Source organism: Agrobacterium sp. CNPSo 2736, assembly GCF_004005385.1.
GTDB lineage: Bacteria > Pseudomonadota > Alphaproteobacteria > Rhizobiales > Rhizobiaceae > Agrobacterium > Agrobacterium leguminum.
This window is the reverse complement of sequence record NZ_RZTX01000003.1, coordinates 54,567-282,860: the sequence shown is the minus strand read 5'-3', so window position 1 is coordinate 282,860 and position 228,294 is coordinate 54,567. Positions and strand designations below refer to the sequence as shown.

The following is a 228,294-nucleotide window of genomic DNA, read 5'->3' as shown; positions in this document are numbered from 1 at the left end:
TTTGGCGGCCTCTGTCCGCGTCTCAACATCCATGCCGCTTTCGCCCAGCCGGGACAGGTGCTGGTCGAAGCGGTGGAGATGCCGGATGGCGACGCTTTCCTCACAGTGTCGCGCACGCTGGAAGGTCCGCAGGCGGGTTTCGGGGAAAGAGTGAGGCGCACGGCGGTGCTTCTCGGCTGCGATTTCGCCCAGGCCGGAGAGACCGTCTATGGCCCCGCCGCTTCGGGTGCTGCGCCCGTCGCCGTCGGCCCTTCGTGCCGGCTGTGCGAAAGGCAGGGCTGTCTGTCGCGGGCGGAAGCGCCGCTGACGCGGCCGCTCGGGCTCGATGAAATGGTCACCGGCCTCAGTGTTTTCGACTTCCAGTAGGTGTTTCCATTCGCTTTTTCCCGGCCGGAACACATTTGGTTGAAAATGCTGTGCTGCACATTTCCCGCTTGCTCCCTTCTGTTTTCCTTTCTAGTCTCTCCCAAAAAAGGGGATCACGCTCCCACCGTGAGGATGCGTTAACAGGAGACATCATGAAAAACCGTTCTCTCCGCCTGACCTTGGCTCTCACCACCGCGCTCGTTGCAGCAGGCTCGGCAATGGCCCAGGAGAAGGTCGTCCACGTCTATAACTGGTCGGATTATATCGACGAATCGATCCTTGCCGATTTCACCAAGGAAACCGGCATCAAGGTCGTCTATGACGTTTTCGACAGCAACGAGCTTGTGGAAACCAAGCTTCTGGCCGGCAGCTCCGGTTATGATGTCGTGGTGCCGACGGGCCCCTTCCTCGCCCGCCAGATCAATGCCGGCGTGTTCCAGAAACTCGACAAGTCCAAGTTGCCGAATCTGAAGAACATGTGGCCCGAGGTTTCCGAGCGTCTGGCGAAATACGATCCCGGCAACGAATATGCCGTGAACTACATGTGGGGCACCACCGGCATCGGTTACAACGTCGCCAAGGTGAAGGCTGCTCTCGGCGATGTGCCGGTCGATAGCTGGGATATTCTCTTCAAGCCGGAAAATGCCGAAAAGCTGAAATCCTGCGGCATCAATATTCTCGATGCGTCGGACGAGACCTTCGCCATCGCCATGAACTATCTCGGCAAGAATCCGGATAGCAAGGAAACCGCCGATCTCGAGGCGGGCGGCGACGTCTACATGAAGATCCGCCCCTATGTGAAGACCTTCAATTCCTCCGCCTATATCGATGAACTGGCGAATGGCGACAGCTGCATCACCATCGGCTGGTCGGGCGATATCCTGCAGGCGAAGAGCCGCGCCGAGGAAGCCAAGAACGGCGTCGAGGTGAACTACGTCATCCCGAAGGAAGGCACCTATATGTGGTTCGACAACCTTGCCATCCCGGCGGATGCCAAGAATGTCGAGGAAGCCCACGCCTTCATCAACTATCTGATGCGGCCGGAAGTCATCGCCAAGGCCTCCAACTATGTTCAGTATGCGAATGGCAACCTCGCTTCGCAGGCGCTGATGGATGAGGCCGTCGCCAAGAACCCGGCGGTCTATCCCGATGCAGAGACACTGAAGAAGCTCTTCACCATCTCGCCCTACGGACCGAAGGAACAGCGCGTCCTGAACCGCGTCTGGACGCAGATAAAGACCGGCAGCTGACACTTCCGCCCGCTGGTTGAGGAACGGCCGGCGGGCCTGTTCCTCTGATCCTTTGCCGGCAGGTCCCGTTACCTGCCGGTGTCGCCCGCCCCGAAGCATCGATCGAAAGACCAACGGGATTTGAGGGTAGGGTGAATGGCGAAAACTCTGGGGCCGGTCAAACGCAAATTCAGCCCGTGGGACAACCCCGATGCGGTTCCCTTCATCCGCTTTGAAAACGTCACCAAACGTTTTGGCGATTTCGTCGCCGTCAACAATCTGACGCTCGATATCTATGAACGCGAATTCTTCTCGCTGCTCGGTCCCTCCGGCTGCGGCAAGACCACGCTGATGCGCATGCTGGCCGGTTTCGAGGAACCGACCGAGGGCCGCATCCTGCTGCAGGGCAAGGATATTTCCGGCGTGCCGCCCTATAAGCGCCCCACCAACATGATGTTCCAGTCCTATGCGCTTTTCCCGCATATGTCGGTGGAAAAGAACGTCGCTTTCGGTCTGGAGCAGGACGGTCTGCCCAAGGCGGATATCGCCGCCCGCGTCGGGGAAATGCTGCGGCTCGTCAAGCTCAGTGAATTCGCCAAACGCAAGCCCAGCCAGCTTTCCGGCGGCCAGCGGCAGCGCGTGGCGCTCGCCCGCTCGCTTGCCAAGCGACCCAAGGTGCTTCTGCTGGATGAACCGCTCGGCGCGCTCGACAAGAAGCTGCGTGAGGAAACGCAATTCGAACTGATGGACATCCAGACCAATCTCGGTCTCACCTTCCTCATCGTCACCCACGATCAGGAAGAAGCGATGACGGTCTCGGACCGCATCGCTGTCATGGACAAGGGCAATGTCGTGCAGGTGGCGACGCCGGCCGAGATCTATGAAGCGCCGAATAGCCGCTACGTGGCGGACTTCATCGGCGATATCAATATTTTCGACGCCAACGTCGTCGCGAATGCCTCCGATATCGGCAAGCCCGGTCTGGTGACGCTGGATTGCGAAGGGCTGAAGGTGGCGGTGGAGCAGGAATGCGCCGCTGCGACCGGCAGCCAGGTGGCTTTCGCCATCCGCCCGGAAAAGGTCCGCATCTCGCTCGACCAGCCCGCCGACAGCAGCGTCAATTCCGCCTATGGCGAAGTCTGGGATATAGGTTATCTCGGCGACTTCTCGGTCTTCATCGTCAAGCTTGCCGACGGCCGCGTCATTCGCGCCGCGCAGGCGAATGTTTCGCGTCTCGTCGATCGCCCGATCACCTTCGGCGATATGGTGTGGCTGAACTGGAAGCCGGATTCCGGCCTCGTCCTGACGCGCTGAGGGAGGCTTCGATGGCGATCACCACTCCCGAAAACCGGCAAAGCCCCTGGCGCTGGCTGGTCGTCGCGGTTCCCTATTTCTGGCTGCTGTTATTCTTCGCAGCACCGTTTTTCATCATCTTCAAAATCTCGCTGTCGGATACGGCGATCTCCATGCCGCCCTATACGCCGGTCTTCGAGGGGTTTTCGAAGCTCGGCGCGTTCTTCTCCGAACTGGATTTCGAAAATTACCTCTTCCTGACGGAAGACCCGCTCTACATCGATGCCTATCTGTCATCGCTGCGCATCGCCTTCATCTCCACCTTCCTGCTGCTCCTGATCGGCTATCCCATGGCGCTGGCCATGGCGCGCGCGCCGTCTTCCATTCGCCCGACGCTGGTGATGCTGGTGATCCTGCCGTTCTGGACCTCGTTTCTGATCCGCGTTTATGCCTGGATCGGTATTCTGAAGCCGGAAGGCCTGCTGACGGTGCTGTTCCAATGGCTCGGACTTCTCGGGCCGGACCAGCAGGTCAATATCTTCCGCACCGAGACGGCGATCTTCATCGGCATTGTTTATTCCTATCTGCCCTTCATGGTGCTGCCGCTCTATTCGGCGCTGGAAAAGCTCGACAATACGCTGCTGGAAGCGGCGGCCGATCTCGGCTGCCCGCCATGGAAGGCCTTCTGGAAGATTACTTTCCCGCTGTCGCTGCCGGGCGTCGTGGCCGGCTCGATGATCTGCTTCATTCCGATAACAGGGGAATTCGTCATCCCCGATCTCTTGGGCGGCGCCCAGACGCTGATGATCGGCAAAACGCTGTGGACGGAATTCTTCGGCAACCGCGACTGGCCCCTGGCATCCGCCGTGGCGGTACTGCTTCTGCTGTTGCTGGTGGTGCCCATCGCCATCTTCCAGAACCAGCAGAAGAAGGTGGGGTGAGGCCATGAAGCGCGGAAAATTCGACATCACCGTCCTAACCCTCGGTTTTGCCTTTCTTTATATCCCGATCATCATCCTGATCGTTTATTCCTTCAACGCCTCGAAGCTCGTCACTGTCTGGGGCGGCTTTTCGCTGCAATGGTACCGCTCCATGTGGTCGAATGAGGGGCTGATGGATGCAGCCTGGGTGACGCTGCGTGTCGGCATCCTCAGCGCCACCATCGGCACCATCCTCGGAACGCTGGCGGCGCTGTCGCTGACGCGATTTGCCCGCTTCCCGGGCCGGGTGCTGTTTTCCGGCATGATCTATGCGCCGCTCGTCATGCCGGAGGTCATCACCGGCCTGTCGCTGCTGCTGCTCTTCGTGGCCGTCGGCGTGGATCGCGGTTTCTGGACAGTGGTTATCGCCCATACGACTTTCACCATGTGTTACGTGGCGATCGTCGTGCAGTCGCGGCTCCTGACCTTCGATCGCAGTCTCGAGGAAGCCGCGCTCGATCTCGGCTGCCCGCCGGTCAAGACCTTCTTCCGCATTACCCTGCCGCTCATCTTCCCCGCCGTCATTGCCGGCTGGATGCTGGCCTTCACCCTGTCGCTGGACGATCTGGTGATCGCCAGCTTCGCCACCGGCCCCGGCGCAACCACGCTGCCGATCAAGATTTATTCGCAGGTTCGCCTCGGTGTGACGCCGGAAATCAACGCCATCTGCACGATCCTCATCGGGCTTGTCACCATCGGCGTGATTGTCGCCTCCATCGCTTCCAAACGCACCGAATTGCAGCGCATGCGGGACGAACATGCGGCGGCGCGGAACTGATCGAATATCCTGCGTCGATTTTTACGCGTTACTGTTGAAATCGCGAGAAAAGTAGAAACTGTTAATTTAGTTTCGGCGCTTTACGGTCTCAGAATAGGAATTTTCGTCGGTAATTGATCGATTTTGGTTTTAACCGCTTGTTAATAGGAGTTGGCGGAAAGTAAACCCAACGCAGGGCCGTCAAATTTTTGATAGCCGGGACTGATAATTTCCATCTGGCGAGATTGTCCCCCTTTCTCTCGTTGAAAAGCACAACTCATCCAGGCGGCCGCAAGGCCGCCTTTCTTTTTGCCGCAAAGGCCCTTGCCATTCAGCGGTTTTCCGGATGATCCATCGATTTCGAGACGATAAGCACGGGAATAAGCCCGGCAATGATGATGATGATCGCTGGCACGGCCGCATCCTGCACCCTTGAGCGGGACGCATCCTCATAAACCAGCGTGGCCAGCGTGTTGAAACCGAAAGGCCGGAGCAGGATGGTGGCCGGCAGTTCCTTCATGGATTCGATCAGGACGAGCAGAAAAGCCGTCAGCGCCGCGGGCCGCATGTTCGGCAACAGCACCTTGAAAAGCGTCTGCGCCCGGTTGCGCCCAAGCGTTCGCGAGGCCATGTCGATATGTGGAGAAAGCTTCTGAAAACCGGCATCGAGCGTGCCTTCCGCCATGGTCATGAAGCGCACGGCATGGGCGTAAATGATGGCGAAGGCGGTGCCGGAGAGCAGCAGCCCGGTGGAAAAGCCGAAATGTGCGCGGATGAAGCCATCGACGCCATTGTCGAGACTGGCCAGCGGAATTAGCACCCCGATGGCGAGCACGGTTCCCGGCACGCCATAACCCATGGAACCGAAGCGGGCGGCCACCTTCGAGCTGCGCGAGCGCTCGGTGCGGATGGCATAGGAAAACACGAAAGCGGCTATCAGCGTCACGAAGGCGGCGGAAAGCGAGACTTCGAGACTGTGCCCGAGTGCTTTGAGAAGCTTCGGCGCAAACAGCGCATCGAGCCTCCTGGCGGCGTAACCGCCAAGCACGATGACGGGAATGAAAAAGCCGCTCGCCACGGGAACGAAGCAGAAAAGGCTCGCGCCCCAGCGCCGCCAGCCGTTGAGCGCCTTCAGCCGGTGACGCTGCGCCATGCTTGTCGCCTTCGGCGCGCCGAAGCGCTGTTTTTCCCGCGCATTGCGTTCGATGACGATCAGCGCACCGACGATGACGAGGATGACGGCGGCGATCTGCGTCGCATTGGCGAGATTGCCGCGATTGAGCCAGGTTTCGTAAATGGTGAAGGTCAGCGTCTGGACGCCGAGATATTCAACCGCGCCGATATCGTTCAGCGTTTCCATCAGGACCAGAGAAAGCCCGATGGCGATGGCAGGCCGGGCCATCGGCAATTGCACGGAGAAGAACACATTCAGCGGTTTTGCGCCAAGCGTGCGGGCCGCTTCGGCCGCAAACCGCCCCTGCATGGAAAAGGCGGCGCGGGCCGAGAGATAAACGTAAGGATAGAGGACCGAACTCAGAACGATCACCGCACCGCCGAGCGAGCGTATGTCCGGAAACCAGTAATCGCGGATGCTGTGATAACCGAAAGCGGCGCGCAACGCGCTCTGCACCGGGCCGGTGAAATCGAGGAACTCACCGAAGGCATAGGCGGCGAGATAGGAGGGGATGGCGAGCGGCAGGACGAGTGCCGCGGACAATAACCGCCGCAGCGGAAATTCGAATGTGGTGACAAGCCAGGCGCAGACGATGCCGAAGAAAGCCGTCGTCGCGGCCGTCATCCCCAAGAGCAGGAAGGTGCGGAACCCGGCGCGCGGCAGGACATTGGCGAGAAGATGCTGCCATCCCTCCGTGCTGCCCGTCAGCGCCAGCCAGAAAATTGCCAGAATGGGCATGGCGGCAATGGCCGCGACGATGACCGCCGTGATGGGCAACACCGAGAAGCGTCTTGTTGCCGGAAGGGAAACCGTCATGGACATGCCAGTCTACTGTCGTGCAAAGGCCTCAACCGGCGACCATTGTGCCGGCGGCTTCCGCATTGCTACGCCCGCATGGCCTCAGTTGGCAAGAACCCGCTGCGACGGAAAGGTGATTTCCACCAGGGTGCCTTCATTCGGCGTGGAGGTGATGGAGAAATTCGCCCGGTTGGCGTCCACCATCGCCTTGGTCAGCGGCAGGCCGAGCCCGGTGCCGTCGCCGCGCACACGCTTGCCGGAGGAGGCCACCTGCCGGAACGGCTTCATGGCCTGTTCCAGTTCCGCCCGGGTCATGCCGATGCCGGTGTCGCGAATGCGCAGCGACACGCTGCCATTGGCCTCATAGGCGGTGGACACCACGATCTGGCCGCCCGAGGGGGTGAAGCGGATGGCGTTCGACAGGATGTTCAGCACGATCTGCTTGATCGAGCGCAGGTCGGCGACGATCTGCGGCACGGATTGGGCAAGAGCGGTGCGGATGATGACGCGCTGGTTGTTGGCCTGCGGCTGCACCAACGAGACCGCCTCGGCCACCGTTTCGTTGAGCGGCACGGCGACGAAATCCACATCCATCTGCCCGGCCTCGATCTTGGAAATATCGAGCAGATCATTGACGATGTCGAGCACATGCCGGCCGGAGCGGCCGATATCATTGGCATATTCCACATAACGCGGATGGCCGATCGGTCCGAAACGTTCGGTCGCCATCATGTCGGCAAAGCCGATGATGGCATTGAGCGGCGTGCGGATTTCATGGCTGACGCGCGCCAGGAAGTCGGTCTTGTGGGCATTGGCGGTTTCCGCCGCACGCTTGGCGTTGCGCAGTTCTTCTTCCGTGCGCTTCCACTGGGTGATGTCGCGGATCACCGCACAATAGCCATGCGAGGATTTCAGCCGGCCGATGGTCATGAACAGCGGCAGGAAGCCGCCGGACGCTTCTCGGCCGATCACTTCGCGGCCGTCGTTCAGCACGCTGGCGACACCGTTATTGGCAAGGCCGGAAAGATAATCCAGCACGGCGCGCTGGCTCTCATGGGCAAAGAGGGTGACGAAAGGCTTGCCGGCGATTTCACCATTGTCATAGTTGAACAGCGCGCTGGCGGAACGGTTGAGCGAGCGGATTTCACCTTCGTCTCCCAGAAGCACCACGCCGTCGGTGGCCGTTTCCAGAATGGAATGCAGCTCCTCCACTTCGCCCTGCAGCAGGGAGAGGCTGCCTGCTTCCGCATTTTCGGCATCGCCGGCAGCAATATTTTCGTTGGCGGCCGCAACAGGCGTCTGCTTTTCCTCAAGCGGCACCAGCGACAGCATCAGCGCCTTGGTTTCTTCCCAGCGAATGGACTGCAACCGCGCCTTGACGGGAATGATGTCGTTGTCAGAGCTGACGACCACCATGCCGCCTTCGTTGTCCGGCATGTCCTCCAGCTCCTGCCGCTGCAGCAGCGCTTCCAGACCGCCCACCTCTTCGAGTTCGGCGAGAGAGCCATAGCCCGTCAATCGCAGGAAATCCGGATTGGCGTGGATCAGCCTGTCGCCGGCATGCACCAGAAGCGCCACGGGCATCTGGTCCAGCGTCTCGGCCGTCAAGGCATTTGCGGGACGAACGGCCGGGCTGACCATGGCGGCGGCAATATCGGCAGCCGGCCGCTCGTCAGCCGCAGGCTCCTGCTTTTCCTCGGAACCGCTTTCATCCGCCGGTGCGCGAATGGCCACAGGCTGTTCGCCACGAACATAATCGGCGAAAAGATCGTCTTCCTCCGCCGGTTCGGTTTTCTTGTCGTCATTTTCCGTTTCGGAGGGCGCGCTTTCCGAAACATCCGCATCGATATCCTGCTGGATATCCTGCATCATCGGATCAGCGGAAATGGCCTCCGCATCCGTTTCCCGGTCTTCTTCGGAAGCAGCATCCGCCGGCGCAAGGGCCCGGCCGATTTCGCGGAAGGCAGCCTGCTCGCCTGCGGTCAGCCCCTCGCGGGAGCGCGAGCGGCGCTCCTCCAGATGGACGACCTTGTCGGAATAGGCCGGCTCCAGCGTGGGCGTTGCAACCGGCGCTTCGAATTCCGGCGGAGTATAATCATGGTGTTGCTCTTCAGCCGAAACCACGTCCGATGCATCATCCGCCGCATCGGCCTCCGTTGCCGGGACCGCATCCTCAGCGATGGAATCGGGATCTTCGCCTGCCTCGTGATCTTCATCGATAAAGGCCAGCAATTCGTGGCTTTCATCCTCAATGACGGGCTGCGGCAGGGCTTCCGCCGGATCGGCCTCTTCGCCGTTGAGGAAGGTCAGGCCGGTGGCATGCGGGTCTTCGGCGGCATCGGCAAGCCGCACGATGCCGAAACCGCGGAAGCCGTCGAATTCGCGTGAGCGCGTATAGGTGGGCAGGGCGGCGAGATCGATCGGCACCATCAGCGATGTGCCTTCCACCGGCCAGTAGATCGTCTTGCCGGACCATGTGTCGCGACGGCCGAGAAGCTCGCGGATCTTGCCGTCGGGATCGAGATTGAACAGGGCCGCGACATCGGCAAAGCCCATGCCTTCCACCGCAGCCGCCTTGGCGCCCACAGCCTCTGCAAATTCATGCGAGATCGAACTGAAGCGCCCTTCCGCATCGATTTTCCAGACGAAACGGGAAGCGCGCGCACCGGCATTGAAAACAAAAGGCTGCGCTTCTGCGCCAGCGCCGATGTCCGTTTCCTCGGTCTCCGTCTCCGCCGTTATCTCCTCATCCGCCGCAGGAGCAGCTTCTGACGGCGCGGTTTCGACGATTTCATCGTCCGCGACTGCGTTTTCTTCGGCCCGGGTCTCTTCGGGGGGGGCATCGGCGACTGCGCGCTCGGTTAGGGGAGCCTCCGCTTCATCCTCATCGAGTTCGAAAAGATCGGCGATGTCGTCGGTCATCGCCACATGTGCCGCGGCGTCGGCGTCCTGCACGGAAAGCACCGCCGGGGTCTCCGCTGCGTTTTCCGGCAATGACAGAGGGCTGTTCTCATCCTGCTGCGCTGCCACTTCCTCTTCGGGATCGACCGGCAGTTCCTGCACCTCTTCCATATCCTCGATGCCAGCGACGGCATCGAGCACGGAATCGAAAGAGGAGGTTGCAGCGGCAACAGGCGCGACCTCCGCAACCGGCAGGGCGGGCTCGGCGGCGGCTGGCGTTTCCTGCGGCCTGTCTTCTGCGAAACCGTTGACGGGATCGAGTGTGCCCAGCGCGGTTTCGACCACGAACATCAGGTTCAGTTCGGGCGATGCCGCAATCTGGCCGGTGGCGGCGGGCAGATAGCCCTTGCCGGTCGGCACCGGCCGCTTGACGAGATGGCCGGACTGCCCGGCTGCCATTTTCACCAGTGTCCGTGCGGTATGCGGCGTGATGCCGAGCGACGAAAAGCCGGGCGAGGCGGCGACAATCTCGTTCTCGCCGTTCAGGACCGCCATATGGATATCGGGGTCATCGAAACCTTCGATCATGCGCCGGGCGCATTCCGCCGTGTCGGGTGCGGCCTGATCGGTAAGGGCGGAAAACAGGATGGCGGGCTGGCCGGGTTCGGCCTCGATGATTTCCGCGCGCGCCGTAACGGCAAGGCTGCGGAAGCCGGACGTGATGCGAATGGTAAACGGCAGGCTGTCGCCCGCTTTGGAAAGCCGCGCCGCCGTGGCCGCCAGTTGCCGGAAGGTCACGTCCTGCGGTTTCGGGCCCTGTTCCAGAAAATCGTAGACCATCGGCGTGCCGAACAGCGCCGCACCCCGGCCATTGGCCCAAAGGGCGTTTTTAAGGTCGAGCGAGAACAACGCCATGGCCGCGCCGCGCCCGAAACCTTCACGCACCCGTTCATGCACTGCGATATCGATAAAGGGATACTGGACGGCGGGCATGTCGAAACCTATTCTGGCACTACCGGACCTTGCGGGCTTTTCGGCTTCCTCATGAAGCTCTAAACGTAAACCCGCCAAGGCATCACGTTAACAGAATTTTAAATAACTTCACAGCGCGGTCCGGTCCACCATCCGCCGGATGAATCGCCAAATAGAGTTAACATCAACAGGCCGCTGCGGCCTCTTTATGTCAGCCCGACCCATTGAAAAGCACTTGCCTTTCTCAGCCTTTTTTCGCAAAATTCGAACAGGCACTTGCAAATGGGGAAAACACCTTTTATGTCACCCCCCGTGACGCCGCTTCGGCGTTTCATGTGCGGTTGTAGCTCAGTTGGTTAGAGCGCAGGTTTGTGGCACCTGAGGTCGGTGGTTCGACCCCACTCAACCGTACCATTCCCCTCTCCCGGTAAGTTATGCGTCACAAGGACTTTCCGGGAGAGGGGAATATTTTATCCAGCCCGATCCGCGCAGGCCGCTGCCGATTTCCGAAAATCCTCAAAATTATTGCCATGTCCATGGTGGTCCCCACGCAACCTTGGTGACGTGTGGGCCTTTGCCACACGCCGTCCGGCAAAAACCATTTGGCTAAAATCGCTTGCGCTGGTATTGTCCGCCCAACGAAACCTTATGAAAGCCAGCAGCATAGCGTCTACGCTTGTGCGCGGCGAAATGGACAAGACAGTGATCGACCCCGGAAACGGCCCAAAGCCGTCGGAACAAGGGGCGTCGGTGGCGAACAAAGGGAAAGCGAAGCGATCCCGTCGTGGCAAGAAACACAAGCGTGACGGTCAGCCCCGTGACGCTGCTGTGCTGTCGCATGATGTTGCCGCGGATGTTCCGGCCGGTTCCTCCTATGTATCGGCCCTCGAGCCGGATGCCGAGCCGCGCAAGAGAAAGCGCCGCAGGCGCTCTCGTGGCAAAGGCGCGTCTCAGCAGGTTGCAGCAGCTTCAGGCGCGCAGGCGCAGGCTCCAGCCGCAACAGATGTTGCCAATCCATCCTCCGTGCCACCGGGCGCAGGGCGAAAGTCGCGCCACCGCAAGCGTGGTCACCGCGATCCGCGCGGCCGCGATCCACAGGGCCGTCCGCTGGTTCCCACCCATGCGCCGAAACATGTCGGCAAGCAGAATGGCCGCGCCAATGGGGCCGGGCAGGACCCGCACCGGCAATCCGAACTATCCGCCCGCCATGCCGGCCGCCAGCATGAGCATGGCCAGGAGCCGCCGGCGGATATGTATGCCGCGCTCGATCTCGGCACCAATAATTGCCGGCTTCTGATCGCGCAGCCGACGCGGCCCGGCCAGTTCCGGGTCGTCGATGCCTTTTCGCGCATCGTTCGGCTGGGCGAGGGGCTGGTGTCGAGCGGTCGGCTCTCCGACGACGCCATGGATAGAGCTGTCGAGGCGCTGAAAGTCTGCTCCGCGAAACTCTCCGGTCGCCCGATCAGGCGCATGCGGCTCATCGCCACCGAGGCCTGCCGCGCTGCGTCGAATGGCGAGGAATTTCTGGCGCGTGTGACGCGGGAAACGGGCTTGAAGCTCGAAATCATCAGCCGCGAGACGGAAGCCCGCCTTGCGGTGTCCGGCTGCGCCTCGCTCGTCGGGCGCGAGGCGCGTTCGGTCGTGCTGTTCGATATCGGCGGCGGATCGTCGGAAATCGCCGTCATCAAGGTCGGGGAAAGCCGCTCGAACCGGCTCGCCAACCACATCACCCACTGGACCTCGTTGCCGGTTGGTGTCGTCACGCTTTCGGAACGTCATGGCGGGCGCGATGTGACGCCGGATGTGTTTGCCGCCATGGTGCGGGAAGTCGAAGGGCTGCTCGATGCCTTCCATTGCCCGCCTCTCGCGCCGCAAACCCATCACGAGGATTTTCATCTGATCGGAACCTCGGGCACGGTGACGACGCTTGCCGGCGTCCATCTCGACCTGCCACGATACGATCGCCGCAAGGTGGATGGGCTCTGGCTTTCCGATGCCGAGGTGACGGCGATGCAGGACAAGCTTCTGGCCTGGGATTTCGCGGGCCGCGCCGCCAATGCCTGCATCGGGCCTGACAGGGCCGATCTGGTTCTGGCCGGCTGCGCCATCCTCGAGGCCATTCGCCGCCGCTGGCCGGCACGCCGCATGCGCGTGGCGGATCGCGGCCTGCGCGAAGGCCTTTTGACGGATATGATGGCGGATGACGGCGCATGGCGGCGCAACCGCATCAGGCGCATGCAGATGACACGGCAGGACAGGACGGAAGGTTTGACATGAGCAAGGCGCCGACAAGCAATAACCGCACCGGCCGCAAGATCGGCCAGAAGGTCAAGAAGACCAAGCTCAAGGCCTCGTCGCGCCGCTGGCTGGAACGTCATATCAACGACCCCTATGTGCAGCGCGCCAGACTTGAGGGCTATCGCGCCCGCGCCGCCTTCAAGCTCCTGGAAATAAACGACAAGCACCAGATTCTGAAGGGCGCGCGCCGCATCATCGACCTTGGCGCCGCACCCGGCAGCTGGTCGCAGATCGCCTCCAAGGTGACGGATTCGACCGAGGACGATATCCGCGTCGCGGCCATCGATTTCCTTGAGATCGATCCCATTCCCGGTGTGAAAATCCTGCAGCTCGACTTCCTCGACCCGAGCGCGCCGGAAAAGCTCATGGAAGCCGTTGGCGGCACGCCCGATCTGGTGCTGTCGGACATGGCCGCACCGACCACCGGCCACCAGAAGACCGACCACATCCGCACCATGCATCTGTGCGAAGTCGCGGCCGATTTTGCCGTTCAGGTGCTGGCGGAAGGCGGCCATTTCCTTGCCAAGACCTTCCAGGGCGGCACGGAAAAGGCATTGCTGGATATGCTGAAGAAGAACTTCAAGCAGGTTCTGCACATCAAGCCGGCGTCGTCCCGCTCGGAATCGGTGGAAATGTTCCTGCTTGCCAAGCACTTCAAGGGCCGCAAGAACGAGCCGGCCGACGCGTCCGAAGCCGAAGAGGCTTCCGAAGACTGATCACTCCGCCGGTTGCGAGACCTTGCCGCGGTGGCCGGAGACGGCCGCCCCCGCATTGCCGTCCATGCGGATGATCGGCACGATGGCGAACAGCGATACCAGCGCTACGATGGTGAAGGCGATGTGGAAATCGGCGAGCTGCAGATGCGTACCCGACATCATGCTGCTGACTTCCAGAATGGAAGCGGCGAAAGCCACGCCCAGCGCCAGGCTGATCTGCTGCAGCACCGACGCCATCGAGGTCGCCTGGCTGGCCTGACTGTCCTCGATATCGGAATAGCTGAGCGCGTTCGATCCGGTGAAGAAGAAGGACCGGGCAAATCCCGCTGTCACAAGGAAGATCATGATCAGCGGATAGGGCGTTTCCGGGGTGAAGAAGCTGTTGGCGAGCGTCGTGAAGGCGCCGACGATGCCGGCTCCGATCAGCGTTGAGCGGAATCCCGTTGCCGCAAACACCCGCTTGGCCATGAATTTCGTGGTGATCGCACCGATTGCGCCGGCAAAGGTGATCATGCCCGACTGGAACGGGTTAAGCCCGAAACCGATCTGCAGCATCAGCGGCATCAGGAAGGGTATGGCGCCCGTGGAAATGCGGAAAACGGTGCCGCCGACGGAAGCCGCCCGGAAGGTCGCGTTCTGGAATATGCGAAAATCGAGAATGGGGGCAGGGTGGCGCGCGGCGTGGCGCAGATAAAGAAAACCGCAGATGAAACCGATGATCGTCGAGGCAATGCCGATGGCCGGCGGCAGGGCCGGCAGGCTGACGACGGAGAGGCCGAACACCACGCCGGAGGCGGCGATGCCTGAAAGCACGAAGCCTTTGCCGTCCATGGGCGGCGGGTTGGTGGTTTCGATTTCCGGCAGGAAGATCGTCGAGAGCCAGATGCCGATGACGCCGATGGGCACATTGATCAGGAAAATCCAGTGCCATGAAAAATAGGTGGTGATGAAGCCGCCGATGGGCGGGCCGGTCAGCGGTCCCACCAGCCCCGGAATTGTCAGCAGCGCCATGGCGGAGACGAGTTCGCTGCGCTTGGTCGTGCGCAAAAGCACGAGGCGGCCGACGGGCGTCATCATCGCCCCGCCCATGCCCTGCAGGAAACGCGAAAGCACGAATTCGAACACCGAGGACGACACCGCGCAGCAGATCGACCCCACCACGAAGACGCCGATGGCGAACCGGAAGATTTTCTTCGCGCCATATTTGTCGGCCATCCAGCCGCTGATGGGAATGAAGATCGCCAGCGCCACCATATAGGCCGTCAATGCGAGCTTGAGCGTGATCGGCCCGACATGAAGGTCGGCGGCAATTGCCGGAAGCGAGGTGGCGATGACGGTGGAGTCCATCTGCTCCATGAAGAGAGCGACTGCCAGAATGAGGGGAATGATGCGGTTCATGAGGCTGCCTGCGGCTTTCCGCTGCGACAAAGGATATCGCCGTTCCTCCTACGCCTGATAAGCGGGCTTGCCAACACGTTAATTATCAATTTCTCAAGTTCCGATCAAACCTGCGTGAGGCCGGTTTTCTTGCAACTTTCTCGCTCTATTGTCCGTTGGCACGGTTCAGTTGGCGATCATGGCCAGTTGGCGATATCGGAGACAAGACAATGACCCAATCCTTGAGCATGAGCAGACGCGGCCTCATCGGTGCAGCGGGCGCAAGCGTTCTCGGTGCGCCGCTGTTGATGGCGCGCACGGCAACGGCCCAGACCAGCCAGCCGCAAACCTCCATGGAGATAGAACACGCGATGCCGCCTGAAACCAATCGCTTCAAGCTCGGCAATTTCGAAGTGCTGGTGGTGAAGGATGGCGCACGCGCGGCCCCCAATCCCGGCGAGACCTTCGGCACCGACCAGTCGGCCGAGACGGTCGGAAAATTGCTGGAAGACAATTTTCTGCCGAAGGAGCAATTCGTCAATTCCTTCTCGCCGGTCCTCGTCAATACCGGCACCGATCTCGTGCTGTTCGATACCGGTTTCGGTGAGGCCGGGCGCGGTGCGGGCAATGGCCGGTTGATCGAGGGCATGGCGGCCGCCGGTTATACGCCGGAAGATGTGACCGTGGTGGTGCTGACCCATATGCATGGCGACCACATTGGCGGCCTGATGGAAAAGGGCGCTCCGGCTTTTTCCAAGGCGCGCTACGTGTTCGGCCAGGCGGAATATGATTTCTGGACGGATGAGAAACGCGTCGGCACGCCTGCCGAAGGCGGCCACAAGGGCGTTCTCACAAACGTCAAGCCGCTGGCGGAAAAGGCGACCTTCATTGGCGACGGCGCCAGTGTCGTATCCGGGATTACCGGCGTGGCGGCCTTCGGTCATTCACCGGGGCACATGATCTTCCGTGTCGAATCGGAAGGCAAACAACTCATCCTGACGGCGGATACGGCCAACCATTTCGTCCTTTCCCTGCAGAAACCAGACTGGGAGGTGAAATTCGACATGGACAAGGCGGCAGCCGCTGCGACCCGCAAGAAGGTCTATGACATGATCGCCACCGACCGTTTGCCTTTCCTCGGGTATCACATGCCGTTCCCGGCTGTCGGTTACGCGGAAAAGCTGGATACCGGCTATCGTTTCGTGCCGAAATCCTATCAGTTCGACATCTGATGCATGTCGCGCAAAAGTGTTAAGCGGTTTTGCGATAACGACATGCATAAAAACAAGCAGTTAGAGCGCGTCGTGTGGAACAGGAATCCACACGATGCGCTCTAGCGTCTGCTGCAACGCAGCAACAGAAAAAGCCCGGAAGCCGATTCCGGGTTTTTTCTATTCCCTTCCTGTCATGAACGTGTTACCAGCCCTCGCCAACTTCCAAGCAATCCTTGCAGGGCGCCGGGGTGAACTTTTCGTTCCGGAACGGCCACGCATTTTCAGTATGAAGGAATTTGGTCATGGCACGCATCATTCAAACACCCACTGGTTTGGACGCTCTCACATTTGACGATGTGTTGCTGCAACCCGGACATTCCGAAGTCATGCCGGGACAGACGAATATCGCCACCCGCATCGCCCGCGATATCGATCTGAACCTGCCGATTCTGTCTTCCGCCATGGATACGGTTACCGAAGGCCGCCTCGCCATTGCCATGGCCCAGGCCGGCGGCATCGGTGTCATCCACCGCAACCTGACCCCCATCGAACAGGCCGAAGAAGTGCGGCAGGTGAAGAAGTTCGAAAGCGGCATGGTCGTCAACCCGGTCACCATCGGCCCGGACGCGACGCTCGCTGAAGCACAGGCGCTGATGAAGGCGCATGGCATTTCCGGCATTCCGGTCGTTGAAAACGGCGGTTCCGGCGGCCACAAGAACGGCCGTCTCGTTGGTATTCTGACCAACCGCGATGTGCGCTTTGCCTCCGATCCGCAGCAGAAAATCTACGAACTGATGACCCGCGAAAATCTGGTCACGGTCAAGGAAAGCAGCGTCGATCAGCAGGAAGCGCGCCGCCTGCTGCACAAGCACCGCATCGAAAAGCTGCTGGTTGTGGATGCCAAGGGCAATTGCGTCGGCCTCATCACCGTCAAGGACATCGAGAAGTCGCAGCTGAATCCCAACGCCACCAAGGACGCACAGGGCCGTCTTCGCGCCGCTGCCGCCATCAGCGTCGGCGCTGACGCCATCGAGCGCGCCGAGCGCCTCATCGATGCCGGCGTCGACCTTCTGGTTGTTGATACCGCGCACGGCCATTCGCAGCGCGTGCTGGATGCCGTCTCGCAGGTCAAGAAGATGTCGAACTCGGTTCGCATCATCGCCGGCAATGTCGCCACCGCCGACGGCACCAAGGCGTTGATCGATGCCGGCGCCGATGGCGTCAAGGTCGGTATCGGCCCCGGCTCCATCTGCACCACCCGCATCGTCGCCGGCGTCGGCGTTCCGCAGCTCGCGGCCATCATGTCGTCGGTTGAAGTCGCCAATGCGGCTGACATCCCCGTTATCGCCGATGGCGGCATCAAGTTCTCGGGCGATCTGGCCAAGGCGATCGCCGCCGGCGCTTCCGCCGTCATGATCGGCTCGCTGCTTGCCGGTACGGATGAAAGCCCGGGCGAAGTGTTCCTTTATCAGGGCCGTTCCTTCAAGGCCTATCGCGGCATGGGCTCCGTTGGCGCCATGGCGCGCGGTTCCGCCGACCGTTATTTCCAGGCCGAAGTGCGCGACACGCTGAAGCTCGTTCCGGAAGGCATCGAAGGTCAGGTTCCCTACAAGGGCCCGGTTTCCGGCGTCCTGCACCAGCTGGCCGGCGGCCTGAAAGCCGCCATGGGTTATGTCGGCGGCAGCAACATCAAGGAATTCCAGGAACGCGCCACCTTCGTTCGCATCTCCAGCGCGGGCCTGCGCGAAAGCCATGCCCATGATGTGACGATCACCCGCGAAAGTCCGAACTACCCCGGCGCGGTTTGATCTTTCGAGGCGAATCCGTAAAAGGATACTGAGTATTTGGCGCTCCCCGATTCATGCCGGATCGGGGAGCGTTTTCATGATTGGAGAAGAAAGCATGTCACCCACGACCGCAATGTTCTGGCCGATGATCACCCATGTCTTTCTGGTCTTCTGGCTTTACGGGCTTCTGATCGTCCGGCGCAACAAATACACCTTCAAGGATCGCGAATCGGCGATCAAGCTGCGCGACCGGGGCGAGGAGGCGCGCGAAAGCCATCTGGTGAACCGCAACATCGCCAATCAGTTCGAACTGCCGGTGCTGTTCCACATCGCCTGCCTGCTGCTCTACATCACGGATGCGGACAATATCGTCACCGTCGTTCTGGCATGGCTGTTCGTGCTCTCGCGTTATGCCCATTCCTATGTCCACGTCACCAGCAACCGCCTGCGTCAGCGTGGCGCATTGTTCGGCATCGGCTTTGCGCTGGTCGTCTGCCTGTGGGCATGGCTCGCCATATGGTTGGCGCTGGAGTAAATCGGCACCGTGAGGTTGCCTCATAAGTGAGACAATCCCGCCTTGCAAAATGCTCCGATTTGCGATGGGTCAATTCCATGACGCCCCATCCCCGCTAATCTCTGCCTCGCCGTCAAGGATTTCAGGCGAGCAGAGATTAGGGAGTATGTCATGGCTAAGACAATGAAGGCAGCCGTCGTCTGCGCGTTTGGAAAACCGCTGACCATCGAGGAAGTGGCGATACCGGATCCCGGCCCCGGTGAAATTCTCATCAACTACAAGGCGACGGGCATTTGCCACACCGACCTGCACGCCGCAACCGGCGACTGGCCGGTCAAACCCAATCCGCCCTTCATCCCCGGCCACGAAGGCGTCGGTTACGTTGCCAAGATCGGCGCTGGCGTCACCGGCATCAAGGAAGGCGACCGCGCCGGCACGCCCTGGCTCTACACCGCCTGCGGATGCTGCATTCCCTGCCGCACGGGCTGGGAGACGCTGTGCCCGAGCCAGAAGAATTCCGGCTATTCCGTCAATGGCAGCTTTGCCGAATACGGCCTCGCCGACCCGAAATTCGTCGGCCGCCTGCCGGATAATCTCGATTTCGGTCCGGCCGCACCGGTGCTCTGCGCCGGCGTCACCGTCTATAAGGGCCTCAAGGAAACCGAAGTCAGGCCCGGTGAGTGGGTGGTCATTTCAGGCATTGGCGGGCTTGGCCACATGGCCGTGCAATATGCCAAGGCCATGGGCATGCATGTCGTTGCAGCCGATATTTTCGACGACAAGCTGGCGCTTGCGAAAAAACTCGGAGCCGATGTCGTCGTTAATGGTCGCGCGCCTGACGCGGTGGAGCAGGTGCAGAAAGCGACCGGCGGTGTCCATGGCGCGCTGGTGACGGCGGTGTCGCCCAAGGCCATGGAGCAGGCTTACGGCTTCCTGCGCTCCAAGGGCACCATGGCGCTTGTCGGCCTGCCGCCGGGCTTCATCTCCATTCCGGTGTTCGACACGGTGCTGAAGCGCATCACGGTACGCGGCTCCATCGTCGGCACGCGGCAGGATCTGGAGGAAGCGCTGACCTTCGCCGGCGAAGGCAAGGTGGCGGCCCATTTCTCCTGGGACAAGCTCGAAAACATCAACGATATCTTCCACCGCATGGAAGAGGGCAAGATCGACGGCCGTATCGTCGTGGACCTGGCCGCCTGATGTGAAGAACCGGTGGCGGCGCTCACGCAAATGTGTGACGCCGCTTGCCCCCGCCTCGTTCCCCGCGGGGCGATCTGCGCTATCCTTCCGCATCCGTGCGTTCAAGGAGGATAGAGCGATGGACGAGCCCAGGATCACGCAGGCCATGATCGACGCTTACGATGAATATACCCATCTCAGCCTCGATCGCCGCAAATTCATGGAAAAGCTCACCGTACTGGCCGGGTCTGGTGCAGCGGCGGCGGCCATCGCCCCGCTTCTTTCGGCCAACAGCGCCCGTGCGGCTGTCATCGCGGCCGATGACGACAGGATCGTCGCCGAGGAGGTTACCTATCCCGCCCCCGGTGGCGAGATGAAGGGTTACCTCGTTACACCGAAATCCGCTTCCGGCCCCATCGGCTCGGTCATCGTCATCCACGAGAACCGTGGTCTGAACGACCATATCCGCGATGTGGCAAGGCGTGTGGCGCTCGCCGGTTTCAGGGCGCTTGCGGTCGATTTCCTATCACCGCAGGGTGGCACGCCCGCCGATGAGGAGAAGGCGCGGCAGATGTTCAGCGGTCTCGACATGGACGCGACCGTCGCCAATGCCGAAGCGGGCCGGGTATGGCTTGCGGCAAGGCAGGGGGCGAATGGCAAGGTCGGTGCTGTCGGTTTCTGCTGGGGCGGCGGGCTGGTCAACCGTTTCGCCACCAAGTCAGAAGGTTTGAATGCCGGCGTCGCCTATTACGGCCAGCAGGCCCCTGCGACCGATGTGCCGGCCATCAAGGCGCCGCTGCTTTTGCACTATGCGGGTCTCGACGAGCGCATCAATGCCGGCATCGACGCCTATAAGAAGGCACTGGAGGAAAACGGCAAGACCTTTGAAATCTTCGTCTATGACGGCGTCAACCACGCCTTCAACAATGACACGTCCTCGGCGCGCTACGACAAGGCGGCCGCCGATCTCGCCTGGGGCCGGACGACGGAGTTCTTCAAGAAATATCTGGCGTGATGGGGTTTTTTGGGCGTGCATTGTCTATGAACCGGAGGTGCGTGAGGCTTCACCCCCCCTCTGCCCTGCCGGGCATCTCCCCCTCAAGGGGGGAGATCGGCAAGAGGCCCGCTTGTCGCTTCACTCTCAAGCTTCAAGATGGACGAGACATCGCCGCAGATCGATCTCCCCCCTTGAGGGGGAGATGCCCGGCAGGGCAGAGGGGGGTAAAGCCCCACGCACCTCAATCCGCTGATCTACACGCCCCCAGCCCCACGCTTCAAATGCTCGTCGAGCCTCGGCATGATCTCCACGAAATTACAGGGCAGGTGGCGATAATCGAGCTGGGCCTTGAGAATCCCGTCCCACGCATCCTTGCACGCACCCGGCGAGCCCGGCAGCACGAAAATGAAGGTCGCGTTCGCCACGCCGCCGGTCGCGCGTGACTGGATGGTGGCGGTGCCGATCTTGTCATAGGAGATGCGATGGAAGAGGGCGGAAAATCCATCCATGCGCTTTTCGAACAGCGGCTCCAGCGCTTCGGGCGTCACATCGCGGCCGGTAAAGCCGGTGCCGCCGGTGGTGATCACCACATCCACGCCTTCAGTGAGCGTCCAGTCGCGCACGGTGCCGGCAATCGCTGCCTTGTCATCAGGCACGATGGCGCGAGCCGCGAGCCTGTGGCCCGCTTCCTCCAGCCTTGCGACGAGCGTATCGCCGGATTTGTCGTTCTCCAGCGTGCGGCTGTCCGAAACGGTCAAAACCGCAATGCCAAGGGGAATGAAGGGTCTTTCGCCTGCCATGGCCTTATCCTCGAAGTATCTGTCTTCAAATGGTCCGCGTCGCCTGAAAATACCAGCCGGGGCGTTTCTTCAGAAGCGATGTTTCCGCTTTCCTGGCCGCTTCAAGGGAATGAAAAATCCCGAAACAGGTTGCTCCCGAACCGGACATGCGCACGAGCGCAGCACCTTCCTGCGACAGCAACCCAATGATTTCCCCGATTTCCGGCAGAAGCGCCTGGGCCGGCGGTTGCAGATCGTTACGGCTTTGGGCGAGAAAATCCATCCAGCCGATTGTCGCAGAGGCGGGCAGGGGCGGATTGGTCTTGTTCTGCAATCGCCGGAAAATCTCCGGCGTCGAGACCGCCTTTAGCGGATTGGCCAGAACCATCGACAGCTCCGGCAGATCGGTCACCGGTTCGATGTCCTCGCCGATGCCGCGCGCGATCAGGGATCGGCTCTCAAGGCACATCGGCACATCCGCCCCGAGCGTCAACGCCATGGATGCAAGCGTATCCGGTGCGATCCCGGCACGCCAGTGCCGCAAAAGCCCACGCAGTGTCGCTGCCGCATCCGCCGAGCCGCCGCCGATACCGGAAGCCACCGGCAGGTTCTTTTCAAGATGAATGGCGACCGGGGGTGCCGGTTGACCTGTCGATGCCAGCGCATCGCGCAACAGGTCCCTAGCGCGGGTGACGAGGTTATCGCCGCCATCGCCCGCGCGCAAAAGATCGCCGAAAGGGCCTGAGATGGAGAAACTGTCGGCATCGGCGTCGCGAATACGGATCGTGTCGCCGGCTTCGGTAAAGGTCACCAGCGTTTCGAGCAGATGATACCCATCCGCTCGCTGGCCGGTCACATGCAGCGCCAGATTGATCTTGGCCGGGGCCGCCTCGATGGTCTCGGTGGCCCCGGAAACCTCATGTCCGCGCATGCGGCGTCAGGATTTCTTGTCCGGAGTGGCAGCGGGTGCCGGTGCCGGAGGAGCCGGCGGCACCGGCGCGACGTCCTTCTTGGCGGTATTTTCGGCATCTTTTTCCACCGGCGGCAGGCCGTTGGCGATCTTTTCCTTCACCTTGGCCTTGTCCACGTCGTCGCTGTCGCCGATCAATGCGCGGTTCCACTGATAGACCGCCTCGATCTTGCGGCCGACCCGCCAGTAGGCGTCGCCCAGATGATCGTTGATGGTCGGATCGCCGGCTTTCAGTTCGATCGCCCGTTCCAGCTCGGTCACGGCTTCGTCGAAAGCGCCGAGGCGATAATGCGCCCAGCCGAGCGAATCGACGATATAGCCGTCATTCGGCCGAAGCTCGACCGCGCGGCTGATCATCTTCATGCCTTCATCGAGATTGATGCCCTTGTCCACCCAGGAGTAACCCAGATAGTTCAGAACCTGCGGCTGTTCCGGGTTCAGCTCCAGCGCCCGCTTGAAATTCGGTTCGGCCTTGTCCCATTCCTTCAGCCGCTCATAGGCGATGCCGCGCTGGAAGAAGACCGACCAGTCGGATTTCTGCGGCACGGAGCCGATGACCTCGATGGCCTTGTCGTAGTTCTCGGCCATCGCCTTGTAGTCCTTGGCGTCCGAAAGCACGCTTCCATAGGCGAGATAGGAACGGATATCCTTCGGATCGGATTCGAGCAGGGATTTGAGATGCTTGCGCGCTTCCTCCACCTTGCCGGTCTGTGCGAGCGTCAGTCCGAGCTGCAGCTCGGAGATGCGATACATCGGCGAATCCTTCGGCACCTCGCGGTAGAAAGCAATGGCGCGGTCAGGCTGTTTCAGCGCTTCGGAAAGGCCGCCGAGAAGGATGAGCGTATCCGGGCTCTTCGGATCGAGCGCGCGCGACGTCTGCAGATAAAGCGTCACGATTTCTTCGGCGCCTTCGCGGTTCAGCGCGCCGGCGATGGAGAACATCACGCTGGCGGCGCCCTCCACCGCATTGGTGATCTGCTGTTCCGGCTTTTCACCGTTTTCGATGGACTGGCGAAGTGCCTTTAGCGGCGCGTAATTCGGCGCGAAAGTATCTCCGACCGCAATCGCATCCAGCGCCTTCTGCTTGTTGCCGGCGGAAGCCTCCAGCCGGGCAAGCGCCATCACCGCGCGCATATAGGTATCGGAGGCGGTTGCCCCGCCTTCGCGGTCCGTCACCGCTTCGTTCAGGCTCTTGCGGGCGGCTTCATTGTTGCCGGAAACAAGGGCGATGGCCGCCGCATTGTATTTCTGGAAGATCGAAATCCAGCCCGGGCCCTTCATGTTGTTGACCAGCGCCAGCGCTTCCTTCGGCTTGCCGGAACCGGCGCGCGCCCAGGCGGTCAAAAGCGTGTTGACCATGCGGTCGAGATCGTTCGGGCCGGTATATTTCAGGATCTTCTCGGCCTTGGCGAATTCCTTGTCCTTGATGGCGTCGAGGCCGCGTACGATGGTCGTCACGCGCTCCACCGAGGTATCGTCCTTCATCGAATCGGCGATCTTGGCGCCGGCCTCGAAATTGCCGCTCAGAAGTTCGGCGATCATCAGCCGCTGGCGGATTTCCGTATTGGCCGGATCGAATTCCAGCGCCTTCTTGTAAAGCGAAATCGCGGTGGGATAATCCTGATCGACATCGGCATTGCGCCCGGCGAGGAAGGCGCCGGAGAAGGTGTTCACCTTGCCGGGATCGAACGTAACGGCCTTGTCTTCCGGTGTCGCCTTCGTCTCCGCAAAGCCGGGGCTCGCACCCGCGCCGATTGCGAGAGCAGCGGCAAGAGCCGCGCTGCAGAGAAGACGGAGTGCTGGTTTACGCCGCATGAGGGAACCTTTGCCTTTGTGCAGAAGCACGGAAAAATCAGTTTCCATTGTTGGTCACGATAGAATGGCTTTTTTGAAGCAGCCCCGCAAGAAATTATGGCCCCGGCCACAATCACGCCTTGCGGAGAAGCTGGCCCGGAACATTGGGCGGATGGTCTTTTCCATCCGCCTTTCGCCCGGCCTCTAGCGTCAGTTCAGACGCTCGATGCAGAAGTCGATCACTTCCAGAAGCGCATCTTTCCAGGGGCTCTGCGGCAGCGGTGCGAGCGCATCGCGGGCGATGGTGCCGTAGTGCGTGGCGCGGCCGATCGTATCGCCAAGACCGTTGTATTTGGTGATCAGGCCCAGCGCCTTTTCGAGGTTCTCATCGCTGCTTTCACCCTTTTCGATGGCGTTGCGCCAGAAGGCGCGCTCATCCTGCGTGCCGCGACGATAGGAGAGGATGACCGGCAGGGTGATCTTGCCTTCGCGGAAATCGTCGCCGGTATTCTTGCCGAGATCGGCGGATTTTCCACCGTAGTCCAGCACGTCGTCAACGAGCTGGAAGGCGAGGCCGAGATTCATGCCGTAGGATTTCAGCGCGCTGCGGGTGGCCTTGTCCGTCTTGGCGACGATGGGGCCGACTTCCGCCGCCGCCGCGAAAAGGGCGGCCGTCTTGGCGCGAATCACCTGCAGATAATCGTCTTCCGTCGTTTCCATGTTCTTGGCGACCGAAAGCTGCAACACCTCGCCCTCGGCGATTACCGAGGCGGCGGTGGACAGCACGTCGAGCGCATCGAGCGAGCCCACATCCACCATCATGCGGAAGGCCTGGCCGAGCAGGAAGTCGCCGACGAGAACGCTCGCCTGGTTGCCCCAGATGGTGCGGGCGGTGGATTTGCCGCGGCGCAGATCGCTTTCATCCACCACATCGTCATGCAGAAGCGTCGCCGTGTGCATGAATTCCACGCTGGTGGCGAGCTTGATGTGATTATCGCCCTCGTAACCGAACATCGAGGCCGAGGCGAGCGTCAGCATCGGCCGCAGGCGCTTGCCGCCGGAAGAGATGAGGTGGTTGGCCACCTCGGGTATCATCTGGACATCGGAACCGGCCTTGGAAAGGATAAGCTGGTTCACCCGTTCCATATCGGGGCGGGTCAGGTCGACAAGCGGCTTGACGGATGCGAGTTTGTTTTTGCTTTCTTCAAGCGGTATGACGACGCCCAAGGGACAGGACTCCAGTTCGAATTTGAATTCGACAATAAAAACTGACGCCTTGCGCGGCAAGGGGCGAATTGCCGCTAGCCATTCAAAAAGATGGGAATTTAAGGTCTATCCATGCGTGAACTGATCCGTACCAACGATGCCGTGCTGCTCTCCTTCGCCGAAAGCCTGATGAAGGATGCCGGCATCCATTGCCTCATCGCCGACCAGGCGATGAGCATTCTGGAAGGATCGCTCGGTCTTTTGCCGCGAAGGTTTCTGGTGGAGGAAGATCGGGCCGATCAGGCCCGCCGCATTCTCATCGATGCCGGGCTCGGTGACGAGTTGCGCAACGAAGAGGCTTGAGCGGCGGTGGGCGACGGCATTTCCGAAACGATCGACGCCTTTCACCGGGGCCGGTTTCACATCATCCAGCCGAAGGGCAGGGGGCATCGGGCCGGCATGGACGCCATGCTCCTGGCGTCATTGGTGGCAGATGAGCGGGCCTGCCGGATAGCCGATCTCGGCGCCGGCGCGGGAGCTGCGGGCATGGCGGTTGCGGCGCGGCTGGAGAATGCCGAGGTAACGCTGTACGAACGCTCGCCGGAAATGGCGAAATTTGCCCGCCGCAGCCTAGAACTGCCTGATAATGCTGCTTTTTCTGCCCGCGTCAGCGTGCGCGAAGCCGATGTGACCCTGCGGGCGAAAGCACGCGCCGAAGCGGGCTTGCCCGACGAGCATTTCCATCACGTCATCATGAACCCGCCCTACAACGATGCGAGCGACCGCCGCACGCCGGACGCCCTGAAGGCCGAAGCGCATGCCATGACCGATGGCCTGTTCGAAGACTGGATCAGGACCGCAGGCGCGATCATGGTGCCGGGCGGTCAGCTTTCCCTGATTTCAAGGCCGCAATCGGTGGCGAAAATCATCGCCGCCTGCGGCAGTCGTTTCGGCGGCATCGAGATCACCCTCATCCATCCGCGCCCTGGCGAGGACGCGGTGCGCATGCTCGTCACCGCCATCAAGGGTTCGCGGGCGCGGCTGTCGTTCCGCGCGCCGCTCATCATGCATGAGACCGGCAGCCATGCCTTCACCCCCTTCGTCGATGACCTGAACAATGGCCGCGCCCCCTATTCGCGTAATGTAAGGGCAATCCGGACCGCGTCATAAATATCGCCGTTCCGCCGGCCGCAAACCATTGTGTTTTCCGGGGCGATACATACATCCCTGACGAACGGATAAATGCTGCGAGGATTGAGTAGTGGTTTTTTTGAAGTATCTGGTGCCGAAACGCTTTCGTAAAAAAGAGCTCGTCATCCCGGTGGTGCGCATGCATGGCGCGATCATGGCCGGCGGCAACCAGTTCCGCCCCGCCCTCAATCTCGCTTCTTATGCGCCGCTTCTGGAAAAGGCCTTCGCCGTCAAGGATGCCCCGGCTGTCGCCATTTCGCTCAACTCGCCCGGCGGTTCGCCGGTGCAGGCGCGGATGATCTATAATCGCATCCGCCAGCTCGCCGAGGAAAAGGAAAAGAAAGTCTTGATCTTCGTGGAGGACGTTGCGGCCTCCGGCGGCTACATGATCGCGCTTGCTGGCGACGAGATCATCGCCGATCCTACCTCCATCGTCGGTTCCATCGGCGTCGTTTCCGGCGGTTTCGGTTTTCCGGAAATGCTGAAGAAGATCGGCGTGGAGCGCCGTGTCTATACGGCCGGCGAGAACAAGGTCATCCTCGATCCCTTTCAGCCGGAAAAGGAAGGCGACATCGATTACCTGAAGTCGCTTCAGGTCGAAATCCACAATGTTTTCATTGATATGGTCAAGATGCGCCGCGGCTCGAAACTGAAGGGCGACGAGGCGATCTTCTCCGGCCTGTTCTGGACCGGCATGCGCGGCCTCGACCTCGGCCTGATCGACGGGCTGGGCGACATGCGCGAGGTTCTGCGCCGCCGTTACGGTGAGAAGGTCAAGCTCCAGCTCGTCAGCGGCGGGCGCACTTTGTTCGGCAAAAAGGTGCCGGGCGTCAATGCTGCTCTGGACGTGAATGCCGAAAGGTTGGCTGCCGGCGCCGTCTCGGGGCTTGCGGAGGTCGCCGAAGAAAAGGCATTGTGGTCGCGTTTCGGTCTATGATGTCTCGGGAATAAAGCCTTATGGCGCAGCTCATTACAATTCTTCTTCTGGTGGTGGGATCCGTCATCCTATACCGCCGCTTTGTCCGCGATGCGGAAAAGCTCTCGGCGAAATCGAAACAGCGCGAGAAGGAACGCGAGACCGGCGCCATCGGCACGCTGATCAAGGACCCGGAAACGGGCGAATACCGCGTGAAGCGCGAGGATGAGACGTAATTTTCCTGTAACGCAGAATTTGCTATAGTCGCTTTCGAGTAAGGAGACCGTCATGCGTGTCACGAAATGGGGCGATAGTCTTGCGGTCCGCATTCCGGCGGATGTCGCGGAAGCCTTGCACATCAAGGAGGGCGACGAGGTGGATGTTTCTGTGCCGACACAGGAACCGTCTGCTTCTATTTCGCAGGAAGAGCGCGAAAAGATACTGTCTTATATTCGCGCTCAGCGTTGGCAGCTACCGCCCGGGTGGAAATTCGACCGCGAAGAGGCAAATGAGCGTTGAGCCATTTGCCCTTTCTCGACACGAATATCTTCATTTACGCCTTTCTGGATGACGAACGTTCATCCAAGGCCCAAGAGATCGTTTCGAAACCTTATGTGACGAGCGTTCAGGCATTCAATGAATTTGCCAGTGTAGTCCGGCGGAAGTGGCCTCAAAAATGGGGCGAAATCCGCAGATCGCTGGATGGTCTCCGTCGAATGGCTGTGACAGTCGTTGAACTCGATGTGCAGTTAAATGCGAGCGCCGTGGATCTTGTCGATAAATATAACTTCGCCTTCTATGATGCATTGATGGTAGCAGCAGCCCTGGAGGCTGAAAGCACCGTATTCCTCTCGGAAGACATGCATGACGGTCTTACCGTTGAAGGGCGGATGAATATCGTCAACCCCTTCGCCGCCCGTCTCCACGCATAAAACCTTGACCCTCAGGCCATGCCGTGGCACGTGTCCGCATCCGAAGTAAGTCAATGCTTACTTATCCTCCTAACGCCGCGATGACTGCAATGACCGATGTTCCCGACCATATGAACCCGAAGCGTTCCTTTCAGGCGCTTATCCTGACGCTGCACAATTACTGGGCCGACAAGGGCTGCGCGGTGCTGCAGCCCTACGATATGGAAGTGGGCGCGGGCACGTTTCATCCGGCGACGACGCTGCGCGCGCTTGGGCCCAAGCCTTGGAAGGCCGCTTACGTGCAGCCCTCGCGCCGCCCGTCCGACGGCCGTTACGGCGAAAACCCCAACCGCCTGCAGCATTATTACCAGTATCAGGTCATCTTGAAGCCCAACCCGTCTAACCTGCAGGAACTCTATCTCGGTTCGCTGAAGGCGATCGGCCTCGATCCGCTGCTGCACGATGTGCGTTTCGTCGAAGACGACTGGGAAAGCCCGACGCTCGGCGCCTGGGGTCTTGGCTGGGAATGCTGGTGCGACGGCATGGAAGTCTCGCAGTTCACCTATTTCCAGCAGGTCTGCGGCATCGAGTGCTCGCCGGTCGCGGGCGAGCTGACCTATGGTCTGGAGCGTCTCGCCATGTATGTTCAGGGCGTCGACAATGTCTATGACCTGAACTTCAACGGCCGCGAAGGCGAAGAGAAGATTTCCTATGGCGACGTTTTCCTGCAGGCCGAGCAGGAATATTCCCGCCATAATTTCGAATTTGCCGACACCGCCATGCTGCATCGCCATTTCATCGACGCCGAAAAGGAATGCCAAGCGCTTCTCGCCGCCGGTGCGCCCGGTGATAACGACAATCAGCGCCTGCACAAATGCGTGTTTCCGGCCTATGACCAGTGCATCAAGGCCAGCCACGTCTTCAACCTTCTGGATGCACGCGGCGTAATTTCGGTCACGGAACGCCAGAGCTATATCCTGCGCGTGCGCACGCTGGCGAAAGCCTGCGGCGAAGCCTTCCTGCTGACGGATGCGGGCGGGCTGAACTGGAACAGGGCCGCCTGATTTTTGAAGGCAGATTCAAGCCGAAGCTTCTAATGAATTTGAAAGGCCGTTCTTGACGGCCTTTTATTTTGTGTTGATTGGTTATGTGAAACATCGTGATGGATTTGATTATGAATATTAGAAGCTTAGTTTTTTTGCCTGTATTGATGCTTGCATGTTTCCTCGGCAACGCTGCGGCTGCCGAAACGACTGAATGGATGAGCGGCAATGATGCCTTTCGCCGAGCAGACAAGCTGCGTAGTTTCGGAATGATCGTCACCCGCATGGATTGCAAGGACAGCGGCCAACGGACGCTCGATGTCGGTAGCGCGCTTGTCCGCATGCACTACACGCAAAACTCGAAAATGCTCGACTGGAGAATAGACGGCTGGAATCATCTGGGTGAGAACAAGGACTATTGGGCCGAACGCGGCTACAGGCTTGCCTCACACAACGTTTTTGTAAGGAAAACATCCGGTCTGCGATTATACTGCACCGTCTACAATAAATGACGCGCAGCACTGGTCGCGGTTTTATCCTCCCGGCAAAAACCGACAGAATGAGCGAAGCCCCATGACTTTGCGGCGATGAGCGGCTATCGTGCGCGCATCGAAGCTGGGAATCGCAATTCATGTTCATCACGCTGGCAATCATCGCGGCAATCGCGCTTTATGTCGTCTTCATCTATAACGGGCTGGTCAAGGCGCGGCAGATGAAGGAAGAGGCGTGGTCGGGCATCGACGTGCAGCTGAAACGCCGCGCCGATCTCATTCCCAACCTCATCGAGACCGTGAAGGGTTACGCGGCGCATGAAAAGAGCACCTTCGAGGAGGTGATTGCCATGCGCAACCGGGCGCAGGCCGTGCCGGCGGGCGATGTTGAGGGTCGCGCCCAGGCGGAAGGGCTGCTGTCGCAGGCGCTAGGTAAACTCTTTGCGCTTGCCGAAGCCTATCCCGATCTCAAGGCCAATACGAATTTTCTGGAATTGCAGCGCTCGCTGGAAACCATCGAAAGCGAAATCCAGATGTCGCGCCGTTATTACAATGGCGCTGCCCGCGATCTCAATGTCAAGGTGGAAAGCTTCCCCTCCAATCTGGTTGCAGGCCAGTTCGGCTTTGCCAAGGCGCCCTATTTCGAGATCGAGAACCCGGCCGACCGCGCCGTGCCGACAGTGAAATTCTAAGCGCACTGTTCCCCCGGCGGCTTAAGACCTCCCGTTCAAATTCCGATAATCCGGCCCCGCGCCGCATTCTTTGACAAGACGACAATCATGATCGAACTGACCATCACCCCGCCCGACCACCCGCTTTCCGGCAAGGTCGAGCCGCCCGGCTCCAAGTCCATCACCAACCGTGCGCTTCTGCTGGCTGGTCTTGCCAGGGGCAAAAGCCGGTTGACCGGCGCACTGAAAAGCGACGACACGCTTTATATGGCCGAAGCCCTGCGCGAGATGGGCGTCAAGGTAACCGAGCCTGATGCCACCACATTCGTGGTGGAAGGCACGGGTGTATTGCAGCAGCCGGAAAAGCCGCTTTTCCTCGGCAATGCCGGCACCGCCACGCGCTTCCTCACTGCAGCTGCAGCACTTGTGGATGGCGCCGTCATCATCGATGGCGACGAGCATATGCGCAAACGCCCGATCATGCCGCTGGTGGAAGCCCTGCGCTCCCTCGGCGTCGAGGCGGAAGCGCCGACCGGCTGCCCGCCCGTCACCGTCTGCGGCAAGGGCACAGGGTTCCCGAAGGGCAGCGTCACCATCGACGCTAACCTCTCCAGCCAATATGTGTCGGCACTTCTGATGGCGGCTGCCTGCGGCGACAAGCCTGTCGATATCATCCTCAAGGGCGAGGAGATCGGCGCCAAGGGCTATATCGATCTCACCACCTCGGCCATGGAAGCCTTCGGTGCGAAGATTGAGCGGGTGAGCAACGCCATCTGGCGCGTGCATCCGACCGGCTATACGGCGACCGATTTCCACATCGAGCCGGATGCCTCCGCCGCCACCTATCTCTGGGGTGCCGAGCTTCTGACCGGCGGCGCAATCGATATCGGCACGCCGGCCGATAAATTCACCCAGCCGGATGCCAAGGCCTATGAGGTCATGGCGAAGTTTCCGCACCTGCCCGCCGAAATCGACGGTTCGCAGATGCAGGACGCCATTCCGACCATTGCGGTTCTGGCCGCCTTCAACGAGACACCGGTGCGTTTCGTCGGCATCGCCAATCTGCGCGTGAAGGAATGCGACCGTATCCGCGCCGTCTCGCTCGGCCTCAACGAAATCCGCAATGGTCTGGCGCATGAGGAGGGCGACGACCTGATCGTGCATTCCGATCCGGCTCTTGCGGGCCAGACGGTCAAGGCCTCCATCGATACTTTTGCCGACCACCGCATCGCCATGAGCTTTGCGCTGGCGGCGCTGAAGATCGGCGGCATCGCCATCCAGAATCCGGCCTGCGTCGGCAAGACCTATCCCGGTTACTGGAAGGCGCTCGCCTCGCTGGGTGTTGACTATACCGAAAAGGAAAGCGCTGCCGAGCCGCAGCACTGAGCCATTGAGGAGGGACCGCCCGTGAAGACCATCGCCGCAAGACTTCTCGCGCTGTTCGTCTTCCTGGGCGCGGCCTTCCCGGCCTTCGCGGAGGAATTCATCCGCTCCTACCATTCCGTCGTCGAGGTGGCGGCGGATGGCAAGCTGACGGTGACCGAAACCATCACCGCCCGCGCCGAAGGACAGAACATCAAACGCGGCATCTTCCGCGATTTCCCGCTTTATGCGCTGGATGCGAATAACCGCCGTACCAAGGTGGATTTCAACGTCGTTTCGGTGGAGCGCGATGGCGCGCCGGAAAACTGGCGCACCGAGAATATCGATGGCGGCATCCGCATCTATACCGGCAGCGCCGAGCGTTTTCTGCCGACCGGCGAGCATATCTTCCAGATAACCTACACCACCGCCCGGCAAATCCGCTATTTCAGCGATTACGACGAGCTGACCTGGAATGTCACCGGCAATGGCTGGCAATTCCCCATGGGTGAGATTTCCGCCACCATCAGCCTGCCGCAGGGTGTCAGGGCCACCGACACCGCCGTCTTCACCGGTCCTCTGGGTGCGAAGGGCAAGGATGCGCGCATTCTGAACGAAGGCAACGAGGTGTTCTTCGCCTCCACCCGCCCGTTTACGGTTGGCGAGGGCATGACGGTCGCCGTCAAGCTGCCCAAGGGCGCGATTGCCGCGCCTGACACCTCGCAGGAGGCGGGCTGGTGGCTGCGGGATAATCTCGCCATCCTGCTTTCGGGCGGCGGGCTTTTCGCCGTGCTGCTTTATTACCTGCGGGCCTGGTTCGCCGTGGGCCGCGATCCGGCGAAGGGCGTGGTCGTGCCGCGCTGGGATGCGCCGGAGGGGCTTTCGCCGGCTCTGGTCAATTACGTCGATAATCGCGGTTTTTCGGGCGCCGGCTGGACGGCGCTTTCTGCCTCGGCCCTTGATCTTGCGGTGAAGGGTTATGTCGTTCTGGAAGATTTGAAGAACGCCATCGTCATCCGCCGTACCGAAAAGGCAACTACCACCGATCTGCCGACCGGCCAGAAAACGCTGCTTGCCTCCATAGGCAGTCCGGGCGAGACTTTGACCATCGACAAGGCCCATGGGGCGGAGGTGGAAAAGGTCGGAAAACAGTTCCGCGCGGCGATAGAGAAAGAACATCGCGGCAAATATTACCACAGCAATGCCGGTTACACCGTCTTCGGCATCTTCCTCAGCATCGCCATCATCGTTGCGACGCTGGTGTTTGGCGATCTGGATGAAAGCGCCATTGCCGCCGTGCTGGTTTTCGGCTTTTTCGCCTTCTTCTTCAGCATCCTGTCGATCGGCATCGGCCGCCAGTTTTCGCGCGGCGCACCGCTGCGCAAGCGGATCGGCGGCATCGTCATGCTGGCCTTTGCCGGTTTCGTGGCCTTTTCCGCCATCGGCGGCATCGCCACGCAAATCCTGCTGGATGTGACGCATGACACCAAGTCGCTGGCGCTGGCGGCGATTGGCGGCATCGTGCTCACCAATGCGCTTTTCCTGTTCCTGATGGGCGCGCCCACACCGCTCGGCCGCAAGCTGATGGATGGCATTGAAGGCCTCCGAACCTATCTGACGCTGGCGGAAAAAGACCGGATGAACATGGCTGGTGCGCCCGCCATGTCGCCGCAGCATTTCGAGACATTGCTGCCCTATGCCGTGGCGCTCGGCGTCGAAAAACCGTGGAGCCGCACGTTCGAGGCCTGGCTTGCAGCAGCCGCTGCCGGTGCCGCTGCTGCAAGTTATGCGCCCGGCTGGTATGCGGGCAGCAATTACGGAACCTTTGGCGACAGGATCGGCGGCTTTTCCACCTCCATGGCCAATACCATTGCCTCCGCCATTCCCCAGCCCGTCAGTTCTTCCGGCTCCAGCTTTTCGGGCGGTGGCGGCGGCGGTTTTTCCGGCTCCGGCGGCGGCGGCGGTGGCGGCGGCGGCTGGTAACGCCTGCCGGCGGTAATTTAACCGATAGCTGGTGACTTTTGCCGCTGGTCTTGCTAAGTCCGCGACACTCTTTTGCAACAGATTAAAGTCCTGATCCCATGCCCGATCTTCTGCTTGAACTTCGCTCCGAGGAAATCCCCGCCCGCATGCAGCGCAAGGCGGCGGGCGATCTGAAGAAACTCGTCACCGATGCCTTGGTGGAGAGAGGGCTGACCTATGAGGGCGCGCGCGAATATTGGACGCCGCGCCGCCTGACGCTGGATATTCGCGGCCTCAACGCCCGCTCCGCCGATGTGCGCGAGGAAAAGAAGGGCCCGCGCACCGACGCCAATGAAAAGGCCATCGAAGGCTTTCTGCGCGGCGCCGGCCTCAACGACATTTCGGAAGCGCAGGTCGTTTCCGACCCGAAGAAGGGCGATTTCTACGTCGCCATCATCAACAAGCCCGGCCGCCCGGCGGAAGAGATCATCGCCGAAGTGATGCCCGGCATCATCCGCTCCTTCCCCTGGCCGAAATCCATGCGCTCCGGCCCGGCCTCCATGCCGAAGGGTTCCAGCTATGCCGGTATCGAAGGCAAGGGCTCGGAAAGCCTGCGCTGGGTGCGGCCGCTGCAATCCATCGTCTGCCTGTTCGGCCCCGAACATGACGAAACCCAGGTCATTCCTTTCGTGATTGACGGCATCGTCGCCGGCAACGTCACCTATGGCCATCGTTTCCATGCACCCGGCCCGATTACCGTGCGCCGTTTCGAGGACTATGTCTCGAGCCTCGAAAAGGCGAAGGTCATTCTCGATGCCGAGCGCCGCAAGGATATCATCCTGCACGACGCCAAGGACCTGGCCTTCGCCAATGGTCTCGATCTGGTCGAAGACGAAGGCCTGCTGGAAGAAGTCTCCGGCCTCGTCGAATGGCCGCAGGTGCTGATGGGCACCTTCGAGGAAGATTACCTGCAAATCCCGGCGGAAATCATTCGCCTCACCATCAAGACCAACCAGAAATGTTTCGTCACCCGCAATCAGGGTGCGGAAGAGGGCCTTTCCAACCGCTTCATCCTGATCTCGAACATCGAGGCAAGCGATGGCGGCAAGGAAATCATCCATGGCAATGGCAAGGTCGTGCGCGCCCGCCTGTCGGATGCCCGCCATTTCTGGAACCGCGACCAGGGTGATCTGCCCGATCTGGAAACGCTGAAAGATTCGGCTGCGAAATTCGACCTCGATCTCAAGAAGCCGCTCGACCAGCGCATGGCCAAGCTCGATGCGCTGAACGTGACGTTCCATGCCAAGCTCGGGACGCAGGGTGAGCGCGTGGCCCGTATTCGCGAACTGGCGAAGGCGCTGGCCCCGGTTGTCGGTGCCGATGCCGATCTGGTGGACCGTGCCGTGGTGCTGGCCAAGGCCGACCTGCGCACCGAAGCCGTCGGTGAATTCCCAGAGCTTCAGGGCCTGATGGGCCGTAAATATGCGACGCTGCAGGGCGAAAACGAAAGTGTGGCCGCCGCCATCGAAGATCATTACAAGCCGCAGGGCCCCTCTGATCGTCTGCCGGCCGACAAGGTGGCGATCACGGTCGCTCTGGCCGACAAGCTCGATACACTCGTCGGTTTCTGGGCCATCGATGAGAAGCCGACCGGTTCGAAGGATCCCTTCGCGCTGCGCCGTGCGGCGCTGGGTGTGGTGCGCATTCTGCTTGAGAAGAACGTGCGGCTTCCGTTGCTGAGCGTTGCGAAGGACCCGGACCTTCTCTCCTTCTTCCATGATCGCCTGAAGGTCTATCTGCGCGATCTCGGCGCGCGTTACGATCTGATCGACGCCGTTTTGACGCCGGAATCCGACGATCTCCTGATGATCGCCCGCCGTGTCGAGGCGCTCACCGCCTTCATCACCGGCGAGGATGGCCGTAACCTTCTGGCAGGCGCCAAGCGCGCCACCCAGCTTCTGGCTGCCGAGGAAAAGAAGGGTACCGTGGTCGCCGATGGCGTTTCGGAAGAGTTGCTGAAGCTCGATGCCGAAAAGGCGCTTTACGCGGCGATCAAGACCGCCTCCGCCGACGCTGCGAAGGCCGTTGCGGGCGAGGATTTCCGCTCCGCCATGCAGGCGCTGTCGACGCTGCGCGCGCCTGTCGACAAGTTTTTCGAGGATGTGCTCGTTAATGACGAGGATGCGGCCATCCGTGCAAACCGTCTGGCGCTGCTGAAGGCTATTCGCGAAGCGACCGGAACGGTTGCGGATTTCTCGAAGATCACGGGGTGAGGGGGTTTTGGGGTAGCCACATCTGTCAGCGTGCTTGGTTCACCCCCTCTGCCCTGCCGGGCATCTCCCCCTCAAGGGGAGAGATCGACCCGTGGCAACCTCTCGGCTACATTGAACGTTTTGGGAAGAGCGAGGAGCATGCCTCTCGCCGATCTCCCCCCTTGAGGGGGAGATGCCCGGCAGGGCAGAGGGGGGTAAGCAGCGACCGCGACCTTGCAGGATGACCCCATTGACCCACACCACCCCCAAAATCCTCATCAGCGCCTGCCTCCTCGGCCAGCCGGTCCGTTACGACGGCAGAGGCAAGCCCTTTTTCCATCCGGCAATCGAGCGCTGGCGGCAGGAGGGCAGGCTGGTGACGATCTGTCCGGAGATGGCGGGCGGCATGCCCGTGCCGCGCCCGCCGGCGGAAATCGAAAATGGCGCCTCCGGTCTCGATGTGCTGGAGGGCCGCGCCCGCGTGCTGGAAGTGACCGGCGGCGATGTCACGGCGCAATTTATCGCCGGCGCGGAAAAGGCGCTGGCCTTCGCCAGGGCCAATGGCTGCACATACGCGCTTCTGATCGACGGTAGCCCGTCCTGTGGGTCGGTTGCGATCTATGACGGTTCGTTTTCTGGCGTCAAACACGCGGGCAATGGGGTTACGGCGGCGCTGCTCGAAAAAGCCGGTATCGCCGTATTTTCACCTGCCGATATCGACCGGCTGGATGCGCTGACCCGTTAGAGTTTTTTCGCTTTTCTTCGAATCGCGAAAACACTCTAACTCTTTGTTTTGGCGCATTTCCGGACGGAAAACCGGGGTCCACTTTTCCTGGAAATGCTCTAAAAGAAAAGCGCCGGAGTTCCCCCCGGCGCCGTTGTTCATCGATAGCCTCGGAGCGCATCACCCCGCCATGCGCATCTCATGCGCCATCGCATGCAGCTGGTGGCCGGAAGAGACACGGAAACCGCGGATGAGGTTCAGCAGTTCCTCGGTGTCCACGGCCAGCGCTTCCGCCGAAGCTGTGGTTTCTTCCGCCATCGCCGCATTGTGCTGGGTGGCGACATCGAGTTGGTTGAGCGACGAGGAGATCGAGCGCAGCGTCGTATCCTGTTCGGCGGCCGAATGGGCGATCTTGCTGACGATTTCGTTTGCGGATTTGATCTGATCCGAGATGCGTTTCAGCGCATCGCCGGCCTCGCCGACAAGGCGCACGCCGTTTTCCACCTGGGCGGAAGAGCGGGCGATCTGGTCCTTGATCTCCTTGGCGGCGGCGGCGGATTTCTGCGCCAGTTCGCGCACTTCCTGCGCCACCACGGCAAAGCCCTTGCCGGCCTCGCCCGCCCGCGCCGCTTCCACACCGGCATTCAGCGCCAGAAGGTTGGTCTGGAAGGCGATGTCGTCGATCACGCCGATGATGTTGGAAATCTGGTCCGATGACTGTTCGATACCGCTCATCGCGGTGATCGCCTCTTCCACCACCCGGTCGCTGCGCATGGCTTCGGAGCTGACGGTGGTGACGCGCTTGGCGGCGTCGGCCGCCCCTTCTGCCGTCTGGCGCACCGCAACCGTCAATTCATCGAGAGCGGCCGAGGTTTCTTCCAGATTGGCAGCCTGCCGTTCGGTGCGCTGCGAAAGCTCGTTGGAAGCCTTTCGGATTTCCTCCTTGGAGCCGCCGATGTCGATGCTCTTGGAATTCACCTTGGCCATGGCGGCGTCGAGATGGATCAGGGCCTCGTTGAAATTGTCGCGCAGCGCCGCGTAGCGATTGCCGAGATCGCCGCAACGCACGGTCAGATCGCCGCCCGCCAGCTTCTCCAGCGCCTCGCCGATGGTGGTGACGACGCGCGCCTGCAATTCTGCCTCGTCGCGCTGCATGTCGAGATTACTCTGGCGCTCCGCATTGAGCTGCCGCTGCTGTTCTTCCTCACGGCGCTGCATGGCATGGCGCTCGCGCACCTTGTCCTGAAGCGAGGCGGTGGCCTTCGCCATCATGCCCACCTCGTTGGTCAGGCCGGTATGGGGAATGGCGAGCGAGACGTTTTCATTGGCCACTTCACCAAGTGCGCGGTGGATGTCGCCGAGCGGCTTCGAAATGCCACGGATGACGTAGAAGGCTGCGGCAAGCGCCAGCACGAAGATCAGCGCGCCGATCGACAGCGCCTTCATCACATCGCCGCGCACCTGCGCGTTCAGATCATCGATGTAAACGCCGGTCACGACCACCACCTGCCAGGGCTCAAAGGCAAGTGCATAGGAGCTCTTGGCGTAGTCATTGCCTTCCATGCCGGGCTTCGGACCGTAAAAATCCGTCTGGCCGCCGCCATTGCGGCCAAGCCGCACCAGCTCGTCACGATAGGCGAAACCCTTGCTGTCCGGCTTGCCCTTGAAGCTTTCGCCGACGCGCTTGGCATCGGGGTGGAACTTCATCGTCACGTCGTAGTCGTAACCGAACAGATAGCCGTCGGGCGTGAAGCGCATGGCGCTGACGGTGGCGTAAGCCTGTTTCATGGCCTCGTCGCGCGAAAGCGTTCCGGCCTTTTCCTTTTCGTGGAAGGATTGCAGGATGGAGATTGCCGATTGCACCTGCGTCCGCAGCATGCCGTAGCGTTCCTCATAGATCGCATCGGTGGCGGATTTCAGCTGGTAAAACGTCGCCACGGCGAAGGCGGCCATCAGGGCCACCACGAGAACGATCAACTGACGGGAAATGGAAAGGTTCTTCATGGGCGCTCACAAGCGTTTGGGATCGCGCGCCCGAAAACGCCGCGCGGTACCGATGTTTCGGAGAAGGGAGAGGCGCATGATGCGCGATAAAAGGGCCCAAAAGCGCGTGTCCGCGCCGCGGCCTCATTCTGTGCTGCATCGCACTATAGACGCACTTAGCGGCTAAAAATTTGAATAAATATTTAATTAGCGAAAGCTTTATCAGGCCCGACAGGCAGAATAAGCGGGAGAAAAAGCAACATTCCCCGCATGGTTGCGGCGCCATTTCCGGAATGCAGCGATGACGCGATTATTTGACCTTCGTCATGAAATGCGTCATCGGCCGGTCAATTGCCGCGCAATTGGAAATCCGGGAACTGGGTGGCGCCGATCACCGAGGCGCTGGCCGGTTCGGCTGCGTTTTCGGTGGAAATTTCCTTGACGGCTGCCGTGGTGGTCGTCACGTCGATGCCGGCCGATGTCGAAACCGTCTCAGCGGGATGTGCCACGGGTTCTGCGTCGTCATAGGTCGCGATGGCCGTGCTGGGGGTTTCCGCCATCCATGCAGGATTGGTGCTGACGAAGGTGACGGGCGCGCCGCCAAGCCAGGCTTCGGTGCGCAGCAGGGTGCGCTTGCCGTCGACTTCGCGCATTTCCGTGTGCTGCGTGCCCGGCTCAATGGAGGGAACGGCATAACCCTGCGCCACGGCTTTTCCCTTCATGGGCTTGCAGCCCGCGCAGTCGCGACGAATGAAGCTACCATTGGCCACATGCACGCCGTGTATATATTCGATGGAAGACGCCATCGCCGACCCGCCGGTCAGCGCGACAATCGCTGTCAGAAAAAGACGACGCATCGAAAAACCCCCGAAACGACGGCGCGGCCTCGTGTTCGAGACACAATGCGCCATTCAATGTTCCGGCAAGTATTACCGATGTTTCGTTTCCATCGGGTCAGCAAACTTGGTAAAAATTGAACGAAATATTCGCGTCCAATCCCGTTTGCTTTAAGGATCAGGCCTTCTCGCGCGCGACGGCCTGCCAGCCGATGTCGCGGCGGCAGAAACCGTTTTCCCACTCCACCTTGTCGGCCAGCGCATAGGCGCGGGCCTGCGCTTCCGTCACGGTCTTTCCAAGGGCGGTGACGTTCAGCACGCGTCCACCCGTGGCAACCAGCCCGCCGTCCTTCAGCGCGGTTCCGGCATGGAACACCTTCGCCTCGGCGCTCGCCTCGGGAATATGGGCGATCGGCGTATTCTTGTCGTAAGTGCCGGGATAACCCTTCGAGGCGAGAACGACGGTCAGCGCCGCATCGTCGCGCCATTCCGCCTCAACCTTGTCCAGCGTGCCGGTGGCGGTGGCATAGAGGATCGGCAGCAGATCGCTTTTCAGGCGCATCATCAGCACCTGGCATTCGGGGTCGCCGAAACGGACGTTGTATTCGATGAGTTCAGGGCCTTTGGCGGTAATCATCAGCCCGGCGAAAAACACGCCGGAGAAGGGATTACCGTCCTTGGCCATGCCCGAAATCGTCGGCTCGATGATCTCCTTCATGGTGCGCTCCACCATGGCCGGTGTCATGACGGGGGCAGGGGAATAGGCACCCATGCCGCCCGTATTCGGACCGGTATCGCCATCGCCGACGCGCTTGTGATCCTGCGCGGTGGCGAGCGCCAGCGCGGTCTTGCCATCGGAAAGGCAGAAGAAGCTCGCTTCCTCGCCGTCGAGAAAGGCCTCCACCACCACTTCGGCGCCGGCCGCGCCGAAAGCGCCGTCGAAGCAGTCGTCAATCGCGGCAAGCGCTTCCGCTTCCGTCATGGCCACGGTCACGCCCTTGCCGGCGGCAAGACCGTCCGCCTTGATGACAATCGGCGCGCCCTGCGCACGAACATAGTCCTTGGCCGGCTCTGCGGACTTGAAACGCTGGTAAGCGCCGGTCGGAATATCGTAGCGCGCGCAGAGATCCTTGGTGAAGCCCTTGGAGCCCTCAAGCTGGGCGGCGGCTTTCGAGGGGCCGAAAGTGGCGATGCCGGCGGCACGCAGGTCATCCGCAAGACCGGCAACCAGCGGCGCTTCCGGGCCGACCACGACGAAGTCGATTGCTTTTTCTTTCGCAAAGGCGATGACGGCCGCATGGTCTTCCACCTTCAGCGCCACCAGCGTCGCATGGTCGGCAATGCCAGGATTGCCGGGGGCGGCATAAAGCTCATCGAGCAGGGGAGACTGGGCAATTTTCCACGCCAGCGCATGTTCGCGTCCGCCGGAACCGATCAACAGAACTTTCATGGTCAATACCCCTGCAAATTCGCCAGTAACCTTGTGTCAGGGGCGTTAAGGGCAGGGGGGCGAAAGGTCAAGGAGAAAGCGCCGCAAATGCCCGTCTTTCCCTTGAACGCCGCCTTTCCTGTGGAATCGTTGCCGCCTCTTGTTGTCACGCCACAATCAGACATTATGTTCGCCGCTCCAGATCTGACAGCAGAGAATCCCATGACCGCAGACAATGCCCGCCTCGCCTCGCTCATCGCTTCCGAAATCAACGCCCGCGCCGATCAGGTAAAGGCGGCGGTGGCCCTGCTGGACGAGGGTGCGACCGTTCCCTTCATCGCCCGTTACCGCAAGGAAGTGACGGGAGGGCTGGACGACACCCAGCTTCGCACGCTTTCGGAACGTCTCGTCTATCTGCGCGAACTCAATGCGCGGCGCGCCTCCATTGTCGATTCCATCACCGGTCAGGGCAAGATGACCGATGAACTGATGGTCAAGATCATGCAGGCAGGCACCAAGGCGGAGCTGGAAGACCTCTACCTGCCCTATAAGCCGAAACGCCGCACCCGCGCGGAAATCGCCCGCGAACGCGGTCTCGGCCCGCTCGCAGAAGCCATCTGGGATAACCGCGCCGCCGATCCGGCGAAGCTGGCGGAGGCTTATGTTCAGGGCGAGGTGGCCGATGTGAAGGCGGCACTCGAGGGCGCGCGCGACATCGTGGCGGAAACCATGACGGAAAATGCCGATCTTCTCGGCCGCCTGCGCGATTACATGCGCCAGAACGCCACCTTCCGCGCCAAGGTCGTGGATGGCAAGCAGGCATCGGGTGAGAAATTCTCCGACTATTTCGATCATTTCGAGCGCTGGGCGACGGTGCCGGGCCACCGGGCGCTGGCCATGCTGCGCGGCTGGAACGAGGAAGTGCTGACGCTGACAATCGATGTCGATGCGGACGATCCTTCGCCGGTCAAGCCCGCGCAGCGCACCATCGCCGCCGCCTTCGATATCCGCAATGCCGGCCCCGCCGATCAATGGCTGATGGAAGTGGCTGGCTGGACGTGGCGGGTGAAGCTTTCCATGTCGCTCTCGCTCGATCTGATGCGCGAATTGCGTGAGCGCGCCGAAGAAGAGGCGATCCATGTTTTCGCCCGCAATCTCAAGGATCTGCTGCTGGCAGCCCCTGCCGGCTCCCGCGCCACCATGGGGCTCGATCCGGGCATCCGCACCGGCGTCAAGGTGGCGGTGGTGGATGGCACCGGCAAATTGCTTGATACCACGACGGTCTACCCCTTCCCGCCTAAGAACGACGTGCGCGGCACGCAGGCGGAACTTGCTGTCCTCATCCGCAAGCACAATGTTGAGCTGATCGCTATCGGCAATGGCACCGGCAGCCGCGAGACGGAAAAGCTGGTCGCCGATCTTCTGGCGCAGATGCCGGCTTCGGGGGCAAAGCCCACCAAGGTCATCGTCTCGGAGGCGGGCGCTTCGGTCTATTCCGCTTCGGAACGGGCAGCCGCCGAATTCCCCAATCTCGATGTCTCGCTGCGCGGCGCCGTCTCCATCGCCCGCCGCCTTCAGGATCCGCTAGCGGAACTGGTGAAGATCGAGCCGAAATCCATCGGCGTCGGTCAGTACCAGCATGACGTCGATCAGGGCCGTCTCAGCCGTTCGCTCGATGCTGTGGTGGAAGATGCGGTGAACGCCGTCGGCGTCGATCTCAATACGGCCTCTTCGCCGCTTCTGGCGCGGGTGTCCGGCCTTGGCAGCTCGATTGCCGATGCCATCGTCGCCCATCGCGACCAGACCGGCCCCTTCGCCAGCCGCAAGGAATTGCTGAAGGTGCCGCGCCTCGGCCAGCGCACCTTCGAACAATGCGCCGGCTTCCTGCGCATCCCGAACGGCAAGGAGCCGCTGGATGCTTCCTCGGTTCACCCGGAAGCCTATGGCGTGGCGAAAAAGATCGTCGCCGCCTGCGGCCGCGATCTGCGCTCGCTGATGGGCGACAGCGCCGCGTTGAAGGCGCTCGATCCGAAGAAGTTCATCGACGAGCAATTCGGCCTGCCGACCGTAAAAGACATCATCGCCGAACTGGAAAAGCCCGGCCGCGACCCGCGCCCGAGCTTCAAGACCGCGACCTTCGCCGAGGGTGTGGACGAGATCACCGATCTGAAACCGGGCATGTTGCTGGAAGGCACCGTCACCAATGTCGCCGCCTTCGGCGCTTTCGTGGATATCGGCGTGCATCAGGACGGGCTGGTGCATGTCTCGCAGCTCGCCGACCGTTTCGTGAAAGACCCGCATGAGGTCGTCAAGGCGGGCGATGTGGTCAAGGTGCGGGTCGTGGAAGTGGATGTGAAGCGCAAGCGCATCGGTCTCACCATGCGCAAGGATGGCGGCGAGGCAGCGCAGCAGCCGATGCGCGAGAAGGGCAATGCCAGCGCCATGCGGCACGCGACAGCCAAGCCGAAAGAGCGCAACGAGGGGTCGCAAACCGGTGGTGCGCTGGCCGCCGCTCTGGCTGAAGCCATGAAGCGACGCTGACCTGCGGTTGAAATGATTTTTTACCAAAAAGCCCCGCCAAATACCCCGGCGGGGCTTTTTGCTTGATGAAATCGTTCAATTTTTTTGAAATAAGACTATCTTGAAACTTGTGCCGAAAGGAATACGGTCAGGAAAATTGATAAGTGAGACTTAGCAATTGGGGGTGCCATGGCGTCGTCTCTGCATGTTCTTCTCGAAAAGATAATCAAGACCGGTGATCTCACCGTGAACAGCCCGGGCGGCAGCCGCACATTCGGCAACGGCGCGGGAAAAAAGGTGGTTCTGAACTTCACCGACGAAGCCGCCATGCAGGAGATCGCCGCCGATCCGGCGCTGAAGCTGGCTGAAATGTATATGGAAGGCCGGGCGAAGGTCGCGGAAGGCGACATTTACGATTTTCTGGCGCTGGTCAAAGGCAATACGCTGAGCGAGGCCCTGTCCTTCGGCATGATCTGGCGCGGCATGGCGCGCATCATCGCCGCCCGCATCAAGATGCATCTGCCGGTCAACCACAACAAGAGCAACGTCGCCCATCATTACGATCTGAGCGCCAAGCTGTTCGATCTCTTCCTCGATGAGGACTGGCAATATTCCTGCGCCTATTTCAATCCGCCCGGCATCAGCCTCTATGAGGCGCAGGTTGCCAAGAAACGGCACATAGCCGCCAAGCTGATGACCGAGCCGGGCCAGAGCGTGCTGGAAATCGGCTCCGGCTGGGGCGGCATGGCGATGTATATTGCCGAAAGCGCCGATGCGGATGTGACCGGCATCACGCTCAGCGAAGAACAGCTGCGCGTTTCCCGCGACCGCGCCGCTAAACGGGGCCTTGCGGCAAATGTCCGTTTCGAATTGCAGGACTATCGCTACCTGCCGGCTTCGAAAAAATACGATCGCATCGTCTCCGTCGGCATGTTCGAACATGTCGGGCCGACCCACTATCGCGATTATTTCGACAAGGTGGCGGAGGTGCTGGACGATAAGGGCGTGATGGTGCTGCATTCCATCGGCCAGCCCTATCCGGCGCTGGCGACCAATCCCTTCATCGAAAAATATATTTTCCCCGGCGGTTATATTCCCTCGCTCGCCGAGGTGCTGCCGGCTATCGAAAAATCGCGGCTGCTGGTGAAGGATATCGAAATCCTGCCCATGCATTACGCCCACACGCTTCGCCACTGGCGCGAGCGTTTCGTGGCGCGCAGGGCCGAAGCGATAGCGCTTTATGACGAACGCTTCTTCCGCATGTGGGAGTTTTATCTGGCGGGTTCGGAAATGGCCTTTACCCACGAAAACTTCCACATTTTCCAGATTCAGATCGCCAAGGATCGCGATGCCGTGCCGCATAGTCGCGACTACATTGCGCGGAACGAGGCGAAGCTGCTGGAATTCGAAAAGACGCGTGCGCCGCTGGAGAAGGTGACGTTCTGACCACGGCCGAATGACGAACGTTTCCGCACACGCGGCGTCATCCTCGGGCTTGTCCCGAGGATCTATCCACGTTGCGTAAAGTCCTTCGGTCGCAGATGCTCGGGACAGGCCCGAGCATGACGGAGGTGAGGTTTTGAGGCCTTATCGCCACCCTCCGCAGGAGGCGAATTTCAACCCGCGCTGGTTAATGAAATGGAAAGACAATCCCTCTAATTCTACGGACACCTGTCTGTATTGCGTTTCTGGGGTTCTTTCATGTTCAAGCCATCAGCGGCAGCCGCCGCCTGTGTCCTGTCGCTTTTTGCCGTGGGTAATGCCCATGCGGAAGGCTGGTTTTCCGGCGACTGGTATCTGAAGCTCGGCGGCGCGGGTTTCACCGCACCGAAATATCAGGGCGACAACAAGAATGAATTCGGCTTCTCGCCCATCATTTCGCTCGGCCGCCAGGGCCAGGGCGCGCGTTTCACCTCGCGCAATGACAGCGCCTCTATCTCGCTTCTGGATAACGGTCCGATCAGCATGGGTCTTGCCGGAAAGCTGGTATCCCCGCGCGACGAGGGCGACTCGTCCGATCTGAAGGGCATGACCCGCATCAAGCGCGGCGGCGAGCTCGGCGGTTTCGCCGAGGCCTATCCGACCGACTGGCTGCGCGTTCGTGGTGAAGTCCGCCAGGGCATTCGCAGCCATAGCGGCGTGGTCGGCGATGTTGCCGTCGATGCCTTCACCGATATCGCCCCCGGCATCCAGATTTCCGCCGGCCCGCGCGCGACATGGGTGAGCAGCAAATACAATGAGCGTTATTACGGTGTAAGTGCCGCACAGACGGCCGCCGGCGCACCATCGCCCTATAGCCCCGGCGGCGGCCTGCATTCCGCCGGCATCGGCGCCGCCATCACCTGGAAAGTCACCGAAAACGCCGAAGTCGGCTCGTTTGCGGAATATCGCCGCCTGACCGGTGACGCCGCCGACAGTTCGCTGGTGCGCGAGCGCGGTTCGAAGAACCAGTTCATCATCGGCGTTCAGGCAAGCTACAAGTTCAACTTCTCGCTGCCCTGATAAATAGCGCAATACGGTCCTGAAAAGCCCCTTGGCGAAACCGCTGCGGGGCTTTTCCGCGTGTGCGGCCGGGTGCTGAAATCCATTCCGATTTTTCCGCCGATGCTGTAGAACCATCCCATGGTTAACCACAGCGATTTGTCAGATCGCGTCTCCGACGCGCCATCCAATAACTGGGTCTATCGGATTTTGCCGAGGCCCCTCTGGCCCTATGCGCAGCTGGCGCGGTGGGATCGCCCCATCGGCTGGCAATTGCTGATGTGGCCATGTTTCTGGTCCGCAGCCCTTGCGGCAAATGTCGCGATGGCGAGCGGCGGCTTTTCCTGGGCGACGCTGATCTGGCATCTGGTGCTGTTCTTCGTCGGATCGGTGGCGATGCGCGGCGCGGGTTGCACCTATAATGATCTGGCCGACCACAAGATCGACATGGCCGTGGCGCGCACCCGTTCGCGGCCGCTGCCTTCCGGCCGCGTGAGCCGGTCGCAGGCCAAGTTCTTCATCGTCCTGCAGGCGCTAGCGGGGCTTGTCGTGCTCCTGCAGTTCAACAGTTTCGCAATCGCCACCGGCATATTCTCGCTGATCTTCGTGGCGATCTATCCCTTCGCCAAGCGCTTCACCAACTGGCCGCAATTTTTCCTCGGCCTTGCCTTTTCCTGGGGTGCGCCGATGGGCTGGGCGGGACAGTTCGGATCGATCGCCTGGCCGGCTGTCCTGCTTTATGTCGGCTCCATCGCCTGGACGATCGGTTATGATACAATCTACGCCCATCAGGACAAGGAAGACGACACCGCCGTGGGCATCGGTTCAACCGCCCTGCTGTTTGGCGAGAACACACATCGTTGGCTGGTTTTCCTTTATGGCACAGCCCTTGTCATGATGTTCCTGTCGTTCTGGGTCGCGGGTGTTAACGTCATTGCCTATAGCGGCCTTGCCGCTGCGGCCATCATGCTGTTCCGGCAGGTCTGGGTGCTTAATATCGACGATGTCGATCAGTGCCTCGTGCTGTTCAAATCCAACAACCGCGTCGGCGTGCTGATTTTCGCGGGCCTCATCCTGCCGCTCCTGCTGGCGTAAGCCTGTGAAAACACGGAATGAAAAAGCCCGGCCGCGTCATCCGCGCCGGGCTTTTTGATTTGTCTGGCTGAAGATTATCAGCTGCGGGCGATGATTTCCTTGCCCTCGATCTTCATGCTCATGCCCAGCGAACCGGTGGAGCGGCGAACGAGGAAGCGCGGGCGACGCTCCGCGAAATAGGAATGGCGGCGGCGCGGGCGGGTATTCTGGGTGCGCACCTTGCCGAGATGTTCTTCCAGCGGACGGGCGACGCCATCGGCTTCCACCATCAGCATGGGAATACGGTAGGCCTCGGACCAGCTGCGCCAGTCGGCGGCGATGTCGCAGAGATCGTGGGCAACGAGAAGCGGAACGCAGAGGTCCGGATCGTCGTGGTGCAGCTCCAGCGTCACCGTTACCTGTCCATCGCCATGGTCGATGGCGCGGGCGGCAACGCCCTTGAAGGCGCGGGCTGGCAAAGCGAAGGACAAAGGCAGGCCGGAAGAGGACAGAACCTTTCTCAGAACGGCGCCCCGTTCATCGAGAGTGACGGCGACATCGGTTGCGCCATTGCCTTTTCCATAAGTGACCTGTTGCGGAAAACGTGCCGGGTCGAGTCTGAGAGTGGCGACGGCCCAGTCGGGCTTCAGAACGGTCTTGGTCATGTTTATTCTACCCTTGTTTTACCTGAGAGCCGGTTTCCGGTCTTCTCATCGGGACTTTTCGTCCTCTGATGTCGGGAGAATATCCGCCGCATGTTCGAGACTGCTTAAAAATCGCGGTTAAGAAAACTTTGCATTCCCAAATGGTTAGCAAAACACACTGTGGCATGGTTTCGCTTAGGTAAAAGAGATCTGGACAATGCGGTTTTTATCCCGGCCGAAATTGTGCTCTTTCAAGCTCCGGGCAAGGCGTCTCCAGCATAGTCAGGCAAAGGCTTGCCGTGCGTCCCGATGGAGGCGCGATGGGTGGATTGAAAACCGGAGCATTCGGCGTCTGAAGCGACGCGCGGGTCTCCAGGGGGCATTCGGATGGTATCGACTTATCTCAGCTACGACCTCATCAACCGCGATATGAAGGCAAGCCTGTCGCGTGTGTCGCAGCAGGGGCTCATCGAGCGGCAGACGACATATTACAAGGAAAACATCGGCAATGTGAAAAGCGTCGATGAGTTCCTCGACGATTACCAGCTCTATTCCTATGCCATGGATGCCTTCGGTCTCGGCGAGATGACCTATGCCAAGGCCTTCATGAAAAAGGTGCTGGAAAGCGATCTGAACGACCAGAACAGCTTCGCCAACAAGCTCACCGATGAGCGGTATAGGGAATTCGCGGCAGCCTTCAACTTCACCACATCGACGAAGACCGTTCAGACGGAAGCGCAGCTCGACAAGATGATCGGGCTTTACGATACGTCGATAACCGATCTCGATGACAGCCTCGCGGAAGAGACCCGTTATTACAAGGCGATTGTCGGCACGGTGACCAATGTCGACCAGCTGCTGCGTAACGACCGCACCCGCGCCTATATCTTTCAGGTCTTCGGCATCGATGAGAAGACCTATTCCTATGCCCATATCAAGGGATTGATGACGAGCGACATCAACGATCCCGACAGCTACATCAACCAGAAATACGGCACGGCCTATAATGACGCGGTCGAAAAACTGACGATGAAGGGCAATATCGAACTGCACGCGCAGGTCACCGCCCGGATTACCGCAATCGACACCGAACTCGCCGGCACCGGTTTGACGGCGGAGGAGCGCACGCAACTGGAGGCGGAAAAAGTGACGCGCCAGGACCAGCTGACGCAGCTTGAGGCGGTGTTGCCGCCACAGGATGAGTGGGAAGCGAAGCTCGCCGCCATCAAGGCCGAGCAGACGACGCTCACCAGCACCGTCACGCAATATAACAAGATGGCGCAGCTCGCCACCGCCTTCGAGTTCAAGAACGACGGCACGGTGACCGCCGGTCAGGCGCAGACGGCGGATAATCTAAAGGCCCTGACGGATGCCTATATCGGCAGCGCCCCGCGCGTGACGCCAACCGTCGCCACACTGAACCGGGATTATTTCGAATCGAAGATCGGTTCGATCAAGACCGTAACGGAACTGACCTCGGATACCCGGCTTCTCAACTATATCAGGACCGCATTCGACCTTAACGACCTCACAGTCGTCACGGCAACGATCCAGAATATCCTGACCAGCGATCTGAGCGATCCGAACAACTACATCGCGACCGTCGGCAAGAACGACAAGCGTTATATCGCCTTGAGAAATGCCTTCAATTTCCAGACCGACGGAACGCTGGCAGACAGCACGACACCCCAGACGACGGCACAGACCGCGACCACCACCAGCGGTTATATGACCTATTATAACGACAAGGATGACGCCGCCGACGAGAAGGCGCTGAAGCTGTTCAAGAGCGATATAGCCAGCGTCACATCCGTCAAGGATTTCATCGACAGCAGCGCGGTCTATACCTATGCGCTGAAAGCCGTCGGCCTCGATCCGACCAAGGTGAATTCCGCCGATATTCGCAAGGTCCTCACCAGCGATCTGCAGGATAAAAAGAGCTTCGTCTACACGCTGAAAGACGAGCGTTATGTCAAGCTGGCGGAGCTGTTCAACTTCGCCTCCGATGGTAGCGTCGGTACACCGGTTCTGGCGCAGTCGGAAATCGAGATGCAGACCATGTCGGCCGACTACATCAAGAAAAAATCGGCGTTCGGCACGGAAAAGGACAAGGAAACGGCGACGAAGGAATCGGAATATTTCACGGCCGAGATGCAGAAGATCAAGACGCTCAAGGAATTCCTGAGCAATGATCGCCTGACGAAGTTCGCGATGGAGTCGCTCGGCATCGATCCCGAAAGCGTGACCAAGGAACAGCTCGAAAAGGCCTTCACCTCGAAGCTCGATGACAAGGACAGTTACGTCAACAAGGAGATGGACCCGGTCTTCCGCCGCCTCGTCACCGCCTTCAATTTCAATACCGACGGCACGCTTCTTCACGAGGACCGCAGCCTGATCCAGACGCGGCGCGGCCTTTACGAGACGCTGGACAATTATCTCACCCAGACGCTGGAAACGCAGGCGGGCGAAGAAAATGCCGGTGTGCGCCTGGCGCTCTATTTCCAGCGCATGGCGGCCGGAACGACGTCCTATTACTCGATCCTCGCCGACACGGCGCTCCAGAGCTTCATCAACACCACTTTCGGCATTCCGGATGAACTCGCCAATGCCGAGGTCGATACGCAGGTGACGATGATGAGGAAATATTTCGACATCGAGGACTTTCAGGATCCGGAAAAGGTCAAGAAGCTGGTCGCCCGTTTCACCATCATGTACGACAATCAGCAGAACACCACCGATCCGATCATGACGCTCTTCAACGGCAGCGGTTCGGTGGGCATAAGCGCCGATACGCTGCTGGCGGTTGCCACGCTGCGGGCGCGGTAGCACAGAAAGCGCCGACGAGCGACGGGAGGATCTGGGTTAGCCGGCTTGAGGCCGATGACAAAGCCTCCCGCATAGGCGACGCCATCCCTGGGACTTTATCCTCTTACCACCCCGGCAGCATGTGCCCGGCGCGCAGGCGCGGCATCTTGGGGTAGGTCTTCACATCGCTGTCCATTTCGTCGGCAACGCTCATCGGCGAGATATTGTCGAGGCAGGCGGTGATGTGGTCGGTGATGGCGTTCACCAGCGAGGGGGAGAGGCCCGGCCGTTTCATCAGGCCGATCTGCACCGGCGGCAGGGGCGGGAAGCCGTCCGCGGCGGTCAGCACCTTCATGCCGGTGCGCAGCGCCGATTCCGGCAGCACCGAGACGGCCATGCCCGCCAGCACGGCAGCGGCGACGACGGTGGAAGACCAGCTCGTGAACAGAACCTGATAGTCCCGCCCATCGGCATCGAGCGCCGAACAGGCAAGCTGGCGCCAGTGGCAATCGCGCCGCCCGACGGCGAGCGGCACGGGTGCATCGTCCTTCAGCGGATGGTTGGCGGAAGCGACCCAGCAGAGCGGTTCGGTGCGCACCACATCCGAGGAGCGCGCGCGCGGATTATGGGTGACGAGCGCGATATCCAGCTCGCCGCGCGCCATTTTTTCGGCAAGGCTGACCGAAGGTTCGCAGACGATATAAAGCTCGACATTGGGATGGGTCTTGGCGAAGCGCCCGATGATCTCCGGCATGTAGCGGTCGGCATAGTCATCGGGCGTGCCGATGCGCAGCGTGCCTTCCAGCCGGTTGTCGTCGAAGGCGGCGATCGCCTCGTTATTGAGGCGGATAATGCGGCGGGCGTAATTCATCAGTTTTTCGCCCTCCGCCGTCAGGCGGTTGCCGCGCCCGTCCTTGGCGAAAAGCTGCTTGCCGATCCGTTCTTCCAGCCGTCGCATCTGCATGGAAACGGCGGATTGCGTCTTGAAAACGCGGTCTGCGGCCTTGGTGAAGCTGCCCGTATCGACGATGGCGATGAAGGTATGCAGCTGGTCTATGTCGAGAGGTGCGGACATGGATGGCCATCCATCAGAATGATTGATGCCTCACATTAGAAACATTCGTTGGACTGATCAATAGTCTTGCGACATTTTGACACCCAGCAAATCAATATCAACCCCGGGCCGGCGAAACGTCAGGCCCCCAACCCGAGGCAGCTTCTCGCGCGTGGTGCGCCGGGGGCGGTGCCGCATCGTGCCGTTACGAAAGGATAAGTGTCATGCGCACGGCAGAACGGAGAATGGAACTGGAACTCGCAACCTCGCGGCAGAACGATACGCTTCGTCGTGTCGCTGTCCTCTTTGCTTTCCGAGTCAAAACGTTCTTGCAGCGCATCTACAATCGTATCGTGGCCAATGGCCTCACGGAACTCGATGACCGCCTTCTGGCCGATATCGGTCTGGCGCGCTCGGATGTGAGGGACGCGCTCAATACCGGCCTGCTCGAGGATCCGACCGCTCATCTGACCCGGGCCGCACGCAACCGCGCGGTGACCCGGTTCAAGACCGTTTAAAGCATTTTCAGGAAAAGTGGACCCCGGTTTTCCGTCCGGAAATGCACCAAAACGTTCCAGAATGTTCGGGCAATTCCGGCAGACCTCCAGCCGCCGGAATTGCTTTCGAACGGAAAAGTTTTCCCCGCAGGGTGATTTGCCAATAGCCCTGCCTTTGCCCGGTGTCAGGCCCCTCGGCCGCGCCGGGCTTTTTTAATGGCGGCGCAATTTTCTCAATACTGATATTCTTCGAATACCGGCAGCACGGAGCCGCCCCAGCGACCGTTGTAAAGCGCAAGCAGGTCTTCGGCGAGCGTGGTCTTCTTGGCCAGAACCTCGTCCAGCGACGACAGGAACACGGTTTCGTCCTGCCCTTCGCCGTTCAGGCGCTTGCGGTTTTTGAGGCCGGTGCGGGAAATGTCGAGCACCTCGCGGGCGAGACCGAGAAGCGGCTTGCCGGCGATCTCGGCGGAAAGACCCCTGGCCGGAACGGCATCGCGAAGGGCGATGACCTCATCGAAGCTCCAGCCGGCGGTCAGCGCATCGGCAGCGGTCAACGCCTCGTCATCGTAGAGAAGGCCGACCCAGAAAGCGGGAAGGGCGCAGATGCGTCTCCACGGGCCGCCATCCGCACCGCGCATTTCCAGAAAGCGCTTCAGGCGCACGTCGGGGAACAGGGTGGAAAGATGGTTCGTCCAGTCGCCCATGGTCGGCTGCCAGTCGGCGATTTCGCCCTTCAGCGCACCGTTCATGAACTGCCGGAAGGTGACATGGGTGCAATCATGATATTTGCCGTCGCGCACGATGAAATACATCGGCACGTCGAGCGCCCATTCCACATAGTCCTTGAAGCCGAAATCATCGCTGAAGGTGAAAGGCAGCACGCCCGAGCGGCGGTTGTCGGTGTCGCGCCAGATATCGCCGCGCCAGGAAAGAAGACCGTTCGGCTTGCCTTCGGTGAAGGGCGAGGAGGCGAAGAGCGCTGTCGCCAGCGATTGCAGCTTCATGGAAACGCGCATCTTCCGGCGCATGTCCGCTTCGGAGGAAAAATCGAGATTAACCTGAATGGTGCAGGTGCGGTACATCATGTCGAGACCCTTGGTCCCGACCTTCGGCATATAGCGCGTCATGATCGCGTAACGCGATTTCGGCATGCGCGGCGTTTCGTCGTAGCTCCACAGCGGGCTGCCGCCGATGCCGAGGAAACGGATGCCCATCGGCTCAGCCACTTCGCGCAGCGTCGCCAGATGCTGGTTGGATTCCTTGCAGGTCTGGTGCAGGTTTTCGAGCGGCGCGCCCGACAGCTCGAACTGGCCGCCCGGCTCGATGGAGATGGCGCCCATGCCGTGCTGCTCGCCAAGGCCGATGATGTTTCCACCGTCCATGATCGGCTCCCAGCCGAGCTTTTCCTGCATGCCCTTCAAAAGCGCTGAAATGCTGGCTTCGCCGAAATAGGGAACGGGACTGTTATCCTCGCGGAAAAACGCGAATTTTTCGTGTTCGGTGCCGATGCGGAAGTCGGCTTCAGCTTTGCAACCGCCCGCCAGATAATCTGTAAGCTCCGTAACGGAGGAGAGGGGGGTCTGGTCGGTCGTGTCGCGTGCCATGGCTTACCTTGTTATGACGTCTCTGTTGCGGCGAGGCATATGATTGGCAGATAGGGCCGGATCGTATCCGGAGGCAAATGAATTTCTTTTAAAGATGCATGAAGCGCAATGGGGCCATTCAATTCCAGTCGCCGATCGCCGCCTGAATGACCGCGAGCGCGGCGACGGCGGCCGTATCGGCCCTCAGGATACGCGGCCCGAGCGGAATGGGGGTAACGAAGGCAAGGCCGCGCAGAAGCTCCCTTTCTTCCTCGGAAAACCCGCCTTCCGGGCCGACCAGCAGGGCAAGTTTGCGCTCCGTGACGGCTTGCAGGATCGGCAGCGGATTTTGCCCCGCATCGCCTTCGTCGCAATAGATGATGCGCCGGTCGTGGGGCCAGCTCTCGAGCATGTCCTTCAGCTTCACCGGCTCGGCCACCTCGGGCAGGGACAGTATGCCGCACTGCTCGGCGGCTTCGATGGCGTTGGCGCGCAGTTTTTCGGTATTGTGGATCTTGCCCTGAACATGCTGCGTCATCACCGGCTGCAACAGGCCGGCGCCCATCTCCACCGCCTTCTGCACCAGATAATCCATGCGCCCGACTTTCAGCGGCGCGAAAAGATAATGCAGGTCCGGGGCGTTTGGCTGGGGCCGTGTCTGCTCGAGGGGGACGAGCACGATCTTCTTGCGGCTCGGAAAGGCAAGTTTCGCTTTCCATTCGCCGTCGCGACCATTGAACAGCAGGATTTCCGCACCGTCGGTCATGCGCAGCACATTGGCGAGATAGTTGAACTGTTCGGCTGTTGCCTCCTGCGCGACGCCTTCGGCAAGGCTGGCTTCGATATACAGGCGTTGCATCCGGAAATTGGCGCGCATGGGATTCTGTTTCAGGTTCAGAGAAAGAGGGAGGACATGAGCCAGTAGAGCAGCGCCGCAAGCGTTGCGCTGGAAGGAACGGTGACCAGCCAGGCGGCGATGATCGTCATGAAGTGCGAGCGGCGGACGAGATAACGGCGGCGTATCTCGGAAGGATTGTCGGCATATCTTTCGGACCGGCGGGGCCTGCCGTCACCAGCCTGAACGAGCTCCTGCCGCCGCCGCGACGATTGGGTGTACCATTCGCGGAAGAAACCGACGCCGAACACCGCACCGATTGCCGTGTGGGTGGTGCTGACCGGCAGGCCGAAGCGTGAGGCAACGAGCACGGTGAGCGCCGTGGCCACGGAAACGCAGAAGGCGCGCATCGGATTGAGTTTGGTGATCTGCTCACCGACGAGGCGGATGAGGCGCGGGCCATAAAGAAGAATACCGCAGGAAAGCCCGAAGGCACCGACCAGCATTACCCACATCGGCGCACGGGCGGACGTGCTCACCGCCTCGTCATGCAGGGCCCGCACGATGGCCACGACGGGCCCGATGGCGTTCGAAACGTCATTCGCCCCATGAGCGAAGGACATCAGGCCGGCGGCGAGAACCAGCGGCCACTGGAAGAGGATTCGAAGCGACTGGTTGCGGTTTTCCAATCCTTCCGATTGTTTGCGGATGATCGGCACGCAGAGCCGCCAGACCACGAGCCCGGTCACCAGCCCTGTGAGGCTGGCATGGCCAAGCGACACATGCATCAGCTGCCGCAATCCGACCCAGATGAGATAGGCCACGAAGACGCCCGCCATCAAACCGATGAGAACCGGAACCCACAGCCGGGCGGAGGTGAGCTTGTCCTCGCGGTAAATGATGAATTCCTTGATGAAAGCAAGGATGGCGACGGCGATGATGGCGCTGATGAAGGGCGCCAGTACCCATGCGAAGGCAATGCTGCCGAGCGAAAACCAGTCGACCGCCTTCGCCCCATAGGCGGCCATTCCCGCGCCCGCAACTCCGCCCACCACCGTATGGGTGGTGGAAATCGGCGCTCTCGTCCAGGTCGAGATATTGACGAGAAGGCCGGCGGCGAGAAGCGCCGAGAGCATCGCCCATGAAAAGGCGGTCCTGTCGGGAATGGTCTCGATGTTGATGATGCCGCTGGAAATGGTCTCGACGACGTTGCCGCCGGTGATCAGCGCGCCGGCAATCTCGCAGATGGCGGCGATGATGAGGGCGGCGGCAAGCGGCATGGCCTTGGCCCCAACCGCCGGGCCGACATTGTTCGTGACGTCGTTCGCGCCGATATTGATCGCCATATAGGCGCCGATGGCGACGGCGGCGATGATGATGACCGAGCCCGCGGTGCCGGTGACGAAGACGCCGGCGAAGATGGCCGCCAGGACAACGAACATGAACCCCGCGCCAAGGCCGGCAAGCTGCTGCGTGACATGCAGCGTCGCCTCTTCGACACGGGTAATCTTGTCGAGATCCTTGTCGAGCGTCGGTTTCATATTCGATGGCGGCTTGATTGCCATTCAGACCTCGTTTGCCAGCATTCCCTTTCGTCCGGCAGTGTCGCAGGTTGAAGGCAATTTTACAGAAAGACTGTTACATCTCGCACATCTTTCCAAAAGGAAAGACGATAAAAGCCATGTTGGAAAAACAAACTGCACATTGTCACGTTCGGGGCGGGCGCGCTATTTCGAATGCGTCATCCGCTTGTCGAAAGCGAGCATCAGCGCTTTCAGTTCCGGCTCGTTGACCCGCGTGGTCGCCTCCTGGGGGCTGACCCATTCCAGCCGTCTCGAGTCCCTTTCGGGAAAGCTTTCCTGCATTTCGGAAACTTCGAGCAGATGCACCTGAACCCGGCACGGCACATTGACGCCGCTGTTCAGTTTTTTTTCATATTCATAATAACCGAAGGGAGCCTTCTCCACCGTGCCTTTGACGCCGGCTTCCTCATAAGCTTCCTGTTCGGCCACCGCATGGGCCTTCTTGTTGGCCATCGGCCAGCCCTTGGGAATGACCCACCGTCCCGTATCCCTGCTGGTCAGCAGCAGGACTTCCGGCTCCGGATGCTTTTTGGACAATCGATAGCACAGCGCCGCATATTGCTGTCGCGGTGGTCTGCGCAACATCAAGCCAACGTCTGTCGCCAATCGATTCAAAATCTTCAATCCGGATTGATCCTTCTTTGCCGGGTAGTGATAATTGCTAATATAGAGATGCCGTAAGTTCCGCCAATCCCCCTTCACCCATAACCCACTACTGTCTTCACGCTGATGAAGCCTGCGGGCAAAGATGGACATGGTGGATATGCGAACAAAGCTTCGACCGGGTGGTTCCCCGGCCGGACAGCCGATGCGGTAATACTCTCTCCGCCCGCCTTCAAGCATACTGAATGCAAAGCCGCTATGAATTGTAGCCGGGGCTGTTTTAGTCCGGGGTTAATCCCCAGTGCCGGAGACCTTCGACCACACCGTCCGCTTCCTTCGCAGCCGAGTGAAAGAAGCGCATATCATGATATGCCAGCGAGACGAGCTCCGGCAGGGCATTGCCCACGATCACGCCGCGAATATTCTTTAGCTCAAACATCGCCCGATCGTTGCCAGTATCGCCCGCAACCACTGATTCGTCGAGGCCGATGCGTAGTTGTCCACATAGCCATGTCAGCGCTGCGCCCTTGTCGGCGGCTTTCGGCAAGATATCGAGGTCGCGGTCGCTGGAATAGACGATACGGGCATCGATATCCGCAGCCACAAGCGCGGCCTCAATCTCTTCGAGCGCGGCGTCATCGGCGTCATGCAGGAACCAGCTCGATTTCAAGCCGTGCTGGTAACGCTCTTCCTGCATCGTCACACCGGGAACTCCGGCCATGACCTCGGCAATCTTCTGGGGGTCGAAACCGGTGCCGAGGGACTGTGTATAGGCGCTTGCCAGCTCGCTTCGCTTTTTGGCATGCAGCATGGTGCCGACTCCGCCGATGATGTAGTCGGGCTGCGGCAGCGGCACCTCTTCGAGAAGTGCAAGCTGGTCGTCGATCAGCCGGCCGCTGTTGAAAACGAGAAGAGGACGTTGACCCTCCGGCAACGAATGCCAGAAATCGCGGAACCGGCGTGTGGCGTCGTTATCGCCGACGACGGTTCCGTCGAGATCGGTGGAAAAAAGGCGAAGCGGTCTCAATCGCCGTCGTTCCATGGTTCGGCCCAATCGGCTTCTTCCAGAACCGGCATCATGGTCCTGCCCTCCACAAGGGCGAGAAGCTGCTGGGCAATGCCGGTCCATGTGAACAGGCTGCGCGCCTTGTGCGCCCCCATGCGGGAAAGCCGCCCGTAAAGCCGCTCATGCTTGAACGGCTTCATCATGGTGATGCCGAGGTCTTCCTTGTCGAAAGGATCGGCAAACAGCGCATGGCGGCCATAGCTGACGGCCCGGAACAACCCGCCATGGATGGTGACGACGGTGGGCGTGCCGCTCGCCATCGCCTCGATTGCGGTCATGCCGAAGGGCTCGTAACGGCTGGAAAGCACGAAAAGATCGGCGGCGCGATAGATGTCCGGCAGGTCTTCATCCGCGACATAACCGGAAAACGCCACCCTGTCTTCGAGACCGAGCGCTTTCACCCGCTCCTTCAACTGGTTGAGGATCGTGGTTTCCTGCTCGTCCATATTCTCGCCGCCGACGGCCAGATGCAGCCGGGCTTCCGGTTCGCGCTCGGCAAGCACGGAGAAACCGTCGATCAGCAGGTCGTAACCCTTGTTGGTCGCAAGCCGTCCAAGCGCCAGCACCGTCTTGCCCTCGAAACCGAAACGCTGCCGGATCATCTGCCGCGTCGCATCGGAAACCGGGAAGAAACGGTTGTCGTCATAACCCGGCGGGATCATGTGGATGTGCTTGCGCTTCAGACCGTAATCCTCGATCAAGACGTCGAGCTGCACCGGCGTCGTGGCGATCACCATGTCGCAGCTGCGATAGATGATCAGCTCATGCTGGATACGTTCCCGGAAGTTGAATTCCAGTTCGAACGTATCGGCCTTTTCCGGATAGTCGGTTTCCATCTGGCGCTTTTTCCAGATGCCGAGCGAATGCGGCGTGTGCAGATGCGGGATTTTCAGCGCTTCGGACAGCCGCTGCCCGGCGACGCCGGCATCCCAGTAATGGCTGTTGATGAAAGAATAGTTCAGGTCGTTTTTCTTGATGAAACGCAGCGCATTTTCGCACCATTCCATCAGGTGCCGGTGCAGATATTCCTTGGGAATGAAATCCCGTCCGCCGCAGGGAATGCGCACCACGCGGACGCGCTCATCGACCTCATCGAATTCCGGCTGGTCTTCGAAGCGGCGGGTATAAAGATCGACGGTATAACCGAGTTGGCCGAGTTTGCGTGCAAGCTCAAGCACATAAACCACCTGTCCCCCGGTATCGGCCGCGCCCAGTGGCGGGTGCGCGGCGACATAGCCATGCGTCGATATGAGAGCTATCCGCGGATAGCGTTCAGTTTCGCTCGTGGTCGTCATGGGTCCCATCTTGGTAAATTTTTCCAATTAACCCGATAAAAAGACCAAAGAGCACAAAAGGTTCCATCAAAACCTGAATAAAAGAGATGCCGTATTGCGCCGGGTGCCGTTTTCAGGTGCTGCGCTGCTGCTGCCTCAGGCGCGAAATCCGGTCCCATTCCCGCGCCTGATGCGCCTTGGATGTCGTCTCCACGATGAAGTCGATATGGGCCTCCGCCGCCGCCCTTGCCGCGGCCGGATCGCCGGCGATAATCGCATCGTGGATGGCGATATGTTGCCTCAGCACCTCGTCATGGGCGCCCGCGACAGTGAAGATGAGATGGCGATTGTAAAAGATGTCGTCGCTCAGAAGCCGGTAGCAGGACCGCAACGTGTGCATCAGCACGATATTATGCGCCGCCTCGCCAATGGCGTTGTGAAATTCCACATCGCCCGCAAGCTCTTCTTCGAAACGGCCCGCCTCATGCGCTTCCCGCATCCTGTCCACGATGGCGGCGAGGTTGCGCCTGTCCGGCTCCGTTGCCCGCTGCGCGGCAAGTTCGGCGGTCATGCCTTCGATATAGCGGCGATATTCGAGGAAATCCTGCGTCGCCCGGCTGTGGCGGGTAATCAGCGCGCTCAAGGGATCGGAAAAGACCGGGCCGACAATATCGGCGACATAGGTGCCGCCGCCATGCCGGCTGGTAAGGAGGCCACGGGTCTCAAGCTCCTTCAGCGCTTCCCGCAGGATCGGCCGCGAGACATCGAGGCGTTGCGCCAGTTCGCGCTCGCCGGGCAGCCTGTCGCCATCGCGCAATATGCCGTCGAGGATCAGTTCCTCGAAACGTAAGATCACCTCCTGCGATGTGCGGCTGTGCTCGATGCGCGCAAAAAGCGTTTCGTCCATCGCAGAAGTCTCCGGCGAAATCCGCCCCGTATTTCGATCGGGGGCAAATTATCAGCGAAGCATCGCACTGGTCAAATATTCTATCCAGTTCCGCGCGAGTGGCGTCTTGTGTAGCTGCGGCAACTCGGCATCTGCCTTTCCAAACTGGCTTTTGTTAAAGCAGGCTTGGGACAGGGTGACGATGGCGGATTTTTGTCGTCAGATGGATCAAAACAATTACATCGGCTTCGATTGCGATGTTTTCATTGTGATCGATGTTTTAGAAATCCGGGATAGGAAGCGGGGACGAAATCGCAATGGCCAAGGGTAGATTTGCTTTCGCAAGCGCGCCGGAAAGATCGCTGGCGCTCGGGGAGGTTCATGCGCGGCCGACGGTGCTTCTCGCACCCTCGCGCATCATCGTCCAGCTCGCCTTCATGATGGATGGCGGTTCCGCCGTGCATCACTCGGTCATCGCGGAAATGTCGCGCAGCCGGGGTGTTGCGCCGCCGGAGCGGGATGCCCGCCACCACGCCATGCCCTGGGGGCAGGGGACCTTGCGCTGGGAGCGGCATACCGAATTTTCGACCTGGTTCTGGGATGGCCCCGCGCCGGAAAAATTCGGCGGCGAGATTGCCGGCGATCCCTTCGGCGACGGCTTTTCGCCGCCCGGCTCGCTGATCTCGGGCGTGCGGCTTGAAATCCGTCCGGAAAACGGCGTAGCGTCTCAGGCAGAGACGATCTTCGAGCCGACCAGCCTCTGTCACAGCGACGTGCGCGACGGTCAGGCGGCGATCCTCACCGATTTCCGGCAGGATCGCGACGGGCTGACGCAGATATTGGTGATCGACCGGGGCCTCACCGATTACAGCCGTGGCGCGCTGGTGCAGCGGCTTCTCGATATCGAGACCTATCGCACCCTTGCCATGCTCGGCCTGCCGATGGCGCAGACGCTTTCGCCGGAAATCCGCCGCATCGAGGATGGCCTGACGGGTATCACCCAGCGCATGAAAAACGGTGCGCGCGACGAGGCCGATGCGCTGCTGGCGGAAATGACCCGGCTTGCGGCCGAACTGGAGGCCAATGCCGCGCTCAGCCTCTATCGTTTCGGCGCCAGCCGCGCCTATGACGGCATCGTGCGCGAACGCATCCGGGCGCTTGCGGAAACCCCGGTGCAGGGCCACGAGACCATGGGCAGCTTTCTGGAACGGCGCATGGCGCCGGCCATGCGCACCTGTCAGTCGGTGGAGGAGCGGCAGGCCAACCTGTCGCGCAAGCTCTATCGCGCTACGGCGCTCGTCCGAAGCTGGATCGATGTGGAACTGGAGCGGCAGAATACGGTGTTGCTGAACACCATGAACAAGCGCGCCGCCATGCAGCTTCGCCTGCAGCAGACGGTCGAAGGCCTCTCGGTCGCCGCCATTTCCTATTATGTCGTCGGCCTCATCGGTTATCTAACCAAGGCGATCAGCCATGATGTGCTGCCGGTCGATCCTGCCGTGGTCACCGGCATCTCCGTTCCCTTCGCGGTCCTCGGCGTCTGGTGGGTGGTGCGCCGCATCCGCCGCTCCCATGCCGAGGGCGGGCATTAAGGGGTAACCCCATTTCCCTCAGCCCTGCTCCCAATAGGGTGAAGGCCCATAGAGCCCGGCCAGATAATCGATGAACAGTCGAACCTTCGCAGGCAGGAACTGCCGGCTCGGATAAACCGCCGAGAGCGTGACGTTTCGCGACCCCTCATAACCCGGCAGAACCTGCACCAGCTTGCCGCTGCGCAATTCATGGCCGATATCCCAGGTGGAGCGCAGCGCAATGCCGAGCCCCGATATCACCGCCTCGCGGATCACCTCGCTGGAATTGGTGATAAGCATCCCTTCCGGGCGAATGCTCATCGCGCCGCCCGGTCCTTCCAGCCGCCAGACATCGTTATTATGGGCCGGCAGGCAGCGGTGCTTTTTCAAATCCTCGATTGTCGCGGGCATACCATGGGCCGCAACATATTCCGCCGAAGCGCAGAGCACGCGGCGCACTGGCGCCAGCCTGCGGGCCACGAGGCTGGAGGAATTCAGATCGGCGATACGGATGGCCAGATCGTAACCACCCTCGATGATGTCGATGAATTCGTCGCTCAGCACCAGATTGACCGAAAGATCAGGATGCCGCTCCATGAAACCCTTCAGATGCGGCGCGATATGCATGCGCCCGAAGGAGGTCGGGGCGGAAACCTTCAGCGTGCCGTTGACCGTATTGGCGCGGCCGGACACGAAATCCTCGGCCTCTTCCAGCCCTTCCAGCACGGCAAGCACCCGCTCGTAAAAGCCCTGTCCCGCTTCGGTCAGCGAGATTTGCCGTGTGGTGCGCTGGAAAAGCCGCGCCCCGAGCTTTTCTTCCAGCCGCTTGATGCGCTTGGAGATGACGGCGGGCGAATAACCAAGCTCCCTTGCGGCCAGCGACATGCTGCCGGAAGCGGCAACGCTTGCGAAGACTTCCAGATCGCCGAGATTCGTCATAGTTGCCCTCGATTGTTTCCAGAATGGAAAAAATCCATAACATTTGATTGCACCGTTTCAAAGTGGTAAAGAAAGAATACCAGTTGATGAAATGGCAGGGAGGAGGCGCGGTGACGCAGCCGATCAAGTTTCTGGAGCCGCGCGCGAAAGTCGTCGCCGGCCGCGACCGCATCATAGCGGACCTCAAGGATATTCTGCCGGCGGACTGTCTTGTGCACGAGCCGCGAGAACTCGTGCCTTTCGAAACCGACGCCTTCGTCTCCTATCGCCGCCTGCCGCTGGCCGTGGCGTTGCCGAAAACGACGGAAGAGGTGGCGGCGGTGATGAAGTATTGTCACCGCTACGGCATTCCGGTCGTGCCGCGTGGGGCCGGCACCTCGCTCTCCGGCGGCGCGATCCCGCAGGAGGATGCGGTGGTGATCGGCCTTTCGAAAATGGCCTCGATACTCGAACTGGATTTTTATAACCGTACGGCGCGGGTGCAGGCGGGCGTCACCAATCTTTCCATTTCCGATGCGGCCGGCGCGGAAGGTTTCTTTTATGCGCCGGACCCCAGCTCGCAGCTTGCCTGCACCATCGGCGGCAATATCGGCATGAATTCCGGCGGCGCGCATTGCCTGAAATACGGCGTCACCACCAATAATCTGCTCGGCGTGAAAATGGTGCTGGTGGATGGCACGGTGCTGGAACTGGGAAGCAAGCACCTCGATGCTGCCGGCTACGATCTGCTCGCCCTCGTCTGCGGCTCGGAAGGCCAGCTCGGTATCGTGACGGAAGCGACAGTGCGGCTGATCGCCAGGCCGGAAGGTGCGCGACCGGTACTGTTCGGCTTCGAGACGTCGGAGGAGGCTGGCTCCTGCGTGGCCGATATCATCGGTGCGGGCATCATCCCGGTCGCCATCGAATTCATGGACAAGCCGGCCATCGAAATTTGCGAGGCCTTCGCCAAGGCGGGTTATCCGCTGGATGTCGGCGCGCTGCTGATCGTCGAGGTCGAAGGCTCCGAGGCGGAAATGGACGCCATGCTGGCCGACATCGTGGCGATTGCCCGAAAACATGGCGTGAAGACGGTGAAGGAATGCCAGTCGGCCATGGAAGCGGCGGCGATCTGGAAAGGCCGCAAATCCGCCTTCGGCGCAACCGGCCGCATCGCGGATTATATCTGCATGGATGGCACCGTGCCGCTCTCCCAGCTTTCCTACGTGTTGAAAAAGACGAGCGAAATCACCGACCGCCTTGGCCTTCGCGTCGCCAATGTCTTCCATGCCGGCGATGGCAACATGCATCCGCTCATCCTGTTCAACGCCAACGATCCGGAGGATGCGGCCCGCGCGGAAGAGGCAGGCAATGAAATATTGAAGCTCTGCGTCGATGCCGGCGGCTGTTTGACTGGCGAACATGGTGTGGGCATCGAAAAGCGCGACCTGATGCGCCACCAGTATGGTGAGGCCGATCTTGCCCAGCAGATGGCGGTGCGGGGGGCTTTCGATGAGGGCTGGCTGATGAACCCTTCCAAGGTGTTTCCGCTGGAGGGGAGGGGATGATGGGTGTGAATTTTGTGACGATGGTGGGTGTGGCTTACCCCCCTCTGCCCTGCCGGGCATCTCCCCCTCAAGGGGGGAGATCGACTCGCGGCGACCTCCCGCTCAATTCTCGAACGGTGCAATTGAAACGATGTGCCAGCCTCTTGCCGATCTCCCCCCTTGAGGGGGAGATGCCCGGCAGGGCAGAGGGGGGTATCCCTCGCGCAAACGTTGCTATCCCATGCCCGGAGCCCGCCACCCCATGCTGACCCCCTACGCAGAAACCCAGGTCGCCGACATCATCCGCGACCACGCCGTGCGTAAAAGTCCACTGAAAATCATCGGCGGCAACACCCGCTCCGGTTTCGGCAATGCTGTCGCAGCAGATGAAGCACTCTCTTCCCGCGCGATGAACGGCATTGTCTCCTACCTGCCCGCCGAAATGGTCATGACCGTCAAGGCCGGAACCCCGCTCGCCACCGTCGAAGCAGCTCTCGCGGAAAACCGCCAGATGATGGCCTTCGAGCCGATGGATCACCGCCCGATCATGGGCACCGAAGGTGAACCGACCATCGGCGGCGTCTTCGCCGCCAATGTTTCCGGCCCCCGCCGTTATGTGGCCGGTGCGGCCCGCGACAGCCTGCTCGGCATCCGTTTCGTCAACGGCAGCGGTGAGGTCATCAAGGCCGGCGGCCGGGTGATGAAGAATGTCACCGGGCTCGATCTGTCGAAGTTCCTCGCCGGATCGTTCGGTACACTCGGTTTCCTCACCGAAGTCACCTTCCGCGTGCTGCCGAAACCGCCTGCGGGAAAAACCGTGGTCGTTTCCGGTCTCGACGATGAGGCGGCGACGCGCATCATGGCGGCGGCAATGGCGATGAGCGTGGAGGTTTCCGGCGCGGCGCATCTGCCGGAAAGCGTTCGTTCCCGTTTCATCGATGGCGGATTGCCGGATGGCCCGGCGACCATCCTGCGGCTGGAAGGGCTTTCCGCCTCGGTGGAGGCGCGCACGGCCAAACTCCTCTCCGTCATGGACCGGGTCGGGCCGTGGGCGCTGCTGGAGGGTGAGGAGAGCAGGCTTTTGTGGCGTCAGGTGCGCGATGTCGCGCCCTATGCGGGACAGGCGGCGAAGCCCTTGTGGAAAGTATCGGTCGCGCCTTCGGTGGGTCATCAGCTTGTCGCGGCGCTGCGCATGGAAGCGGGCATAGACGCCTTTTACGACTGGCAGGGCGGCCTCGTCTGGATGCAGATGGAGGCGGACCCCGAGGCGAATTTGCTGCGCGGCGCGATCCGGGCGCTCGGCGGCGGCCACGCAACTTTAGTGAGGGCGAGCAATGCGGTGCGCGCCACGGTCGCTGCCTTCGAACCGCGTCCGGCGGCGGAAGCCATCCTGTCGTCGCGCATCAGGGAAAAGCTCGATCCGGCGGGCATCTTCAATCCCGGCAAGATGGCCGTGACGATGGAAAGGGCGGTCTGAACCATGCAAACATCCTTCACGCCCGAACAGCTGGCCGATCCGCATGTGGCGGAATCCGAAAAAATCCTGCGCAAATGTGTGCATTGCGGCTTCTGCACGGCCACCTGTCCCACCTATGTCACGCTCGGCAACGAGCTGGACAGCCCGCGCGGCCGCATCTACCTCATCAAGGACATGCTGGAAAACAGCCGCCCGGCCGACCGCGAGGTCGTCACCCATATCGACCGCTGTCTTTCCTGCCTTGCCTGCACCACCACCTGTCCCTCCGGCGTGGATTACATGCATCTGGTCGATCATGCCCGCGCCCATATCGAACAGACATACAAGCGCCCCTTCATGGATAGGCTGATCCGCAATCTTCTGGTTGCCGTCCTGCCGCATCCCGCCCGTTTCCGGCTGGCCCTGCATCTGGCCCGGCTGGCGCGGCCTTTCTCCGGCCTGCTTGCCAAAGTTCCGGCGCTGAAGCCGCTGCAATCCATGCTTGCTCTCGCTCCCGCCGCGGTGCCTGCGGCTTCCGCATCAGCCCGTTCGGGAGAGCGGCCGGCCGAAGGCGAGAAGCGTGGGCGCGTTGCGATCCTCACCGGCTGCGCCCAGCCGGTGCTCGATCCCGGTATCAACGAGGCGACGCTGCGCCTGCTGGCACGGCTCGGCATCGAGGTCGTGGTGCCGAAGGGGGAGGGCTGCTGCGGTTCGCTGGTGCATCATATGGGCCGGGAGGAAGAGGCGCTCGCCTCGGCAAGGCGCAATGTCGATGTCTGGACGCGTGAGATGGAGAGCGGCGGTCTCGACGCCATCATCATCACCGCCTCCGGCTGCGGCACCACCATCAAGGATTACGGCCATATGCTGCGGCTCGATCCGACCTATGCCGAAAAAGCCGCGCGGGTCTCGGCTTTGGCGAAGGACATCACCGAATATCTCGCCACCCTCGATCTGCCGCAAGGGCAAAGCCAGGGTCTGACGGTCGCCTATCATTCGGCCTGCTCCATGCAGCATGGCCAGAAGATCACGCTTGCGCCGAAACAACTCCTGAAGGCGGCGGGTTTTACCGTTCGCGATCCGGCGGAAGGGCATCTCTGCTGCGGCTCGGCCGGAACCTACAACATCCTGCAGCCGGAGATTTCCGCCATGCTCAAGGCGCGCAAGGTGAAGAATATCGAGGCCACCCGGGCGGATGTCATCGCCACCGGCAATATCGGCTGCATCACGCAGATTGGAACCGGCACGGATATGCCGATCCTGCACACGGTGGAGCTGCTGGACTGGGCCTATGGCGGGCCGAAACCGGCGAGGCTTTCGGTTTAAATTTCGCACGACACGGGACAGCTCTCCCGCTCGCGTCTCTCCGTCAAGGCGGCCATGATCACTATCGTCCGGCTCAGATTTTCATGCACGCGTCCGCCGTCGGAAAGTCGGTGGTGACGGGCATAAGACCTCTCTGCGTCATCCTCGGGCTTGTCCCGAGGATCTAATCACGTCGAATAAAATCAAGACGTTGGCAGATCCTCGGGACAAGCCCGAGGATGACGTCAGTGCGATTGGCTCGGTTAGCGTTCCTATTTAACGTTACGGCCGGAATGACGGAAAAAGAGAGCGTCGTCCACGCGGCACGCTCTGGGCCATATCTTCTAGAACTTATACGCCACGCCGAAATTCACCGCATTGGTGATGATATCGGTCTTCAACGAGCCGCCATTGTCGATATCGACGTCGACGAAGGAATAGGTGCCCTTATATTCCACGAAGGTCGACCAGTTGTCGGTGATGCGGTAGCTGAGGCCGGCCTGCGCCTGCAGGGTTGCGCCGCCGAACTGGTATTCAAAGGTCTTGCCTGACGGGCGATATACTTCCACATGCGGCACGTTGATGCCGACGCCGGCGCCCACGTAAGGGGTGATCGGCAGCGATTCCAGCGGAAAACGGTAGAGCGCGTTGAGCGTCAGCAGGTTCAGGCCGTCGGTGAATTCGAAATGCGACCAGCCGGAACGGGCAAGCGTCTGATCGTCGGCATAGACCTTGTCATGGGTGAAATCGAGTGAGATGCCGAAATTCCGCAACTGACCCTCATCGAACCAGTAGGTGCCGCGCACGCCCCAGTAAGGCGGGTTGGAAAACGACTTGCCTTCCCATCCGGCCCGGAAATCCGGACCGTCGGAAACCTTCACATCGCTGTGCGGCGCGCTTTGCCAGCCGCCATAACCGGAAATTTCAAATTCGCCCGCGATTGCGGCAGAGAAGGAAACGCCGCTGAACAGCAGGGCGCAAACAAATAAAGTATGGCGCGGCATGAAGTGAATCCAGATTGATATCAGTAATTCACCAAAGCGTTTTTTGATAACATTTGAATGACAGAAACGAAAAACGGGCGGCCGATTGACCACCCGTTTTAAGGCCGTTCCATCATCCCCCTGAGAGAGGTTCGGCTCCTGGCGTCCCCCGCCAAGTTTCATTCCATTGAATTGAGCCGGATTGTACCGCCGCAAGGCGGCAATTCAAGCGGATACGCCGCCACACCGGCCCTGAAGCGGCCGGAAAGGCTGAACCGTTGCTGTCATATCACAATGACCTTGGTTCCGACGTTGACGCGCTCGTAAAGATCGGTGACATCCTCGTTGCGCATGCGGATGCAGCCGGAGGAATTGTTGCTGCCGATCGTCCACGGCTGGTTGGTGCCGTGGATGCGATAAAGCGTGGAGCCGAGATACATGGCGCGCGCGCCCATCGGGTTCGCCGGGCCGCCTTCCATGAAGGCCGGCAGGTAGTGTCCCTTCCTCGCCTCGCGGCTGATCATTTCCTTCGGCGGGGTCCAGCTCGGCCATTCCGCCTTGCGGGTTACCTTGTGGGTGCCGGCCCATTCGAAACCGGGCTTGCCGACGCCGACGCCGTACCGCCGGGCCTTGCCATCCGCGAGAACGAGATAAAGGAAACGGTTCGGCGTATCGATGACGATGGTGCCGGGCTTTTCATTGGTCGGGTAGGTGACGATCTGCGGCAGGAATTGCGGCGCGATCTGGGTGCGCACCGGCGCATTGGGGCGGACGGCGGCGTTCTGCACCCGCGCCGGGCGCTGCGATGTGACGCCGGAGCTGGGGCGCTGCGGCATGGCGGCCTGGCGCTGCTGGAAGAACGGCTGGCGTGCGGCAGGCGCACGCGGATAAACCACGGGCCGCACATTGCCGCGGCCGCCGAGCTGGGTAACCCAGGGGGCCGAAAGATCCGGGCTGACGACGACGGGCGGGCGCTCGCGATAACGCTCATTAGCCATGGCTGCCGGGGCAGCAAAGGTGGAAACGAGGCTCAACGCCAGAAAAACGGACTTCATCGTCATCGGGTGGACTCTCTCTGCGGGATGTCGCAACTATGGATTTGCGGGACTGTTCGCCCGCTTTGCCGGACACGTTCGCACCTCGACGCCAGCGAATCGTAAATGGCTGTTCATTAAAAAGCGCTTGATTAGGAAAAGCTGGATTTAAGGTTAGCACCGGGTTTTGAAACGTGGTGAATGAGTGGTAAGTGCGCGGTCTGAACCGGTCACGGGCGGGAGCGGAGAAGGGTGGTTGCGGAATGAGTGAAGCGGGACTTGAAACGGGCGCGGATGGCCTTGTGCGGTGTTTCTGGCAGCAGGGGCTTGCGGATTACAGCCGATATCACGACGAGGAATGGGGTTATCCCGTCACCGATGATCGCCGCCTTTTCGAGAAGATCTGTCTGGAAGGTTTCCAGTCCGGCCTTTCCTGGCTGACGGTTCTGCGCAAGCGCGAGGCGTTCCGTCTTGCCTTCGCCAATTTCGAATTCGAAAAAGTGGCGGAATTCGGTGAGGCCGATATTGAGCGTTGCCTTGCCGACAAGGGCATCATCCGCCATCGCGGCAAAATCGTCTCGACCATCAACAATGCCCGCCGCGCCATGGAGCTGCGCGATGAATTCGGTTCGCTCGCCCGTTATTTCTGGGGTTTCGAACCGGCCGCCGCAGAAAGGCCGCAAAGGCTGGACTATGCGACGTTAAGGGCCAACCCCACCAGCGCCGCCTCCATCCGTCTTTCCAAGGACCTGAAGAAGCGGGACTGGAGTTTCGTCGGCCCGACGACCGTCTATGCATTCATGCAGGCCATGGGTATGGTCAACGACCATATCGAAGGCTGTCATTGCCGCCAGCCGATAGAGGCCATGCGGCGGGAGTTTGTACGTCCATGAAGGTAACCTCCCTTCTTCTGGCTCTCACCATGACTGTCACCGCCGTGCCGCATCCCTCCTTCGCGGAAGGCCGCAATGTCGACGGTATCTGGCTCGATGACGGCGAAAGGCTGAAGGAAGTGGCGCTGCCGCCGGCCGGGCCGCTGAAGCTTGACGGCTGGACGCGGCGCGGGCGCGGCGATGTCTATCGCCTGAAGGTGAAGGCCGGGCAGACGGTGAAGATCGAGCTTGCCGCCTCCAGCGAATTCGTGCTGATGGCGGTCTTCGATTTTTCAACGCCGGATGAGGACGCGATCTTCTTCAGCGATTCCGAAGGCAAGGTCGCAACCCTGACGCCGAAGGCGGATACGGAATGGCTGATCCGCCCGACGCTTATCCTGGGATCGCCGCGCCGCGGTCTCGGCGCGCATTACACGCTGACGGTCAGCACCGGGACGTAACAGCCCGCCCTTTGCTTAGGCCGCCTGGGTCAGCACAATCAGGCCGAAACTCAAGACACCAAGCAGCACGAGCGACAGGCTGGCGGCGACGATGACCTTGCCGCCGGCATGACGAAGGCTGCGAATATCGACCGAAAGGCCCAGCGCCGCCATCGACATGATGGTGAGAATGTTGGAGAGCGTCGCGACAGGGCCGATCAGAGCCTCGGGAATGAGGCCGAAGGACCGGGCCATGATCATCAGCACGAAGGCGATGATGAACCACGGAACCATCTGCTGCAATCTCAGGCGTTCCGTGCCGGACTGGCCATGGATGACGGAGAGGGCGGCGATCACAGGTCCCAGCATCAGCACGCGGATAAGCTTGACGATGGTGCCGGTCTGCACGGCGACTGCGCCGAGCGGGGCGGTTGCGGCCAGAACCTGCGGCACGGCATAAACCGTCAGGCCGGCGAAAATACCATATTGGGTGGCGTCGAGACCCAGAAGCTGCGGCAGGAACGGCATCAGCAGGACGGCGGCGACGCCGAGAACGGCTGTGAAGGCAATCGAGGCGGCGACATCTTCCGGCTTGGCGCCGATGGCGGGCGCAGCGGCGGCGATGGCGGAGTTGCCGCAGATGGAATTGCCGCAGGCGATCAGCGTCGCAAGCTTGGGCGGCAGACCGAGCATCCGCCCGGCGGCATAGCTGACGACCAGCGACAGCGCGACGATCAGCGCAATGCCGCCGATCAGCAAACCGCCGGCGCCCTTGAGGATGGAAAGGCTCAGAGATGCACCAAGAAGCGCCACCGCGATTTCGAGCAGCGTCTTGGCGCTGAATTTGATGCCGGCCGAAGCGACGGCGGGCAGCGACACCAGCGAACGCAGCAGCGTACCGATCAGAATGGCGAGCACGAGATCGCCGAGCCATGCGTGGCCTGCAAGCCGCACCTGAAAGCGCTCCGCCAGAATGGCGGCGCAGCTGACGGCCGCGCAGATGAGAATGCCCGGCAGAAGCGGGGTAAGCCAGCGGAGCGAAAACTGAAAGGGATGGGTAAGGGTGCGATGGTGTGCCATGGCCAGACAATGCCGTAGCCGCCTGTTTTATTCTATCAAATAATATGGCATATATTATTCGATAAAATCGAATGAAAAGCCATGACCTTCGAACAGCTTCGCATCTTCATCGCCGTAGCCGAACGCGAGCACCTCACGAGGGCCGCCGAAGCCATCGGCCTGACCGCCTCCGCCGTCAGTTCCGCCATCAAGAATCTCGAGGCCTTTTATAATGTCGAGCTGTTCCATCGCGTCGGCCGCAACATTGAACTTACCGAAAGCGGCCGGGTATTTCTGGGCGAAGCGAAGGCGACGCTGGCGCGTGTGCGTAATGCGGAATTGATTCTCTCCGAAATGGGCGGGCTGACGCGCGGCGAAATCACCGTTTGCGCCAGCCAGACGATTGCAAGCTACTGGCTGCCGCCGATCCTGATGCAGTTCAAAAAACTTTATCCGGGCGTGACCGTGCGGCTCGATATCGGCAATACGAAAACGGTGACCCAGGCCGTGCTCGACGGTCTGGCGGAGGTCGGTTTCATCGAAGGCAGGATCGACGAGCCGGCCTTGATGGTGCAGCCCGTCGTCTCCGACAAGCTGCTGGTCGTCACCGGTTCGGCCCATCCTTTCGCCGATGGCCGTTATCTCACTGCGCTCGATATGCTCTACGGCACTTCATGGGTTCTGCGTGAACAGGGTTCCGGCACCCGCTCCGCCTTCGAGGCGGCGGTGCGGCAGATGGGGGTGGACCCGGGCGAGCTTTCCGTCATGCTCGAACTGCCCTCCAACGAGGCGGTGGTGATGGCGGCGCGCTCCGGCGGCGCGGCCACGGCGGTTTCCGCCTCCGTCGCCTCGCTGTTTCTGCGGCAGGGATTGCTTGTCCGAGCCGGCATCGATCTGCCTGCCCGAAACTTCGCTTTGCTGCGCCACAAGGAACGCCATACCAGCCGGGCGGCCATGGAACTGGAGCGCCTTAGCCGTGCGGCTTCGGAGGACTATAAGGCCGGTCTCGCGGGGTTGTAACCTTGTGGGAGCGCCAGCCGGCGCTCCCCGTTTGACAATTGCATCAATCACTTGCCCTTGGACTTCAGCCAGGCCTTCATCATGGCGATCTCGCCTTCCTGCGCCTTGATGACCTCTTCGGCCAGCTTGCGGATTTCCGGGTCCTTGCCGTATTCGAGCTGGACCCTGGCCATATCGATTGCGCCCTGATGGTGCGGGATCATGCCACGCACGAAATCGACATCGGCATCGCCGCTATAATCGATGGCCATATCGCCATGCATTTTCTTGCTGGCTTCCATGAACGCCTTGGTGGAAGCGCTGTCGCTCATGGTGCCTTTTGACATATCGTGTCCGGCATGGCCGCCCGCTTCCTGTGCGAAAAGCGGCACGGCGAAGACGGTTGCGAAAGCAGCGGCGAGAGTGATGGTCTTGATAGACATGGATTATCCTTCCTGTGTCTGGCGGATTTTTCGAAGATGGGTCTGAAAAAATCTGGGTCAGGCGCGGGGAGGCGGCAGCGGCGGCGCGAAGGCCTTGCCGTCAAAGACGATGCCGCGTTGCGGCTTGGGATAGGCGAATGCCACCCGGCCGCTATCGGCGAAGATCGTTCGGGGAACCACGATCAGGCAGGCAGCGCAGGAGCCGGGATGTGCGGCATCGCCACCATGCGGGCAGCAACCGCCCGTGCCGGCTCCATGAGCCCCATTCTCCGCATGCGCTTTAGACCCGTCATCGCGATCAGCGGCTCTATGCGAATGGGCATCGTCATGTTTCATCGGCGACTGTGAGGAAGCTGCCATGCCCGTAGCCGTCGGCATGCTCATCGCCATCTGCGCCGGCATTGCGCCGTATAACAGGCAGGCAAGGAACATCAATGTGCGGACCACCTGGGACATGGTGTGAATTTACCGCCGCAATTATGGAATAAGCATGACGATCAGGTCAGTTCACGCGCGATGACGTGATGCACGATGCGGTAATCCCTGCTTTCCTCGCCAAACGGGGCAAGCGGCCATTCCCATGCGGCGGCGGGGGCAGGAAGCTCGATGCCATGCAGCAGGTCTTCGTGCTGGTGCAGGTTGCCGTCCTTGCCGATGATGTCGAAGGAGGTGTCCGTTATCAGGCAGGCCTTGCAGGGCAGGCCAGCCAGCGCTTCCAGATGGGTGTGAATGAGCTTCGGCAGAAGGTCGTCCGGGGTATCTGCGATCTTTTCCCGCTCCAGCCGGTAGCGTGCGCCGGTGCCGATCTGTGACAGGAGATTGGCCGATACCACGAGATCGAGATAGGGCACCCGCCGCAGGAAATCGAGCGGTTCCGCCGGCCGGCCGGCGAGAACATCGTCAAAGCCGGAAAGATCGCGGTTGGCGATGCGGACATTCTTTTTGGCATTGAGGCGCAGCTTCACCTGCACGCTGGCAAGATGCACCAGATCGACCAGCACGACGGTATCGAACATCGCCACCAGCGCATCATAGGGCACATCGCGCAACAGGCCAGACCCCAGTACGACGGCCGTTCGCCGCTGCTTCAGCTTTCTCGCCGATTGCAGAACGAATTGCCGGCTGTTGTTTTCATGCTCCGCCCAGGCTTTGGCGCAGCGGTTGGCGCGCGCCCACAGGTTGACGGAATAGCGGATATGCGGCCGGAATTCTTTCGGCGTGACCGCGCGCGTGGCGGCATATTGCAGGGCTTCGAGGATCATGAATGCCTATCGGTAGATTTCACGGCGATGGCCGATTTCGACCACCAGCACGACGAGCTTGTGATCCTGTATATCGCAGATGATGCGGTAATCGCCCACCCGGTAGCGCCAGAAATTTCCGAGCTCGGAGCCTTGCAGGGCGGCGCCGGTCTGCCGTGGATCATCCAGTGCCGCCAGTCGTTCATGGAGAAAACTCCGGATTCGCTGGCGCGTTTCCGGATTTATCTTGCGCATCTCTTTCTGGACAAGCGTGTGATATTCAATTGTCCAGATCACGCCAGAACTCCTCGGCGCTTACAACCTTCGATTCTCCACGCTGAATGTGCCGCGTCGCCTCTTCGGCAAGATAGAGGTCCTCCATATCCTCGATATGTTTCTCGATCGCCTCGCGGATGTAATAGGCGGATGTGCGGCCGGTGCGCTCGGACAGCGCCTTCAGCCGCTCATAGGTCTCGTCCGGCAGGCGTATGGCCGTCTGTTTGCTCATGGGTCGCGTCCTTCCCGATACTAATTGGGATACATGTATCCCATATAGCACCGCTTGCCTGAACAGGCCAGTAGAACCGCAGCCTTTGCGGCTTGCCGCACCGGGCTTCATCCTCTAATACACCGGCTTGATTTCAGGAAAATATCGGATCGGCCCCATGAGCGAAAAAGCAAAAAAGCCTCAGAAACTGAAAGCCCGCCTGCCGCGCGGCTTCGTGGATCGCTCGGTTGCCGATATTCATGCCACCAATGAGATGATCGAGAAGATCCGCAGGGTCTATGAGCTTTACGGCTTCGATCCGGTGGAAACCCCGCTGTTCGAATATACCGATGCGCTCGGCAAATTCCTGCCCGATAGCGACCGGCCGAACGAAGGTGTGTTTTCGCTGCAGGACGATGACGACCAGTGGATGAGCCTGCGCTACGATCTGACCGCGCCGCTTGCCCGTCATGTCGCGGAAAACTTCAACGAAATCCAGCTGCCATACCGCACCTATCGCGCCGGTTATGTCTTCCGCAATGAAAAGCCCGGCCCCGGCCGCTTCCGGCAGTTCATGCAGTTCGATGCCGATACCGTGGGCGCCGCCGGCGTGCAGGCCGATGCCGAAATGTGCATGATGATGGCCGATACGCTGGAAGCGCTCGGAATTCAGCGCGGCGACTATGTCATTCGCGTCAACAACCGCAAGGTGCTCGACGGCGTCATGGAAGCCATCGGTCTCGGCGGCGAGGACAATGCCGGCCGTCGTCTCAACGTGCTGCGTGCCATCGACAAGCTCGACAAGTTCGGTCCTGAAGGCGTGAAGCTGCTGCTCGGCCCCGGCCGCAAGGATGAATCCGGCGATTTCACCAAGGGTGCTGGTCTTGGCGAGGAGCAGATCGAAAAGGTGCTGTTTTTCGTCGGCATCAAGGATTATGCGGCAAGCGCCGACGATCTGGCGAAACTGGTCGCGGGCACCTCGAGAGGCGGGGAAGGCGTTGAGGAGCTGAACATCATCGGCGCTCTGGTCACCAGTGCCGGTTACGATGCGACGCGCATCAAGATTGATCCTTCCGTCGTGCGTGGCCTCGAATATTACACCGGCCCGGTCTATGAGGCCGAGCTGAGCTTCGATGTCACCAACGAAAAGGGCGAAAAGGTCGTGTTCGGCTCCGTCGGCGGCGGCGGGCGTTATGACGGCCTCGTTTCACGCTTCATGGGCCAGCCGGTTCCGGCCACGGGCTTCTCCATCGGCGTTTCGCGCCTGATGACGGCTTTGAAGAACCTCGGCAAGCTCGGTCAGGTCAAGCCGCTTGCACCGGTTCTGATCACTGTCATGGATGGCGATGTGGAGAGCATGGGCCGTTACCAGCGCTTCACGCAGGCGCTGCGCGCCGAGGGCATCCGCGCTGAAATGTACCAGGGCAACTGGAAGAAATTCGGCAACCAGCTGAAATATGCCGACCGTCTCGGCTCCCCCATCGCCATCATCCAGGGCGGTGATGAGCGCGCCGAAGGCGTGGTGCAGATCAAGGATCTGATCGAAGGCAAGCGCCTGTCCGGCGAGATCGAGGACAATGCCAGCTGGCGCGAGGCGCGTGTGGCGCAGGTCAGCGTCCCGGAAGCCGAACTGGTGGCGAAGGTTCGCGAGATTCTGGAGCATCAGGCAGAGGACGTTCGCCGCGCCGCCGAAGGGCGCTGAGGCCATGGCGATCCTTGCGCTCGACCATGTTCAACTGGCGATGCCGGCGGGCCGCGAAGATGAGGCGCGCTCTTTCTATGGCGGCCTGCTCGGCTTTGCGGAGCAGGCAAAACCCGCCAATCTGGCCGCGCGGGGCGGGTGCTGGTTCAGTCGGGGTTCGATAAAACTGCATCTCGGGGTCGAGCAGGATTTCCGCCCGGCGCGCAAAGCCCATCCGGCCTTTCTGGTCGATGATATGGCAACCTTGCGAAAAACACTTGAAACAGCAGGCTGCCATGTGGTTGAGGATGAGCCGCTTGAAGGGTATCACCGGTTTTATGTCCATGATCCCTTCGGAAACCGCATCGAAATGATGCAGCCGCTCGAACCGTGACGAAAAGTACCGTTCCATGCCCCTGATCGACATGCCGGAATTTTCCGGAGAGCTACTGGAAGAATTCGCCGCGCGCCGCACGAGCCGTGTGAACACGCCGGTCATCCAGCCCGCCGAACCGTTTCTGGATATGGCAGGCGAGGATCTGCGCCGCCGTATCTTCATGACGGAGAGCGAAACGGGTGAGAGCCTGTGCCTGCGCCCCGAATTCACCATCCCGGTCTGCCTGCGCCATATCGAAACGGCGACTGGCACGCCGAAGCGTTATTCCTATCTCGGCGAAGTCTTCCGCCAGCGTCGCGAAGGTGCCAACGAGTTTTATCAGGCCGGTATCGAGGATCTCGGCGATACCGATATCGCCGCCGCCGATGCTCGTGCCGTCATTGACGCCACCGGCATTCTGCAGCGCCTGCTGCCGGGCCGGGCGCTTGCCGTCACGCTGGGCGACCAGCAGGTGTTTGAAGCGGTGGTTGCCGCCCTTGGCCTGCCGCTTGGCTGGCAGAAGCGGCTGGTGCAGGCCTTCGGCGATATGGCGCAGCTCGACGCGCTTCTGGAAGGCCTCGTGCATCCCAAGCCGATGACCGGGCTGGATGCAAGGGTCGCCGGCCTTCTGGCGACGGGCGACGAGGCGGTGCTGGTCGATTATCTCGATACGGTGATGCAGGAGACCGGCTATTCCACCAATGCCAGCCGTTCACCGCAGGAAATCGCCCGCCGCCTGCGGGAAAAACTGGCGCTTGCCGCCACGCGCCTGCCGGATGAAAGCTTCGCGCTGCTCAAGCAGTTCCTGGCCCTGAAGGCGCCCCTGCCGCAGGCCTCGCAGGTTCTTGCCGATTTTGCCGCAAAGGCGAAGCTGAAACTGGACGGCGCGCTTTCGTCTTTCGATAAACGCGTCGCAGCGCTTGCCAATGCCGGTGTCGATCTCGAAACCGTCAGCTATGGCGCGGCCTTCGGTCGTCCGCTCGATTATTATACCGGCCTTGTCTTCGAGGTGGTGGAAGCGGGTGGAGACAGCGTTCTGGCCGGCGGCGGCCGTTTCGACCGGCTGCTGACCCTGCTCGGCGCACAGGAAAAAATCCCGGCCGTGGGCTTTTCGCTCTGGCTGGATCGCATCGAAGCGGTGCGTGGGAGCAACAGGCCATGATCACCATCGCATTGCCCTCAAAGGGCCGGATGAAGGAAGATGCCTCCGCCGTTCTGGAACGCGCCGGGCTGAAAGTCGCGGCTGTCGGCAATGACCGCTCCTATCGCGGCCGCATCGAAGGACGCGACGATATCGAAATCGCCTATCTGTCGGCTTCCGAGATCGCCCGCGAGATCGGCGCCGGCACAGTGGATTTCGGCGTGACGGGTGAGGACCTTGTGCGCGAGGGACTGACCAATGCCGATGCGCAGGTTGAATTCTGCGCCCGCCTCGGTTTCGGCCATGCCGACGTCGTGGTCGCGGTGCCGGAAATCTGGCTGGATGTGGACAGCATGGCCGATCTTGGCGATGTGGCGTCTGAGTTCCGCGCCCGTCATGGCCGCAGGCTCGCCATCGCCACCAAATATTGGAGGCTGACGCAGCAGTTCTTTTCGCGCCAGCACGGCATTCAGCTTTATCGCATCGTCGAAAGCCTTGGCGCGACCGAAGGTGCACCGGCTGCGGGGCAGGCGGATATCATCGTCGATATCACCTCGACCGGCTCGACACTCAGGGCCAACCACCTGAAAATCCTCGCGGACGGCATTATTGTTCGCTCGGAAGCCTGCTTCGTGCGCGCCCGCAAGCCGGAACACGAAGGCGATGCGGCGGTTCAGGAGATCGCCTCGCGCATCAGGGCTGCGGTCTGACGACATAAAACAAAAAGCCGCCGGAGCGATCCGGCGGCTTTTTATTGGTCGATCTGTCTGGCTCAGGCGTGGGCCACAGCCGTGCCGCGCTTAGCGTCGACGGAATAGGCGCCGGGGCCGAAGGCGGCAAGCAGGATGTAAGCGCCGGCAAGGGTGATGTTCTTCACCATCATGATGCCGTTCAGCGTGTTGATCCAGCCAAGAGCCGGCTCAGGCCAGCCGGGAACGGCAACGGTGCCGCTGTGGAAAACCAGACCGGTGAAGACGCAGAAGACGGCAAGCGCCCAGGCAGCGATTTTGGTCTGGAAACCAGCGAGAATGGCAAGACCGGCAACGAGTTCGAACAGGCCTGCGATATAGGCAAGCGCGGTTGCGGCGGGCAGGCCGGCGCCCGTGATCATGCCGGCCGTACCGGCCGGATCGACGAGCTTGCTGAAGCCCGACGTGATGAAGATGAAAGAAAGCAGAATACGGGCGATGAGAACGAGAACGTTCTGGCTGCTGGACATGGATATCTCCGGTAAATAATCGGCGTGTCGCCGGTTGAACTGCAATGTCTGAAGATATCAATGACCGAAAATCATTCGCGCCGAAAGATGAACAATAGGAGACGAATTGTCTTCATATAGTGAACGAACATCCTGGGTCCGTTGGCTATGTTCAGGCGGCGAAGCGAATATCCTCAAGGCGCGGAAACAGGAAAAGCCCTGATATGCGCCCTTGCTGCCCGTCTTCGAAGCCGGAAGATTCACCCATGCAGATGACCGGCTGGCGCATCGCCGGCAAGATGGAGAGGCCGGTTGAAAAACAGAAACGTGAGGGTGCAGTGGAGACCTGCTCGAAAAGTTCCAGAACGCGGGCGTGGTCAGCGCGGTCGTAACAGCGGACAAGGCTGAGCAACCCGCACTCGCCCGGCGGCAGGCCATGCATGAACGACGCGTGTTCGCCGAGCCGGATGACGCCACTGGAAAGATCGCTGCTCCACTCCTCCGACATGAAGAAATGCGACAGGGTCCGGGGATCGGGCGTGGTCGTCAGCGCCGCAGGCAGAGCATCGTTGCGTCTTGATATTTCAAACAAATCGCGCCCCCGCATGAACACGTGCCAGCGCCGCCACTTCAAGCGCCACTGCCAGGTTGAACCTTTACCGCCACCCGCAGTCGAACGTGTTTGCCAGGCATCGAAACCCCTTCGATGCTGGCCGCCCCGTCGCGGAACCCTTACGGGGGGTGACTTATAGTTTATTTTCCCCTACCTACAACAACCAGCCAGTGAGAAAATCAAAAATATTATGTATTTCTTCTTCAAAATCGCGAGACTTGCGAAAAAGCACAACTAAATAGCGCACTTATAAGCCGGTCTGAGTGGAAACCGGCCCCGTATTGGGTGGTGATTCGCTCTTGAATGTGCCCCATTATTGCATAGGGCCGCAAAAAATAGCCGGATAAAATCATGCCTGTTCCAAAACGGGACAATACACGAACCGTTCCGCTTTCGGCCTTCAGAATTGTGCAACCTGTTGATTTTCATGAAGCATCCCAAGGATGAGGCCGATAAGGCGCGCCGCCTTCCGTCAATCACGCATGGGCGGCAAAGAAAAAGGGCGGTCCGAAGACCGCCCTTTCCTTATTCCGGTGACAGGACTGATTAGAAGTCCATGCCGCCCATGCCGCCGCCCGGCATTGCCGGCATCGGAGCGTCCTTCTTCGGAAGCTCGGCGATCATGGCTTCGGTGGTGATCAGCAGCGAAGCAACCGAAGCTGCGTTCTGCAGAGCCGTACGAACAACCTTGACCGGGTCGACGATGCCGAGCTGGATCAGGTCGCCATATTCGCCGGTCTGGGCGTTGTAGCCGTAGTTGTCTTCGTTCTTCTCGAGGATCTTGCCGACAACGATGGAAGCTTCGTCACCTGCGTTGTCTGCGATCTGGCGAACCAGAGCCTGCAGGGCGCGGCGGATGATGTTGATACCGGCTTCCTGGTCGTCGTTTTCACCCTTTGCGGTGATCTTCGTGGACGAACGCAGCAGGGCAACGCCGCCGCCCGGTACGATGCCTTCCTGAACGGCAGCGCGCGTCGCGTTGAGAGCGTCGTCGATGCGGTCCTTCTTTTCCTTCACTTCGACTTCCGTCGAACCGCCGACGCGGATAACGGCAACGCCGCCAGCGAGCTTGGCAAGACGTTCCTGCAGCTTTTCGCGATCGTAGTCGGAGGTGGTTTCTTCGATCTGGGCCTTGATCTGGGCAACACGGCCTTCGATGTCGGACTTCTGGCCGGCGCCGTCAACGATCGTGGTGTTTTCCTTGGAGATCGAAACCTTCTTCGACTTGCCGAGCATGTCGAGGGTAACGTTTTCGAGCTTGATGCCGAGGTCTTCGGAAATGACGGTACCACCGGTCAGGATGGCGATGTCTTCCAGCATGGCCTTGCGGCGGTCGCCGAAGCCCGGAGCCTTGACGGCAGCGATCTTGAGGCCGCCACGCAGCTTGTTGACGACGAGCGTTGCAAGAGCTTCGCCTTCGACGTCTTCAGCGATGATGACGAGCGGCTTGCCGGTCTGAACGACAGCTTCGAGAACCGGCAGCATGGCCTGGAGGTTCGAGAGCTTCTTTTCGTGCAGGAGGATGTATGCGTCTTCGAGGTCCGCAACCATCTTTTCCGGGTTGGTCACGAAGTAGGGCGACAGGTAGCCGCGGTCGAACTGCATGCCTTCGACGACTTCGAGTTCGGTTTCAGCGGTCTTGGCTTCTTCAACGGTGATGACGCCTTCGTTGCCGACCTTCTGCATTGCTTCAGCAATGTCGAGACCGATCTGACGCTCGCCGTTTGCAGAGATCGTGCCGACCTGCGCAACTTCTTCAGACGTGTTGATCTTCTTGGCCTTGGCCTGAAGGTCCTTGACGACTTCAGCAACGGCCAGATCGATACCGCGCTTCAGGTCCATCGGGTTCATGCCGGCAGCAACCGCCTTGGAACCTTCGCGAACGATGGCCTGGGCCAGAACGGTCGCGGTGGTGGTGCCGTCACCGGCGATGTCGTTGGTCTTGGAGGCAACTTCGCGAACGAGCTGCGCGCCCATGTTCTCGAACTTGTCTTCCAGTTCGATTTCCTTGGCGACGGAAACGCCGTCCTTGGTGATGCGCGGAGCGCCGAAGGACTTGTCGATAACGACGTTACGACCCTTCGGGCCGAGGGTTACCTTCACTGCATCAGCAAGAACGTCGACGCCCTTGAGCATCTTTTCGCGCGCTGTGCGGCCGAATTTTACTTCTTTGGCTGCCATGTTCAAAACTCCTGGTTTCGAATGGCCGGACCGGGTCCGGCTTGAAATTTAAGGAAGGACGGGTTCGGCCAGATCAGCCGATGATGCCCATGATGTCGGCTTCCTTCATGATCAGAAGGTCTTCGCCGTTGAGCTTGACTTCGGTGCCCGACCACTTGCCGAACAGAACGCGGTCACCAGCCTTGACGTCGAGAGCGACGACCTTGCCGGACTCATCGCGTGCGCCGGAACCGACGGCGACGATTTCGCCTTCCTGCGGCTTTTCCTTGGCGGTATCGGGAATGATGATGCCGCCCTTGGTCTTGGCTTCGGATTCAACGCGACGAACGACGACGCGATCGTGAAGCGGGCGGAAATTGGTGCTTGTCATTGCCTAATCCCTCGATCAAATGACTTCATGAACCTTCGCAGGCTCGCGTGATGGGTGTTAGCACTCTTCTTGTTTGAGTGCCAGCGGAACCGAGATAAGGAGGGCTTCTTCCGGAGTCAAGAACGCCCTGTCTGAAAAATTTCATGGCTTATGGTTATCAGCGTTCCATGACAGAAATTTCCCATGCGCGGACGGGCGCGGCGACGTCGTTCTTTTCGCGCGTTGCGGCCGCATCGCATCTAAGGGGCATTTGTGTTCATGCTGCGTCAGGCGGGCCAAAGACCGGTCTGGCGGCGCTTTTTTCCTTGCCATCGGCGTCCCGCTTTGCGATGTGACGCTCACCCTCTTCTCGCATCCGGAAAGCATCTCATGGCCCATCGCATTCTCACTCTCGGCGAAATTACGGCTGGGTTCGACGTTATTCTTTCGGATGTCTGGGGCGTGCTGCACAATGGCGTCAGCGCCTTTCCGGATGCGGCGGTTGCCCTGCGGGAAGCGCGCAAGGCCGGCAAGACGGTGGTGCTCATCACCAATTCGCCGCGCCCCGCTCCCGGCGTCATCGCCCAGCTTCGCGTTCTCGGCGTGCCGGATGAGGCCTATGACCGTATCATCACGTCCGGCGACGTCACCCGCGGCCTGATCGCGGAAGGCCCAAAAAAGGTCTTCCTGCTCGGCCCGGAACGGGACATGCCGCTGCTGGAAGGTCTCGATGTCGAATGTGTCGGCGAGGCGGAAACGGAATCCGTGGTCTGCACCGGCTTCTTCGACGACGAGACGGAGACGCCCGAAGACTATACCGAAATGCTCAAGGGCTTCATTGCCCGCAACGTGCCGATGATCTGCGCCAATCCCGATCTGGTGGTGGAGCGCGGCGAGCGCATCATTCCCTGCGCCGGCGCCATGGCCGCTTACTACGAACAGCTCGGCGGCGAGGTCCGCATTGCCGGCAAGCCGCATGCGCCGATCTATGAAGCCTGCCTTGCGGCGGCCAAGGAGGTGCGCGGCGCTTTCGCCAAGGATCGCGTGCTCGCCATCGGCGACGGCATGCCGACGGATGTGAAGGGCGCGATTGCGAGCGGCCTCAACCTTCTTTATATCAGCGGCGGCATTCACGCCGCCGAATATACGCTGAACGGCCAGACGGACGAGGCGCTTCTCAACGCCTATCTCAAGGGGCAGGGCGCGGCTCCCGGCTGGTGGATGCCCCGTCTCGCCTGAGGACGTCTTGCCTGAGGAATAGCTGGCGCAGGAATGGATCGATTGCCATGACCGTTTTTCACCGCAATGAAAAAAAGGAGCCGCTGCCGGAAGCTCTTCGCGGCGGCGTCATCGCCATCGGCAATTTCGACGGTGTGCATCGCGGCCACCGGGCCGTGCTGGATCGTGCTCTGGAGCTGGCGGAAGCCCGTGGCGTTCCCGCGCTGGTGCTGACCTTCGAGCCGCATCCCCGTTCCGTCTTCCGTCCCGATACGCCGGTCTTTCGCCTCACGCCCGCGCCGCTGAAGGCGCGCATCCTTGAGGCCATCGGTTTCCGCTCCGTCATCGAATATCCCTTCGACCGGGAATTTTCGCAGCGCTCGGCGGAAGAATTCGTCCAGTCCATTCTGGTCGACTGGCTTCATGCCAGCGCCGTCGTCACCGGCTTCGATTTCCACTTCGGCAAGGGCCGCGAAGGCGGCCCGGCATTTCTGATGGAGGCCGGCAAACGCCATGGCTTCGACGTGACGCTGGTGGATGCCTTCCGCGACGAGGGCGCGGATGTCGTCTCCTCCAGCCGGATCCGCTCGCTTCTGTGCGAAGGCGATGTGGCGGGCGCCGCAGGTCTGCTCGGTTATCGCTTCACGGTGGAAAGCGAAGTCATCGGCGGCCAGAAGCTCGGTCGCACGTTGGGTTATCCCACCGCCAACATGGCGCTGGCGCCGGAAACGGAACTGAAGGCCGGCATCTATGCCGTGCGGTTCCGCCGCCCGGACGGTTCGATCCGCGATGGCGTGGCAAGCTTCGGTTACCGCCCGACCGTCACCGAAAACGGTGCGGCGCTGCTCGAAACATTCGTCTTCGATTTTTCAGGCGATCTTTATGGCGAGGTCTGTTCGGTGTCCTTCTTCGGGCATCTGCGCGACGAGCTGAAATTTGACGGTCTCGAACCGCTGGTGGCGCAAATCAGGCGCGACGAGGAAGAGGCAAGGGCAATGCTGTCAGGCGTGCGGCCGCTGAGCGAACTGGACGCCAAGATCGCCTTTTGAGCTGAAAGGGCCAACAGCCCCTTATTCCGGCCCCGGTTGCTGTCGCTTTTCTCTTCCTTTTTACCGGAAAACCGCATAAACAATCCGCCATGTCCCAATACCGGTTGATGTTTAAAACTCAGATTGGCCGAATTATTGGCCCGGCTTTCCGCCCGCTCTGACGAGCCGGAAGGTCCGGGATTTTGGCGCTTGTCATGACATTTGTCATGGCGCTTTCCGTATTTGCCCTGTTTTGAATTGAGACGGCGCGACCGCCACGGCGCGCAACAACGGTACGATTATGAGCGACACCGCAGAAAAACTCGACTATTCCGCCACCCTGTATCTGCCGCAGACGGATTTTCCGATGCGCGCCGGCCTGCCGCAGAAGGAACCGGAAACGGTGAAGCGCTGGCAGGAAATGGGCCTCTACAAACGCCTGCGCGCCTCCGCCGCCGGCCGCGAAAAATTCGTGCTGCATGACGGCCCGCCCTATGCCAACGGCAACATCCACATCGGCCACGCGCTGAACAAGATCCTGAAAGACGTCATCACCCGCTCGTTCCAGATGCGCGGTTACGACGCCAATTACGTTCCGGGCTGGGATTGCCACGGCCTGCCGATCGAATGGAAGATCGAGGAAGCCTATCGCGCCAGGGGCAAGAACAAGGACGAGGTTCCGGTCAACGAATTCCGCAAGGAATGCCGTGACTTCGCGGCCGGCTGGATCAAGGTTCAGTCGGAAGAGTTCAAGCGCCTCGGCATCGAGGGCGACTTCGAAAACCCCTACACCACGATGAACTTCCACGCAGAAGCCCGCATCGCCGGCGAACTCCTGAAGATCGCCCGCACCGGCCAGCTTTATCGCGGCTCGAAGCCCATCATGTGGTCGGTCGTCGAGCGCACGGCGCTGGCGGAAGCCGAAGTCGAATATGCCGATGTCGAGAGCGACATGATCTGGGTGAAATTCCCGGTCAAGGATGCGGTTCCCGGTCTTTCCGGCGTCTCCGTCGTCATCTGGACAACGACGCCGTGGACCATCCCCGGCAACCGCGCCATCGCGTTTTCTTCGCGGGTCGAATACGGCCTGTTCGAAGTCGAAAGCGCGCAGAACGATTTCGGTCCGCAGCCGGGCGAAAAGCTGATCTTCGCCAAGAAGCTCGCCGATGAGGCCGCAGCCAAGGCGAAGCTGACCTTCAAGCTCGTTCGCGACGTGGAAACGGAAGAACTGGCCGCCATCACCTGCGCCCATCCTTTGGCGTCGCTCGGCTACGATTTCCCGGTTCCGCTTCTCGAAGGCGATCACGTCACCGACGATGCCGGTACGGGTTTCGTGCACACAGCGCCGAGCCACGGCCGTGAGGACTTTGACGTCTGGACCGCGCATCAGCGTGAGCTGGAAGCGCGCGGCGTTTCGTCGGCCATCCCGTTCCCGGTTGGCGATGACGGTTTCTACACCGAAGACGCCCCCGGTTTCGGCCCGTCCGCCGAAGGCGGCGCTGCCCGCGTCATGGACGATAACGGCAAGAAGGGCGATGCCAATGACCGCGTCATCAAGGCGCTGATCGCGGAAAACAACCTGTTTGCCCGCGGCCGTCTGAAGCACAGCTATCCGCATAGCTGGCGTTCCAAGAAGCCGGTCATCTTCCGCAACACGCCGCAATGGTTCGTCTATATGGACAAGGAACTGGGCGACGGCACGACGCTGCGTTCGCGCTCGCTGAGTGCTATCGACGACACCCGCTTCGTTCCGGCCTCCGGCCAGAACCGCCTGCGCGCCATGATCGAAGGCCGGCCCGACTGGGTTCTGTCGCGCCAGCGCAGCTGGGGCGTGCCGATCGCCGTCTTCGCCGATGAGAAGGGCGAAGTCCTGATCGATGAGGCCGTCAACGCCCGCATCCTCGAGGCCTTCGAGGCCGAAGGTGCTGACGCCTGGTTCGCCGAAGGCGCCAAGGAACGTTTCCTCGGCAATGACCACGACCATGCCCGTTGGCAGCAGGTCATGGACATTCTCGACGTCTGGTTCGACAGCGGCTGCACCCATACCTTCACGCTGGAAGACCGCCCGGACATGAAGTGGCCGGCGGATGTCTATCTGGAAGGTTCCGACCAGCATCGCGGCTGGTTCCACTCGTCGCTGCTGGAAAGCTGCGCGACGCGTGGCCGTGCGCCTTACAACGCCGTTGTCACCCATGGTTTCACCATGGATGAGAAGGGCGAGAAGATGTCGAAGTCCAAGGGCAACGTGGTTTCTCCGCAGGAAGTCATGAAGGACGCCGGCGCGGATATCCTGCGCCTGTGGGTCATGACCACGGATTATTGGGATGACCAGCGCCTCGGCAAGGCCATCATCCAGACCAATGTCGATGCCTATCGCAAGCTGCGCAACACCATCCGCTGGATGCTCGGCACGCTCGCCCATTATGAGGGCGAGGAGATCGCCTATGCCGATCTGCCGGAGCTGGAAAAGCTGGTGCTGCACCGCCTGTCCGAACTGGATGGCGTCGTGCGTGAAGGTTATGACGGCTTCGAGTTCAAGAAGATCGCCCGCGCGCTGGTGGATTTCGCCAATGTCGAGCTTTCGGCCTTCTATTTCGATATCCGCAAGGACACACTTTATTGTGACGCGCCATCCTCGCTGAAGCGCCGCGCTGCCCTCTCGGTCATCGCGAAGCTGTTCGATTGCCTCGTCTCGTGGTTGGCACCCATGCTGCCCTTCACGACGGAAGAAGCGTGGCTGTCGCGTTATCCGGATGCGGAATCGGTGCATCTCGTCCAGTTCCCGGAAATCCCGGCGGAATGGAAGAACGATGCGCTGGAAGCGAAGTGGGAAAAAATCCGCAAGGTCCGCACGGTTGTTACCGGCGCGCTGGAAGTGGAACGCCGTGAAAAGCGTATCGGCTCTTCGCTGGAAGCTGCCCCTGTCGTGCACATTACCGACGCCGATCTTCTGGCGGCGCTGAAGGGGCAGGATTTCGCCGAAATCTGCATCACTTCGGCCATCTCGGTGGTGGGCGATGAAGGCCCGGCCGATGGCTTCCGCCTGCCGGAAGTGGCAAAGGTCGTGGTCGAGCAGAAGCTGGCGGAAGGCGTAAAATGCGCCCGTTCCTGGCGCATCACCACCGATGTCGGCTCCGATCCGGCCTATCCGGAGGTTTCCGCCCGCGATGCGGCCGCGCTGCGAGAGCTTGCAGCCCTCGGATGATCCGATGCGCGATGAAAATGACCGGATGAATTGCGCTTTGCCTCTTCATCCGGTACACCTGCCTGAAAATGGCCGGATTTGCACGGCAATGCGGGCTGCCGCCTGCCGAAAGACGATGTCTGGCGAAGTGGGACGGACGGCTGGAAGGGTTTCAATGAAGACGATGCAGGGTAATGCGCAGGGTTTGGGCATGTTTCGCACGGTTGTTGGCGTCACGACGATAGGCGTGTTGCTGGGCGCCTGCACGAGCCCGACCTACGGTACGGGCAAGACGGCGGCGGAACAGCTTGTCGACGATCTCGGCAACGCGACCTCGATCACCGGCAACGATCAGGAAAAGCGCAACCTGAAATACAGCCCGCGCCCCGGCCTCGTCGTTCCCGCCCAGGCCCGTGCCGAACAGCTGGCAGAGCCGCAGCAGAACATGGCAAGCCGCGAAAACAATCCGCAATGGGTCGAATCGCCGGAAGAAACCCGCGAACGCCTGCGCGAAGAGGCGGATGCCAACAAGAACAACCCGCATTATCGTTCGCCGCTGCTCGCCGGCAACGGCACGGCCGGCCAGATGACCGAGACCCAGAAATGGGAAGCCTTCCGCAAGGCCAAGGCCGATGCCCAGGGCGGCTCCGTCGTCAACGCCCAGCGCAAGTTCCTCACCGATCCGCCGGCTGAATATCGTAGCGTCCCGCAGGATCAGCTGACCGATCTCGGCGAACCGGAACAGAAGAAGGAAAAGCGCCGCAAGAAAGAAGCGGCCGTGGCAAACACCGGCAAGAGCTGGTGGAACCCCTTCCAGTAATAATGAATGGCTGACGGCCTGCGGGAAAGCTTGCGTCTCCCGCCGGTCACTCAATCGTCTAGACGTTTCTCGCGGAAAAATTGCCGCAGGATTTCCGCACTTTCGCTTTCCGCCAGTCCCGAATAGACATCCGGCGCATGGTGGCATGTCGGCTGGCTGAAGAAACGCACGCCACTCTCCACTGCGCCGCCCTTCGGGTCTCGCGCGCCGTAATAGAGCCGGCGGATACGGGCGAATGAAATCGCCGCCGCGCACATGGTGCAGGGCTCCAGTGTCACATAGAGATCGGCGCCGGGCAGGCGTTCCTGCTCCAGCGCTTCGCAGGCCATGCGGATCACGGCGATTTCGGCGTGAGCCGTCACATCGTTCAATTCACGGGTGCGGTTGCCGGAACGGGCGATGACGCGGCCGTCCATAACCAGTACAGCGCCGATCGGAACCTCCTGCCGCTCAGCCGCGGCACGGGCTTCCGAAAGCGCCAGCTCCATGAAATGCGTCCTTTCGGCCATTGCGTTTCAATTTCCTCTTAACCCTTGTGCTTGGACCTGATAGGACAGCCCAAACAACAGGCAAACAGCAAATGACTTTTAAAGACAAGCCGAAGCGTGACGGCGGCAAGACATTTAGCCGCGACAGGAAGCCGAAAGGCCCCGGCAAGCCCGCCGCAGAGCGCGAAAAGAAACCGACCGAGGCAAAGGTCGCCCCGGTGCCGGAAACCGTTGGCGCTTCCAAGCCCGAGCGCATTTCCAAGATCATGGCGCGCGCCGGTGTGGCCTCGCGCCGCGATGTCGAGCGCATGATCATGGAAGGCCGCGTGTCGCTGAACGGCGTCAAGCTGGATACGCCGGTGGTCAACGCCACGCTGTCCGACAAGATCGAAGTGGACGGCATGCCGATTCGCGGTGCCGAGCGCACGCGACTGTGGCTCTACCACAAGCCCGCCGGTCTGGTGACGACCAATTCCGACCCGGAAGGCCGTCCGACCGTTTTCGACAATCTGCCGGGTGAACTGCCGCGCGTTCTGTCCATCGGCCGTCTCGATATCAATACCGAAGGCCTGCTGCTGCTCACCAACGATGGCGGTCTTTCCCGCGTGCTGGAACTGCCGACCACCGGCTGGCTGCGCCGTTACCGCGTGCGCGCCCATGGCGAGGTCGATCAGGCCGCGCTCGACAAGCTGAAGGAAGGCATTGCCGTCGACGGCGTGCTCTACGGTGCAATCGATGCCACGCTCGACCGCACCCAGGGCCACAATGTCTGGATCAGCATGGGTCTGCGTGAAGGCAAGAACCGCGAGATCAAGAACGTGCTCGGCGCGCTCGGTCTCGAGGTCAACCGCCTGATCCGCGTTTCCTACGGTCCGTTCCAGCTCGGCGATCTCGCTGAAGGCAAGGTGCTGGAAGTGCGCGGCCGCATGCTGCGCGACCAGCTCGGCCCGCGTCTGATCGAACAGGCCGGCGCCAATTTCGACGCGCCGATCTACAATGCGCCCGTTGAGGATGAAGAAGACGACACGCCGAAGCGGCCCGTAAAATCCGAATGGGCGAAGAGCGATGCGCCGGAAGGCAAGCCGCGCTTCGAAAAGAGCGGCAAGCCGGAAGACCGCCGCGAAAAGGCGCTCGGCCGTCTCGATACCAAGCGCGGCGACAAGCCCGCCGGCAAGTTCGGCTCCAAGCCCGCCGGGAAATTTGGCGCCAAAGGCCGCAGCGAGGATGAAGGCGACGACCGCCGCCCCCGCCAGGCCGCCGGCACCAGCCGCACGGCCAATGTCTGGATGGCGCCCGGTGCAAGGCCCACCCGTGACGGCAAGGAACGTAAGTCTTCCGCCCGCGCGGAAGCTGAAAACCTCTTCAAGAAGCCTTCCGCCCAGGACGAAGCGCGGCGCAACGTCGTGCGGCATGCGGATGCCGAGGGCGAGTGGATCCGCTCAGATTCCCCCCGTGAAGAGGAAGCTGGTCGCGGACGCGGCGACCGTCCGCGTGGCGAAAAGAGCTTTGGTGATCGTGGTGGACGCGGCGGAAAGCCGTTCGGCGACCGGCCATTCCGCGACAAGCCGCGTGAAGAAGGTGATCGCCCGCGTGGCGACCGTCCGCGCGGTGAAAAAAGCTTCGGTGACCGCCCGGCACGCGGCGGCAAACCTTTCGGCGACCGGCCGTTCCGTGACAAGCCGCGCGAAGAGGGTGACCGTCCGTTCCGCGACCGCCCCCGTGGCGAAAAACCTTTCGGTGACCGTCCGTTCCGCGACAGGCCCCGTGAAGACGGTGACCGCCCACGCGGTGAGCGCCCGGCGGGAGACAAGCCCCGTGGCGGCAAGCCGGCCGGTAAATCCGGATTCGGCAAGCCATCTTTCGGAAAGTCGGGCGAGCGTGGCGAACGTTCGGGTTTCTCAGGCAAGAGCAAAGGCCCCGGTGGTCCCGGCGGCGGCAAGCCGGGCGGCAAAGGCCCGGGTGGCAAACCTTCTGGAGGCAGGGGAATGACACGTAATGCGGATCGTAGGCGGTGAGTTCCGCGGCCGGATACTGGCCGCGCCGAAATCGAATTCCATTCGTCCGACCATCGACAGGACGCGGGAAAGCCTCTTCAATATTCTGAGCCATGCCTATCCGGAAAGTCTGGATGGCACGCGCGTTCTGGATGTTTTTGCCGGAACCGGTGCGGTCGGTCTGGAGGCGCTTTCGCGCGGCTGTCGCGTGGCGCTCTTCGTCGAAAACGGCGTGGAGGGCAGGGGGCTGCTCTGGGAAAATATCGATGCGCTGGGTCTGCATGGCCGCGCCCGTATCCTGCGGCGTGACGCCACCAAGCTCGGCGGCGTCAACAATATCGAACCCTTCGATCTTCTCTTCGCCGATCCGCCCTATGGCTATGGCCATGGCGAGAAGGCTTTCGCGGCCGCCCATGGCGGCGGCTGGCTGAACCCCGGCGCGCTCGCCATCCTCGAAGAGCGCGGCGATGTGACGGTCAAGGTCGATCCGGTTTTCAAACCGCTCGAAAGCCGCATCTTCGGCGATACGAAAATGCATTTCTACCGTTACGAGCCTTAAAACATTTCCAGGAAAAGCGGAGCCCGGTTTTCCGTCCGGAAATGCGACATAACAAAGAGTTAGAGTGTTTTCGCGATTCGAAGAAAAGCGAGAACGCTCTAACAGGAACACCTTCCCGTCACGCCACGGTCTTGTCTTGTTTGCGCAATAGGCAGAGTCTTTGCCGTGGAAAGAATTTGGGTATTCGCATGGAGCAGGGTGTAAACGAGAGCATAACGATCGTCCGCGCCGGGGAAGAGGTTCTCCAAGATGACGGTGCGGGCAGCCATGAGCCGACCTTCGGACTGGCGCTCGGCGGCGGCGGCGCCCGCGGCATCTGCCACATCAACGTCATCGAGGCGCTGGACGAACTCGGCATCCGGCCCGTGGCGATTTCCGGTTCGTCCATCGGCTCCATCATAGGCGCGGGCATGGCGGCCGGCATGACCGGCCGGGAAATCCGTGAATACACGCTTGAGCTGATGGGACGAAAAGGCTCGGTTGCCAACCGGCTCTGGAGCCTCGGCCCGGCATCGATGCGCCATGCGGTGGACGGTTTTCGCCTCGGGCAGTTCAACCTCGAACTCATCCTTCACGCCCTGATGCCGCAGGCTCTGCCGAAGGATTTTTCCGAGCTTGCCATTCCGCTCAAAGTGATAACCACGGATTATTACGCCCAGTCCGAAGTGGTGGTGGAACGCGGCGAGATCATCCAGGCGCTGGCCGCATCTGCCGCCATTCCCGCTTTGTTCATGCCCGTGCGTATCGATGGCCGCATCATGATCGACGGCGGCATTTTTAATCCGGTGCCCTATGAGCATCTGCTCGATCACGCCGATATCGTCATCGGCGTTGATGTCGTCGGTGGCCCGGAAGGTGATGGAACCACCATGCCGAACCGGCTGGACAGCCTGTTCGGCGCCAGCCAGCTAATGATGCAGGCAGCGATTGCCCTGAAACTGAGGCTACGCCCGCCGCATATTTTCCTGCGCCCGCCGGTGCACCGTTTCGGTGTGCTGGATTTCCTGAAGTCCGAAGAGGTGCTGAACGCATCGGCCGGCATCAAGGACGATCTGAAACGGCAGATCGACATGCAGGTGGAACTGTTTCATCGCGGGCAGGGCGTGGAGGCGTGACAAGTTAAGTGAGGTTGCCGCCCGCCCCTTTTTTCTCCCCGGCGGGGAGAAGAAACAAGCGCTGCTCTCCCAGTCACTAAGTTGAACTCAATTCAAAGCGAAACTTCCGTCTCGCTGTCCTCCGCATTCTCTTCTTCTTCCCACTTTTCCGCCTTGGTCTTCGGCTTCATCAGCGGTTCGGGCTTCACCTCGCGCACCGGCTTGTTGTGCAGCATCTGCCGGCCGGCGGCGAGGCCTTCCACGGCCTGTAGCTGAAGCCGCTCCTCGTCGCGCTCGCGAATGTCGTCGGCAATCGCCAGCGCCCTTTCGCCATCCAAATCCAGCCCCTCCAGAATGCGCCTGCCGAACAGCAGACCCGATTCCAGCGTTTCGCGGATTTCATATTCCACGCCCTTTTTTCTGAGGTCGAGGGAATGCACGCGGTCATAGGAGCGGGCATAGATGCGCACGCTCGGAAATTCCGACTGGATCATGTCGATGATACGGTCGGTCACCTCCTTCTTGTGGGTGCAGACCGCAACGAGATCGGCCCGCTCGATGCCGGCGGCGATCAGCACGTCCTTGCGGGTGCCATCGCCGAAAAAGATGCGGAAGCCGAAACGGGCGGCCTGCCGCACGCGGTCGGCCGAGCTGTCGATGACAGTCACGTCGCGCCCGCCGGCGAGAAGGATCTGCGAGGCGATCTGGCCGAAGCGGGAAAAGCCGATCATCAGCACATCCGCGCCCGCCCCGTCGAAATCCTCTTCCAGCTTGTCCTCTTCCGCATCCTCCGCCGTCAGCCGGCGTGAAATCACCGCCAGAAGCGGGGTCAGCGCCATGGAAAGCGTGACGACGGCAACGAGGATCGAGGCCGTTGCCTGCGGAAACAGGCCGGAGGCGGCAGCGGTGGTGAAGAGCACGAAGCCGAATTCGCCGCCCTGCGCCAGAAGCAGCGCGATGCGGCTCGATGCATAACGCGACGAGCCGGCGATGCGGCAGAGGCCATAGATCAGCGCCGCCTTCACCGCCATCATCGCCGGCACGGCGATCAGGATGAGCAGAATATGCTCATAGACGATATGAATATGCAGCGACATGCCGACAGCCATGAAGAACAGCGCCAGAAACAGGCCGCGAAACGGCTCGATATCGGCCTCCAGCTCGTGCCGGTAAGAGGATTCAGACAGCATCAGCCCCGCCAGCAGCGCGCCCATGCCCATCGACAAACCCACCGCCTCCATGATGGCGGCGGCGCCGATGACGACGAAGAGGGCGGCGGCGATCATCACCTCCCGCGCGCCGGTGCGGGCGATGATCTGGAACATCGGCGTCAGCAGATACCGCCCGGCCAGCACCATGCCGGCCACCGCGACGACGGAGGCGATGAGATCGGATACCATGGAATCCGTCGGCACATCCGGCCGGTTGGAAAGAATGGTGACGAGGGCAAGAAGCGGCACGATGGCGAGGTCCTGAAACAGCAGGATCGAAAAGGAGCGGTTGCCGTGCCGCGTATTCATGTCGCCGTCATCGGCAAGGATTTGCAGCGCAAAGGCGGTGGAGGAAAGCGCAAGGCCGAAACCTGCGACGAGGCTGCCGCGCCAGTCGATCAGCCCTGCCCACCAGGCAATGGCCGCCAGCACGCTGCCCGTCACCAGCACCTGCGCCATCCCAAGCCCTAAGATATCGCGCCGCATCTGCCAGATGCGCGACGGCTTCAGTTCGAGACCGATGATGAAGAGCAGGAAAACGACGCCAAGTTCCGAGACGTTGAAGATGTCCTTCGCATCCGTGACCAGATGCAGGAACGGCCCGATGATGATGCCCGCCACCAGATAACCGAGCACGGTGCCGAGCCCGAGCTTGCGGAAAACCGAGGCTGCGATGACCGCGCCGGCCAGAAGCAGCAGGGGTTCGGAAAAGAGAGCGTCGTGCTCGGTCATGCGGGCGGACTTTCGAATAGGGTGGCGACAATACCGTCCGAATGGAGAAAGCGGCGTTTCGCCCTTGATGCGGGGTTCCTGGCACAATAAATGGAACAGGAATGAAAGGCCAACTCATGTCCTCAGAAATAGATTCTTCCAAACTTCTCGATCGCGCCAGCCAGCTTGTCGATCTTGCCCGCGCCGCCGGTGCGGATGAGGCGGATGCCGTTGTCGTCCGCTCCCGCTCGCAATCGGTCGGCGTGCGGCTCGGCAAGGTGGAAAGCACCGAATCCTCCGAAAGCGACGATTTTTCCCTGCGCGTCTTCGTTGGCCGCCGGGTGGCAAGCGTTTCGGCCAATCCGGGCTTCGACCTGAAGACCTTGGCGGAGCGGGCCGTGGCGATGGCGAAGGTTTCGCCGGAAGACCCCTTTGCCTGCCTTGCGGACAAGGAACGGCTGGCCACTTCCTATGACGATCTTCAGCTTTTCGATGCGACGGAAGTGTCGGCCGATCAGCTGCGTGAGGCAGCCCTTGCTTCGGAAGAGGCAGCACTTGCGGTCAAGGGTGTCAGCAATTCCTCCGGCGCCGGCGCATCGAGCGGCATGGGCGGCCTCGTGCTTGCCACCTCGCACGGTTTTTCCGGCAGCTATATGGGCAGCCGCTTCAGCCGTTCCGTCAGCGTCATTGCCGGCGAAGGCACGAAGATGGAGCGCGACTACGATTTCGACAGCCGCCTTTATTATGCCGATCTGGATGCCGCCGAAGAAATCGGCCGCCGCGCCGGGGAAAAAGTCGTGCGCCGTGTCGGCCCGCGCCAGGTCGATACCGGCAGCAACATCACCGTGGTTTTCGATCCGCGCATCGCCCGCGGTTTTGTCGGTGCGATTGCTGGCGCCATCAACGGCGCGTCGGTTGCCCGCAAGACCAGCTTCCTGCGCGATAAGATGGGTCAGCAGGTTCTGAAAAAGGGCCTTTATCTCACCGACGATCCGCAGATCGTGCGCGGCCCGTCCTCGCGTCCCTTCGATGGCGAGGGCGTGCGCGGCGAGAAGATGACGATGATTGAGGACGGTGTTCTCAAGCACTGGTTCCTGTCCACCTCGGCGGCGCGGGAACTCGGCCTTGAAACCAACGGTCGCGGCGTGCGCGGCGGCACGGCGGTTTCGCCGGCCTCCACCAATCTGGCGCTGGAGCCGGGCGACCTCTCGCCGGATGACCTGCTGCGACAGGTCGGAACCGGCTTTTACGTCACCGAGCTGATCGGCCACGGCGCCAATATGATCACGGGTGAATATAGCTGCGGGGCGAGCGGTTTCTGGATCGAGAAGGGCGAAAAGACCTTCGCGGTTTCCGAGGTCACCATCGCCTCGAACCTGAAGGACATGTTCATGCGGGTCACGCCGGCTAATGACATCGACCGTAAATACGGCGTCGCTGCCCCGACGCTCGCCATTGAAGGCATGACGATCGCGGGCAAGTGAGACGGCCCGCGGGTTGTTTTCGCCGGCACTTTGTGTGCAAGTGCGAGAAGAAAAACGGGCGCGCCGTGTGAGGCGCGCGGAAAAGACGGCAAAATGAACGATATGGCTGAGGCCCGCTGGGCCTCCGATCTGAGGCTGGTCCTCGAAGCCGCCCGCAAGGCGGGCGAGACGGCCCTCGGTTTCTTCCGCAAGGATCCCGAGGTCTGGTGGAAGAATGGCGGGCTTTCGCCGGTCAGCGCGGCCGACTACGCCGCCAATGAAATTCTCGAAACCATCCTGCGCTCCGCCCGGCCGGAATACGGCTGGCTCTCCGAAGAGACGGATGACGATACGGACAGGCTTTCCCGCTCCACCGTCTTCGTTGTCGACCCCATCGATGGCACCCGCGCCTTCATCGGTGGCCGGGATACCTGGTGCGTCAGCGTCGCGGTGGTGCATGAGGGCCGGCCGGTGGTCGCGGCCCTTGTAGCCCCGGCGCTTGCCGAGGAGTTCACCGCATTGGAAGGCGGCGAAGCGCTGAAAAACGGAGCGCCCGTTTTTGCCGCGCGTGAAAATGCCGGCATCTTCCATCTGGCGGCGCCCGAAGACGTGATCACGCATCTGCCGGAAGAGGTGCGGGGTGGCGTCAAGCGCATTCCGCACGTACCCTCGCTCGCCTACCGGCTGGCCATGGTGGCGGATGGCCGCATCGACGGAACGCTGGTCAAGGCCAACTCGCACGAGTGGGATCTCGCCGCTGCCGACCTCATTCTGGAGAAGGCTGGCGGCCGGCTGGTCGGGCTGGATGGAAAACCTCTGATGTATAATCGCCGGCAGGTGAACCACCCCGCATTGTGCGCTGCAGCAGATTATGCGCTGCCTGCACTTTTGAAAGCGTTTTCACATCTGTCTGACAGTTGACGTTTGCCGGGAAATCCCGCAGATGAAGGCCTCTCTCAGAGTTTAAGAAAGAGACAAAGACATGACGGAATCTGGCAAACAGAAACAGCTGCTGCACCTCGTATTCGGCGGCGAACTGGAAAACCTTCAGGATGTTCAGTTCCGGGATTTGAACGCGCTCGATATCGTCGGTATCTATCCGGACTATGCTTCCGCGCTCACCGCATGGAAGTCCAAGGCGCAGATGACCGTCGATAACGCCCATATGCGTTATTTTATCGTGCATATGCACCGTCTTCTCAATCCGGACGACAAAATTTGAGTCCTTTTGCCCTTGCGTTGTAATACTATTGGGTGAAAGCGAGTTTTTCCGTGATTCCTGCGCGAGCGGCGCAGGCCGGGAATACCGCGGCGAGAAAATGTGATCGCGCTTTCGTTTCCGATGACAAAAAATGACGCAATTTGAGAAGAAGTAGGCGGCGATAACAACCAAAAACAGGGGAAGGGCATTGCGCGGAATGATCAAGGGCAGAATGTCATGAGCAGCCGTATCGCACGTTTCGCTCTTTCCGGTTACCGCATTGCCGGTATCGCCGCTTACCCGTTCGCGAAGCCCTATCTTTCCTATCGGGCGGCAAAGGGCAAGGAAGACAAGCGCCGTCGGCTTGAGCGTTTCGGTTATGCGAGCGCCGAGCGCCCGCGCGGGCCGCTGGTCTGGTTCCATGCCGCAAGCGTGGGTGAAACGCTGGCGCTTATTCCGCTGATCCGCGAAATCCGCAAGCGCGATATCTTCGTGCTTTTGACCACCGGCACCGTCACCTCGGCCGAACTGACCCGCACGCGGCTGGGCGACGATGTGATCCATCAATATGTGCCGCTCGATATTAAGATCGCGGTCAACCGTTTCCTGACCTACTGGGCGCCGGATGCCGCCATCACCGCTGAATCGGAAATCTGGCCGGTGACGATGATGGAGCTGGAACGCCGGCACATTCCGCAGATCCGTGTCAATGCGCGCCTCTCCGACCGTTCCTTCGACCGCTGGAAAGCCCGGCATGACATTGCTGAATCGCTGTTTTCCAAGCTGGCGCTGGTGGTTGCGCAATCCGATGTCGATGCCGAACGCTTCCGCGATCTCGGCTCCTGGCCGGTGGTGATTTCCGGCAACCTCAAGGGCGACACCGACCCACCGCCCTGCGACGAGGCGCTGCTGGAGAGCTACCGCAAGCAGGTCGGCAATCGCAAGACATGGGCCGCCATCTCCACTTTCGACGGCGAGGAGAAGGCTGCCGCCACCGTGCATGCGGCGATCAAGTCGCGCAACGGGCAACTGACCATCATCGTGCCGCGCCATCCCGAGCGCGGCGACGATGTCGAGGCGATGCTGAAGGGCATGAATCTTTCGGTCGCCCGCCGCAGCAGGAATGACGTGATCACCCCGGAAACCGATATTTTCCTCGGCGATTCCATCGGCGAAATGGGGCTTTACCTGCGGCTGACCGAGCTTGCCTTCGTTGGCCGCTCCCTGACTGCCGAAGGTGGGCAGAACCCGCTGGAACCGGCGATGCTCGGCTGCGCCGTCCTGTCTGGCGCGCATGTGCAGAATTTCCGCGAGGCCTATCAGAAGCTGATCCGCGCCGGCGGCGGTCGCATCATCCGCGATGTGGAGATGCTGGCCAAGGCGGTGCATTATCTGCTGGTCAACGACAATGAGCGTTACAAGATGATCGATGCGGGCAACCGGGTCATTCAGGATATGCGCGGTGCGCTGTCCTCCACCGTCAAGGCGCTGGAACCCTATATCAATCCGCTTACCGTTTCCGCCAAGCTGCAACCGCGGAGCGCCATCGGTTCATGGTAGCGGATATCGAACTCAACGCGGCGCAATCGATCGCCGCAGTCCTTTTCGACAAGGACGGCACGCTTCTGGGCTATGACGCCAGCTGGGGTCCGGTGAACCGCGAGCTTGCGGCGATTGCCGCCAAGGGCGATCCCGTTCTTGCCGACCGGCTTCTTTCCGCCTGCGGCATGGACCCCGTTACCGGTCATGTGGTGCCGGACAGCCTTCTGGCCGCCGGCAATACGGCGGAAATCGCCACGGGTCTCGTCGCCGCCGGCTCGCCCTGCGATGTCGGGGAACTGACGGCGCGCCTCGACCGGTTATTCACCGAGGCGGCGGATAAATCCGTACCCGTCACCGATCTCAAGGCGTTTTTCGCAAGGCTGAAGGCGCGCGGCTACAAGCTCGGCATCGCCTCCAGCGACAATGAAAACTCCATCCGCCAGACGGCCATCCGCTTCGGTTTCGAAAAGGACGTCGATTTTGTCGCGGGATATGACAGCGGTTACGGCACCAAGCCGCAGCCCGGCATGGTTCTCGGTTTCTGCGAGGCGATAGGCTTCCCGCCAGAGCGTGTGGCTGTGGTCGGCGACAATAATCACGATCTGCATATGGCGAAGAATGCCGGAGCCGGTCTGCGCATCGCCGTTCTGACGGGAACCGGCTCGCGCGAAAGCCTCGGCGCGGATGCCGATTTTTGTTTCGACGACATTACCGCGCTTGAAGCGCTGCTGCCGGAGCGGGCTCTCTGAACCCGGTGGAATTTCCGCCGGGCCGGGTGCGGCTCCATCAAACCCGTTTATTCCATTTTTGCAATTTACGGTTTTTTCTGGCAAACAACCTCCTGACATGTGACGGGCGAACGGAATGCCGTGGGCGACGCGGCCGGGAGCGGGAATAGATGGTTTCTGAAGCGCCGCCGTTCTGGTGGCAGAAAGCGGGATGGCAGGCGTGGCTCCTGTCTCCTTTCTCGCTTCTTTACGGCAAGATCGCCGGCCGGCGAATGCGAACGGCGAAGAGGGCGAGCGTTGCCGTTCCGGTCATCTGCATCGGCAACTTCACCGTGGGCGGCGCCGGCAAGACACCGACGGCGATGGCAATTGCGAGAGCCGCCGTCGCAAAGGGCCTGAGACCCGGATTTCTCAGCCGCGGTTACGGCGGCACGCTCGACGTCACCACCCTTGTCGATCCCGGACAGCACCGCTCGGCCGATGTCGGCGATGAGCCGTTGCTCCTGGCGCGGGAGGCGGTCACGGTCATTTCCCGCAAGCGCGTGGAAGGCGCACACCGGCTGGTGAAGGAAGGCGTCGATCTCATCATCATGGATGACGGTTTCCAGAGCGCACGCCTGACGCTGGATTATGCGCTTGTCGTCATCGATACGATGCGCGGCATCGGCAATGGCCATCTCGTGCCGGGTGGCCCGGTGAGGGCGCCGCTTGCCGAACAGATGCGGCATATGACCGGGCTCCTGAAGGTCGGCAATGGCCATGCGGCCGATGCCCTGGTCCGGCAGGCGGCAAAGGCTGCCAAACCCGTCTTTGTGGCGGCGATCACGCCGCAGGAGCCACAGGATTTCAGGGGAAGGCGCGTGCTGGCCTATGCGGGCATCGCCGACCCGGCCAAGTTCTATCGAACCGTCGAGGCGCTCGGCGGCGACATCGTGCTGCAGCGCTCTTTCCCGGATCATCACCACTTCAGCGACGACGAGATCGCCGATCTTCTGCAGGACGCCGGCAAGGAGAACCTGCAACTGGTGACGACGGCCAAGGACGCCGTGCGGCTTAACGGGCACCACGGCAGGGCGGAAGAATTGCTGTGGAACAGCTTGGTGATCGAAATCGACATGGTGTTCGACGACCCCAACGCGGCCACGACGATCATCGATACGGCGGTGAGGAACTGCCGCACGCGCCTGCTGCGGGACAATGCGCGGACGTTGCTTTAGAGGTTGTCGGCAAGGTCCGGAAACCTCTCCTCCGTCATGCTCGGGCCTGTCCCGAGCATCTGCAACCTATCGATTTATGAGACATCAGCAGATCCTCGGCACAAGGCCGAGGATGACGTCGAGTGAGGGTGTCAGCCACCTCTGCAACTGCTCCTGAGAAAGCCGCTTAAGATGGAAACGCGTCAACGCGCCGCTTCCCAACTCACGCCGGCAAATTGCCAGCCTTCTTTTCGGCTTCCAGCGAAGCCGCCGCATCCACATAGGCCTCCTGCCGCGCCACGCTCCAGTAGCGCAGTTCATCGAGCGGAATGCTTTTGCCGGTGATGGCGCAGATGACGTGCGAGCCGGTCTGGACGATGCGGAAGTCACCGTCGAGATATTCGATGACGGCGAGGCGGTTGCCGCCTCCTTCAAATCTGTTCATCCGTTTTCGTCTCCTGCTCTGTCCCGTCAGGGCACCCAGTCCGAAACGGCGCAGCGTTTTCCTGAACAATTGGGTGCTCCAGTATCTCAAATTTATATAGCCCGGCGCGGCGCAAGGCCAGCCCCGCCTGCTTGCGGCGTCAGCTACGGCCGAAGAGCCGTTCTATATCGGAAAGTTTCAGTTCGATATAGGTCGGACGGCCGTGATTGCACTGGCCGGAACCCGGTGTGTTTTCCATCTGCCGTAGAAGCGCGTTCATCTCCTCCGGCCGCATGCGCCGGCCGGAACGCACGGAGCCGTGGCAGGCCATGGTGGCCGCGACATATTCCAGCTTGTTGGCAAGCGTGGAGGCCGCGTCCCATTCGGCAATCTCGTCGGCAAGCTGGCGCACCAGCCCCTGCACATTGACCTCGCCCAGCATGGCCGGCGTTTCGCGAACGGCGACCGCGCCCGGCCCGAAACGCTCGATGACGAGCCCCAGCGCATCGAAACCGGCGGCATGATCCATCAGCCGGTCGCAATCCTCTTCCGGCAGATCGATGATTTCGGGGATGAGCAGCACCTGCGAAGGCGGCCGCCTGGAATGCAGCGCATTGCGCATCTGTTCGAACACCAGCCGCTCATGCGCGGCATGCTGGTCGACGATGACGAGGCCGTTTTCCGTCTGCGCGATGATGTAGTTCTCGTGGAGCTGCGCCCGCGCGGCTCCGAGCGGATAAAGCACAGGTTCCGGCGGGGGGCTTGCGGCGGTCTCGTAAGTGTCCCGAGGCTCGGCCCGCGCCGTCGGCATGGTGATGTCGGAAAAGCGTGACTGCACGGCCTCCGCAAATTGCATGTCCCCTGAAACCGCAAGCGGCCGCGAGGGCGAGGTGGCGGCGGACCATGGCGCGGCGGCTGCCATGAAAGTCGAGGGCCGGAGGCCGGACGGGCTGTAGCCGGGGCGAAAGGCGTTCATCATCTGGCTCGCACCCGTCGTTGCGGCCCTGTCGCCGTCACGCGTCAGCGCCTGCCGGATTGCGCCGACGATCAGCCCGCGAATGAGGCCGGGATCGCGGAAACGCACGTCGGATTTTGCCGGGTGCACATTCACGTCCACAAAGGCGGGATCGAGCGTGATGGATAGCACCGCGACCGGATATCGCCCATGCGGCACGGTTTCGGCATAGGCGCCGCGAATGGCGGATAAAAGCAGCTTGTCCTGCACCGGGCGGCCGTTGACGAAAACATATTGATGCGCCGAGTTGCCGCGATTGAAGGTCGGCACACCGGCAAAACCGGTCAGCGTCACATCCTCGCGCCCGGCATCGATCTCTATGGCGTTGTCCTTGAACTCGGCACCGAGGATTTGCGCCATGCGGGCGAGATGATCGTCGCCCGTCGAAGGGATTTCGAGCGTCGAGCGGTCGGTGCCGGAAAGTACGAAACGGATATGCGGAAAGGCGATCGCCATCCGTTTGACCACCTCGGTGATGGCGGCCGCCTCGGCGCGTTCCGTTTTCAGGAATTTCAGCCGCGCCGGCGTGGCGAAGAACAGGTCGCGCACCTCGACGATGGTGCCGGCATTCGAGGCGGCGGGCCGCACATCGGACACCTTGCCGCCGGTAACGGAAATCACCGAGCCCTGTTCCGCACCCTGTTGGCGGCTGGTGATTGTCAGCTTGGCGACGGAGCCGATGGAGGGCAGCGCCTCGCCGCGAAACCCGAGCGTGCGGATATCGTCCAGCGTATCGGAAATTTTCGAGGTGCAGTGACGCCGGACCGCAAGCTCCAGATCGGCAGGCGACATGCCACAGCCGTTGTCGGTGATCCGCACCAGCCCCTTGCCGCCGCCCGCCGTGGCGATCTCGATCCGGGTCGCGCCCGCATCGATGGCGTTTTCCACCAGTTCCTTCGTGGCGCTGGAAGGTCTTTCGATGACCTCGCCGGCGGCGATCTGGTTAATGAGGGTTTCTGAAAGCTGCTTGATGGCCATGATCGTCATTTTCGCGGATTCGCCGTGGCTTCGAAAGCAAAAAACTCGAACTGCGGAAATTTGCACATGTTTTGCGGCCTGTCCGGCATTCGATCATTTCCGTCAACATGGCGTTAAGCGTTAATCCGCCTTTAATCGGCCTTGATTATGGTGAGGCGGCTTGAAATGATCGCAGGAACGGGGCCGCCTTCGCCGGGCGGTGTGTGACGTCGACTATGGGTGAGCGTCATCTTCCCCTCAAGACTGCTTCAAGTTGCAAACCCTGATGTCTCTTTTTCGGAATTTTTCGTTTCATCCCGGCATCTGCCCTGGACGATTCCACTAGAAACATAAGCCTGACCCCTGAAAAACAGGCGGGAGTTTGCAGTTGAGTGATTTGGCGTCCTCTGGCGCGGGCGTTCATACGGTGATGCTTGATGCCCTTTGCGACGCGCTTGGCGCGGCGATCGTCGTTTACGACCGGAACGATCACATTATTTTCGCAAGCCGGAAACTCTTGAGCTTTTTTCCGCTGGAAGAGGCCGTCATCGGCCCGGGTGCGCGGCTGCGCGACTATCTGAGCGCGCTTTACGATTGTTATCTGCTCGAGGCGGAAAGCCTCTCCGCCAATGCCCGCCCGCTCGGCCGGGAGGAATGGATCGGCGAGCGGCTGGCGCTGCACTGGAAGGAAAGATCGGAAAAAACCGAACGGCTGAAGGGAGAACGTTTCCTGCGCTTCGTCATGAACCGCCTGCCGTCCGGCCTCGGCATCAGCGTGGTTGCCGATATTTCCGAACAGAAGAAACGCGAAGAGCAATGGCGCATCGACCTCGAGCGCGTGCAGCTCATCGAGGATATTCTCGACAATCTGCCGTTTCCCGTCTTCGTCAAGGACCGGAACATGGCCTATGCCGCCGTCAACAAATCCGCCTGCGCCTTGGTCGAAACCAGCCCCGAGAGCATTCTCGGCCGCACCGTTTTCGATCTCCACTCGCGCAAGGTCGCCGGACGGATCGATATTGCCGATCGCATGGTGCTGGATAGCGGCACGCCGAGCGTCATCCCCGAAAGGGTGCGGCGGCTGAACGGCGAAGAGGTGCTGACCATCACCCGCAAGCAACGTGTGGGCAGGCCCGGCCGATATTTCCTGGTAACGACGATGGAGGACGTGACCGCTCTCGCGACCCTCGATGCCAACGGCATGCCCGTCATTCCCTCGCTGGAACATGTCCCTTTCGTCGCCTCCACTTACGGCAGGGATGAGGAAACGGAAAAGCGCGGCGGGGTTTTAAAGAGCAAGGCGGTGCTGATCGTCTCTGAAAACGGACGCTTTGCGCAAGCCGCCGGTCGCCGGCTGACGGCGGGCGGCATGGACCATGCCGCGGTGACGAGCGAGGACGAGCAGCGTGCCTTCATCGATGTCGCGACTTCCGCCGGCGTGAGCATCGATGTGGTCGTTGTCGACGCCCAGATGAGCGTCGCCTGCCTCGATATTGCCGCCGCGCATGATCTGCCCGTCGTCACCATCGAGGAAGAGGAGATAGACGCTTCGCTGCTGCATTATCTTGCGGCCGGGCTGCAATCATCCCCGAAGGAGAAAGCCGCCGACGAGGACTGGGAGATCATGACGGAGGACCTGCCTGAAATCCTCAAGACCGGCGGCGTCTGCGATATACTTCTTGTCGAGGATAACAGGGTCAACCAGATCGTCTTTTCGCAGATACTCGAGGGCCTCGGGCTTTCCTGGCGGCTCGCCACCTCGGGCGAGGAAGCCCTGCGTCTCTTTGCCGAACAGCCGCCTTCAGCCGTCCTGCTCGACACGACGCTGGGCGATATCGACGGCTTCGAAGTCGCGCGCCGCATGCGCAGCCTTTGCGGTGACAAGCACATTCCCATCGTCGGCGTCATCACCCACGCTTTCGAGGGCGATCTCGACAAATGCCGGGCGTCGGGCATGGATGACATGCTGCTGAAGCCCGTCAGCCCGGATATGGTCGAGGCGGTTTTCCTGCGGCTTTTCGGCAAGGATGTCCTGCGGCTACAGGCCTGAAATCGCCTTTGTCGGGAGGCTATGGCTTTTTTAATACTTGCCCTGCATTGTGAGCGCGGTCGACACAGGATTCACGAGATGCAGGAATGAAACGGGCAGAGCCGCAAACGTTGCAGGTCAGCAAGAACGAGCTGCAGGCGATGGCCTACAGCGACCCGCTGACGGGGCTCGGCAACCGCTACCGTCTGCGGGACAAGATTCGCATGCTTGCCAGCGAGCGCTCCAGCGATCCGGCGCCTTTCACGGTCGGCATCGCCAATATAGATGGCTTCAAACCCATCAACGATCTGTTCGGTGTGCAGGCGGGCGATGAAATCCTGTGTCAGGTCGCGCACCGGCTGAAGGCCTGCATCCCCGATGGCGCGGTCGTGACGCGCCATGACGGCGACGAATTCGCCTTTGTGCTGCCGCTGGTGTTCGAGCGCACCGGTGCCGAGCGCATCGGCAACATGATCAAGGACGTGCTTTCGGCCCCTTACGATCTCGGCGACCGTAACGTTCGCCTGTCCTCCTCCTTCGGTTTTGCCATCTATCCCTTCGCCGGCGATGAATTCGAGGATTTGCTTAAAAGCGCCGAGACGGCGCTCTATCGCTCCAAGAGACGTGGCCGCGGCCAGATCACGGTCTATTCGCGCGAGATCGCGCAGGAGATGAAGCGCGCCACGCAACTGGAACAGGCGCTCAGAAACGCCATCATCACCGATGCCATCGACGTGCATTTCCAGCCCATCGTCAGGCTGGAAGAGGCGAAAGTCATCGGTTTCGAGGCGCTCGCCCGCTGGAACGATCCGGACCTCGGTTTCGTATCGCCCGCCGTTTTCGTGCCGCTTGCCGAAGAGCGCGGTTTCATCGATGCGCTGTCGGAAGCTTTGCTCCGAAAGGCGGCGGAGGCAGCCCTGTTCTGGCCGCGTGAACTCTTCCTGTCCTTCAACCTCTCTTCCGCACAATTGATGGACCCCAGCACGGCGGACAATATTCTCTCCATCCTCTCGCGTGTCGGCCTCGATCCGCACCGGCTGGAGCTTGAAATCACCGAAACGGCTGTGATGACATCCGCCGATACCGCCCAGCGCATCATCAGCGAGTTGCAGAGCGCCGGCGTTCGCATTTCTCTGGATGATTTCGGCACCGGCCAGTCGAGCCTCGGCCGCCTGCGCGATTTCACCTTCGACAAGGTGAAGATCGACCGCGCCTTCGTCTCGCGCATCAGCAGCGACCGCCCTTCCGAACATATCATCAAGGCCATCGTCGCCATGTGCGAAGGGCTCGATCTCGAAGTCGTGGCCGAAGGGATAGAAGAACGGGCGGAAGAAGAAAAGCTGCGCGCGCTCGGCTGCGCCATGGGGCAGGGCTATTTCTACGGCCGCCCCGCCGATGCCGCCGCGACCCAGCGGTATCTGCACGAGAATTACCGCGAGATATTGTCGGATATTTCGTGAGGCGGTACGGCTTGGTCGTGACGCTTGTTGGAGAAAACACTATCTCAGCCAAGCTTGTGCGCGCCGGCGCATCCCCGCCCCCCTCATTCCTGTGCTTGTCACAGGAATCCAGCCGACGCGCGTCTGCGCGGCGAAACGACTCCTTCCAGCCCAAGGACTTGGGCTGGCTAGATTCCTGTGACAAGCACAGGAATGAGGGAGGTCGTTTCGGGAGCAGCCCTTGCCAGAAGGCGCTCCGCGTTTTGTTGCGGGCGGCCTACGCCGCGCTTCACAACCGATAAAGCGGCTCGAACCGGCCCTTCACCTCGACCCCCAGCTCGAACGTCAACCCATGCTGCGGATTGGCGGCAATGGCGTCATCATCGAGATGTTCGCGCGCCGAGGTGACGAGAAGGCGCGATGCGTCGGGGCCGATGAAGGCGGGGCAGGTCGTCTGTCCGCCGGGCACCTCATATCGGGCGATGTGATTGCCGTCCGTATCGTAACAATCCACAGCGCCTACGCCCCAGCGGGCGTTCCAGATATGCCCTTCGGCATCGCAGACCGACCCGTCGATGCCGCCTTTGATACCGGTGGAATCGATGAAGACTTCAGCCTTGCCTGCGGGAAGGCCGGTGTCGGCATCGAGCGGTACCCGCATCAGCTTGTTCACCTTGGTATCGACGTAATATCCCGTCGCGCCATCGGGCGAGAAGCAGATCGAATTCGGAATGCTGATCTCGGCAAACAGCTTCGTCACGGTGCCCTTCGCGACATGATAGATGCTGCCCGCGCCGGTCTCCGCCTTACGGCCCATGGTGCCGATCCACAACGCGCCGGAGGGGTGCATGCGCCCGTCATTGGAGCGGTTGCCGGGCAAGTCCTTTTCCAGCTCCGCATGCAGCGTCAGCACACCGGTTGCCGTGTCGCGCAGGAAAAGCCCGTCATCGGAGGCGATCAGCTGCTTGCTGTCGCTGACCTTGGCGAGCGCACTACCCATGAAGGGCAAAGCGTGCACGGTCTTGCGGCCGGAGGCGAGATGCAGCTCATGCAGTTCCCGCTCAAGAATATTGAACCACCAGGCGGTGCCGGTCGCAGGGTCGAAGGTCGGGCCTTCGCCGAGCAGCATCGGCGTCTCGTCCAGAACACGTCCGGCAAAGGGAAAAACAGTCGCCAAGCTCTTATCCTCCGATGGCTGCATCATAGGCTGAAAGTGTGACAGTGGCGCGTTCGCGCACCTCCGCCGCCGTCATGCCCGGCTTGTAAAGGCTGGTGCCAAGCCCGAAAGCCACGATACCGGCCGAGGTATATTCAGCGAAATTCTTGTCCGAGACGCCGCCGACGGCGGCGATCACCAGATCCTTCGGCAGGATCGTCCGGATCGCATTGATGCCGGCGGGGCCGATGATGCTGGCGGGGAAGAATTTCAGCCCCGTCGCGCCGGCCTTCGCGGCCACCAGCGCCTCGGTGGGGGTCAGAACACCCGGCATCGTCACCATGCCCTTGACGCGCGCGGCGACGATCACATCGGCATCGGCATTGGGGCTCACCATCAGCTTGCCGCCGGCCGCATCCAGCGAGGCCACGTCTTCCACGCTGAGCACGGTGCCCGCGCCGATCAGGCAATCGGCGGGCGCCATCTTCGCGGCGATCTCGATGGAACGGAACGGATCGGGCGAATTGAGCGGAATTTCAATGGCGCGGAAGCCGGTTTCGATCAGCGCGCCGACGACGCCTTCGGTTTCCTCGGGTTTGAGACCGCGCAGGATGGCGATCAGCGGATATTTGATGGAAGGGAAGGGAATACGCATGGTCGATCTTTCTTCTTATGGCCAGATGGCGTTTGCAGCGGCCAGCAATCCGCGCCGCACGGCCTCGTCTGCATCGATGACCGTATAGTGGATATCAAGGGCGGTGAAGGCGCCTTCGTAAAGCGCGCCGAGCGCACCCGAACCGATCAGCACCACCGGCGTCTCGCGCCGGGCGGTGGAATGCGCACCGGCGATTTCCAGCCCGATCATGATGCCGGAAAGCTTGGCCTTGGCGTCGGTGGCGGTGAGGCCGTGCAGCAATTGGCCGGAGCGAAGGGTGAAAAAGCGATTGGTCGCAAGCTGCGGATTGGCATAGATGTCGCGCACCGCCGCCGTAAAAGCCGCATGTTCGCCGGTAAAGGCTTCGGCCTCGGCCACCGCATGGGAAAGGATCGTCTGTTTCGAGACGACTTCGAAGAGTTCGCCGGTCATGAAAGTGGCAAAGCCGGTCACGCCGCCATCCTTCACGGTCACCCATTTGGAATGGGTGCCGGGCATGCAGACGAGCTTTTCACCGGCGTCCGAGGAGGCGAGAGCGCCGAGCAACTGCGTTTCCTCGCCGCGCATCACGTCGGGCGCGTTTTGATCCCGCTGCGCCAGCCCCGGCAGAATCCGCACATCCCGCACCTGGCCCGGCACGCGAACCGCGCCGTCGAGAACCGCCGAAAGCGATGCCGGCACGTCGATATAACCCGCCTCGACCCAACCCTGCCGCGCGCCTGCCATGCCGCAGACGAGAACCGGCAAACCTTCCGGCGCGCCGATGGCGTCGAGATGCGATTGCAGCACATCGGCGAAACCGGTCCGCATGGCGGTGGTCATGCCTTCCGTGCTTCTGCGTTCCGCCAGCACCGCGCCCGATCGGCTCATGAGCCAGAGCCGGAAACTGGTCGTACCCCAGTCGACGGCGATGAAAGCGGGTTCAGACATTATAGGAGGCCTCCGTCTACGATTATGGATTGCGCCGTAATGGCGCTCGATGCCGATGATGCGAGAAACAGGCACGGCCCCGCCAGATCGGCGGCGACGAGCGTGCGCTTCAGACATTGCCGCGCGGTGGTGGCGGCAATGCCCTCATCCGTCAGCCATAGTTCCTTCTGCCGCTCCGTCACGATCATGCCGGGCAGCAGCGTGTTGACGCGGATATTTTCCGGCCCCAGCCGTCCGGCAAGGCTTTTCGTCAGCCCGATGATGCCGGCCTTGGCCGCCGCATAGGAGGGCAGCTCGCCCATGTTGAGCAGAAACGAGATGGACGAGAAATTGACGATGGACGCATCTTTCGCCTGCCGCAGATAGGGCAGGGATGCCTGAACCGTGAAGAAGATCTGCTTGAGATTGACCGCCTGATTGGCGTCCCAATAGGCTTCCGTCACCGTATCTATGTCGTGGCGGTCGTCCCAGGCGGCGTTGTTGACCAGTACCTTGATGCCGCCGGTGGCGGAGGCCGCAGCCGCCACCGTCTTTCCGATCGCCGCAATATCGCGAAGGTCGGTCTTGAAGAAGTGGACCGGATGCGGCGCCGTCGTTGCAAGCCGCTTGACGAGCGTCACGCTCGGCTCTTCGGCAATGTCGATGAACGAGACCTTCGCGCCCTGCATCGCAAGGGCTTCCACCAGCGATGCCCCGATGCCCGAACCGCCGCCGGTGACGAGCACGCCCGCATCCTTGAGGTCCGGAAATTGGGCTTGCGTCATCGGCGTCATCTCGTCCATGAAAGGCTTGATTGTTCCATTATTTGGAACTAGATTTTACTAAATGGAATTATTCTCTTGGCGTCACGCTTATGTCAAGGCAGATGATGGTGGATGTTGCCATGCCCGATAATAAAAAGCCCAATGGGCAAAAGCCTGATACGGTTCCGGTGACGCAACGGAAAGCCGGAGTTGAGACGGGCACCCTCGGCAAGGCCGTTTCGCTGCTGGAGCTGATCGCCTTTGCTGAAAAACCGATGCGCTTTACCGATGTGGTCGAAGCCTGCGGCCAGCCGCGGGGCACGGTTCACCGCCAGCTCGCCCATCTTGTCGCCGAAGGCCTTGTCGATCACGCTGCCGATCAGACCTATGCCGTGGGACTGAGGTTGCTGCAACTGGCCGCGAAAGCCTGGAGCGGCAACGACCTGCGCAGCGTCGCGGCCCCCCATCTGGCGGCGCTGCAGGAGATGACGCAGGAGTCGGTACATCTCGCCGTGCTGAACGGCAGGCAGGTCACCTATCTCGACAAGATGGAGGGCCGGCATACATTACGCATGCATTCGCAGGTCGGCAAAACCTCGCCAGCCTATTGCACCGGGGTGGGCAAGGCGGCGCTGTCGTTGCTCTCTGCCGACGATCTGGCGCAGCTGGCTGGGGAACTGGATTTTCATCGCTTCACGGAAAGCACCGTCACGACGCCGGAAGCGCTGATGGCGGAGGTGGCGACCATTCGCGACAACGGCTACGGGTTCGACCTTCAGGAGCACGAGATCGGAATTCACTGTGTCGCCGCGCCGGTCCGGGCGCCTGGGCGCAATTTTCGCGCGGCGATTTCCGTCACCGGCCCGGCCTATCGCGTGGATGTGGAACAGCTCCGCAAATGGGCGCCGCTGGTGCGCGAGACCGCCGACAGGATTTCCGACGATCTTGCCTGCAGATTATCCCCGGTTGCGGATGGTTGAAGAAAACAGGGCGCGCAGTCCCTGGATTTTCCCGTGCAGAACGGCCGCCATGCACCCATTCGGATGCGTTCGATATTATTTTCGACTATTCTGAATTAAGTTTTCAACTTTTGTTTGCATGAATCGTTTTGGTGAGTAACATCCGCAACAATTTCCGGGCAAGGGCGGGCCTTTGCGGCGGCATTTTCTCATTCTCGAAGAACAGCTTTGATGCAGAAAACAGAGACGGCCGCCGTTCAGTCGATTGGTGTTGATTGCGTTCGCGAGATCGCCGATCTCAACACGCAATTCGATATATTCCGGTTTCTGAAACGGCTGACGGAGGCCTGGGAATTCAGGGCTTTCATGGTGCTCGACCTGTCTTCGGAAGTGGCGAGCGAACTGTCGCAATATACGATCATCACCAGCTGGCCGGCCGAGCTTCTGCAGCGTTACGATGAAGAGGGCATGCTCCAGACCAGCCGGGTGATGGCGCAGTTGAAAAAATCGACCGTCCCCTTTTCCGTCTCCATGGATTTTCTGGTCAGGGGCGACGGAGAAATCGCCAAAAAAACCGTGATCAACCTTTTCGAACGGTTCGAGATGATCAATTCGGTCTGGTTCCCCGTTCACGACATCACCATGCGGCGCGGCGCGGTATCCTTTTCCGGCAACAAGACCGCTGTGCCCGCCAGCCGGCTTGCCGAGCTTTTTTACATTTCCAGCCATGTCTTTGCCCGGCTATCTGAAATCCGTCGCCTCGATCTCAGGGTTCCCGAAACCCTGAGCGAGCGGGAAATCGACTGCCTGAACTGGACCGCCGCCGGCAAGACCAGCGCCGAAATCGCTGAAATCATGATGCTGTCGGAACATACCATCAATCATTACCTAAACCGCGCGACGAAAAAACTCGACACGGTCAACCGCACCCAGGCCGTCGCAAAAGCGCTGCGGGTCGGCCTGATAAAATAGCGAAATCTTAATTTTATCATTGTGATAAACCGCTTCCTGGGCGATCCTCTTTTCGAATCACCGGAAAGGAGAAATCGTTTGCCGGAACGGCATAAGGTAAAAGCAGGATTTTCTCCGACTATCGATTGCGCCGTGCTGATAGCCGCTGCCGAAAAAGGCTTTGCTGCCGATGAAGGCATAGAACTCGAACTTTTCCGAAAACAGTCCGCCCGCGCCGTGCTTGCGGCGCTCGGCGAGGATGGCGTTCACGTCGCACATCTGCCCGCTCCGGTTCCGGTTGGATCCGCTGTCGGCCTCGACGATCTGCCGGCCGATATTGTCGGCGTTTTCACGCTTTCCCTCGGTGGATCGGCGACGACCGTTTCCCACGGATTTTATGACGAACTCTACCGCGAAGGGCTGAAGCTGCCGGACCCGGCGGCTTTTGGACGCGCCATGGCCCGTGTCTGCGCCGCGCGCCGGGCGGCGGGTGGAAATCCGCCGGTCTTTGCGGTCGAGGATATCGTCTCCACGCCGTTTTATGCGCTGCGTTACCTGCTCGGAAGCTGCGGCGTGCTGCTCGGCCGCGATATGGAAATCGTCGAGGCCCTGCCGAAGGCGATGCCGGCGCTCCTGGAAAGCGGCAAGGTCGATGCGCTCTGTACCGCCGAACCGGCGGGCAGCGCCGTGGTGCTCGGCGGCGCCGGCCGGATCGTCACCACCGGGGCGTTGATCTGGCACAATGCGCCGGAAAAGATACTGGCCGCGAAGAAGCGGTGGACGGAGGACAACCCAGCCCTTCTCGAAGGGCTGCTGCGCGCCCTTTACCGCGCTGGCGAATGGTGCGCCAATGCCGCCAATATCGAGGAACTCGCGGGTATCCTCGCCGCCCCTCAATATATGGATGATAACGGCGAATTCCTGCTGCCGGCGCTGACAGGCTATATTTCCACCTCGCAGCGGGACATGCAGCGTTTTCAGGAGTTTTTCGTGACGAGCGCCAAGGCCGCCAATTTTCCCTGGCAGAGCCAGGCCCTGTGGTTCTTCAGCCAGATGTTGCGCTGGGGCGAGGTTTCCGCCGATTACCGGTTCGATCCCGCCATGGTGGAGGCGGCCCGCAACGCCTACCGGCCGGATATTTTCCGCAAGGCGATGAAGCCGCTTTTCGTGCCGGTGCCGGGTGCCAATCTGAAGCTCGAGGGCACGTTGCGCGAGCCTGTTCACGTCGGCGCATCGCGCACGGGTCTGGTGCTCGGCCCCGACTGTTTTTTCGACGGCCATGTTTTCGATCCGGAAACGCTGGCGATGGACGACGAAATCTGAAACCGCAGCGTTAAATCGTCGCGAATGCCGGACTGTCGCGCTTTGGCATTGGCGAAGCGCTCCGGCTTGTCTATGGATGGCACGCAATACCGGTCGGATGATGAAGCGGAGCAGGAATATGGCAGAGGTCAGCAAGAGCCAGGTGGAAAAGGCGCTGGAAGCGGTAATTTATCCCGGCAGCGGCAAGAGCATCGTCGCACTCGGCATGGTCTCGGAAATCTTCATCGCCGATGCGAAGGCCTATTTCTCGATCACTGTCCCGGCCGACAAGGCTGCGGAGATGGAGCCGTTGCGGCTTGTCGCCGAACAGGCGGCCAAGGGCGTTGAGGGCATCGTCGGCGCGGTCGTGGCGCTGACGGCCGACCGCAAGCCCGGCCAGCAGCAACCCGCACCCGCACGCCCCGCCGCCGCACGCCCCGCCGCCGCAACCGGCCGGCCGGCCCAACAGCCCGGCTCATCGAAGGTGGGCGTACCGGGTGTGCGGGCCATCATCGCCGTCGCCTCGGGCAAGGGCGGGGTGGGCAAGTCGACGACCGCGGTCAATCTGGCGCTCGGTCTTCAGGCGCTCGGCCTCAAGGTCGGCATGCTCGATGCCGATATTTATGGCCCCTCGTTGCCGCGACTGCTGAAAATTTCCGGCCGCCCGCAGCAGCAGGAAGACCGCATCATCCTTCCCATGGAAAATTACGGGCTGAAGGTCATGTCCATGGGCTTTCTGGTGGATGAGGAAGCCGCGATGATCTGGCGCGGGCCGATGGTGCAGTCCGCCCTCATGCAGATGCTGCGCGAAGTGGCCTGGGGCGAACTGGATGTGCTGGTGCTGGACATGCCGCCCGGCACGGGCGATGCGCAGCTTACCATCGCCCAGCAGGTGCCGCTCGCCGGCGCCGTCATCGTTTCCACGCCGCAGGATCTGGCGCTGATCGACGCACGCAAGGGCATCACCATGTTCCGCAAGGTGGAGGTTCCTCTCCTCGGCGTCATCGAGAACATGAGCTATTTCATCGCGCCCGATACCGGCGCGCGCTACGATATTTTCGGCCATGGCGGCGCGAAGGCGGAGGCTGAAAGGATAGGCGTGCCCTTCCTCGGCGAAGTGCCGCTCACCATCTCCATCCGCGAAATGTCGGACGCCGGAACGCCGGTCGTCGCCGCCGAGCCCGATGGCCCGCAGGCCGCGATCTATCGCGATATTGCCGAAAAAGTCTGGGCGCGCATCGGTGCAGGCGAGAGAAAAGCGGCGCCGAAGATCGTTTTCGAATAGCGCGGCAATCATGGACGGAAAATCGGGCAGGTGTCTGCCCGCTTTGAATAATCCTTTGAAAACAGAAGATTAATCGCCAGTATCGGGCAGGCTTTCCGGATTTGAACTGCAGAAATGCTTCGCCTGCAATGCTGTCGAGAAAAAATATTGCTTGATTGCATCTCGCTTTGGGCGCATACGCCTGCGCCGTTTGGCTCTTGGTCCATCGGGCTGGCGAGATTGTGAAAATCCCGCTCGTTCCGGCGTTGCCTGAAGTGTCGTCCAAGGGTTTGCCGAGCGCAAACAGGATATGTTAAGCAGCATTGCGGCTGAAGCCTGCAATGTGGAGCGGAGAAACGGATTGATAAAAGCCTATCGCGCCAATTGCGAGGCGATCAGCCTGTCGTCAGACGACGGCTCCGGACAGATTCCCGACGACATCGTCTGGATCGATCTCGTCAATCCCGACAGGGCGGAAGAGCAGCACGTGGAAAAGCTGCTGGGCGTGGAACTGCCGACGCGCGAAGACCTGAAGGATATCGAGCCTTCCAGTCGTCTCTATATGGAAGACGCCAATGTCTTCATGACCGCCTCTCTGGTGTGGAAGGCGGATTCGGATGATCCGCGCCTCACCGACGTCGCCTTCGTTCTGGTTGGCACGCGTCTGGTGACAATCCGTTATGCCGAGCCGAAATCGTTCCACCTTTTCATTGCCGCCATTACCCGCGCGCCGCACGAAATGCGCAGCGGCACGGCGCTGCTTTTGAAGCTGCTCGAAACCATCGTCGACCGCACGGCGGAAATTCTCGAAAACTCGGTTACGGGGATCGACAATCTCGCCGCCGACATTCTCGGCAGCCAGGCTCGTTCCAAACGCAAGGCGCCGCGCTATCTCGAAGACCGCCTGACCAACATCGCCGCCTATCACCGGCTGATCTCGAAGGTCCGCGTCAGCCTCGCATCGCTGGCGCGGCTCCAGACCTTCCTCTCCACCAGCGATCAGGCTCGCGAGGACAAGGGGGCGAGGGAACAGGGCAAGTCGATCGGGCGCGATATCCAGTCGCTGAACGAACATGCCTCCTTCGTTTCCGGCAATCTGACCTTCCTGCTGGACGCCTCGCTTGGTATCATCAACATCGAGCAGAACAGCATCATCAAGATTTTTTCCATCGCTTCGGTGGTGTTCCTGCCGCCGACGCTGGTGGCCTCTGTTTATGGAATGAACTTTCAGCTCATGCCGGAGTTGAACTGGACATTCGGTTACCCACTCGCGCTCATCGTCATGCTGATGTCCGCCATCATCCCGTTTCTCTTTTTTCGTTGGAAGGGCTGGCTCTGAGGAGCCAGGATCATCATGTCCCAGATCGTTGACAAGGATCTTGCCGAGAAACCGGATGCGGATGACGAGCACAGGAACAAGGGGCTTTATGCCGCGATCCTTGGTTCCATCGGCGTCGTCTATGGCGATATCGGCACCAGCCCGCTCTACGCCTTCCGCGAGGCCCTGCGGCCAATTGCCTATGATGGCGTGACGCAGGAAGAAGTCATCGGCCTCACATCGCTGATGATCTGGTCTTTGACCATCATCGTCACCTTCAAATACATTACCCTGCTGCTGCGCGCCGACAATGACGGCGAAGGCGGCACGCTGTCGCTGCTGGCGCTGCTGATGAAAACGGCGGGCACCCACCGCAGCGTCCTCATCGTGCTCGGCCTCATCGGTGCGGCGCTGTTTCTGGGCGATGCCATGATTACCCCGGCGCTTTCGGTGCTTTCGGCGGTGGAGGGCCTGAAGCTCGTCACGCCGGAAATGGACGCCTTCATCATCCCGATTTCCGTCGGCATTCTCATCGGCCTCTTCGCCATCCAGTCCCACGGCACGGGCACGGTGGCGAAATTCTTCGGGCCCATCACCGCCGTCTGGTTCATCGTCATGGGGCTGGCCGGTCTCCTCCATATCGCCGATGATTTCAGCATCCTCTTTGCCTTCAACCCATGGCATGCGGTGGAGTTTCTGGCCAATGAAGGCTTCTACGGCATCGTTGTGCTTGGCGCGGTCTTCCTGACGATCACCGGGGCGGAAGCGCTTTACGCCGATCTCGGCCATTTCGGCCGCCGTCCCATCCAGTGGGCGTGGTTCTGTCTGGTTTTTCCGGCATTGACGCTGAACTATCTCGGGCAGGGCGCGCTGGTGCTGAAAGACCCGGCGGCGATGTCCAATCCCTTCTATCTGATGTTCCCGCAATGGGCGATCCTGCCGGCCGTCATTCTGGCGACCGCCGCCACCATCATCGCCAGCCAGGCGGTCATAACGGGCGCGTTTTCGCTGGTGCGTCAGGCGATCCATCTCGGTTATCTGCCGCGCATGGAAATTCTCTTCACCTCGGAAACCAATACCGGGCAGATTTACCTGCCGGCCGTCAACACCATCCTGCTGTTCGGCGTCGTCGCTCTCGTGCTCACCTTCAAGAGTTCCGATGCGCTGGCCACCGCTTATGGTATCTCGGTTACCGGCGCGATGGTCGTCACCAGCCTGATGTTCTTCGAATTCGTGCGCAAGCGCTGGCAATGGTCGGTCTGGCTGGCAATTGCCGTGCTGGCCCCGCTTTTGGCGCTGGAGCTGATCTTCCTCGGCGCGAACCTCCTGAAGATTCACGATGGCGGTTATGTGCCGGTGCTGCTGGCAATCGCCTTCACCGTCATCATGACCACCTGGCAGCGCGGCTCGAGAATCCTCTTCGCCAAGACCCGCCGCATCGATGTGCCACTGAAGGCTTTCATCGCCTCGGTGGAAAAGGAAAGCGCCCATGCGCCGGTGCGCGTGCCCGGCACGGCCATCTTCCTCACCGGCGATCCGGAAACGGCGCCGGCGGCCCTGCTGCATAATCTCAAGCACAATCACGTCCTTCACGACAAGAACGTCATCCTGACGATCCGCACCGAAGACCAGCCGCGCGTTCACCCCGAAGATCGTTATACGCTGACGAAGATGAGCGACCGTTTCGCCGTGGTCGAACTGCATTTCGGCTTCATGGAAACCCAGAACGTCACCCAGGCGCTGGGCTATCTCCGGCGCACCGGCTACAAGTTCGACATCATGTCGACCTCGTTTTATCTCGGGCGGCGCAAGCTGGTGCCGGATCCGAAATCGGGCATGCCGGGCTGGCAGAACCGCCTGTTCATCGCGCTGGCCGAAACCGCCGCTGATCCCTCGGATTACTTCCGCTTGCCGGCAAACCGCGTGGTGGAACTGGGCTCGCACGTCGTGGTCTGAGCATTAGAAGATGGTTACACATTAACGTGAAGCCGCGTCCGTGCGCGGCGTTAACCAAGCATCAAGGTTAATAAGAGATTCTCGAACACCTGTAGCAAATATGGTTGTCGGTGTTCGGAGTGCTGGTTTTGCGTTCGAAAAGAGTAATGCGTCGTCGGTCCCCCGTGTCCCTTCAGGGGTGGGCGTCAAAATGGACCTCGCCCGTCGTCTTCGGCCTTGCCGCCTGGCTCGTTTTTCCCTCCCTCGCTGCGCGCGCGGATCTGGCCTCGCTTCTGGCTGGTCTGGACAAGGGCGGCGAGCAATGGCGCATGGTGCTGACGGCCTCTCCGGCGGGCTCGGTGCACAATGCCTCGCTCACCTTTAACGATGCGGCAGGGGAGGCGGCGCTGCAAGGCGGCGGCATGACCCTGCCCAATGGCAGCAAGGTCGCCTTCGTCACCAACAAGAAGGGCGAGGCAACGACGCCCGACAGCGAGCGCGTCAACCGCGCCGCCAAGAAGGGCCGCATCGTCGCCACAGAAATCATGCAGCCGCCCAAGGCCTTCACCGCCGGTTCCGTCCTGCAGCGCACCAGCATGCTGGATATCGAGCCGCTGAAGCGCAAGGACCGCACCGCTTTCGTCAAGCCGAAGCGCGGCAAGGACGTGGAACTCGCCTCCTTCTATTTCCGCCGCGAGGAAAAAAAGGCGGACAGAAGCGTCTCGCCAATGCTGGCGGAGCTCATCACCAATCGCACGCCGGATATTCTCGCCACGGCCTATGCGCCGGCCGAACCGGATTTTGCCCGCGAGTCGCCCTTCGACGCCATTCTCAAAAAGCCCGAGGCTGGCCGTTTCGTGCCGCAGATCGACGAGGATGACCACGCCTGGGCAGCCACCCCGCTGCCCGCCACCGTGTTTTCCGCAGCCGAACAGCAATGCCTTGCCTCCGGCATCTATTTCGAGGCGCGCGGAGAATCGGTGAAGGGACAGGCGGCGGTGGCGCAGGTCATTCTTAACCGCGTGCGCAATCCCGCCTATCCGAAAACCATCTGCGGCGTCGTCTATCAGAACAAGGACTGGCGTAACCGCTGCCAGTTTTCCTTCGCCTGCGACAATATCAAGGACCGCGTGAATTCCGAACGCCACTGGAAAATGGCGCGCGAAGTGGCCATGGCCACCACCGCCGGCAAAATCTGGATGAAGGAAGTGGGTTCGGCAACCCATTATCACGCCGTTTATGTGCGTCCCGCCTGGGGCCGCACGATGAAGAAGGTCGGCAGAATCGGATTGCACGTCTTTTACCGTACCTATGGTGGCGGCTGGAGCTGATACCACCGTCGATTTGTCGCATTTTGCGTGTCAAAAATGCCGATTCCTTTGCGAAACATCGCGGTCAAACGGCGATTTGAGGTCAAGCTGTTGTTTTTTCACGATTAATTTGTGCTGCAACATCCGTCACCAGTGCCTTGACTAGAGAAGCCCCTAAAACTATGTTGCGCGCGACTTCAGAGCGGGCTGGAACAGGCTTAATCCGTCACCGTTTACAACTCCAAAGGGTTCTGGCATGGCTGGAATGGAGAAAATGGGTGGGATTTTAAGATGACTGGCAACCGTGACGATAGTCTGGACGAGCGCCGCAAGCGCCTTGCTGACGAGTTGGCCAAGGTGAAGGCGGAGGATGAGGCGGAAGTGAGGGCGGAGACCAACGCTGCGGAAAGCCGGAAGGGCTTTGCGATGGCGGTTAAGCTCTCATCGGAGTTCATTTCGGCCATCGTGGTCGGCGCTATGCTGGGTTATCTTCTGGACTATTTTGCCGGCACGACGCCGTGGGGGATGATCGTTCTTCTTCTTCTCGGTTTCTGCGCAGGCGTATTGAATGTGTTGCGCTCGACGGGCGCGGTGGCCAAGCCGCCGCTGCTGGAGAAGGCGGACAGGCGAGACGAGGGTGGAAAAGGCGGCGTTTAAGCTGTTTTTTCTTGCAGTTGAGATGCCGCGACAGGCGGCGACAGGTAAAGAGGGCAGCCGGTGGCAAACGATCCGACCCATCAGTTCTTGGTGCAGCCGATCATTCCGATCGAAATTGGCGGCGTCGATTTTTCCTTCACCAATGCGTCGCTCTTCATGGTCGCGACCGTGGCTGCGGCTTCCGGTTTCCTTTATTTCGCAACGTCGAACCGCGGTCTTATCCCGACCCGCATGCAGTCCGTTGCTGAAATGTCCTATGAATTCATCGCCTCCATGCTGCGCGAAGGCGCCGGCAAGAAGGGCATGGTGTTCTTCCCCTTCGTCTTCTCGCTGTTCATGTTCGTGCTGACGGCCAACCTTCTTGGCATGTTCCCGTATTTCTTCACGGTCACCAGCCAGATTATCGTCACCTTCGCGCTTGCCTGCCTCGTCATCGGCACGGTCCTGGTTTACGGTTTCTGGAAGCATGGCCTGCATTTCTTCGGCATCTTCGCCCCGTCGGGCGTGCCCAAGGCGCTTTTGCCGCTTGTGGCGTCGATTGAAATGATCTCGTTCCTGTCGCGCCCCATCAGCCTTTCGGTTCGTCTTTTTGCGAACATGCTGGCCGGCCACATCACGCTCAAGGTTTTCGCAGGCTTCGTCGCCTCCATGAGCGCGCTCGGCGCGCTCGGTGTCGGCGGTGCAGTCCTGCCTCTCATCATGACGGTCGCCATGACCGCTCTCGAATTTCTCGTTGCCTTCCTGCAGGCTTATGTCTTCGCGGTACTGACTTGCATGTACCTGAACGACGCCGTGCATGGTGGTCACTGAGAAGTAAAGTCGCTGGCCCCGGCAACGGGCGTCAAAAACAGCCGCAACAACCAATATCTCAAGGAGTCTCACATGGAAGCGGAAGCAGCAAAGTACATCGGCGCAGGTCTCGCATGCCTCGGCATGGCTGGTACGTCCCTCGCACTCGGCCGTATCTTCGGTGATTACCTGTCCGGCGCACTGCGCAACCCCTCTGCTGCCGACAGCCAGTTCGGCCGTCTGGTATTCGGCTTCGCCGTTACGGAAGCTCTGGGCATCTTCTCGCTGCTCGTTGCTCTCCTTCTCCTGTTCGCTGTCTAATATCGGCATCAGGTCTGGATCACGGCCCGCAAATGGCGTGCCGTGATCCTTCGCATTTGCAGTACCCCTGGAGGTGAGCATGTTCGTGACCGAGGCTTATGCCCAGTCAGCACCGACCGTAGGTGAAACGCATACGGAAACTCCGGCTGTCGGCCAGCCGCAACCGGAAGCCACGCACACGGAAACCGGTGTGGCGCACGGCGCCGAACACGGCGCTTCCGGCGTATTCCCGCCGTTCGATCAGTCTACTTATGCATCGCAGGTTCTCTGGCTGGCGATCACGTTCGGCCTTTTCTACCTGCTCATGCAGAAGGTCATCGTTCCACGCGTCGGCGGCATTCTCGAAAACCGTCACGGACGCATCGCACAGGATCTCGATGAAGCGGCACGGCTGAAAAGCGAAGCCGACGCTGCCGTCGAAACCTATGAAAAAGAACTCGCGGCTGCCCGCGCCAAGGCAGGCTCCATCGGCGCTGCGGCCCGTGACGCCGCAAAGGCGAAGGCCGATGCCGACCGCGCCGCTATCGAAGCCGGTCTTGCCGAAAAGCTTGCCGCCGCCGAAAAGCGCATTGCCGGCATCAAGGAACAGGCATTCGCCGATGTCGGCGCAATCGCCGAAGAAACCGCGACCGCGATTGTCGACCAGCTGGTCGGCGCCAAGGTCAAGGACACGGACGTCAAGGCAGCGATTGCCGCCGCTTCGAACGTGAAGGGAGCCTGATATGGCATTTGATGCATCATTTTTCGCTCTCGTCGGTCTCGTCCTCTTCTTCGTTCTGGTCGCCTATCTCAAGGTTCCCGGCATGCTCGCCAAGTCTCTGGACGAGCGCGCCCAGAACATTCAGGACGAGCTGGCCGAAGCCAAGCGCCTGCGCGAAGAGGCCCAGCACCTGCTGGCCGAATATCAGCGCAAGCGTAAGGAAGCAGAAGCCGAAGCCGCAGGTATCGTTGCCGCCGCCGAGCGCGAGGCCGCAGCCCTGACGGAAGAAGCCAAGCAGAAGACGGAAGAATTCGTCGCCCGCCGCACGGCCCTTTCGGAACAGAAGATCAAGCAGGCCGAAGACGACGCCATCGGCGCCGTCCGCGCCGCCGCCGTGGATATCGCCATTGCCGCTTCCGAGAAGCTCATTGCCGAAAAGACCACCGCCGCCGCAAAGGCCAAGCTTTTCACCGCCACCATCGGCGAAGTGAAGTCGAAGCTGAACTGAGACTTATCTCGGTATTGTTCAAAGCCCCTCCGGCGCAAGCCGTGAGGGGTTTTTTGTTTGAGGTGGTAAGGCTGTGGTTCCGGATGTGGTGAAGCCTGAACTGTGGAAATGCGGCATTCGCTCCAGCAGGCCTCCCTCGGAGGTGGCGGTGATCGGCTTTAGTGTTTTTTGATGCGGAATGTCGGATTGCGCTTCCGCTTTGCGCCAGAAGCGGATGGATGAAGTGTGCGTCGCCTGATTGCCGCGGCGCCGAAAGCGAAAGCGGCCTTTCCATACCTGGCGCAGCATTTTCCGAGGGTCGACCGTCAGCAGTGTGGGCTGAGCCGCCGCTCGTCTAATCGTTCAGACTCTTTAGAACTTGTTGATAGAACGCGCCTTGTGCATTCTCAGCAGTCGACCTTATGACCCCTTCCCAATCCAAATTCAGTTTTCCTGCCGGGACCATTTGCTGCGCGATTTCAGCCGGTGTGGTTTCGTTGCTGGTTCCGTTCTCCCAGTCGTGAAAGGCTGATGAGTATCGAACGACCGCTCCGCTAGTCGGCAAATCGAGCAATCCTCCCTCGGCAAAAAAACTCAACCCGTCGCCCATTTCTTCCCCGATGAGTTTGAGCCTATGTCCCAAACGATGTTTGAGGATGGCCACAAACACTATCGCTGCGGAAAACGTGAATTTGTCGACAAGCACAGCAATCTGCCTGCCTGCGTTTTCAGAGATGGCGTCGATCAAGGGCATCGTTTGAAGGAAGTCGCCACCCGTGTTTCCGCGAACGTCAATCAAGAGTTTTTTGTTCGGGCAGGTGCTTACATGCTCCGCTGCACCGGAGATGGCTTTCGGCAGCGCAGTTTCGGCTGGGTCGAAGAAACTTGGCAATGATATTGAAAACCCAAGCCCCTGCCAGTCCTTAATCTCTACAAATCTCTCGGGTTTCCAGGCCGGATCAGTCTTGCCATGCTCATTTCTCGGGTAGAGCATCGATGCAGGAACCGTATGCCCGTTCTCCACTTTCAAATCGGTTATCCGCCCATTCTCGTCTTTCACGCGATATTCAGTCGTGTTCTCTTTTGAAGAAAAACCGAGGTGAGCCAATGCATACGGCCATGCGAGAAGAATCGGACCGATGACCCGTTTCCTCTGGCGTGTTCCCGCCAGAAATTTCTCTGCGGCGGCTTCAATTTGGCCCAAAGGTGTGCCGTTGACTGCTATCAGCTCTCCTCTTGGCGCAGTTGTTTCCAGTGCCGTGTCAGTTAACTGCACCACCGTCCCGACGCTCACAAACCTCAGCGGGAGCACCGCGATGGAATCGTTCGGGATCAGCCGTGTGTGGCCGTTGTCGGGAAGTGCGAGCAGGCGCATCGCGGAGAACAGAAAGGCCTCTTCGGAGCCCTCCAAAGCGTATCGTCGAGTGTCACAAATGCAGCTGTCTATCGTGGCCTGCTCGATCCGCCTAAAGCTGGGATCGGTTGGCAGGACAATTTCCAGAATTTTCTCGAGGTCTTGCGTCAGGGACATGATCTACGGTGCGCATAGTTGCTCGTCGATGTCCAGATCGGGTCGATAGCGGAGGTTCTGGTTGGAACTCAATTACTTGTCATCACTCCCGCTTCAGTGGCCTGAAACTCATCCGGTGCAGATCGCAAGGCCCGTGGCTTTCGATGGCGCGCAGGTGGGCTGGTGTGCCGTAACCGGCATGGCCTTCAAAGCCGTAGGATGTGTGCACCACACCCGCGCGTTCCATCATCCGGTCGCGTGTCACCTTGGCGATGATAGAGGCTGCGGCGATGGAGAGGGAGCGGGAATCGCCCTTGATGACGGCTTTGGCCTCGCAGGCGATGCCGGGCGGGCGGTCGCGGCCGTCGGCCAGCACGAGGGCAGGGGAGATTTCGAGACCGAGCACGGCGCGGCGCATGGCGTCGAGGCTGGCGCGCAGAATATTCATGCTGTCGATCAGGCCGGGGCCGGAAGAGGCGACGGATACGATCGAGGTTTCCATGATCTGTACGAACAGGCTTTCCCGCTTCTGCTTCGTCAGCTTCTTGGAATCGTCCATCCCCTTGGGAATATTGTCCGGATCGAGAATGACGGCTGCCGCGACCACCGGTCCGGCCAGAGGTCCCCGGCCTGCTTCATCCGTGCCGGCCACGGGCCAGAGGCCCTTCTTTTTCGCTTCCAGTTCGAAGGAAAAATCCGGACCGGTATCGGCAAGATCAAAAAGAGCAGGAGAATCGGGTGTGGCCGTGCGTTTCATGCGGCGAAACTGGCACACACACCCGATCTCCTGCAAGCCCCCGGAAGCGGGCGATGACAGGCGCGGTGAGCCGGGGTCGAGGGGCGTGGCTCACCGTGCCCCGAAGGTCATCATGACCTTTGATCCTCCAACGGGGCGGCGGAGGAAAAACGATCGCACGCGAGGCGGCGGTTCCGGGGGCGATGTCCGGCGGGCCAGGGAAAACCCGCCGGGCATTTCGTGGGAGCGTGGCCGGTCTAAAAAAGAGGCCGCCGCTCCCTGTCATATTCTGCCTGATATCGCCGCACGTTCCGTATGGTGCTTCGATCAGGCGGGATTGTTTTCAGCGTCGGTCTTTCAAAGCAGCGACAATTGCACGCCTGCACCGCCCGGCGGCACGAAGAGATCGTCACGCAGGTGGATGCCGCGGCGGATGAGGCCGAGCCTTTTTGTCGCCATCTCGAAACGCCTGCCGATCTGCCAGGCATAGGGGCCGGCGCCCTTCATGCGTTTTCCGAATTCCGCGTCGTAGTCCTTGCCGTCGCGCATGGAGCGCACCAGCGACATGACATGACGGTAGCGGTCCGGATAGTTGCGCAGCAGCCAGTCGCGGAACAACGGGCTCACCTCCAGCGGCAGACGCAAAAGCACATAAGACGCTTCGGTGGCGCCGGCGGCCTTGCCGGCCTCGAGAATACGCTCGATCTCATGATCGTTGAGCGCCGGGATGACAGGCGCCATCATCACGGCCACGGGAATGCCGGCCTCGGTCAGCGCCTTGACGGCTTCCAGCCGCTTCTCCGGCGTGGCGGCGCGCGGTTCCATGTTGCGCGCGAGCTTCCGGTCCAGCGTGGTGACGGAAATACCGACCTTGGCGAGCCCCTTTTTTGCCATGGGCGCCAGAATGTCCATATCCCGCTTGATCAGCGCCGATTTGGTGACGATGGCGACGGGATGATCGGCCTTGGCCAGCACTTCCAGTATCTGTCGCATGATGCGCCATTCGCGCTCGATCGGCTGATAGGGATCGGTATTGGTGCCGATGGCGATCACCCGCGGCTTGTAGCCCGGCTTAGCCAGTTCCCGTTCCAGCAGCTTTGCCGCATCCGGCTTGGCGAAGAGCTTGGCTTCGAAATCCAGCCCGGCCGAAAGCCCCATATAGCTGTGCGTAGGGCGCGCAAAACAATAGATGCAGCCATGTTCGCAGCCGCGATAGGGATTGATGGAGCGGTCGAAGGGGATATCGGGCGATTCATTGCGGGTGATGATGCTGCGCGGCTTTTCCACCTGCACTTCGGTGCGGAACTCCGGCATGTCCTCGAGAGTCTGCCAGCCATCGTCGAAAACCTCGTGCTGCAGGGTCTCGAAGCGTCCATCCGGGTTCAGCCCGGCACCACGGCCGCGACGGCGGTCGATCTCGATGCGCAGGCCGGATGCATCGGCCAACGCATTGGCAATATCCGGCATATGGCTCGGCTGGAAGGCAGCCTGCCCCGAAAGCGTATGGTTTCTCATCTGGATGCTCCCAGGACGCCGCACGCCTCTCAAGGCAGGCTCAACGCCCTAAACCGTTTCCATCCGGACAGGCTTTCAACCGCCTTCCGAATGATTAAATTCCTACATCAGGAATGAGAACAATACAAGAACAAAATTGCAAATTCGGCTCGTTCTCCAGAGATGGATGTGACCGCGACAGGCGCGGCCACGTCTGGAGACTGCGCGGTCGGTGGGAAGGACAGCCCTGGATTTTACCGCGATGAGCACAGTGGCAATTTATTGTGCGATGCGTTAGAGCTATGCAGATGTTGACAGTCATAATGGAATGCCGGGATCACGAGCCGGAATTGGCGCACACATTGTCTGCGCTTGTAACCGGGGCCGTGGAAGGGCTTGTAAGCGATGTTGTGATTCTCGATCACGGTTCGCGCGATGGATCGTCGCGCGTAGCCGATGCGGCCGGCTGCCGTTTTTATGGGCAGTGGGACATCGAAGACGTGGTGAAGTCCGCACGCGGCGGCTGGCTGCTTCTGATCGAGCCGGGCGCGCGCCCGCAGGCGGGCTGGATCGACGAGATTCTCGAATATGTGGCGATCTGCGCGCAGCCGGCGCGTTTCTCGCCCTCGCGCTATCACCGGCGCAATGTTTTCAGCCGTATGCTGCGGCGTATTCCGCCCTTGGAACACGGGTATCTTCTGCCAAAGAAGCATGCGGTGTCGATTGCGAAATCGGGCATGAGCCTGACGCAATTTGTCGGCGCGCAGAAACCGCGCCGGCTGAATGCGGAAATGGTGCCCGCCTGGGCGCTGCGGGCCTCGGCCTAACCTCGGGGGGCTGCTTTACCCGGCCAGAACCTTGCCGGGGTTCATGATGCCGGCGGGGTCGAAAGCGTGCTTGATGCGCCGCATCAGCTCCATCTCGATGCCGGGGCGGATGGCGGCCAGTTCGTCGCGCTTCAATTGCCCGATGCCGTGTTCGGCCGAAATGGAACCGCCGAGCGACAGCACGATGCCGTGCACGATCTCGTTCATGTCCCGCCAGCGGCCAATGAATTCGGCCTTGTCGGCACCCACCGGCTGGGAAATATTGTAGTGAATATTGCCGTCGCCCAGATGTCCGAAGGCGCAGACGCGGGCGCCGGGTATGGCGGCAAGAACCGCCTTTTCCGCCGTCGCCATGAATTCCGGTATTTTTGAAACCGGAACGGAAACATCGTGCTTGATCGAGCCGCCTTCGGGTTTCTGCGCCTCCGACATGCTTTCGCGCATGTGCCAGAGCGCCTGCCGCTGCGCTTCGGAAGCGGCGATCACCGCATCCTGAACCAGCCCGGCCTCAAAACCGCGCTCCAGCAGCGATTGCATCATGCTATCCGCCGTTTCGGCCGAGTCGGAGGTGGAAATATCGATGAGCGCGTACCAGTCATGCGGCTGTTCCAGGGGATCGCGCACGCCGGGAATATGCCGGGCGGTGAATTCGACGCCGATTCGCGGCATGAGTTCGAAACCGGTCAGCGCCGTGCCGCAGAGATTGGAAGCCATCTCGAACAGCTTCAGCGCGTCTTCGGTGGAGCTGAGACCGGCAAAGGCCACCTGATGGCCGAGCGGTTTCGGAAAGAGCTTCAGCACCGCACCCGTGATGATGCCAAGCGTGCCTTCGGAACCGATGAAGAGATCGCGCAGATCGTAACCCGTATTGTCCTTTTTCAGCCGGCGCAGCCCGTTCCAGATTTCGCCGGTCGGCAGCACCACTTCCAGCCCGAGGCAAAGCTGGCGCATGTTGCCATAGGCGAGCACCGCCGTGCCGCCGGCATTGGTGGCGAGATTGCCGCCGATGCGGCAGGACCCTTGAGAGCCGAGCGACAGCGGGAACATGCGCTCCACGGAATCAGCAGCCTTGTGAATGTCATCGAGAATGCAGCCGGCATCGGCGACGATGATATTGGCGACCGGATCGATATCGCGAACACGGTTCATGCGCTCCAGCGACAGGATGATGTCCGTTCCTTTGGCACGGGGCGTCTGGCCGCCCACGAGGCCGGTATTGCCGGTCTGCGGCACGATGGCGGTGCCGGTCTCGCTGGCGAGCTTCAGGATGGCGGCAACCTCTTCAACCGAACCGGGCTTGATGAGCAGCGGCGAGGCGCCGCGATAAAGCCCGCGATTTTCCACGAGGCGCGGCGCCATTTCCGCCGGGTCGCGGACCGCGTTCTTTTCGCCGACAATGGCGGTAAAGCGGTCGAGGATGTCGGAGGAGGGGATGGCGGTGGTCGTCATGGGCGGCGTCTCGCTGTCTTTTGAAACATGGGCGAAAGGATTGGGTGCCGTCAGCCTCGCGGCGCGGCGGCGCGGGAAAGGCGGTCGTTGATCGCCTCTCCGAGACCATGGGTGGGAATGGCGGTGATGGCGATCATGTCTGCGCCGCTCGCATCGGCGGCTTTCAGATAATCGAAGAGATTGGCGGCGGCCTCGGAAAGATCGCCGGAAGGGCTGAGATCGAGCACGGTGCGCGCCGTCTCTTCGCCGGCAATGGCGATGCCGCCGAAGCGGATCAGCGCTTCGCCCGGCAGAACCGATGTGGCGTGAAGGCGTACGGCAGCACCCGGCGCGTAATGCGAGGCCAGCATTCCCGGCGCTTCAATGGCGGCGGCGGCTTTTTTCGGCCGTTCGAGCCGTTTGCCGGCAATGCGCTCTATGTCCGCGGTAACGATGCCGCCGGGACGAAGCAGCCGCACCCGGCCATCCTCTTCCACCTTGACGATGGTGGATTCCACGCCGACGGCGGCCGCGCCGCCATCGAGAATGAGATTGATCTTCTGGCCGAGATCCGCCTCCACATGGGAGGCACTTGTGGGGCTGATCTTGCCGGAACTATTGGCGCTGGGGGCGGCGAGCGGCCTGTCGAAGCGTCGGATCAGATCGCCGGCAAAACCCTGGGGCACACGAATGCCGACCGTATCGAGACCGGCTGTCGCCAGCGAATGAATGTCGCTTGCCGGTTTCAGCGGCAGCACCAGCGTCAGCGGGCCGGGCCAGAAGGCCTCGGCGAGCTTCAGCGATATGGGATCGAAGACGGCGTAACGTTCAGCCATGGCGATATCGGCCATGTGGCAGATCAGCGGGTTGAACTGCGGCCGGCCTTTCGTCTCGTAAATGCGGGTAATCGCCGCCGGATTGGTGGCGTCGGCGGCAAGGCCGTAGACGGTTTCCGTCGGCAGGGCGATGGGCTGGCCGGCGGCAAGCTCCGCCACGGATGCCTGCAGGGCCGTTTCCCGCTCTTTCTCTATATCGATATGACGCGCCATGATGCTGCCTTTCAGGGCGTCAATAGCGTATTTCAGAGGCCTATGGAAAGTTTTATATCGCCTTGATGATCCTGCGCATCTCCTCGGACCGCGCGCCGAGCATGAGCACGTTTTTCAGCGCCACGCGCGGATCGTGAGTCTGGAACAGCAGGCCGCCGCGATGCACGGAGGTATCGACGGCGATCTCCTGATCGGGAAGCGCATTGATGGCGACGGCGAAATACATCCGCGAATAGCGCGCATCGATATTTTCGAAGAAGTTTTCGGCCCCGCTCAATTCGGCGAAGAAATTCGCGAAATAGAAGGACCAGAGCACATGGCGCTCGGCATCGAAGCTGGTTTTCGCCGCCGTGACGTGACAATAGCCGAGATGCGGCCGGTCATTGAGCAGATGGTGAAAAACCATCTTCGGAAAACGGATGGACTGGTGAAAGCCGTTCAGACGGCTGTGGGTGGCATCGGCGGCAGCTTCCAGCTTTCGCCCGGTCAGCGCAGCCACTTCGTCATGGCTGTAATAGACGCGTTCTTTCGGCAGCCATCGCTCTTCATAACGGCTGATACGCCCTGTCCGCAGGAAATCGGAATGCGCGGTCTTCGAGCGTATCGGTGTGACCGAATGCCTGCTCGCATCGAAATAGCGTATGCGTGTCGCCTTCTCCACCGGGAACACCCTCGTTGCTGTCGATCCGGCAAGATAATTTAGGGCGCGTTAATACTCCGTTGCGCCGCATCCCCCGTTTTTTTATGGGTGGGGAGCAGGACGCGCGCCATCATGCGTCATATTGCGACGTCATTTCCGTCATTGAATAGCCGTCGGATTTCCCAGCGGAATGGGCTGAGAGGGCGAATTGCGCATGTCGCAATTTGTCGCCAATGCGGAAGGTAATGTCGCTGTTTGTGCTGCCGCAAATGAGCGCCGGTGTTTAGATGAGGGCATGCTTCCGCAACCCCGCAAATGGTGTCGGGCAGGGCGGTTTGATCGAGGATTTGGCCATGGAATTGCGTGATACCGTATTGCGCCAGCTGAAAAACCGCCGCGAAGGCTTCAGCCTGGAACAGCCCTTCTACACGGACCCGGATTATTTCAAGCTGGATATGGAAACGATCTGGTATCGCGACTGGCTGTTTGTCGGCCATGATTGCGAAGTGCAGAAGTCCGGCAGCTATTTCACCGTGCAGGTCGGCGCCTATTCCGTGGTCATCGTTCGCGGCCGTGACGGGCAGATCCGCGCCTTCCACAATTCCTGCCGCCATCGCGGCTCGCGCGTCTGCACCACGCAGAAGGGCCAGTCGGCCCGCCTCGTCTGTCCCTATCATCAGTGGACCTACGATCTCGACGGCAAGCTGCTTTTTGCACGTCACATGGGCGAAGAGTTCGACAAGGGCGATTTCGGCCTGAAGCCGGTCGCCTGCGAAACCGTCGCCGGTTACGTCTTCATCTGCCTTGCCGATCAGCCGGCCGATTTCGAGCCCATGCGCAAGGAAGTCGAGAGCTACATGGCGCCGCACCGCATCTGGGAAGCGAAGGTCGCGCATGAGAGCACGATCATCGAAAAGGGCAACTGGAAGCTCGTCTGGGAAAATAACCGCGAGTGCTACCATTGCGCCGCCAACCACCCGGAACTCTGCCGCACCTATCCCGAAAACCCGAGCGTGACGGGAACGGACGGCGGTGCGAGCGATCCCGAGATCGGCGGCCACTGGGCGCGCTGCGAGGCCGCCGGCCTGCCGAGCCGTTTCAAGATCGACCCCAAGGGCCAGTTCCGCGTCGCCCGCATGCCGCTGATCGGCGAGGCGGAAAGCTACACCATGTCCGGCAAGCGCGCCGTGCGCCGGCCGCTGTCTGACGATGTCAGCATCAGCCATATCGGCGCGCTGCTCCTGTTCCATTATCCGACGACCTGGAACCACTTCCTCGGCGACCACACCATTTCCTTCCGGGTGCTGCCGCTCAGCGCCACGGAAACCATGGTCACCACCAAATGGCTGGTGCACAAGGATGCCGTCGAAGGCGTGGACTACGATCTCGAGGATCTCACCCACGTCTGGAACGAGACCAACGACCAGGACCGCCGCATCGTCGAGGAAAATGCCTTCGGCATTCGTTCCCCGGCCTACGAGCCCGGCCCCTATTCCATGGAGGACGAGGGCGGCGTGATGCAGTTCGTCAACTGGTACTCCGATTTCATGGTCGACCGGCTCTCGGGCGATAAGGCCCGGCTTTCGGCTGTAGCGTGATGCGAAGATGAATATGGTTGTGACCTATAAGCATATTGACGAGATGAAGCCATGGAGCGACAAGCTCCAGCTTCTGGAGTGCATCTCGGTGACGCCCGAGACGCCTGATGTGATGACGTTCCTGTTCCGCTCGGAGGATCAGAACTGGTTCCGTTATCTGCCGGGGCAGTTCGTCACCTTGGAATTGCCGGTGGGCAAGGAGCCGCTTTACCGCACCTACACATTGTCCTCCAGCCCGTCACGGCCCTATGCGCTGTCGGTCACGGTCAAGGCGCAGGCCAACAGCATCGGCACGCGCTGGATGTTCGACAACCTGAAGCCCGGCATGAAAATCCGGGCGCTCGGGCCGCTCGGCGACTTTTCCTACGTCAAGCATCCCGGCGACAAATATCTGTTCATCTCGGCAGGATCCGGCGTTACGCCGATGATGTCGATGGTGCGCGACATGAGCGACCGCGCGCCGCAGAGCGATATTGCCTTCATCAATTGTTCGCGCACACCCGGCGATATCGTTTTCCGTCACGAGCTGGAATATCTCGCCCGGTTCATGCCGAACCTGTCTCTCGGCTTCATTGTCGAGAAATGCGGCCGCACCGATCTGTGGTCCGGCCTGAAGGGCATGGTCGACAAGGCCAAGATCGCGCTGCTCGCGCATGACTTCATGGAGCGCACCGTCTTCTGCTGCGGGCCGGAGCCGTTCATGGCCGCCGTCCGCTCGATGCTCGATGCCTCCGGCTTCGACATGAGCCGCTATCATCAGGAAAGTTTCGCGCCGGCTGCGCCGGTCACCGTTGGTGAAACTGTCCTCACCGGGGCGGATGGCGAGGCGCTGTCGATGGTGGGTTTCACCCTTTCCGGCAAAGAAATGCCCTGCCAGCCCGGCCAGACGGTTCTGATGACGGCGCGCGCCGCCGGGGTCCGTATCGGGGCGGCCTGCGAGTCCGGGATTTGCGGCACCTGCCGGGTGCTGAAGCTTTCCGGTGAGGTGGAGATGAACCACAATGGCGGCATTCTCGATGAGGAAATCGAGGAAGGCTATATTCTCGCCTGCTGCTCACGCCCGTTGACCGACGTAAAGGTGGAAGCCTGACACGAGCAGGCGTTTCATCTTCATCCGCCTTTCACCGGATGGTTGTCTTGGAACCAAATTTCTCTAAACTCGTTTGCACGTCATCGAATTCTTTTCGGGCATGAAACGGGGCTGTCCCATATCTCCGACAAGAGCGAGTGGGTGAAAAGGCGCGGGTCCAACGCGCTGAAGCAAACGGAGGAAGATCATGATGAATTTCCGGACAACGAGCGTCGCCACGGCGATGATCGTGTTCCTCACCAGCTTTACGCCGTCGCAGGCGTTCCAGGTCCCTGTTCCGATGCCCAAGCCGGCGGTTTCGACCGACAATGTCGTGCCGGTGCAGTACCGCGAATGGGACCGCCGATACGACCGCAGGCACGGCGACCGCATGTATCGCCCGCGCCCCCCGCGTGACGGCTGGTATAATGGTCACCGTGGTTATCGCGATCGCCGCCCCGGTTACCGTTATCACAATGGTTACTGGTTCCCGCTGGCAGCCTTCGCGGCAGGCGCGATCATTGGCGGCGCCATGCAGCAGCCGCGCCCGGCCTATGGCGGCAGCCATGTTTCCTGGTGCCAGAACCGCTGGCGGTCCTACCGCGCTTACGACAATACCTATCAGCCGAACAGCGGTCCGCGTCGCATATGCGTATCGCCTTACAGCCGCTGACAGGATTTTCGAAAGCCCGGATTTTGATCCGGGCTTTTGTTTTCCGGCTGCCTGATCGGGTAAACGAAGCGTGATGGGATCGTTAATGCTGGGTTCAGGCGAAAACGCCTAGCCTGCAACCTGCAATGTTACAGCCAGACCGAAAAACTGGCCGAATGAGAATAAAAAAGTGTTATTATTCACGGAGAACGGCCTGTTGACCGTCGTGAATGGAGGAAGTCAGATGAGAAGCTATATGAAGAATATCCTGGCTGTCGGTCTTTCTGCGATTGTGGTTGCGGGAGCGATTGTTCCGGCGGAAGCAGCAATGCCTTTGCCGATCGCGCCGAAGAGCGTTGAGACCGCCGGCAATGATGCAAGCCAGAATGTCGTGAATGTCCAATATTGGCGTGATCGCGACGGCTGGGGCGATCGTCGCGGCTGGTATCGCGGCCACCGTGGTTATCGCGATTACCGCCCGGGCTATCGTCACCATGACGGTTACTGGTTCCCGCTCGCAGCCTTTGCGACGGGCGCGATCATCGGCGGCGCACTCTCGCAGCCGCGTGAAGTCTACCGCCCGGTACCGGAATATCGTCCGCGCCCGGTCTATCGCGAATATCGCCCGGTCCGCCGCGGCGGGCTGAGCCAGGCGCATGTGAACTGGTGCTATGGCCGCTATCGTTCCTACGATGCCTATAGCAACACGTTCCAGCCTTACCATGGTCCGCGCCAGCCCTGCTATTCGCCTTACAGCTGATAGAACACAGGCTGAAATTGAAAGAGCCGTCCGGTCATTGCCGGGCGGCTCTTTGCGTTACAGGATTCGCGCGCGCTTCAGCACGAACCAGGCGAGAGCAACCGAAATCGCGATGAAGATGCTGGCCGACAATGTGCCGCCCGTGCCGACGGTAAACGGCAGCTCATCCGTATTCATGCCGAAAAAGCCGGTGACCAGCGAGGGCGGCAGCAGGAATGCGGTCATCAACGAGAGGATATAAAGGTGCCGGTTGGTTTCCGACGAGAGTTTGGAATCGATTTCTTCATGCAGCAGCCTTGCCCGCTCCTGCAGGGCGTAGACGTCGTGGTCGACAGCCTCCAGACGGCCCATCAGGCGTGAGGCGACATCCTCGAAACCATTCGGCATCTCGTCATCATCGGCGGCCGAAGCCCGCCGCATCAGGGTCAGCACGGTGCGCAGATGCCGGTGCAGGCGAACCACCGTGCGGCGCAGCGGGGCAAGACGCCGCCGCTCATCACGGTTCTCGCTGTCATAGACCATATCCTCGATGGCGTTCAGCTCTTCCGTCGTCTCCATCACCAGATTGATGAGCGAGCGCTGGAATTCCGCCACCAGTCCCTCGAAGACATGCGACGGCGTGAGGTAACGGTTGGAGTTCTTGTCCACCGCCGCTTTCAGCCGGTCCACCGAATGCAGCGGCTGCAGGCGGGTGGTGATGATGAAGCGGTCGCTCACCGCAAAATGCAGCCAGCCGAAATCGCGCGTTTCCTTGTCGAATTCCCGCTGGAAATCGACAAGCGTGCCGTAAAGCGATTTTTCATCGACCACGATGGACGGATGTGTCTCATGGGTGGTGAGGCTTGCCCGCGCCGCTGGGTCGAGACCGTCGATGGTCTCGAGAAAACCCGCCACGCGCTGATCGGCGAGGTTGAGGTGCAACCAGAAGAACCCTTCGCACTCCGCCATTTCCTGAAAGCCGGCATCGGGCGCGAGCCGTCGGCAGGGGGCTGTACCGGGATGAAATTGATAGGCCCAGACAAGGCCGGGAATAACGGGCGTTACGAGATCCATCGTGGCAGTCCTGACCGGCTGGATGGGGAGGGGGGAGGCGTTCGTCGTTCCGGTGTGGGAGCGGCGGCGGCGAGGCGCCTTTCAGCGCATGCTGAGCAAATTCATATGACAGTTTTATAACAATCCCGCCGAAATGACGGGAATTTTCAAATTGACGTTTACGTAAAAATCATTTAGCCCGAAGGCAGTAGCAAGATGCCAGAGCTTCGGGAGGAGGCAGCATGTATAGCGCGCCGGTGGACGATATCGCCTTTACACTCAAACATGTAGCGGGTCTTGAAGACGCGCTGTCGACGGGTGCGCTGGGAGAGCTTGGGGAAGATCTGGTCGATGCCATTCTGCACGAAGCCGGCCGTTTCGCCACCGCAGAGGTCGCGCCGCTCGCCGACATTGGCGACCGCCAGGGCGCAAAGCTTGCCGACGGCAAGGTGACGACACCGGATGGCTGGGCCGATCTTTACCGCCGCTGGGCGCAAGCGGGCTGGAACAGCCTGACGGCGCCGGAAGAATTCGGCGGCCAGAACCTGCCGCATATGCTGAATGTCGCCGCACTCGAAATGTGGAATTCCGGCTCCATGGCCTTTGCGCTGGCGCCGACGTTGACGATGGGCGCGGTGGAAGCCCTTGTCGCCCACGGCAGCGATGACCTCAAGCGCACCTATCTGCCGAAACTCGTCTCCGGCGAATGGACAGGCACCATGAACCTCACCGAGCCGCATGCGGGTTCCGATCTTGGTGTCCTGAAGACCCGGGCGGAGCGCAATGGCGACGGCACCTATCGCATCTTCGGCCAGAAGATTTTCATCACCTGGGGCGAACATGACGCGGCGGACAATATCATCCACCTCGTTCTCGCCCGCCTGCCGGATGCGCCGGCCGGCACGCGCGGCATCTCGCTGTTCCTCGTCCCGAAATTCCTGCCCGATGAAAACGGCGCGCCGGGCAGCCGCAACGATCTGTTCTGCCATTCGCTGGAACACAAGCTCGGCATTCACGGCTCGCCCACCTGCACGATGATTTTCGGTGACGGTAAATTCGGGGAAGAGAAGGGCGCGCTCGGCTGGCTGATCGGCGAGGAGAACAAGGGTCTCGCCTGCATGTTCACCATGATGAACAACGCCCGCCTTGCCGTCGGCATGCAGGGTGTGGCGATCTGCGAAGCCGCGACCCAGAAGGCCATCGAATATGCCAGGGAGCGCACGCAGGGCAAGGCGCCCGGCTGGCAGGGCTCCGGCATGAGCCCGATTATCGAACACCCGGATATCGCCAGAACGCTTCTGACGATGAAGGCGCTGACGCAAGGATCGCGGGCGATTTCCTTCAGCTGCGCGCACGCCATCGACATGGCGCATGCGAGCGAAGACGCCCGGCAGCGCGCTCACTGGCAGGAGCGCGCTGCCCTTTTGACACCCATCGCCAAATCCTTCTCCACCGATGCCGGCGTCGATGTCGCCTCCATGGGCATTCAGGTGCATGGCGGTATGGGCTTCATCGAGGAAACCGGCGCGGCGCGTTATCTGCGCGATGCTCGCATCGCGCCGATCTATGAAGGCACCAACGGCATTCAGGCCATCGATCTGGTGCTGCGCAAGCTGCCGCTCTCCGATGGCGCGCAGGTGCGCGGTTTCATCGCCGAACTGCGTGAGATCGCCGCCCGGACAGCCGCGTCGAACCGCGACGATCTCGGCGAGACCGGCCGCTATCTCGAAGCAAGCCTCACCGATCTGGAAACGGCGACCGACTGGCTGCTGGATCGCATCAAGGCAGGCGAAACCGAAACCGCGCTCGCCGGCGCGACGCCCTATCAGCGCCTCTTCGGTCTGGCGCTCACCGGCGCCTATCTCGCCAAGGGCGCATTGGCCACCGCTGATGACGGCAGGGGCGGACATCGCGCAGCCCTTTGCCGTTTCGCAGCGGAAAATCTGCTTGCGGAAACGGCGGCGCTGAAGGATCGCGTTATCGCCGGCGCGGCAAGCCTTGCCGCCGCCCGCACCGTATTGGCTTGAGGAGTTTCAGATGTCGGACGAACACATTCTCGTCGAGCGCGTCGGCCATGCGCCGGAAGTCTTGACCATCCGCTTCAACCGGCCGGACAAGAAAAACGCCATCACCGATGCCATGTATCTGCGCATGGCAGACGCCCTGCATGCCGCCAATGCGGACCCGCAGATTCGCGTCGTCGCCTTTCTCGGCACGGAAGGCTGCTTCTCCGCCGGTAACGACATGGCCGATTTTCTGGCCTTCGCCATGTCGGGCGGCAAGGGCAAGCTTGCCGCGCTTGAGCTTCTGAAAGCGCTCGTCGCCTTCGAAAAGCCGATGGTATCCGGCGTCGACGGGCTCGCCATCGGCATCGGCACGACGCTGAACCTGCATTGCGACCTGACGGTCGCCTCCAGCCGCAGCCTGTTCAAGACCCCATTCGTGGATCTCGCTCTGGTGCCGGAAGCGGCCTCCAGCCTGCTCGTGCCGAAACTCATGGGACACCAGCGCGCCTTTGCGCTGCTTGCCATGGGCGAAGGTTTTACTGCTGAACAGGCGTTACAGGCCGGAATGATCTGGAAAGTCGTCGCCCCTGAACATGTGGAGAGCGAAACGCTGGCGCTCGCCACCCGGCTTGCGGCCAAACCGCAGCAGGCGCTGAAGATCGCCCGCGATCTGGTTCGCGGCAACCCGGACGATCTTCTCGCCCGCATCGAAGAGGAAGGCCGTCATTTCATCGCGCAACTGCAAAGCGCCGAGGCGCGCGCCGCCTTCGAGGCATTCATGCGTCGTTAAGCGTTCCGGCAGGAAGTCCTTGCGGTTAAGCAACCGGGCAATATGGGTTGGGTTAAATAATGCAACGTCATCGCCCGAAGGCTACCCGCATGCGTCACGTCGTTTTCGCCCTGTCCGTCTTCCTCTGCACCGCCACTGTCACCGAAGCGGCGGCGATAACGCGCCCTCCGGCTGCTTCCGCCGGCAATGTCATTCTGGCGCAATCCGTCATTACCGAAGACGATGGCTCGGATTATTATTCCGGCCGCAACCGCGACCGCCAGCGCCGCGCCCGTTTCGTCTGCGTCATCACCCCGCCGGAGAGCGCCAATCGCCGCCGGCCCTATGTCTGCCCCATCGAGCGAGGCCGCGTGGGCGGCGCCTGCCGCTGCTCGGGCGTGGTCGGTAACGGCACGGTCGATACGGCCTGGTGATTATTTCTCCAGCGTCGCCACCGCTTCCACATGCGGCGACCACAGGAACTGGTCGACCGGCGTGACGCGGGTGATGCGATAGCCGCCTTCCGTGAGAATGGTAAGATCGCGCGCGAGCGTCAGCGGATTGCAGCTCACCGCAACGATCTTCTTCACCGTGCTGCGGGCCAGTTCCTTGCACTGGAATTCCGCACCGGCGCGTGGCGGATCGAACACGACAGCATCGTAATTCTTCAGTTCGCTTGTCATCAGCGGCCGGCGGAAGAGGTCGCGTTTCTCGACGCTCACCGGCTTCAGGCCCTGTGTGTTGCGGGCGGCGAAGTCCAGGGCCTTCAGCGGCTTGTCTTCCGCTTCCACCGCATGCACCTTGCCGATGCGTGCGAGCCTCAGCGCGAAAGTGCCGGAACCGCAGAAGAGATCGGCAATACGCTTGGATTTACCGATATGGGCAAGCACCAGCTCGGCCATGGCGTCTTCCGCCTGTTTCGTCGCCTGCGTGAAACTGCCGGCCGGCGGGGAAACCGCAACGCCGCCGAATTCGATGATCGGCTTTTGCGGTTCGATCAGGATTTCCCCCGAGAGCGAGACACGGGCAATGCCGCGCATGGCAAGCACCGTTTCCGTGAGTGTGCGCCGCTGCTTGTCGCTGACCGACTTGATGCCCTCGACCGAAATATCGAGACCCGAGAGCGTTTCGAGAACGGTGATGCGGAACGGTTCGGCATTCGCCACCATGGAAAGCCCGATGGCGCGGATGGCATCCAGCCGCGAGACGATGCCGGGCGAGGTGACGGGACATTCCTCAATGGCGACGATGTGATGGCTGTTCGCCTGGCTGAAACCGAGCAGCAGGCCCTTTTCCGTCCTGCGGGCGGCGAACACCGCGCGGCGGCGCTCGCCGGGGCGACAGATGACGAGATCGTCGACCGGCGGCATCAGGCCTTTCGATTTCAGCGCCGAAACCACCAGCTCCCGCTTGTAGGCATGGTAAGGCTGATCGGAAAGATGTTGCAGCGAACAGCCGCCGCAGGTGCCGTTCTTGCCATCGGGACCGAAATGGCGGCAGGCCGGTTCACGGCGCTCCGGCGAGGCTTCGGCAATGGACATGACCGTGCCGTGATCCTTGACCTTGGCGATGGCGACCGTTTCGCCGGGCAGGGCGAAGGGCACATAGACCGGGCCGTCGGGACAGTGCGCGATGCCGTCGCCCTGCGCGCCGAGGCTCTTGATGGTGACGGTCTGTGTGCTCATGGCTTTTCGCCTCCGAGAAGAAATTCGATATTGCCGTCGCCGCCCGAAATCGGCGAGGGAATGAGGCCGAGGCTTTTCCAGCCCATGTCCTCGGTCAGCCAGCGCTCCAGTTCGGCAGCCACGGCAGGCGCCGTTTCCGGTTCTTTCAACAGCCCGGCCTTGCTGATGGCGTCGCGCCCCGCCTCGAATTGCGGCTTCACCAGCAGAACCCCCAGCGCGCCCGCTTCCGCAAGCTCGAGTGCCGGCGCAAGCGCGAGCTTCAGCGAAATGAAGGACACGTCGGAGACGATGAAGCCGATGGGCCGGTCATCGATATCTTCCGTCGTCAGGAAACGCGCATTCAGCCCTTCCAGATTGGTCACGCGCGGATCGTTCTCGATCCTCGCATGCATCTGCCCGTGGCCGACATCGATGGCGGTGACGTGTTTGGCGCCGCGCTCCAGCAGCACCTCGGTGAAACCGCCGGTCGAAGCGCCGACATCGATACAGTCATGGCCCGATGGGTCGAGCCGGAAATGATCGAGCGCGGCCACGAGCTTCAGCGCTGCGCGCGAAACATAGGCCTGCGCGGGATCGCTGATGGCGATTTCGGCGTCGCCGGCGACGGTCTGGCTCGGTTTAGTGACGATTTTGCCGTTGACGCTCACGGTGCCGCGCGCAACCGCGTCGCGCGCACGCGAGCGGCTGGCGAAGTGGCCGAGCGACACGAGAAGCTGGTCAAGCCGTTCATTTTCAGATGTTTTGGACATGGTCCCGTGTCAATGACCGCCAAACCCCGCCGATGCAAGCGATTTATCGCTGAAACGGGCCGGCGATGCCCGCTGTCGCCCATTGATGTTGCACCGCAAAGTCAGAATGTTCGATTAATCCAATATAAAGGCTTGTATTGCACTTTGTGCACAAGGCCCGTGCGGCCACCGGAACCTGCCATGACGGCATCTCCTCCCATCCACAAAATTGCGGCCGTTGCAGCGCAGACGCTTGCTTCGAGGCATCGGGTCGCCGAGAGAGTTTGCGATGTCGCTTAAAAACCTCCCCATCAATCTGAAGCTCATAGCCACCTTCTGTGCCTTGATGAGCGTGTGCCTGCTCGCTTCTGCGGTCGTATTCTGGCAGACGCTGGGGAGCGAGCGTGTCACGATCGAAAACAACCGCACGAAGGATATCATCCAGGCCGTGGATGGCGCGACGGCCGCCATGCTGGAACAGGCCGTCAACCAGCGCGGCTTCCTGCTGTTTCGCAGCGACAGCACCTATAATGACGTCTTCGCCCAGCGCGACCTGATGCTGAAGAAGCTGGACGAAGCCCGCGCGCTGGCTGTCGGCCGGCCGGACATTCTCACATCCATCGACGACATGCAGAAATCCGCCACCGTATTCTTCAAGGAACTGGCGGAACCGCAGATCGCCGCACGCAAGACGACCGAAGCGCCGATTTCCGAAATCATCGAGATCGGCCGCAATCAGGCCAAGGGCCAGCTCGATGGCTTCCGCGCCTCCGCCGCCAAGATCAAGGAACAGTTGAACGGCCTGTCCGCCGCTTACGCGGCAGAACAGCAGGCAGCCGCACTGAACCTCAAATATGCGCTTCTGGGTGGCGGTGCCGTTGCCGGTCTTCTGGCCGTTGCCCTCATCTGGGCGCTGTCGCGCTCCATCGTCACGCCCATCGTCGGCATGACGGCGGCGATGAGCCGGCTCGCCGATGGCGATCTGACAACGGAAGTTCCAGCCACGGATCGTGGCGACGAAGTCGGCAAGATGGCGAAGGCCGTTCTGGTCTTCAAGGAAGCCGGGCTGGAAAAATCCCGCCTTGCCGGCGAGACCGACCGCATGCGCTCCGCGACGGAGGCTGAACGCCGCCGCAACGAGGAAGAAAAGGCCAAGGATGAAGCCGCCAGCGCTTTTGCCAGCGCCGAGCTTGGCAAGGGCCTTGCCGCTCTTGCGGATGGCGATCTCTCCTATCGCATCGAGACGCCTTTTGCGCCCGCCATCGATCCGGTTCGCGTGAATTTCAACAGCGCCGTCGAAAAACTTCAGCAGGCGCTGCGCACCGTCGGTGAGAACGCCGCCGCGATCAATGCCGGTGCTTCGGAAATGCTCTCCGCCGCAGACGACCTGTCGCGCCGCACCGAGCAGCAGGCTGCCTCAATCGAAGAAACCGCCGCAGCGCTGGAAGAAGTCACCACCACGGTGCGCGATAGCGCCCGCGGCGCGGAAGATGCCGGCAATCTGGTCCAGCGCGCCCGCGCCGGTGCGGAAAAGTCCGGCGTGGTGGTCCGCAAGGCGGTCGCCGCCATGCGCGAAATCGAGAAGTCCTCGGGCGAAATCGGCAACATCATCGGTGTCATCGACGATATCGCCTTCCAGACCAACCTGCTGGCGCTGAACGCCGGCGTTGAAGCCGCCCGCGCCGGTGATGCCGGCAAGGGCTTTGCAGTGGTTGCTCAGGAAGTCCGTGAGCTTGCCCAGCGTTCCGCCAATGCCGCCAAGGAAATCAAGACGCTGATCGGCGCTTCCAGCCAGCAGGTGGAAAACGGCGTCAATCTGGTCGACGAGACGGGTAAGGCTCTGGAACTCATCGTGGCGGAAGTCGAGGAGATCAATGCCCATGTCAGCGCCATCGTCGTCGCTTCCCGCGAACAGGCGACCGGCCTGCAGGAAATCAACACGGCGGTAAACACCATGGATCAGGGCACGCAGCAGAATGCCGCCATGGTGGAACAGCAGACCGCCGCCAGCCATTCGCTGGCCCGCGAAGCGGAAGCGCTGAACAGCCTGCTCGGCCAGTTCAGAATGGATGGCGCACGCGCTGCCGTTGCGAGTGCCGGCGGCTATTCCGCGCCGCGCCAGTCTTCCGCCAGACCCGCCTTCCAGCCCGCGCCGGCCGCACCGGCCCGCAAGGCTCCGGTAAAATCGGCCTCCGCAACCGCAAGGCCTGTCGCCTCGCCGGCCCGTGCGCTTGGCCAGAGCCTCGCCCGCGCCTTCGGTGGTGCTGCGGAAGCACCGGCTGCCAAGGATCAGGACTGGACAGAGTTCTGAGCCGGGCTTTCAGATTTAACCTGTGGATTGGGGGCCGAAAGGCCCCCTTTTTGCATCGGCTTTTCAGATTGGGAACGCCGCTTAGAGTTTTTTCGCTTTTCTTCGAATCGCGAAAACACTCCAACTCTTTGTTTTGGCGCATTTCCTTACGGAAAACCGGGGTCCACTTTTCCTGGAAATGCTCTATGTGCCCTGTAGCCGGAACATCCGCGCAAAGAACAGCTCATCCGACAGACGGTGAAGCAGGGCGGCAATGCCGGCGGTCGCGGCAATGGCGAAAACAAGTCGCCCGGCCAGAACGCCATAGACATCCGCGCCAAGCGACATCACCACGAGCGTGTCTTCGATCACGCTATGGGCAAAACCCATGAACACGCAGGACAGAAACACCTGACGCGGCGAGATCGTCCCCGATTGCGCCTCGCGGATCAGGAAGCCGGCGCCGTAGGAAATGCCGAGAAACAAGCCGATGGTGGTGAGGTGTTCGGCCTCGCCGCGAATGCCCGCAAGACGCAGCAGGGGCGAGAGCGCTTTCATCATCAGCGCCAGAAGGCCGGTCAGCCTGAGGATTTCAAGGCAAAGGGAAAGTGCCAGGAGGATGATGAGCATCCAGACCATGGTTTCCCCGAGGCCGAGGAAATAGGCGGTCCATTCAGGCGTGGAGCCCATCGCAATCCAGGCGGGGTTTACCGGCGCGGACAGCCATCCCATCGCCTCCAGAACTTGATGCAGCATGAAGGCATACAGCAATCCGCCGCCGACGCGCAGCGCCGTGGTGACGATCATGCCCGGTCCCGCTCTTTCAATGATCTTCTGTTCGATGGGCAGGCCATGGGCGAACAGGATGAGTGCCGAAAAAACGGTGATATCCGCAACGGTCAGAGCGGATGAGGGCACAAGCGTGAAGATGAGCGGCACCGCACCCCATATGCCGACCAGCATCGCGGTCAGCCAGGCAAGACCAAGCTCCGGCGGCAGCCCGATGAGGTTCATGACCGGCGCAAAGGCAGGCGCCACCGCCTCGATCGCGCCCATCCTCGACAACAGCTCGGTCAGAATGGCGATGGGAACCGTGATCCGCACAAGCACCCAGTAGATTGCAAACGTTTCCCGCGTTTTTTGCCAGACGGGCAGGAAAAGTGACATGTGAGACTCCCTGAAGGTTGTTCCCATTCACTAATCCCGGCCCCTTCGCATTTGCGGTCAAAAATTGCAATTTCATGCAATTTTATTGCAAATCCAATGGCGGGCGATATGCTGCCGGCATGGATCGGATCGACCGGAAACTTCTGAACCTTTTGCAGAACGATGCGTCGCGCACCAATGTGGATATGGCCGATGAAGTCGGGCTGTCTCCATCCAGTTGCCTGCGCCGTCTGCAGCGGCTGCATAAGTCTGGCGTGATCGACCGCATCGTGGCGATCCTCAACCCCGCGAAGGCGGGGCGCGTGATCAAGGCTCTGGTGACGGTGGAGCTGAAATTGCACGGCGAGCAGCATATGCGCCGCTTTCTGGATATTGCGAGTGCCGAAGAGGCCGTATCGCAGGCCTATGCCGTGACAGGCGCAAGCGATGTCGTGCTGATGTTGCGCCTGCGGGATATGGAAGAATTCGACGCCCTGTGCGACAGGCTCTTCCGGGATCAGCACAATGTGGCGCGCTTTGTCACCATGGTCGTCATCAAGACGGCGAAAGAGGAAACGGCTATCAGGCTTTAACCGGAGCCCTTCAATGCAGGACATTCACTCGTCCAGGAATCCATTTCGCCACGACGTTTTTTTGAAGAGGTGCGTTTTGAATAGTGAAATCGAACTGCCGGTACAAAAGCAGCTTGAGGCCTATAATGCCCGTGACATCGATGCCTTCATGCTCTGGTGGGCGGATGATTGCCAGTATTACGCTTTCCCGGCGACGCTTCTGGCAGGAAGCGCGGCAGAGATTCGGGAGCGTCATATCCAGCGCTTCAAGGAACCGGATCTTTACGGGAAACTGCTGAAGCGCATTGTCGTTGGCAATGTCGTCATCGACCATGAAACGGTCACCCGAAACTTTCCGGAAGGAAAGGGAGAGGTCGACGTTGCCTGCATCTATGAAGTTGAGAACGGCAGGATCGCCAAGGCCTGGTTCAAAATCGGCGAGCCGCGGATATTGTCGCGAAAATCCTAGCGCGCGCAAAGGGTGGGTGCGCGGCTTCCATCGTCCATGTCGCTATGCAGCGTGATCGGCCCGCATGGGATGCCAGACGGAGATATCCCGTGGGGCTTCCAGAAGCTCGGGCAGGGCATCATGCCATGCCTGACGATAGGGGCGATGAATCTGGACATCGAGCACGTCCTGATGGTCGCTCCAGGTCTCATGCAGCAGGAAGCGGTTCTCGTCTTCAACGTCCCGATGCAGGGTGGCATTCACGAAGGTCTTTTCGTGCCGCATGGCGTCGAGAAGCGCATTCAGCAATTCAAGAAAGCGCTCGCGCTGGCCGTCGCGGACCTGGAAGCCGATGAGATAGGTGGTGTGCACGGGTCTTACTCCTTTGTGCCTGGCATCAGGGCGGCACGGGTTGCCGCATCGGCGGGGTAGAAACATTCCAGCACCAGTTCGGACAGCGTGACATCGGTTGCGGTTCCGAAAACCGTGGTGGTGGAGATGAAGCTCAGAACGGCGCCCGAGGCCGGATCGCGCAGTTGCAGCGGTATGGCCAGTGGATCGGCCCCGGCGGCATGGGGCGAGGCCTTCGCCGCAGGGTAGGCCGAAAGCTCCGCATGCAAGTGGCAAAGCACCTCGTCTCCCGTTTCCTCGACCTGACGGCGCAGGCGCTCCAGCAGGTGATGCCGCCATTCGGCAAGATTGACGATGCGCGAACTCAAGCCCTGCGGATGCAGGCTGAGCCTCAGTGCGTTGAGCGGCGGGCGAAGCAACTCTTCGGAAACACCGGCCAGAAGCGGCGTGATCGCCTCATTGGCGAGAACGACGTTCCAGTGCCGGTCGACGGCAAGGGCGGGGAAGGGCATGTGGCCCTGGACCACGGTTTCGACGGCCTGCCGGGCCGCCGCCATGTCGGGCGCATCCAGCGGTCGTTCGGAATGAACAGGCGCATAACCCGCCGCCAGCATCAGCCGGTTGGCGGCGCGGGCGGGCATGGAAAGCTGCTCCGCCAGTTTCGCGAGCATCTCGCGGCTGGGGGATGAACGCCCGCTTTCCACAAAGCTCAGATGCCGCGCCGATATGTCCGCCTCTATCGCCAGATCGAGCTGGCTCAACCTGCGGCGGGCACGCCATTCCTTCAGCACCTGGCCGACATGTTCTCGATGATGTGTCATGCCCGCAGCCTAGCAGAACATATCGGCAATGCGATTACCTCCAAGGTAATTGTTCCGCTTCCCGACCGCCGGCATGTTTGGGCCGTCAACCAGAAGGAGCGCAATCATGACGCAACATCTCACAATCGCCCAGACCTATCTCGCAGCCTGGAACGAAGAGGACAATGAACGCCGCAGGCATCTCGTCGGGCAGGCATGGGCAGAAAATACGCGCTACGTCGATCCGCTGATGCAGGGCGAAGGCCAGCAGGGGATTGCCGCGATGATTGAGGCGGCGCGGCAGAAATTTCCGGGATATCGCTTCGTTCTTGCCGGCACTCCGGATGGTCACGGCAACTTCACCCGTTTCTCATGGCGTCTCATTTCGCCTGATGGGGATGATATTGCGGGTGGTACCGATGTAGTCAGCCTGAATGCCGAGGGGCGGATCGAAAATGTCGTCGGTTTTCTTGATGGCGCGGCATCCTGAGAAAGAGGCGGGATGGTCCCGCCTCCTGTCCCGGCAATCTCGTCAGCCGGCGAAACCGACGCCGGCCTGACGCTGGCCGAGCGCATTAAACACGGTGGAAACGATGCCGGCCCGGTCAAGGCCGGCATTGGCATACATGGTTTCGGGTTTGGCCTGCTCCACCCACTGGTCGGGCAGGGTCAGGGTCCGGACCTTGGGGCCATGGTCGAGCAGGCCGGCGCTGGCCATGAAATGCAGCACATGCGCGCCGAAACCGCCGAGAGAGCCTTCTTCGATGGTCACCAGAACCTCGTGATGGCTGGCCAGCTGGCGGATAAGGTCGAGATCGAGCGGCTTGGCGAAGCGCGCGTCGGCAACCGTGGTGGAAAGGCCGGCCGCTTCAAGGTCTTCGGCCGCCGCCAGGCATTCAGCCAGCCGCGTACCGAAGGAGAGCAGCGCAACCTTGGTGCCTTCCTTGATGATGCGACCCTTGCCGATCTGGAGGATCTCACCACGCGCGGGCATCTCGACGCCCACGCCTTCACCGCGCGGGTAACGGAAGGAAATCGGGCCTTCATCATAGGCCGCTGCCGTGCGGACCATATGTTTCAGCTCCGCCTCGTCGGCCGCCGCCATCACCACCATGCCCGGCAGGGTGGCGAGGAAAGTCGTGTCGAAGGAACCGGCATGGGTCGGCCCGTCAGCACCGACGAAACCGGCGCGGTCGATGGGGAAACGCACGGGCAGGCTCTGGATGGCCACATCATGCACCAGCTGGTCGTAACCGCGTTGCAGGAAGGTGGAATAAAGCGCGCAGAACGGCTTGTAACCGTCAGCCGCAAGCCCCGCCGCAAAGGTGACGGCATGCTGCTCGGCAATGCCGACATCGAAGGTGCGAGACGGGAAAAGCTCGGCCATCTTGTCGAGGCCCGTGCCATTCGGCATGGCGGCCGTCACACCAATGATCTTTTCGTCGAGCGTCGCTTCCTGGATCAGGGCTTCGGCAAAGACGCTGGTATAGCTCGGCGCATTCGGCTTGGCTTTCGCCTGCGCGCCGGTGATGACGTCAAACTTGTTGACGCCATGATATTTGTCGGCTGCGGCTTCCGCCGGCGCATAACCCTTGCCCTTCTGCGTCACCACATGGATGAGGACGGGGCCTTTCTGGTTGTCGCGCACATTGCGCAGCACCGGCAGGAGGTGATCGAAGGAATGACCGTCGATCGGGCCGATATGATAGAAACCTAGCTCCTCGAACAGCGTGCCGCCGGTCACGTAACCGCGCGCATGGGTCACGGCGCGGGTAATGGCGCGGTCGATGGTCTTGCCGAGATAGGCCGTCAGTTTCTTGCCGAAATCGCGGAAGCCCATATAGGTGCGGCCGGAGGCGAGGCGTGCCAGATAGGCGCTCATCGCGCCCGTCGGCGGCGCAATCGACATGTCGTTGTCGTTGAGGATGACGATCAGCCGCGCATCAAGCGCGCCGGCATTGTTCAGTGCCTCAAACGCCATGCCCGCCGACATCGAGCCGTCGCCGATGATGGCTACGACCTTGCGGTCGCTGCCATCAAGACCCGCCGCCACCGCCATGCCGAGACCGGCGGAAATGGAGGTGGAGGAATGGCCGGCGCCGAAATCATCATATTCGCTTTCGGCCCGCCGGGTGAAACCGGAAAGCCCGTCTTCCTGCCGCAGCGTGCGGATGCGATCACGCCGGCCGGTGAGAATCTTGTGCGGATAACATTGATGGCCGACATCGAAGATCAGCCGGTCCTCGGGCGTGTTGAACACCTTGTGGATGGCAATCGTCAGTTCCACCACGCCAAGGCCGGCACCCAGATGGCCACCGGTCTTCGACACGGCGTCAATCATCTCGTCGCGCAGTTCCCTTGCCAGTTCCGGCAGGTCGCGATCGTCGATCTCCTTGAGATCGGAGGGAAAATTCACCCGGTCGAGCAATGGTGTCTGTGGCATTCCGGTCAATCGTTCGGCCTTTTCTTGTCGTCAGCAGGGCGTGCCAGAGCGTCTTTCATGTCGAAAGCCGACGGTGCAGCCCTGCATGTCGTACACTTCTATAGAATTTCAACCTTCCGGCAAAGGGACAAACTCTTCTTCGTCGCCGGGAACGATGTCGAAGCGTCCGGTTCTCCACTCCTGTTTGGCCTGCTCTATGCGTTCTTTTGATGACGAAACAAAGTTCCACCAGATGTAACGGCGCTCATTCAGCGCCGCCCCGCCAAAGATCATGATGTGACAGCCATTGCTGCCGGCCTGCAGCGTGATGTCGTCGCCGGGCCGGAAGACGAGCAGTTGATCGGCGGCGAAGATATCGCCAGCCACATCCAGCGAACCGGACAGAATATAGATCGCCCGCTCCTCATGATCGGCGGAGAAGGGGAATTTTACCCCCGGCTCCAGCGACAGGTCGACATAAAGCGTATCGGTAAAGGACGAAACCGGGGAGGTGAGGCCTTCGAATTCGCCGATTACCACCCGGCCTGTCGCACCCTTGAGGTCGATCAGCGGCATGTCTTCCTTCGCCGTGTGGGCAAAGGCGGGGGCGATTTCTTCCATATGGTCTGGCAGGGCAAGCCAGGTCTGCAGGCCAGACATGGAAAGCGGATGGCCACGCAGGTTTTCCGGCGTGCGTTCCGAATGCACGATGCCACGCCCGGCCGTCATCAGATTGATGTCGCCGGGGCGAATGACGAGTTCGGTGCCGAGACTGTCCCGGTGCTTGATTTCGCCGTCGAACAGATAGGTAACGGTGGAGAGCCCGATATGCGGATGCGGCTTGACATCGAGCGCCTCGCCCGCCTTCAGGATCGCCGGGCCCATGCGATCGAAAAAGATGAACGGCCCCACAAGCCGCCGCTGCCGGGTCGGCAGGGCGCGGCGCACGGCAAAGCCGCCAATATCACTGGTTCGGGGAATGATCAGGTTTTCGATGGCGTCGCAGGCAAAAGCATCACCCGCGACGGGATCGTTGCCGGGAAAGAAGGACATCGCAAGCTCCTCGTATCGTCTGGCGGGAGTTTAGCATAACCGAGCGGGAGGGGAGCATCGCGATATCGAACGCAGCGTCAACGATCCTTGTTAACACGACATTGTGAGAACACCTTACGGCCGGGGAAAGTTTTCAAACCTCTCCTCCGTCATCCTCGGGCTTGTCCCGAGGATCTAAACACGTCAAGAAAATCAATGCATTGTAGATCCTCGGGACAAGCCCGAGGATGACGTCGAGTGTTTGAATCGGGAGGTGGCTACCTTATCGAATCATGGCCAAACGCTCCCGCTAAACGCAGTCATTCCCCGTCGAGCGGCTCCACACCCTGCGGCTTGCCCGCACGATCGAGGCGGATTTTCTCGATTCGCTTTTCGGCAGCGTTCAACAGCGTCTCGCAGTGTTTCTTCAGGGCTTCGCCGCGCTCATAGATGGCGATTGATTCGTCCAGCGCCACGTCTCCGCGTTCCAGGCGTGCGACAATGCTTTCCAGCTCGGCGACGGCCTTTTCGAAGGAATAACCGCTTATATCGGCTGTGTTGGCATTTTCCGTCATGTTCAACCCTTCATCATTCTCAAAATATGCATGGCTGCCGATTCCGCCAGCCCTTCCAGATCATAACCACCTTCAAGCAGGCTGACGACCCGGTTCGATGCGTATTTGTCGGCCATTTCCAGAAGCCGGCCCGTGGCCCAGTCGAAATCCTCTCCCACCAGATTGATCTGCGCCAGCGGATCGCGGTGATGCGCGTCAAAACCGGCGGAGATGAGGATGAGATCAGGCGAAAAATCGGCAATCGCCGGCAGCACGCGGGATTTGAAGGCCTCGCGAAAATGATCGCTGCCAGTGTTGGGCGAAAGCGGGGCGTTGACGATATTGTTCTTCGCGCCGGTTTCGTTTTTATCGCCGCTCCACGGGTAAAGCGGCATCTGGTGGGTGGAACAGAACAGCACTGATGTGTCGTTCCAGAAGATATCCTGCGTGCCGTTGCCGTGATGCACGTCCCAGTCGATGATGGCGATACGTTCTGCGCCATGTTTTTTCTGAGCATGGCGGGCAGCGATGGCCACATTGTTGAAAAGACAGAAACCCATGGCCTTGGCGGTTTCCGCATGGTGGCCGGGCGGGCGGGCGGCGACGAAGACATTGTCGGCAGCGCCGGTAAACACGTCATCCACCGCAGCCATGGCCGCACCGATGCCGGTCAGCGCCGCCTGCAGGCTTTTGGGTGAGGCATAGGTATCCGCCTCGATGCGGTTGATCTCGCCATCCTCTTGCGGGATCTGCCGAATGACGGCAAGCAGATGCTCTTCAGGATGCGCCAGCAGCACTGCATCCTCATTGGCCTGCGGCGCTTCCTTCCGTTCCAGCCGCTCGAAATTCGGATGTTCGAGTGCGATGTTCAGCGACCGCAGGCGGTCCGGCCGCTCGGGGTGGCCGGGAGGCGTGATATGCTCCAGGAAGATCGGGTGTTCGTATAAACGCGTCGCCATGCTTTTCCTCCCGAAGAAAGTCTGTTCAGGCGCGCTGCGGCAGAAGCGGATAACCGGCCATCACGGCACGGCCGGCCAGTGCGGCAAGAACGGCCTTCAGCGCATCGCCGGGAACGAAGGCGAGCGAACCCATGAAGGCCTTTTCGAAACCAAGCCCGACGACCAGCGCCAGATAGGTGATGCCGAAAGCATAAAGCACCACCACGCCGCCGATGAGGCTGGCGACGAAGAAGCCAATACCCTGCGCCAGAGCGGACTGGCTGCGATTGACGAGTTTTTCCGAGAGCGTGCCGGTGACGAAGACAGCTGCGATCCAGCCGATCAGGAAGCCCGTCGTCGGCGTGGTGAAAATCGAAAGACCACCGCGTCCGCCCGACAGGACCGGCAGGCCGATGGCGGCAATCAGGATCGTCAGCAGCACCGCGAGCGTGCCGCGCTTCGCACCCAGCACGACGCCGGCCAGCATGACGCCGAGCGATTGCGCAGTGATCGGCACGGGAACGAAACCGAGCGTGATCGGCGGCAGAAGCCCAAGTGCGATGATGATGGCGGAAAACAGCGAAATCAGCACAAGGTCGCGGGTCGTCATGGCGCTCAAAACTCCGGATGGTTATCTGGCGCCAAGCTTTGGCCTCTGAAACCGCGCGCGTCAATGGCGTCGGCAATGGCATCGGCATCCTTCAACGTCATAATGACGAGTGGCACGATGATGGTCGCCATCCGCACGGGCAGGCCACGCGCCCGGTGGGCATCGCGCACCGCATGATACCGGTTGACGATCTCAGGCACGAACCGCACGACGAGCCCGACCGCAAGCCCGATATCGGCAGCCTTGACCAGCCGGAGCCTTTCGAGAGGGGCGGCGGCAAGCGTGATCTCATCCATGAACTGCGAGATGCTGACGGTGATGGTGACGGCGGTGGCAAGCAGCGCCAGCGCCGTCAGCCGCAAAAGATTGACTGTCGCATCATGGGCCGGGAGCAAAAGATAGCTGAAGGCCGCGACGAGGAAAATGGTCAGCATCACCGGCCGCAGCCGCAGGCCGATCTCCCGCAAGGATAGCCGCGTCTCGCGCAGGATGGCGGCGGCGAGAACCACGGCGCATCCCAGCAACAACAGATCGCGGGTAATGAACAGTGCGATGCTGAAGACCATCAGCGTCAGGAGCTTGAGGCGCGGCGAGACGCGGTAGAGCCAGCCCGTGCCTTCAACGTGCAGCGATTTCATTGCACCACCGCCGCTAGATATTGCGCCACGGCCTCGTCAGGCGCGGCGTCCGCAATCAGCGCGCCGTCGTGGAAAACCAGCACACGGTCGAAGCCTTCAAGCAGCGGCAGATCATGGGTGATGACGATGAGCGACTGCGACAGCGTCGCCATGGTCTTTTCCACGACAGCCCGGTTTTTGAGATCAAGCTGGTTGGTCGGTTCGTCGAGAATAAGGATGTGCGGTGCGGTAACCAGAAGCGCGGCCAGCGCCGCAAGCTGCAGCTCCCCGCCGGAAAGCTCATGCGCGCGCCGTTCTTCAAGATGGGAAATGCCAAGCCGGGCAAGAACGGCTTTCACCCGGGCTTCGGTTTCCGCCTTGCCGAGACCGAGCCGTTTCAGCCCGAAGGCGACATCGTCGCGCACGATCGGCAGGATGATCTGGTTCTGCGGATTCTGGAAGATGAAACCGACCGTCTGCAAGACCGCCTTGGCGTCCCTCACGGTGTCGAGACCGTTCACCGCAACCTTGCCCTCGCTCGGCTTGTTCAACCCGTTGATCAGCCGCGCAAAGGTGGTCTTGCCGGAACCATTAAGGCCGATCACGCCGATACGCCGTTCCGTCAATGTCAGAGACAGCGGCTGCAGGGCCTGCCGGCCCTCGAAAGCGACACCGGCGGCGTCGAAACGGATTTCCAAGCTTACATCCTCGCGCTCGTTTTCCGGTTCTATACCCCGTCATCAACAGAAGTGAAACAAGGAACAAAAAAAGAACATTGCAATCCTGAAAAAGCCGTCATACCTTCTGCTCCATGGTGATCAAGGTTTCAAACGAAGCGGCAAGACGAATTTTTCTGGCGCGGCAGGGGCTCTCCTCGCCGCCCGGCAAGGCGCTTTCCAAGAGCGACCTGCTGCAGCTGATAACCGATATCGGTTTTGTGCAGGTGGACAGCATCGGCACGGTGGAGCGCGCCCACCATCAGATTATTTTCTCCCGCAACCAGACCTACAGGCGGGACCATCTGACCACGCTTTTGGAAAAGGACCGCGCGCTGTTCGAGCACTGGACACATGACGCTTCCATCGTGCCGACGGAATTTTATCCCTATTGGAAGCATCGTTTCCGCCGCCGCGAGCCGATCATTCAGGAGCGCTGGCGCAAATGGCACGGCGAGGGTTTCGACGCCGCTTTCGGTGAAACGCTGGAGCGCATTGCGGCAACCGGCCCGGTTCTTGCGCGGGAGCTGAAGGAAGAGGGGCACCAGTCCGGCGGCTGGTGGAACTGGCATCCTTCCAAGACCGCGCTCGAATATCTCTGGCACACCGGCAAGCTGGCGATTGCCGGCCGGGTGAATTTCCAGAAGGTCTATGACCTCGCCGAACGGGTCATTCCCGGCGAGCATCACGAAACCGAGGTGGAGCATGCGGAATTTGTCGACTGGGCCTGCCGCGAAGCACTGAAGCGGCTGGGTTTCGCCACCCACGGCGAAATCGCCGCCTTTTTCGATCTCGTTACCCCGCAGGAGGCGAGGGACTGGGTCAAAAGCCATCGCGATGAACTCTGTGAGGTTTCGCTTCTTGCAAGTGACGGCGACACTGCCCGCCCGTCCTATGCCTTTGCCGGTTTCACCGCCGACCTGACCGACGTGCCGGAACCCTCATCGCGCGTCCGCGTCCTCAGCCCCTTCGATCCGCTGTTGCGTGACCGCAACCGCACGGAGCGGCTGTTCGGCTTCTATTACCGCATCGAGGTCTTCGTGCCGGAGCCGAAAAGACAATATGGCTATTATGTCTTCCCGCTTCTGGAGGGCGACCGCGTGATCGGTCGTATCGACATGAAGGCGGATCGCAAGCGCAGCACGCTGGATGTTCGGCGCCTGTGGCTGGAACCGGGCGTGCGTGCCTCGGCGGGTAGGCTGGAGAAGCTTGACGCCGAACTGGCGCGGCTCGCGAAATTTACGGGTGTTGAGAGCGTGAATTATCTGGAGGGCTGGCGGGAGGAAAGCTGAGGTCGGTCGCTCAAGGATATTTTTGAGACGGCTTCGCCCCATGCGAATATCGCCCTCAATGAAGCAGGGCGTCGCCACCCATTTCTTCTCCCCGCCGGGGAGAAGGTGGCCCGAAGGGTCGGATGAGGGGCAAGCTCTCCGAAATCCGGCAAGGGCGCCCCCTCATCCCGCTGCCGCGGACTTCTCCCCCTCGGGGAGAAGAAACAAGGGGCACCCACTCGCTTCACGATTGCCCTGGAAAACCAAGGCAAACCCCAAAATCAGCAGATATCCGTCGCCGAAATCTGGATGCCGAAGCCTTCAAGCCCGACATAATGCCGTTCGCGAGTGGTCAGCAGCTTGATGGAGCTGATGCCGAGATCCTTGAGGATCTGCGCGCCGAGGCCGATTTCCAGCCATTCGTTTTCGCGCGAACGGGCCTGGGCATGCGCTTCGTCCGGGTCACGCGCCTTGCGTCGTCCGGCAACCTGGCCAACGCCAACGGAGCCTTCGCGCAGATAGACGATGACGCCGCGTCCTTCCTCGGCGATCTTCTGCATATAATGCCGCACCGGCTGGCGGTCGCCGAACACGTCGTCGGCGACGTTTTCGGGGTGCAGGCGAACGGGAATGTCAATGCCATCGCGGATATCGCCGAAAATCACCGCCATGTGCTGCATTGGATCCCAGGGCAGGGAATAGGTCTGCGCCTTGGCCGGCCCGAAGGGCGTTTCGATGGTGAAGGAGGATTCCATTTCCACCAGAGTTTCCTTGCGCTGGCGATAGGCGATCAGATCGGCGACCGAAACGTGTTTCATGCCGTGTTTGTCGGCGAAATCCAGAACCTGCGGGCCGCGCATCACGCTGCCATCGTCATTCACCAGCTCGCTGATGACGCCGATGGGCGGCAGGCCGGCGAGACGGCACAGATCGACCGCCGCTTCGGTATGGCCGGAACGCATCAACACGCCGCCCTCACGGGAAATCAGCGGGAAGATATGGCCCGGCCGGGTGAAATCGGAAGCGCCGACATTGGGATTGGCAAGATTGCGCACCGTCAGGGTGCGGTCATCGGCGGAGATGCCCGTCGTTGTGCCGTGCTTGAAATCGACGCTGACGGTGAAGGCCGTCGTATGCGCGCTGTCATTTTCCGCCACCATGGCGTTGAGGTTCAGCCGCTTGGCCTCCTCGCGCGGCATTGGCGCACAGACGATGCCCGAGGTATGGCGCACGATCAGCGCCATTTTTTCCGGCGTGCAGTGAACCGCCGAAATGATCAGATCGCCTTCGTTCTCGCGGTCGTCATCGTCGGTCACAACGACGATTTCACCGGCTTCGAAAGCGCGGATGGCGTCGACAACGCGTTTCTGGTCATAGGCCATGGCGATATCCCCTCACTTCAGAGCAACGGTTCGTTGCTCTTTTTGTTTCTTTAGCGGATTGTCCGAAAACCGCTTCACACTTTTCGGTCCGCTAAAGCCGGCCGGTCTGGCCGCGGTCCCTCAGATAATGGTCGGCAACGGTGCAGGCCACCATCGCCTCACCAATCGGCACCGCGCGAATCCCGACGCAGGGGTCGTGGCGGCCCTTGGTGCGCACATCGACATTGTTGCCGTCGGTATCGATCGACAGGCGCTCCGTCAAAATGGAGGAGGTGGGCTTGATGGCGAAGCGGGCGATGACAGGCTCACCGGTCGCGATGCCGCCCAGAATGCCGCCGGCATGGTTGGACAGGAAAATCGGCTTGCCGTCATTGCCCATGCGCATCTGGTCGGCATTTTCCTCGCCGGAAAGCTCGGCCGAGGCGAAACCTTCGCCGATCTCCACGCCCTTGACGGCGTTGATCGACATCAGGCTGGAGGCGATATCCTGATCAAGCTTAGCGTAGATCGGTGCGCCGATGCCCGCCGGAACCCCTTCCGCCACCACTTCCACGACCGCGCCAATCGAGGAGCCTGCCTTGCGAATGCTGTCCAGATACTCTTCCCAGACCGGCACCATCGCGGCGTCAGGGCAGAAGAACGGGTTCTGGTCGACCTGATTCCAATCCCAGTTATCGCGGTTGATCTTGTGCTTGCCGATCTGCACCAGCGCGCCGCGCACATTGAGGCTTGGCACCACCTTGCGGGCGATCGCGCCAGCGGCGACACGCGCCGCCGTCTCGCGCGCGGAAGAACGCCCGCCGCCGCGATAGTCGCGAATGCCGTATTTCAGATCATAGGTGAAATCCGCATGGCCCGGGCGGAACCGTTTGGCGATCTCGCCATAATCCTTGGAACGCTGGTCGGTGTTTTCGATCAGCATGGAAATCGGCGTGCCTGTCGTGATCATCGTCTCGCCGTCCTCATCCAGCATCACGCCGGAGAGAACCTTGACGATGTCGTCCTCGCGCCGCTGGGTGACGAAACGGCTCTGGCCGGGTTTGCGCTTGTCCATCCAGTGCTGCACCTCGGCAAGGGTAAAGCGCAGGCCGGGCGGGCAGCCATCCACCACGCAGCCAAGTGCCGGCCCATGGCTTTCTCCCCAGGTGGTAACGCGAAAAAGATGACCGAAGCTGTTATGCGACATAGTTCTCAAAACCGGAAAACAGGGCGCCTGCGGGTAGCGCCGTTTAAAACAAGCGGATTTGTCTTAGTGTAAATCCCGACAAGGCAAAAGCCTTTCTTTCGCTGCGGCAGGATAAGTGCCGAACACGACATCGACAGGCGTCTTCCCCATCCCGTCGACAGGCGCCGGGATGAGAGTGGGCGGCGATTCGGGCCGGCGAGCGCGGTTTTTCGAGATGACGGAAATGTAAATGCGCTGCCGTTTTCCACGTTAATCCGCAGTTTTCCAATATTGCCGCGAAATGCGGTGTAAAAATCACTAACGGCTTGAACACGATCTGAAATCCGTTCATCAATTGGGCCGAAAATGTCATGGTTGCGGGCAATTTCCGCCACATTCGAAAGGCAATTCTTCATGCATGTAAGGTTTTCACGCAAATCCACGAAAGCTAGATCGATGCGTATGATGATTGCCGCCCTTCTGGCCACCGCCAACCTCCTGATGCCCATCAACGGCTACGCCCAGAGCGTCGACGTGGAAGGCACGATCAGCAAGATCGATGCGAATGGGCTGAGCATTACGCTCAATGACGGCAAGACCTATCGCGTGCCGGAAGAGTTCAATTTCGAAGGTCTGAAAGCGGGCGTGAAGGTCGTGGTTTTCTACACGGAAGTGGATGGGAAACGCGTGGTGGACGATCTTCAGGTCGTTGAGTAAGGCTGTGTCCCCTTTACTCAGCCCTCGTGCCAAAACGTCCGTTGTGAAACGGGCGTCTGCATCCCTTTCTTCTCCCCTCCGGGGAGAAGTCCGCGGCAGCGGGATGAGGGGGCGAGGGTAGAGATATTCGGAGAGGGCACCCCCCCTCATCCGACCCTTCGCGCCACCTTCTCCCCGGCGGGGAGAAGAAACAAGCCGCGACGTCTCGCCACTCATGGGAAACACCTGACGGCCCATCCAGAGACTTGCTCTCTGTCAGCCCCTCACCAAATCCACTCCGCACTGTTCCTGTCGATCTCGACCTTCAAAATCCGGTCCTGCGGGATTTGCGTGCGTGACGCCTCGTCCTTGTCCATGCCGGAGACCAGCCGGAAGATCGAGCGGATGACGCCGCCGTGGCAGACGCATATCGTCGGAACCTCGACAGAGGAAAGCCATGCGCCGATGCGCCAGGAGAGGATTTCATAGCTTTCGGCATCCTGGCCGGGGGGAATGAAATCCCATTTGTTGGCCTTGCGGGCCTTCACCCGGTCCGGGAACTCTTTTTTCAGCTCCGGCAGGGTTTGCCCTTCCCAGTCGCCGAAGGAAACCTCGATCAGGCGATCGTCGGTACGATAGGCCTTGGGATCGAGGCCCATCGCGCCGCGCATCAGTTCCATGGTCTCGCGCGTGCGCCCGAGCGGGCTTGCCACATAGTCGAAATCCGTGGCCTGTTCTCCCAGCAGATGCGCGAGAAGTTTGCCGTTGCCGACCGCCTGCTGGCGGCCGAAATCGTTGAGCGGAATGTCTTTCTGGCCCTGAAGCCGGCGTATCGCATTCCAGTCCGTTTGTCCGTGCCGGATCACATAGACGAGCAAGGCGATACCCCGTTCTTACAACTTGCAGGCTTAGTCCTTCACCACCGAAATGTCAGGCGCATCCACCGCCTTCATGCCGATGGTGTGGTAACCGGAATCGACATGGTGGATTTCGCCGGTCACGCCGGTCGAAAGGTCGGACAGCAGGTAAAGCGCCGACTTGCCGACTTCCTCGATGGAAACGGTGCGCTTCAGCGGCGCATTGTATTCGTTCCATTTCAGAATGTAGCGGAAGTCGCCGATGCCGGAAGCTGCGAGCGTCTTGATCGGGCCGGCGGAAACGGCATTGACGCGGATGCCGCGATTGCCGAGGTCGACGGCGAGGTAACGCACGCTGGCCTCGAGAGCAGCCTTGGCCACGCCCATCACGTTGTAGTTCGGCATGACCTTTTCCGCGCCGTAATAGGTCAGCGTGATGATCGAGCCGCCGTCATTCATGACCGGCTCGGCGCGCTTGGCAACGGCGGCCAGCGAGAAGACGGAAATGTCCATGGTGCGGTTGAAATTATCGCGGCTGGTATCGAGGTAACGGCCGGTCAGCTCATCCTTGTCGGAAAAGGCGATGGCGTGCACGACGAAGTCGATCTTGCCCCAGTGCTTTTCCAGCCCGGCAAAAACCGCATCGATCGTCTCGAGATCGGTCACATCGCAGTGACCGGCCATGAAGGCGCCCAGTTCCTGCGCCAGCGGCTCGACACGCTTCTTCAGCGCGTCGCCCTGCCAGGTCAGCGCAACTTCCGCGCCCGCGTCGGCACAGGCCTTGGCGATGCCCCAAGCGATGGAACGATTATTGGCGACACCCATGATGAGGCCGCGTTTGCCAGCCATGAGGCCGGATGCCTGAGCCATTTTATGCTCCCTAGTACTTTTGATCGGTCCTGCCTATGGCATAGGCTGCAATCCTGTTCAAGATTGCCAAAGATCATCAACTGTTAGGGAGCGTAACAAAGGGTGCGTTGTCCCGGCTATTCGCAAAACTTTCACAAATAAAGGCCTTCGCGCATGTGCCGCATCAGGTCGGTCACCTTTTCATCCGGCTTTTCCAAGAGAACGATGCGCAATTCGATGACGAGATCGCCCTGTCTGCCCTTGCCGTCGGCGAGGCCCTTGCCGGTAAGCCTCAGCACGCGGTCCGAGCCAGACCAGGCCGGAATGGTGATGTTTTCCTCACCGAGCGGTGTCGCGACTTTCGTTTCACACCCCAGAACCGCGTCGCTGAGCGATATCGGCAATGTCGTGTGAATATCGAAGCCACGAAGGGAAAACGCGTCGTCACGGGCGGTCAGCAATGTCACGGCAAGGTCGCCGCGCGCCATGTTTGGAAGCTTCAGCCCCTGTCCCTTCAGCCGCACCACGTGTCCGTCACTCATGCCGGCTTCGAGCTGGAAGCGAACCTCGCGTTCGTCGGCAAGCGACACGGTAATCCACCTGTGTTCCAGCAGATCGGCGACCGTGACGGTGGCCTCCGCAGTGATGTCCGGCGCTTTTTCGGGAGCCGGCTGCGGCATGCGGAAACGGCGCACCAGAGCGCTGAAAAGATTGGCGGCGAGCGATGCGGGTGCTGTCCTGTCATCGCCGGCGCCGGGCTGCGCGGTCTCGCCGGCACCCGGAATATCGCTTTTTGCAGCGCCCGCGGCAGCCTTTGCCGCTTCCGCCGCCTGCTGCACCTTGGGGTCGTTCTGCGCTTCCGCGCCAAAAATCCGTTCGACGATATCTTCGGCGGTTTCCGCCTTGGCGTCGGTTTTCTGGCCGGTCTGCGCCCGGTTGCGGGCATCGGCGCGGGCCAGTTCCTCCATCAGCTTTTCGGCGGCCTTGGCGCGCTCGGCAGCCTCGCGCGCGGCTTCCCTCTGCTGCATGATGGTTTCGCCGCGCTGTTTCTTTTCGGCAGCCCTGCGGGCCTGATCGTAGAGATCGCGCTTTTTCGGGTCTTTGAGAAGATCGTATGCCTGCCCGATCTCGGCGAATCGCGCCGAGGCGTCGGGATCGTCGCGATTGGCGTCCGGATGGACGGTTTTCGCCTTCGTGCGCCAGGCGGCCTTGATTTCCTCGTGGCGGGCGTCACGTTTTACGCCGAGGATCGAATATGGATCGCGCATGCGAAACACCAGTTACGTTGGCTCAGGCGCTGCCGCCCTTCATGGCGCAATCCTGAAACTAACCCCTCCGAAAAGGGATGCCCGCGATCATTCGCCTGCACGCCCTCGGTTTAATCAACGTCGACTGTTGCAATAAGTTGCTAATCACTCCTTTACGGAGGAAGCGCGCCGCACCCGGGCCGGCTCTATTCCATATTTAAGGGTAAACAGATTATTTCTGCTCGAAGCGGGTCAGCAGCCATTCGCCGGTTTCCGACAGGCAGGCCTGTCCCGAATAGCTCGCAACGCCCTCGAAGGAGTGGCGTGTCGTCCTGAAATCGCGGCAGACGAAGCCGCTGGATTTGTCTTCGTGAATGGCGGTGACGACGCCGGCGCTGCCGGTTGAGGCATTGGCCCAGGGCAGCGGCTGGTCGGCGAGCTTGGCGAGATCGGCCGACGTTACCGCATTGCGGATCGTCGCATCGTCCGTCTGCGGCGCATTGTTCGGCTGGTTGGGAATGGAGGCCGTGGAAAGCGAGCGGTCGACCTTGTCGCCGCCGAACAGATCGAGGCTGACGCAACCGCTCAGCACCACAAGCATTGACACGACGGCGGAAACTTCCGCTACCGACGAAAGGAGGCTCTTTGTTCGACTGTTCGACTTTGCTATGACGGTCACCATCTTCCACCAGAGATCATCTCTGGGGTCCAAATCAGCTCGGGAGCATTTTAGTCAATATGTCGGAAACGGGGTTAACATCCAGTGACTTCACGGAAGAAAATGAACCGTTCACGCTTTTTGCCGAATGGCTGAAGGATGCAACGGCTTCCGAAATCAACGATCCGAACGCGGTGGCGCTTGCCACCGTGGACGAAAATGGCCTGCCGAATGTGCGCATGGTGCTGCTGAAAGGCGTCGACGACCGCGGCTTTGTTTTCTACACGAATTTCGAAAGCCAGAAGGGCCAGGAGATTCTCGGCCAGAAAAAAGCGGCCATGTGTTTCCACTGGAAAAGCCTGCGGCGTCAGGTGCGCCTGCGCGGCGAGGTGGAGATCGTCAGCGACGAGGAGGCGGATGTCTATTACGCCTCGCGCCCGCGCGGCAGCCGCATCGGCGCCTGGGCCTCCAGGCAGTCTCGTCCGCTGGAAGGCCGTTTCGCGCTGGAAAAGGCCGTGGCGGAATATACCGCCAGATATGCCATCGGCGATATTCCGCGCCCGTCCTACTGGTCCGGTTTCCGCATCCGACCGCTCAGCATCGAATTCTGGCACGACCGCAAGTTCCGCCTGCATGACCGCATCGAATTCCGCCGCGAGACGCCTGACGGTGCATGGTCCAAGGTCCGCATGTATCCGTAAGGGCGGTCAGGGCAGGCCATTTGCGGCCTGCCTATTTCAGCAGCGAATCGAACAGCGGCAGGCCGATCACGGCGGAGATGGCGATCAGCCCATAGCAGATGCGCCGGAAGGCCGCCTCGTCGGCAAGCCCGTGCAGTCGCGCGCCGGCATAAAGCCCGGCCCCGTAAAAGGGCAGGGCGAGCAGGAAAAAGACGAAGACATCGGCGGTGAACAGGCCGCTGACAAAATAGCTGCCGGTGGAGATCACGGTCGAGATCGCGAAATATAAGATGACATTGGCGCGCACGAAGGCGCCTTTGAGGGCGCCGCCGAGCCAATAGGCGACGACCGGTGGACCGCCCAGTTGAGCAGCCCCCGAAAACAACCCGGCCAGAAACCCGGTGAAGAGGGTCAGCGGCGTCTTCGGCCGGCCGCTGTAACGCCAGCCGGAAAGCAGAAACAACAGCAGCACCACGACCACGGCGGAGATGATCCAGCGCAGCGTCAGCGGATCGCCGTTGGAAAGCAGCATGGTTCCAAGCGGCACGCCGACAAAGGCGCCGGCCGCCATGATGAAGACTTCGCGCCGGTCCGCCATGCGCCATGCGGGCGGTATCATGCCGAGCGTCAGCACGGCGTCCACCACCAGCAGCACTGCCGAGGCGACACGCGGCCCGACGATGGCGCTTGCGAGCGGGATGAAGATGAGCGCCGCACCGAAACCGGAAAAGCCGCGGGCAAGGCCGGCGAGAAAGGCGGCGCCCGCAAACATGGCCAGCAGCGTCGGACTATGCGCGGTGATGAGGGACGAGAAAAAATCGAGGTGGGACATGGGCGATGGCACGGTTGTTCGAATATCTTTTCTCTATCCCGCTTGCATGTACCTGTCGCGGAAATTTCAGTTCATGGCTGCGTGACGCCCTGACGGGTCGACGCCGTCAGAGAATCATGATTAGAGTTGTAGCGCATGAACAAAGGATGAACAAATGTTTGCTGACATGATGCCTCGGTTTGAAGAGGCCTCGCAGAAATATGCCGCTGAAAACGGAATATTCCGCGACCCGGATTGGTACATGCTGAAGCTTCAGGAAGAGGTTGGCGAGGTCACACAGGCCTGGAATCGGCTGACAGGACGGGGGCGCATTAAGGGCAGGAGCAAAGAGGAGATGAAGCGGGATCTGGCCGACGAAACCGCCGATCTGCTCGGCCATGTGCTGTTGCTGGCCCATTATAACGGTCTCGATATGGAAGGAGCGATCGAGCGTAAGTGGCGTTTCAGGCCGGGGGCGTGATGATACGCCGAACGGCGGCTTGATCCTTGCGGTATCGCGCCTCTAGTGGGGTGCGACTAGGAGAACGCGATGATAAAGAACAGGATCGCAAGAGCGGCAGCCACAGGCGTCATCACCAGCCGCTCCGGGCGGCTTTTCGACATTGCGTTCAATGCAGCGCTCGACGCAAGATAACAGGCGATAATCCAGATGCCGGGTTCGATCCAGCCGGATGGCCAGATGTCGGCATAGCCCGTCTTTTGCAGCGGAAAGGACGCGAAAAACGTATAAATGAGTGGAGCCGCCGCGCTGGCAATTCTTTGCTGGCCCGGTAATATCCGGTTTGCGCCGCCCCAGGCAGCGCTTCCGTAAGGCGCGCCGGCTGCAAGCGCAATCTGGAATACGGACAGAAGCAGCAGTATCAGCGTCGCGAGCGACACGGCAAAAGGCGGCATGATCACCCCAGTTATGGATAAGCCGACAAAGGCGCTCCACCAATAGCGGCGTTCTAGCCGGCATGTGCTTTATCATGACGCCAAATGGCTAAGGACATGTGACGGCTGCCCGCTCGTCCTCTCGCTCAGGCCCGCGCCTTTTGCAGAAGGCCGGCCACCGCGTGAAGGTCGCTTGCAACGGCGATGCACTTCTCCCGCATTTCCTCGGTCGGCGGCGCCACGTCAGGCACCATGATCGTCATCATGCCCGCCGATGCCGCAGAGCGTACGCCTGAGTAGGAATCCTCCAGCGCAAGGCAGCGGCCCGGATCGAGGGAAAGCCGTCGGGCTGCGGTGAGATAGGGCATCGGCGCGGGTTTCGGCTCTGTATAATCACCGCGTGCGACGATGGTGTCGAAACGTCTGAGAAGATCGTGGGGGCCAAGATGGCGCGTCACCGAATCGTGCCGCGACGAGGTGGCGATGGCGCGGCGGATATCGAGGCGGTCGAGCAGATCGAGAATGTCGATGACGCCCGGCTTCAGCGCCACGCCCTCCGCCATCATCACGCCAAGATGCCGGAGCCAGGCGTCGCGGAAGCTGTCGATGGGAAAATCCGCACCATAATCGGCAAAGATGGTGCCGGTGATGACGTCCCACGGGCTGCCGCAGACCTTCTGATAGGTCTCGACCTTCATTCCGTGGCCGCCTTCATCCGAGGCAGCCAGAAATGAATCGCGATAGAGCCTCTCGCTCTCGATCAGCAATCCGTCCATGTCGAAAACCACGGCCTGCGGAAGAAAAGGCAGCATGGCTTAACCGAACCGGAAGGGGCGTTCGCCCAGACTCTCGAACGGGCGGATCAGATAACCGTCCGGATCGGCGACGATGAATTGCCGGTTGCCCACTTCGACCGTGCCGCGCCTGTACCATTTCTCCTCCAGCGGCATGACGAGGTCGATGGAGGATCGCTCCAGCCGGGAAAGAATGGGTTGCAGGGAGGGAACGGCGAGCTGCAGGTTCATGCCGCGGCCGAGCGGAAATTCGAGCGCGGCATTGTCCGTCACGAATGTCCGGGTCGCGCCGATCTGGTCGATCATCAGCTGGGCATCCCCCAGCGCCAGATAGGTGAAACCTTCCTCGGGGCGCTCATAGACCACATGAAAACCGATCAGGTCGCAATAAAAGGCGCGGCTTTTCTGCCAGTCGCTGACGGCAAGTTCAGGAACGAGGGCATTTCGTAATATGGTCATGGTCTCCTTTGCCGCGCAGGCCCGGGGTGGGAGGAGGGCCTGCCATGAGGGGTGATCTTACCGCCTTCCCGGCCGCATGCCAGAGGAAACCTCATCATGGCAGCCATGTGTGAGGCTGCGGGCTGACAGGATGGCGACAGGCTCAGTGCGGTTGCGACTCTTTCTGCCGTCATTCCGGCCTTGAGCTGGAATCCAGCCAGCCCAAGTCCTTGGGCTGAAAAGAGTCGTCCCGCCGCGCCGACGCGCGTCGACTGGATACCGGCTCAAGGCCGGAATGACGGACCGGGTATAGGGTGCCACGTCGTTTTGTCCGTTATCGGCTCAACTGAATGCAATCACCCGAAAACCACCGCCTACGCCTTCGTGCCGCCGACGGTGATCTGGTCCATGCGCAGATGCGGCTGGCCGACGCCGACCGGCACCCATTGTCCGGCCTTGCCGCAATTGCCGATGCCGGTATCGAGCTTGGAATCGTTGCCGATCATCGAGACGCGCTTCATCGCATCCGGCCCGTTGCCGATCAGCATCGCGCCCTTTACCGGCGCGCCAATCCTGCCGTTTTCGATGAGGTAGGCCTCGGTGCAGCCGAACACGAATTTGCCGGAGGTGATATCCACCTGGCCGCCGCCGAAGGAGACGGCATAGATGCCCTTCTTCACGGAAGCGATGATCTCTTCCGGCGTCTTGTCGCCTGATAGCATGTAAGTATTGGTCATGCGCGGCATCGGCACATAGGCGTAGCCCTGCCGGCGACCGTTGCCGGTGGGCTTAGCGCCCATCAGCCGGGCGTTCTGCCGGTCCTGCATGTAACCGACCAGCCTGCCGTTCTCGATCAGCACGTTATAGCCGGAAGGCGTACCTTCATCGTCGATCGTCAGCGAGCCGCGGCGGCTGTCGATGGTGCCGTCATCCACCACGGTCACGCCGGGGGCGGCGACCATTTCGCCCATCAGGCCGGCGAAGGCCGAGGTTTTCTTGCGGTTGAAATCGCCTTCCAGACCGTGGCCCACCGCCTCGTGCAGCATGACGCCCGGCCAGCCGGAGCCGAGCACCACATCCATGGTGCCGGCCGGCGCATCGATGGCGGTGAGGTTGACGAGCGCCTGGCGCAGCGCTTCATCCGCACCGCGCTGCCAGTTTTCCGTGGTGATGAAATCGCTGAAGCCGACGCGGCCGCCAATGCCGTAGGAGCCGCTTTCCTGCCGGTCGCCTTCGCCCGCCACGACGGACACATTGATGCGGGTCATCGGCCGGATATCGCTGACGCGATGGCCGTCGGCCCGCAGGATGTCCACCACCTGCCAGCTTGCGGAAATGGTCGCCGTCACCTGCCGGACCTTGTCGTCCTTGTCGCGCAGATAGGCGTCGATATCGGTGAGAAGCTTCACCTTTTCCTCGAAGCTCGGGCTGCCGATCGGGTTCTCGTCGCCATAGAGCTTCTTGTTGGTGCGCTGCGGCGCGGCGGCATAAGAGCCGGAATAACCCTTGGTCACCGCGCCCACTGCATCGGAAGCACGTTTCAGCGCGCCCTGCGACAGCTCGCCCGCATGGGCGTAGCCCACAGTTTCGCCGGCGACGGCGCGCAGGCCGAAACCCTGGTCGGTGTTGAAGGAACCGCCCTTCAGCCGGCCATTATCGAAAGTCAGCGATTCGGCCTGGGCATGTTCGATGAAAAGCTCGCCATCGTCAGCGCCGGCGAGCGCCTCGCCGACGAGCTTGCGCAATTGCGTTTCGTCGCAATCGAAGAGTTTTACAAGATCGTCGGTCATGGGAGGCTCCAGTCATTATCGTTCAATGACCGATTTAGGCACTGGAGCCGACGGACGCAAGGCTGTCTGGCAATGGCAGGCTTTAAGGAAGCGCGTCGTAGCCCTCGGCAAAGCCGGAAAGTTCGATCGGAATGCCGACGCGATCCTGATCCACGGCTTCGCGCAGCGCGAAAACCGCATTCTTGCCGGCGCGCAGAACCTTCAGCAGCTCGTCGTCGATATCCACTTCCACATAGCAGCCTTCGGAGAAGCAGCGGGTGAAATAGGCGCGGCCGATATTATTATTGTCGATATAAAGCTCCATGCCATCCTTCAAAAGCACGCCGAGCGGCGCGAGGATGCGCAGGATGCGCGACTTGCGGTCGGCCGTCTTCAGCACCACCACCGAAAGCCCAACTTCCGGGCGGTCATCGGCGATCACGTTCTGCATCAGCGCGCATTGTTCTTCGGAAGCGCCCGCCGGCTTGTCGCAGATGACAGACCATGCTCCGTGCGTCGACTTCGGCGTGCCGGGCGGCTGCTGTTGCGCCAGAGCCGCAGCGGCGGGAGCGATGATGGCAAGACCGGCGGCGGCAAGAAAAGTGCGCGCGAGCGGGGAAAGACGCATGGATACCTCTGGGATTCGAATCAGTGCGGCTATTTTGACGCCATAATCCGGAAAAAAAAGCCTCAGGCCTTCAATTCCAGCGGAGTTGGGCGGAAATAGGACCTGTCTTCCGGTATGGGCGTCTGATTTGCCCGGCGCGACATTCATTATCCGGCGATGAAACTGGCGGCAAAACCGGCTGTGAGAAGGGGCTTTGTCGCATTTGGGCTGTTTGAAACCGTGTTCGGCCGGTCCGGTGAGGCGTGGGGTGAGAGAAAGTCGCCGTGGATTGACCAATGGCAAAATTGGGGCGCATCCGTGTCCCGACGCATATTGCGGCAGAGGACAAACTGTGGTTTGAAGTTAGTACCATAAGCATGGATTCTGCGTCTGTGATTGATCTAGATCAGACGCGTGAGGGAGAGGGTACCGTGACGAATAGGATTTACGCAGCACTGGCGGGGATGACCTGTCTGCTCACGGCTGTCGGCGCCCACGCCGATCAGCCGGTGCATTGGCAAATGGGCATGCAGGAGGCCGCCACGCCGATCATGCACGAAATACGCTGGTTCGAACATTATACGCTTTGGTTCATTGTTCCGGTCACGCTTTTCGTTCTTGCGCTGCTCATCATCGTCGCCCTGAAATTCCGCGCCGCGAAAAATCCGGTGGCTTCCAAGACCAGCCATAACACGGCGATCGAGGTGGTCTGGACGCTGGCGCCGGTTCTCATTCTCCTGTTCCTTGCTTTCCCGTCGTTCAATCTCTTGAACGCGCAGCTCACGCAGCCGGAAAACCCCGACGTGACGCTGAAGGCGACCGCCACGCAATGGCTGTGGAGCTATGAATATACGGCCGCCGAAGGCGCCGAGCCGCTCTCCTTCGACAGCTACATGCTGAAGGACCAGGATCGTGCCTCCGCGGGCAAGGAAGACAGGGCCCGTTATCCGCGTCTTCTGGCGGTAGACAATGAAATGGTGGTTCCGGTCGGCAAGACCGTTCGCCTGCTCGTCACCGCCGCGCCGACGGATGTGATCCATTCCTTCGCCATGCCGGCTTTCGGCGTCAAGATCGACGCCGTTCCCGGCCGCCTGAACGAAACCTGGTTCAAGGCGGAAAAAGAGGGCCTTTATTACGGTCAGTGTTCCGAGCTTTGCGGCAAGGACCATGCCTTTATGCCGATCGCCATTCGGGTGGTTTCCGAACAGCAGTACAACACCTGGCTCACCGCCGCCGCCTCTGACCTGAGCGGCGCGAACCGGGCGCTGATGGCCTCTGTCGATGGCGCTCCGCGCACCGTCGACGTTGCCGCCAACGAAACCAACTGACTTTGGAGTGAGGACAATGGCTGGACCTTCCGCACACGACGATCATCACTCGCATGGTCATTCCGCACATGACGATCACTCGCATGATGCGCATCATTCCCATACGCCGGGCTTCTTCGCCCGCTGGTTCCTGTCGACCAACCACAAGGACATCGGCACGCTCTACCTGATCTTCGCGATCATCGCCGGCATCGTCGGCGGCGGGCTTTCCGTCGTCATGCGCATGGAGCTTCAGGAGCCGGGCATCCAGATCTTCCACGGTCTGGCGTCCATGGTCTACGGCTTCGAGGGTGACGCCGCCATCGATGGCGGCAAGCACATGTTCAACGTGTTCACCACCGCGCACGCGCTGATCATGATCTTCTTCATGGTCATGCCGGCGCTGATCGGCGGCTTCGCCAACTGGATGATCCCGATCATGATCGGCGCTCCGGACATGGCTTTCCCGCGCCTGAACAACATCTCCTTCTGGCTGATCGTTCCGGCTTTCATCCTTCTCATTCTCTCGCTCTTCGTCGAGGGCCCTGCGGGCGCCTACGGTGTCGGTGGCGGCTGGACCATGTATCCGCCTCTATCGACCAGCGGCATGCCGGGGCCGGCGGTGGATCTGGCGATCTTCGCGCTGCACGTTTCGGGCGCGTCGTCGATCCTCGGTGCGATCAACTTCATCACCACCATCCTCAACATGCGCGCTCCGGGCATGACGCTGCACAAGATGCCGCTCTTCGCCTGGTCGGTCCTCGTCACCGCGTTCCTGCTGCTGCTTTCGCTGCCGGTTCTGGCAGGTGGCATCACCATGCTTCTGACCGACCGCAACTTCGGCACGGCATTCTTCTCGCCGGAAGGCGGCGGTGACCCGATCCTTTACCAGCACCTGTTCTGGTTCTTCGGCCATCCGGAAGTCTACATCCTGATCCTGCCCGGTTTCGGCATCATCAGCCACATCGTGTCCACCTTCTCCAAGAAGCCGGTCTTCGGTTACCTCGGCATGGCCTATGCCATGGTCGCCATCGGCGCCGTCGGCTTCATCGTCTGGGCCCACCACATGTACACGGTCGGCCTGTCGCTCGAAGCGCAGCGTTACTTCGTCTTCGCCACCATGGTCATCGCGGTGCCGACGGGTATCAAGATATTCTCGTGGATCGCGACGATGTGGGGCGGTTCGCTGACCTTCTCGACCCCGATGGTCTGGGCGATCGGCTTCATCTTCCTGTTCACGGTCGGCGGCGTCACCGGCGTCCAGCTCGCCAATGCCGGTCTCGACCGTTCGCTGCACGACACCTATTACGTGGTGGCGCACTTCCACTACGTTCTGTCGCTCGGCGCTGTCTTCGCGATCTTTGCCGGCTGGTATTACTGGTTCCCGAAGATCACCGGCTACATGTACAGCGAGTTCCTCGGCAAGCTGCATTTCTGGGTCATGTTCGTGGGCGTGAACCTCGTGTTCTTCCCGCAGCACTTCCTCGGTCTTGCCGGCATGCCGCGCCGCTATATCGATTATCCCGATGCCTATGCCGGCTGGAACATGGTATCCTCCTACGGTTCCTACATCTCGGCCGTCGGCGTGCTGATCTTCCTCTTCTGCGTCTGGGAAGCCTTCGCAAAGAAGCGGATCGCCGGCAACAACCCCTGGGGTGAAGGTGCGACGACGCTCGAATGGCAGCTGTCTTCGCCGCCGCCCTACCACCAGTGGGAACAGCTGCCGCGCATTCGTTGATGCGCGGGCCGGAAGGCGCGGGCAGGGCCTGCGAATTCCCGGCGCTGAAAATGAGGGACGGCGCGGTTCGGTCCGTGCCGCTTCCCGAACGGGCAGTCTCTCCTGCCGCGTGACATTTTGTCCAAGCGATGCCTGCCGTCCGACGTGATACATGCCCCGGACGTGATAAATGCCAAATCTGGCCTTTATGAAATGCAAGCGCAGACGAATGGCGGCAGGGTGCGGCGAAAAGCCGGAAAATGGCATCGGTTTTGCCCGGCGCCGCTCATGCCAGGACGTTCGGGACCCATGAATTGACGCATCGCGCATGCCGGAAATCACATTCGTTTTCGGGCCGGTGCAGGGGACGTCGCTTCACGCGGCGTTCGAAGGAAACAGGACAGGAAATGAGCATTATCGACAATCGCGACATGCTGGGCGTGAAGGGCTCCGAACTTTCGGAAGCCGGCGCGCGCGATTATTTCGAATTGCTGAAGCCGCGCGTCATGTCGCTCGTCGTCTTCACGGCCTTTGCAGGTCTCGTGCTGGCGCCGGGTGAAATCAACCCGGTGCTCGGCATCATCGCCATTCTCTGCATCGCGGTCGGCGCCGGCGCGTCCGGTGCGCTCAACATGTGGTACGATGCCGATATCGACGCCGTGATGAGCCGCACCGCCCGGCGGCCGATCCCGTCCGGCCGTATCGCGCCGCGCGAAGCGCTGGCCTTCGGGCTGACGCTGTCGGCCTTTTCGGTGGTCATTCTCGGCCTTGCGGTCAACTGGTTCTCGGCCGGCCTGCTCGCCTTCACCATCTTCTTTTACGCCGTCATCTATACGATGTGGCTGAAACGCTCGACGCCGCAGAACATCGTCATCGGCGGTGCGGCCGGCGCTTTCCCGCCCATGCTCGGCTGGGCCTGCGTCACCGGCGGCGTTTCGCTGGACAGCATCATCCTGTTCCTCATCATCTTCCTGTGGACACCGGCGCATTTCTGGGCGCTGGCGCTGTTCAAGATGCGCGATTACGGCGCCGTCGGCATTCCGATGATGCCGAACGTGGTCGGCGAACGCTCGACCAAGAACCAGATGATCGTTTATGCGGTGCTGACCGCGGCTGCGGCCGTCGCGCCTTATTTCACCGGCCTTGCGAGCGCCGGCTACGGCATTTTCGCAGCCGTGTTGAGCGCGATCTTCGTCTACTGTTCGCTCGATGTCCGGCGCATGCCTGAGGGCGACGAGAAGATGCTGCCGGCCAAGAAGATGTTCGCCTATTCGGTGCTTTACCTTTTTGCGATTTTCTCCGGCCTTCTGGCCGATCATTTCGCGCCGGCCCTGAAGGCCGTCATGTCGGGAGTCCTGTGATGGAAACGGTGGAACTGAGCGCGGCGCAGAAAAAATCGAGACGCGGGCGCAACATCGCGCTCGGCGTCCTGCTCGCCGGCCTGGTGGTGCTGTTCTACATCATCACCATCATCAAGATCGGCTCGCACTGACGCGCTGATTGAGGGGAGAGGAGGAGGAGATGGCGAATATGGAAGCGCAGACGGCAGGGACCGGCAGGCAGCGGGTGAGCAATCGCTCCATCCTCGTGCTTTGTCTCGTGTTTTTCTGCGCCATGATCGGCATGGCCTATGCCGCCGTGCCGCTTTATACGCTGTTCTGCCGCGTCACCGGCTATAACGGCACCACCCAGCGCGTCGAGCAATATTCCGACGTCATCCTCGACAAGACCATCAACGTCACCTTCGACGCCAATACGTCGAACGGCCTCAACTGGGATTTCCAGCCGGTCGACAAAAAGGTCACGCCGAAGATCGGCGAAACGGTGCAGGTGACGTTCAAGGCGACGAACCGTTCACCCGTGGCGACCACGGGTACGGCGGTCTTCAACGTCACGCCGATGGAAGCGGGCGCCTATTTCAACAAGGTGGAGTGCTTCTGCTTCACCGAAACGACGCTGCAGCCGGGTGAAACGCTGGAGATGCCGGTGGTGTTCTTCGTCGATCCCGACATCGCCACGGCGCGCGAGACCAAGAGCATTCATACTTTAACGCTGTCCTATACGTTTTATCCGGCCAAAACCGAAAAACCGGTTGCGTCCTTGCCGGTAAAGACTTCATCTGGCGAAAGCAAATTGTGAGAGGAGATCTGGCCTTTTATCTGAGGCCGGATCAGGGAAGAGACATTCGGGGATTGTCGCAATGGCAGATACGCATCAAAAGAACCACGACTACCACATCATCGATCCAAGCCCCTGGCCGCTTCTGGCCTCGATCGGCGCCTTCATCCTGACCTTCGGCGGCGTCTGTTACATGCGTTACCTGTCGGGCGGCTCCTTCAAGCTGTTCGGCGCGGAACTGGCCAATCCCTGGCTGTTCTATATCGGCCTCGTCATCGTGCTTTACACCATGTACGCATGGTGGTCCGACACGATCAAGGAAGCCCATGAGGGCAACCACACCCGCGTCGTCTCGCTTCACCTGCGTTATGGCATGATCATGTTCATCGCCTCGGAGGTGATGTTCTTCGTGGCGTGGTTCTGGGCCTATTTCGATGCCAGCCTCTTCCCGCACGAGGCCATTCAGGCGTCGCGCCTCGAATATACCGGCGGGCAATGGCCGCCCAAGGGCATCGAGGTGATCGATCCCTGGCACCTGCCGCTCTACAACACCGTCATCCTGCTTCTGTCGGGCACCTGTGTTACCTGGGCGCACCATGCCCTGCTGCACAATGACCGCAAGGGCCTGATCACCGGTCTGTTGCTCACCGTCGCGCTCGGCGTCCTGTTCTCCACCGTGCAGGTTTACGAATACATGCACGCGCCGTTCGACTTCAAGAATTCGATCTACGGCGCGACCTTCTTCATGGCCACCGGCTTCCACGGTTTCCACGTCTTCGTCGGCACGGTCTTCCTGCTGGTGTGCCTGTTCCGCGCCATTGGCGGCGGTTTCACGCCCCAGCAGCATTTCGGTTTCGAAGCGGCTGCCTGGTACTGGCACTTCGTTGACGTCGTCTGGCTGTTCCTGTTCTTCGCCATCTATATCTGGGGTGGCTGGGGTGCGCCGCTGCACGGCTGATTGCGTCGGATAGAGGACTGGGTCCGCAGCAAAGCATCCTGTGGAGCGAGCGGGTGCCACGTGTTTCTTCTCCCCGCCGGGGAGAAGGTCGCGGCAGCGGGATGAGGGGGCGAGGTCAGTGATAAACTGAGAGGTTGCCCCCTCATCCGACCCTTCGGGCCACCTTCTCCCCGGCGGGGAGAAGAAACAAGCAGCAAAGCCGAGCGACAGATGACTGCCTTGGTTTAGAAGCACGCTTCCAACAGGCTCGCTGTCGTCCTCGGGCTTTGGGCAACTTCGCGGGAGGTCGTCATGTCTGAACCATCAAACGGCAATTTCGCGCCGGTCGATCCCATCAAGGTGGGCTTGAAAGGCTGCTGCCCGCGCTGCGGCAACGGACGGCTGTTCGACGGCTTTCTGACCATAAAACCCGCCTGCAGCGCCTGCGGACTGGATTATGGTTTTGCCGATGCGGGCGATGGCCCGGCGGTTTTCGTCATGCTGATCGTCGGTTTTCTGGTCGTCGGGCTGGCGCTCTGGTTCGATCAGCGTTTTGCGCCGCCGGTCTGGGTGCATGTCATGCTGTGGTTGCCGTTTACGGTGATTGTCTCCCTCGTGCTGCTGCGCAAGCTGAAAGGGATCATGATTGCGCTGCAATACCGCAACAATGCAAGCGAAGGCAGGCTTGATCGTGAATGACGTTTCCCACATGAAGGCGGCGGAAAGGCGGGTCTGGTTCGCCGCGCCGCTGGTGCTGCTGGCGCTTGCCATTCTTCTCGGGCTCGGCACCTGGCAGGTGAAGCGTCTCTACTGGAAAGAGGCGCTGATTGCCGATATCGAGGAGCGGCGGAGCGCGAGCCCGGCGCCGCTCTCCGACATAGAGGCGATCGCGAAAAGCGGCGGCGATATAGAATACCGCACGGTCAGTCTTTCCGGCACTTTCGATCATGCCCGCGAGCGGCATTTCTTCGCCACTCATCAGGGGCAAACCGGCTATTACATCTATACGCCGCTGACGCTCGCCGATGGCCGCATTCTCTTCGTCAATCGTGGCTTCGTGCCCTTCGAGATGAAGGAACCGGCCAAACGGCCCGACGGGCAGGTTGCCGGTGCGGTAACGATCACCGGGCTTTCGCGCGCGCCGCTGGTTGCCAAACCGTCCTCGCTGCTGCCCGATAACGATATCGCCAAGAACATCTTCTACTGGAAGGATCTGGCGGCCATGGCCTCCAGCGCCGATATCCCGCCCGACCGGCTGGTCCACCTCTTCGTGGATGCTGACAACACGCCTAACCCGGGCGGTTGGCCGCAGGGTGGCGTGACGCTGATAGATTTGCCCAACAATCACCTGCAATATGCGATAACGTGGTATGGGTTGGCGGCGGCCCTTGTCATCGTCGCCGGTTTTGCCTATTTCCGGAACGGTAAGGCGCAGGGTGAATAAAGCGCAGCCCGTCCGGTAAGGCAGCTTGTCGGGCAAGGCCATGAAGCACGGCCCAAGCAGCAGGCCAAGGAGCTGGAATGAACATCGCCGTTTCCAAACCCCCTTTGACGATAAGGCTGTGCGGACCGCGCGGCTTTTGCGCGGGCGTGGACCGGGCGATCCAGATCGTCGTGCTGGCGCTGAAGGCCTATGGCGCACCCGTCTATGTCCGTCACGAAATCGTGCATAACCGTTATGTGGTGGAAGGGCTGGAAGCCAAGGGCGCGGTTTTTGTCGAGGAACTGCATGAAATTCCGGCCGAGCACCGCGAGCAGCCGGTGGTTTTCTCGGCCCACGGCGTGCCGAAATCCGTGCCGGAGGATGCGCAGGCGCGCAATCTGTTTTATCTCGACGCCACCTGCCCGCTGGTCTCCAAGGTCCACAAGCAGGCCATGCGCCACCAGCGCCTTGGCCGCCATGTGGTGCTGATCGGCCATGCCGGCCACCCCGAGGTCATCGGCACCATGGGCCAGCTTCCGGAAGGAACGGTCTCGCTCATTGAGACGGTGGAAGATGCTGGCCGTTATGAACCGGCGGACCGGGAAAATCTCGGTTTCGTCACCCAGACGACACTTTCGGTCGATGACACGGCCGGCGTCATCGCCAGGCTGCAGGAACGTTTCCCGGCCATTCAGGCGCCCGCCGCCGACAGCATCTGTTACGCAACCACCAACCGTCAGGATGCGGTGAAGCAGGCGGCCCCCGGCTGCGACCTCTTCATCGTCGTCGGCGCGCCCAATTCCTCCAATTCCAAGCGGTTGGTGGAAGTGGCGCTGCGGGCCGGTGCACAGCGCTCCGTGCTGGTACAGCGGGCCTCGGAAATCGACTGGAATGAAATCGGCGATATCCGCACCGTCGGCCTTTCGGCCGGCGCATCCGCGCCGGAGGTCATCGTCGATGAGATCATCGAGGCCTTCAAGGCGCGTTTCGATACGACGCTCGATCTCGCCGTGACAGTCGAGGAAACGGAACATTTCCTCGTCAATCGCGAGCTGCGCAGCATCGAGCTGACGACGGACGACATGGCTTTCGTGAACGGCAATGCCAATGATGCGCTGCCGCCGAAAACCGCCGCCGGTATCTGAAAGCGGGATGGCGCTGAATGCGGGCGGTTTCCGTCCCACCTGCGTCATCTCCACACGAGATTTCCACTCCATCCTTCATCAAGAGATTTGAAATTGGCAGTTTATACGGACATCACCGAAGATGATCTGAGGAATTTCCTCACGCAATATGACGTCGGCAGCCTCACCTCCTATAAGGGCATTGCCGAAGGCGTCGAAAACTCCAATTTCCTGCTGCATACCACCAAGGACCCGCTGATTCTCACGCTTTATGAAAAGCGCGTGGAGAAATCCGATCTGCCCTTTTTCCTCGGCCTCATGCAGCATCTGGCCGCCAAGGGCCTGTCCTGCCCCCTGCCGCTGCCGCGCAAGGATGGCGAGTTGCTGGGAGAGCTGTCCGGCCGGCCGGCGGCGCTCATCTCCTTTCTCGAAGGCATGTGGCTGAGAAAGCCGGAAGCGAAACATTGCCGCGAAGTCGGCAGGGCGCTGGCCGCCATGCATCTGGCCGGCGAGGGGTTCGAGATCAAGCGGCCGAACGCGCTCTCCGTCGAAGGCTGGAAGGTGCTTTGGGACAAGTCCGAAGACCGCGCCGACGAGGTGGAGAAGGGCCTGAAAGACGAGATTCGCCCCGAGATCGATTATCTCGCCGCCCATTGGCCGAAGGATCTGCCGGCCGGCGTCATCCATGCGGATCTGTTCCAGGACAATGTGTTCTTCCTCGGCGACGAACTATCCGGCCTGATCGATTTTTATTTCGCCTGCAACGACCTGCTCGCTTATGACGTGTCGATCTGCCTCAATGCCTGGTGCTTCGAAAAGGATGGCGCTTACAACGTCACCAAGGGCAAGGCGCTGCTGGAAGGGTACCAGTCGGTGCGCCCGCTGAGCGAAGCGGAGCTGGAGGCACTGCCGCTTCTGGCGCGCGGTTCGGCGCTGCGTTTCTTCCTCACCCGCCTTTATGACTGGCTGACGACGCCGGAAGGCGCGCTGGTGGTCAAGAAGGACCCGCTGGAATATCTGCGCAAGCTGCGGTTCCACCGTTCCATCGCCACTGTCGCCGAATATGGGCTGGCGGGCGAATGAAACATGTCGATATTTTCACCGATGGCGCCTGCTCCGGCAATCCCGGTCCCGGCGGCTGGGGCGCCGTGCTGCGTTACGGCGAGGTGGAGAAGGAACTCTTGGGCGGCGAGGCCGAGACCACCAATAACCGCATGGAGTTGATGGCGGCGATCTCGGCGCTCAATGCGCTGAAAAGCCCCTGCGAGGTCGATCTTTATACCGACAGCGCCTATGTGAAGGACGGCATCACCAAGTGGATTTTCGGCTGGAAAAAGAAGGGCTGGAAAACCGCCGATAACAAGCCGGTCAAGAATGTTGAACTATGGCAGGCGCTGGAAGCGGCGCAGCAACGCCATAAGGTTACCCTGCACTGGGTCAAGGGCCATGCCGGCCACCCGGAAAACGAGCGCGCCGACGAGTTGGCGCGAAAGGGCATGGAGCCCTTCAAACGGCGGTAATGGAAGCCTGCTCTATTTCGGGCCGGGCAAATCCGCGCTGGCGGCCCCGTTATCGGGGGTTGTGAAAACCGAAACCCGACCTATCTTGTCGTCAAGGGGCGCTCCGGTAGCGCCCAACTGAGGAGAGAAATCCGGATGATCCTGCATTGTGTATTTCTACGCTTCAAGGCTGCAACGGCCTCTTCTGAAAAGCACGCAATATTCGAGGCGATTGCCGCCCTGAAGGATGCGATACCCGGCATCATCGATGTGAAATACGGCCAGAATGTCTCACCCGAAGGGCTGAATGGCGGTTTTGTCGATGGTTTCATCGTGACGCTGGAAAGCCCGGAAGCCCGCGACGACTATCTCGCCCATCCCAAGCACATGGAAGTGGGGGAACGTCTCGTGTCGCTCACCGATGGCGGTCTCGCCGGGCTTCTGGTGTTCGATATGAATGTTTGAGAGAGCGGCTTCTCGTCGCTCTCTTCCGTCATGCTCGGGCTTGTCCCGAGCATCTGCAACGTCTCGATTGAATTGGACGTGATTAGATCCTCGGCACAGGGCGGAGGATGACGTCTTATCTAGGGCCAAGAGGCCTTCTTCTTAATGTCAAAGCTGCTCGATCATCGCCGCAGCGGCAGAGACCGTCGCCTGGCCGGGGTTTTCTTCCACGTTGAGCAACTTCACCACACCGTCTTCCACCAGCATCGAATAACGCTTGGAGCGCACGCCGAGGCCGCCGGCGGAAAGATCGGCGTCGAGGCCGAGCGCCTTGGTGAAAGCGGCGTCCCAGTCGGCGAGGAAGTGGATTTTGCCCTGACCGCCGGAGGATTGCGCCCATGCGCCCATCACGTGCCAGTCATTGACGGCGACGACGGCGATGTCATCCACGCCCTTGGAAAGAATGGTGTCGCGGTTTTCGAGATAACCCGGCAGATGGTTCAGTGAGCAGGTGGGGGTGAAAGCGCCGGGAACAGCGAAGAGAACCACCTTCTTGCCGCCGAAAAGCGCGTCCGTGGTGGTTTCCACCGGGCCGTCGGCCGTCTTTTCCTTGAAAGTTGCGGAAGGCAGTTTTTCGCCGATCTTGATGGTCATGTCCGTGCTCCTGTAGCCGTTCGGTTCGCGCGACTATAGAGTTTGGCAGGGAAAAGTGGAACCCGGTTTTCCCGGGAAGACAAACGAAAACAAGGCGTCCGCATCCTGTCAGATTCAGAGTGAAGCTGACAGGATGCGGAGCACGGAAATGAAATCTGCCATGCGGTTTTCGCGCTAATTTCCAGCGCAGAAACGCTGCTCAGGGTTTCGGGAAATTCAGCATCGTTTCCATGGCACGGTCGCCGGATTTGACCAGGATAGGCCAGCTATTGCCCTGCACCTGATAGGTTTTCGGCAGGCCCTTGATGTTCATGTAGAAGGAGAGCTTGCGCTTGTCGCGCACCAGGTTCTGCGGCTCGTAATAGGCAAAGCCCGAGGGACCGGCGATGAAGATTTCGGTCTCCTTCGGCGCGTTTTCCGGAAGCTGCAATTGCACGCCGAGCATGGTCTTGTCGGGTGTGATGTGGAAATCGATCACCTTGAAATCGTCGGATGCCGCCTCGGGCAGCGTTTCGCGCGCCTCCTCCAGCAATCGCCGTTCCTCGCGGTCGTCATCGCCCGCATTGCCGCGCTCGATTGAAAACTTCGCCTCGAAGGGAATGCAGATATTCTGGCACACGCCGATAAAGGCGGTGAGATCGATCTTCCCGCCTGCCGCCGGGTCGGCGGCTTTCAGCTGAAACGGAAGGCTGACAGCGTGGTCATAGCCGATATCGGTGATGTCGCCGTTTTCGATCAGCTTCGGAACCGGATAGGCCATGGTGGTGAGCGCCGCTCCGCTTGCCGGATCGGGCGTGATCTGCGGCGGTATCCCTGCTTCGCCCGGTTCGCGCCAATAGGTGATCCAGCCGTCCTTCGGTTCGATCTGCAGCACGCCGCGCACCACGCCGTCGGCATCCATGGCAAGGCTCGCCACGCGCATCTGGCCGCCTTCGCTTCTCGCCCAGTCGGTAATCTCGGCCTGGGCGGCTTCAGCACCGCCAAGTAGGGCGGCAAATGCCGCTGCAAAACGGAAATGTGAAAATCGAAAGAATATTCTGGCGCTCATGCTTTCCGTCTAACCCAACATCGCCCGGCGGACCAGTTACGAATTCGTGCGGTTCATCATTTTCGGTTGATTGATCGGGCGCGATGCCGCATCCTGTCCTTTGTCGAAGTGCGAACGCCGTTTCCGTTAAAACGACGGAATGCGGTCTGCTGGAGGCGCCGGTGAGCTTTTCAACCCTGATGGACAAACGCGAACGTGGCTTTCTCGATGGTCAGTTCCTCATCGCGATGCCGGGGCTGGACGACGGCAATTTTGCCCGTTCGGTGATCTATATCTGCGCCCATTCGGATGCCGGCGCCATGGGCTTCATCATCAACCGGCCGCAGCAGATCACCTTCACCGATATTCTGCTGCACCTGAAACTGGTGGACAGCAACGACGCCATCATGCTGCCCAACCGCACCCGCGAATTTCCGATCCAGTGCGGCGGCCCGGTGGAATCCGGCCGGGGTTTCGTGCTGCATTCGGATGATTATCTAAGCGAATCCAGCATTCCGGTCAGCGATGACATTTCGCTGACGGCAACGCTCGATATCGTTCGCGCGATCTCCAACGGCCGCGGCCCGCAAAGGGCCACCATGATGCTCGGCTATGCCGGCTGGGGTCCGGGCCAGCTGGAAAACGAGATCGCCAATAATGGCTGGCTGAATTGCCCCGCTGCGGAAGAGCTGATTTTCGACCGCGGGCTGGACAATAAATACGAGCGGGCGCTGGCGCTCATGGGCGTCGATGCGCGCATGCTCTCCACGGATGCCGGGCACGCCTGAGCCCTGCATATTCCCGCCCGTTTTGGCTGGAACCAAATCCTGACCCCTGACGTTACTCACCCGGAAAGCCGGACAGACAGTACGGCTCAACGAGGGAGTAGTATTATGGGTAGCACATCTGACAAGATCGCCGGTAAAGCCAATGAAGTTGCTGGCAAAGTGAAGAAGAACGTCGGCGAAGCGACGGGCAATAATGAATTGCGCGCCAAGGGTGCTGCCCAGGAAGCCAAGGGCAAGGTACAGACCAGCGTTGGCAAGGCGAAAGACGCCGTCAAGGGCGCCGTCGACCGCATGTAATCTCGCCTGACGGTCTCGCGCCTTTCTGACGATGCGGCGCCTGGGAGCGCATGTGTAACAGCACATGCGCTCTTGTCGTCTGAGGGCCGGAATGTCCTGCTTGTTACGCCGTTCATGTTGATGTCCTAGATTTGCTCCACCCCCCCGATCCATCGCAAGGGTTTCATCGATGAAGCTTTTTTCCTGCGCATCCTGCGGCCAGCCGGTCCATTTCGACAATCGTTTCTGCGTTTCCTGCGGTCATCGTCTGGCCTTCGTGCCGGAGCGGCTTTCCATGGAGGCGCTGGCGCCTGCGGGTGAGCCGAACTGGCAGATTGTCGCGGACCCGCAAAAACAGGTGCGGTTTTGCGCCAATGAAGTGAACGATATTTGCAACTGGTCAGTGCCGGCGCAAAGCGACAGCGCCTTCTGCCCGGCCTGCAGCCACAACCGCCTGGTGCCGGATATTGCGACGGATGAGGGCATCGCCCAATGGCGTCGCATCAGCCAGGCGCAGCGGCATCTGTTTTATTCGATCCTGCGGCTCGGCCTGCCGCACCCCAATCGCGATGCCGATCCGGCTGGCGGCCTCGTCTTCGACTTTCTGGTGGACGAGGTGGCGCCTGACGGTTCCGTCATTCCCGCTATGACCGGTCACGATGAGGGCCTGATCGCCATCCGCGCCGCGGAAGCCGACGATGTCACCCGCGAACAGGTCCGCGCCAATATGAACGAGCCGTACCGCACCATGCTCGGCCATTTCCGCCACGAGGTGGGGCACTTCATCTGGAACAAGCTGGTGCGGGATGAGAACCGCCTGCAGGCCTGTCGCGCCGTCTTCGGCGACGACAGCGAGGATTATGGCGCGGCTCTGCAAAGCAATTACGAAGATGGACCGCGTCCCGACTGGCAGGAAAGCTTCATCAGTTCCTATGCGTCCGTCCACCCCTGGGAGGATTTCGCCGAGTGTTTCGCCCATTATCTGCATATCGTCGATACGCTGGAGACGGCGCGGGCCTTCGGCGTCGCAATCGATCCTGATGGGCATGAGGAAATGGCGGCCGAGGTGACGTTTGATCCTTACAAAGCCCGCAGCGCCGTGCAGCTGGTCAAGGCGTGGATTCCGCTCAGTGTCGCCATCAATTCCATCCAGCGCAGCATGGGGGAGGCGGACCTCTATCCCTTCGTGCTGACGCCGCCGGTGGTGGCGAAGATGGAATTCATTCATGACCTGCTGCATGGCAAGGTGGCGGCGGATCAGTCGCCGATGGCCGAGCAAAATGCGGTAGTGCAGTGAATGTGCGGCAGGCGGAGTGTCCTGATCAGGAGAAGCGCGGTTTTCTTCTCCCGTCATACCGGCCTTGAGCCGGTATCCAGTCAGCCCAAGTCCTTGGGCTGAAAGAAGTCTTTCCGCCGCGCAGACGCCCGTTGGCTGGATTCCGGCTCAAGGCCGGAATGACGGAACGGGGTTTTTCGTCAAGAGGAACAGTCTGACCTTCGAGGAGAGGAGCATCGCTGCCCCTCGCTTCCATGTGTCCCGATATCCCTTACGAAGCCCGCTTCGTCGGCTGGAACCGTTCCCGCAGAAGCTTCAGCGCCGCATCGCCCGAAACCGGGGTGCCGAACAGGAAGCTTTGGCCGAAATGGCAGTTCATGCGCGCCAGTTCGGCCGCATCCTCGGGCGTTTCTATGCCTTCCGCTACCACCTGCATGTCGAGCGCCCTCGCCATGGCGATGACGGAGCGCAGCAGGACGTTGCGCTTGTCGCTGGTATTGGCCACCAGCGCCTTGTCGAGCTTGATGGTGTCGAAGGGGAAGCGGGTGAGATAGGCGAGCGACGAATAGCCGGTGCCGAAATCGTCCATGGCGAGGCTCAAGCCCGTTTCCTTGAGCTTGGAAAGCACAAGCCGCGCCTGTTCCGGGTTCTCCATGACCACGGATTCCGTCAGTTCCAGTTTCAGCTGCTGCGGATTGCAGCGCGTGCGGGTCAGCATGCCGCGCACGTCGTTGTACAATTCGTTGTTCAGCAATTGCGCGCTGGAAATATTGACGGAAATGAAGATCGGCATCTTTTCGATGGCGTGTTGCCAGTCCATCAGATCGGTCGCAGCCCGTTCCAGCGCGAACATGCCGAGCGGCTCGATCAGGCCGGAGGCCTCCGCAATCGGAATGAACTCGCTCGGCGGAATATTGCCGCGCTTGGGGTGCTCCCACCGCATCAGCGCTTCGAAACCGGCCAGCTCGCCATCGTCGAGCTTGACGATCGGCTGGTAGGCCAGCGACAGCTCCTTGCGCTCGATGGCGCGGCGAAGGTCGCTTTCCATCTGCAGCCGGTCGGTGCCCGACGTGCGGAAGGCGGGGCGGAAGGGCTCGACGCGGTTGCCGCCAGCGCGCTTGGCGCGATACATGGCGAGTTCCGCATCGCTGAGCAGCCCGGCAGCACTTTCCTGCTGGTCGATCCACGAAACGAGGCCGATGGAAGCGGTGAGGATGATTTCGCGGTTGGCGAAATTGATCGGCACCATGATCGCCTTGTTCACCGCATCGGCGAAATCGGCCACACGCTGCGGATCGCGCTCCGAGGTCAGGATCAGGCCGAACTCATCGCCGCCAAGACGCGCCAGCGTATCCTGCGGTTTCAACAGACGACGCAGACGACGGGTCAGCGCAATGAGGATATTGTCGCCCGCAGCAATGCCGAGCGTATCGTTGACCAGCTTGTAACGGTCGATATCGATGGCCATCACGGTCGGACGCACGCCCTCGCTATCGGGCGAGAGATTGAGGATCGATTGCAGGCGATCAAGGAAGACCTGCCGGTTCGGAAGCCCGGTCAGATTGTCGTTCATCGCATCCTGAAGCAGTCGCTCCACGGAGTTCCTCTGCTCGGTAATATCGGTGATGGTGCCGACGCAGCGGATGATTTCGCCGTTGGAGCCGAGAACCGGGCGGGCGCGGATTTGCAGCCAGTGGAAATGACCGTCTTCGGCGCGAATGCGGAATTCGTGGTTGAGGCGGCCCTTGCGATGGTCAAGCAGCACGTCGAGCGTCGCCTTGAACCGGTCGCGGTCGTCAGGATGCAGGCGCGGCAACCAGTTGCGCGCAGCGCCATGCATGGTGCCGGGTTCGAGCCCCAGCCGGTTGGAAATATCGGGCGTGGTGACGATGCGGTCGCGCGTCACATCCCAGTCCCAGACGGTATCGCCGCTGCCCGTAAGGGCCAGCGATTGCCGCTCGAGGTCGGAGAACAGACCCTGCTGATAGGCGCTGCCGGCAAAGGCGTGCTGGATGACGGTGAAGCCGATCAGAAGCACGATCAGTACCAGCCCGCCGCCGAGCGCCGGCTGCACGATGTCGTTGTCCAGTTGCCCCGTCACCGTCAGCCAGCTGCCGAACAGCCAGACGAGGATAAGCGCCCAGGAGGGAACCAGCAAAATGGCCCGGTCATATTTGTTGAAACCGAGATAGATGATGAGGGCGATGCCGGCGGTTGCGGTCAGGGCGAAGGACACGCGCGCGATGCCGGAGGCGACCGAGGGATCGTAGATCGCCACGCCGAACAGCAGCGCCAGACCCACCACCCAGGCAAAGGTCGCATAACCCAGATGCGCATGCCATCGGTTGAGATTGAGATAGGTGAACAGGAAGACCACGAAGCTGGAGGCGAGCGCGACTTCCGCGCCCGCCCTCCATATTCGCTGATCGCTTGAGGTGACGGTGATGAGCTTTTCGAGGAAGCCGAAATCCACGCATATATAGGCGAGCACCGCCCATGCGAGCGCGGCCGAGGCCGGCAGAACGGAGGTTCCCTTGACCACGAACAGGATGGTCAGAAGCACGGCGAGCAGGCCGGCAATGCCAAGCACGATGCCGCGATAGAGCGTAAACGCGTTGATCGTGTCCTTGTAGGCCTCCGGCTCCCACAGATAAAGCTGCGGCAGCTGCGGCGTGGAAAGCTCGGCGACGAAGGTGATGACGGAGCCGGGATTGAGCGTGATGCGGAACACGTCGGCATCCGGGCTCGGCTGCCGGTCAAGCGCAAAGCCCTCACTCGGCGTGATCGCCATGATGCGCTGCGAGCCGAGATCGGGCCAGAACAGCTTGGAATTGACGAGGCGGAAATGCGGGGCGACGATCACGCGCTCCAGCTGCTCTTCGGAGACGTTGGCGAGTGCGAAAACCGCCCAGTCGCCCTGATGGTCGGTGGAGCTGGCGCGTACCTCGATGCGGCGGCGAATGCCATCGGGGCCGGGCGCGGTCGAGACCTGAAAGGCCTCGCCCTGGTTGGCATAGATATCGGTGGTCGCCGTCAGGTCGAGCGCCGTGTCGTCACGGGAAATCTTCACCGGCTCGAAGGCATAGGAATAGGAGGAGAAAAGCAGAAACAGCAGGAAAAACGGCACGGCCAGCGCGATTGCCGCCAGACGTTTCGTGAGGCATGGCTCATGGTGAATGTAGGTCATGTATCGTACTTCGTTCCGCCGGAGCTTTGCTTGTCGGCAAGAAGGGAAAACATCATATGATCCCGCCATTGGCCATTGATTTTCAGATATTCCCGCAAGAGGCCTTCCCGCTGGAAACCGGCATTTTCGAGAAGCCGGATGCTTTTGAAGTTTTCCGGAATACAGGCTGCCTCGATACGGTGCAACTGAAGTCCGTTAAAGATGTATGGTATTACCAATTTTAATGCGGCAGACATATGGCCTTGGGCGGCGTGCCGCTCGCCGATCCAGTATCCGATCATGCAGCTTTGCGCCGCACCCCGACGGATGTAACCGATGGTGATACCACCGACCAGCAGCGTCTCTTTCTCGAATAGCAGGAAGGAAACGGCGGTGCCGGAGGAAAATTCCTGCCCGTTGCGCACCACGCGCATGCGGAAGGCGCCTTCCGTCAGCTCGTCCGGCCGCCAGGTCGGCTCCCAGGGCTGGAGAAACTGTCGGCTTTCGGAGCGCAGCACATGCCATTGCTTGAAATCGCCGTAGCGCGGCAGTCTGAGAAGGTGATTGGCGCTGCGCAGTTCGGGCGTGTCGCTATGTCGGGAAAGAAAACGCAGCATTCACGATCCCTGTGCGGCAGACATCGCCATCCGCGAGCGGGATGGCGAAAAAGATGAGCGGTCTTCGCCTTTAAATCCCGCTCTCATATCGGTTTATCCGTTCGCCTTTATCCTTGCGGGCTGCTGCGCGGAAAGCGCTGCAGTGATGTCGGAAAGAGGCGGCAGATGTTCGAGCGGGCCAATTGCGGACAATGTCGGAACTGTATCGAAAAACAGCCGTCCCGCAAGATCGGTCAGGCGCGCGCGGGTGATGTCGCCCAGCCTCTCCATCATCTCCTCATTGGGGATGGGCCGGCCGTAAAGCATCATCTGCCGGGCCATCTGACCGGCGCGGGCGGCCGGGCTTTCCTGTCCCATCAGCAATTGCGCGCGGATTTGCGCCCGGGCGCGGTCGATTTCTTCCTGATGGATGGTCTGCGAGGACTTGCGAAGTTCCTCCAGAATGACGGGCACCAGTTCCGGCAGGTCGTTGCCGCCGGTCGCCGCATGCACGCCGAAGATGCCCGTATCGGAAAAGCCCCAGTGGAATGCATAGACAGAATAGCAGAGGCCGCGATATTCGCGCACTTCCTGGAACAGGCGGGAGGACATGCCGCCGCCCAGGATATTGGCGAGAATCTGCGAACAATAGAAATCTCGGGCGTGATAGGCCTTGCCCTCGAAGCCGAGGAGCACCTGCGCATCCATCAGGTCGCGGGTCTCGCGGATTTCCCCGCCGGTATAGATAGCCTTTTCGAGCACCGGCGTGGCGACGGGCAATTGCGGCAGCGAGGCGAAACGTTCCTCCACCTGCTTCACGAAGCTCTCGTGATCGACAGCGCCTGCCGCCACGACGAAAATGCGGTCCGTCGTGTAGTTGCGGGCGAGATAATGCCTGATCTGGCCGGTGGTGAAGGATTGAACGGTGTCCGGCGTGCCGAGGATCGGACGGCCGATGGTCTGGTCGCGATAGGCGACGCCGGAGAAATTGTCGAAGATCACGTCGTCGGGCGTATCGGTCGCCGCGCCGATTTCCTGCAGGATGACGTTTTTCTCCCGCTCCAGCTCGTCTTCGTCGAACAGCGATTCCGTCAGGATGTCGGCAAGGATATCGACGGCGAGGGGGACGTGGTCTTTCAGGACGCGGGCGTAGTAGGAGGTCGTTTCCGTCGATGTCGCGGCGTTGACTTCGCCGCCGACATTTTCGATTTCTTCGGCGATCTGCCGGGCGGTGCGGCGCGCCGTGCCCTTGAAAGCCATATGTTCGAGAAGATGGGCGATGCCGTGTTCGGCAGTCGTCTCGTTGCGGGAACCGGATTTGATCCACACCCCAAGAGCGACGCTTTCGAGATGCGGCATTTTTTCCGTCACAACGGTCAACCCGGACGAAAGCCGGGTCACATTTACTCTCATACTCAACGTCTTTCCGCGTCTCTATTTGCCGGCGCGTGCGTGTTTGCCGATGAAAGTTTCCACGGCTTTGAGCTCCGCATCCAGAATGTCGAAACGCTCCTCCCGGTTCATAATGTCAGCTAACCATACTGGAAGCGCAGGCTCGATTGCGCAAGCGGATTTTACAGCGGCCGGGAATTTAGCCGGGTGGGCGGTAGACAGAACGACCATCGGGCTTGACGCCTTTTCGTGCTTTTCCGCCACGAAAACACCGGTCGCCGTATGCGGGTCGATCAGGTAACCGGTTTTCTCAAGCGTGTCGCGGATCGTTGCCGCCACCTGCTTTTCGGTGGCGCGGCCGGCGCGGAAATCCTTCTTGATGAATTTCAGCGCGTGCGGCGGAATTTCAAAGGATCCCGACTGCTTGAGGCCGTCCATGGACGCCTTTACCGCAGCGGAATCACGGCCATAGGCTTCGAACAACAGCCGCTCGAAATTGGACGAGATCTGGATGTCCATGGAGGGCGAGGTGGTCGGCTTGACGCCGCGCATCTCATAACGGCCGGTCTTCAGCGTGCGCGCCAGAATGTCGTTGTCATTGGTGGCGATGACGAGCTTGTCGATCGGCAGGCCCATTTTCTTGGCGACGTAACCGGCGAAGATATCGCCGAAATTGCCGGTCGGAACGGTGAAGGAAATCTTCCGGTCGGGGCCGCCGAGCGAAAGCGACGCGGTGAAATAATAGACCACCTGCGCCATGATGCGCGCCCAGTTGATGGAGTTGACGCCGGAAAGCTTCACGCCGTCGCGGAACTTCACGTCGTTGAACATCTCTTTGACCAGCGTCTGGCAATCGTCGAAATTGCCGTTGATCGCCAGCGCATGCACGTTGGAAGCGGTCGAGGTCGTCATCTGGCGCTGCTGCACCGGCGAGACCTTGCCGTTCGGGAAAAGGATGAAGATGTCGGTGCGCTCGCGCCCGGCAAAGGCGTCGATGGCCGCGCCGCCGGTATCGCCCGAGGTTGCGCCGACAATGGTGGCGCGTTCGCCGCGTTCGGAAAGCGTATAGTCCATCAGCCGGGCGAGAAGCTGCATCGCCACATCCTTGAAGGCGAGCGTGGTGCCGTGGAAAAGCTCCAGCACGAAAGTGTTCGGGCCGGTCTGCGTCAACGGAACGACGGCCGGATGCCGGAAGGTCGCATAGGCGTCGTCGATCATCGCCCTGAACTTGTCTGCCGGAATTTCGCCGCCGGTGAAACGGTAGAGAACCTCGAAGGCGACATCCTGATAGGACTTGCCGCGCAGGTTACGGATTTCCTTCTTCGACATGGAAGGCCATTTGCGCGGAACGTAAAGCCCGCCGTCACGGCCAAGGCCCGCCAGAAGCGCGTCGCAAAAACCAAGCGAAGGGGCCGCACCCCTGGTCGATACATATTCCACGAGATAGTCCCTTATCCGTTACCGATGCGATCGGCGTCTTTGTCCGCAGCGTCTCACCGGAATGAGGCGATTGGCGAGCTAATGAAGGGCTTTTCTGAAAATTCAAGCAAAACCGAACATGCCAATCGATTTTTTCCGGCGTCGCTGCTATAGACCATCGCCAACCTGGGTGAAAGGTCAATAAACAGCGTCTCCGGTTCTGTTCCGGGACAATGGAGAGGGAATTAGAAGAGTGTCAGGGAATTTCTTGCGTTTGTCCGCCGCGATGTCGCTTCTCGTCGTTGTTGCAGGATGCAATTCCTCCAACCCGTCGGACTCGCTTGCCGTCAACCCGCCGGCGGCGCAGGCCGCACCGACGGCTGCCGTGGTTCAGGCCAATTGCCCGGCCGTGACGGTTCTCGATGCCAACGCCGTTCATCGCGTCTATGCCGGCGGCGCCAAGGACGATCCGCAGAAACTCGCCTATCAGGTCTCGCTGTCCGATACGACGCGTTCGTGCACCGCCAATGAATCGACGCTCACCGTCAACGTGCTGGCCCAGGGCCGCCTCGTTCCCGGCCCGATGGCCAAGCCCGGCCGCGTGACCGTGCCGATCCGCGTGACGGTGAAGGACGGCGACGGCGAAATCTACGGCGAAACCACCGCCTTCGCCATCGATGTTCCGGCAGGCGGAGCCGGCACGCAGTTCATCTTCAACAATGACCACGTCGCCATCCCCAACGGACCGGGCGGCGCACCGAAGTCGGTCAGCGTCTTCATCGGCTTCGCCGAGCAGGGCGCAAAGGCCAAGACCAAGCGCCGGTGATTTGACGGGCTGGATGTAAAAGCCGGGGCTGCTTTTGCGGGCTCCGGTTTCTTTTTGAATGGCAACGAATTTAAATGCCTGCTGCCTTTCGCAAGGCCTCGTTGATGCGGCTCTGCCATCCTTTGCCACCTTCGCGAAAACGCTCCACCACGTCTTCATCGAGGCGTAACGTCACCTGTTTCTTCGGCTTATCCACCGGCGGGCGGCCACGCGTCTTTCTGTATTCATCAATTGCTTCGAAGAAAGCAGGAGGCAAAACGTCTCTGGCGGGGCGTGCATTTGCCAGTTCCTGATCCGTCATTTCCGGGAAGTCGACGGCGTCCCAGTCCGCTTCGGTATAGCCGCGTCCGGGTTTGAATTCTTTTAGTTTTGCAACTTTGGCCATGGCAACCTCCTTCTTTCCCTGGAACTCGCCCGTCGGAAGCTGATGATGGATATTGCTTCTGTCCCGACAGTCGCAAAAACAACGGCCATAGTTCCGTCCCGGAAATATCCGATCGCTTTGAAACGCGAACTTCCCGGTTCGGTGAGGCTTTTCTCGATGATGGCGTTCTCCCAATCAAACCCATCGATATCTTCAAAATCGAAGCCGTGCTTCTCGATATTGGCGAGCCTCTTGTGCTCGTCCCATATGACTTTCATGAATTAATGTAGCTACATTTATTAAAATATCAATGCTACCACTCAGATCACGAAAGAAGCCGCTTCACAACTTAAAAAGCGCCTTCCCACTCCGCCATCGCCGCAATCACGGCCGGCAGATCCTGCATGCGCGAGATCACCGTTTCGGCGCCCGCATCCGTCAGCCGGTCGGCGTGGCTCGGATAGGTGTGGGATGCGCCGGTGAAGCCGATGACGCGCATGCCGGCGGCTCTTGCGCCATGGATGCCGTGCACCGAATCCTCGACCACGACCACGCGGTCGGGGGAAACGCCGAACTGTGCCGCGCCGTGCAGGAAGATGTCGGGCTTCGGCTTCACGCGGTCGGCTCCAAGGTCCTTGGCGGAATAGATGTGCGGCGCGAAATAGGGCTTCAGGCCGACTTTCGTCAGCATCATGTCGAGGCGGTGGCTCGATGAGTTCGAGCAGATGCAACGCGGCGTGGTCAGGCGCGACAGCGCGAATTTGACGCCCTCGATGATCTTCACGTCGCGTTCCAGCCGCATGTCGAGCAGCTTTTCCGACTTGTCGAGCAGCGAGGCGGAGAGCGGAATGCTGGCTTCGCTTTCCACCTGCAGAAGAATGTTCTTCCAGGTCATGCCGGCGAAACGTTCGCCCATTTCCTCGACGGAGATCGGATATCCGGCTTCGGTCAGGAGGCGGGATTCCACCTGCGCCGCGATGATTTCGGAATCGACCAGAACGCCGTCACAGTCGAAAATAATGAGGTCGAAGCCGCTCATGGGCGCTCCCTGTATCGGATTTGGCTGGAAGAAAATGATGCCGGGCTTTTAGACCATGTCCGCGCCAAGCTCAACCGGCTCACCCGCAAAGGTCGGTCCCATCCGGCTCATAGCTCGGTCGGCCCGTGTAAGCGACTGTGCCGCCTCGAATATTTGGTTTGGCGTCCCTTTTTCGCGCAAAAACCGCTACACACGGCCGCGCCATATGCGTTATGGGATGTTATGCCCAAGACAGTGAAAAGTACGCCCGAAGACACCATTGCCGCGCGCATCAGCCGCACGCTCGCCGACCGCATCGTTCGCGGTGAGCTGTCGCCGGGCGAAAGGTTGCGGCAGGATCACATCGCTGCCGAATTCGGCGCGTCGCATGTGCCGGTGCGCGAGGCATTCCGCCGGCTGGAAGCGCAGGGGCTTGCCGCCAGCATTCCGCGCCGGGGTGTCCGGGTGGCGGATTTCGGCCTTGACGATGTGCGCGAAGTGGCGGAAATGCGCGCCGCCCTTGAAGTTCTGGCGCTGCGCCACGCCGTTCCCAACATGACGCCCGCCATTCTCGACCAGGCGGAGGCGGCGACGCTCGAGGGCGACAGCGCCGTCGATGTGCAGCATTGGGAAGAGGCCAACCGCCGCTTCCACCGCCTCATCACCGCGCCCTGCAACATGCCGCGCTTGATGGAGGCGATCGACGGGTTGCATGCGGCGAGCGCCCGCTTCCTGTTTTCCGCCTGGCGCGCCGGCTGGGAGCGCCGCACCGATACCGATCACCGCGCGATCATCGATGCGCTACGCGGCGGCCGCGCCGAAGAGGCGGTGCGCATCCTCGACGGACATGTGCAATGGATCGGCCGCAAGGCGATCCGCACCTCGTCCGGCTCGGTGCGCGACGCCTTCGCCATCGTTGGATAGGGTGGGCCCGTGACCGTCCGCCTCCGGCCCCACCATCTTCTCTGTATGCTCACCTATGTGGGCAAGGGATATACGTCCGGCTTCGTCGAAAATTACGACCGTGTCGCCGCCCGCCTGAATGCCGGCGAGGAGGACATCGAGCTGGTGGATGGCCCGGACGATATCTGCGAGGGCCTGTTGTGTGAAAGCCATGCCCACTGTTTCAACGAAGGCGTGGTGCAGCGGGATGAGACGGCCCGCCTTTCGGTTTCTGCGCTTTTGGGCGAGACACTGACCGCCGGCAAGAAGCTGCAGGCGACGCCCGACTTTCTTGCGAAGATGCGCCTGGCTTTCGCCGCAGGCGAGATCAGGCCGGCCTGTCGAGGCTGTCAGTGGATAAGGCTGTGCGACCGTATCGCGGCGTCAGGCTTCGCAGGTGTGAAAGTCGGCGAACGTCCGGAGCCTCCGGCCGGGCGGCGGCCGAGGCCTACTCCGGCACATCCGTCTCGGTTCTCTCGGCGGCCTTGACCGTCGCCTTGATCTCCTTCGGCTCGCGGCCGGATTTCTTGTCGTAGCTCACCTTCACCGAATACTCGCCGGGATGCAGGGTTTCCTGATGCTGCGTGCCGTAACGGCCGGAAATCTCCTTCTGCGTGCCCTGAAGGTCCCTGGTGGTTTCAACGATGTCGATCCGTTCCGCACCGGGCGCCTTGATGGCGAGAACGCCCGCATCGAGATCGAGGGTGATTTCGGTTCGTTTTCCGGCAGTCACGGTGAATGGCTGTTCCACCGTCACCTTGCCCAGACGTGCGCGCATGACGAAATCGCCGGCGGGCATTTCCATGATCTTGCCGGTGCCGTAAATGCCGTTGATGGTCTCACGCGTGCCATCCAGAGTTTCCTTGGCCGACATCGCTTCGAAGCGGATATCGTCCGTTTCCACCGCCCGGCCGCCTTCTGCATAAACGGCCTTGGCGATTACCACGCCGCTTGGAATGACCAGCTCGTGGCTGATCTTCTCGCCCGCCTTGATGGCAAGCTTCTCCTCAGCCAGCGCCGGGCCGATGCGGCCGGTGAGGACGACCTCTCCCGCCGGCACGAAGACGGTATTCTGGCCATAAACGCTGTCCTTGAAATCGCCCTTGGTGATTTCCGTCTTCGCCTGCGTTTCCACATCGCCGCCGGCGCTGCGTTTCGGCACGACGGTCAATTCCGCCGCATCAAAATTCACCTTCGGCCTCGCGACGCTTCCGTCCTTCACCTCGAACGATACTTCGCGGGTCACATTGCCCAGCGCCGCCACCCCGATATATTTGCCCGCCGGCAGCTTCGCCTCGAAGGTGGCGTCATAGGAGCCGCCGGCATTGTCGTCGGTACGCCCGCCGGAACGGTCCGCCTTGTAAAAATCCCACCGCACCCTGTCGCTGTTGCCGAGCGAGGGGCCGCCATCGAACAGGACCGCATCGGTGACGACGTTATATTGCGGGGCCGGTTGCTGCGCCTGCGATGGCGCCGGCAGCGCCGTTGCGAAAACTGCGGCGCAGACGACATTCATGGAAAAAGAAGCCATTTTCATCACGGACCCCATTGCGGATTACCCCCTGCCATCATGGCTCTTCCCGCCGCGCCGATATGCGGGGACAGGAGAACCCGTTGTGCACAACGTTTTTGCCCGACTTCGGGTTCCCCCGCCGGCCGCCGCAAATCGCGCCTGCGGGCCGCGACAGCCATTTATTTCGCATTTTCCGTGACTTGTTCAGGCTTTGATAACCATCTTCGGTAACCATAAGCATCAGTAGAGAGTAAGCGTATGGAGCGAGTACCAATGGCAGCAGTTTTTCCGCTGGCCGATTTTCGGCGTGCCGGTTTTGATCGTGCGGGCGAGAGCGACGCCTGGAAAGACAGCATCATCAAAGGTGATTGTGTCGCTGCCTTGGATGCCCTCCCGAGCCAGTCGGTCGATGCGATTTTCGCCGATCCGCCCTATAATCTCCAGCTTGGCGGTACGCTGCACCGTCCCGATCAGTCGCTGGTCGATGCCGTCGATGACGAGTGGGACCAGTTCGCCTCCTTCGAGGCCTATGACGCCTTCACCCGCGCCTGGCTGCTCGCCTGCCGCCGTGTGCTGAAACCGAACGGCACCATCTGGGTCATCGGCTCCTACCACAATATCTTCCGCGTCGGCTCCATGCTCCAGAACCTCGATTTCTGGATCCTGAACGACATCGTCTGGCGCAAGACCAACCCCATGCCCAATTTCAAGGGCCGCCGGTTCCAGAACGCCCATGAGACGATGATCTGGGCCAGCCGCGATCCGAAAGCCAAGAACTACACCTTCAACTACGATGCGCTGAAGGCCTCCAACGACGATGTGCAGATGCGCTCGGACTGGCTGTTCCCGATCTGCAGCGGCCATGAGCGGCTGAAGGGCGACGACGGCAAGAAGGTGCATCCGACCCAGAAGCCGGAAGCGCTGCTGGCGCGCATCATCATGGCCTCCACCAAGCCGGGCGATATCGTGCTTGACCCGTTCTTCGGCTCCGGCACCACGGGTGCCGTTGCAAAACGTCTCGGCCGTCACTTCGTCGGCATCGAGCGCGAACAGGATTACATCGATGCGGCATCCGCCCGCATCGCCGCCGTGGAGCCGCTCGGCAAGGCGGAACTGACCGTCATGACCGGCAAGAAGGCCGAACCGCGCGTTGCCTTCAATACCCTGCTGGAAAGCGGCCTTGTCCGCCCCGGCCAGGTGCTGACGGATGCACGACGCCGTTATAGCGCCATTATTCGTGCCGATGGTACGGTCGCATCCGGCGGGACCGCCGGCTCCATTCACCGCCTCGGCGCGAAGGTGCAGGGTCTCGACGCATGCAACGGATGGACGTTCTGGCATTTCGAAGACGGCGACGCGCTGAAGCCGATCGACGATCTGAGAGCGATCATCCGCAGTGAACTGGCAAAGGCCGAATAGTCAAAAGCCCAAAAGGCTTAGACGCAACGATCCACCGCCCGCCCTTGTCAGCCTATGTCTCCGTCCGGTTTAGTACCTTCAGTCCCGGATGGAGAACGACCAACGCCCGGCACTTCGGTGTCGGGCGTTGGTATTTTCGAGTATCATATTTTAGCAAGACAAGTTTCGCGCAAGAGATCGGCAATACTGTCTCAAATCAGAGCAGTGGTTGTGAAAATCCGGTTCGGAAAAATCACAAAAACATTGCGTCCGATGCCGCTTGCGGCAGGACTGGCGCAGGCCGGAGACCGCCATTTCCGCCTGCGCCAATTTCTTTTCCCTATCTGTTTTGACAAACTTTGCCAAATTCTGCACTCTTCCATCAAAGGAGATGAATATGGCGACCATGAACATATCGCTGCCTGCACCCATGAAAGAATGGGTCGAGGCCCAATCCAGGACGGGCCGTTACTCCAATGCGAGTGACTACGTGCGAGACCTGATCCGGAAGGACCAGGAACGAGGCGAAAAAATCGCGGCGATGCAGCGTTTTGTGGATGAGGGATTGCAGAGTGGCGTCGGGCATCGCTCTCAGGAGGCCCTGTTCGCCGAGGCTGAAGCCCGCTCCATGAAACGCAAAATCGGTTGATCATGGGCTTTCGCCTGTCTCTGCTTGCGGAAGAGGACGTCATTCGCATAGTCGAAGAAGGCATAGTCTTATTCGGGCTGGCGCAGGCGCAAAAATATCACCGGGAACTCTATTAGATATTTGAGCTGATATCTCTCAACCCACGAATGGCACGAGAGCGGCATGAGTTGTTACCGCCGTTGCGTATCCATCGGTTCAGGGCTTATGCCGTGGGAACGGACGATGACGTCCTGATCGTCCGCGTCCGCCACGCACATGAAGACTGGGTCAACGAGTCGTAGCCGGGCGTCCACGTCACCGTTTTGCCCGGCAGCCAGCTTACGCTTCCACCCCATAAGCCCGCAAATCCTGCCGCAGCTTTTCCGCGCCGGTGAAGTGCACGGCCTGCCAGCCCGCCGCTTTCGCGCCTTCGACATTCACGAGCGTATCGTCGATGAAGAGGCTGGCGGACGGATTGAGGCCGAATTCCCTGGCGTGCAGATCGTAGATCGCCACATCGGGCTTTAACAGCTTCACATCGCCGGAAACGGTGACGCCGCGCGGCAAAGTGAGGAAGGGAAACATTTTCTGCGCCTCGCGAAACGTGTCGGAGGCGAAGTTGGTCAGCATCGTCACGTCGTGGCCGCTGTCGATCAGCCCGACCATGATCGCGACGCTGTCGTCATAGGAATGCGAGACCATCTCGTGCCAGAACTTGCGGAAGGAACGGATGTGCTCTTCCCGCTCCGGAAACTGCTCCACCAGCAGCGCTTCGGCATCCTCCCAGCGGCGTCCGCGATCCTGTTCGAGGTTCCAGTCATGGGTGCAGACGTTTTCGAAGAACCATTGGCGCTCATCGGCATCGGGAATGAGGCGGCTATAGGGAATATGCGGATCGTAATGGATCAGCACCTTGCCGATGTCGAATACGATATGCTCAATCTTGGTCATCGAAATTTCCTGCTTTCATCGGACGTTAGAGCGTCCGAAAGACGCTCTAAATCTTTGAGTTGCGCATTGTTCCTGTCGAAAATCAATTTCGATTTTCGGGCCGATACGCGGATGGAATAGCTTGGGCGATGACTTTTTTCATCACCGTTGGCAGCGCCTGCGCGTCAAGATTTGTAACCGGCTCCCACCATCCGTCATCCGCACCGGGTTTAAGACCATCCGGTACCTGCGCGCGATAGACGGTGAGCCGCAGTTCGAAATGGGTGAAGACATGCGTAATGACGCCCGCCGCCTGCCAGCCGGCGGCAAAGGGCGCATGGCTCACCTCCGTGCCGCCGTCCATGCGGGCGGTCCACGCCGTTGTCGGCACTTCGGTCATGCCGCCGAGAAGCCCGCTTTCGATGCGCCGCCGGAGCAGGATTTCGCCGCTCGCATTCACCACCACGAAGGCGGCCCCGAGCCGCACCGGCTTTGCTTTCTTCGCCGCCTTGACCGGAAAACGCTCCGGCTCGTCATGGGCAAGCGCAAGACAGTGGCCGTTGAACGGACAGAGCGCGCAGGTCGGCCGCTTCGGCGTGCAAATCGTAGCACCCAGGTCCATCATCGCCTGGGCAAAATCGCCGGGCCGGTCGGAAGGGGTAAGCTCGGCCACCGTCGCTTTCATGGCGGGCTTTGAGCCGGGCAGAGGCGCGTCTATGGAAAAGAGGCGGGAGATGACGCGCTCCACATTGCCGTCCATCACCGCCGCCTGCCGGTTGAACGCGATGGCCGCCACGGCGGCGGCGGTATAATCGCCGATGCCGGGCAGTTGCTTCAGGCCCTCTTCGCTGTCCGGAAAGGTGCCGTCATGCTCGCGCGCCACGGCTTCGGCGCATTTTTTAAGGTTGCGGGCGCGGGCATAATAACCAAGCCCCGCCCAGGCCGCCATGACATCCTCGACCGGAGCCGCGGCCAGATCGCTGACGCTTGGCCAGGCGGCGAGAAACTTCAGGAAATAAGGCTTTACCGCCTGCACCGTCGTCTGCTGCAGCATCACCTCCGACAGCCAGACGTGATAGGGATCGGCGCGTTTTCCCTGTGCCGCCATGGCGGGAGACGTGCGCCATGGCAGTTCGCGATGGTGCCGGTCGTACCATGCGAGAAGTTGTTCCGCCGTCGGATGTGATATGTGTTGCCGCGTATGTGTGTTCATCGCCGCTGAACATAGACACGGCACGGCAATCTGCAACAGCAGCCTGCGGCGGCGGCGTGGAAAACCGCATCCGGCCAACGAACGCCGACATCGAAACCCATGATCCGATTTTGGAGGAAGAGCCCCATGCTGAATGCGCTGCTGGATAATATACCCCAACCGCTGCTTTATGTTATCGGGGTTCTGTTGGCCCTGTGCCTGATTGGAAGCCTGTTGAACCATATTGGCCGGCTGTGTTTCGGGCGGCACAACTGCGTGGCCTTTGTGGTTTCCCGCCTGATCGGCGAAGTCCGTGAACTGGAGAAGATGAGAGGCAAGCCCTCGCGCCGCTTTCGAATTATCGAATCCGGTTTCTGGGCGATTTTCTGCCATGGCCTGTGGATATACCTCTCCATCGTGCTCACCTGCATGTTGGTGATTGCCGTTATGTCGGATAAGCCGGGAATATCGCATCTGAAGTTTTTGGCTGGGGCCTATTTCCTCTTTGGATGTTTGGTGGCGGGAATGATACGCTTGGGCGCCTGCCGGGACTGGCGACGATTTCGCGCATTGTTGCGCGGCGAAGAAGATGACGATGGCGCGACCGCTTGAGGCCGCTTGACCTCTGTCGAGGAGAGCATGAAGAAACCCGCAGATTCATTCCGCAAAGGCGTCGTGCAGATCGCCGAAGTCGCCAATGGCATCATGGACCCCGTGCTGTCCAAACGGGCCGGCATCAACACGGCGCTGCTCGGCTCCTGGGACGAGATCGCCGGCGAGGACTTCGCCGATTGCACCCGGCCGGAAAAGATCACCTGGCCGCGCCGCGACGAGGGGCCGGATCGCGGCGGTTATCAGCCGGGCGTGCTGACGATTGCCTGCGAAGGCGCGCGCGCCCTGTTCCTCACCCATGCGCAGGGCGAACTGATTGCCCGCATCAACGGCTTTTTCGGCTTTCCGGCGGTGCGCCAGATCAGGATCGTGCAGAAGCCGGTCTCGCAAACCATCACCCGCAGGCGCAAACCGCAGCCCCTGCGTGGCGATGCGGCAAAACGTCTCGATGACATGATGGACGGTATCGAGAGCGAGGCGCTGCGCAAGGCGGTGGAGAGGCTGGGCACGGCGGTATTGCAGAAAAAGCCGCGCGGCAGGACGATTTGATGTGCACAGGCTGTCCTTGACTGGTCACAATTCTTTGACAAGAAGAGTTCAAAACCCCGCTTGTGATGAACAGGCCGTCGCTATATCGGAATCAACGGACAATAGAGTCTATTACCAACAGGTGCTTTCATGCATTTTCCCGAACTGACCATTTCCCGTCGCAGCCTCCTCGGCGGCGTTGCTCTTGCCGCCCTTGCCACGGCCCTGCCATTTGCCTTCACGCCCGGTATCGCCGAGGCGCAGGAATTGCCTGAATCCACCGGCGATGTGGATATGGCTGCGGTGATGAAGCCCGGCCCGCTGCCGGAGGCCGCGCTCGGCGATGCCAACGCACCCGTCAAGATCGTCGAATACATGTCGATGACCTGCCCGCACTGCGCCAACTTCCACAACAAGACCTTCGAAGAGATCAAGAAGAAATACATCGATACCGGCAAGGTCTATTTCGTGCTGCGTGAATTCCCGTTCGATCCGCGCGCCGCTGCCGCCTTCATGCTGGCGCGCTGCGCACCGGAAGGTCAGTATTTCCCCTTCGTTTCCATGCTGTTCAAGCAGCAGCAGAGCTGGGCCGTGGCGCAGGATGCGCGCGCCGCCCTGCTGCAAATGTCGAAAATGGCCGGTTTCTCACAGGAGTCTTTCGAGGCCTGCTTGACGAACCAGAAACTTCTGGATGATGTGAACGCAACGATGCAACGCGGTGCGACGGAATTCGGCGTCAACTCCACGCCGACTTTCATCATCAACGGCAAGAAATACGCAGGAGACATGTCGGTTGAAACCATGTCGGCTGTCATCGACAAGCTGCTCTGATCGCCGGACCCTGAAAGAAACGGGCGGCGGATATTTCCGCACGCCCGTTTTTTATTGCCCGTCTTCTTGCCGGGGCGTGACGGCATGAAGTTCAACAAGCTCCGCCTCGTCGGTTTCAAGTCTTTCGTCGAACCTTCCGAATTCATCATCGAGCCGGGGCTTACCGGTGTCGTCGGGCCGAATGGCTGCGGCAAGTCCAATCTGGTCGAAGCGCTGCGCTGGGTGATGGGCGAGAATTCCTACAAGAACATGCGCGCATCCGGCATGGATGACGTCATCTTCTCCGGCTCCGGCAATCGCCCGGCCCGCAACACCGCCGAAGTCGGCCTTTATCTCGACAATTCTGACCGCACCGCGCCCGCCGCCTTCAACGATGCCGATGAAATTCAGGTGACGCGCCGCATCGAGCGCGAAAACGGCTCCGTCTACCGCATCAACGGCAAGGAAGCCCGCGCCAAGGATGTGCAGCTTCTGTTTGCCGACGCCTCCACCGGCGCGCGCTCGCCTTCCATGGTCGGGCAGGGGCGTATCGGCGAGCTCATCAATGCCAAGCCGCAGGCCCGCCGCCAGCTGCTGGAAGAGGCGGCCGGCATTTCCGGCCTGCATTCGCGTCGCCACGAAGCCGAGCTTCGCCTTCGCGCCGCCGAGACCAATCTGGAGCGGCTGGAAGACGTCACCGCCCAGCTGGAAAGCCAGATCGAAAGCCTGAAACGCCAGGCGCGGCAGGCCAACCGTTTCAAGATGCTGTCAGCCGATATCCGCGCCCGCGAGGCGACCCTGTTGCACATCCGCTGGGTCGAGGCGAAGGAAGCCGAGGGGGAGGCGGAAAGCGCGCTCAATCAGGCCACCAACATCGTCGCCGAAAAAGCGCAGGCGCAGATGGAAGCGGCCAAGCAGCAGGGAATCGCCAGCCTGAAACTGCCGGAGCTGCGCGAGGACGAGGCGAAAGTCGCCGCCGCCCTGCAACGCCTGCAAATCGCCCGCACCCAGCTGGATGACGAGGCCAACCGCCTGCTGCGCCGCCGTGATGAGCTGGCCCGCCGCCTGTCGCAGCTTGGCGAGGATATTATCCGCGAGGAACGGTTGGTCTCCGATAATGCCCAGATACTCGCGCGGCTCGATGAGGAAGAGGCCGAACTCCTCGAAATCCTGTCCGATTCCGGCCGCCATGCCGACGAAATGCGCGAAGCCTTCGAAGCGGCCGCTATCAAGCTGGCGGAAAGCGAAGCCATCTTCACCGCGATCACTGCCGAACGGGCCGAGGCCGCCGCCGCCCGTCAGCAACTGGAGCGGGCGATCCGCGATCTTTCCGACCGTAAGCTGAGGCTGGAACGGCAATCGCAGGAGGCATCCGCCGAGATCGATGCCATCGACGAAAAACTCTCCGGCCTTCCCGATCCTTCCGAACGGCGCGAAGCGGTCGAGGCGGCGGAGATCGCGGTCGAGGATGCCCTGATCGTGGTGGAGGAAGCCGAAGCTGCCGTCGCCGAGGCCCGTTCCGCCGAAGCGCTGGCGCGCGCGCCGCTGGAAACGGCGCGGAACCGGCTGAACGCGCTGGACACGGAAGCGCGCACCATCACCAAAATCCTTGCCTCCAGCGCCGCCGCCAATGGCAGCTTTACGCCGGTGGCCGAAGAAATGACGGTGGAGCGCGGTTTCGAGGCGGCATTGGGTGCCGCCCTCGGCGACGATCTCGAAAGCCCGCTCGATCCCGCCGCGCCCGCCTATTGGGCCGGAAATGGCGATGGCGCTGATGATCCCGCCTTGCCGCAGGGTGCTAAACCGCTTCTGGATTATGCGCAGGCGCCGGAAGCCCTGCGCCGCGCTTTGGCGCAGATCGGCGTCGTCGCCAACACTGCGGAAGCCCTGCGTCTGCTGCCGCATTTGAAGGCCGGACAGCGACTGGTGACGCGCGAAGGCGCGCTGTTGCGCTGGGACGGTCACATAGCCAGCGCCGATGCGCCGGGTGCCGCAGCGCTTCGCCTGTCGCAGAAGAACCGCCTTGCTGAAATCGAGACAGAACTGGATGAGGCCCGCTCCATTCTGGACGAGGCCGAAGACCAGCTTGCCGCACGAACCGAAGATATCCGCAGCAGCGAATTGCGGCTCTCGGAAGTTCGCGACAGAAGCCGTCTTGCGACCCGCCATCTTGCCGAGGCGCGCGAGGCGCTGACCGCCGCCGAACGGGCCTCGGGCGATCTGCTGCGCCGCCGCGATATCGTGTCCGAAGCACTGAACCAGATCGGCGCACAGATCGATGAGATCGCCGTTCAGGAAGAAAACGCCCGCATCGAAATGGAAGACGCGCCTGATCTTTCCGTGCTGGATCTGCGGCTGCGCGAAAGTCAGCTTGAAGTCGCGACCGACCGCGGCCTTCTGGCGGAGGCCCGTGCTCGCCATGAGGGCGTGAGCCGCGAGGCGGAAAGCCGCCAGCGCAGAATTCAGGCGATAGGGCAGGAGCGCTCCACCTGGCAATCGCGCGCAGCGAGTGCGGCCGATCACATCGCCACGCTGCGCGAACGCGAGGAAGAGGCGCGCGAGGAAATCGCCGAGCTGGATATAGCGCCGGAGGAGTTCGACGAGAAACGCCGCAACCTCCTCAACGAATTGCAGAAGACCGAAGACGCCCGCCGCGAGGCCGCCGACCGGCTGGCCGAGGCGGAAAACCTGCAGCGCGCCGCCGACCGTGTGGCGGCAACCGCGCTTTCGGAACTGGCCGAAGCCCGCGAAAAGCGCGGCCGTGCCGAAGAACGGCTGGTCTCCGCCCGCGAAAAGCGCCAGGAAACCGAACATCGCATCCGCGAAACACTGAATACCGAGCCGCATATGGCCTTCCGCCTGACCGGCCTTGGCCCGGACCAGCCGAAGCCGGACATTCGCGATGTCGAGCGCGATCTCGACCGGCTGAAGATCGAGCGCGAGCGGCTTGGCGCGGTCAATCTGCGCGCCGAGGAAGAGCAGGCCGAGCTTTCCGCCAAGCTCGAAGCGCTGATCAAGGAACGCGACGACATCATCGACGCCGTGCGCAAGCTGCGTGCCGGTATCCAGAACCTCAACCGCGAGGGCCGTGAGCGGCTGATCGCCGCTTTCGATGTGGTCAATTCGCAGTTCCAGCGGCTGTTCACTCATCTCTTCGGCGGCGGCACGGCGGAATTGCAGCTGATCGAATCCGACGATCCGCTGGAAGCGGGCCTGGAAATTCTCGCCCGCCCGCCTGGCAAGAAACCGCAAACCATGACGCTGCTTTCCGGCGGCGAACAGGCGCTGACGGCCATGGCGCTGATCTTCGCGGTCTTCCTCACCAATCCCGCGCCCATCTGCGTGCTGGACGAAGTGGACGCGCCGCTCGACGACCACAATGTCGAGCGTTATTGCAACCTGATGGACGAGATGGTGGCCTCCACGGAAACCCGTTTCGTCATCATCACCCACAATCCCATCACCATGGCGCGCATGAACCGCCTCTTCGGCGTCACCATGGCCGAACAGGGCGTGTCGCAGCTCGTCTCCGTGGATTTGCAGACCGCCGAGCAATTGCGCGAAGCCGTCTGAGGCTTCTTTTCCCCTCCGCCCACCATCGCGAATTTATCTGGCCGTATCACCCATTCGGGTGAGCGACAATGCGCGGTGTTTTGCTATGTTTTCCGCAAGGGCCAAAGGGCTCGTCACAGACCCCACCATCCGGTTTCCTGTACCGGATGGAATGCCTTGCGAGGCCGCTGCCGTGGCCTCGCAAGGCTTTCTTTTTCCTGGTTCATAGGGTGAGGTGGGCGCATGGCTGGTAATCGTTTCCGGGGCGCAAACCTCCTCCGTCATACCGGCCTTGAGCCGGTATCCAGCCAGCCCAAGTCCTTGGGCTGAAAAGACTCTTCCCGTCGCGCGAGAACCGCGTCGACTGGATTCCGGCTCAAGGCCGGAATGACGGAAGGAGGCGACGCAGCAAATCCCTGTAAACACTGGCATGCTGCAACTGCCAATCGCGTAGTGTGCGAGTTTCTCGGCCTATGATGCATGGAGGCCCACCATCACTCACCCCGGCAAAAGCCGCAGCCGCGTGCCCCAGGGGTCTATCGCTTCCACGACGTTATTCTCCATCTCCACCAGCACATAACCGGCGGCCCGCAGCCGCGTCTTCTGGGCCTCGAGATCATCGGGGTTGCGAATGGTGAGGGAAAACCAGTCGAGGCCAGTTTCCATGGCGTTGCGTTCCTTTGCGCCACGGCTGTTCCATGTATTCACCGCCAGGTGATGATGATACCCGCCGGAAGAAAGAAACGAGGCATCGGAGCGCGCGTCCTGCGTCGGTTGCAGGCCGACGGCCGTTTCGTAAAAGGCGCGGGCGGCGGCGATTTCGCCGACCCGCAGGTGAACATGCCCGATGCGCATTCCCGGTGGGGCAGCCTCGTAGTCGCTTCTTTTGGTATCGGTCAGCTTCACCAGATCGTCGACATCGAGCGGTTCGGTGCCCATTTTTACCACGCGGCCGCTCCACACCCATGTGTCCTTCGGCCGGTCGCTGTAAACCTCGATGCCGTTGCCCTCGGGATCATTGAGATAGATCGCCTCGCTGACATTGTGATCGGCAAAACCGGAAAGCGGCACCTGTTTCAGCGCCGCATGCACCAGCCAGCGCGCCAGATCCTTGCGGGAGGGCATCAGATAGGCGATGTGGAACAGGCCGGCGGAGGTGGGGCTTTCGAAATCCGCGGCCGGCTTGTGCACAAGATCGAGCAGCGGCACGGTGCCAACGCCGAGCGTTACGCCTCTGGCCGTGCGCTCCACCTCGTTCATGCCCAGCACTGAGCGGTAATACTCGATCATCTGGTCGAGATCGCGCACGCGCAGCGCGGCCTGGCCGATATGCATCGGCGTCGTCAGTGCGAAGGGAAGGGCGGAGGCGGCGCCTGCGACGGGGACTGCGCCTTCGGCTCTGAGCGCCCCGGCAAGCGCGCTGGCGGCACAGGAAATTCCGGCAAATTTAAGCGTATGGCGGCGGGTAAATTGCATGAATAATCTCTTTGTCGGCGATTTGAATGGCTTAGGCAACACTCCAGTTCTGCGCACTACACGAATGCGTCAATCATGGCGTTATTCGGCCTTTGCGGCAATTCTTGCGCGCAATTTGCCGCAATTATGCTGCACTGCGATGTAAACTGCACGTTGCGGCGTTTCCAACGTGCCGCCAATGCTGTAGATGATAGAAAAATGACAACGCTTCTGGGTGGAGAGCGTGGAATGAAAAAATGGGTTTATACCTTCGGCAACGGTGCTGCCGAAGGCAGGGCAGGTGACGTTGCGATATTGGGCGGCAAGGGCGCGAACCTTGCCGAAATGGCAAGTCTCGGCCTTCCCGTTCCCCCCGGCCTCACCATCATAACCGATGCCTGCGCCCTTTATCACAAGAACGGCCGCGATCTTCCCGAAGAGCTGAAGCTGCAGGTCATGGCCGGCCTGCACGGCATGGAAACCGTGACCGGCAAGACCTTCGGCGGCAGCCACTCGCCGCTGCTCATCTCCGTCCGCTCCGGCGCGCGCGCCTCGATGCCCGGCATGATGGATACCGTGCTGAACTTGGGTCTCAACGACCGCACCGTCGAGGCGCTGGGCCATGATGCGGGCGACGCCCGTTTTGCCTGGGACAGCTACCGTCGCTTCATCCAGATGTATGCCGATGTGGTCATGGGCCTCGATCATGAGCTGTTCGAGGAAATTCTCGAGGACGAGAAAGGCCGCCTCGGCCACGAATACGACACCGACATGTCGGCGGTCGAATGGCAGCATGTCGTTTCGCTCTATAAAAAGCTGATCGAAGATGAGCTGGACGAAGCCTTCCCGCAGGACTGTCATGTCCAGCTTTGGGGTGCAATCGGCGCGGTCTTCGCCAGCTGGACCAACCACCGCGCCGTCACCTACCGGCACCTGCACAATATTCCGGGGGACTGGGGCACGGCGGTCAACGTTCAGGCCATGGTCTTCGGCAATCTCGGCTCGTCCTCGGCAACCGGCGTCGCCTTCACCCGCAACCCCTCGACGGGCGAGGCGGAGCTTTACGGCGAATTCCTCGTCAACGCTCAGGGCGAAGATGTAGTGGCGGGCATCCGCACGCCGCAATCCATCACCGAGGCCGCGCGTCTTGCCTCCGGCTCCGACAAGCCTTCCATGGAAAAACTGATGCCGGAGGCGTTCAGTGAATTTCTGGCGATCTGCAAGCGGCTGGAAAACCACTATCGCGACATGCAGGATCTGGAATTCACCATCGAGCGCGGCAAGCTCTGGATGCTGCAGACCCGCTCCGGCAAGCGCACCACCCGCGCGGCCATGAAGATCGCCGTCGATATGGTGGAGGAAGGGCTGATTTCGCAGGAAGAAGCCGTCTGCCGCATCGAGCCCTCGTCGCTCGATCAGCTGCTTCACCCCACCATCGATCCCGGCACATCCCGCCCCATCATCGGCTCCGGCCTGCCGGCTTCGCCGGGGGCGGCGACGGGCGAAATCGTCTTTACCGCCGAAGAGGCGGTTGCGGCGGAAGCCGAAGGCCGCCGTGTCATTCTGGTGCGCATCGAAACCAGCCCGGAAGATATTCATGGCATGCACGCCGCCGAAGGCATTCTGACGACGCGCGGCGGCATGACCAGCCACGCCGCCGTGGTGGCGCGCGGCATGGGCATTCCCTGCGTCACCGGTGCCGGCTCCATGCGCGTCGATATGCGCAACAAGGTGCTGATCGGCGTCGGCTGCATGTTGAAGCGCGGCGATGTCATCACCATCGACGGCTCTTCCGGCCGGGTGCTGAAGGGCGAGGTGCCGATGACGCAGCCGGAACTCTCGGGCGATTTCGGCAAGCTGATGGAGTGGGCAGACAGCCTGCGCCGCATGACCGTGCGCACCAATGCCGATACCCCGGCCGATGCCCGCGCCGCCCGCGCCTTCGGCGCTGAGGGTATCGGCCTCTGCCGTACCGAACATATGTTCTTTGAGGGCGACCGTATCCATGTGATGCGTGAGATGATCCTCGCCGAAAGCGAAAAGGGCAGGCGGGCGGCGCTCGATGAGCTTCTGCCGATGCAGCGCTCGGATTTCACCGAACTGTTCCAGATCATGCACGGCCTGCCGGTGACGATCCGCCTGCTCGATCCGCCGCTGCACGAATTCCTGCCGAAGACCGATGGCGAAATCGTCGAGGTGGCGGCCGCCATGGGCATGCCGCAGACGGTGTTCCGCCAGCGGCTGGATGCGCTGCACGAGTTCAACCCCATGCTCGGCCATCGCGGCTGCCGTCTCGCCATTTCCTATCCGGAAATCGCCGAAATGCAGGCGCGCGCCATTTTTGAGGCCGCCGTTGCGGCAGCTCGCATCACCGGCGCGCCGGTCGTGCCCGAGATCATGGTGCCGCTGGTCGGTCTGCGTTCGGAACTGGATTACGTCACCGAAGTCATCGACGGCGTCGCCGCTGCGGTAGCGCAGGAGACCGGTATGGAGATCGAATATCTGACCGGCACCATGATCGAGCTGCCGCGCGCGGCCCTGCGCGCCCATGTGATTGCGGAAGCGGCGGAATTTTTCTCCTTTGGCACCAACGACTTGACGCAGACCACCTTCGGCATTTCCCGCGACGATGCGGCGCGTTTCATCAATACCTATCAGCGCAAGGGCATCATCGAGCGCGATCCGTTCATCTCGCTCGATTTCGACGGTGTGGGCGAGTTGATCCGCATCGCCGCCGAACGCGGCCGCCAGACGCGGCCGGAACTGAAGCTCGGCATCTGCGGCGAACATGGCGGCGATCCGGCCTCGATCCACTTCTGTGAGGATGCCGATCTCGACTACGTGTCCTGCTCGCCCTTCCGCGTGCCCATCGCCCGCCTGGCCGCGGCGCAGGCAACGCTTGCGGCGAAGAGGGATGAAGGCAGGGTGGCGAGCAATGTCGCCTTCATTCCCGTCAGGGGTTCTGTTGGACGATGATGCGCCGCTCCACCACCACGGGGCGGTAGAACATGTCGCGGTTCATCTGCGCCTGCCAGGCGCGGTTGTCGGCACGGCGGTCCATTTCCAGATCGAGAAGGCAACCGGCCATCGGGTCCGTGCCGGGGCGGAAACCATAACCCCGGCATGTCGCCTCATCCCGCGCCCGGCGCTCTTCCGGCGTCAGCGTCTGGCAGGCGGTGAGCGCCAGCATGGCGGCAAGCGCACCGAAGACGATGGAAACGCGCATTTTGTTTCTCCCTTGAACATGACTGCCGTACGGCACTTTTATTGCCGCGATTGATACGCCTGTTTTCATGTGGGGAAAAGCCGCGTTGGGGTGGAAAGTTGCATCAATCCGTCATGGAGAATGGCTTGGCAGGCGGCGGCGATAGCGTTGTCAGGCGGAGTGGCGTCGCAAAATCCGACATATTCCCCTTGCTCAGGAATCACGCAGAAAAGACGGCGGGAACAAACCCTGTTGAATGAGCCAGTCGCCGAGCAGAACCGTGAGGATGGCGATGACGACGATGCCGCCGATAAATGCGAGGAGGCCGAGCGTGGCGCGCGTCCACCGGCGGGTTTGATAGAGGTAAATCGCAAGCCCGATGGGTGCGAGCAGAACGGTGGTGATTTTGGCGGCGGAGCTGCGCCGGAGGTTCCGCTTTTCTGCATCCTCTATCTGCCACCAGGCAAATAGCGTGATGATGCCGATCATCTGCACCAGATCGTTTGCGGTAAAGGAGGTTGGAGGCCCGGCAGGCCAGACGGCCGCGTCGATCAGAAGCCCAAGCGAGATGAAAGCGAGCAGGCCGACATAGATCCAGTTACGTTTCGCCATGCACAGTTTCCGCTATAGATTGCGCTATTGCCCGTGCCGCTATCGCTATCGATGAAATTATCGCCGTCAACCCCAAACTATCAGGGAGCAACGGAAATGGTCCGCATGGGGCGTCTCCCTTTTCGCCGGAAACGCCCCATGATTATCGCTGTCAGGCCGGCGCTGCTTCCCGGTCGTCGAGTGCGTCGATATCCTTGGCGTTGTTATAGACGGCCTCATCGAGAATGCCCTCGCGCTTGGCGACGATGGTGGGCACCAGCGCCTGGCCGGCGACGTTGACCGCCGTGCGGCCCATGTCGAGGATCGGGTCGATGGCGAGCAGCAGGCCCACACCTTCAAGCGGCAGGCCGAGCGTGGAGAGCGTCAGCGTCAGCATCACCACGGCGCCCGTGAGGCCTGCCGTTGCGGCGGAACCGAGCACGGAGACGAAGACGATCAGCACATATTCCTGAATGCCGAGCGGCACCTGGAAGAACTGCGCGATGAAGATCGCCGAAATCGCCGGATAGATGGCGGCGCAGCCGTCCATCTTGGTGGTGGCGCCGAGCGGCACGGAGAAGGCGGCATATTCGCGCGGCACGCCGAGGCTCTTTTCCGTCACGGTTTCGGTGACGGGAAGCGTGCCGATGGAGGAACGCGACACGAAGGCGAGCTGGATGGCCGGCCATGCGCCCGCAAAGAAGCGCGACGGCTTCAGGCCATGGGCGATCAACAGCGCCGGATAGACCACGAAGAGCACCAGTGCGAGACCGATATAAACGGCCGCCGCATACCAGCCGAGCTGCGACAGCGTTGTCCAGCCATATTGATCGACAGCGCGGCCAAGCAGGCCGATGGTGCCGATGGGGGTGAGGCGAATGACCCACCACAGGATTTTCCGCACGATGGCGAGCAGCGACTGGTTGAAGGCGAGGAACGGCTCCGCCGCCTTGCCTGCTTTCAATGCGGCCACACCAAAGGCAATCGACACCACGAGCAGCTGCAGCACATTGAAATTCAACGAGGTGCTGCCGGCGCCGTTGGTGATTTTGGTCGAGGCTTCGAGGCCGAAGACGTTGGCCGGCACGAGGCCCTTCAGGAAGTCGAGCCAGGAGCCGGTGGAGGAGGGCGCCGCTGCTGCCGTATTGGCAATGGCCGTATTGACGCCCGGCTGGATAACGAGGCCGAGCACGATGCCAATGACGACGGCGATCAGCGCGGTGATGGCGAACCACAGAAGCGTCTGCCAGACGAGCTTCGCCGCATTGCTCAAGTTCTTGAGATTGGCGATGGAGGCGACGATGGCCGTGAAGATCAGCGGCGGAACCAGCGCGCGCAAAAGCTGCACGAAAATGCTGCCGATGGTCTGCAGCGTCACCGAAAGCCAGTTCGGGCTGCCGGCGGCATCGGGACCGATGTTGCGCGCAACGAGCCCGAGCAGCAGGCCGATGACCATGGCGATCAGAACCTGAAAGCCGAAATTGCGATAAAAGGGTTTAGGCCCGGAGGGGCGGGCGGACGTCGTTGCCTGTGACATGACATGTCTCTTTATTGTGCAAGAAAACGAGAATGTTGCACTTTTTACACGCATTCTCGAGGGAGGTCGCCGAGGATACGCCGATTTCCTCAGCAATTAAGGGATGAACGTGCGTATTTGTTGCGTTGCCGGGGAATTATTCTCTTTAGGTGAGACAATGCGGAAAAATATTCCGCTCCTTCGTCGCCTTCGACGTCAGAGTCCTAAAACCTATAGTTCGGCAGTGTCATAGCCTGATATTCCGTCACCCCGGACCTGATCCGGGGTCCAGCGCGATCAAGTCCTTGATCGCAAAAGACTCATTCCTCACGGCGCAGCATGGCTGGATACCGGATCAACCTCGGGCTTGTTCCGGGGACCGGCATGACGGAGAAGTTCGCACGCTTTAGCGTGCAGATCGCTCCTCCTTTGTTTTCCTCGCCGCAAATCCGGTCTATGACATCATATGCAGGTGATTCCCTGCCAGAATTCGGGTGCAACGCTTTTTAGCCAATGCGATCTAACGGATATCCGCTTTCATGACTGTGCGTTTCGTCCGGCCTTTTTCGGTTGCAGCCTATCTTTCCCGCTATCTCGGTCTTGCGGCGCTTGTGCTGTTTCTCATCGCCGCCGGCATCCACCGTTTCGGGCCGCTGACGATGCCCGATCTCGTCGGTCTCATCATCATCGCTGCCGGCATCGCTCTCGCGGCCGTGCTTCTGGCCTTGATCGGGCTTGAGCGGCTGTGGACCAGGGGCGCGCGCGGCGGCCTTTCGGCGCTTGCGGCGCTGCTCCTCTCGGCCCTGCCGCTCGGCGTGGTCGGTTACGGCGCTTTTCTTTATTGGCAGCAGCCGAAGATTTACGACATCTCCACCGATCTGACCGACGTGCCGGAATGGCTGGTGACGCCCGTGGCCAACCAGCAATGGCTGGTGCGGCCCGCGACTATCACCAAGACCGACCGCGATGCGCAGATGGAGGCTTATGCCAGCCTCGCCGGCCGCCGTTATGAAGGCGCAATCGACCGCATCTATGCCGCCGCTAAAAAAATGGCCGCCGCCCAGAATATCCGCATCGTCCACACGAAGGGGGTGATCGGGGCGGAAGATGCGCCCTCCGCCGGCGTTCCGGAGCAGGACAGGACGCAGCCTGCGGAAGAAGGGCCGGTCGAGGATCTGCCCTCCATCGTGCCGGTGCCCATGGCCCGCCCGACCGATGCGCCGTTGCCCACTTTCTTTAACGGTAGCGGTGTGGTGCTGATGCAGGGCGAAACGCGCACGCGCATCTGGGGCCTGCGTTTCGATATCCTCATCCGCCTCAAGGAAGAGGCGGAAACCACCATCGTCGATGTCCGCGTCGCCTCCCGTTACGGCCCGCACGATCTCGGCATGGGTGCGGCGATTGCGGAGGCCTATCTCGATGCGCTGGATGCGGAAATGCAGGGGTTGAACGACAATTGAGGGCCTTTGGAGGGTGAAGACTGACGAAGTCGCCCCGAAACCTCTTTCCCGTCATGCTCGGGCTTGTCCCGAGCATCTGCTACGCCGCGATTGAATGAGACGTGATTGGATCCTCGGGACAAGCCCGAGGATGACGTCGCGGGTGAGAGGCTGCATATTTGGGCCTCACAGGCTCGAAGACTTGTTGCGTGCCTGTCGTTTCTTTACGCCGGAAAATACTCACCCAGCAGCGAAGGCGCGCCGTCCGTCTGCACCTCGCCCTTTTCGATCAGGTCCTCGATATGCGCGAGCACGGAAAGTGCGGCCGCGCCATGCAGGCGCTTGTCGGTGCTGGCATAGATCACCTTCACCATATCGGCGATCAGCCGGTCGCCTTCGCGGATACGCTTCAGAACCGCCTTTTCCCGCATGCGGCGGTGGGCGCGCAAGCCCCGCATGAAGGCGGCGGGATCGGTGACCGGGCCGCCATGGCCGGGCAGGAACAGCCGGTCGTCGCGGGTGAGCAGCCGTTCCAGCGAGGCCATGTAATCGCTCATCGCCCCATCCGGCGGCGCGACGATGGTGGTGGCCCAGGCCATGACGTGATCGGCGGAAAAGACGATGTCGCTGCCCTCGAGCGCGAAGGCGGCGTGGTTGGCCGTGTGTCCCGGCGTATGCAGCGCGGTAAGCCGCCACCCGTCGCCGGAAAGGCCTTGGCCGTCGCCAAGCGCGATATCGGGTAGAAAAGCCGTATCGGAACTTTCGGCAAAGGGGTTTGTCTCACCCGTGTGCAGCGGGCGCGCGGCACGGTGTGGACCCTCGGCCACCGTTATCGCCCCGGTCGCCTCCTTCAGCCGCCGGGCGAGCGGCGAGTGATCGCGGTGCGTATGGCTGACGAAGATATGGGTGACCTCGCGGCCCTTCAGCGCCGCCATCAGCGCCTGAAAATGCGCCTCATCCTCCGGACCGGGATCGATGACGGCGACGGAACGGTCTCCGACGATATAGGAGTTGGTGCCATGGAAGGTGAAGGCGGAGGGATTGTTGACGGTGATGCGCTGGATCAGCGGAGCGACGGGAACCGCCTCGCCATAGGCCGGCTGAAAATCGAGATCGAATGCCGGGTCCGCCATCGAGACCTCCTGAAAAATGCCATGCCAGCTTGAGCCGCAGCTTCAGCCGCGCCATCGCCAAGCCCTAACATGCGAACTTCGCCACGGCACCCAAAAAGCTTGAATTTTGTGAAAAAATAAGTCGCCGGGTCATTGCCGGGCCGGGCAGGCTTTGCTAATCAGGCGCGGTTCAGGCAGCGGCGTTTCGCCTTCGCTGCCCTGTTGGGGCGTCGCCAAGCGGTAAGGCACCGGTTTTTGGTACCGGCATTCCCAGGTTCGAATCCTGGCGCCCCAGCCATCTCTTCCAAAGTCAGAACAACGTTCGCATGTCCCGGCGACCATCGATCACGCGGACGATTTCCACGGAATATATTTCGCCGTCATCGGTATCCGGCACGGTTTCGTAGAGAATGACATAAGGTGCTTCAACGAGCATACGGGCAGACGGAAAAATTTCCGGATGGCGTTCGCCAAGGTGAGGATGGTTGACCAAGCGCTCCGCTTTGGCGCGGAACCGGGCGAAATATCGCTCTGCGGCAAGAGGCTGTGATTTGCCGATATCGATATAGATTTTCTTCACATCGCTACGCGCGCGGGGCGTCCAGACAAGCTTAGTGGTCACGATTTTTCAACGAGGCCAGTTCTGCACGGGCTTCATTGAGCGCCTCGTCAAAATCCACTTCGGTTGAATCGCCACTGGCTTTGCCCTCAGCCCACAATGCGCGCAGCTTGGCGATGTCGTCGCGTCGCTGAACCCATTTTGCCGACCAGTCTCGCATGGCTTCACGGATGACTTCGCTGCTGCTGGCATAAGCACCGCTTTCCACGGCGTCACGCAAAATCTCGGCGTGCTGGGGCGTCATCGAAACGCTGATCTTTTCAACGTTGGCCATGTCATTTCTCCATGGGTATTGGTAGGAATTATTACCACCAACTGGTTTTTAGCGCGAGATATTTTTTCGACGGCTAGTGGGAATGCACCGGAAGATGCCGGTGCGGGTGGAGAAGCCATCTCCAACAAAAACGCCGCGCATCCAGAGACACGCGGCGTTCAATCCTAAATCGCACCCAAGCCTTAAAGCGCGATATCCGGCACCTTCTTCACCGGCGCACCCGCAGGGGCTGCACCGGCGCCCTTCAGTGCCTCAAGGTCGATCTGCGGCGGGGTCGGCAGCTGCAGGTGTTCGGCGGTGTAGGCCCATTCCTGCTGCACCTTTTCCGGATCGTCATTGAGCTTGGTGCCGTAGCTCGGCACGATCTGGCGGATCTTGGCCTGCCATTCAGGCGTCGCCACCTTGTCCTTGAACACCTTTTCCAGAACGCTGAGCATGATCGGCGCGGCCGTGGAAGCGCCTGGCGAAGCGCCGAGCAGGCCGGCGATGCTGCCGTCCCTGGCGGCGACGACTTCGGTGCCGAGCCGCAGTACGCCGCCCTTTTCTTCGTCGCGCTTGATGATCTGCACGCGCTGGCCGGCCTGCCACAGGCGCCATTCGCCCTGCTTGGCATTCGGGAAATATTCCTTCAGCGCGGCAAAACGGTCGTCATCCGACATCATCAACTGGCCGGCGAGATATTCCACCAGCGGATATTCATCGATGCCCACCCGCACCATCGGCCAGGCGTTGCTGGTGGTGACGGAGGAGACGAGATCGAAATAGGAGCCTTCCTTCAGGAACTTGGTGGAGAAGGTGGCGAAAGGTCCAAACAGGATGACACGCTTGCCGCCCAGCACGCGGGTATCGAGATGCGGCACCGACATGGGCGGCGAGCCGACCGAGGCCTTGCCATAGGCCTTGGCCAGATGCTGCATCGTCACATCGGGGTTCTCGTTGATGAGGAACGAGCCGCCCACCGGGAAACCGGCATAATCGTCCGCTTCCGGAATGCCGGACATCTGCAACAGGTGCAGCGCGCCGCCGCCTGCGCCGATGAACACGAATTTCGCATCCACCACCTGTTCGGCATCGGTCTTGGTGTTGGTATAGGTCACGCGCCAGCTGCCATCGGCATTGCGCTGGATGTCGGAAACCTCGCTATTGACCTGCAGGTCGAAATTCTGGTCGCCCTGCAGATGCGAGACGAATTGCCGGGTGATTTCGCCGAATTCCATGTCGGTGCCGAGCGGCGACCAGGTCGCGCCGATCTTCTGGGACGGATCGCGGCCTTCCATCATCAGCGGCACCCACTTCTTGATCTGCTCGGGATCGGTGGAATATTCCATGCCGGCGAAAAGCGGGCTGGCTTTGAGCGCCTGATAGCGCTTTTCCAGATAGGCGACGTTCTCGTCACCCCAGACGAAGCTCATATGCGGCGTGTGGTTGATGAAGGAGCGCGGGTTCTTCAAGACGCCGTTGCGCACCTGCCATGCCCAGAACTGCCGGGAAATCTGGAAGGATTCGTTGATGTTGACGGCCTGGGTGATCTTGATGTTGCCGTTGTCGTCTTCCGGCGTGTAGTTGAGCTCGGCAAGCGCCGAGTGGCCGGTGCCGGCATTGTTCCAGCCGTTCGAGCTTTCAAGCGCCACGCCATCCAGCCGCTCCAGCATCTGCATCGACCAGGTGGGCTCCAGTTCGCGCAGCCAAACACCGAGCGTCGCGCTCATGATGCCGCCGCCGATCAAAAGCACATCGACCTTCTTGGCAGCCGTATTGGCGAGAAGAGGTGTAACTGGCAGCGCCGCTGCGGCAATGCCGGCAAGCGCGCCGCCTAGAACCTGTCGGCGGTTCATGGGAAATGCGTTGGAAAGGGAGGTTTCCTGGGAGAGATCAGTGAGCTGGGATTTGTCTTGATCGATGGGAGTCACGGCCATACCTGATTCTTGTTTTGTGTTAAAAACATTCCTCCCGTTCGCCCCGTTACAGCAAAGCGCAAACCGGCACAACCCGGACTCTTTCACTCCAGTTCAAGCAGTTTTGCAGGGATTTTGCAGGGACATATGGTCGCAACGGCCATTTTTGCGGTTTTGCCGATCGTCAATTTCATGACGGCGAAGATTAGCCGACGCTTTCAAACGGTTGAAAGGGTTCTGTGAGCGGGATATCGCGGAAAGGCGGATATGACGCCGTTTCCGGCGCGTCACGGGTCGCAGGGTGCGGCTATAGGCAAAAATTTTTTCAGAAAAATGACAATAATCCCGAAAAAGTGAAAAGGCCCGCCGGTTCGGGCGGGCCTTGCTGCGTCTGGCCTGTGGCCGAAGATCAGTCTGCGGCGAGGAATTCCGCGCAATAGCTCGGGCCATTGATGCCGGGGCGGTCGGAAACCGTGCGCACGGCGGTAATCTTGTAATCGCTGGAAACGACGAGCTGCACCGTGCAGGAGAGCGAGGCGGTGCGGGCGGGCGAAATCTGGCGACCCTTCTTGCCATCCTTGCCTTCTTCGAACCTGGCCGGAATGGTGGCCTTCCTGTAGCCGCCGCGCCAGTTATAGACGGTGGAGCTGCCGGTTTCCGTATCGCTCAGCGGCGGGCCGAATTTCGCGAAGAAAATGCCTGCGGACTGGCCGACCCAGCGGGTCTCAACGGGGCTCTTCTGGGCAAAAGAGGGAGTGGAGCCGCCCGTGGAAGTGGTGCAGGCCGAGAGCGCAATGGCAAACGCTGCAAGCGTTACGCTGCGAGATAGCATGGTGAAATGTCCTTTGTGCCGTGTCCGGCTTCCCGCCGGTCATTCCGTTCCCCTAGCAGATTTGGAGACGGCGGGCAGGGGAGGTGTGCGGCTCGATGAAAATTTCCTGCCACAATTGCTTTTTTGTAACGTTTTGAGGCCTTCCAGCCGGTGCCACAGGCTCCTGGCAGGGTTGTTTCAACAGATGGGAAAAACTTGTCACAAAAAATGCAATAAGCCGCTTGTCGAATGCCGGAGGCTGGTCTATAGAAGCGCCGCTGGTCACGGAGTGTAGCGCAGTCTGGTAGCGCACCACGTTCGGGACGTGGGGGTCGGAGGTTCGAATCCTCTCACTCCGACCAGCTTGAAGCCCAATAGATACAGCGGCTTGCAACTCATCCCGAAAATTCCAAGATCGAAATCTCGCACCGAAACCGGACGTGTGAAAACCCGTTTCGGCTGGACTGCATTCGCCGCTCGCGTCTGAAAATCAGGGCGCAGGTGCGAATAACTGCGTTCAAATTGCCGTTCTTCAACCGGTATGCGCTTTGGGAGGAGGCTTTCCACATCCGCTCACGGATGCGAATCGTCGCCATCAACGCTTCGGCGGACTCTTCTTGTCGCCACCCGGCGTCCCAACAAAAGAGGCCCGTCGCTCCGCCAAGCGCCAGGCCTCAATGTCGCGGCCTGTTTCAGGGGACGCGCGACAGGAATCGTCTTAGAAGCCTCAATTCTTCTTCACAATCCAAGAAGTTATCCATCACCGTCATGGGCCCTGAATTTCAGGGGCATCGTCGCGATCAACTTATTGCGATCAAAAAAGAGGCCCGCTGCTTTTTCAAACAACGAGCCTCTATTGGGCCGCTTGGCGGAGCGACCGCATGCAAATTCGCCTTTCGTGCATGAACGTCGAATGAACAAACAGCTTTTTATGCCGCCGAGAAACAACCCGTAAAAATCAGGAGAGCGGCATGGATCGGAAAGCCGTCTCAGCCGTTATCTAACCATACAACAATGGAGGATAGCATGCTGAAGGGTATCGCATTGTGGGCTATGGGCGTTCCGATCTTCGTGATCATTCTGCTTTATATGTTCGTGTTTTAAGCCATCCGCAGTCTCTGACACGGAAGAGGCTCTGAAACGAAAAAGGCGACCGCTTTAACGGTCGCCTTTTTGTTTGTCTGAGTGGGTGCGTGTCAGCCCAGATCGCCGATCAGCCGCGCGGCCGTTGCGCCGTCCGTGCGGCGGATGTCGATCTCGTCGCGGTGCTTGGCGAGGAGCTCGCTGGCCAGCAGCTTTTCCGCAAGATCGGCGGGCAGCGAGAGAATGACCCGGTCGCCCTTTTCTTCCGTCGCACCGACGCTGCGCTTGCCGGCGATCATGCCGCCCGCAACCGTGTTGTTGGTGTCGGGATCGATCAGGATGAAGGAACCGGTCGAGCGGTTCTGTTCATAGGGATCGAAGATCGCCGTCTCGTCGAAGGAAAGCCGCACCTTGCCGATGGCGTTCATCGGCAGCGAGGTTTCATGCGCCTGCCATTCGCCTTCCTTCAGGTTCAGTTGGCTGACAGGCTGCACGCTGACGCGCTGGCGGCGGCTGCCGCTTTTCAGCCAGTAGCGTTTGCCTGCCTCGATACCGCCCGGCTGCAACGCCACGATCTGGGCGTCGAAGGCAAGGCCCGTCTGCGGCTGCGCCTCGATGGAGACGATCATGTCGCCGCGCGACACATCCACCTGACGGTCGAGCACGAGCGTGACCGCATCGCCCGCCACGGCGGCGTTGCGCACCAGATCGAAGGTGACGATCTGCTTGACATTCGCGACCATGCCGGAAGGCAGGACGACGACGCTGTCGCCCGGCTTTACCGAACCGCCGGCAACCGTGCCCTGATAGCCACGGAAGCTTTCACCCGGCCGCGAGACGCGCTGCACCGGCAGGCGGAAGCCGCCGGATTGCGCGGAGCGCACCGTGGCAAGCTCCAGCGTCTCCACCAGCGTCGGGCCTTCATACCAGGGCATGGAGGCCTTGCCGGAGAGAACGACGTTTTCACCCTTCAGCGCCGACATCGGAATGGCGGTGATCTGCTTGATGCCGAGATTGGACGCGAAATCGCGGAATTCATGGGCGATCAGCTCGAAACCGGCCTTGTCGTAATGCGTCAGGTCGATCTTGTTGACGGCCAGCACGAATTGCCGGATGCCCATCAGCGCCGCGATGGTGGCGTGGCGGCGTGTCTGTTCCAGAATGCCGGTGCGCGCATCGACGAGCAGCACGGCGAGATCGGCCGTGGAAGCGCCGGTCGCCATGTTGCGGGTATATTGCTCATGGCCGGGGGTATCGGCCACGATGAAGGCGCGACGGTCGGTGGCGAAATAGCGATAGGCGACATCGATGGTGATGCCCTGTTCGCGCTCCGCCTGAAGACCGTCGAGCAGCAGCGCGAAATCGGGCAGGCCGAGATCGTTCTGCTTGCCGCTGTCGCGATGCAGGGTTGCGGCCTGGTCTTCCTTGACAGCCTTGGTGTCCCAGAGAAGACGGCCGATCAGGGTCGACTTGCCGTCATCGACGCTGCCGCAGGTGATGAGACGTAAGGGGCGCGTATCGCGCGCCGCCTTCGAATGCTCTGCGAAGGGCAGAATGGTTGCGGAAGAGGGGGTGTTGGCGGCGGCGGCACTCATCAGAAATACCCCTCGCGCTTCTTCTTCTCCATCGAACCGGACTGGTCGCGGTCAATCGCGCGGCCCTGCCGTTCGGAAACGGTGGCGATTTCGAGTTCCGCGATGACTTCCTGAAGCGTCGCCGCCTCGGAACGGATCGCGCCGGTCAGCGGGAAGCAGCCGAGCGTGCGGAAGCGGATCGAGCCGTGCTTGATCTCTTCGCCGGGCAGCAGTTCCAGCCGCTCGTCTTCGGCAAGGATCATCATGCCGTCGCGCTCCACATAGGGGCGCTCGGCGGCGTAATAGAGCGGCACCAGCGGAATGTTTTCCGCCTCGATGTAACGCCAGATATCCACTTCGGTCCAGTTGGAGAGCGGGAAGGCGCGCACGCTTTCGCCCTTGCGGACCATGCCGTTATAGATGTTCCACAGTTCCGGGCGCTGGTTGCGCGGGTCCCATTTATGGTCGGGCGTGCGGAAGGAATAGATGCGTTCCTTGGCGCGGCTCGCCTCCTCGTCACGGCGCGCGCCGCCGAAGGCCGCGTCGAACTGGCCGGCATCCAGCGCCTGGCGCAGCGCTTCGGTCTTCATGATGTCGGTATAAAGCGCCGAACCGTGGGTGAAGGGCGTCACGTTTTCGCTCGCACCGCGCGGGTTGGTGTAGGAAATCAGGTCGAGATCGTATTCCTTGACGATATTGTCGCGGAATTCGATCATTTCCTTGAACTTCCAGCCGGTATTGACGTGCAGCAGCGGGAAGGGAATGCGACCCGGGAAAAACGCCTTGCGCGCGAGATGCAGCAGCACGGACGAATCCTTGCCGATGGAATAGAGCATCACAGGGTTATCGAATTCGGCGGCGACTTCGCGGAAAATATGAATAGCTTCGTTTTCAAGCGCCTTCAGATGGGGATCGAGCGGCGGCTTGGATGCGACAGTATTCTTGCTGTCCGTCTCGTGGACTGCGTTGGACATTGTGAACTCCGGGAATGTACTGAATGATTATCGTTGCGGGATGGCGGAAACGGCGGATGTCTGCTCCGCACCGGCGGCGTGAAGACCGCATTCGCGCTTCTCGTCGTTTTCCCACCACCATCGTCCGGCGCGCTCAGGCTCGCCGGGCTTGATGGCGCGCGTACACGGCTCACAGCCGATGGAGGGGTAACCGCGCTGATGCAACGGGTTGACGGGGATGTTTTCCTTGGCGACATGCGCCCGGATAAGGTCGATATCCCAGTCAGCCAAAGGATTGATCTTGATGAGATTGCGATCCGCATCAAATTCGGCGAACGGCGTCGTGGCGCGATTGCCGGACTGGCCGCGACGAAGGCCGGTGATCCAGAAGGCAGCGCCTTCCAGCGCCTTGCCCAGCGGGATCAGCTTTCTGACATGACAGCAGGCGTGACGGGCTTCGACGCTTTCGTAAAAGCCGTTCAGGCCGTATTTTTCGGCATAGGCGTCGATATCGTCCTGCTCCGGGCGGAAGCGGCGGATTTCGATGCCGAAACGCTCTTCGGTTTCATCGATGAGATCGACGGTTTCCTTGAACAGCCGGCCGGTCTCCAGCGTCACGACATCGATCGGCAACCGATGCGTGCCGATGGCGGCGGTGATGACCTGATCCTCGATGCCGAGGCTGGTGGTGAAGACGGCGCGCCCGCCAAGGCCGGCGATAAACGAAAGCCGACCCGCCAGATCGAGCCCGGCAAGCGTGGCGTCGAGGGAGGCGGCATCGGCAGAGGCATTTGCTGAATTGATCGTCATTGTCACGTCCGGGATTTCCATGGCCGATTATTGTTGAAATCCTTATCCGCGAACAGAAATGACAGTCTTTGTGCGCTGCACTTGAGAGCAAAAATGCCTCACGCGCGCAGGGTATGAGCAAAAGATACCCGTTCACCTTGTTCGCAGCTTGGATTTGAATTGTGACAACTTCTGCGCTAAGCCGGAATTGCCGGGTTTCCGGGCTTGTGGTCTACTGGTTTTACGATGATTTCGCAGAAGGCAAAATATGCGCTGAGGGCGCTCCTTTCGCTGGCCAAGGCCGACGGGGCCTGTCCTGTGCAGATTTCCGACATCGCCCGCGAACAGGCCATTCCGAAAAAGTTTCTGGAGCAGATCCTTCTCGAAATGAAGAAGGAACGCCTTGTCGAAAGCCGGCGCGGCAAGCAGGGCGGTTATCTCTTGGCGCGCCCGGCTGCGGATATCACCTTCGGCGAGGTGCTGCGCCTCATCGACGGGCCGCTTGCCCCCTTGCCCTGCCTGTCGCAGACCGCCTATCGCCGCTGCGAGGATTGCGACGGTGAAAAGCAGTGCGAGATCCGCCACGTCTTTGCCCGCGTGGCCGATGCCACCCGCAACATCCTTTTCAACACCACCATCGCCGATGCCGTGGCAGGTGTCGAAGTGCCCGAGCTTTTGACGGCCTGACGCTCGGCGCAATAGGTGTGCAGTACAGTCCCTCCCGCCCTCATTCCTGTGCTTGTCACAGGAATCCAGCCGACGCGCGTCTGCGCGGCGAAAAGACTCTTCTCAGCCCAAGGACTTGGGCTGGCTGGATTCCTGTGACAAGCACAGGAATGAGGGTGGGAGGGAGTGCGTCGCGACAACCGGGAGCTTGAGCCTGCCGAACCAACGGACTTGGGGACGATGTATCTCCCCCATCCCCTTTGACCGCTCAGACGAAAAAATCGTCTAAAACCCCATAATATTTTTCGCCATCGCGGCAAAAAATCGGCAAAAATGTGAAACGGTTTTGCATTCAGCAAAGTTTTACACGACGCTTGTTGCGCCTTTCGCTTATGCTGCGCTGTATTTGTTGCCCGGGAAAACGCTCTCGGGAAACACTTTTTCGATCGTATTCGGCCTCATTGACCAACTCTACTCAACCGGTAGAGTTAAGCCATCGCAATCAGGAGGGAATACCGATGTCCAAGCTTCTGTCCGGTTTGAGCGTTGTTGCGCTTGGCCTCTCACTGGCACTTGGCGGCGCTGGCTCGGCCGCCGCGCAGACCAAGCTGCTCAACGTGTCCTACGATCCGACCCGTGAACTCTACAAGGACTTCAACGAAGCCTTCGCCAAGAAGTGGAAGGCCGATACGGGTGAGGACGTCACGATCCAGCAGTCTCATGGCGGCTCCGGCAAGCAGGCGCGTTCGGTCATCGACGGTCTGGAAGCGGACGTCGTGACGCTGGCGCTGCAGAGCGATATCGATGCCATCGTCCAGAATTCCGGCAAGATCAACAAGGACTGGCGCACCCGCCTGCCGCATAATTCCTCGCCTTACACCTCCACCATCGTCTTCCTGGTGCGCAAGGGTAACCCCAAGGGCATCCATAATTGGGGCGATCTGGTGAAGGGCGACGTGCAGATCGTCACGCCGAACCCGAAGACCTCGGGCGGCGCCCGCTGGAACTATCTGGCGGCCTGGGCCTGGGCCAATGAAGAATTCAAGGGCGATCAGGACAAGATCAAGGCCTATGTCGGCGAACTCTACAAGCGCGCCCCGGTTCTCGACACCGGCGCCCGCGGCTCCACGGTGACCTTCGCCCAGCGCCAGATCGGCGACGTGCTGCTCGCCTGGGAAAACGAGGCCTATCTCGCCGGCCAGGAATTCGGCGCTGACGCCTTCGATATCGTCGTGCCGCCGATCTCGATCCTTGCCGAACCGCCGGTCGCCGTGGTTGACGCCAATGTCGACGCCAAGGGCACCCGCAAGGCGGCGGAAGCCTATCTGCAATATCTCTATTCCGACGAGGGCCAGAATATTGCGGCGAAGCACTTCTACCGCCCGTCGAACCCGGCTGTCGTCTCCAAGGATCTGCTCAAGCAGCTGCCCGACATCAAGCTCGTCACCATTGACGACCCGCAGTTTGGCGGTTGGGCAAAGGCGCAGCCTGAACATTTTGGTGACGGCGGCATCTTCGACCAGATTTACAAGCCCGCAAAGTAAGCGGATGATGGGCTGAAAAGAGATCGCCCGCGTCCACACGGACAACAGAAAACAAAAACCCGATCGACCGGACACCGTGCCGGTCGATACTTTATAATAAACGCCGGGGAACCCCGGCTCCCAGAGAGCATTTCCAGGAAAAGCGGACCCCGGTTTCCTGTCCGGAAATGCGCCAAACTAAAGATTATCCGGAGCCTTGATGAGCAATAATACTTCCGGAAACAGGTGGAAATGGCGGCAGTCGAGCGTCATACCGGGCTTCGGCCTGACGCTTGGTTACACAGTGACCTATCTGTTTCTCATCATTCTTATTCCGCTTGGCGGCCTTGTCTGGTCCACGGCGAAACTGGGTTTTTCAGATTTCATTGCGATTGCCACGGATAGCCGCACGCTGAATGCGCTGCGTGTCAGTTTCGGAACGGCATTTCTTGCCGCGCTGGTCAACGCGGTCTTCGGCGTCATCGTCGCCTGGGTGCTGACGCGTTACCGGTTTCCCGGTCGCCGCTTCGTCGATGCCATCGTCGATCTGCCTTTTGCCCTGCCAACGGCGGTCGCCGGTATCGCGCTGACCACGCTTTACGCCAATCGCGGCTGGGTTGGTTCGCTGTTCGAACCCTTCGGCATCAAGATCGCGTTCACGCCGACCGGCATTGTCATCGCGCTGATCTTCATCGGCCTGCCTTTTGTGGTCCGCACCGTGCAGCCGGTCATGGAAGAAATCGACCGGCAGGTGGAGGAGGTGGCCGCCACGCTTGGCGCCAACCGTTTCCAGACCATCACCCGCGTTCTGCTGCCGAGCCTCACACCCGCGATCCTCACGGGTTTCGCGCTCGCCTTCGCACGCGGCGTCGGCGAATATGGCTCGGTCATCTTCATCGCCGGCAATATTCCCTACGTCTCGGAAATCGCGCCGCTCCTCATCGTCATCCGGCTGGAAGAATTCAATTATGCGGCCGCGACCGGCATCGCCACCATCATGCTGATCATCTCGTTCGCCATGCTGTTCCTCATCAATCTCATTCAGGCCTGGAGCCGCAAGAGGTACGGTTATGTCTGAGACCGCTTCCCGCACGTCCCCCCGGCCGTTCCGCGATCCCGCCAGCGAGAGCTTTCCCGCCCGGCTGGCGTTGATCGCGATAGCCTTCGTCTTCCTCGCCGCTTTTCTGGTTCTGCCGTTGGTCTCGGTCTTCTTCGAAGCCTTCCGCAAGGGTGCGGAAAGCTTCTGGGAGGCGATTGTCGAGCCGGACGCGCTCTCCGCCATTCGCCTGACGCTGCTCGTCGCCGCCATTTCCGTGCCGCTCAACCTCATCTTCGGGGTGATGGCCGCCTGGGCGATTGCGAAATTCGAGTTCAAGGGCAAGGCATTCCTGATCACGCTCATCGACCTGCCGTTCTCGATCTCGCCGGTCATATCGGGCCTCGTCTATGTCATCCTGTTCTCGTCCCACAGCGTTCTGGGGCCATGGCTGAAGAGCTATGGCATCGAGATCCTCTTCGCCGTGCCGGGCATCGTGCTCGCCACCATCTTCGTCACCTTTCCTTTCGTCGCGCGCGAACTGATCCCGCTGATGCAGGATCAGGGCAATGGCGACGAGGAGGCGGCGATTTCGCTCGGCGCTTCCGGCTGGCAGACCTTCTGGTATGTCACGCTGCCGAATATCAAATGGGGCCTGCTTTACGGGGTGCTGCTCTGCAACGCCCGCGCCATGGGCGAGTTCGGCGCCGTCTCGGTGGTCTCGGGCCATATTCGCGGCGAAACCAACACCATGCCGCTGCATGTCGAGATACTCTATAATGAGTACAATATGGGCGCGGCCTTTGCGGTGGCGACCCTGCTCGCCGGTCTGGCGCTCGTGACGCTCATTCTCAAAACCATTCTCGAAATACGCTTTGGCGCGGGCAACGCAGCCGGCAAGCATTGAAAGGCATCTTCATGGAAGTGAAAGTTTCCGGCATCACCAAGCAGTTCGACCGCTTTCCGGCGCTGAACGACGTGTCGCTCGACATTCGTTCCGGCGAGCTGATCGCGCTGCTCGGTCCTTCCGGTTCCGGCAAGACGACGCTGCTGCGTCTCATCGCCGGTCTCGAACAGCCGACGACCGGCCAGATTTTCTTCGGCAACGAGGATGCCTCGCACCGCACGGTGCAGGAGCGCAATGTCGGTTTCGTGTTCCAGCACTACGCCCTGTTCCGCCATATGACGGTGGCCGACAATATCGCCTTTGGCCTGAAGGTCCGGCCCTCCGCCAAGCGTCCGCCGAAGGCCGAAATCCGCAGGCGGGTCTCCGAACTTCTCGACATGGTGCATCTCTCCGGTCTTGAGAAGCGCTACCCCTCGCAGCTTTCAGGCGGTCAGCGCCAGCGCGTGGCGCTTGCCCGCGCTGTGGCCATCGAGCCGAAGGTGCTGCTCCTCGATGAACCTTTCGGCGCGCTCGACGCCAAGGTGCGCAAGGAGCTGCGCCGCTGGCTGCGCGAATTCCACGACCGCACCGGCCACACCACCGTCTTCGTCACCCACGATCAGGAAGAGGCGCTGGAACTGGCAGACCGCGTCGTCGTCATGAGCCAGGGCAAGATCGAACAGGTAGGCACGGCGGATGACGTCTACGACACGCCCAACTCCCCCTTCGTCTTCTCCTTCATCGGCGAATCCTCCAGCCTGCCGGTGACGATCCGCGACGGCCACGTGCTGTTCCAGGGCGAAAGCATCGGCATCGACGAGAGCGGCTCTGGCGAGGGCGAGCTTTTCTTCCGCCCGGAAGATGTGGTGCTGACGCAAGAGAAGGACGCGCTTTACGGCAAGGTCACCACCTGTCGCCGCCTTGCCGGCACCCGCATCGCCGAAATCGACATCGCCAATAACGGCCATGAACCCTATCACCTCGAAATCGAAGTGCCGCTCAACGCCGCCGTGGCGGTGGGGGCGGAACTGCGCTTCCGGCCGACGCGGTGGAAGGTGTTCGGGAAGAAATAAGGGAGACGTGACCGCAGTTGACGGTCGCTGATTTGTCGCTTTCTAACACGCGTCACATTTAATCTGATTCCACAGTACACCACAGTTGAAATCATCGACGGTGCTGGGTGTCGTTACCCCCCTCTGTCCTGCCGGACATCTCCCCCTCAAGGGGGGAGATCGTTCTGTGGCGACGTCTCGCACCTCTCGATGGTCGAGAATGAAGTGGCGAGAATGCCTCTTGTCAATCTCCCCCCTTGAGGGGGAGATGTCCGGCAGGACAGAGGGGGGTAACGACACCCGCCACACTCGATGGTGTACTGTGATCTGATTCCTGCGACGCGCTTTAGATCTTTGTTTTTAAGCATGTCTTTGTCCCAAAACCGCTGCACAGTTTTGGGAGGCATGCTTTAGTTCTCCGTCACACCGGCCTCGAGCCGGTATTCAGCCAGCCCACGTCCTTGGGCTGAAAGGAGTTCTTCTCGTCGCGGGAGAGCCGCACCGGCATTCAAGGCACAGATTTCCCCAATCGTCGAAGCAATACGCAAAAACGGAAAAGGGCCGCCAAAGCGACCCTTCCATGAGTTTGGTCCTGTTTACAGACCCGGGACTGTTTCTCAACGTTCCGAAGGCAGGAGGTTTACAACGAGGGCTGCCCCGTCGAAAACACACCCTTTCCATTGCCTGCACCAGAGACCGAAATCTCACTAGACATTGGATCACCTCCTTCCGATACGTTGAACATAACTAGAAGGTAGTACGATTCGTCAGTAATGCAAGAGGGATTACTTCTGGGGGACGCCCGGCACCTATGCCGCATCTGCGGCCTTTACGTCGAATTCGAAGTGGATGCTGTCATAGGGAAACTCGATGCCAGCCTCGTTCCGGTCGATAACGCCCGCATGGAGGAGCGACGTCACGTCGCGATGAACGGCCTGTACGTCCCGTCCGACCCGGCGGGCAACCTCCCGGATAGAAAGCGGTCCCTGTCCGGCCAGAGCCTTGACGATGGCAAGGCGAAGCGGCGCGAGAATGCGGTGCAGGTCCTCATAGCTTGAAAATTCGACGGATGGTTTCGCCTCCACCGGCTTTCCGGACATGGCCAGATTACCGGCGGCAACAAAGCGGCTCTTGATATCCTTGATCGTGCTGAGACGGACGGTGAGTGCGGTCATGACAAAATCCTTTCCATATCCGCCTGAAAAGCATCGAACAGGGCTTCGAGCGTCGTGAAGGCGATGGTGTCTTCACGCCCGTCCATATGATGATGATCGCCTTTGCCGCGCTCATTGTCATAACGCAGAACACATTCCCCTTTGATCACCAGCGCCAGCCGATATTTGAACGGGTGGATACTGCCGGGAACAGGCTCAGGGATGCCACAGGATAACCTCGAAGAAGGCCGTCTCGTCGATCACTTTGCGCGTCTTTTCGAGCAGAATGGCCTTCATGTTGTTATTTGTGACAACACTTTAGTGTGTTGTCAATGAAAACAACGATGCCGCTCAGAGCGTCACGACACCCGCATCACGATCTTGCCGATATGATTGCTGCTTTCCATCAGCCGGTGCGCTTCCACGACCTCGTCCAGCGTAAAGACCCGGTTGATGACAGGCGCGAGCTGGCCGCTTTCGATGAGCGGCCAGACCTCTGCGACGAGGTCGTCGCGGATGGCGCGTTTTTCGTCGGCCGTGCGGGGGCGCATGGTGGAGCCGGTGACGGTGAGGCGCTTGACCATGATGGGGGTAAGGTTGACCTTCTCGGCGACCGCGCCGCCCAGAAAGGCGATGATGGACAGGCAGCCGTCCTTGGCGAGTGCGGCAAGGTTCTTTTCGAAATAGGCCGCACCGATCATGTCGAGAACCACATCGACGCCCTTGCCGTCGGTTTCAGCTTTGATTATGGCGGCGAAATCTTCCTCACGATAGTTGATCGCCCGTCTGACGCCGAGCGTCACGCAAGCTTCGCATTTTTCCGCCGAGCCTGCCGTGGCATAGACTTCCGCGCCAAAGGCTTTGGCAAGCTGGATAGCCGTCGTGCCGATGCCGCTGGTACCGCCATGGATGAGGACGCTTTCCCCTTCGGTGAGGCCGGCCATCTGGAAGAGGTTGGCCCAGACGGTGAAGAAGGTTTCCGGCAAAGCGGCCGCTTTGACCGCATCGTAACCCTTTGGGAAGGGGAGGGCCTGCCCGGCCGGCACGGTGCAATATTGCGCATAACCGCCGCCATTGGCGAGCGCGCAGACCTTGTCGCCCAGCTTGAATTCGGTAACGCCTTCACCCAGCGCAACCACCTCGCCGGCGATTTCGAGGCCGAGGATCGGGCTCGCATCCTTCGGCGGCGGATAGGTGCCCTGCCGCTGCGCCACATCCGGCCGGTTGACGCCCGCCGCCTCTACCTTCACGAGAACCTCGCCTTTCGCGGGCTTCGGCAAAGGCGCTTGCGAAAGCCGCATCACCTCCGGGCCGCCATGGGAGGGAAGGTCGATGAAGCGCATTGTTTCGGGCAGGGTCTTGGTGTCGGGCATGGCCAGGGGCAACTCCTCACGTGTCGGCGTCGCCTGAAGATGTAGGTCAGATGCACCGCTTAGGGAAGGAGGCCGTTTGTCACGAGTGTCAATTTGTCTCGCCGAAGACCCGGACGACGAGACCGCCTTCGTTTTCCTTCGCAGCCGCCTTCACACCCGCAATCTCGCTGCCGATCCGCTCCGGATTGGCGATGATAAGACCTTTCGGCAAAGTGAGGACGCCGATGGAGCAGCGCAGCAGCGCGAAGTCCCGCTCATTGCCATGGCGGTCCTGGCCTTTCATGCAGCCGGCGGCGCGGTCCTCGTCCGAATAGAGTTCGGCGACATCGTCGTGAAAATCGCTGAGCAGCCGCTCGAGGATTTCCGTCAGCTCCTCCACCGTCCAGTCACGCACGCCGATGAAGAAATCGTCGCCGCCGATATGGCCGAGGAAACAATCGCCGGCGAAGAAGTAACGGCGCATCAGCGCCGAAAACAGGGTGATGGCGTGGTCGCCGGCGTTGAAGCCGTATTTGTCGTTGAAGGGTTTGAAATTGTCGAAGTCGCAATAGCAGAAGAAGCGCGCCTCGTCGCCATCGCTGCAACGGTCGGCAATGAAGCCGCCGATCGCCCGGTTGCCGGGCAGCGCCGTCAGCGGGTTCTGGTCCTGCGCCATCTTCAGCTGTTTTTCGTTGATGACCTTGATGAGCGAAGCGGCGGAAACGATGCCGGCATAACGCATGTTTTCGGTGAGAATGATGCAGGCGCTGCCGCCCATGCTGGCGAACATGTTCATCAATTGGTCGGCATCCGCATCGAGACCGACAATCGGCGCGGGATCGACGAAATGGGAAATGGTACGCTCGTAGATCTTGTTCTTGAGCAGGTCGCGGCCGAAGGGCCGGTAGATATATTCCTTGAGGTGATATTCGTTGATGACGCCGCGCGGTTCGCCATTGGCGTTGAGAACCGGGAAAAACGCCTGCTGCGGATTTCTGCGGAACAGTTCGAAGACGCTGTCGACGCTGTCATGCTCGAAGACGGTGGGAAGGCGCTCTATTTCGCGGCGAATGAGAATCTCATCCAGCGTCTGGCTGCTGCGCCGCGCCACGCCGATGCGGTTGATGTGGGGAAAGCTCTCCGGCAGCTCGCTGGTGAAGACCGTGGGCCTCGCGATCAGCCAGCCCTGCACCAGATCGACGCCGAATTCGCGGCAGGTCAGAAACTCCGCTTCCGTTTCGATGCCTTCCGCAATGACCCGCACACCGAGAACATGGGCGATGTTGACGATGTTGCGCACGAGGTGCTGCTTGCGCGGCAATTGGTCGACGCCGGTGATGAAATGCCGGTCGATCTTCAGGTAATCCAGCGGGAAATCACACAGCAGCTTCATCTCGCCATGGCCGGCGCCGAAATCGTCGATTGCCAGCTTGAAGCCTTCCTTGCGCATGCGGGCGATCAGCGCCGTGAATTCCGGCACGCTGGTATTGTCGAAACGTTCGGAAAGCTCAAAGCAGATGGAGGAGGCGGGAATGCCCGCCCGCGCCAGATGACCGACAAGCTTGTCGAGAATGGCGTCGCCATGCG

At 60.9% G+C, this 228,294-nt stretch carries 215 protein-coding genes, 3 tRNA genes and 3 pseudogenes (2 of these 221 running past the window's edge); 120 read left to right on the top strand and 101 right to left on the bottom strand.

The features are described 5' to 3' along the window. The 5 genes from EM858_RS07735 to EM858_RS07715 all read left to right on the top strand — a co-directional run. On the top strand, positions 1-366 hold the 3' portion of the coding sequence (locus EM858_RS07735; RefSeq protein WP_127756346.1) for a helix-turn-helix domain-containing protein. 1,050 nt of this gene lie to the left of the window's left edge; the window shows 366 of its 1,416 coding nt (coding positions 1,051-1,416); its start codon lies off the left edge, out of view; it ends in the stop codon at positions 364-366. A 152-nt stretch (positions 367-518) separates the two neighbouring features. Continuing rightward, on the top strand, positions 519-1,616 hold the full coding sequence (locus tag EM858_RS07730) for a polyamine ABC transporter substrate-binding protein (RefSeq protein ID WP_078051237.1): 1,098 nt from the start codon (positions 519-521) through the stop codon (positions 1,614-1,616). A 135-nt stretch (positions 1,617-1,751) separates the two neighbouring features. Then, entirely contained in the window at positions 1,752-2,909 is a 1,158-nt protein-coding gene (locus tag EM858_RS07725) for an ABC transporter ATP-binding protein (protein WP_127756345.1), read from the top strand. Between the two features lie 11 nt (positions 2,910-2,920). Next, positions 2,921-3,829, top strand: a complete 909-nt coding sequence (locus EM858_RS07720; protein WP_080817796.1) for an ABC transporter permease subunit — start codon at positions 2,921-2,923, stop codon at positions 3,827-3,829. A 4-nt stretch (positions 3,830-3,833) separates the two neighbouring features. Then, positions 3,834-4,646, top strand: coding sequence for an ABC transporter permease subunit (locus EM858_RS07715; RefSeq protein ID WP_065654420.1), 813 nt, complete (start codon positions 3,834-3,836; stop codon positions 4,644-4,646). 310 nt (positions 4,647-4,956) lie between these two features. Here EM858_RS07715 and EM858_RS07710 read toward each other — a convergent pair whose 3' ends face one another. Together EM858_RS07710 and EM858_RS07705 are read right to left on the bottom strand one after the other, a co-directional pair. Beyond that, positions 4,957-6,621, bottom strand: coding sequence for an iron ABC transporter permease (locus tag EM858_RS07710; protein WP_164865355.1), 1,665 nt, complete (start codon positions 6,619-6,621; stop codon positions 4,957-4,959). 78 nt (positions 6,622-6,699) lie between these two features. Then, complete coding sequence (locus EM858_RS07705) at positions 6,700-10,491, bottom strand: ATP-binding protein (protein ID WP_127756344.1); 3,792 nt, start codon at positions 10,489-10,491, stop codon at positions 6,700-6,702. A 316-nt stretch (positions 10,492-10,807) separates the two neighbouring features. Between EM858_RS07705 and EM858_RS07700 the strand changes: the two genes are divergently transcribed. The 3 genes from EM858_RS07700 to EM858_RS07690 all read left to right on the top strand — a co-directional run bounded on the left by EM858_RS07700 (position 10,808) and on the right by EM858_RS07690 (position 13,484). Beyond that, a tRNA-His gene (locus tag EM858_RS07700) sits at positions 10,808-10,884 on the top strand. A gap of 234 nt (positions 10,885-11,118) precedes the next feature. Continuing rightward, a complete protein-coding gene (locus EM858_RS07695; protein WP_164865354.1) occupies positions 11,119-12,747 on the top strand; it encodes a Ppx/GppA phosphatase family protein in 1,629 nt (542 codons plus the stop codon). Beyond that, entirely contained in the window at positions 12,744-13,484 is a 741-nt protein-coding gene (locus tag EM858_RS07690) for an RlmE family RNA methyltransferase (protein WP_065654416.1), read from the top strand. The genes EM858_RS07695 and EM858_RS07690 overlap by 4 nt, the downstream gene beginning before the upstream one ends. On the opposite strand, the gene EM858_RS07685 is transcribed toward EM858_RS07690, so the two are convergent. Then, the gene (locus tag EM858_RS07685; protein ID WP_127756342.1) at positions 13,485-14,882 is read right to left on the bottom strand and encodes an MDR family MFS transporter; all 1,398 of its coding nucleotides are present in this window, start codon (positions 14,880-14,882) and stop codon (positions 13,485-13,487) included. A gap of 209 nt (positions 14,883-15,091) precedes the next feature. Between EM858_RS07685 and EM858_RS07680 the strand changes: the two genes are divergently transcribed. The 5 genes from EM858_RS07680 (at position 15,092) to EM858_RS07655 (ending at position 20,570) form a co-directional block, all read left to right on the top strand. After that, complete coding sequence (locus tag EM858_RS07680) at positions 15,092-16,093, top strand: MBL fold metallo-hydrolase (RefSeq protein ID WP_162934026.1); 1,002 nt, start codon at positions 15,092-15,094, stop codon at positions 16,091-16,093. Positions 16,094-16,377: 284 nt separating this feature from the next. Continuing rightward, the gene (gene guaB / locus EM858_RS07670; RefSeq protein WP_065654415.1) at positions 16,378-17,883 is read left to right on the top strand and encodes an IMP dehydrogenase; all 1,506 of its coding nucleotides are present in this window, start codon (positions 16,378-16,380) and stop codon (positions 17,881-17,883) included. Between the two features lie 112 nt (positions 17,884-17,995). After that, positions 17,996-18,397 (top strand): MAPEG family protein, encoded by a 402-nt coding sequence (locus EM858_RS07665; protein WP_164865366.1) that lies wholly within the window; start codon positions 17,996-17,998, stop codon positions 18,395-18,397. Between the two features lie 150 nt (positions 18,398-18,547). Further along, complete coding sequence (gene adhP, locus EM858_RS07660) at positions 18,548-19,576, top strand: alcohol dehydrogenase AdhP (protein ID WP_127756340.1); 1,029 nt, start codon at positions 18,548-18,550, stop codon at positions 19,574-19,576. A 118-nt stretch (positions 19,577-19,694) separates the two neighbouring features. Next, on the top strand, positions 19,695-20,570 hold the full coding sequence (locus EM858_RS07655; RefSeq protein ID WP_127756339.1) for a dienelactone hydrolase family protein: 876 nt from the start codon (positions 19,695-19,697) through the stop codon (positions 20,568-20,570). Between the two features lie 236 nt (positions 20,571-20,806). Here the strand turns inward: EM858_RS07655 and moaB are convergent, their stop codons facing one another. From moaB to EM858_RS07630, 4 genes are all read right to left on the bottom strand, one after another. Then, positions 20,807-21,352: a molybdenum cofactor biosynthesis protein B gene (gene moaB / locus EM858_RS07645; RefSeq protein ID WP_127756338.1), complete on the bottom strand. Its 546-nt coding sequence runs from the start codon at positions 21,350-21,352 to the stop codon at positions 20,807-20,809. Positions 21,353-21,377: 25 nt separating this feature from the next. Then, positions 21,378-22,262 (bottom strand): 4-(cytidine 5'-diphospho)-2-C-methyl-D-erythritol kinase, encoded by an 885-nt coding sequence (locus EM858_RS07640; protein WP_127756337.1) that lies wholly within the window; start codon positions 22,260-22,262, stop codon positions 21,378-21,380. A gap of 6 nt (positions 22,263-22,268) precedes the next feature. After that, entirely contained in the window at positions 22,269-24,116 is a 1,848-nt protein-coding gene (locus EM858_RS07635; RefSeq protein ID WP_127756336.1) for a tetratricopeptide repeat protein, read from the bottom strand. Positions 24,117-24,305: 189 nt separating this feature from the next. After that, positions 24,306-25,322 (bottom strand): polyprenyl synthetase family protein, encoded by a 1,017-nt coding sequence (locus tag EM858_RS07630; RefSeq protein ID WP_035261923.1) that lies wholly within the window; start codon positions 25,320-25,322, stop codon positions 24,306-24,308. 111 nt (positions 25,323-25,433) lie between these two features. Here EM858_RS07630 and EM858_RS07625 point away from each other — a divergent pair, with 111 nt between their 5' ends. The 13 genes from EM858_RS07625 (at position 25,434) to EM858_RS07560 (ending at position 36,845) form a co-directional block, all read left to right on the top strand. Next, positions 25,434-25,664 (top strand): DUF2007 domain-containing protein, encoded by a 231-nt coding sequence (locus EM858_RS07625; RefSeq protein ID WP_003503261.1) that lies wholly within the window; start codon positions 25,434-25,436, stop codon positions 25,662-25,664. A 6-nt stretch (positions 25,665-25,670) separates the two neighbouring features. Further along, positions 25,671-26,471 (top strand): tRNA1(Val) (adenine(37)-N6)-methyltransferase, encoded by an 801-nt coding sequence (locus EM858_RS07620; RefSeq protein WP_127756335.1) that lies wholly within the window; start codon positions 25,671-25,673, stop codon positions 26,469-26,471. A gap of 91 nt (positions 26,472-26,562) precedes the next feature. Beyond that, positions 26,563-27,429 (top strand): S49 family peptidase, encoded by an 867-nt coding sequence (locus EM858_RS07615; protein WP_164865352.1) that lies wholly within the window; start codon positions 26,563-26,565, stop codon positions 27,427-27,429. Positions 27,430-27,449: 20 nt separating this feature from the next. Next, a complete protein-coding gene (locus tag EM858_RS07610; protein ID WP_020813606.1) occupies positions 27,450-27,644 on the top strand; it encodes a membrane protein in 195 nt (64 codons plus the stop codon). A 52-nt stretch (positions 27,645-27,696) separates the two neighbouring features. Next, complete coding sequence (locus EM858_RS07605; protein WP_020813607.1) at positions 27,697-27,927, top strand: AbrB/MazE/SpoVT family DNA-binding domain-containing protein; 231 nt, start codon at positions 27,697-27,699, stop codon at positions 27,925-27,927. Further along, the gene (locus tag EM858_RS07600) at positions 27,924-28,340 is read left to right on the top strand and encodes a PIN domain-containing protein (RefSeq protein WP_127756334.1); all 417 of its coding nucleotides are present in this window, start codon (positions 27,924-27,926) and stop codon (positions 28,338-28,340) included. The genes EM858_RS07605 and EM858_RS07600 overlap by 4 nt, the downstream gene beginning before the upstream one ends. 80 nt (positions 28,341-28,420) lie before the next feature. After that, the gene (locus tag EM858_RS07595; RefSeq protein WP_020813609.1) at positions 28,421-29,383 is read left to right on the top strand and encodes a glycine--tRNA ligase subunit alpha; all 963 of its coding nucleotides are present in this window, start codon (positions 28,421-28,423) and stop codon (positions 29,381-29,383) included. A gap of 95 nt (positions 29,384-29,478) precedes the next feature. Further along, positions 29,479-29,874: a hypothetical protein gene (locus EM858_RS07590; RefSeq protein ID WP_245482986.1), complete on the top strand. Its 396-nt coding sequence runs from the start codon at positions 29,479-29,481 to the stop codon at positions 29,872-29,874. Positions 29,875-29,993: 119 nt separating this feature from the next. Then, positions 29,994-30,545, top strand: coding sequence for a LemA family protein (locus EM858_RS07585; protein ID WP_020813610.1), 552 nt, complete (start codon positions 29,994-29,996; stop codon positions 30,543-30,545). An 87-nt stretch (positions 30,546-30,632) separates the two neighbouring features. Further along, positions 30,633-31,910: a 3-phosphoshikimate 1-carboxyvinyltransferase gene (locus tag EM858_RS07580; RefSeq protein WP_127756333.1), complete on the top strand. Its 1,278-nt coding sequence runs from the start codon at positions 30,633-30,635 to the stop codon at positions 31,908-31,910. Between the two features lie 21 nt (positions 31,911-31,931). Beyond that, the gene (locus EM858_RS07575; protein WP_127756332.1) at positions 31,932-33,869 is read left to right on the top strand and encodes a DUF2207 domain-containing protein; all 1,938 of its coding nucleotides are present in this window, start codon (positions 31,932-31,934) and stop codon (positions 33,867-33,869) included. Between the two features lie 98 nt (positions 33,870-33,967). Continuing rightward, positions 33,968-36,121 (top strand): glycine--tRNA ligase subunit beta, encoded by a 2,154-nt coding sequence (glyS, locus tag EM858_RS07570; RefSeq protein ID WP_127756331.1) that lies wholly within the window; start codon positions 33,968-33,970, stop codon positions 36,119-36,121. A gap of 229 nt (positions 36,122-36,350) precedes the next feature. Continuing rightward, positions 36,351-36,845: a DUF523 domain-containing protein gene (locus tag EM858_RS07560; protein WP_127756330.1), complete on the top strand. Its 495-nt coding sequence runs from the start codon at positions 36,351-36,353 to the stop codon at positions 36,843-36,845. A gap of 159 nt (positions 36,846-37,004) precedes the next feature. Here the strand turns inward: EM858_RS07560 and EM858_RS07555 are convergent, their stop codons facing one another. From EM858_RS07555 to purD, 3 genes are all read right to left on the bottom strand, one after another. Beyond that, complete coding sequence (locus EM858_RS07555) at positions 37,005-38,828, bottom strand: methyl-accepting chemotaxis protein (RefSeq protein WP_127756329.1); 1,824 nt, start codon at positions 38,826-38,828, stop codon at positions 37,005-37,007. A gap of 326 nt (positions 38,829-39,154) precedes the next feature. Further along, positions 39,155-39,664, bottom strand: a complete 510-nt coding sequence (locus tag EM858_RS07550) for a plant virulence effector HPE1-like domain-containing protein (protein WP_127756328.1) — start codon at positions 39,662-39,664, stop codon at positions 39,155-39,157. Between the two features lie 157 nt (positions 39,665-39,821). Continuing rightward, a complete protein-coding gene (purD, locus tag EM858_RS07545; RefSeq protein WP_127756327.1) occupies positions 39,822-41,093 on the bottom strand; it encodes a phosphoribosylamine--glycine ligase in 1,272 nt (423 codons plus the stop codon). 201 nt (positions 41,094-41,294) lie between these two features. Between purD and EM858_RS07540 the strand changes: the two genes are divergently transcribed. The 4 genes from EM858_RS07540 (at position 41,295) to ubiA (ending at position 47,168) form a co-directional block, all read left to right on the top strand. Then, positions 41,295-43,613, top strand: coding sequence for a Tex family protein (locus EM858_RS07540; RefSeq protein ID WP_127756326.1), 2,319 nt, complete (start codon positions 41,295-41,297; stop codon positions 43,611-43,613). A gap of 168 nt (positions 43,614-43,781) precedes the next feature. After that, a complete protein-coding gene (locus EM858_RS07535; protein WP_127756325.1) occupies positions 43,782-45,038 on the top strand; it encodes a cyclopropane-fatty-acyl-phospholipid synthase family protein in 1,257 nt (418 codons plus the stop codon). 255 nt (positions 45,039-45,293) lie between these two features. Beyond that, entirely contained in the window at positions 45,294-46,094 is an 801-nt protein-coding gene (locus tag EM858_RS07530; RefSeq protein ID WP_031234593.1) for a MipA/OmpV family protein, read from the top strand. Between the two features lie 120 nt (positions 46,095-46,214). Next, positions 46,215-47,168: a 4-hydroxybenzoate octaprenyltransferase gene (gene ubiA, locus EM858_RS07525; protein ID WP_127756324.1), complete on the top strand. Its 954-nt coding sequence runs from the start codon at positions 46,215-46,217 to the stop codon at positions 47,166-47,168. Positions 47,169-47,245: 77 nt separating this feature from the next. On the opposite strand, the gene EM858_RS07520 is transcribed toward ubiA, so the two are convergent. Continuing rightward, positions 47,246-47,812: a DUF6101 family protein gene (locus EM858_RS07520; protein ID WP_003503226.1), complete on the bottom strand. Its 567-nt coding sequence runs from the start codon at positions 47,810-47,812 to the stop codon at positions 47,246-47,248. Between the two features lie 366 nt (positions 47,813-48,178). Here EM858_RS07520 and EM858_RS07515 point away from each other — a divergent pair, with 366 nt between their 5' ends. Beyond that, positions 48,179-50,617: a DUF1217 domain-containing protein gene (locus tag EM858_RS07515; RefSeq protein ID WP_127756323.1), complete on the top strand. Its 2,439-nt coding sequence runs from the start codon at positions 48,179-48,181 to the stop codon at positions 50,615-50,617. A gap of 103 nt (positions 50,618-50,720) precedes the next feature. On the opposite strand, the gene EM858_RS07510 is transcribed toward EM858_RS07515, so the two are convergent. Next, positions 50,721-51,671, bottom strand: coding sequence for a LysR substrate-binding domain-containing protein (locus tag EM858_RS07510; RefSeq protein ID WP_080817741.1), 951 nt, complete (start codon positions 51,669-51,671; stop codon positions 50,721-50,723). Between the two features lie 203 nt (positions 51,672-51,874). On the opposite strand from EM858_RS07510, the gene EM858_RS07505 reads away from it, so the two are divergent. Continuing rightward, positions 51,875-52,168, top strand: a complete 294-nt coding sequence (locus tag EM858_RS07505; RefSeq protein ID WP_127756322.1) for a DUF1127 domain-containing protein — start codon at positions 51,875-51,877, stop codon at positions 52,166-52,168. 212 nt (positions 52,169-52,380) lie between these two features. Here EM858_RS07505 and EM858_RS07500 read toward each other — a convergent pair whose 3' ends face one another. The 7 genes from EM858_RS07500 to EM858_RS07470 all read right to left on the bottom strand — a co-directional run bounded on the left by EM858_RS07500 (position 52,381) and on the right by EM858_RS07470 (position 60,001). Next, positions 52,381-53,754, bottom strand: coding sequence for a glutamate--cysteine ligase (locus EM858_RS07500; RefSeq protein ID WP_127756321.1), 1,374 nt, complete (start codon positions 53,752-53,754; stop codon positions 52,381-52,383). 118 nt (positions 53,755-53,872) lie between these two features. After that, the gene (locus EM858_RS07495) at positions 53,873-54,610 is read right to left on the bottom strand and encodes a 16S rRNA (uracil(1498)-N(3))-methyltransferase (RefSeq protein ID WP_004432800.1); all 738 of its coding nucleotides are present in this window, start codon (positions 54,608-54,610) and stop codon (positions 53,873-53,875) included. 17 nt (positions 54,611-54,627) lie between these two features. Continuing rightward, on the bottom strand, positions 54,628-56,133 hold the full coding sequence (locus EM858_RS07490) for an inorganic phosphate transporter (protein ID WP_127756320.1): 1,506 nt from the start codon (positions 56,131-56,133) through the stop codon (positions 54,628-54,630). Between the two features lie 162 nt (positions 56,134-56,295). After that, positions 56,296-56,736, bottom strand: a complete 441-nt coding sequence (locus tag EM858_RS07485; RefSeq protein ID WP_164865365.1) for an NUDIX hydrolase — start codon at positions 56,734-56,736, stop codon at positions 56,296-56,298. A gap of 298 nt (positions 56,737-57,034) precedes the next feature. Further along, on the bottom strand, positions 57,035-57,781 hold the full coding sequence (locus tag EM858_RS07480) for an HAD family hydrolase (RefSeq protein ID WP_127756319.1): 747 nt from the start codon (positions 57,779-57,781) through the stop codon (positions 57,035-57,037). Beyond that, positions 57,778-59,124: a glycosyltransferase family 1 protein gene (locus EM858_RS07475; protein WP_164865350.1), complete on the bottom strand. Its 1,347-nt coding sequence runs from the start codon at positions 59,122-59,124 to the stop codon at positions 57,778-57,780. The genes EM858_RS07480 and EM858_RS07475 overlap by 4 nt, the downstream gene beginning before the upstream one ends. A 103-nt stretch (positions 59,125-59,227) precedes the next feature. Next, complete coding sequence (locus EM858_RS07470) at positions 59,228-60,001, bottom strand: FadR/GntR family transcriptional regulator (protein ID WP_127756317.1); 774 nt, start codon at positions 59,999-60,001, stop codon at positions 59,228-59,230. A 296-nt stretch (positions 60,002-60,297) separates the two neighbouring features. On the opposite strand from EM858_RS07470, the gene EM858_RS07465 reads away from it, so the two are divergent. Then, positions 60,298-61,572, top strand: coding sequence for a DUF3422 family protein (locus tag EM858_RS07465; RefSeq protein WP_127756316.1), 1,275 nt, complete (start codon positions 60,298-60,300; stop codon positions 61,570-61,572). Between the two features lie 18 nt (positions 61,573-61,590). Here the strand turns inward: EM858_RS07465 and EM858_RS07460 are convergent, their stop codons facing one another. After that, the gene (locus tag EM858_RS07460) at positions 61,591-62,490 is read right to left on the bottom strand and encodes a LysR family transcriptional regulator (protein ID WP_020812657.1); all 900 of its coding nucleotides are present in this window, start codon (positions 62,488-62,490) and stop codon (positions 61,591-61,593) included. A gap of 110 nt (positions 62,491-62,600) precedes the next feature. Here EM858_RS07460 and EM858_RS07455 point away from each other — a divergent pair, with 110 nt between their 5' ends. The 3 genes from EM858_RS07455 (at position 62,601) to glcF (ending at position 66,795) form a co-directional block, all read left to right on the top strand. Further along, positions 62,601-64,034, top strand: a complete 1,434-nt coding sequence (locus EM858_RS07455; protein ID WP_127756412.1) for an FAD-linked oxidase C-terminal domain-containing protein — start codon at positions 62,601-62,603, stop codon at positions 64,032-64,034. Between the two features lie 241 nt (positions 64,035-64,275). Next, positions 64,276-65,490 carry an FAD-binding protein gene (locus tag EM858_RS07445; protein WP_127756314.1) on the top strand — a complete coding sequence of 405 codons (1,215 nt, stop codon included), beginning with the start codon at positions 64,276-64,278 and terminating at the stop codon, positions 65,488-65,490. A gap of 3 nt (positions 65,491-65,493) precedes the next feature. Then, positions 65,494-66,795, top strand: a complete 1,302-nt coding sequence (gene glcF / locus EM858_RS07440) for a glycolate oxidase subunit GlcF (protein ID WP_127756313.1) — start codon at positions 65,494-65,496, stop codon at positions 66,793-66,795. A 323-nt stretch (positions 66,796-67,118) separates the two neighbouring features. On the opposite strand, the gene EM858_RS07435 is transcribed toward glcF, so the two are convergent. Together EM858_RS07435 and EM858_RS07430 are read right to left on the bottom strand one after the other, a co-directional pair. Beyond that, positions 67,119-67,778 (bottom strand): outer membrane beta-barrel protein, encoded by a 660-nt coding sequence (locus tag EM858_RS07435; RefSeq protein WP_080817713.1) that lies wholly within the window; start codon positions 67,776-67,778, stop codon positions 67,119-67,121. Between the two features lie 263 nt (positions 67,779-68,041). Next, positions 68,042-68,818, bottom strand: coding sequence for a L,D-transpeptidase (locus EM858_RS07430; protein ID WP_127756312.1), 777 nt, complete (start codon positions 68,816-68,818; stop codon positions 68,042-68,044). Positions 68,819-69,054: 236 nt separating this feature from the next. On the opposite strand from EM858_RS07430, the gene EM858_RS07425 reads away from it, so the two are divergent. Further along, on the top strand, positions 69,055-69,684 hold the full coding sequence (locus EM858_RS07425) for a DNA-3-methyladenine glycosylase I (protein ID WP_127756311.1): 630 nt from the start codon (positions 69,055-69,057) through the stop codon (positions 69,682-69,684). Next, entirely contained in the window at positions 69,681-70,124 is a 444-nt protein-coding gene (locus EM858_RS07420; RefSeq protein WP_127756310.1) for a hypothetical protein, read from the top strand. The genes EM858_RS07425 and EM858_RS07420 overlap by 4 nt, the downstream gene beginning before the upstream one ends. Positions 70,125-70,139: 15 nt before the next feature. Here the strand turns inward: EM858_RS07420 and EM858_RS07415 are convergent, their stop codons facing one another. After that, entirely contained in the window at positions 70,140-71,183 is a 1,044-nt protein-coding gene (locus EM858_RS07415; RefSeq protein ID WP_120947604.1) for a YeiH family protein, read from the bottom strand. Between the two features lie 81 nt (positions 71,184-71,264). On the opposite strand from EM858_RS07415, the gene EM858_RS07410 reads away from it, so the two are divergent. After that, complete coding sequence (locus tag EM858_RS07410) at positions 71,265-72,182, top strand: LysR substrate-binding domain-containing protein (RefSeq protein ID WP_020812649.1); 918 nt, start codon at positions 71,265-71,267, stop codon at positions 72,180-72,182. 47 nt (positions 72,183-72,229) lie between these two features. Here EM858_RS07410 and EM858_RS07405 read toward each other — a convergent pair whose 3' ends face one another. The 5 genes from EM858_RS07405 to EM858_RS07385 all read right to left on the bottom strand — a co-directional run bounded on the left by EM858_RS07405 (position 72,230) and on the right by EM858_RS07385 (position 74,353). Next, on the bottom strand, positions 72,230-72,604 hold the full coding sequence (locus EM858_RS07405; RefSeq protein WP_127756309.1) for a DUF305 domain-containing protein: 375 nt from the start codon (positions 72,602-72,604) through the stop codon (positions 72,230-72,232). 57 nt (positions 72,605-72,661) lie between these two features. Then, positions 72,662-72,964, bottom strand: coding sequence for a hypothetical protein (locus EM858_RS07400; protein WP_233284723.1), 303 nt, complete (start codon positions 72,962-72,964; stop codon positions 72,662-72,664). Positions 72,965-73,101: 137 nt separating this feature from the next. After that, entirely contained in the window at positions 73,102-73,866 is a 765-nt protein-coding gene (locus EM858_RS07395) for a hypothetical protein (protein ID WP_127756307.1), read from the bottom strand. Between the two features lie 6 nt (positions 73,867-73,872). Further along, positions 73,873-74,142, bottom strand: coding sequence for a type II toxin-antitoxin system RelE/ParE family toxin (locus tag EM858_RS07390; RefSeq protein ID WP_003519526.1), 270 nt, complete (start codon positions 74,140-74,142; stop codon positions 73,873-73,875). Continuing rightward, positions 74,126-74,353 carry a DUF6290 family protein gene (locus tag EM858_RS07385; RefSeq protein ID WP_127756306.1) on the bottom strand — a complete coding sequence of 76 codons (228 nt, stop codon included), beginning with the start codon at positions 74,351-74,353 and terminating at the stop codon, positions 74,126-74,128. The genes EM858_RS07390 and EM858_RS07385 overlap by 17 nt, the downstream gene beginning before the upstream one ends. 157 nt (positions 74,354-74,510) lie before the next feature. Between EM858_RS07385 and hisS the strand changes: the two genes are divergently transcribed. From hisS to hisG, 4 genes are read left to right on the top strand one after another with little or no spacing between them, the layout of a single operon-like run. Beyond that, positions 74,511-76,034 (top strand): histidine--tRNA ligase, encoded by a 1,524-nt coding sequence (gene hisS, locus EM858_RS07380; RefSeq protein ID WP_127756305.1) that lies wholly within the window; start codon positions 74,511-74,513, stop codon positions 76,032-76,034. Positions 76,035-76,038: 4 nt separating this feature from the next. Continuing rightward, positions 76,039-76,407, top strand: a complete 369-nt coding sequence (locus EM858_RS07375) for a VOC family protein (protein ID WP_127756304.1) — start codon at positions 76,039-76,041, stop codon at positions 76,405-76,407. Between the two features lie 16 nt (positions 76,408-76,423). After that, a complete protein-coding gene (locus tag EM858_RS07370; RefSeq protein WP_127756303.1) occupies positions 76,424-77,551 on the top strand; it encodes an ATP phosphoribosyltransferase regulatory subunit in 1,128 nt (375 codons plus the stop codon). After that, the gene (gene hisG / locus EM858_RS07365) at positions 77,548-78,240 is read left to right on the top strand and encodes an ATP phosphoribosyltransferase (protein ID WP_127756302.1); all 693 of its coding nucleotides are present in this window, start codon (positions 77,548-77,550) and stop codon (positions 78,238-78,240) included. Before EM858_RS07370 ends, hisG begins: the two co-directional genes overlap by 4 nt. Positions 78,241-78,302: 62 nt before the next feature. Here hisG and EM858_RS07360 read toward each other — a convergent pair whose 3' ends face one another. From EM858_RS07360 to groES, 4 genes are all read right to left on the bottom strand, one after another. After that, complete coding sequence (locus tag EM858_RS07360) at positions 78,303-78,749, bottom strand: DoxX family protein (protein WP_127756301.1); 447 nt, start codon at positions 78,747-78,749, stop codon at positions 78,303-78,305. 151 nt (positions 78,750-78,900) lie between these two features. Further along, positions 78,901-79,335: a hypothetical protein gene (locus tag EM858_RS07355; protein WP_080817653.1), complete on the bottom strand. Its 435-nt coding sequence runs from the start codon at positions 79,333-79,335 to the stop codon at positions 78,901-78,903. A 552-nt stretch (positions 79,336-79,887) separates the two neighbouring features. Then, positions 79,888-81,522: a chaperonin GroEL gene (groL, locus tag EM858_RS07345; protein WP_063947704.1), complete on the bottom strand. Its 1,635-nt coding sequence runs from the start codon at positions 81,520-81,522 to the stop codon at positions 79,888-79,890. 73 nt (positions 81,523-81,595) lie between these two features. Beyond that, complete coding sequence (groES, locus tag EM858_RS07340; protein ID WP_003522946.1) at positions 81,596-81,892, bottom strand: co-chaperone GroES; 297 nt, start codon at positions 81,890-81,892, stop codon at positions 81,596-81,598. A gap of 369 nt (positions 81,893-82,261) precedes the next feature. On the opposite strand from groES, the gene EM858_RS07335 reads away from it, so the two are divergent. The 4 genes from EM858_RS07335 to EM858_RS07320 all read left to right on the top strand — a co-directional run bounded on the left by EM858_RS07335 (position 82,262) and on the right by EM858_RS07320 (position 88,121). Next, complete coding sequence (locus EM858_RS07335; RefSeq protein WP_127756300.1) at positions 82,262-83,110, top strand: TIGR01459 family HAD-type hydrolase; 849 nt, start codon at positions 82,262-82,264, stop codon at positions 83,108-83,110. Positions 83,111-83,157: 47 nt separating this feature from the next. Then, complete coding sequence (locus tag EM858_RS07330) at positions 83,158-84,138, top strand: bifunctional riboflavin kinase/FAD synthetase (protein WP_080817639.1); 981 nt, start codon at positions 83,158-83,160, stop codon at positions 84,136-84,138. Positions 84,139-84,418: 280 nt separating this feature from the next. Further along, positions 84,419-87,322, top strand: coding sequence for an isoleucine--tRNA ligase (gene ileS / locus EM858_RS07325; protein ID WP_127756299.1), 2,904 nt, complete (start codon positions 84,419-84,421; stop codon positions 87,320-87,322). A 154-nt stretch (positions 87,323-87,476) separates the two neighbouring features. Then, on the top strand, positions 87,477-88,121 hold the full coding sequence (locus EM858_RS07320; RefSeq protein ID WP_035261000.1) for a hypothetical protein: 645 nt from the start codon (positions 87,477-87,479) through the stop codon (positions 88,119-88,121). Between the two features lie 50 nt (positions 88,122-88,171). Here EM858_RS07320 and EM858_RS07315 read toward each other — a convergent pair whose 3' ends face one another. Further along, complete coding sequence (locus EM858_RS07315) at positions 88,172-88,630, bottom strand: nucleoside deaminase (protein WP_020811783.1); 459 nt, start codon at positions 88,628-88,630, stop codon at positions 88,172-88,174. Positions 88,631-88,701: 71 nt separating this feature from the next. Here EM858_RS07315 and EM858_RS07310 point away from each other — a divergent pair, with 71 nt between their 5' ends. The 3 genes from EM858_RS07310 to EM858_RS07300 all read left to right on the top strand — a co-directional run bounded on the left by EM858_RS07310 (position 88,702) and on the right by EM858_RS07300 (position 92,277). Then, entirely contained in the window at positions 88,702-90,624 is a 1,923-nt protein-coding gene (locus EM858_RS07310; protein ID WP_127756298.1) for a pseudouridine synthase, read from the top strand. Continuing rightward, positions 90,605-91,162 carry a 16S rRNA (guanine(966)-N(2))-methyltransferase RsmD gene (rsmD, locus tag EM858_RS07305; RefSeq protein WP_127756297.1) on the top strand — a complete coding sequence of 186 codons (558 nt, stop codon included), beginning with the start codon at positions 90,605-90,607 and terminating at the stop codon, positions 91,160-91,162. Before EM858_RS07310 ends, rsmD begins: the two co-directional genes overlap by 20 nt. A gap of 188 nt (positions 91,163-91,350) precedes the next feature. Next, positions 91,351-92,277: a patatin-like phospholipase family protein gene (locus EM858_RS07300; RefSeq protein ID WP_127756296.1), complete on the top strand. Its 927-nt coding sequence runs from the start codon at positions 91,351-91,353 to the stop codon at positions 92,275-92,277. A gap of 92 nt (positions 92,278-92,369) precedes the next feature. Here the strand turns inward: EM858_RS07300 and EM858_RS07295 are convergent, their stop codons facing one another. Continuing rightward, complete coding sequence (locus EM858_RS07295) at positions 92,370-94,199, bottom strand: monovalent cation:proton antiporter-2 (CPA2) family protein (RefSeq protein ID WP_127756295.1); 1,830 nt, start codon at positions 94,197-94,199, stop codon at positions 92,370-92,372. 116 nt (positions 94,200-94,315) lie between these two features. Here EM858_RS07295 and EM858_RS07285 point away from each other — a divergent pair, with 116 nt between their 5' ends. The 6 genes from EM858_RS07285 (at position 94,316) to lpxK (ending at position 100,329) form a co-directional block, all read left to right on the top strand. Next, entirely contained in the window at positions 94,316-95,662 is a 1,347-nt protein-coding gene (locus tag EM858_RS07285; protein ID WP_127756294.1) for a TldD/PmbA family protein, read from the top strand. A 93-nt stretch (positions 95,663-95,755) separates the two neighbouring features. Continuing rightward, a complete protein-coding gene (locus EM858_RS07280; protein WP_080856002.1) occupies positions 95,756-96,562 on the top strand; it encodes a 3'(2'),5'-bisphosphate nucleotidase CysQ in 807 nt (268 codons plus the stop codon). A gap of 61 nt (positions 96,563-96,623) precedes the next feature. After that, positions 96,624-96,863, top strand: coding sequence for a DUF4170 domain-containing protein (locus tag EM858_RS07275; protein ID WP_003494094.1), 240 nt, complete (start codon positions 96,624-96,626; stop codon positions 96,861-96,863). Positions 96,864-97,079: 216 nt separating this feature from the next. Continuing rightward, positions 97,080-98,402 (top strand): lipid IV(A) 3-deoxy-D-manno-octulosonic acid transferase, encoded by a 1,323-nt coding sequence (gene waaA, locus EM858_RS07270; protein ID WP_127756293.1) that lies wholly within the window; start codon positions 97,080-97,082, stop codon positions 98,400-98,402. Continuing rightward, positions 98,396-99,133, top strand: coding sequence for an HAD family hydrolase (locus tag EM858_RS07265; protein ID WP_127756292.1), 738 nt, complete (start codon positions 98,396-98,398; stop codon positions 99,131-99,133). The genes waaA and EM858_RS07265 overlap by 7 nt, the downstream gene beginning before the upstream one ends. Before the next feature lie 149 nt (positions 99,134-99,282). Beyond that, positions 99,283-100,329 carry a tetraacyldisaccharide 4'-kinase gene (lpxK, locus tag EM858_RS07260; protein ID WP_127756291.1) on the top strand — a complete coding sequence of 349 codons (1,047 nt, stop codon included), beginning with the start codon at positions 99,283-99,285 and terminating at the stop codon, positions 100,327-100,329. A gap of 202 nt (positions 100,330-100,531) precedes the next feature. Here the strand turns inward: lpxK and EM858_RS07255 are convergent, their stop codons facing one another. After that, a complete protein-coding gene (locus EM858_RS07255) occupies positions 100,532-100,753 on the bottom strand; it encodes a DUF2093 domain-containing protein (RefSeq protein ID WP_020809536.1) in 222 nt (73 codons plus the stop codon). 139 nt (positions 100,754-100,892) lie between these two features. Beyond that, positions 100,893-102,725, bottom strand: coding sequence for a DNA mismatch repair endonuclease MutL (gene mutL / locus EM858_RS07250; RefSeq protein ID WP_080818802.1), 1,833 nt, complete (start codon positions 102,723-102,725; stop codon positions 100,893-100,895). Positions 102,726-103,134: 409 nt separating this feature from the next. Here mutL and EM858_RS07245 point away from each other — a divergent pair, with 409 nt between their 5' ends. Together EM858_RS07245 and EM858_RS07240 are read left to right on the top strand one after the other, a co-directional pair. Then, positions 103,135-104,754 (top strand): response regulator, encoded by a 1,620-nt coding sequence (locus EM858_RS07245; protein ID WP_164865363.1) that lies wholly within the window; start codon positions 103,135-103,137, stop codon positions 104,752-104,754. Between the two features lie 86 nt (positions 104,755-104,840). Next, positions 104,841-106,193 (top strand): EAL domain-containing protein, encoded by a 1,353-nt coding sequence (locus tag EM858_RS07240; protein WP_127756289.1) that lies wholly within the window; start codon positions 104,841-104,843, stop codon positions 106,191-106,193. A 268-nt stretch (positions 106,194-106,461) separates the two neighbouring features. On the opposite strand, the gene EM858_RS07235 is transcribed toward EM858_RS07240, so the two are convergent. The 4 genes from EM858_RS07235 to EM858_RS07220 are packed head-to-tail and all read right to left on the bottom strand — an operon-like array spanning position 106,462 to position 109,695. Then, complete coding sequence (locus EM858_RS07235; protein WP_127756288.1) at positions 106,462-107,349, bottom strand: SMP-30/gluconolactonase/LRE family protein; 888 nt, start codon at positions 107,347-107,349, stop codon at positions 106,462-106,464. A 4-nt stretch (positions 107,350-107,353) separates the two neighbouring features. Further along, on the bottom strand, positions 107,354-107,983 hold the full coding sequence (locus tag EM858_RS07230) for a 2-dehydro-3-deoxy-6-phosphogalactonate aldolase (protein ID WP_003521032.1): 630 nt from the start codon (positions 107,981-107,983) through the stop codon (positions 107,354-107,356). A 15-nt stretch (positions 107,984-107,998) separates the two neighbouring features. Further along, entirely contained in the window at positions 107,999-108,913 is a 915-nt protein-coding gene (locus tag EM858_RS07225) for a 2-dehydro-3-deoxygalactonokinase (protein WP_127756287.1), read from the bottom strand. After that, positions 108,913-109,695: an SDR family oxidoreductase gene (locus tag EM858_RS07220; RefSeq protein WP_164865349.1), complete on the bottom strand. Its 783-nt coding sequence runs from the start codon at positions 109,693-109,695 to the stop codon at positions 108,913-108,915. Before EM858_RS07220 ends, EM858_RS07225 begins: the two co-directional genes overlap by 1 nt. A gap of 71 nt (positions 109,696-109,766) precedes the next feature. Here EM858_RS07220 and EM858_RS07215 point away from each other — a divergent pair, with 71 nt between their 5' ends. The 12 genes and pseudogenes from EM858_RS07215 (at position 109,767) to EM858_RS07160 (ending at position 121,670) form a co-directional block, all read left to right on the top strand. After that, positions 109,767-110,636 carry an IclR family transcriptional regulator gene (locus EM858_RS07215; protein ID WP_164865348.1) on the top strand — a complete coding sequence of 290 codons (870 nt, stop codon included), beginning with the start codon at positions 109,767-109,769 and terminating at the stop codon, positions 110,634-110,636. A 210-nt stretch (positions 110,637-110,846) separates the two neighbouring features. After that, on the top strand, positions 110,847-111,587 hold the full coding sequence (locus EM858_RS07210; RefSeq protein ID WP_080817594.1) for an autoinducer binding domain-containing protein: 741 nt from the start codon (positions 110,847-110,849) through the stop codon (positions 111,585-111,587). Between the two features lie 78 nt (positions 111,588-111,665). Next, a complete protein-coding gene (locus EM858_RS07205) occupies positions 111,666-112,889 on the top strand; it encodes a CmpA/NrtA family ABC transporter substrate-binding protein (RefSeq protein ID WP_127756285.1) in 1,224 nt (407 codons plus the stop codon). A 118-nt stretch (positions 112,890-113,007) separates the two neighbouring features. After that, positions 113,008-114,153: an Mrp/NBP35 family ATP-binding protein gene (locus EM858_RS07200; protein WP_127756284.1), complete on the top strand. Its 1,146-nt coding sequence runs from the start codon at positions 113,008-113,010 to the stop codon at positions 114,151-114,153. Between the two features lie 340 nt (positions 114,154-114,493). Continuing rightward, the gene (locus EM858_RS07195) at positions 114,494-115,471 is read left to right on the top strand and encodes a magnesium transporter CorA family protein (protein ID WP_164865347.1); all 978 of its coding nucleotides are present in this window, start codon (positions 114,494-114,496) and stop codon (positions 115,469-115,471) included. Between the two features lie 99 nt (positions 115,472-115,570). Then, positions 115,571-117,406 (top strand): annotated as a pseudogene (locus EM858_RS07190) (potassium transporter Kup); the annotation flags it as partial. Positions 117,407-117,552: 146 nt separating this feature from the next. Further along, positions 117,553-118,716: a cell wall hydrolase gene (locus EM858_RS07185; protein WP_164865346.1), complete on the top strand. Its 1,164-nt coding sequence runs from the start codon at positions 117,553-117,555 to the stop codon at positions 118,714-118,716. A 270-nt stretch (positions 118,717-118,986) separates the two neighbouring features. Continuing rightward, entirely contained in the window at positions 118,987-119,352 is a 366-nt protein-coding gene (locus EM858_RS07180) for an AtpZ/AtpI family protein (protein WP_035261818.1), read from the top strand. 60 nt (positions 119,353-119,412) lie between these two features. Beyond that, positions 119,413-120,162, top strand: coding sequence for a F0F1 ATP synthase subunit A (locus EM858_RS07175; protein WP_003521045.1), 750 nt, complete (start codon positions 119,413-119,415; stop codon positions 120,160-120,162). Between the two features lie 72 nt (positions 120,163-120,234). Next, positions 120,235-120,462 (top strand): F0F1 ATP synthase subunit C, encoded by a 228-nt coding sequence (locus EM858_RS07170; protein WP_003494147.1) that lies wholly within the window; start codon positions 120,235-120,237, stop codon positions 120,460-120,462. Between the two features lie 79 nt (positions 120,463-120,541). After that, entirely contained in the window at positions 120,542-121,183 is a 642-nt protein-coding gene (locus EM858_RS07165) for a F0F1 ATP synthase subunit B (protein ID WP_059760786.1), read from the top strand. Between the two features lies 1 nt (position 121,184). Further along, positions 121,185-121,670 carry a F0F1 ATP synthase subunit B gene (locus EM858_RS07160; protein WP_020810758.1) on the top strand — a complete coding sequence of 162 codons (486 nt, stop codon included), beginning with the start codon at positions 121,185-121,187 and terminating at the stop codon, positions 121,668-121,670. Positions 121,671-121,688: 18 nt separating this feature from the next. On the opposite strand, the gene EM858_RS07155 is transcribed toward EM858_RS07160, so the two are convergent. The 4 genes from EM858_RS07155 to EM858_RS07140 form a co-directional block, all read right to left on the bottom strand. Further along, on the bottom strand, positions 121,689-121,958 hold the full coding sequence (locus EM858_RS07155) for a hypothetical protein (protein ID WP_127756280.1): 270 nt from the start codon (positions 121,956-121,958) through the stop codon (positions 121,689-121,691). Between the two features lie 46 nt (positions 121,959-122,004). Continuing rightward, positions 122,005-123,180: a peptidase S41 gene (locus EM858_RS07150; RefSeq protein WP_127756279.1), complete on the bottom strand. Its 1,176-nt coding sequence runs from the start codon at positions 123,178-123,180 to the stop codon at positions 122,005-122,007. Between the two features lie 82 nt (positions 123,181-123,262). Next, on the bottom strand, positions 123,263-123,916 hold the full coding sequence (locus EM858_RS07145) for a ribonuclease HII (protein WP_127756410.1): 654 nt from the start codon (positions 123,914-123,916) through the stop codon (positions 123,263-123,265). 336 nt (positions 123,917-124,252) lie between these two features. Further along, complete coding sequence (locus EM858_RS07140; RefSeq protein WP_164865345.1) at positions 124,253-125,410, bottom strand: PA0069 family radical SAM protein; 1,158 nt, start codon at positions 125,408-125,410, stop codon at positions 124,253-124,255. Between the two features lie 287 nt (positions 125,411-125,697). Here EM858_RS07140 and EM858_RS07135 point away from each other — a divergent pair, with 287 nt between their 5' ends. After that, the gene (locus EM858_RS07135; protein ID WP_003521054.1) at positions 125,698-126,216 is read left to right on the top strand and encodes a hypothetical protein; all 519 of its coding nucleotides are present in this window, start codon (positions 125,698-125,700) and stop codon (positions 126,214-126,216) included. Between the two features lie 15 nt (positions 126,217-126,231). Here EM858_RS07135 and EM858_RS07130 read toward each other — a convergent pair whose 3' ends face one another. From EM858_RS07130 to EM858_RS07120, 3 genes are read right to left on the bottom strand one after another with little or no spacing between them, the layout of a single operon-like run. Then, positions 126,232-127,665, bottom strand: a complete 1,434-nt coding sequence (locus tag EM858_RS07130; protein ID WP_127756278.1) for an FAD-binding oxidoreductase — start codon at positions 127,663-127,665, stop codon at positions 126,232-126,234. A 50-nt stretch (positions 127,666-127,715) separates the two neighbouring features. Continuing rightward, positions 127,716-128,693, bottom strand: coding sequence for an L-threonylcarbamoyladenylate synthase (locus EM858_RS07125; RefSeq protein WP_127756277.1), 978 nt, complete (start codon positions 128,691-128,693; stop codon positions 127,716-127,718). Positions 128,694-128,745: 52 nt separating this feature from the next. Continuing rightward, positions 128,746-129,354, bottom strand: coding sequence for a DUF6656 family protein (locus EM858_RS07120; RefSeq protein ID WP_035262032.1), 609 nt, complete (start codon positions 129,352-129,354; stop codon positions 128,746-128,748). A gap of 332 nt (positions 129,355-129,686) precedes the next feature. Here EM858_RS07120 and EM858_RS07115 point away from each other — a divergent pair, with 332 nt between their 5' ends. From EM858_RS07115 to EM858_RS07100, 4 genes are all read left to right on the top strand, one after another. Then, positions 129,687-130,931 carry an aromatic ring-hydroxylating dioxygenase subunit alpha gene (locus EM858_RS07115; RefSeq protein ID WP_078051484.1) on the top strand — a complete coding sequence of 415 codons (1,245 nt, stop codon included), beginning with the start codon at positions 129,687-129,689 and terminating at the stop codon, positions 130,929-130,931. A 7-nt stretch (positions 130,932-130,938) separates the two neighbouring features. Next, positions 130,939-132,021, top strand: coding sequence for a hybrid-cluster NAD(P)-dependent oxidoreductase (locus EM858_RS07110; protein WP_035237666.1), 1,083 nt, complete (start codon positions 130,939-130,941; stop codon positions 132,019-132,021). A gap of 187 nt (positions 132,022-132,208) precedes the next feature. Beyond that, on the top strand, positions 132,209-132,673 hold the full coding sequence (locus EM858_RS07105) for a BA14K family protein (RefSeq protein ID WP_080817564.1): 465 nt from the start codon (positions 132,209-132,211) through the stop codon (positions 132,671-132,673). Positions 132,674-132,896: 223 nt separating this feature from the next. Next, positions 132,897-133,412: a BA14K family protein gene (locus tag EM858_RS07100; protein WP_080817560.1), complete on the top strand. Its 516-nt coding sequence runs from the start codon at positions 132,897-132,899 to the stop codon at positions 133,410-133,412. Positions 133,413-133,469: 57 nt separating this feature from the next. Here the strand turns inward: EM858_RS07100 and EM858_RS07095 are convergent, their stop codons facing one another. Next, a complete protein-coding gene (locus EM858_RS07095; protein ID WP_080817557.1) occupies positions 133,470-134,465 on the bottom strand; it encodes a transporter in 996 nt (331 codons plus the stop codon). A gap of 221 nt (positions 134,466-134,686) precedes the next feature. On the opposite strand from EM858_RS07095, the gene EM858_RS07090 reads away from it, so the two are divergent. The 3 genes from EM858_RS07090 (at position 134,687) to EM858_RS07080 (ending at position 137,653) form a co-directional block, all read left to right on the top strand. Beyond that, positions 134,687-136,471, top strand: coding sequence for an acyl-CoA dehydrogenase (locus tag EM858_RS07090; RefSeq protein ID WP_127756276.1), 1,785 nt, complete (start codon positions 134,687-134,689; stop codon positions 136,469-136,471). Between the two features lie 10 nt (positions 136,472-136,481). After that, on the top strand, positions 136,482-137,240 hold the full coding sequence (locus EM858_RS07085; protein WP_127756275.1) for a crotonase/enoyl-CoA hydratase family protein: 759 nt from the start codon (positions 136,482-136,484) through the stop codon (positions 137,238-137,240). A gap of 89 nt (positions 137,241-137,329) precedes the next feature. After that, a complete protein-coding gene (locus EM858_RS07080) occupies positions 137,330-137,653 on the top strand; it encodes a hypothetical protein (RefSeq protein ID WP_127756274.1) in 324 nt (107 codons plus the stop codon). Here EM858_RS07080 and EM858_RS07075 read toward each other — a convergent pair whose 3' ends face one another. Together EM858_RS07075 and EM858_RS07070 are read right to left on the bottom strand one after the other, a co-directional pair. Next, positions 137,654-138,904: a class I SAM-dependent RNA methyltransferase gene (locus tag EM858_RS07075; RefSeq protein WP_127756273.1), complete on the bottom strand. Its 1,251-nt coding sequence runs from the start codon at positions 138,902-138,904 to the stop codon at positions 137,654-137,656. Further along, positions 138,901-139,653 carry a TlyA family RNA methyltransferase gene (locus tag EM858_RS07070; protein WP_127756272.1) on the bottom strand — a complete coding sequence of 251 codons (753 nt, stop codon included), beginning with the start codon at positions 139,651-139,653 and terminating at the stop codon, positions 138,901-138,903. The genes EM858_RS07075 and EM858_RS07070 overlap by 4 nt, the downstream gene beginning before the upstream one ends. A gap of 268 nt (positions 139,654-139,921) precedes the next feature. On the opposite strand from EM858_RS07070, the gene EM858_RS07065 reads away from it, so the two are divergent. Further along, positions 139,922-141,943 (top strand): methyl-accepting chemotaxis protein, encoded by a 2,022-nt coding sequence (locus EM858_RS07065; protein ID WP_127756271.1) that lies wholly within the window; start codon positions 139,922-139,924, stop codon positions 141,941-141,943. A gap of 183 nt (positions 141,944-142,126) precedes the next feature. Here EM858_RS07065 and EM858_RS07060 read toward each other — a convergent pair whose 3' ends face one another. Then, positions 142,127-143,089, bottom strand: a complete 963-nt coding sequence (locus EM858_RS07060) for a nucleoside recognition domain-containing protein (protein ID WP_127756270.1) — start codon at positions 143,087-143,089, stop codon at positions 142,127-142,129. 119 nt (positions 143,090-143,208) lie between these two features. On the opposite strand from EM858_RS07060, the gene EM858_RS07055 reads away from it, so the two are divergent. Further along, positions 143,209-143,661, top strand: coding sequence for an Lrp/AsnC family transcriptional regulator (locus EM858_RS07055; RefSeq protein WP_127756269.1), 453 nt, complete (start codon positions 143,209-143,211; stop codon positions 143,659-143,661). 76 nt (positions 143,662-143,737) lie between these two features. Then, on the top strand, positions 143,738-144,109 hold the full coding sequence (locus EM858_RS07050; RefSeq protein WP_127756268.1) for a nuclear transport factor 2 family protein: 372 nt from the start codon (positions 143,738-143,740) through the stop codon (positions 144,107-144,109). 42 nt (positions 144,110-144,151) lie between these two features. Here EM858_RS07050 and EM858_RS07045 read toward each other — a convergent pair whose 3' ends face one another. Both EM858_RS07045 and EM858_RS07040 read right to left on the bottom strand, forming a co-directional pair. Then, on the bottom strand, positions 144,152-144,460 hold the full coding sequence (locus tag EM858_RS07045; protein WP_127756267.1) for a putative quinol monooxygenase: 309 nt from the start codon (positions 144,458-144,460) through the stop codon (positions 144,152-144,154). Between the two features lie 5 nt (positions 144,461-144,465). After that, positions 144,466-145,260 carry a helix-turn-helix transcriptional regulator gene (locus EM858_RS07040; RefSeq protein WP_127756266.1) on the bottom strand — a complete coding sequence of 265 codons (795 nt, stop codon included), beginning with the start codon at positions 145,258-145,260 and terminating at the stop codon, positions 144,466-144,468. Between the two features lie 106 nt (positions 145,261-145,366). Between EM858_RS07040 and EM858_RS07035 the strand changes: the two genes are divergently transcribed. Next, on the top strand, positions 145,367-145,729 hold the full coding sequence (locus EM858_RS07035; RefSeq protein WP_127756265.1) for a nuclear transport factor 2 family protein: 363 nt from the start codon (positions 145,367-145,369) through the stop codon (positions 145,727-145,729). A gap of 42 nt (positions 145,730-145,771) precedes the next feature. Here EM858_RS07035 and dxs read toward each other — a convergent pair whose 3' ends face one another. The 7 genes from dxs to EM858_RS07000 all read right to left on the bottom strand — a co-directional run bounded on the left by dxs (position 145,772) and on the right by EM858_RS07000 (position 152,110). Continuing rightward, positions 145,772-147,691, bottom strand: coding sequence for a 1-deoxy-D-xylulose-5-phosphate synthase (gene dxs / locus EM858_RS07030; protein WP_127756264.1), 1,920 nt, complete (start codon positions 147,689-147,691; stop codon positions 145,772-145,774). 99 nt (positions 147,692-147,790) lie between these two features. After that, complete coding sequence (locus EM858_RS07025) at positions 147,791-148,714, bottom strand: pirin family protein (protein WP_065115028.1); 924 nt, start codon at positions 148,712-148,714, stop codon at positions 147,791-147,793. Between the two features lie 299 nt (positions 148,715-149,013). Continuing rightward, entirely contained in the window at positions 149,014-149,268 is a 255-nt protein-coding gene (locus EM858_RS07020; protein ID WP_112289543.1) for an exodeoxyribonuclease VII small subunit, read from the bottom strand. A gap of 2 nt (positions 149,269-149,270) precedes the next feature. Then, on the bottom strand, positions 149,271-150,206 hold the full coding sequence (locus EM858_RS07015; RefSeq protein WP_127756263.1) for a histone deacetylase family protein: 936 nt from the start codon (positions 150,204-150,206) through the stop codon (positions 149,271-149,273). Positions 150,207-150,231: 25 nt separating this feature from the next. Beyond that, the gene (locus EM858_RS07010) at positions 150,232-150,795 is read right to left on the bottom strand and encodes a biotin transporter BioY (protein WP_127756262.1); all 564 of its coding nucleotides are present in this window, start codon (positions 150,793-150,795) and stop codon (positions 150,232-150,234) included. A gap of 5 nt (positions 150,796-150,800) precedes the next feature. Beyond that, complete coding sequence (locus tag EM858_RS07005; protein WP_127756261.1) at positions 150,801-151,433, bottom strand: energy-coupling factor transporter transmembrane protein EcfT; 633 nt, start codon at positions 151,431-151,433, stop codon at positions 150,801-150,803. Beyond that, complete coding sequence (locus tag EM858_RS07000; protein ID WP_127756260.1) at positions 151,430-152,110, bottom strand: ABC transporter ATP-binding protein; 681 nt, start codon at positions 152,108-152,110, stop codon at positions 151,430-151,432. The genes EM858_RS07005 and EM858_RS07000 overlap by 4 nt, the downstream gene beginning before the upstream one ends. A gap of 113 nt (positions 152,111-152,223) precedes the next feature. On the opposite strand from EM858_RS07000, the gene EM858_RS06995 reads away from it, so the two are divergent. Next, the gene (locus EM858_RS06995; protein ID WP_127756259.1) at positions 152,224-153,420 is read left to right on the top strand and encodes a winged helix-turn-helix domain-containing protein; all 1,197 of its coding nucleotides are present in this window, start codon (positions 152,224-152,226) and stop codon (positions 153,418-153,420) included. 260 nt (positions 153,421-153,680) lie between these two features. Here EM858_RS06995 and ribB read toward each other — a convergent pair whose 3' ends face one another. The 3 genes from ribB to EM858_RS27085 all read right to left on the bottom strand — a co-directional run bounded on the left by ribB (position 153,681) and on the right by EM858_RS27085 (position 156,362). Continuing rightward, a complete protein-coding gene (ribB, locus tag EM858_RS06990) occupies positions 153,681-154,781 on the bottom strand; it encodes a 3,4-dihydroxy-2-butanone-4-phosphate synthase (protein WP_065115034.1) in 1,101 nt (366 codons plus the stop codon). Positions 154,782-154,872: 91 nt separating this feature from the next. After that, positions 154,873-155,967 (bottom strand): chorismate synthase, encoded by a 1,095-nt coding sequence (aroC, locus tag EM858_RS06985; protein WP_127756258.1) that lies wholly within the window; start codon positions 155,965-155,967, stop codon positions 154,873-154,875. A 5-nt stretch (positions 155,968-155,972) separates the two neighbouring features. Next, entirely contained in the window at positions 155,973-156,362 is a 390-nt protein-coding gene (locus tag EM858_RS27085) for a hypothetical protein (RefSeq protein ID WP_164865336.1), read from the bottom strand. 40 nt (positions 156,363-156,402) lie between these two features. Between EM858_RS27085 and EM858_RS06980 the strand changes: the two genes are divergently transcribed. Beyond that, positions 156,403-156,663 (top strand): DUF1344 domain-containing protein, encoded by a 261-nt coding sequence (locus tag EM858_RS06980; protein WP_162520615.1) that lies wholly within the window; start codon positions 156,403-156,405, stop codon positions 156,661-156,663. A gap of 263 nt (positions 156,664-156,926) precedes the next feature. Here the strand turns inward: EM858_RS06980 and EM858_RS06975 are convergent, their stop codons facing one another. The 4 genes from EM858_RS06975 to EM858_RS06960 all read right to left on the bottom strand — a co-directional run bounded on the left by EM858_RS06975 (position 156,927) and on the right by EM858_RS06960 (position 160,196). Beyond that, complete coding sequence (locus EM858_RS06975) at positions 156,927-157,520, bottom strand: histidine phosphatase family protein (protein WP_080817496.1); 594 nt, start codon at positions 157,518-157,520, stop codon at positions 156,927-156,929. Positions 157,521-157,550: 30 nt separating this feature from the next. Continuing rightward, a complete protein-coding gene (gene fabI, locus EM858_RS06970; RefSeq protein ID WP_003521090.1) occupies positions 157,551-158,369 on the bottom strand; it encodes an enoyl-ACP reductase FabI in 819 nt (272 codons plus the stop codon). Between the two features lie 131 nt (positions 158,370-158,500). After that, a complete protein-coding gene (locus tag EM858_RS06965; protein WP_127756257.1) occupies positions 158,501-159,616 on the bottom strand; it encodes a DnaJ C-terminal domain-containing protein in 1,116 nt (371 codons plus the stop codon). Positions 159,617-159,827: 211 nt separating this feature from the next. Continuing rightward, positions 159,828-160,196: an RT0821/Lpp0805 family surface protein gene (locus EM858_RS06960; RefSeq protein WP_183232569.1), complete on the bottom strand. Its 369-nt coding sequence runs from the start codon at positions 160,194-160,196 to the stop codon at positions 159,828-159,830. A 137-nt stretch (positions 160,197-160,333) separates the two neighbouring features. Here EM858_RS06960 and pdxH point away from each other — a divergent pair, with 137 nt between their 5' ends. Then, positions 160,334-160,954 (top strand): pyridoxamine 5'-phosphate oxidase, encoded by a 621-nt coding sequence (pdxH, locus tag EM858_RS06955; RefSeq protein ID WP_127756256.1) that lies wholly within the window; start codon positions 160,334-160,336, stop codon positions 160,952-160,954. 31 nt (positions 160,955-160,985) lie between these two features. Here pdxH and EM858_RS06950 read toward each other — a convergent pair whose 3' ends face one another. After that, positions 160,986-161,765, bottom strand: a complete 780-nt coding sequence (locus tag EM858_RS06950; RefSeq protein WP_164865344.1) for a sulfite exporter TauE/SafE family protein — start codon at positions 161,763-161,765, stop codon at positions 160,986-160,988. Positions 161,766-161,919: 154 nt separating this feature from the next. On the opposite strand from EM858_RS06950, the gene EM858_RS06945 reads away from it, so the two are divergent. After that, positions 161,920-162,225 (top strand): MazG nucleotide pyrophosphohydrolase domain-containing protein, encoded by a 306-nt coding sequence (locus EM858_RS06945; protein WP_127756255.1) that lies wholly within the window; start codon positions 161,920-161,922, stop codon positions 162,223-162,225. A 56-nt stretch (positions 162,226-162,281) separates the two neighbouring features. Here EM858_RS06945 and EM858_RS06940 read toward each other — a convergent pair whose 3' ends face one another. The 5 genes from EM858_RS06940 to EM858_RS06920 all read right to left on the bottom strand — a co-directional run bounded on the left by EM858_RS06940 (position 162,282) and on the right by EM858_RS06920 (position 166,267). Continuing rightward, on the bottom strand, positions 162,282-162,659 hold the full coding sequence (locus EM858_RS06940) for a hypothetical protein (protein WP_127756254.1): 378 nt from the start codon (positions 162,657-162,659) through the stop codon (positions 162,282-162,284). A 125-nt stretch (positions 162,660-162,784) separates the two neighbouring features. Then, positions 162,785-163,450 carry an HAD family phosphatase gene (locus EM858_RS06935; protein ID WP_127756253.1) on the bottom strand — a complete coding sequence of 222 codons (666 nt, stop codon included), beginning with the start codon at positions 163,448-163,450 and terminating at the stop codon, positions 162,785-162,787. A gap of 3 nt (positions 163,451-163,453) precedes the next feature. Beyond that, positions 163,454-163,891, bottom strand: coding sequence for a VOC family protein (locus EM858_RS06930; protein WP_127756252.1), 438 nt, complete (start codon positions 163,889-163,891; stop codon positions 163,454-163,456). 353 nt (positions 163,892-164,244) lie between these two features. Beyond that, positions 164,245-165,660, bottom strand: coding sequence for a metalloprotease TldD (tldD, locus tag EM858_RS06925; protein ID WP_127756251.1), 1,416 nt, complete (start codon positions 165,658-165,660; stop codon positions 164,245-164,247). A gap of 82 nt (positions 165,661-165,742) precedes the next feature. Further along, entirely contained in the window at positions 165,743-166,267 is a 525-nt protein-coding gene (locus EM858_RS06920) for an invasion associated locus B family protein (RefSeq protein ID WP_003521101.1), read from the bottom strand. 410 nt (positions 166,268-166,677) lie between these two features. Here EM858_RS06920 and coxB point away from each other — a divergent pair, with 410 nt between their 5' ends. From coxB to EM858_RS06860, 12 genes are all read left to right on the top strand, one after another. Beyond that, entirely contained in the window at positions 166,678-167,574 is an 897-nt protein-coding gene (gene coxB / locus EM858_RS06915) for a cytochrome c oxidase subunit II (RefSeq protein ID WP_127756250.1), read from the top strand. Positions 167,575-167,590: 16 nt separating this feature from the next. Then, complete coding sequence (gene ctaD, locus EM858_RS06910) at positions 167,591-169,291, top strand: cytochrome c oxidase subunit I (RefSeq protein ID WP_003521103.1); 1,701 nt, start codon at positions 167,591-167,593, stop codon at positions 169,289-169,291. 386 nt (positions 169,292-169,677) lie between these two features. Beyond that, positions 169,678-170,631, top strand: coding sequence for a heme o synthase (gene cyoE, locus EM858_RS06905; protein WP_003521104.1), 954 nt, complete (start codon positions 169,678-169,680; stop codon positions 170,629-170,631). Continuing rightward, on the top strand, positions 170,631-170,762 hold the full coding sequence (locus tag EM858_RS27610; RefSeq protein ID WP_003521105.1) for a hypothetical protein: 132 nt from the start codon (positions 170,631-170,633) through the stop codon (positions 170,760-170,762). The genes cyoE and EM858_RS27610 overlap by 1 nt, the downstream gene beginning before the upstream one ends. Before the next feature lie 29 nt (positions 170,763-170,791). Further along, on the top strand, positions 170,792-171,409 hold the full coding sequence (locus EM858_RS06895; RefSeq protein ID WP_003521106.1) for a cytochrome c oxidase assembly protein: 618 nt from the start codon (positions 170,792-170,794) through the stop codon (positions 171,407-171,409). 61 nt (positions 171,410-171,470) lie between these two features. Next, positions 171,471-172,346 carry a cytochrome c oxidase subunit 3 gene (locus EM858_RS06890; protein WP_080817490.1) on the top strand — a complete coding sequence of 292 codons (876 nt, stop codon included), beginning with the start codon at positions 171,471-171,473 and terminating at the stop codon, positions 172,344-172,346. A gap of 291 nt (positions 172,347-172,637) precedes the next feature. After that, positions 172,638-173,024 (top strand): DUF983 domain-containing protein, encoded by a 387-nt coding sequence (locus EM858_RS06885; RefSeq protein ID WP_003521108.1) that lies wholly within the window; start codon positions 172,638-172,640, stop codon positions 173,022-173,024. Positions 173,025-173,034: 10 nt separating this feature from the next. Next, positions 173,035-173,769, top strand: coding sequence for an SURF1 family protein (locus EM858_RS06880; protein WP_127756407.1), 735 nt, complete (start codon positions 173,035-173,037; stop codon positions 173,767-173,769). A 77-nt stretch (positions 173,770-173,846) separates the two neighbouring features. Next, positions 173,847-174,893, top strand: coding sequence for a 4-hydroxy-3-methylbut-2-enyl diphosphate reductase (ispH, locus tag EM858_RS06875; RefSeq protein ID WP_003521111.1), 1,047 nt, complete (start codon positions 173,847-173,849; stop codon positions 174,891-174,893). Between the two features lie 93 nt (positions 174,894-174,986). Beyond that, positions 174,987-175,955, top strand: a complete 969-nt coding sequence (locus tag EM858_RS06870) for a homoserine kinase (RefSeq protein WP_127756249.1) — start codon at positions 174,987-174,989, stop codon at positions 175,953-175,955. Beyond that, positions 175,952-176,392 (top strand): ribonuclease HI, encoded by a 441-nt coding sequence (gene rnhA / locus EM858_RS06865; RefSeq protein WP_065654308.1) that lies wholly within the window; start codon positions 175,952-175,954, stop codon positions 176,390-176,392. The genes EM858_RS06870 and rnhA overlap by 4 nt, the downstream gene beginning before the upstream one ends. A gap of 135 nt (positions 176,393-176,527) precedes the next feature. Further along, on the top strand, positions 176,528-176,836 hold the full coding sequence (locus EM858_RS06860; protein WP_080852554.1) for a Dabb family protein: 309 nt from the start codon (positions 176,528-176,530) through the stop codon (positions 176,834-176,836). A 147-nt stretch (positions 176,837-176,983) separates the two neighbouring features. Here EM858_RS06860 and EM858_RS06855 read toward each other — a convergent pair whose 3' ends face one another. Both EM858_RS06855 and EM858_RS06850 read right to left on the bottom strand, forming a co-directional pair. Beyond that, complete coding sequence (locus tag EM858_RS06855; protein ID WP_127756248.1) at positions 176,984-177,469, bottom strand: peroxiredoxin; 486 nt, start codon at positions 177,467-177,469, stop codon at positions 176,984-176,986. A gap of 199 nt (positions 177,470-177,668) precedes the next feature. After that, positions 177,669-178,517 carry a protein-disulfide reductase DsbD domain-containing protein gene (locus tag EM858_RS06850; protein WP_080817486.1) on the bottom strand — a complete coding sequence of 283 codons (849 nt, stop codon included), beginning with the start codon at positions 178,515-178,517 and terminating at the stop codon, positions 177,669-177,671. Positions 178,518-178,678: 161 nt separating this feature from the next. Between EM858_RS06850 and EM858_RS06845 the strand changes: the two genes are divergently transcribed. The 3 genes from EM858_RS06845 (at position 178,679) to EM858_RS06835 (ending at position 180,857) form a co-directional block, all read left to right on the top strand. Further along, positions 178,679-179,284, top strand: coding sequence for a YqgE/AlgH family protein (locus tag EM858_RS06845; protein WP_003521117.1), 606 nt, complete (start codon positions 178,679-178,681; stop codon positions 179,282-179,284). Between the two features lie 105 nt (positions 179,285-179,389). Beyond that, entirely contained in the window at positions 179,390-179,581 is a 192-nt protein-coding gene (locus tag EM858_RS06840; RefSeq protein WP_003521119.1) for a CsbD family protein, read from the top strand. Positions 179,582-179,750: 169 nt separating this feature from the next. Then, positions 179,751-180,857, top strand: a complete 1,107-nt coding sequence (locus EM858_RS06835) for a putative zinc-binding metallopeptidase (RefSeq protein WP_127756247.1) — start codon at positions 179,751-179,753, stop codon at positions 180,855-180,857. 250 nt (positions 180,858-181,107) lie between these two features. Here the strand turns inward: EM858_RS06835 and EM858_RS06830 are convergent, their stop codons facing one another. From EM858_RS06830 to thrC, 4 genes are all read right to left on the bottom strand, one after another. Next, a complete protein-coding gene (locus EM858_RS06830) occupies positions 181,108-184,023 on the bottom strand; it encodes a sensor domain-containing phosphodiesterase (RefSeq protein WP_127756246.1) in 2,916 nt (971 codons plus the stop codon). After that, a complete protein-coding gene (locus tag EM858_RS06825) occupies positions 184,020-184,619 on the bottom strand; it encodes a GNAT family protein (RefSeq protein WP_003509108.1) in 600 nt (199 codons plus the stop codon). Before EM858_RS06825 ends, EM858_RS06830 begins: the two co-directional genes overlap by 4 nt. A 93-nt stretch (positions 184,620-184,712) precedes the next feature. Then, on the bottom strand, positions 184,713-186,011 hold the full coding sequence (locus tag EM858_RS06820; RefSeq protein ID WP_080817483.1) for a pitrilysin family protein: 1,299 nt from the start codon (positions 186,009-186,011) through the stop codon (positions 184,713-184,715). 21 nt (positions 186,012-186,032) lie between these two features. After that, the gene (gene thrC / locus EM858_RS06815; RefSeq protein ID WP_127756245.1) at positions 186,033-187,430 is read right to left on the bottom strand and encodes a threonine synthase; all 1,398 of its coding nucleotides are present in this window, start codon (positions 187,428-187,430) and stop codon (positions 186,033-186,035) included. Between the two features lie 265 nt (positions 187,431-187,695). On the opposite strand from thrC, the gene EM858_RS06810 reads away from it, so the two are divergent. Next, positions 187,696-188,235, top strand: a complete 540-nt coding sequence (locus tag EM858_RS06810) for a PilZ domain-containing protein (RefSeq protein ID WP_162936788.1) — start codon at positions 187,696-187,698, stop codon at positions 188,233-188,235. A gap of 70 nt (positions 188,236-188,305) precedes the next feature. On the opposite strand, the gene EM858_RS06805 is transcribed toward EM858_RS06810, so the two are convergent. The 3 genes from EM858_RS06805 to EM858_RS06795 all read right to left on the bottom strand — a co-directional run bounded on the left by EM858_RS06805 (position 188,306) and on the right by EM858_RS06795 (position 189,638). Beyond that, positions 188,306-188,620 carry a BrnA antitoxin family protein gene (locus EM858_RS06805; protein ID WP_059754107.1) on the bottom strand — a complete coding sequence of 105 codons (315 nt, stop codon included), beginning with the start codon at positions 188,618-188,620 and terminating at the stop codon, positions 188,306-188,308. Then, positions 188,599-188,877, bottom strand: coding sequence for a BrnT family toxin (locus EM858_RS06800; RefSeq protein WP_127756244.1), 279 nt, complete (start codon positions 188,875-188,877; stop codon positions 188,599-188,601). The genes EM858_RS06805 and EM858_RS06800 overlap by 22 nt, the downstream gene beginning before the upstream one ends. A 71-nt stretch (positions 188,878-188,948) precedes the next feature. After that, positions 188,949-189,638, bottom strand: a complete 690-nt coding sequence (locus tag EM858_RS06795; protein ID WP_003520496.1) for an HAD family hydrolase — start codon at positions 189,636-189,638, stop codon at positions 188,949-188,951. 222 nt (positions 189,639-189,860) lie between these two features. Here EM858_RS06795 and EM858_RS06790 point away from each other — a divergent pair, with 222 nt between their 5' ends. Beyond that, a complete protein-coding gene (locus tag EM858_RS06790) occupies positions 189,861-190,541 on the top strand; it encodes a GntR family transcriptional regulator (RefSeq protein WP_127756243.1) in 681 nt (226 codons plus the stop codon). A gap of 45 nt (positions 190,542-190,586) precedes the next feature. Next, positions 190,587-191,048 (top strand): DUF1284 domain-containing protein, encoded by a 462-nt coding sequence (locus tag EM858_RS06785; protein WP_080817480.1) that lies wholly within the window; start codon positions 190,587-190,589, stop codon positions 191,046-191,048. Here EM858_RS06785 and EM858_RS06780 read toward each other — a convergent pair. Further along, positions 191,008-192,108 carry a hypothetical protein gene (locus tag EM858_RS06780; RefSeq protein WP_127756242.1) on the bottom strand — a complete coding sequence of 367 codons (1,101 nt, stop codon included), beginning with the start codon at positions 192,106-192,108 and terminating at the stop codon, positions 191,008-191,010. The genes EM858_RS06785 and EM858_RS06780 overlap by 41 nt on opposite strands. Positions 192,109-192,345: 237 nt before the next feature. Between EM858_RS06780 and EM858_RS06770 the strand changes: the two genes are divergently transcribed. From EM858_RS06770 to EM858_RS06755, 3 genes and pseudogenes are all read left to right on the top strand, one after another. Then, positions 192,346-193,491 carry a site-specific DNA-methyltransferase gene (locus EM858_RS06770; protein WP_127756241.1) on the top strand — a complete coding sequence of 382 codons (1,146 nt, stop codon included), beginning with the start codon at positions 192,346-192,348 and terminating at the stop codon, positions 193,489-193,491. Positions 193,492-193,867: 376 nt separating this feature from the next. Then, complete coding sequence (locus tag EM858_RS06760) at positions 193,868-194,119, top strand: type II toxin-antitoxin system ParD family antitoxin (RefSeq protein WP_127756240.1); 252 nt, start codon at positions 193,868-193,870, stop codon at positions 194,117-194,119. 2 nt (positions 194,120-194,121) lie between these two features. Next, positions 194,122-194,400 (top strand): annotated as a pseudogene (locus EM858_RS06755) (type II toxin-antitoxin system RelE/ParE family toxin). Between the two features lie 37 nt (positions 194,401-194,437). Here the strand turns inward: EM858_RS06755 and EM858_RS06750 are convergent. After that, complete coding sequence (locus EM858_RS06750; RefSeq protein WP_080817475.1) at positions 194,438-195,049, bottom strand: HAD family phosphatase; 612 nt, start codon at positions 195,047-195,049, stop codon at positions 194,438-194,440. Between the two features lie 82 nt (positions 195,050-195,131). Further along, positions 195,132-196,241 (bottom strand): A/G-specific adenine glycosylase, encoded by a 1,110-nt coding sequence (gene mutY, locus EM858_RS06745; protein WP_127756239.1) that lies wholly within the window; start codon positions 196,239-196,241, stop codon positions 195,132-195,134. A 126-nt stretch (positions 196,242-196,367) separates the two neighbouring features. Between mutY and EM858_RS06740 the strand changes: the two genes are divergently transcribed. The 4 genes from EM858_RS06740 to EM858_RS06725 all read left to right on the top strand — a co-directional run bounded on the left by EM858_RS06740 (position 196,368) and on the right by EM858_RS06725 (position 201,743). Next, positions 196,368-196,832, top strand: a complete 465-nt coding sequence (locus tag EM858_RS06740) for a hypothetical protein (protein ID WP_127756238.1) — start codon at positions 196,368-196,370, stop codon at positions 196,830-196,832. A gap of 27 nt (positions 196,833-196,859) precedes the next feature. Continuing rightward, positions 196,860-197,381: a DUF721 domain-containing protein gene (locus EM858_RS06735; protein WP_127756237.1), complete on the top strand. Its 522-nt coding sequence runs from the start codon at positions 196,860-196,862 to the stop codon at positions 197,379-197,381. A gap of 129 nt (positions 197,382-197,510) precedes the next feature. Next, entirely contained in the window at positions 197,511-198,191 is a 681-nt protein-coding gene (locus EM858_RS06730) for a DsbA family protein (RefSeq protein ID WP_092769683.1), read from the top strand. 84 nt (positions 198,192-198,275) lie between these two features. Continuing rightward, positions 198,276-201,743 (top strand): chromosome segregation SMC family protein, encoded by a 3,468-nt coding sequence (locus EM858_RS06725; RefSeq protein ID WP_127756236.1) that lies wholly within the window; start codon positions 198,276-198,278, stop codon positions 201,741-201,743. A 477-nt stretch (positions 201,744-202,220) separates the two neighbouring features. Here the strand turns inward: EM858_RS06725 and EM858_RS06720 are convergent, their stop codons facing one another. After that, entirely contained in the window at positions 202,221-203,198 is a 978-nt protein-coding gene (locus tag EM858_RS06720; protein ID WP_127756235.1) for a VOC family protein, read from the bottom strand. Positions 203,199-203,426: 228 nt separating this feature from the next. Between EM858_RS06720 and ppdK the strand changes: the two genes are divergently transcribed. Continuing rightward, complete coding sequence (ppdK, locus tag EM858_RS06715) at positions 203,427-206,153, top strand: pyruvate, phosphate dikinase (RefSeq protein ID WP_003520484.1); 2,727 nt, start codon at positions 203,427-203,429, stop codon at positions 206,151-206,153. On the opposite strand, the gene EM858_RS06710 is transcribed toward ppdK, so the two are convergent. From EM858_RS06710 to EM858_RS06700, 3 genes are all read right to left on the bottom strand, one after another. Beyond that, entirely contained in the window at positions 206,131-206,403 is a 273-nt protein-coding gene (locus EM858_RS06710) for a hypothetical protein (protein ID WP_035260597.1), read from the bottom strand. The two genes, ppdK and EM858_RS06710, sit on opposite strands and share 23 nt — an antisense overlap. Positions 206,404-206,595: 192 nt before the next feature. Continuing rightward, on the bottom strand, positions 206,596-206,994 hold the full coding sequence (locus EM858_RS06705) for a hypothetical protein (protein ID WP_080817468.1): 399 nt from the start codon (positions 206,992-206,994) through the stop codon (positions 206,596-206,598). Between the two features lie 151 nt (positions 206,995-207,145). Next, positions 207,146-208,510: a dicarboxylate/amino acid:cation symporter gene (locus tag EM858_RS06700; protein ID WP_080817467.1), complete on the bottom strand. Its 1,365-nt coding sequence runs from the start codon at positions 208,508-208,510 to the stop codon at positions 207,146-207,148. A gap of 518 nt (positions 208,511-209,028) precedes the next feature. On the opposite strand from EM858_RS06700, the gene EM858_RS06695 reads away from it, so the two are divergent. After that, entirely contained in the window at positions 209,029-209,949 is a 921-nt protein-coding gene (locus EM858_RS06695; protein ID WP_127756234.1) for a DUF1499 domain-containing protein, read from the top strand. Positions 209,950-210,152: 203 nt separating this feature from the next. Here EM858_RS06695 and EM858_RS06690 read toward each other — a convergent pair whose 3' ends face one another. Then, a complete protein-coding gene (locus tag EM858_RS06690) occupies positions 210,153-211,061 on the bottom strand; it encodes an MBL fold metallo-hydrolase (protein WP_127756233.1) in 909 nt (302 codons plus the stop codon). A 202-nt stretch (positions 211,062-211,263) separates the two neighbouring features. Here EM858_RS06690 and EM858_RS06685 point away from each other — a divergent pair. Further along, a tRNA-Gln gene (locus EM858_RS06685) sits at positions 211,264-211,338 on the top strand. Between the two features lie 12 nt (positions 211,339-211,350). Here EM858_RS06685 and EM858_RS06680 read toward each other — a convergent pair. The 4 genes from EM858_RS06680 to EM858_RS06665 form a co-directional block, all read right to left on the bottom strand. Next, on the bottom strand, positions 211,351-211,662 hold the full coding sequence (locus tag EM858_RS06680) for a type II toxin-antitoxin system RelE/ParE family toxin (protein ID WP_127756232.1): 312 nt from the start codon (positions 211,660-211,662) through the stop codon (positions 211,351-211,353). After that, positions 211,652-211,933 (bottom strand): type II toxin-antitoxin system ParD family antitoxin, encoded by a 282-nt coding sequence (locus EM858_RS06675; protein WP_127756231.1) that lies wholly within the window; start codon positions 211,931-211,933, stop codon positions 211,652-211,654. Before EM858_RS06675 ends, EM858_RS06680 begins: the two co-directional genes overlap by 11 nt. Positions 211,934-212,115: 182 nt before the next feature. Then, entirely contained in the window at positions 212,116-213,849 is a 1,734-nt protein-coding gene (mqo, locus tag EM858_RS06670) for a malate dehydrogenase (quinone) (protein ID WP_164865343.1), read from the bottom strand. A gap of 388 nt (positions 213,850-214,237) precedes the next feature. Next, positions 214,238-214,660: a hypothetical protein gene (locus EM858_RS06665; RefSeq protein ID WP_080817463.1), complete on the bottom strand. Its 423-nt coding sequence runs from the start codon at positions 214,658-214,660 to the stop codon at positions 214,238-214,240. 264 nt (positions 214,661-214,924) lie between these two features. Between EM858_RS06665 and EM858_RS06660 the strand changes: the two genes are divergently transcribed. Continuing rightward, a tRNA-Pro gene (locus tag EM858_RS06660) sits at positions 214,925-215,001 on the top strand. An 834-nt stretch (positions 215,002-215,835) separates the two neighbouring features. Here the strand turns inward: EM858_RS06660 and cysN are convergent. Genes cysN through EM858_RS06640 form a run of 3 tightly spaced genes read right to left on the bottom strand, consistent with a single transcriptional unit; the run spans position 215,836 to position 219,080 of the window. Then, on the bottom strand, positions 215,836-217,317 hold the full coding sequence (gene cysN, locus EM858_RS06650) for a sulfate adenylyltransferase subunit CysN (RefSeq protein WP_127756230.1): 1,482 nt from the start codon (positions 217,315-217,317) through the stop codon (positions 215,836-215,838). Continuing rightward, complete coding sequence (cysD, locus tag EM858_RS06645) at positions 217,317-218,270, bottom strand: sulfate adenylyltransferase subunit CysD (RefSeq protein ID WP_127756229.1); 954 nt, start codon at positions 218,268-218,270, stop codon at positions 217,317-217,319. The genes cysN and cysD overlap by 1 nt, the downstream gene beginning before the upstream one ends. A 27-nt stretch (positions 218,271-218,297) precedes the next feature. Next, on the bottom strand, positions 218,298-219,080 hold the full coding sequence (locus tag EM858_RS06640; protein WP_164865342.1) for a phosphoadenylyl-sulfate reductase: 783 nt from the start codon (positions 219,078-219,080) through the stop codon (positions 218,298-218,300). Between the two features lie 204 nt (positions 219,081-219,284). Here EM858_RS06640 and EM858_RS06635 point away from each other — a divergent pair, with 204 nt between their 5' ends. The 5 genes from EM858_RS06635 to EM858_RS06615 all read left to right on the top strand — a co-directional run bounded on the left by EM858_RS06635 (position 219,285) and on the right by EM858_RS06615 (position 224,222). Next, positions 219,285-219,725 carry an Rrf2 family transcriptional regulator gene (locus tag EM858_RS06635; RefSeq protein WP_003520468.1) on the top strand — a complete coding sequence of 147 codons (441 nt, stop codon included), beginning with the start codon at positions 219,285-219,287 and terminating at the stop codon, positions 219,723-219,725. Positions 219,726-220,222: 497 nt separating this feature from the next. Then, a complete protein-coding gene (locus tag EM858_RS06630; RefSeq protein ID WP_127756227.1) occupies positions 220,223-221,248 on the top strand; it encodes a sulfate ABC transporter substrate-binding protein in 1,026 nt (341 codons plus the stop codon). A 199-nt stretch (positions 221,249-221,447) separates the two neighbouring features. Further along, positions 221,448-222,305 carry a sulfate ABC transporter permease subunit CysT gene (cysT, locus tag EM858_RS06625; protein WP_003494311.1) on the top strand — a complete coding sequence of 286 codons (858 nt, stop codon included), beginning with the start codon at positions 221,448-221,450 and terminating at the stop codon, positions 222,303-222,305. After that, positions 222,298-223,170 carry a sulfate ABC transporter permease subunit CysW gene (gene cysW, locus EM858_RS06620; RefSeq protein ID WP_080817462.1) on the top strand — a complete coding sequence of 291 codons (873 nt, stop codon included), beginning with the start codon at positions 222,298-222,300 and terminating at the stop codon, positions 223,168-223,170. The genes cysT and cysW overlap by 8 nt, the downstream gene beginning before the upstream one ends. An 11-nt stretch (positions 223,171-223,181) precedes the next feature. Next, complete coding sequence (locus EM858_RS06615) at positions 223,182-224,222, top strand: sulfate/molybdate ABC transporter ATP-binding protein (RefSeq protein WP_003520463.1); 1,041 nt, start codon at positions 223,182-223,184, stop codon at positions 224,220-224,222. A 788-nt stretch (positions 224,223-225,010) separates the two neighbouring features. Here the strand turns inward: EM858_RS06615 and EM858_RS06600 are convergent. The 4 genes and pseudogenes from EM858_RS06600 to EM858_RS06585 form a co-directional block, all read right to left on the bottom strand. Beyond that, on the bottom strand, positions 225,011-225,376 hold the full coding sequence (locus EM858_RS06600) for a helix-turn-helix domain-containing protein (protein ID WP_020812514.1): 366 nt from the start codon (positions 225,374-225,376) through the stop codon (positions 225,011-225,013). After that, positions 225,373-225,652 (bottom strand): annotated as a pseudogene (locus tag EM858_RS27685) (DUF6516 family protein). Before EM858_RS27685 ends, EM858_RS06600 begins: the two are co-directional and overlap by 4 nt. Positions 225,653-225,714: 62 nt before the next feature. Further along, positions 225,715-226,728, bottom strand: a complete 1,014-nt coding sequence (locus tag EM858_RS06590; protein ID WP_164865341.1) for an NAD(P)H-quinone oxidoreductase — start codon at positions 226,726-226,728, stop codon at positions 225,715-225,717. 88 nt (positions 226,729-226,816) lie between these two features. Continuing rightward, on the bottom strand, positions 226,817-228,294 hold the 3' portion of the coding sequence (locus EM858_RS06585) for an EAL domain-containing protein (protein ID WP_020812512.1). Its footprint extends 325 nt past the window's final position; 1,478 of the gene's 1,803 nt are visible here — the last part of the coding sequence; the start codon falls outside the window, past its right edge — the gene reads right to left on this strand; the stop codon is at positions 226,817-226,819.

Bases quoted from the DNA above. Each gene is read 5' to 3' on its own strand.
- EM858_RS07730 (WP_078051237.1), top strand. From the start codon at position 519: ATGAAAAACCGTTCTCTCCGCCTGACCTTGGCTCTCACCACCGCGCTC.
- EM858_RS07725 (WP_127756345.1), top strand. From the start codon at position 1,752: ATGGCGAAAACTCTGGGGCCGGTCAAACGCAAATTCAGCCCGTGGGAC.
- EM858_RS07720 (WP_080817796.1), top strand. From the start codon at position 2,921: ATGGCGATCACCACTCCCGAAAACCGGCAAAGCCCCTGGCGCTGGCTG.
- EM858_RS07715 (WP_065654420.1), top strand. From the start codon at position 3,834: ATGAAGCGCGGAAAATTCGACATCACCGTCCTAACCCTCGGTTTTGCC.
- EM858_RS07710 (WP_164865355.1), bottom strand. From the start codon at position 6,621: ATGTCCATGACGGTTTCCCTTCCGGCAACAAGACGCTTCTCGGTGTTG.
- EM858_RS07705 (WP_127756344.1), bottom strand. From the start codon at position 10,491: ATGCCCGCCGTCCAGTATCCCTTTATCGATATCGCAGTGCATGAACGG.
- EM858_RS07695 (WP_164865354.1), top strand. From the start codon at position 11,119: ATGAAAGCCAGCAGCATAGCGTCTACGCTTGTGCGCGGCGAAATGGAC.
- EM858_RS07690 (WP_065654416.1), top strand. From the start codon at position 12,744: ATGAGCAAGGCGCCGACAAGCAATAACCGCACCGGCCGCAAGATCGGC.
- EM858_RS07685 (WP_127756342.1), bottom strand. From the start codon at position 14,882: ATGAACCGCATCATTCCCCTCATTCTGGCAGTCGCTCTCTTCATGGAG.
- EM858_RS07680 (WP_162934026.1), top strand. From the start codon at position 15,092: ATGACCCAATCCTTGAGCATGAGCAGACGCGGCCTCATCGGTGCAGCG.
- guaB (WP_065654415.1), top strand. From the start codon at position 16,378: ATGGCACGCATCATTCAAACACCCACTGGTTTGGACGCTCTCACATTT.
- EM858_RS07665 (WP_164865366.1), top strand. From the start codon at position 17,996: ATGTTCTGGCCGATGATCACCCATGTCTTTCTGGTCTTCTGGCTTTAC.
- adhP (WP_127756340.1), top strand. From the start codon at position 18,548: ATGGCTAAGACAATGAAGGCAGCCGTCGTCTGCGCGTTTGGAAAACCG.
- EM858_RS07655 (WP_127756339.1), top strand. From the start codon at position 19,695: ATGGACGAGCCCAGGATCACGCAGGCCATGATCGACGCTTACGATGAA.
- moaB (WP_127756338.1), bottom strand. From the start codon at position 21,352: ATGGCAGGCGAAAGACCCTTCATTCCCCTTGGCATTGCGGTTTTGACC.
- EM858_RS07640 (WP_127756337.1), bottom strand. From the start codon at position 22,262: ATGCGCGGACATGAGGTTTCCGGGGCCACCGAGACCATCGAGGCGGCC.
- EM858_RS07635 (WP_127756336.1), bottom strand. From the start codon at position 24,116: ATGCGGCGTAAACCAGCACTCCGTCTTCTCTGCAGCGCGGCTCTTGCC.
- EM858_RS07625 (WP_003503261.1), top strand. From the start codon at position 25,434: ATGCGTGAACTGATCCGTACCAACGATGCCGTGCTGCTCTCCTTCGCC.
- EM858_RS07610 (WP_020813606.1), top strand. From the start codon at position 27,450: ATGGCGCAGCTCATTACAATTCTTCTTCTGGTGGTGGGATCCGTCATC.
- EM858_RS07605 (WP_020813607.1), top strand. From the start codon at position 27,697: ATGCGTGTCACGAAATGGGGCGATAGTCTTGCGGTCCGCATTCCGGCG.
- EM858_RS07595 (WP_020813609.1), top strand. From the start codon at position 28,421: ATGACTGCAATGACCGATGTTCCCGACCATATGAACCCGAAGCGTTCC.
- EM858_RS07585 (WP_020813610.1), top strand. From the start codon at position 29,994: ATGTTCATCACGCTGGCAATCATCGCGGCAATCGCGCTTTATGTCGTC.
- EM858_RS07580 (WP_127756333.1), top strand. From the start codon at position 30,633: ATGATCGAACTGACCATCACCCCGCCCGACCACCCGCTTTCCGGCAAG.
- glyS (WP_127756331.1), top strand. From the start codon at position 33,968: ATGCCCGATCTTCTGCTTGAACTTCGCTCCGAGGAAATCCCCGCCCGC.
- EM858_RS07555 (WP_127756329.1), bottom strand. From the start codon at position 38,828: ATGAAGAACCTTTCCATTTCCCGTCAGTTGATCGTTCTCGTGGTGGCC.
- EM858_RS07550 (WP_127756328.1), bottom strand. From the start codon at position 39,664: ATGCGTCGTCTTTTTCTGACAGCGATTGTCGCGCTGACCGGCGGGTCG.
- purD (WP_127756327.1), bottom strand. From the start codon at position 41,093: ATGAAAGTTCTGTTGATCGGTTCCGGCGGACGCGAACATGCGCTGGCG.
- EM858_RS07540 (WP_127756326.1), top strand. From the start codon at position 41,295: ATGACCGCAGACAATGCCCGCCTCGCCTCGCTCATCGCTTCCGAAATC.
- EM858_RS07535 (WP_127756325.1), top strand. From the start codon at position 43,782: ATGGCGTCGTCTCTGCATGTTCTTCTCGAAAAGATAATCAAGACCGGT.
- EM858_RS07530 (WP_031234593.1), top strand. From the start codon at position 45,294: ATGTTCAAGCCATCAGCGGCAGCCGCCGCCTGTGTCCTGTCGCTTTTT.
- ubiA (WP_127756324.1), top strand. From the start codon at position 46,215: ATGGTTAACCACAGCGATTTGTCAGATCGCGTCTCCGACGCGCCATCC.
- EM858_RS07520 (WP_003503226.1), bottom strand. From the start codon at position 47,812: ATGACCAAGACCGTTCTGAAGCCCGACTGGGCCGTCGCCACTCTCAGA.
- EM858_RS07515 (WP_127756323.1), top strand. From the start codon at position 48,179: ATGGTATCGACTTATCTCAGCTACGACCTCATCAACCGCGATATGAAG.
- EM858_RS07510 (WP_080817741.1), bottom strand. From the start codon at position 51,671: ATGTCCGCACCTCTCGACATAGACCAGCTGCATACCTTCATCGCCATC.
- EM858_RS07505 (WP_127756322.1), top strand. From the start codon at position 51,875: ATGCGCACGGCAGAACGGAGAATGGAACTGGAACTCGCAACCTCGCGG.
- EM858_RS07500 (WP_127756321.1), bottom strand. From the start codon at position 53,754: ATGGCACGCGACACGACCGACCAGACCCCCCTCTCCTCCGTTACGGAG.
- EM858_RS07495 (WP_004432800.1), bottom strand. From the start codon at position 54,610: ATGCGCGCCAATTTCCGGATGCAACGCCTGTATATCGAAGCCAGCCTT.
- EM858_RS07490 (WP_127756320.1), bottom strand. From the start codon at position 56,133: ATGGCAATCAAGCCGCCATCGAATATGAAACCGACGCTCGACAAGGAT.
- EM858_RS07485 (WP_164865365.1), bottom strand. From the start codon at position 56,736: ATGTTGCGCAGACCACCGCGACAGCAATATGCGGCGCTGTGCTATCGA.
- EM858_RS07475 (WP_164865350.1), bottom strand. From the start codon at position 59,124: ATGGGACCCATGACGACCACGAGCGAAACTGAACGCTATCCGCGGATA.
- EM858_RS07470 (WP_127756317.1), bottom strand. From the start codon at position 60,001: ATGGACGAAACGCTTTTTGCGCGCATCGAGCACAGCCGCACATCGCAG.
- EM858_RS07465 (WP_127756316.1), top strand. From the start codon at position 60,298: ATGGCCAAGGGTAGATTTGCTTTCGCAAGCGCGCCGGAAAGATCGCTG.
- EM858_RS07460 (WP_020812657.1), bottom strand. From the start codon at position 62,490: ATGACGAATCTCGGCGATCTGGAAGTCTTCGCAAGCGTTGCCGCTTCC.
- EM858_RS07445 (WP_127756314.1), top strand. From the start codon at position 64,276: ATGCTGACCCCCTACGCAGAAACCCAGGTCGCCGACATCATCCGCGAC.
- glcF (WP_127756313.1), top strand. From the start codon at position 65,494: ATGCAAACATCCTTCACGCCCGAACAGCTGGCCGATCCGCATGTGGCG.
- EM858_RS07435 (WP_080817713.1), bottom strand. From the start codon at position 67,778: ATGCCGCGCCATACTTTATTTGTTTGCGCCCTGCTGTTCAGCGGCGTT.
- EM858_RS07430 (WP_127756312.1), bottom strand. From the start codon at position 68,818: ATGACGATGAAGTCCGTTTTTCTGGCGTTGAGCCTCGTTTCCACCTTT.
- EM858_RS07425 (WP_127756311.1), top strand. From the start codon at position 69,055: ATGAGTGAAGCGGGACTTGAAACGGGCGCGGATGGCCTTGTGCGGTGT.
- EM858_RS07420 (WP_127756310.1), top strand. From the start codon at position 69,681: ATGAAGGTAACCTCCCTTCTTCTGGCTCTCACCATGACTGTCACCGCC.
- EM858_RS07415 (WP_120947604.1), bottom strand. From the start codon at position 71,183: ATGGCACACCATCGCACCCTTACCCATCCCTTTCAGTTTTCGCTCCGC.
- EM858_RS07410 (WP_020812649.1), top strand. From the start codon at position 71,265: ATGACCTTCGAACAGCTTCGCATCTTCATCGCCGTAGCCGAACGCGAG.
- EM858_RS07405 (WP_127756309.1), bottom strand. From the start codon at position 72,604: ATGTCTATCAAGACCATCACTCTCGCCGCTGCTTTCGCAACCGTCTTC.
- EM858_RS07400 (WP_233284723.1), bottom strand. From the start codon at position 72,964: ATGGCAGCTTCCTCACAGTCGCCGATGAAACATGACGATGCCCATTCG.
- EM858_RS07395 (WP_127756307.1), bottom strand. From the start codon at position 73,866: ATGATCCTCGAAGCCCTGCAATATGCCGCCACGCGCGCGGTCACGCCG.
- EM858_RS07385 (WP_127756306.1), bottom strand. From the start codon at position 74,353: ATGAGCAAACAGACGGCCATACGCCTGCCGGACGAGACCTATGAGCGG.
- hisS (WP_127756305.1), top strand. From the start codon at position 74,511: ATGAGCGAAAAAGCAAAAAAGCCTCAGAAACTGAAAGCCCGCCTGCCG.
- EM858_RS07375 (WP_127756304.1), top strand. From the start codon at position 76,039: ATGGCGATCCTTGCGCTCGACCATGTTCAACTGGCGATGCCGGCGGGC.
- EM858_RS07370 (WP_127756303.1), top strand. From the start codon at position 76,424: ATGCCCCTGATCGACATGCCGGAATTTTCCGGAGAGCTACTGGAAGAA.
- hisG (WP_127756302.1), top strand. From the start codon at position 77,548: ATGATCACCATCGCATTGCCCTCAAAGGGCCGGATGAAGGAAGATGCC.
- EM858_RS07360 (WP_127756301.1), bottom strand. From the start codon at position 78,749: ATGTCCAGCAGCCAGAACGTTCTCGTTCTCATCGCCCGTATTCTGCTT.
- EM858_RS07355 (WP_080817653.1), bottom strand. From the start codon at position 79,335: ATGCGGGGGCGCGATTTGTTTGAAATATCAAGACGCAACGATGCTCTG.
- groL (WP_063947704.1), bottom strand. From the start codon at position 81,522: ATGGCAGCCAAAGAAGTAAAATTCGGCCGCACAGCGCGCGAAAAGATG.
- groES (WP_003522946.1), bottom strand. From the start codon at position 81,892: ATGACAAGCACCAATTTCCGCCCGCTTCACGATCGCGTCGTCGTTCGT.
- EM858_RS07335 (WP_127756300.1), top strand. From the start codon at position 82,262: ATGGCCCATCGCATTCTCACTCTCGGCGAAATTACGGCTGGGTTCGAC.
- EM858_RS07330 (WP_080817639.1), top strand. From the start codon at position 83,158: ATGACCGTTTTTCACCGCAATGAAAAAAAGGAGCCGCTGCCGGAAGCT.
- ileS (WP_127756299.1), top strand. From the start codon at position 84,419: ATGAGCGACACCGCAGAAAAACTCGACTATTCCGCCACCCTGTATCTG.
- EM858_RS07320 (WP_035261000.1), top strand. From the start codon at position 87,477: ATGAAGACGATGCAGGGTAATGCGCAGGGTTTGGGCATGTTTCGCACG.
- EM858_RS07315 (WP_020811783.1), bottom strand. From the start codon at position 88,630: ATGGCCGAAAGGACGCATTTCATGGAGCTGGCGCTTTCGGAAGCCCGT.
- EM858_RS07310 (WP_127756298.1), top strand. From the start codon at position 88,702: ATGACTTTTAAAGACAAGCCGAAGCGTGACGGCGGCAAGACATTTAGC.
- rsmD (WP_127756297.1), top strand. From the start codon at position 90,605: ATGCGGATCGTAGGCGGTGAGTTCCGCGGCCGGATACTGGCCGCGCCG.
- EM858_RS07300 (WP_127756296.1), top strand. From the start codon at position 91,351: ATGGAGCAGGGTGTAAACGAGAGCATAACGATCGTCCGCGCCGGGGAA.
- EM858_RS07295 (WP_127756295.1), bottom strand. From the start codon at position 94,199: ATGACCGAGCACGACGCTCTCTTTTCCGAACCCCTGCTGCTTCTGGCC.
- EM858_RS07285 (WP_127756294.1), top strand. From the start codon at position 94,316: ATGTCCTCAGAAATAGATTCTTCCAAACTTCTCGATCGCGCCAGCCAG.
- EM858_RS07280 (WP_080856002.1), top strand. From the start codon at position 95,756: ATGAACGATATGGCTGAGGCCCGCTGGGCCTCCGATCTGAGGCTGGTC.
- EM858_RS07275 (WP_003494094.1), top strand. From the start codon at position 96,624: ATGACGGAATCTGGCAAACAGAAACAGCTGCTGCACCTCGTATTCGGC.
- waaA (WP_127756293.1), top strand. From the start codon at position 97,080: ATGAGCAGCCGTATCGCACGTTTCGCTCTTTCCGGTTACCGCATTGCC.
- EM858_RS07265 (WP_127756292.1), top strand. From the start codon at position 98,396: ATGGTAGCGGATATCGAACTCAACGCGGCGCAATCGATCGCCGCAGTC.
- lpxK (WP_127756291.1), top strand. From the start codon at position 99,283: ATGGTTTCTGAAGCGCCGCCGTTCTGGTGGCAGAAAGCGGGATGGCAG.
- EM858_RS07255 (WP_020809536.1), bottom strand. From the start codon at position 100,753: ATGAACAGATTTGAAGGAGGCGGCAACCGCCTCGCCGTCATCGAATAT.
- mutL (WP_080818802.1), bottom strand. From the start codon at position 102,725: ATGGCCATCAAGCAGCTTTCAGAAACCCTCATTAACCAGATCGCCGCC.
- EM858_RS07245 (WP_164865363.1), top strand. From the start codon at position 103,135: ATGCTTGATGCCCTTTGCGACGCGCTTGGCGCGGCGATCGTCGTTTAC.
- EM858_RS07240 (WP_127756289.1), top strand. From the start codon at position 104,841: ATGAAACGGGCAGAGCCGCAAACGTTGCAGGTCAGCAAGAACGAGCTG.
- EM858_RS07230 (WP_003521032.1), bottom strand. From the start codon at position 107,983: ATGCGTATTCCCTTCCCTTCCATCAAATATCCGCTGATCGCCATCCTG.
- EM858_RS07225 (WP_127756287.1), bottom strand. From the start codon at position 108,913: ATGTCTGAACCCGCTTTCATCGCCGTCGACTGGGGTACGACCAGTTTC.
- EM858_RS07220 (WP_164865349.1), bottom strand. From the start codon at position 109,695: ATGGACGAGATGACGCCGATGACGCAAGCCCAATTTCCGGACCTCAAG.
- EM858_RS07215 (WP_164865348.1), top strand. From the start codon at position 109,767: ATGTCAAGGCAGATGATGGTGGATGTTGCCATGCCCGATAATAAAAAG.
- EM858_RS07210 (WP_080817594.1), top strand. From the start codon at position 110,847: ATGCAGAAAACAGAGACGGCCGCCGTTCAGTCGATTGGTGTTGATTGC.
- EM858_RS07200 (WP_127756284.1), top strand. From the start codon at position 113,008: ATGGCAGAGGTCAGCAAGAGCCAGGTGGAAAAGGCGCTGGAAGCGGTA.
- EM858_RS07185 (WP_164865346.1), top strand. From the start codon at position 117,553: ATGCGTCGTCGGTCCCCCGTGTCCCTTCAGGGGTGGGCGTCAAAATGG.
- EM858_RS07180 (WP_035261818.1), top strand. From the start codon at position 118,987: ATGACTGGCAACCGTGACGATAGTCTGGACGAGCGCCGCAAGCGCCTT.
- EM858_RS07170 (WP_003494147.1), top strand. From the start codon at position 120,235: ATGGAAGCGGAAGCAGCAAAGTACATCGGCGCAGGTCTCGCATGCCTC.
- EM858_RS07165 (WP_059760786.1), top strand. From the start codon at position 120,542: ATGTTCGTGACCGAGGCTTATGCCCAGTCAGCACCGACCGTAGGTGAA.
- EM858_RS07160 (WP_020810758.1), top strand. From the start codon at position 121,185: ATGGCATTTGATGCATCATTTTTCGCTCTCGTCGGTCTCGTCCTCTTC.
- EM858_RS07155 (WP_127756280.1), bottom strand. From the start codon at position 121,958: ATGCTGCGCCAGGTATGGAAAGGCCGCTTTCGCTTTCGGCGCCGCGGC.
- EM858_RS07150 (WP_127756279.1), bottom strand. From the start codon at position 123,180: ATGTCCCTGACGCAAGACCTCGAGAAAATTCTGGAAATTGTCCTGCCA.
- EM858_RS07145 (WP_127756410.1), bottom strand. From the start codon at position 123,916: ATGAAACGCACGGCCACACCCGATTCTCCTGCTCTTTTTGATCTTGCC.
- EM858_RS07140 (WP_164865345.1), bottom strand. From the start codon at position 125,410: ATGAGAAACCATACGCTTTCGGGGCAGGCTGCCTTCCAGCCGAGCCAT.
- EM858_RS07135 (WP_003521054.1), top strand. From the start codon at position 125,698: ATGTTGACAGTCATAATGGAATGCCGGGATCACGAGCCGGAATTGGCG.
- EM858_RS07130 (WP_127756278.1), bottom strand. From the start codon at position 127,665: ATGACGACCACCGCCATCCCCTCCTCCGACATCCTCGACCGCTTTACC.
- EM858_RS07125 (WP_127756277.1), bottom strand. From the start codon at position 128,693: ATGGCGCGTCATATCGATATAGAGAAAGAGCGGGAAACGGCCCTGCAG.
- EM858_RS07115 (WP_078051484.1), top strand. From the start codon at position 129,687: ATGGAATTGCGTGATACCGTATTGCGCCAGCTGAAAAACCGCCGCGAA.
- EM858_RS07110 (WP_035237666.1), top strand. From the start codon at position 130,939: ATGAATATGGTTGTGACCTATAAGCATATTGACGAGATGAAGCCATGG.
- EM858_RS07105 (WP_080817564.1), top strand. From the start codon at position 132,209: ATGATGAATTTCCGGACAACGAGCGTCGCCACGGCGATGATCGTGTTC.
- EM858_RS07100 (WP_080817560.1), top strand. From the start codon at position 132,897: ATGAGAAGCTATATGAAGAATATCCTGGCTGTCGGTCTTTCTGCGATT.
- EM858_RS07095 (WP_080817557.1), bottom strand. From the start codon at position 134,465: ATGGATCTCGTAACGCCCGTTATTCCCGGCCTTGTCTGGGCCTATCAA.
- EM858_RS07090 (WP_127756276.1), top strand. From the start codon at position 134,687: ATGTATAGCGCGCCGGTGGACGATATCGCCTTTACACTCAAACATGTA.
- EM858_RS07085 (WP_127756275.1), top strand. From the start codon at position 136,482: ATGTCGGACGAACACATTCTCGTCGAGCGCGTCGGCCATGCGCCGGAA.
- EM858_RS07080 (WP_127756274.1), top strand. From the start codon at position 137,330: ATGCGTCACGTCGTTTTCGCCCTGTCCGTCTTCCTCTGCACCGCCACT.
- EM858_RS07075 (WP_127756273.1), bottom strand. From the start codon at position 138,904: ATGAGCACACAGACCGTCACCATCAAGAGCCTCGGCGCGCAGGGCGAC.
- EM858_RS07070 (WP_127756272.1), bottom strand. From the start codon at position 139,653: ATGTCCAAAACATCTGAAAATGAACGGCTTGACCAGCTTCTCGTGTCG.
- EM858_RS07065 (WP_127756271.1), top strand. From the start codon at position 139,922: ATGTCGCTTAAAAACCTCCCCATCAATCTGAAGCTCATAGCCACCTTC.
- EM858_RS07060 (WP_127756270.1), bottom strand. From the start codon at position 143,089: ATGTCACTTTTCCTGCCCGTCTGGCAAAAAACGCGGGAAACGTTTGCA.
- EM858_RS07055 (WP_127756269.1), top strand. From the start codon at position 143,209: ATGGATCGGATCGACCGGAAACTTCTGAACCTTTTGCAGAACGATGCG.
- EM858_RS07040 (WP_127756266.1), bottom strand. From the start codon at position 145,260: ATGACACATCATCGAGAACATGTCGGCCAGGTGCTGAAGGAATGGCGT.
- EM858_RS07035 (WP_127756265.1), top strand. From the start codon at position 145,367: ATGACGCAACATCTCACAATCGCCCAGACCTATCTCGCAGCCTGGAAC.
- EM858_RS07025 (WP_065115028.1), bottom strand. From the start codon at position 148,714: ATGTCCTTCTTTCCCGGCAACGATCCCGTCGCGGGTGATGCTTTTGCC.
- EM858_RS07020 (WP_112289543.1), bottom strand. From the start codon at position 149,268: ATGACGGAAAATGCCAACACAGCCGATATAAGCGGTTATTCCTTCGAA.
- EM858_RS07015 (WP_127756263.1), bottom strand. From the start codon at position 150,206: ATGGCGACGCGTTTATACGAACACCCGATCTTCCTGGAGCATATCACG.
- EM858_RS07010 (WP_127756262.1), bottom strand. From the start codon at position 150,795: ATGACGACCCGCGACCTTGTGCTGATTTCGCTGTTTTCCGCCATCATC.
- EM858_RS07005 (WP_127756261.1), bottom strand. From the start codon at position 151,433: ATGAAATCGCTGCACGTTGAAGGCACGGGCTGGCTCTACCGCGTCTCG.
- EM858_RS06995 (WP_127756259.1), top strand. From the start codon at position 152,224: ATGGTGATCAAGGTTTCAAACGAAGCGGCAAGACGAATTTTTCTGGCG.
- ribB (WP_065115034.1), bottom strand. From the start codon at position 154,781: ATGGCCTATGACCAGAAACGCGTTGTCGACGCCATCCGCGCTTTCGAA.
- aroC (WP_127756258.1), bottom strand. From the start codon at position 155,967: ATGTCGCATAACAGCTTCGGTCATCTTTTTCGCGTTACCACCTGGGGA.
- EM858_RS27085 (WP_164865336.1), bottom strand. From the start codon at position 156,362: ATGAAGAATTGCCTTTCGAATGTGGCGGAAATTGCCCGCAACCATGAC.
- EM858_RS06980 (WP_162520615.1), top strand. From the start codon at position 156,403: ATGCGTATGATGATTGCCGCCCTTCTGGCCACCGCCAACCTCCTGATG.
- fabI (WP_003521090.1), bottom strand. From the start codon at position 158,369: ATGGCTCAGGCATCCGGCCTCATGGCTGGCAAACGCGGCCTCATCATG.
- EM858_RS06965 (WP_127756257.1), bottom strand. From the start codon at position 159,616: ATGCGCGATCCATATTCGATCCTCGGCGTAAAACGTGACGCCCGCCAC.
- EM858_RS06960 (WP_183232569.1), bottom strand. From the start codon at position 160,196: ATGCTTGTGGTGCTGAGCGGTTGCGTCAGCCTCGATCTGTTCGGCGGC.
- pdxH (WP_127756256.1), top strand. From the start codon at position 160,334: ATGTCGGAAACGGGGTTAACATCCAGTGACTTCACGGAAGAAAATGAA.
- EM858_RS06950 (WP_164865344.1), bottom strand. From the start codon at position 161,765: ATGTCCCACCTCGATTTTTTCTCGTCCCTCATCACCGCGCATAGTCCG.
- EM858_RS06945 (WP_127756255.1), top strand. From the start codon at position 161,920: ATGTTTGCTGACATGATGCCTCGGTTTGAAGAGGCCTCGCAGAAATAT.
- EM858_RS06940 (WP_127756254.1), bottom strand. From the start codon at position 162,659: ATGCCGCCTTTTGCCGTGTCGCTCGCGACGCTGATACTGCTGCTTCTG.
- EM858_RS06935 (WP_127756253.1), bottom strand. From the start codon at position 163,450: ATGCTGCCTTTTCTTCCGCAGGCCGTGGTTTTCGACATGGACGGATTG.
- EM858_RS06930 (WP_127756252.1), bottom strand. From the start codon at position 163,891: ATGACCATATTACGAAATGCCCTCGTTCCTGAACTTGCCGTCAGCGAC.
- tldD (WP_127756251.1), bottom strand. From the start codon at position 165,660: ATGACCGACGATCTTGTAAAACTCTTCGATTGCGACGAAACGCAATTG.
- EM858_RS06920 (WP_003521101.1), bottom strand. From the start codon at position 166,267: ATGCGTCTTTCCCCGCTCGCGCGCACTTTTCTTGCCGCCGCCGGTCTT.
- ctaD (WP_003521103.1), top strand. From the start codon at position 167,591: ATGGCTGGACCTTCCGCACACGACGATCATCACTCGCATGGTCATTCC.
- cyoE (WP_003521104.1), top strand. From the start codon at position 169,678: ATGAGCATTATCGACAATCGCGACATGCTGGGCGTGAAGGGCTCCGAA.
- EM858_RS27610 (WP_003521105.1), top strand. From the start codon at position 170,631: ATGGAAACGGTGGAACTGAGCGCGGCGCAGAAAAAATCGAGACGCGGG.
- EM858_RS06895 (WP_003521106.1), top strand. From the start codon at position 170,792: ATGGCGAATATGGAAGCGCAGACGGCAGGGACCGGCAGGCAGCGGGTG.
- EM858_RS06890 (WP_080817490.1), top strand. From the start codon at position 171,471: ATGGCAGATACGCATCAAAAGAACCACGACTACCACATCATCGATCCA.
- EM858_RS06885 (WP_003521108.1), top strand. From the start codon at position 172,638: ATGTCTGAACCATCAAACGGCAATTTCGCGCCGGTCGATCCCATCAAG.
- EM858_RS06880 (WP_127756407.1), top strand. From the start codon at position 173,035: ATGAAGGCGGCGGAAAGGCGGGTCTGGTTCGCCGCGCCGCTGGTGCTG.
- ispH (WP_003521111.1), top strand. From the start codon at position 173,847: ATGAACATCGCCGTTTCCAAACCCCCTTTGACGATAAGGCTGTGCGGA.
- rnhA (WP_065654308.1), top strand. From the start codon at position 175,952: ATGAAACATGTCGATATTTTCACCGATGGCGCCTGCTCCGGCAATCCC.
- EM858_RS06860 (WP_080852554.1), top strand. From the start codon at position 176,528: ATGATCCTGCATTGTGTATTTCTACGCTTCAAGGCTGCAACGGCCTCT.
- EM858_RS06855 (WP_127756248.1), bottom strand. From the start codon at position 177,469: ATGACCATCAAGATCGGCGAAAAACTGCCTTCCGCAACTTTCAAGGAA.
- EM858_RS06850 (WP_080817486.1), bottom strand. From the start codon at position 178,517: ATGAGCGCCAGAATATTCTTTCGATTTTCACATTTCCGTTTTGCAGCG.
- EM858_RS06840 (WP_003521119.1), top strand. From the start codon at position 179,390: ATGGGTAGCACATCTGACAAGATCGCCGGTAAAGCCAATGAAGTTGCT.
- EM858_RS06835 (WP_127756247.1), top strand. From the start codon at position 179,751: ATGAAGCTTTTTTCCTGCGCATCCTGCGGCCAGCCGGTCCATTTCGAC.
- EM858_RS06830 (WP_127756246.1), bottom strand. From the start codon at position 184,023: ATGACCTACATTCACCATGAGCCATGCCTCACGAAACGTCTGGCGGCA.
- EM858_RS06825 (WP_003509108.1), bottom strand. From the start codon at position 184,619: ATGCTGCGTTTTCTTTCCCGACATAGCGACACGCCCGAACTGCGCAGC.
- EM858_RS06820 (WP_080817483.1), bottom strand. From the start codon at position 186,011: ATGAGAGTAAATGTGACCCGGCTTTCGTCCGGGTTGACCGTTGTGACG.
- EM858_RS06810 (WP_162936788.1), top strand. From the start codon at position 187,696: ATGTCGCTTCTCGTCGTTGTTGCAGGATGCAATTCCTCCAACCCGTCG.
- EM858_RS06805 (WP_059754107.1), bottom strand. From the start codon at position 188,620: ATGGCCAAAGTTGCAAAACTAAAAGAATTCAAACCCGGACGCGGCTAT.
- EM858_RS06800 (WP_127756244.1), bottom strand. From the start codon at position 188,877: ATGAAAGTCATATGGGACGAGCACAAGAGGCTCGCCAATATCGAGAAG.
- EM858_RS06795 (WP_003520496.1), bottom strand. From the start codon at position 189,638: ATGAGCGGCTTCGACCTCATTATTTTCGACTGTGACGGCGTTCTGGTC.
- EM858_RS06790 (WP_127756243.1), top strand. From the start codon at position 189,861: ATGCCCAAGACAGTGAAAAGTACGCCCGAAGACACCATTGCCGCGCGC.
- EM858_RS06785 (WP_080817480.1), top strand. From the start codon at position 190,587: ATGCTCACCTATGTGGGCAAGGGATATACGTCCGGCTTCGTCGAAAAT.
- EM858_RS06780 (WP_127756242.1), bottom strand. From the start codon at position 192,108: ATGGGGTCCGTGATGAAAATGGCTTCTTTTTCCATGAATGTCGTCTGC.
- EM858_RS06770 (WP_127756241.1), top strand. From the start codon at position 192,346: ATGGCAGCAGTTTTTCCGCTGGCCGATTTTCGGCGTGCCGGTTTTGAT.
- EM858_RS06760 (WP_127756240.1), top strand. From the start codon at position 193,868: ATGGCGACCATGAACATATCGCTGCCTGCACCCATGAAAGAATGGGTC.
- EM858_RS06750 (WP_080817475.1), bottom strand. From the start codon at position 195,049: ATGACCAAGATTGAGCATATCGTATTCGACATCGGCAAGGTGCTGATC.
- mutY (WP_127756239.1), bottom strand. From the start codon at position 196,241: ATGAACACACATACGCGGCAACACATATCACATCCGACGGCGGAACAA.
- EM858_RS06740 (WP_127756238.1), top strand. From the start codon at position 196,368: ATGCTGAATGCGCTGCTGGATAATATACCCCAACCGCTGCTTTATGTT.
- EM858_RS06735 (WP_127756237.1), top strand. From the start codon at position 196,860: ATGAAGAAACCCGCAGATTCATTCCGCAAAGGCGTCGTGCAGATCGCC.
- EM858_RS06730 (WP_092769683.1), top strand. From the start codon at position 197,511: ATGCATTTTCCCGAACTGACCATTTCCCGTCGCAGCCTCCTCGGCGGC.
- EM858_RS06725 (WP_127756236.1), top strand. From the start codon at position 198,276: ATGAAGTTCAACAAGCTCCGCCTCGTCGGTTTCAAGTCTTTCGTCGAA.
- EM858_RS06720 (WP_127756235.1), bottom strand. From the start codon at position 203,198: ATGCAATTTACCCGCCGCCATACGCTTAAATTTGCCGGAATTTCCTGT.
- ppdK (WP_003520484.1), top strand. From the start codon at position 203,427: ATGAAAAAATGGGTTTATACCTTCGGCAACGGTGCTGCCGAAGGCAGG.
- EM858_RS06710 (WP_035260597.1), bottom strand. From the start codon at position 206,403: ATGCGCGTTTCCATCGTCTTCGGTGCGCTTGCCGCCATGCTGGCGCTC.
- EM858_RS06705 (WP_080817468.1), bottom strand. From the start codon at position 206,994: ATGGCGAAACGTAACTGGATCTATGTCGGCCTGCTCGCTTTCATCTCG.
- EM858_RS06700 (WP_080817467.1), bottom strand. From the start codon at position 208,510: ATGTCACAGGCAACGACGTCCGCCCGCCCCTCCGGGCCTAAACCCTTT.
- EM858_RS06695 (WP_127756234.1), top strand. From the start codon at position 209,029: ATGACTGTGCGTTTCGTCCGGCCTTTTTCGGTTGCAGCCTATCTTTCC.
- EM858_RS06690 (WP_127756233.1), bottom strand. From the start codon at position 211,061: ATGGCGGACCCGGCATTCGATCTCGATTTTCAGCCGGCCTATGGCGAG.
- EM858_RS06675 (WP_127756231.1), bottom strand. From the start codon at position 211,933: ATGGCCAACGTTGAAAAGATCAGCGTTTCGATGACGCCCCAGCACGCC.
- mqo (WP_164865343.1), bottom strand. From the start codon at position 213,849: ATGGCCGTGACTCCCATCGATCAAGACAAATCCCAGCTCACTGATCTC.
- EM858_RS06665 (WP_080817463.1), bottom strand. From the start codon at position 214,660: ATGCTATCTCGCAGCGTAACGCTTGCAGCGTTTGCCATTGCGCTCTCG.
- cysN (WP_127756230.1), bottom strand. From the start codon at position 217,317: ATGAGTGCCGCCGCCGCCAACACCCCCTCTTCCGCAACCATTCTGCCC.
- cysD (WP_127756229.1), bottom strand. From the start codon at position 218,270: ATGTCCAACGCAGTCCACGAGACGGACAGCAAGAATACTGTCGCATCC.
- EM858_RS06640 (WP_164865342.1), bottom strand. From the start codon at position 219,080: ATGGAAATCCCGGACGTGACAATGACGATCAATTCAGCAAATGCCTCT.
- EM858_RS06635 (WP_003520468.1), top strand. From the start codon at position 219,285: ATGATTTCGCAGAAGGCAAAATATGCGCTGAGGGCGCTCCTTTCGCTG.
- EM858_RS06630 (WP_127756227.1), top strand. From the start codon at position 220,223: ATGTCCAAGCTTCTGTCCGGTTTGAGCGTTGTTGCGCTTGGCCTCTCA.
- cysT (WP_003494311.1), top strand. From the start codon at position 221,448: ATGAGCAATAATACTTCCGGAAACAGGTGGAAATGGCGGCAGTCGAGC.
- cysW (WP_080817462.1), top strand. From the start codon at position 222,298: ATGTCTGAGACCGCTTCCCGCACGTCCCCCCGGCCGTTCCGCGATCCC.
- EM858_RS06615 (WP_003520463.1), top strand. From the start codon at position 223,182: ATGGAAGTGAAAGTTTCCGGCATCACCAAGCAGTTCGACCGCTTTCCG.
- EM858_RS06600 (WP_020812514.1), bottom strand. From the start codon at position 225,376: ATGACCGCACTCACCGTCCGTCTCAGCACGATCAAGGATATCAAGAGC.
- EM858_RS06590 (WP_164865341.1), bottom strand. From the start codon at position 226,728: ATGCCCGACACCAAGACCCTGCCCGAAACAATGCGCTTCATCGACCTT.